The sequence below is a fragment of the Chryseobacterium tongliaonense genome (genome assembly GCF_041224435.1).
GTDB classification, from domain to species: domain Bacteria; phylum Bacteroidota; class Bacteroidia; order Flavobacteriales; family Weeksellaceae; genus Chryseobacterium; species Chryseobacterium tongliaoense.
Genome location: NZ_JBGFFD010000002.1, coordinates 384,921 through 615,606 on the forward strand (window position 1 = coordinate 384,921; position 230,686 = coordinate 615,606).

At 36.7% G+C, this 230,686-nt stretch carries 202 protein-coding genes, 1 pseudogene and 1 riboswitch (2 of these 204 only partly in view); of the genes and pseudogenes, 83 read left to right on the forward strand and 120 right to left on the reverse strand.

Going from position 1 to position 230,686, the window contains the following annotated elements:
• Positions 1–425 carry the 5' portion of a phosphatase PAP2 family protein gene (locus AB8P06_RS05950; RefSeq protein WP_369839231.1) on the reverse strand. The gene continues 142 nt to the left of window position 1, outside the view, so the window shows 425 of its 567 coding nt (coding positions 1–425); the start codon lies at positions 423–425; its stop codon lies off the left edge, out of view.
• Between the two features lie 3 nt (positions 426–428).
• Positions 429–764 (reverse strand): Sec-independent protein translocase subunit TatA/TatB, encoded by a 336-nt coding sequence (locus tag AB8P06_RS05955; RefSeq protein ID WP_369839234.1) that lies wholly within the window; start codon positions 762–764, stop codon positions 429–431.
• Positions 765–963: 199 nt separating this feature from the next.
• Between AB8P06_RS05955 and AB8P06_RS05960 the strand changes: the two genes are divergently transcribed.
• Positions 964–1,905 carry a hypothetical protein gene (locus tag AB8P06_RS05960; RefSeq protein WP_369839236.1) on the forward strand — a complete coding sequence of 314 codons (942 nt, stop codon included), beginning with the start codon at positions 964–966 and terminating at the stop codon, positions 1,903–1,905.
• Between the two features lie 81 nt (positions 1,906–1,986).
• Here the strand turns inward: AB8P06_RS05960 and AB8P06_RS05965 are convergent, their stop codons facing one another.
• Positions 1,987–3,210, reverse strand: a complete 1,224-nt coding sequence (locus AB8P06_RS05965) for a TCR/Tet family MFS transporter (RefSeq protein WP_369839239.1) — start codon at positions 3,208–3,210, stop codon at positions 1,987–1,989.
• Between the two features lie 245 nt (positions 3,211–3,455).
• Entirely contained in the window at positions 3,456–6,365 is a 2,910-nt protein-coding gene (secD, locus tag AB8P06_RS05970) for a protein translocase subunit SecD (protein ID WP_369839242.1), read from the reverse strand.
• Between the two features lie 217 nt (positions 6,366–6,582).
• Here secD and AB8P06_RS05975 point away from each other — a divergent pair, with 217 nt between their 5' ends.
• Positions 6,583–7,944: a PQQ-dependent sugar dehydrogenase gene (locus AB8P06_RS05975; protein WP_369839245.1), complete on the forward strand. Its 1,362-nt coding sequence runs from the start codon at positions 6,583–6,585 to the stop codon at positions 7,942–7,944.
• A gap of 305 nt (positions 7,945–8,249) precedes the next feature.
• Here AB8P06_RS05975 and hemN read toward each other — a convergent pair whose 3' ends face one another.
• The 4 genes from hemN to AB8P06_RS05995 form a co-directional block, all read right to left on the reverse strand.
• Positions 8,250–9,608 carry an oxygen-independent coproporphyrinogen III oxidase gene (gene hemN / locus AB8P06_RS05980; protein ID WP_369839248.1) on the reverse strand — a complete coding sequence of 453 codons (1,359 nt, stop codon included), beginning with the start codon at positions 9,606–9,608 and terminating at the stop codon, positions 8,250–8,252.
• A 91-nt stretch (positions 9,609–9,699) separates the two neighbouring features.
• Positions 9,700–10,611 carry a sialate O-acetylesterase gene (locus AB8P06_RS05985; RefSeq protein ID WP_369839251.1) on the reverse strand — a complete coding sequence of 304 codons (912 nt, stop codon included), beginning with the start codon at positions 10,609–10,611 and terminating at the stop codon, positions 9,700–9,702.
• Between the two features lie 78 nt (positions 10,612–10,689).
• A complete protein-coding gene (locus tag AB8P06_RS05990) occupies positions 10,690–11,703 on the reverse strand; it encodes a WD40/YVTN/BNR-like repeat-containing protein (protein WP_369839254.1) in 1,014 nt (337 codons plus the stop codon).
• 54 nt (positions 11,704–11,757) lie between these two features.
• Positions 11,758–13,287 carry an APC family permease gene (locus AB8P06_RS05995; RefSeq protein WP_369839256.1) on the reverse strand — a complete coding sequence of 510 codons (1,530 nt, stop codon included), beginning with the start codon at positions 13,285–13,287 and terminating at the stop codon, positions 11,758–11,760.
• A 163-nt stretch (positions 13,288–13,450) separates the two neighbouring features.
• Between AB8P06_RS05995 and pnuC the strand changes: the two genes are divergently transcribed.
• The 5 genes from pnuC (at position 13,451) to AB8P06_RS06020 (ending at position 19,438) form a co-directional block, all read left to right on the forward strand.
• Positions 13,451–14,119, forward strand: coding sequence for a nicotinamide riboside transporter PnuC (gene pnuC, locus AB8P06_RS06000; RefSeq protein ID WP_369839258.1), 669 nt, complete (start codon positions 13,451–13,453; stop codon positions 14,117–14,119).
• A gap of 4 nt (positions 14,120–14,123) precedes the next feature.
• Positions 14,124–14,789 carry a hypothetical protein gene (locus AB8P06_RS06005; RefSeq protein ID WP_369839261.1) on the forward strand — a complete coding sequence of 222 codons (666 nt, stop codon included), beginning with the start codon at positions 14,124–14,126 and terminating at the stop codon, positions 14,787–14,789.
• A gap of 90 nt (positions 14,790–14,879) precedes the next feature.
• Positions 14,880–15,647 carry a diaminopimelate epimerase gene (gene dapF / locus AB8P06_RS06010; protein ID WP_369839264.1) on the forward strand — a complete coding sequence of 256 codons (768 nt, stop codon included), beginning with the start codon at positions 14,880–14,882 and terminating at the stop codon, positions 15,645–15,647.
• A 29-nt stretch (positions 15,648–15,676) separates the two neighbouring features.
• Positions 15,677–16,702: an endolytic transglycosylase MltG gene (gene mltG / locus AB8P06_RS06015; protein WP_369839267.1), complete on the forward strand. Its 1,026-nt coding sequence runs from the start codon at positions 15,677–15,679 to the stop codon at positions 16,700–16,702.
• A 168-nt stretch (positions 16,703–16,870) separates the two neighbouring features.
• Positions 16,871–19,438, forward strand: a complete 2,568-nt coding sequence (locus AB8P06_RS06020; protein ID WP_369839270.1) for a TonB-dependent receptor domain-containing protein — start codon at positions 16,871–16,873, stop codon at positions 19,436–19,438.
• Between the two features lie 47 nt (positions 19,439–19,485).
• Here AB8P06_RS06020 and AB8P06_RS06025 read toward each other — a convergent pair whose 3' ends face one another.
• The 4 genes from AB8P06_RS06025 to AB8P06_RS06040 all read right to left on the reverse strand — a co-directional run bounded on the left by AB8P06_RS06025 (position 19,486) and on the right by AB8P06_RS06040 (position 22,629).
• Positions 19,486–19,932, reverse strand: a complete 447-nt coding sequence (locus AB8P06_RS06025) for an adenylyltransferase/cytidyltransferase family protein (RefSeq protein WP_007842818.1) — start codon at positions 19,930–19,932, stop codon at positions 19,486–19,488.
• A 123-nt stretch (positions 19,933–20,055) separates the two neighbouring features.
• Positions 20,056–21,075: a UDP-glucose 4-epimerase GalE gene (gene galE / locus AB8P06_RS06030; protein WP_369839274.1), complete on the reverse strand. Its 1,020-nt coding sequence runs from the start codon at positions 21,073–21,075 to the stop codon at positions 20,056–20,058.
• 18 nt (positions 21,076–21,093) lie between these two features.
• Positions 21,094–21,504 carry a hypothetical protein gene (locus AB8P06_RS06035; protein ID WP_369839276.1) on the reverse strand — a complete coding sequence of 137 codons (411 nt, stop codon included), beginning with the start codon at positions 21,502–21,504 and terminating at the stop codon, positions 21,094–21,096.
• Complete coding sequence (locus AB8P06_RS06040) at positions 21,505–22,629, reverse strand: DegT/DnrJ/EryC1/StrS family aminotransferase (RefSeq protein ID WP_369839279.1); 1,125 nt, start codon at positions 22,627–22,629, stop codon at positions 21,505–21,507.
• A gap of 86 nt (positions 22,630–22,715) precedes the next feature.
• Here AB8P06_RS06040 and AB8P06_RS06045 point away from each other — a divergent pair, with 86 nt between their 5' ends.
• Positions 22,716–24,320 (forward strand): S8 family peptidase, encoded by a 1,605-nt coding sequence (locus tag AB8P06_RS06045; RefSeq protein WP_369839282.1) that lies wholly within the window; start codon positions 22,716–22,718, stop codon positions 24,318–24,320.
• A gap of 184 nt (positions 24,321–24,504) precedes the next feature.
• Here AB8P06_RS06045 and AB8P06_RS06050 read toward each other — a convergent pair whose 3' ends face one another.
• On the reverse strand, positions 24,505–27,039 hold the full coding sequence (locus AB8P06_RS06050; RefSeq protein ID WP_369839285.1) for a phosphoenolpyruvate carboxylase: 2,535 nt from the start codon (positions 27,037–27,039) through the stop codon (positions 24,505–24,507).
• A gap of 489 nt (positions 27,040–27,528) precedes the next feature.
• Here AB8P06_RS06050 and AB8P06_RS06055 point away from each other — a divergent pair, with 489 nt between their 5' ends.
• The 4 genes from AB8P06_RS06055 (at position 27,529) to AB8P06_RS06070 (ending at position 30,898) form a co-directional block, all read left to right on the forward strand.
• Positions 27,529–28,134, forward strand: coding sequence for a hypothetical protein (locus tag AB8P06_RS06055; RefSeq protein WP_369839287.1), 606 nt, complete (start codon positions 27,529–27,531; stop codon positions 28,132–28,134).
• 186 nt (positions 28,135–28,320) lie between these two features.
• A complete protein-coding gene (locus AB8P06_RS06060; protein ID WP_369839290.1) occupies positions 28,321–29,484 on the forward strand; it encodes an iron-containing alcohol dehydrogenase in 1,164 nt (387 codons plus the stop codon).
• 224 nt (positions 29,485–29,708) lie between these two features.
• A complete protein-coding gene (locus AB8P06_RS06065; RefSeq protein WP_369839293.1) occupies positions 29,709–30,170 on the forward strand; it encodes a lipocalin-like domain-containing protein in 462 nt (153 codons plus the stop codon).
• Positions 30,171–30,241: 71 nt separating this feature from the next.
• Positions 30,242–30,898, forward strand: coding sequence for a GDSL-type esterase/lipase family protein (locus AB8P06_RS06070; protein WP_369839296.1), 657 nt, complete (start codon positions 30,242–30,244; stop codon positions 30,896–30,898).
• 90 nt (positions 30,899–30,988) lie between these two features.
• On the opposite strand, the gene AB8P06_RS06075 is transcribed toward AB8P06_RS06070, so the two are convergent.
• From AB8P06_RS06075 to AB8P06_RS06085, 3 genes are all read right to left on the reverse strand, one after another.
• A complete protein-coding gene (locus AB8P06_RS06075) occupies positions 30,989–32,341 on the reverse strand; it encodes a DEAD/DEAH box helicase (protein ID WP_369839299.1) in 1,353 nt (450 codons plus the stop codon).
• 17 nt (positions 32,342–32,358) lie between these two features.
• Entirely contained in the window at positions 32,359–32,862 is a 504-nt protein-coding gene (locus AB8P06_RS06080; protein WP_369839302.1) for a hypothetical protein, read from the reverse strand.
• Between the two features lie 294 nt (positions 32,863–33,156).
• A complete protein-coding gene (locus AB8P06_RS06085) occupies positions 33,157–34,803 on the reverse strand; it encodes an ABC1 kinase family protein (RefSeq protein WP_369839305.1) in 1,647 nt (548 codons plus the stop codon).
• 170 nt (positions 34,804–34,973) lie between these two features.
• On the opposite strand from AB8P06_RS06085, the gene AB8P06_RS06090 reads away from it, so the two are divergent.
• Positions 34,974–35,132 (forward strand): bacteriocin-like protein, encoded by a 159-nt coding sequence (locus tag AB8P06_RS06090; protein ID WP_369839308.1) that lies wholly within the window; start codon positions 34,974–34,976, stop codon positions 35,130–35,132.
• 60 nt (positions 35,133–35,192) lie between these two features.
• Here AB8P06_RS06090 and AB8P06_RS06095 read toward each other — a convergent pair whose 3' ends face one another.
• Positions 35,193–36,695, reverse strand: a complete 1,503-nt coding sequence (locus tag AB8P06_RS06095; protein ID WP_369839311.1) for a carbon-nitrogen hydrolase family protein — start codon at positions 36,693–36,695, stop codon at positions 35,193–35,195.
• A 193-nt stretch (positions 36,696–36,888) separates the two neighbouring features.
• Between AB8P06_RS06095 and AB8P06_RS06100 the strand changes: the two genes are divergently transcribed.
• Positions 36,889–37,449 carry a hypothetical protein gene (locus AB8P06_RS06100; protein ID WP_369839314.1) on the forward strand — a complete coding sequence of 187 codons (561 nt, stop codon included), beginning with the start codon at positions 36,889–36,891 and terminating at the stop codon, positions 37,447–37,449.
• Positions 37,450–37,648: 199 nt separating this feature from the next.
• Here the strand turns inward: AB8P06_RS06100 and guaA are convergent, their stop codons facing one another.
• From guaA to AB8P06_RS06140, 8 genes are all read right to left on the reverse strand, one after another.
• Positions 37,649–39,178: a glutamine-hydrolyzing GMP synthase gene (gene guaA, locus AB8P06_RS06105; protein WP_369839317.1), complete on the reverse strand. Its 1,530-nt coding sequence runs from the start codon at positions 39,176–39,178 to the stop codon at positions 37,649–37,651.
• A 151-nt stretch (positions 39,179–39,329) separates the two neighbouring features.
• A complete protein-coding gene (gene purD / locus AB8P06_RS06110; RefSeq protein WP_369839320.1) occupies positions 39,330–40,568 on the reverse strand; it encodes a phosphoribosylamine--glycine ligase in 1,239 nt (412 codons plus the stop codon).
• 93 nt (positions 40,569–40,661) lie between these two features.
• Positions 40,662–42,179, reverse strand: coding sequence for a bifunctional phosphoribosylaminoimidazolecarboxamide formyltransferase/IMP cyclohydrolase (gene purH, locus AB8P06_RS06115; RefSeq protein WP_369839323.1), 1,518 nt, complete (start codon positions 42,177–42,179; stop codon positions 40,662–40,664).
• 155 nt (positions 42,180–42,334) lie between these two features.
• The gene (gene purN / locus AB8P06_RS06120; RefSeq protein ID WP_369839325.1) at positions 42,335–42,907 is read right to left on the reverse strand and encodes a phosphoribosylglycinamide formyltransferase; all 573 of its coding nucleotides are present in this window, start codon (positions 42,905–42,907) and stop codon (positions 42,335–42,337) included.
• A gap of 75 nt (positions 42,908–42,982) precedes the next feature.
• Positions 42,983–43,975, reverse strand: a complete 993-nt coding sequence (gene purM / locus AB8P06_RS06125; RefSeq protein ID WP_369839328.1) for a phosphoribosylformylglycinamidine cyclo-ligase — start codon at positions 43,973–43,975, stop codon at positions 42,983–42,985.
• 210 nt (positions 43,976–44,185) lie between these two features.
• A complete protein-coding gene (locus AB8P06_RS06130; RefSeq protein ID WP_369839330.1) occupies positions 44,186–44,737 on the reverse strand; it encodes an NADPH-dependent FMN reductase in 552 nt (183 codons plus the stop codon).
• A 185-nt stretch (positions 44,738–44,922) separates the two neighbouring features.
• Positions 44,923–45,651: a pirin family protein gene (locus AB8P06_RS06135; RefSeq protein WP_369839333.1), complete on the reverse strand. Its 729-nt coding sequence runs from the start codon at positions 45,649–45,651 to the stop codon at positions 44,923–44,925.
• A 335-nt stretch (positions 45,652–45,986) separates the two neighbouring features.
• Complete coding sequence (locus AB8P06_RS06140) at positions 45,987–46,343, reverse strand: winged helix-turn-helix transcriptional regulator (RefSeq protein WP_369839336.1); 357 nt, start codon at positions 46,341–46,343, stop codon at positions 45,987–45,989.
• 79 nt (positions 46,344–46,422) lie between these two features.
• On the opposite strand from AB8P06_RS06140, the gene AB8P06_RS06145 reads away from it, so the two are divergent.
• Entirely contained in the window at positions 46,423–47,025 is a 603-nt protein-coding gene (locus AB8P06_RS06145) for an FMN-dependent NADH-azoreductase (protein WP_369839339.1), read from the forward strand.
• 397 nt (positions 47,026–47,422) lie between these two features.
• On the opposite strand, the gene AB8P06_RS06150 is transcribed toward AB8P06_RS06145, so the two are convergent.
• From AB8P06_RS06150 to AB8P06_RS06190, 9 genes are all read right to left on the reverse strand, one after another.
• A complete protein-coding gene (locus AB8P06_RS06150; protein ID WP_369839342.1) occupies positions 47,423–48,589 on the reverse strand; it encodes an MFS transporter in 1,167 nt (388 codons plus the stop codon).
• Positions 48,586–50,118, reverse strand: coding sequence for a GMC oxidoreductase (locus AB8P06_RS06155; RefSeq protein WP_369839345.1), 1,533 nt, complete (start codon positions 50,116–50,118; stop codon positions 48,586–48,588). Before AB8P06_RS06155 ends, AB8P06_RS06150 begins: the two co-directional genes overlap by 4 nt.
• Before the next feature lie 236 nt (positions 50,119–50,354).
• Positions 50,355–51,737 (reverse strand): MFS transporter, encoded by a 1,383-nt coding sequence (locus AB8P06_RS06160; protein WP_369839348.1) that lies wholly within the window; start codon positions 51,735–51,737, stop codon positions 50,355–50,357.
• Positions 51,738–51,749: 12 nt separating this feature from the next.
• Positions 51,750–52,268: a nuclear transport factor 2 family protein gene (locus AB8P06_RS06165; RefSeq protein WP_369839351.1), complete on the reverse strand. Its 519-nt coding sequence runs from the start codon at positions 52,266–52,268 to the stop codon at positions 51,750–51,752.
• 31 nt (positions 52,269–52,299) lie between these two features.
• Positions 52,300–54,159, reverse strand: coding sequence for a glycoside hydrolase family 13 protein (locus AB8P06_RS06170; protein ID WP_369839354.1), 1,860 nt, complete (start codon positions 54,157–54,159; stop codon positions 52,300–52,302).
• A gap of 216 nt (positions 54,160–54,375) precedes the next feature.
• Positions 54,376–56,532: a glycoside hydrolase family 97 protein gene (locus tag AB8P06_RS06175; protein WP_369839356.1), complete on the reverse strand. Its 2,157-nt coding sequence runs from the start codon at positions 56,530–56,532 to the stop codon at positions 54,376–54,378.
• Positions 56,533–56,609: 77 nt separating this feature from the next.
• Positions 56,610–57,719 (reverse strand): SusE domain-containing protein, encoded by a 1,110-nt coding sequence (locus AB8P06_RS06180; protein ID WP_369839359.1) that lies wholly within the window; start codon positions 57,717–57,719, stop codon positions 56,610–56,612.
• Between the two features lie 19 nt (positions 57,720–57,738).
• Positions 57,739–59,331 (reverse strand): RagB/SusD family nutrient uptake outer membrane protein, encoded by a 1,593-nt coding sequence (locus AB8P06_RS06185; protein WP_369839362.1) that lies wholly within the window; start codon positions 59,329–59,331, stop codon positions 57,739–57,741.
• 5 nt (positions 59,332–59,336) lie between these two features.
• Positions 59,337–62,072: a SusC/RagA family TonB-linked outer membrane protein gene (locus tag AB8P06_RS06190; protein WP_369839365.1), complete on the reverse strand. Its 2,736-nt coding sequence runs from the start codon at positions 62,070–62,072 to the stop codon at positions 59,337–59,339.
• 338 nt (positions 62,073–62,410) lie between these two features.
• On the opposite strand from AB8P06_RS06190, the gene metG reads away from it, so the two are divergent.
• Positions 62,411–64,447, forward strand: coding sequence for a methionine--tRNA ligase (metG, locus tag AB8P06_RS06195; RefSeq protein WP_369839368.1), 2,037 nt, complete (start codon positions 62,411–62,413; stop codon positions 64,445–64,447).
• Positions 64,448–64,670: 223 nt separating this feature from the next.
• On the opposite strand, the gene AB8P06_RS06200 is transcribed toward metG, so the two are convergent.
• Positions 64,671–65,375 (reverse strand): class I SAM-dependent methyltransferase, encoded by a 705-nt coding sequence (locus AB8P06_RS06200; RefSeq protein WP_369839371.1) that lies wholly within the window; start codon positions 65,373–65,375, stop codon positions 64,671–64,673.
• A 318-nt stretch (positions 65,376–65,693) separates the two neighbouring features.
• On the opposite strand from AB8P06_RS06200, the gene AB8P06_RS06205 reads away from it, so the two are divergent.
• On the forward strand, positions 65,694–66,833 hold the full coding sequence (locus AB8P06_RS06205; protein WP_369839372.1) for a vWA domain-containing protein: 1,140 nt from the start codon (positions 65,694–65,696) through the stop codon (positions 66,831–66,833).
• 54 nt (positions 66,834–66,887) lie between these two features.
• Positions 66,888–68,342 carry a sigma 54-interacting transcriptional regulator gene (locus AB8P06_RS06210; RefSeq protein ID WP_369839374.1) on the forward strand — a complete coding sequence of 485 codons (1,455 nt, stop codon included), beginning with the start codon at positions 66,888–66,890 and terminating at the stop codon, positions 68,340–68,342.
• Positions 68,343–68,832: 490 nt separating this feature from the next.
• Here the strand turns inward: AB8P06_RS06210 and AB8P06_RS06215 are convergent, their stop codons facing one another.
• The 4 genes from AB8P06_RS06215 to AB8P06_RS06230 form a co-directional block, all read right to left on the reverse strand.
• A complete protein-coding gene (locus AB8P06_RS06215) occupies positions 68,833–70,422 on the reverse strand; it encodes an MFS transporter (RefSeq protein ID WP_369839377.1) in 1,590 nt (529 codons plus the stop codon).
• A 107-nt stretch (positions 70,423–70,529) separates the two neighbouring features.
• On the reverse strand, positions 70,530–71,642 hold the full coding sequence (locus tag AB8P06_RS06220; protein WP_369839380.1) for an HlyD family secretion protein: 1,113 nt from the start codon (positions 71,640–71,642) through the stop codon (positions 70,530–70,532).
• 25 nt (positions 71,643–71,667) lie between these two features.
• A complete protein-coding gene (locus AB8P06_RS06225; protein WP_369839382.1) occupies positions 71,668–72,978 on the reverse strand; it encodes a TolC family protein in 1,311 nt (436 codons plus the stop codon).
• Between the two features lie 89 nt (positions 72,979–73,067).
• A complete protein-coding gene (locus tag AB8P06_RS06230; protein ID WP_369839385.1) occupies positions 73,068–73,913 on the reverse strand; it encodes a helix-turn-helix domain-containing protein in 846 nt (281 codons plus the stop codon).
• Between the two features lie 72 nt (positions 73,914–73,985).
• On the opposite strand from AB8P06_RS06230, the gene AB8P06_RS06235 reads away from it, so the two are divergent.
• The gene (locus AB8P06_RS06235) at positions 73,986–74,459 is read left to right on the forward strand and encodes an Mpo1 family 2-hydroxy fatty acid dioxygenase (RefSeq protein WP_369839388.1); all 474 of its coding nucleotides are present in this window, start codon (positions 73,986–73,988) and stop codon (positions 74,457–74,459) included.
• Here the strand turns inward: AB8P06_RS06235 and AB8P06_RS06240 are convergent.
• Positions 74,456–75,523, reverse strand: coding sequence for a DUF2891 domain-containing protein (locus AB8P06_RS06240; protein WP_369839391.1), 1,068 nt, complete (start codon positions 75,521–75,523; stop codon positions 74,456–74,458). The genes AB8P06_RS06235 and AB8P06_RS06240 overlap by 4 nt on opposite strands.
• Before the next feature lie 147 nt (positions 75,524–75,670).
• Here AB8P06_RS06240 and AB8P06_RS06245 point away from each other — a divergent pair, with 147 nt between their 5' ends.
• A complete protein-coding gene (locus AB8P06_RS06245; protein ID WP_369839394.1) occupies positions 75,671–76,570 on the forward strand; it encodes a DUF4349 domain-containing protein in 900 nt (299 codons plus the stop codon).
• 172 nt (positions 76,571–76,742) lie between these two features.
• Positions 76,743–77,119, forward strand: a pseudogene (locus AB8P06_RS06250) (GxxExxY protein).
• A 103-nt stretch (positions 77,120–77,222) separates the two neighbouring features.
• On the opposite strand, the gene AB8P06_RS06255 reads toward AB8P06_RS06250, so the two are convergent.
• The 4 genes from AB8P06_RS06255 to dnaA all read right to left on the reverse strand — a co-directional run bounded on the left by AB8P06_RS06255 (position 77,223) and on the right by dnaA (position 80,423).
• Positions 77,223–77,921 carry an SAM-dependent methyltransferase gene (locus AB8P06_RS06255; protein ID WP_369839397.1) on the reverse strand — a complete coding sequence of 233 codons (699 nt, stop codon included), beginning with the start codon at positions 77,919–77,921 and terminating at the stop codon, positions 77,223–77,225.
• Between the two features lie 4 nt (positions 77,922–77,925).
• Positions 77,926–78,426 carry a Cif family virulence factor gene (locus tag AB8P06_RS06260; RefSeq protein WP_369839400.1) on the reverse strand — a complete coding sequence of 167 codons (501 nt, stop codon included), beginning with the start codon at positions 78,424–78,426 and terminating at the stop codon, positions 77,926–77,928.
• A gap of 2 nt (positions 78,427–78,428) precedes the next feature.
• Positions 78,429–78,875: a low molecular weight protein-tyrosine-phosphatase gene (locus AB8P06_RS06265; protein ID WP_369839402.1), complete on the reverse strand. Its 447-nt coding sequence runs from the start codon at positions 78,873–78,875 to the stop codon at positions 78,429–78,431.
• A 93-nt stretch (positions 78,876–78,968) separates the two neighbouring features.
• Entirely contained in the window at positions 78,969–80,423 is a 1,455-nt protein-coding gene (gene dnaA / locus AB8P06_RS06270) for a chromosomal replication initiator protein DnaA (RefSeq protein WP_369839405.1), read from the reverse strand.
• 138 nt (positions 80,424–80,561) lie between these two features.
• Here dnaA and AB8P06_RS06275 point away from each other — a divergent pair, with 138 nt between their 5' ends.
• The 5 genes from AB8P06_RS06275 to AB8P06_RS06295 all read left to right on the forward strand — a co-directional run bounded on the left by AB8P06_RS06275 (position 80,562) and on the right by AB8P06_RS06295 (position 85,829).
• Complete coding sequence (locus AB8P06_RS06275; protein WP_369840050.1) at positions 80,562–80,975, forward strand: acyl-CoA thioesterase; 414 nt, start codon at positions 80,562–80,564, stop codon at positions 80,973–80,975.
• Between the two features lie 112 nt (positions 80,976–81,087).
• Positions 81,088–81,936, forward strand: a complete 849-nt coding sequence (pheA, locus tag AB8P06_RS06280) for a prephenate dehydratase (protein WP_369839408.1) — start codon at positions 81,088–81,090, stop codon at positions 81,934–81,936.
• A 294-nt stretch (positions 81,937–82,230) separates the two neighbouring features.
• Positions 82,231–82,938, forward strand: coding sequence for a hypothetical protein (locus AB8P06_RS06285; protein WP_369839411.1), 708 nt, complete (start codon positions 82,231–82,233; stop codon positions 82,936–82,938).
• A 118-nt stretch (positions 82,939–83,056) separates the two neighbouring features.
• Complete coding sequence (locus tag AB8P06_RS06290; RefSeq protein WP_369839414.1) at positions 83,057–85,285, forward strand: DUF2339 domain-containing protein; 2,229 nt, start codon at positions 83,057–83,059, stop codon at positions 85,283–85,285.
• A 106-nt stretch (positions 85,286–85,391) separates the two neighbouring features.
• On the forward strand, positions 85,392–85,829 hold the full coding sequence (locus AB8P06_RS06295) for a hypothetical protein (protein WP_369839417.1): 438 nt from the start codon (positions 85,392–85,394) through the stop codon (positions 85,827–85,829).
• 57 nt (positions 85,830–85,886) lie between these two features.
• Here AB8P06_RS06295 and AB8P06_RS06300 read toward each other — a convergent pair whose 3' ends face one another.
• On the reverse strand, positions 85,887–87,164 hold the full coding sequence (locus AB8P06_RS06300) for a replication-associated recombination protein A (protein ID WP_369839420.1): 1,278 nt from the start codon (positions 87,162–87,164) through the stop codon (positions 85,887–85,889).
• 100 nt (positions 87,165–87,264) lie between these two features.
• On the opposite strand from AB8P06_RS06300, the gene yidD reads away from it, so the two are divergent.
• Together yidD and lgt are read left to right on the forward strand one after the other, a co-directional pair.
• Positions 87,265–87,507 carry a membrane protein insertion efficiency factor YidD gene (gene yidD / locus AB8P06_RS06305; RefSeq protein ID WP_369839423.1) on the forward strand — a complete coding sequence of 81 codons (243 nt, stop codon included), beginning with the start codon at positions 87,265–87,267 and terminating at the stop codon, positions 87,505–87,507.
• A gap of 428 nt (positions 87,508–87,935) precedes the next feature.
• The gene (gene lgt / locus AB8P06_RS06310; protein WP_369840053.1) at positions 87,936–88,802 is read left to right on the forward strand and encodes a prolipoprotein diacylglyceryl transferase; all 867 of its coding nucleotides are present in this window, start codon (positions 87,936–87,938) and stop codon (positions 88,800–88,802) included.
• Between the two features lie 54 nt (positions 88,803–88,856).
• Here the strand turns inward: lgt and AB8P06_RS06315 are convergent, their stop codons facing one another.
• Positions 88,857–90,365, reverse strand: a complete 1,509-nt coding sequence (locus AB8P06_RS06315; RefSeq protein ID WP_369839425.1) for an NAD(P)H-hydrate dehydratase — start codon at positions 90,363–90,365, stop codon at positions 88,857–88,859.
• 180 nt (positions 90,366–90,545) lie between these two features.
• Here AB8P06_RS06315 and mscL point away from each other — a divergent pair, with 180 nt between their 5' ends.
• On the forward strand, positions 90,546–90,926 hold the full coding sequence (gene mscL, locus AB8P06_RS06320) for a large conductance mechanosensitive channel protein MscL (protein ID WP_369839427.1): 381 nt from the start codon (positions 90,546–90,548) through the stop codon (positions 90,924–90,926).
• A 52-nt stretch (positions 90,927–90,978) separates the two neighbouring features.
• Here mscL and AB8P06_RS06325 read toward each other — a convergent pair whose 3' ends face one another.
• Positions 90,979–91,938 carry a D-2-hydroxyacid dehydrogenase gene (locus AB8P06_RS06325; protein WP_369839430.1) on the reverse strand — a complete coding sequence of 320 codons (960 nt, stop codon included), beginning with the start codon at positions 91,936–91,938 and terminating at the stop codon, positions 90,979–90,981.
• Between the two features lie 96 nt (positions 91,939–92,034).
• The gene (locus AB8P06_RS06330; RefSeq protein WP_369839432.1) at positions 92,035–92,442 is read right to left on the reverse strand and encodes an LNS2 domain-containing protein; all 408 of its coding nucleotides are present in this window, start codon (positions 92,440–92,442) and stop codon (positions 92,035–92,037) included.
• A gap of 230 nt (positions 92,443–92,672) precedes the next feature.
• Between AB8P06_RS06330 and AB8P06_RS06335 the strand changes: the two genes are divergently transcribed.
• The 4 genes from AB8P06_RS06335 (at position 92,673) to gcvT (ending at position 95,444) form a co-directional block, all read left to right on the forward strand.
• A complete protein-coding gene (locus AB8P06_RS06335) occupies positions 92,673–93,272 on the forward strand; it encodes a Pr6Pr family membrane protein (protein ID WP_369839435.1) in 600 nt (199 codons plus the stop codon).
• Between the two features lie 103 nt (positions 93,273–93,375).
• Positions 93,376–93,885 (forward strand): isopentenyl-diphosphate Delta-isomerase, encoded by a 510-nt coding sequence (gene idi, locus AB8P06_RS06340; RefSeq protein WP_369839436.1) that lies wholly within the window; start codon positions 93,376–93,378, stop codon positions 93,883–93,885.
• Entirely contained in the window at positions 93,886–94,356 is a 471-nt protein-coding gene (locus tag AB8P06_RS06345; RefSeq protein WP_369839439.1) for a hypothetical protein, read from the forward strand. It abuts the gene before it with no gap.
• A gap of 11 nt (positions 94,357–94,367) precedes the next feature.
• The gene (gene gcvT / locus AB8P06_RS06350) at positions 94,368–95,444 is read left to right on the forward strand and encodes a glycine cleavage system aminomethyltransferase GcvT (protein ID WP_369839441.1); all 1,077 of its coding nucleotides are present in this window, start codon (positions 94,368–94,370) and stop codon (positions 95,442–95,444) included.
• Between the two features lie 101 nt (positions 95,445–95,545).
• On the opposite strand, the gene AB8P06_RS06355 is transcribed toward gcvT, so the two are convergent.
• Positions 95,546–95,899, reverse strand: coding sequence for an arsenate reductase family protein (locus AB8P06_RS06355; protein ID WP_369839444.1), 354 nt, complete (start codon positions 95,897–95,899; stop codon positions 95,546–95,548).
• A 118-nt stretch (positions 95,900–96,017) separates the two neighbouring features.
• Between AB8P06_RS06355 and AB8P06_RS06360 the strand changes: the two genes are divergently transcribed.
• The 6 genes from AB8P06_RS06360 to AB8P06_RS06385 all read left to right on the forward strand — a co-directional run bounded on the left by AB8P06_RS06360 (position 96,018) and on the right by AB8P06_RS06385 (position 101,625).
• The gene (locus AB8P06_RS06360) at positions 96,018–96,485 is read left to right on the forward strand and encodes an acyl-CoA thioesterase (RefSeq protein WP_369839446.1); all 468 of its coding nucleotides are present in this window, start codon (positions 96,018–96,020) and stop codon (positions 96,483–96,485) included.
• A gap of 7 nt (positions 96,486–96,492) precedes the next feature.
• Entirely contained in the window at positions 96,493–97,362 is an 870-nt protein-coding gene (locus AB8P06_RS06365; protein WP_369839449.1) for a sugar phosphate isomerase/epimerase family protein, read from the forward strand.
• A 34-nt stretch (positions 97,363–97,396) separates the two neighbouring features.
• Complete coding sequence (locus tag AB8P06_RS06370) at positions 97,397–98,236, forward strand: GLPGLI family protein (RefSeq protein ID WP_369839452.1); 840 nt, start codon at positions 97,397–97,399, stop codon at positions 98,234–98,236.
• Between the two features lie 34 nt (positions 98,237–98,270).
• A riboswitch (Fluoride riboswitch) is annotated at positions 98,271–98,338 on the forward strand.
• A gap of 30 nt (positions 98,339–98,368) precedes the next feature.
• Complete coding sequence (locus AB8P06_RS06375; protein WP_369839455.1) at positions 98,369–99,676, forward strand: voltage-gated chloride channel family protein; 1,308 nt, start codon at positions 98,369–98,371, stop codon at positions 99,674–99,676.
• Between the two features lie 48 nt (positions 99,677–99,724).
• Positions 99,725–100,606 (forward strand): LysR family transcriptional regulator, encoded by an 882-nt coding sequence (locus AB8P06_RS06380; RefSeq protein ID WP_369839457.1) that lies wholly within the window; start codon positions 99,725–99,727, stop codon positions 100,604–100,606.
• 62 nt (positions 100,607–100,668) lie between these two features.
• Positions 100,669–101,625 (forward strand): YeiH family protein, encoded by a 957-nt coding sequence (locus AB8P06_RS06385; RefSeq protein WP_369839459.1) that lies wholly within the window; start codon positions 100,669–100,671, stop codon positions 101,623–101,625.
• Between the two features lie 81 nt (positions 101,626–101,706).
• On the opposite strand, the gene AB8P06_RS06390 is transcribed toward AB8P06_RS06385, so the two are convergent.
• The 9 genes from AB8P06_RS06390 to AB8P06_RS06430 all read right to left on the reverse strand — a co-directional run bounded on the left by AB8P06_RS06390 (position 101,707) and on the right by AB8P06_RS06430 (position 108,501).
• Entirely contained in the window at positions 101,707–101,886 is a 180-nt protein-coding gene (locus AB8P06_RS06390) for a hypothetical protein (RefSeq protein ID WP_369839462.1), read from the reverse strand.
• Positions 101,887–102,222: 336 nt separating this feature from the next.
• Entirely contained in the window at positions 102,223–102,411 is a 189-nt protein-coding gene (locus AB8P06_RS06395; protein ID WP_369839465.1) for a hypothetical protein, read from the reverse strand.
• Between the two features lie 168 nt (positions 102,412–102,579).
• Positions 102,580–103,821: an MFS transporter gene (locus AB8P06_RS06400; protein ID WP_369839467.1), complete on the reverse strand. Its 1,242-nt coding sequence runs from the start codon at positions 103,819–103,821 to the stop codon at positions 102,580–102,582.
• A gap of 77 nt (positions 103,822–103,898) precedes the next feature.
• A complete protein-coding gene (gene rny, locus AB8P06_RS06405; protein WP_369839470.1) occupies positions 103,899–105,467 on the reverse strand; it encodes a ribonuclease Y in 1,569 nt (522 codons plus the stop codon).
• Between the two features lie 221 nt (positions 105,468–105,688).
• Complete coding sequence (locus AB8P06_RS06410) at positions 105,689–105,976, reverse strand: cell division protein ZapA (protein ID WP_369839473.1); 288 nt, start codon at positions 105,974–105,976, stop codon at positions 105,689–105,691.
• Positions 105,976–106,278, reverse strand: a complete 303-nt coding sequence (locus AB8P06_RS06415; protein ID WP_369839475.1) for a hypothetical protein — start codon at positions 106,276–106,278, stop codon at positions 105,976–105,978. The genes AB8P06_RS06410 and AB8P06_RS06415 overlap by 1 nt, the downstream gene beginning before the upstream one ends.
• A gap of 139 nt (positions 106,279–106,417) precedes the next feature.
• Entirely contained in the window at positions 106,418–107,200 is a 783-nt protein-coding gene (porT, locus tag AB8P06_RS06420; protein WP_369839478.1) for a type IX secretion/gliding motility protein PorT/SprT, read from the reverse strand.
• Between the two features lie 3 nt (positions 107,201–107,203).
• Positions 107,204–107,935, reverse strand: a complete 732-nt coding sequence (ubiE, locus tag AB8P06_RS06425) for a bifunctional demethylmenaquinone methyltransferase/2-methoxy-6-polyprenyl-1,4-benzoquinol methylase UbiE (RefSeq protein WP_369839481.1) — start codon at positions 107,933–107,935, stop codon at positions 107,204–107,206.
• Positions 107,932–108,501: a hypothetical protein gene (locus AB8P06_RS06430; RefSeq protein ID WP_369839483.1), complete on the reverse strand. Its 570-nt coding sequence runs from the start codon at positions 108,499–108,501 to the stop codon at positions 107,932–107,934. The genes ubiE and AB8P06_RS06430 overlap by 4 nt, the downstream gene beginning before the upstream one ends.
• A 100-nt stretch (positions 108,502–108,601) precedes the next feature.
• Between AB8P06_RS06430 and AB8P06_RS06435 the strand changes: the two genes are divergently transcribed.
• Both AB8P06_RS06435 and AB8P06_RS06440 read left to right on the forward strand, forming a co-directional pair.
• Positions 108,602–109,669: a 3-oxoacyl-ACP synthase III family protein gene (locus tag AB8P06_RS06435; protein ID WP_369839486.1), complete on the forward strand. Its 1,068-nt coding sequence runs from the start codon at positions 108,602–108,604 to the stop codon at positions 109,667–109,669.
• A 68-nt stretch (positions 109,670–109,737) separates the two neighbouring features.
• Positions 109,738–110,943, forward strand: coding sequence for a metallophosphoesterase (locus AB8P06_RS06440; protein ID WP_369839489.1), 1,206 nt, complete (start codon positions 109,738–109,740; stop codon positions 110,941–110,943).
• An 82-nt stretch (positions 110,944–111,025) separates the two neighbouring features.
• Here AB8P06_RS06440 and AB8P06_RS06445 read toward each other — a convergent pair whose 3' ends face one another.
• Together AB8P06_RS06445 and AB8P06_RS06450 are read right to left on the reverse strand one after the other, a co-directional pair.
• Positions 111,026–111,778, reverse strand: a complete 753-nt coding sequence (locus AB8P06_RS06445; RefSeq protein WP_369839491.1) for a polysaccharide deacetylase family protein — start codon at positions 111,776–111,778, stop codon at positions 111,026–111,028.
• Between the two features lie 85 nt (positions 111,779–111,863).
• Entirely contained in the window at positions 111,864–112,829 is a 966-nt protein-coding gene (locus AB8P06_RS06450) for an NAD-dependent epimerase/dehydratase family protein (protein WP_369839494.1), read from the reverse strand.
• Between the two features lie 256 nt (positions 112,830–113,085).
• Between AB8P06_RS06450 and ggt the strand changes: the two genes are divergently transcribed.
• Both ggt and AB8P06_RS06460 read left to right on the forward strand, forming a co-directional pair.
• Positions 113,086–114,774, forward strand: coding sequence for a gamma-glutamyltransferase (gene ggt / locus AB8P06_RS06455; RefSeq protein ID WP_369839497.1), 1,689 nt, complete (start codon positions 113,086–113,088; stop codon positions 114,772–114,774).
• A 172-nt stretch (positions 114,775–114,946) separates the two neighbouring features.
• Positions 114,947–116,227 (forward strand): dicarboxylate/amino acid:cation symporter, encoded by a 1,281-nt coding sequence (locus tag AB8P06_RS06460; protein ID WP_369839499.1) that lies wholly within the window; start codon positions 114,947–114,949, stop codon positions 116,225–116,227.
• 127 nt (positions 116,228–116,354) lie between these two features.
• Here the strand turns inward: AB8P06_RS06460 and AB8P06_RS06465 are convergent, their stop codons facing one another.
• The 6 genes from AB8P06_RS06465 to gyrB form a co-directional block, all read right to left on the reverse strand.
• Positions 116,355–117,206: a diacylglycerol/lipid kinase family protein gene (locus tag AB8P06_RS06465; RefSeq protein ID WP_369839501.1), complete on the reverse strand. Its 852-nt coding sequence runs from the start codon at positions 117,204–117,206 to the stop codon at positions 116,355–116,357.
• Between the two features lie 44 nt (positions 117,207–117,250).
• Positions 117,251–118,078 (reverse strand): DUF3298 and DUF4163 domain-containing protein, encoded by an 828-nt coding sequence (locus tag AB8P06_RS06470; RefSeq protein WP_369839503.1) that lies wholly within the window; start codon positions 118,076–118,078, stop codon positions 117,251–117,253.
• Positions 118,079–118,151: 73 nt separating this feature from the next.
• Positions 118,152–118,565, reverse strand: a complete 414-nt coding sequence (locus tag AB8P06_RS06475; protein ID WP_369839505.1) for a DUF5684 domain-containing protein — start codon at positions 118,563–118,565, stop codon at positions 118,152–118,154.
• Between the two features lie 67 nt (positions 118,566–118,632).
• Positions 118,633–120,564, reverse strand: coding sequence for a transglutaminase family protein (locus AB8P06_RS06480; RefSeq protein ID WP_369839508.1), 1,932 nt, complete (start codon positions 120,562–120,564; stop codon positions 118,633–118,635).
• Positions 120,565–120,566: 2 nt separating this feature from the next.
• Entirely contained in the window at positions 120,567–122,462 is a 1,896-nt protein-coding gene (locus AB8P06_RS06485; protein WP_369839511.1) for a DUF3858 domain-containing protein, read from the reverse strand.
• A gap of 118 nt (positions 122,463–122,580) precedes the next feature.
• Positions 122,581–124,515: a DNA topoisomerase (ATP-hydrolyzing) subunit B gene (gyrB, locus tag AB8P06_RS06490; RefSeq protein WP_369839514.1), complete on the reverse strand. Its 1,935-nt coding sequence runs from the start codon at positions 124,513–124,515 to the stop codon at positions 122,581–122,583.
• Between the two features lie 219 nt (positions 124,516–124,734).
• Here gyrB and AB8P06_RS06495 point away from each other — a divergent pair, with 219 nt between their 5' ends.
• The gene (locus AB8P06_RS06495) at positions 124,735–126,078 is read left to right on the forward strand and encodes a cytochrome ubiquinol oxidase subunit I (protein ID WP_369839517.1); all 1,344 of its coding nucleotides are present in this window, start codon (positions 124,735–124,737) and stop codon (positions 126,076–126,078) included.
• Positions 126,075–127,079: a cytochrome d ubiquinol oxidase subunit II gene (locus AB8P06_RS06500; protein ID WP_369839520.1), complete on the forward strand. Its 1,005-nt coding sequence runs from the start codon at positions 126,075–126,077 to the stop codon at positions 127,077–127,079. Before AB8P06_RS06495 ends, AB8P06_RS06500 begins: the two co-directional genes overlap by 4 nt.
• A gap of 65 nt (positions 127,080–127,144) precedes the next feature.
• Here AB8P06_RS06500 and lysS read toward each other — a convergent pair whose 3' ends face one another.
• The 4 genes from lysS to AB8P06_RS06520 form a co-directional block, all read right to left on the reverse strand.
• Positions 127,145–128,845, reverse strand: coding sequence for a lysine--tRNA ligase (lysS, locus tag AB8P06_RS06505; RefSeq protein WP_369839523.1), 1,701 nt, complete (start codon positions 128,843–128,845; stop codon positions 127,145–127,147).
• A gap of 359 nt (positions 128,846–129,204) precedes the next feature.
• A complete protein-coding gene (rlmF, locus tag AB8P06_RS06510; RefSeq protein WP_369839526.1) occupies positions 129,205–130,125 on the reverse strand; it encodes a 23S rRNA (adenine(1618)-N(6))-methyltransferase RlmF in 921 nt (306 codons plus the stop codon).
• 3 nt (positions 130,126–130,128) lie between these two features.
• Positions 130,129–130,503, reverse strand: coding sequence for a c-type cytochrome (locus tag AB8P06_RS06515; protein ID WP_369839529.1), 375 nt, complete (start codon positions 130,501–130,503; stop codon positions 130,129–130,131).
• A complete protein-coding gene (locus AB8P06_RS06520; protein WP_369839531.1) occupies positions 130,503–130,718 on the reverse strand; it encodes a hypothetical protein in 216 nt (71 codons plus the stop codon). The genes AB8P06_RS06515 and AB8P06_RS06520 overlap by 1 nt, the downstream gene beginning before the upstream one ends.
• A 220-nt stretch (positions 130,719–130,938) precedes the next feature.
• On the opposite strand from AB8P06_RS06520, the gene AB8P06_RS06525 reads away from it, so the two are divergent.
• From AB8P06_RS06525 to AB8P06_RS06580, 12 genes are all read left to right on the forward strand, one after another.
• Positions 130,939–131,373, forward strand: coding sequence for a cupin domain-containing protein (locus tag AB8P06_RS06525; RefSeq protein ID WP_369839534.1), 435 nt, complete (start codon positions 130,939–130,941; stop codon positions 131,371–131,373).
• Positions 131,374–131,550: 177 nt separating this feature from the next.
• Positions 131,551–132,195, forward strand: coding sequence for a hypothetical protein (locus AB8P06_RS06530; RefSeq protein ID WP_369839537.1), 645 nt, complete (start codon positions 131,551–131,553; stop codon positions 132,193–132,195).
• Positions 132,196–132,451: 256 nt separating this feature from the next.
• Positions 132,452–133,873 (forward strand): anthranilate synthase component I family protein, encoded by a 1,422-nt coding sequence (locus AB8P06_RS06535; protein WP_369839540.1) that lies wholly within the window; start codon positions 132,452–132,454, stop codon positions 133,871–133,873.
• 45 nt (positions 133,874–133,918) lie between these two features.
• Complete coding sequence (locus AB8P06_RS06540) at positions 133,919–134,533, forward strand: anthranilate synthase component II (protein ID WP_369839543.1); 615 nt, start codon at positions 133,919–133,921, stop codon at positions 134,531–134,533.
• A 38-nt stretch (positions 134,534–134,571) separates the two neighbouring features.
• The gene (trpD, locus tag AB8P06_RS06545) at positions 134,572–135,558 is read left to right on the forward strand and encodes an anthranilate phosphoribosyltransferase (protein ID WP_369839546.1); all 987 of its coding nucleotides are present in this window, start codon (positions 134,572–134,574) and stop codon (positions 135,556–135,558) included.
• Positions 135,559–135,653: 95 nt separating this feature from the next.
• Positions 135,654–136,433: an indole-3-glycerol phosphate synthase TrpC gene (gene trpC, locus AB8P06_RS06550; RefSeq protein WP_369839548.1), complete on the forward strand. Its 780-nt coding sequence runs from the start codon at positions 135,654–135,656 to the stop codon at positions 136,431–136,433.
• A 66-nt stretch (positions 136,434–136,499) separates the two neighbouring features.
• Positions 136,500–137,174, forward strand: coding sequence for a phosphoribosylanthranilate isomerase (locus AB8P06_RS06555; protein WP_369839551.1), 675 nt, complete (start codon positions 136,500–136,502; stop codon positions 137,172–137,174).
• A gap of 56 nt (positions 137,175–137,230) precedes the next feature.
• Positions 137,231–138,409, forward strand: a complete 1,179-nt coding sequence (trpB, locus tag AB8P06_RS06560) for a tryptophan synthase subunit beta (protein WP_369839553.1) — start codon at positions 137,231–137,233, stop codon at positions 138,407–138,409.
• A gap of 77 nt (positions 138,410–138,486) precedes the next feature.
• Positions 138,487–139,221, forward strand: coding sequence for a tryptophan synthase subunit alpha (gene trpA, locus AB8P06_RS06565; RefSeq protein ID WP_369839556.1), 735 nt, complete (start codon positions 138,487–138,489; stop codon positions 139,219–139,221).
• An 81-nt stretch (positions 139,222–139,302) separates the two neighbouring features.
• Positions 139,303–140,031 (forward strand): lipoyl(octanoyl) transferase LipB, encoded by a 729-nt coding sequence (gene lipB / locus AB8P06_RS06570; protein WP_369839558.1) that lies wholly within the window; start codon positions 139,303–139,305, stop codon positions 140,029–140,031.
• Positions 140,032–140,039: 8 nt separating this feature from the next.
• On the forward strand, positions 140,040–140,408 hold the full coding sequence (locus tag AB8P06_RS06575) for a hypothetical protein (protein WP_369839561.1): 369 nt from the start codon (positions 140,040–140,042) through the stop codon (positions 140,406–140,408).
• A 29-nt stretch (positions 140,409–140,437) separates the two neighbouring features.
• Positions 140,438–141,499 (forward strand): serine hydrolase domain-containing protein, encoded by a 1,062-nt coding sequence (locus AB8P06_RS06580; protein WP_369839564.1) that lies wholly within the window; start codon positions 140,438–140,440, stop codon positions 141,497–141,499.
• Positions 141,500–141,565: 66 nt separating this feature from the next.
• On the opposite strand, the gene AB8P06_RS06585 is transcribed toward AB8P06_RS06580, so the two are convergent.
• Positions 141,566–142,318: an SDR family oxidoreductase gene (locus AB8P06_RS06585; RefSeq protein WP_369839566.1), complete on the reverse strand. Its 753-nt coding sequence runs from the start codon at positions 142,316–142,318 to the stop codon at positions 141,566–141,568.
• Between the two features lie 224 nt (positions 142,319–142,542).
• Here AB8P06_RS06585 and AB8P06_RS06590 point away from each other — a divergent pair, with 224 nt between their 5' ends.
• Genes AB8P06_RS06590 through AB8P06_RS06600 form a run of 3 tightly spaced genes read left to right on the forward strand, consistent with a single transcriptional unit; the run spans position 142,543 to position 144,071 of the window.
• A complete protein-coding gene (locus tag AB8P06_RS06590; protein ID WP_369839569.1) occupies positions 142,543–143,175 on the forward strand; it encodes an NAD(P)H-dependent oxidoreductase in 633 nt (210 codons plus the stop codon).
• Positions 143,176–143,205: 30 nt separating this feature from the next.
• Positions 143,206–143,640 carry a MarR family winged helix-turn-helix transcriptional regulator gene (locus tag AB8P06_RS06595; RefSeq protein WP_369839572.1) on the forward strand — a complete coding sequence of 145 codons (435 nt, stop codon included), beginning with the start codon at positions 143,206–143,208 and terminating at the stop codon, positions 143,638–143,640.
• 5 nt (positions 143,641–143,645) lie between these two features.
• Positions 143,646–144,071: an organic hydroperoxide resistance protein gene (locus tag AB8P06_RS06600; RefSeq protein ID WP_369839575.1), complete on the forward strand. Its 426-nt coding sequence runs from the start codon at positions 143,646–143,648 to the stop codon at positions 144,069–144,071.
• A 64-nt stretch (positions 144,072–144,135) separates the two neighbouring features.
• On the opposite strand, the gene AB8P06_RS06605 is transcribed toward AB8P06_RS06600, so the two are convergent.
• The 9 genes from AB8P06_RS06605 to AB8P06_RS06645 all read right to left on the reverse strand — a co-directional run bounded on the left by AB8P06_RS06605 (position 144,136) and on the right by AB8P06_RS06645 (position 153,662).
• Positions 144,136–144,765 carry a peptide deformylase gene (locus tag AB8P06_RS06605; protein WP_369839577.1) on the reverse strand — a complete coding sequence of 210 codons (630 nt, stop codon included), beginning with the start codon at positions 144,763–144,765 and terminating at the stop codon, positions 144,136–144,138.
• Positions 144,766–144,910: 145 nt separating this feature from the next.
• The gene (locus AB8P06_RS06610; RefSeq protein ID WP_369839580.1) at positions 144,911–145,783 is read right to left on the reverse strand and encodes a ChaN family lipoprotein; all 873 of its coding nucleotides are present in this window, start codon (positions 145,781–145,783) and stop codon (positions 144,911–144,913) included.
• A gap of 268 nt (positions 145,784–146,051) precedes the next feature.
• Positions 146,052–147,080 carry a hemin-degrading factor gene (locus AB8P06_RS06615; protein ID WP_369839583.1) on the reverse strand — a complete coding sequence of 343 codons (1,029 nt, stop codon included), beginning with the start codon at positions 147,078–147,080 and terminating at the stop codon, positions 146,052–146,054.
• A gap of 8 nt (positions 147,081–147,088) precedes the next feature.
• Positions 147,089–147,739, reverse strand: coding sequence for a class I SAM-dependent methyltransferase (locus tag AB8P06_RS06620; RefSeq protein WP_369839585.1), 651 nt, complete (start codon positions 147,737–147,739; stop codon positions 147,089–147,091).
• A 2-nt stretch (positions 147,740–147,741) separates the two neighbouring features.
• Positions 147,742–148,515: a heme ABC transporter ATP-binding protein gene (locus tag AB8P06_RS06625; protein WP_369839588.1), complete on the reverse strand. Its 774-nt coding sequence runs from the start codon at positions 148,513–148,515 to the stop codon at positions 147,742–147,744.
• Positions 148,512–149,555: a FecCD family ABC transporter permease gene (locus AB8P06_RS06630; protein WP_369839590.1), complete on the reverse strand. Its 1,044-nt coding sequence runs from the start codon at positions 149,553–149,555 to the stop codon at positions 148,512–148,514. Before AB8P06_RS06630 ends, AB8P06_RS06625 begins: the two co-directional genes overlap by 4 nt.
• The gene (locus AB8P06_RS06635) at positions 149,539–150,417 is read right to left on the reverse strand and encodes a heme/hemin ABC transporter substrate-binding protein (RefSeq protein WP_369839593.1); all 879 of its coding nucleotides are present in this window, start codon (positions 150,415–150,417) and stop codon (positions 149,539–149,541) included. Before AB8P06_RS06635 ends, AB8P06_RS06630 begins: the two co-directional genes overlap by 17 nt.
• A 21-nt stretch (positions 150,418–150,438) precedes the next feature.
• Positions 150,439–151,545, reverse strand: coding sequence for an HmuY family protein (locus AB8P06_RS06640; RefSeq protein ID WP_369839596.1), 1,107 nt, complete (start codon positions 151,543–151,545; stop codon positions 150,439–150,441).
• 11 nt (positions 151,546–151,556) lie between these two features.
• Positions 151,557–153,662 carry a TonB-dependent receptor plug domain-containing protein gene (locus AB8P06_RS06645; RefSeq protein ID WP_369839598.1) on the reverse strand — a complete coding sequence of 702 codons (2,106 nt, stop codon included), beginning with the start codon at positions 153,660–153,662 and terminating at the stop codon, positions 151,557–151,559.
• A 113-nt stretch (positions 153,663–153,775) separates the two neighbouring features.
• Between AB8P06_RS06645 and AB8P06_RS06650 the strand changes: the two genes are divergently transcribed.
• Positions 153,776–155,071, forward strand: a complete 1,296-nt coding sequence (locus AB8P06_RS06650; protein ID WP_369839601.1) for a T9SS type A sorting domain-containing protein — start codon at positions 153,776–153,778, stop codon at positions 155,069–155,071.
• Positions 155,072–155,407: 336 nt separating this feature from the next.
• Here AB8P06_RS06650 and AB8P06_RS06655 read toward each other — a convergent pair whose 3' ends face one another.
• The 3 genes from AB8P06_RS06655 to AB8P06_RS06665 all read right to left on the reverse strand — a co-directional run bounded on the left by AB8P06_RS06655 (position 155,408) and on the right by AB8P06_RS06665 (position 157,202).
• Positions 155,408–155,698 (reverse strand): putative quinol monooxygenase, encoded by a 291-nt coding sequence (locus AB8P06_RS06655; protein WP_007845258.1) that lies wholly within the window; start codon positions 155,696–155,698, stop codon positions 155,408–155,410.
• An 88-nt stretch (positions 155,699–155,786) separates the two neighbouring features.
• The gene (locus tag AB8P06_RS06660; RefSeq protein WP_369839604.1) at positions 155,787–156,674 is read right to left on the reverse strand and encodes a sulfite exporter TauE/SafE family protein; all 888 of its coding nucleotides are present in this window, start codon (positions 156,672–156,674) and stop codon (positions 155,787–155,789) included.
• Positions 156,675–156,794: 120 nt separating this feature from the next.
• Positions 156,795–157,202, reverse strand: coding sequence for an RrF2 family transcriptional regulator (locus AB8P06_RS06665; RefSeq protein WP_007845261.1), 408 nt, complete (start codon positions 157,200–157,202; stop codon positions 156,795–156,797).
• Positions 157,203–157,475: 273 nt separating this feature from the next.
• On the opposite strand from AB8P06_RS06665, the gene AB8P06_RS06670 reads away from it, so the two are divergent.
• From AB8P06_RS06670 to AB8P06_RS06715, 10 genes are all read left to right on the forward strand, one after another.
• Positions 157,476–157,904 carry a DUF4268 domain-containing protein gene (locus AB8P06_RS06670; protein ID WP_369839608.1) on the forward strand — a complete coding sequence of 143 codons (429 nt, stop codon included), beginning with the start codon at positions 157,476–157,478 and terminating at the stop codon, positions 157,902–157,904.
• A 38-nt stretch (positions 157,905–157,942) separates the two neighbouring features.
• Positions 157,943–158,596 (forward strand): hypothetical protein, encoded by a 654-nt coding sequence (locus AB8P06_RS06675; RefSeq protein WP_369839610.1) that lies wholly within the window; start codon positions 157,943–157,945, stop codon positions 158,594–158,596.
• A 95-nt stretch (positions 158,597–158,691) separates the two neighbouring features.
• Positions 158,692–159,261, forward strand: coding sequence for a Crp/Fnr family transcriptional regulator (locus AB8P06_RS06680; protein ID WP_369839613.1), 570 nt, complete (start codon positions 158,692–158,694; stop codon positions 159,259–159,261).
• Positions 159,262–159,436: 175 nt separating this feature from the next.
• A complete protein-coding gene (locus AB8P06_RS06685) occupies positions 159,437–160,174 on the forward strand; it encodes an SDR family oxidoreductase (protein ID WP_369839616.1) in 738 nt (245 codons plus the stop codon).
• Positions 160,175–160,516: 342 nt separating this feature from the next.
• Entirely contained in the window at positions 160,517–160,705 is a 189-nt protein-coding gene (locus AB8P06_RS06690) for a bacteriocin-like protein (protein WP_369839619.1), read from the forward strand.
• 94 nt (positions 160,706–160,799) lie between these two features.
• Positions 160,800–161,243: a hypothetical protein gene (locus AB8P06_RS06695; RefSeq protein WP_369839621.1), complete on the forward strand. Its 444-nt coding sequence runs from the start codon at positions 160,800–160,802 to the stop codon at positions 161,241–161,243.
• Between the two features lie 158 nt (positions 161,244–161,401).
• A complete protein-coding gene (locus AB8P06_RS06700; protein WP_369839622.1) occupies positions 161,402–161,758 on the forward strand; it encodes a helix-turn-helix domain-containing protein in 357 nt (118 codons plus the stop codon).
• Positions 161,759–161,982: 224 nt separating this feature from the next.
• Positions 161,983–162,282, forward strand: coding sequence for a hypothetical protein (locus AB8P06_RS06705; protein ID WP_369839624.1), 300 nt, complete (start codon positions 161,983–161,985; stop codon positions 162,280–162,282).
• A gap of 18 nt (positions 162,283–162,300) precedes the next feature.
• A complete protein-coding gene (locus AB8P06_RS06710) occupies positions 162,301–163,650 on the forward strand; it encodes an AAA family ATPase (RefSeq protein WP_369839627.1) in 1,350 nt (449 codons plus the stop codon).
• Entirely contained in the window at positions 163,643–164,503 is an 861-nt protein-coding gene (locus AB8P06_RS06715) for a hypothetical protein (protein ID WP_369839630.1), read from the forward strand. The genes AB8P06_RS06710 and AB8P06_RS06715 overlap by 8 nt, the downstream gene beginning before the upstream one ends.
• Positions 164,504–164,545: 42 nt before the next feature.
• On the opposite strand, the gene gldG is transcribed toward AB8P06_RS06715, so the two are convergent.
• From gldG to kbl, 5 genes are all read right to left on the reverse strand, one after another.
• Complete coding sequence (gldG, locus tag AB8P06_RS06720; protein WP_369839633.1) at positions 164,546–166,213, reverse strand: gliding motility-associated ABC transporter substrate-binding protein GldG; 1,668 nt, start codon at positions 166,211–166,213, stop codon at positions 164,546–164,548.
• A gap of 4 nt (positions 166,214–166,217) precedes the next feature.
• A complete protein-coding gene (locus AB8P06_RS06725; protein WP_369839636.1) occupies positions 166,218–166,946 on the reverse strand; it encodes an ABC transporter permease in 729 nt (242 codons plus the stop codon).
• A gap of 177 nt (positions 166,947–167,123) precedes the next feature.
• Positions 167,124–167,678 carry a CopD family protein gene (locus AB8P06_RS06730; RefSeq protein ID WP_369839639.1) on the reverse strand — a complete coding sequence of 185 codons (555 nt, stop codon included), beginning with the start codon at positions 167,676–167,678 and terminating at the stop codon, positions 167,124–167,126.
• 383 nt (positions 167,679–168,061) lie between these two features.
• Complete coding sequence (locus AB8P06_RS06735) at positions 168,062–168,514, reverse strand: toxin-antitoxin system YwqK family antitoxin (protein WP_369839642.1); 453 nt, start codon at positions 168,512–168,514, stop codon at positions 168,062–168,064.
• A 69-nt stretch (positions 168,515–168,583) separates the two neighbouring features.
• Positions 168,584–169,780 carry a glycine C-acetyltransferase gene (kbl, locus tag AB8P06_RS06740; RefSeq protein WP_369839645.1) on the reverse strand — a complete coding sequence of 399 codons (1,197 nt, stop codon included), beginning with the start codon at positions 169,778–169,780 and terminating at the stop codon, positions 168,584–168,586.
• A gap of 159 nt (positions 169,781–169,939) precedes the next feature.
• Here kbl and AB8P06_RS06745 point away from each other — a divergent pair, with 159 nt between their 5' ends.
• A complete protein-coding gene (locus AB8P06_RS06745; RefSeq protein ID WP_369839648.1) occupies positions 169,940–170,818 on the forward strand; it encodes a cupin-like domain-containing protein in 879 nt (292 codons plus the stop codon).
• A 245-nt stretch (positions 170,819–171,063) separates the two neighbouring features.
• Here the strand turns inward: AB8P06_RS06745 and AB8P06_RS06750 are convergent, their stop codons facing one another.
• From AB8P06_RS06750 to AB8P06_RS06795, 10 genes are all read right to left on the reverse strand, one after another.
• The gene (locus AB8P06_RS06750; protein WP_369839651.1) at positions 171,064–172,992 is read right to left on the reverse strand and encodes a M1 family metallopeptidase; all 1,929 of its coding nucleotides are present in this window, start codon (positions 172,990–172,992) and stop codon (positions 171,064–171,066) included.
• Between the two features lie 86 nt (positions 172,993–173,078).
• Complete coding sequence (dacB, locus tag AB8P06_RS06755; RefSeq protein ID WP_369839653.1) at positions 173,079–174,551, reverse strand: D-alanyl-D-alanine carboxypeptidase/D-alanyl-D-alanine endopeptidase; 1,473 nt, start codon at positions 174,549–174,551, stop codon at positions 173,079–173,081.
• 160 nt (positions 174,552–174,711) lie between these two features.
• On the reverse strand, positions 174,712–177,159 hold the full coding sequence (priA, locus tag AB8P06_RS06760; RefSeq protein WP_369839656.1) for a replication restart helicase PriA: 2,448 nt from the start codon (positions 177,157–177,159) through the stop codon (positions 174,712–174,714).
• Positions 177,160–177,329: 170 nt separating this feature from the next.
• The gene (locus tag AB8P06_RS06765; protein WP_369839659.1) at positions 177,330–178,238 is read right to left on the reverse strand and encodes an AEC family transporter; all 909 of its coding nucleotides are present in this window, start codon (positions 178,236–178,238) and stop codon (positions 177,330–177,332) included.
• A 189-nt stretch (positions 178,239–178,427) separates the two neighbouring features.
• Positions 178,428–180,914: a beta-mannosidase gene (locus AB8P06_RS06770; RefSeq protein ID WP_369839662.1), complete on the reverse strand. Its 2,487-nt coding sequence runs from the start codon at positions 180,912–180,914 to the stop codon at positions 178,428–178,430.
• Positions 180,907–181,293, reverse strand: coding sequence for a GxxExxY protein (locus tag AB8P06_RS06775; protein WP_369839665.1), 387 nt, complete (start codon positions 181,291–181,293; stop codon positions 180,907–180,909). The genes AB8P06_RS06770 and AB8P06_RS06775 overlap by 8 nt, the downstream gene beginning before the upstream one ends.
• Positions 181,294–181,798: 505 nt before the next feature.
• A complete protein-coding gene (locus AB8P06_RS06780) occupies positions 181,799–182,461 on the reverse strand; it encodes a copper homeostasis protein CutC (protein WP_369839667.1) in 663 nt (220 codons plus the stop codon).
• Between the two features lie 15 nt (positions 182,462–182,476).
• Positions 182,477–183,031 carry a hypothetical protein gene (locus tag AB8P06_RS06785; protein WP_369839669.1) on the reverse strand — a complete coding sequence of 185 codons (555 nt, stop codon included), beginning with the start codon at positions 183,029–183,031 and terminating at the stop codon, positions 182,477–182,479.
• A 12-nt stretch (positions 183,032–183,043) separates the two neighbouring features.
• On the reverse strand, positions 183,044–184,039 hold the full coding sequence (locus AB8P06_RS06790) for an isoaspartyl peptidase/L-asparaginase family protein (protein WP_369839672.1): 996 nt from the start codon (positions 184,037–184,039) through the stop codon (positions 183,044–183,046).
• A 65-nt stretch (positions 184,040–184,104) separates the two neighbouring features.
• A complete protein-coding gene (locus tag AB8P06_RS06795; protein ID WP_369839675.1) occupies positions 184,105–186,360 on the reverse strand; it encodes a glycoside hydrolase family 20 protein in 2,256 nt (751 codons plus the stop codon).
• Between the two features lie 102 nt (positions 186,361–186,462).
• On the opposite strand from AB8P06_RS06795, the gene AB8P06_RS06800 reads away from it, so the two are divergent.
• Complete coding sequence (locus tag AB8P06_RS06800) at positions 186,463–187,278, forward strand: DUF4197 domain-containing protein (RefSeq protein WP_369839678.1); 816 nt, start codon at positions 186,463–186,465, stop codon at positions 187,276–187,278.
• A 33-nt stretch (positions 187,279–187,311) separates the two neighbouring features.
• Here AB8P06_RS06800 and AB8P06_RS06805 read toward each other — a convergent pair whose 3' ends face one another.
• Positions 187,312–189,132 carry a helix-turn-helix transcriptional regulator gene (locus AB8P06_RS06805; RefSeq protein ID WP_369839681.1) on the reverse strand — a complete coding sequence of 607 codons (1,821 nt, stop codon included), beginning with the start codon at positions 189,130–189,132 and terminating at the stop codon, positions 187,312–187,314.
• Between the two features lie 302 nt (positions 189,133–189,434).
• Here AB8P06_RS06805 and AB8P06_RS06810 point away from each other — a divergent pair, with 302 nt between their 5' ends.
• The 3 genes from AB8P06_RS06810 (at position 189,435) to AB8P06_RS06820 (ending at position 190,986) form a co-directional block, all read left to right on the forward strand.
• On the forward strand, positions 189,435–190,052 hold the full coding sequence (locus AB8P06_RS06810; RefSeq protein ID WP_369839684.1) for an SIMPL domain-containing protein: 618 nt from the start codon (positions 189,435–189,437) through the stop codon (positions 190,050–190,052).
• Positions 190,053–190,132: 80 nt separating this feature from the next.
• Positions 190,133–190,558: a lipocalin family protein gene (locus tag AB8P06_RS06815; protein WP_369839686.1), complete on the forward strand. Its 426-nt coding sequence runs from the start codon at positions 190,133–190,135 to the stop codon at positions 190,556–190,558.
• 71 nt (positions 190,559–190,629) lie between these two features.
• The gene (locus AB8P06_RS06820) at positions 190,630–190,986 is read left to right on the forward strand and encodes an FEKKY domain-containing protein (RefSeq protein WP_369839689.1); all 357 of its coding nucleotides are present in this window, start codon (positions 190,630–190,632) and stop codon (positions 190,984–190,986) included.
• A gap of 49 nt (positions 190,987–191,035) precedes the next feature.
• On the opposite strand, the gene AB8P06_RS06825 is transcribed toward AB8P06_RS06820, so the two are convergent.
• On the reverse strand, positions 191,036–191,689 hold the full coding sequence (locus AB8P06_RS06825; RefSeq protein ID WP_369839692.1) for a CoA transferase subunit B: 654 nt from the start codon (positions 191,687–191,689) through the stop codon (positions 191,036–191,038).
• Between the two features lie 121 nt (positions 191,690–191,810).
• Between AB8P06_RS06825 and AB8P06_RS06830 the strand changes: the two genes are divergently transcribed.
• Entirely contained in the window at positions 191,811–193,613 is a 1,803-nt protein-coding gene (locus AB8P06_RS06830; protein WP_369839695.1) for an ABC transporter ATP-binding protein, read from the forward strand.
• 63 nt (positions 193,614–193,676) lie between these two features.
• On the opposite strand, the gene AB8P06_RS06835 is transcribed toward AB8P06_RS06830, so the two are convergent.
• From AB8P06_RS06835 to AB8P06_RS06845, 3 genes are all read right to left on the reverse strand, one after another.
• Entirely contained in the window at positions 193,677–194,378 is a 702-nt protein-coding gene (locus AB8P06_RS06835; protein WP_369839698.1) for a CoA transferase subunit A, read from the reverse strand.
• 259 nt (positions 194,379–194,637) lie between these two features.
• Positions 194,638–195,300, reverse strand: a complete 663-nt coding sequence (locus AB8P06_RS06840; protein ID WP_369839701.1) for a succinate dehydrogenase cytochrome b subunit — start codon at positions 195,298–195,300, stop codon at positions 194,638–194,640.
• Positions 195,301–195,526: 226 nt separating this feature from the next.
• Positions 195,527–198,262, reverse strand: coding sequence for a fibronectin type III domain-containing protein (locus AB8P06_RS06845; protein ID WP_369839704.1), 2,736 nt, complete (start codon positions 198,260–198,262; stop codon positions 195,527–195,529).
• A gap of 285 nt (positions 198,263–198,547) precedes the next feature.
• Between AB8P06_RS06845 and rplS the strand changes: the two genes are divergently transcribed.
• Entirely contained in the window at positions 198,548–198,904 is a 357-nt protein-coding gene (gene rplS / locus AB8P06_RS06850; RefSeq protein WP_007846341.1) for a 50S ribosomal protein L19, read from the forward strand.
• A gap of 162 nt (positions 198,905–199,066) precedes the next feature.
• Here rplS and AB8P06_RS06855 read toward each other — a convergent pair whose 3' ends face one another.
• The 4 genes from AB8P06_RS06855 to rpsA all read right to left on the reverse strand — a co-directional run bounded on the left by AB8P06_RS06855 (position 199,067) and on the right by rpsA (position 205,896).
• A complete protein-coding gene (locus AB8P06_RS06855) occupies positions 199,067–200,062 on the reverse strand; it encodes an alpha/beta fold hydrolase (RefSeq protein WP_369839709.1) in 996 nt (331 codons plus the stop codon).
• A 74-nt stretch (positions 200,063–200,136) separates the two neighbouring features.
• Positions 200,137–201,117, reverse strand: coding sequence for an EamA family transporter (locus tag AB8P06_RS06860; protein WP_369839712.1), 981 nt, complete (start codon positions 201,115–201,117; stop codon positions 200,137–200,139).
• A 132-nt stretch (positions 201,118–201,249) separates the two neighbouring features.
• Positions 201,250–203,853, reverse strand: coding sequence for a T9SS-dependent M36 family metallopeptidase (locus AB8P06_RS06865; RefSeq protein WP_369839715.1), 2,604 nt, complete (start codon positions 203,851–203,853; stop codon positions 201,250–201,252).
• 249 nt (positions 203,854–204,102) lie between these two features.
• Positions 204,103–205,896 carry a 30S ribosomal protein S1 gene (gene rpsA, locus AB8P06_RS06870; RefSeq protein WP_369839718.1) on the reverse strand — a complete coding sequence of 598 codons (1,794 nt, stop codon included), beginning with the start codon at positions 205,894–205,896 and terminating at the stop codon, positions 204,103–204,105.
• A gap of 459 nt (positions 205,897–206,355) precedes the next feature.
• On the opposite strand from rpsA, the gene AB8P06_RS06875 reads away from it, so the two are divergent.
• Entirely contained in the window at positions 206,356–207,663 is a 1,308-nt protein-coding gene (locus AB8P06_RS06875; protein WP_369839721.1) for a DEAD/DEAH box helicase, read from the forward strand.
• Between the two features lie 131 nt (positions 207,664–207,794).
• On the opposite strand, the gene AB8P06_RS06880 is transcribed toward AB8P06_RS06875, so the two are convergent.
• Entirely contained in the window at positions 207,795–208,688 is an 894-nt protein-coding gene (locus AB8P06_RS06880) for an SMP-30/gluconolactonase/LRE family protein (RefSeq protein ID WP_369839724.1), read from the reverse strand.
• Between the two features lie 267 nt (positions 208,689–208,955).
• Between AB8P06_RS06880 and ccoG the strand changes: the two genes are divergently transcribed.
• Positions 208,956–210,395 carry a cytochrome c oxidase accessory protein CcoG gene (gene ccoG / locus AB8P06_RS06885; RefSeq protein ID WP_369839727.1) on the forward strand — a complete coding sequence of 480 codons (1,440 nt, stop codon included), beginning with the start codon at positions 208,956–208,958 and terminating at the stop codon, positions 210,393–210,395.
• 11 nt (positions 210,396–210,406) lie between these two features.
• Here ccoG and AB8P06_RS06890 read toward each other — a convergent pair whose 3' ends face one another.
• Both AB8P06_RS06890 and AB8P06_RS06895 read right to left on the reverse strand, forming a co-directional pair.
• Positions 210,407–211,288: an AraC family transcriptional regulator gene (locus tag AB8P06_RS06890; RefSeq protein WP_369839730.1), complete on the reverse strand. Its 882-nt coding sequence runs from the start codon at positions 211,286–211,288 to the stop codon at positions 210,407–210,409.
• Between the two features lie 131 nt (positions 211,289–211,419).
• Positions 211,420–214,089: a zinc-dependent metalloprotease gene (locus AB8P06_RS06895; RefSeq protein WP_369839733.1), complete on the reverse strand. Its 2,670-nt coding sequence runs from the start codon at positions 214,087–214,089 to the stop codon at positions 211,420–211,422.
• Between the two features lie 379 nt (positions 214,090–214,468).
• Here AB8P06_RS06895 and AB8P06_RS06900 point away from each other — a divergent pair, with 379 nt between their 5' ends.
• Together AB8P06_RS06900 and AB8P06_RS06905 are read left to right on the forward strand one after the other, a co-directional pair.
• Entirely contained in the window at positions 214,469–214,813 is a 345-nt protein-coding gene (locus AB8P06_RS06900) for a MerR family transcriptional regulator (RefSeq protein WP_369839736.1), read from the forward strand.
• Between the two features lie 144 nt (positions 214,814–214,957).
• A complete protein-coding gene (locus tag AB8P06_RS06905) occupies positions 214,958–216,250 on the forward strand; it encodes a ComEA family DNA-binding protein (RefSeq protein WP_369839739.1) in 1,293 nt (430 codons plus the stop codon).
• Positions 216,251–216,381: 131 nt separating this feature from the next.
• Here the strand turns inward: AB8P06_RS06905 and rluF are convergent, their stop codons facing one another.
• The 6 genes from rluF to AB8P06_RS06935 all read right to left on the reverse strand — a co-directional run bounded on the left by rluF (position 216,382) and on the right by AB8P06_RS06935 (position 220,674).
• Positions 216,382–217,104 (reverse strand): 23S rRNA pseudouridine(2604) synthase RluF, encoded by a 723-nt coding sequence (gene rluF / locus AB8P06_RS06910; protein ID WP_369839742.1) that lies wholly within the window; start codon positions 217,102–217,104, stop codon positions 216,382–216,384.
• Positions 217,105–217,698, reverse strand: a complete 594-nt coding sequence (locus tag AB8P06_RS06915; RefSeq protein ID WP_369839745.1) for a hypothetical protein — start codon at positions 217,696–217,698, stop codon at positions 217,105–217,107.
• Positions 217,695–218,393: a tRNA pseudouridine(55) synthase TruB gene (truB, locus tag AB8P06_RS06920; RefSeq protein ID WP_369839748.1), complete on the reverse strand. Its 699-nt coding sequence runs from the start codon at positions 218,391–218,393 to the stop codon at positions 217,695–217,697. The genes AB8P06_RS06915 and truB overlap by 4 nt, the downstream gene beginning before the upstream one ends.
• A 75-nt stretch (positions 218,394–218,468) precedes the next feature.
• Positions 218,469–219,287, reverse strand: coding sequence for an undecaprenyl-diphosphate phosphatase (locus AB8P06_RS06925; RefSeq protein WP_369839750.1), 819 nt, complete (start codon positions 219,285–219,287; stop codon positions 218,469–218,471).
• A gap of 186 nt (positions 219,288–219,473) precedes the next feature.
• A complete protein-coding gene (locus AB8P06_RS06930; protein ID WP_369839753.1) occupies positions 219,474–219,770 on the reverse strand; it encodes a DUF3098 domain-containing protein in 297 nt (98 codons plus the stop codon).
• 4 nt (positions 219,771–219,774) lie between these two features.
• Entirely contained in the window at positions 219,775–220,674 is a 900-nt protein-coding gene (locus tag AB8P06_RS06935; protein WP_369839756.1) for a cell division protein FtsX, read from the reverse strand.
• Between the two features lie 91 nt (positions 220,675–220,765).
• On the opposite strand from AB8P06_RS06935, the gene rsmA reads away from it, so the two are divergent.
• Positions 220,766–221,536 carry a 16S rRNA (adenine(1518)-N(6)/adenine(1519)-N(6))-dimethyltransferase RsmA gene (gene rsmA / locus AB8P06_RS06940; protein ID WP_369839759.1) on the forward strand — a complete coding sequence of 257 codons (771 nt, stop codon included), beginning with the start codon at positions 220,766–220,768 and terminating at the stop codon, positions 221,534–221,536.
• Between the two features lie 77 nt (positions 221,537–221,613).
• Here the strand turns inward: rsmA and AB8P06_RS06945 are convergent, their stop codons facing one another.
• From AB8P06_RS06945 to AB8P06_RS06960, 4 genes are all read right to left on the reverse strand, one after another.
• Positions 221,614–223,992 (reverse strand): choice-of-anchor L domain-containing protein, encoded by a 2,379-nt coding sequence (locus AB8P06_RS06945; protein ID WP_369839762.1) that lies wholly within the window; start codon positions 223,990–223,992, stop codon positions 221,614–221,616.
• 127 nt (positions 223,993–224,119) lie between these two features.
• Positions 224,120–227,695, reverse strand: a complete 3,576-nt coding sequence (locus AB8P06_RS06950) for a choice-of-anchor L domain-containing protein (protein ID WP_369839765.1) — start codon at positions 227,693–227,695, stop codon at positions 224,120–224,122.
• 170 nt (positions 227,696–227,865) lie between these two features.
• Positions 227,866–230,220 carry a choice-of-anchor L domain-containing protein gene (locus AB8P06_RS06955; RefSeq protein ID WP_369839768.1) on the reverse strand — a complete coding sequence of 785 codons (2,355 nt, stop codon included), beginning with the start codon at positions 230,218–230,220 and terminating at the stop codon, positions 227,866–227,868.
• Positions 230,221–230,441: 221 nt separating this feature from the next.
• A protein-coding gene (locus AB8P06_RS06960) for a DUF1003 domain-containing protein (protein WP_369839771.1) crosses the window boundary here: on the reverse strand, positions 230,442–230,686 show its final stretch. Its footprint extends 310 nt past the window's final position; the window shows 245 of its 555 coding nt (coding positions 311–555); the start codon falls outside the window, past its right edge; the stop codon is at positions 230,442–230,444.

A 230,686-nucleotide genomic window follows, 5' to 3' on the forward strand; every position in this document is an offset into this window, starting at 1 on the left:
GCAGCCCATACAAATATAGCATAAGGAAACCATTTAAGGTTCTTTTTAAGTAAAATACCTAAATAAGTTGCTAAAAAGAAGGTATTTGAAGCATGGGCAGAATAAAATCCGAATTGCCCGCCACATTTTACAATCCTCATGTGATGCTCCAGAGTCGGGTCATGACAAGGCCTTAATCTTGCCACTCCGTGTTTGAAAACACTTGCCAGCTGATCTGAAATCGTAACTCCGATGGCAATAAATAAAAGGATAAAAACTAAAGATCTTAGTTTATAATTTTTATAAAGTAAATAAAGAAATATGATATACAAAGGAACCCAGATCCAGGTGCTGGATATCAACATCCAAAACTGGTCGAAGGGAGTGTCGCCCAAATTATTGAGAAACAAAAAGACCTTTTTATCTTCCTGAATAATCTCTTCCATCAATTATCTGCTTACAGGACCTTCGTGAGTTTCATCTTCAGAAGGTTTTAATTTAAGAGGTTCTTCAGAAGCGGCAGGTTGTGTCAGAATATCTTTTTCGATATCTTTCATAGGATTAAAATCTTTCGCAGCATCTTTTACCTTTTCAATCTCACGCTTAATTTCAGAAACAGGGTTATCTGTTTCCTTCATAATTTCAGTTTTGATGTCTTCCACCGCACCACGCATTTTTCTTACGCCTGCACCTAAGTCACGCGCTATTTGAGGGAGTTTATCCGGTCCGAATAATACAACGATTGCCACTGCAATCAATGCCATTTCTCCAAAGCTTAATTCCATGATGTAAAATTACAAAAGATTATACATATATAATGATGAAACATAAACTTTTAAAGAAATTTTAAGATTTATTTTTTGGGGTTGAAAGATGATTGTTAAGAGTTGATTGTTTAGTGTTAATAAATAATTAATTCTAATTTAAGGGAATTATATTTTCTTTTTTATTAAATTTAGTCCACCAACATTAAATATTTTAACTATGAAAAAATTATTGACCTCCTTTAAGGTGCTTGCCGTGTTTGCGGTATTATCACTGAACAGCTGTCAGGATGAAAACAGGGATAGTTTTCAGGAAAGCGCTTCCAAAACATCAGTTGCCGATCTGAAAAGGGAGCTTACTCCTTCTTCTCAATCTATTCCGGATGCTGTACAAACTCAGTTGAATGACACCAGGAAAAATCTTGAAGCTCAACTTAAAAATGATTTACAGATTACCGGAATGACGGTTTTAGGAAAGCTTACCTCGCAAAAAGGAATTTCTGTTTCCCAGGATGTGGTTTCCGATAAAGCTAATACAATTGCTTATGGTAACATCATGGATGCTTCATCTGTGAAGATCGGGAAAATGGGGAATTTATATTCGGGAGAAGATTTGTCTGCCGCTCAGAAAGGTTTGAAAGAAGTCGTTGCGCAGGAAGTAAAAACAGGCACGGAAGTTATGGAGATTACATGGACTTACAAAGGTGAAAATTTTACATCTCTATGTTTTTACAACAACTCAGGGATTATCTGGGATAATATCATGGGCGGACTGATCATGATGAATACCAGAAGTACCAATGAGGAATCATCTGATCATACACAGGCAAAAGTAGCCTCCAAATGGTATAAGCAATGGTGGACTGCCAATTGGCTTTGGGGTTCTAAAAGAGGAGAAATCGGATATCAGATTACGATCTATTATTCAGGTTCTACCGTTTCTAATGTGGATGTAAGCGACTGGGGAAATATCAGTTTAGGCAAAGCCAAAAGCGAAAGCAAAGTAATTAAAAAAACCGGAGCTTACGGACAGTGCAGATATGCTCTCGGGCTATGTACACCTGTCGGTTCTTTAAGCTTTAATTCCACTAATTTTTCGGTATCATTCTCAGGATTGGGAAGCAATATCGTAAGTAACGGGACAAAATCTCTTTATCCTTAATTACATTTCTTCAACTCAATTATATTTCAACTCAAATCGGGGAATCAAATTTGATTCCCCGATTTTTTATTTTAAATTAAATTATTTCTTAATCTCTTTTTTCTGAAATGCATAATAAGTGATCACCACACTTATTGACATCAGTACAAAAGCCAGGAAGAACGGCGCTCCCGAAAACTTGAACGGTGCTTCATCATGCGTAAAATAATAGAATAAATTGGTCATCATCGGAGGTCCTATAATCGCAGTGGCACTCATCAGGCTCGTCAATGCGCCCTGCAGTTCTCCCTGTTCATTGGAAGGAACACTCTTCGTGATTACCGACTGAAGTGCCGGACCGCAGATTCCCCCTAAACAGTAAGGCACAAGAAATGCAAACATCATCCAGCCCTGCGTAGCAAAAGCAAATAACAACATTCCGATGGCGTATAATGCCAATCCGTAATAGATACTTTTCTGCTCTCCCAGCCTTGGTGTCGTCCATCGTATTAAAAGTCCCTGCACCAATCCAACCAATAGCCCTACTACTCCAAGAGAAATCCCTACCATTCTTTCTGTCCAGCTGAATTCGTACATGGTGAAGAAGCTCCAGTTACTCTGTACAGCATGGCCTGCAACATATATTAAAATCAAAGCAACGATCAATCCTGAAATTTCAGGGTGCTTCCCTAAAAATTTAAATGACCCTACAGGATTCGCCCGCTTCCAGTCAAATTCCCTGCGTTTATCTTTATCTAAACTTTCAGGAAGAATAAAATATCCATACAGGAAATTCAGCAAACATAAGCCTGCTGCCGCATAGAAAGGAACTCTGGCTCCATAATGTCCCAATACTCCACCCAAAACCGGTCCTATAATAAATCCGAGCCCAAAGGCCGCTCCTATCAGTCCAAAGTTTTTTGCTCTGTCCTCATCTGTAGAAATATCTGCAATATAAGCACTGGCCGTTGTAACACTGGCCCCTGTAATTCCTGCAATAACTCTTCCTAAGAACAGCCACCAGATCGTAGGTGCCAAAGCCAGGAAAATATAATCCACAGCAAATCCGAAAAGGGAAATCAGAATAATGGGTCTCCGCCCATATTTATCACTCAGGTTACCGACAACCGGAGAAAATATAAATTGTGTAAAAGCATAGGCAAACCCAAGCCAGCCACCATATTGTGCAGCTTCACTTATGTCACTATGAATCAGCTCCTCAATCAATTTCGGAACTACAGGAATGATGATTCCCCATCCTGTAATATCAATCAATAACGTTATAAAAATGAAGCCTATGGCCGCTTTTTTCTTTGAATTTTCCATAATCCTGCAAAAATAGTGAAATAAAGAAAATAATGATTCTAAATTGTTGAAATAGGCGATGAGTTTAAAAGTTATGAGTTAAGAGTTATAAGTTATGAGTGAGTATAGCAATAAATAACTGCCATTGTTTTTTAATCTGCTTTTAAACTCATAATTCAAAACTCTTAACTTATAACTCTCAACTTTAGTTCAAAAAAAAGCTGCCCCATTTCTGAGACAGCTATTTATAATTTATTGTAGTTCAATTATTTTGAAGCAAGTACTTCTTTATTGGAAGTTGTTTTTCCGTGTACTTCTTCTTCTTTTCCTGTTTTCAGGAAATCATAGGCAATTGCCGAAGCAATGAATATGGATGAATAGGTACCGAATCCGATCCCGATCAACATAGCAAACATAAATCCTCTAAGGTTATCACCACCGAAGATGAAGATGGCAAGAATTACAAGGATGGTCGTAAATGAAGTGTTGAACGTTCTACCTAATGTACTTGAGATAGAGTCATCAAATAATCCTGCTAATGTTAAAGATTTCTTCTCTCTCAGGTATTCTCTGATTCTGTCGAAGATGATTACCGTATCATTAATCGAGTATCCTAAAACAGTTAAGATCGCTGCAATGAAATCCTGGTTGATCTCCATGTTGAACGGCATGAATTTGTGAAGCAATGAATAGGCTCCCAAAATGATTACCGCATCGTGGAATAATGCTGCAACAGCACCAAGAGAGAACTGCCATTTTCTAAATCTTACCAGGATATAGATGAAGATACCTGCTAATGCAGCAACAACTGCAAGGATACCGTGAGTTTTAATATCATCCGCTACCGTTGGTCCTACTTTTTCTGAAGAGATGATTCCTGCATGTTCTTTATCAGCAGATTTGAAATCACGTAAAGTAGTATTGGCCGGTAAGCTTGTCTTTAAACCTTCATATAGCTTTTGCTCAACAGTCTGGTCGGCTTTTAAAGACTCATCATCAATCAGATAATCTGTAGAGATTTTCAGTTGTTTTGCATTTCCGAAAGTTTTAGCTTCTACGGAAGAGTTTTTACCGTCTTCTGTTTTGAAAACTTTTACTAAGTTACTTTCAATATCTTCAGCATTTACATCTTTATCAAATCTTACCACATAGTTTCTACCTCCTGTAAAGTCGATACCGTATTTGAAACCGTGAATAAACATAGATCCAAGGCTGATAACCGTTAATATTGCAGAAATAATATAAGCATATTTTCTTTTTCCGATGAAGTCGATCCACGTATTTCTGAATAGATTTTTCGTTGGAGCTGTCCAGACAGAAAGGTGTTTTCCTTTATTTAATCTTGAGAAGATCATTGCTCTGGAGATCAATACCGAAGTAAAGAAAGTCATTAGGATACCAATTCCTAAAGTTAAAGCAAATCCTTTGATAGGTCCGGTTCCGAAAAGGAAAAGTACTCCTGCAGTTAGTAATGTTGTTAAGTGACCATCTACAATAGCACTTAAAGCATGTTTGAAACCGTCTTTATAAGCTTCTAATATACTCTTACCTGCAAATAATTCCTCTTTAGTTCTTTCATAGATAATTACGTTCGTATCTACCGCCATCGCCATCGTTAATACGATACCTGCGATACCGGGAAGGGTAAGCGTAGCATCTACGGAATCCATAATTCCGAAAATATAGAATAAGTTGATGATCATTGCGATTACAGCGTACACCCCTGCTCCTCCGTAATAGAAAATGATATAAACAATGATCACTAAAAATGCAATCGCAAAAGAGATCATCCCTGCGTTGATAGATTCCTGTCCTAATGAAGGTCCTACAACGGTAGCCTGAACTACTTTTGCACCTGCAGGTAGTTTACCCGCTCCTAAAACGTCAACCAGTTCTTTAGCTTCTTCCTGAGAGAAGTTACCTGAGATCTGAGTTCTACCGTTAGGAATAGCGTTTACAACATTCGGTGCTGTGTATACTCTGTTATCAAGAGTTACAGCTACCGGCTTACCAACGTTTTTCTCTGTTAAAGTTTTCCATTCTTTAGCTCCTTTGGAATCCATCTGCATGTCTACCACTACTCTGCTCAGCTCATCATAGCTGATGCTTGCAGTTTCAACAGCACCGTCTACCGGAGCTTTCTGGTTGATGTTACCTCTGATCGCATACAATACCAAACTTTCAGTATCAGTAGCTTCAGGTTTGTAACCCCACATGAATTGTGTATATTTAATGTTAGCCGGACGTAAAGACTGACCTACTTTGCTGCTTAAAATTTTATTTACAGCAGCAGTATCAGAAAGTTTTACGTTAGCAACACCATTTGTTCTTAACTTGTCAAGGTGCAAAAGATTCATAAAGTTGGTTGTTTTCGCAACACCCATAGAATCACCTTTTGCTGCTACCATTGTAGTCAATGTCTGGAAATATGGCGCTATTTCAGGAACCTGCTGTACTTCCCAGAACTGAAGTTTTGCAGAAGTCTGAAGCATTTTCTTCACTTTATCGATGTCCTTCATACCCGGCATTTCCACAGAAATTCTTGCAGTACCCGGTACTCTCTGAACGTTTGGCTGCACAGCACCCATTTTATCGATTCTCGTTCTGATCACTTCAAAGGCAGTTCCTACAGAAGCATCAATTCTTCTTTTTACAATACTTTTTACCTGATCATCAGTGGTATTGTATTTGATTTCAGTAAGCGTGGTGTTTCCGAAAACTTCCGGATCTGCCAGCTTAAGATTGGTACCTTTAGCTTTGTTTACTGCATCAAACTGTTCGAAGAAATTGTCGATGTAAGATTTTGTAGAATTCTTCTGAGCTTCATCAGTCTTGTTTAAAGCCTCGATAAGTACAGGATTGGTAGAATAATTTGTTAAATCATTTACCAGGTCTCTTTGGTTAATTTCCAAAAGAACGTTAATCCCTCCTTTCAAGTCAAGACCGAGTTTCATCTCTTTGTCTTTCGCTTTAGAGTAATAAAGTTTTGTGAATCCCAGATTCAAAGTATCTTTAGAAAGTCTGGCAATTTCTTTCTGATACTTTTCCGGATTGTCTCCTGCAATAGCAGTTGCCTGCTTTTCAATTTTGCTGGCGTACCAAGTTGGTAATAGCTCATTTAAGCAAATCAACCCTAGTACAATAGCAACAATTGTAATAAGTCCTTTTCCTTGCATTTTGTTATAACTACGTTAAATTAAGTCGGCAAATATAATGATTTTCTTTATATTTTATGAACATTTAACAACAGAAATCGTTTATTTTCAGATATATCGGCATCCTGACTTCTATTTAAGATTTATCAATATTTGCAACCTATTTTAACAGAATTTATAAATTTTAATTGGTATGAAATTTTCATTCCTAATTCAATACCTTAAATATCAAAATATTATGAAAAAACTACTTTTTACAGCAAGTGTTTTTTCTTCCTTAATCCTTAATTCTCAAAGTATTAATTTGGAAGAATTTGCAAGCGGATTCACGAGTCCCGTCGAGATTACCAACGCCAATGACAGCCGGTTGTTTGTCGTACAGCAGGATGGAAAGATAAAGATCTTACAACCCAACGGAAACGTTGTTCCCACCAGCTTTCTGGACATCAGCTCCAAAGTGAATTATGGCGGGGAAAGAGGACTTCTGGGATTGGCATTCCACCCGCAATACTCGACTAACGGGTATTTTTTTGTTTATTATAACAATACTGCCGGAAATATCATTGTCGCGAGATATACGGTAACTTCCGACCCGAATGTAGCAGATGCAGCATCAGAAAAAATCTTACTGAACATTCCCAAACCATTTGCCAATCATAATGGCGGAAGCATTCATTTTGCACCGGACGGAAACTTATGGATTGTAACCGGAGACGGCGGAAGCGCGGGCGATCCGAATAATAATGCCCAGAATAAAAATTCACTTCTCGGAAAAATGCTCAGAATCGATGTAAACGCTACAGGTGCATATAATATTCCTGCCGGAAATCCTTTTGTAGGCGTTGACGGTGCGGATGAAGTATGGTCTTATGGTCTTAGAAATGCCTGGAAATGGTCTTTTGACCTCACTACCGGCAATGTGATGATTGCAGATGTGGGACAGGGGAATATTGAAGAAATCAATAAAATGCCGATCACCCAGGCGGGAATCAATTACGGATGGCGCTGCTATGAAGGCAATGACGCTTATAACACTTCCGGGTGTGCAAGTGCCGCTACAATGACCTTTCCAATAGCTGTTTATGATCATTCCGGGGGAAAATGTTCCATTACCGGAGGTTATGTTTATAGAGGAAGCCTCTATCCCGCCCTACAGGGAAAATATTTTTTCGCAGATTACTGCTCTACACAAATCGGAATTCTTAATTCTGATAACTCAATCACCTGGACTCCGGCGTATAGCGGAAATAATTTTTCAACTTTCGGACAAGACAGCCAGAAAGAGCTGTATGTAGCTGCTGTGAACAACGGAAAAGTATATAAAATCACCACAGGTTCATTATCTGCACAGGAAAGTAACAGTTTAAGCCAGATCAGAATCCATCCGAATCCGGCATCGGAAAAAATCTTTATTGAAGGATTGAAGGACAAAAAAGTATCGGCAGAAATCATCAGTGCAGAGGGAAGAAAAATTTTGGAAAATGTCCCAATCAATAATGATAACAGCATTGATATTTCAGGAATTCCGGCAGGGGTTTATTATATCAATCTTAAATCAGGAGAATTGAAATCTTACAGCCAGAAAATAATTATTAAGTAACTACAAGCTTTATAAATTAAGATAACTATATACCTTTTACACTTATTTTTTTCTTGCTTCTTTGATCGGTTTTTATCGCAAAGAAAATGATGAGTCGAGCCTATTAAGATGAGCAAAGTTTTTAATCTATTAAAATAGATTTTCAAAAGAATGCTTCATAGCAGTTTTACTGCTTTTCTTTGCTTTTCTTAAAATATCGCAATCGGATTTTAAAAGCTTTGCGTTAATAAAAAAATGATGAGTGTAAAATGATATATAGTTGCCTAAATTAAATAAAAAAGCGATTCAGTACGAATCGCTTTTTATTATATCGTCATCGAGAAAATTCTGGTCTCAGGCTTATTTCTCATCATTCTGAGGTCAAAAACCATTGCTACATTTCTCGTAAAGGCTCTTCCTTTTTCTGTAATTTTTATCTGACGGTCATTAATTTCAACCAGTTCATCTTTTTCCATTTCCTTCAGCATTTCCAAAGCATTTTTCAGCTCAGGGAAAGAACTCTGAATATCCCAGGTTGTTTCAAGCTGACACATTAAATTCAGGATATGTCTTCTTACAATGAGGTCTTCCTGGCTCAGGATATGTCCTTTTACTACAGGAATTTCCCCTTCTTCAACAATCTTCTGGTATTCTTCCACTGTTTTTACATTTTGGGCAAAAGCATACCATGAATCTGAAATGGCAGACATTCCAAGTCCCACCATCAACTGGGTTTTGCTCGAAGTATAGCCCATAAAATTACGGTGAAGCTTTTTCTGAATTAAAGACTGGTACAGATCATCATGTTCTAAAGAAAAATGATCCATCCCCACTTCAATATATCCTAAACTTTCCAGGAGTTTTTTTCCGTCTTCATATAAACGTCTTTTTTCTTCTCCGCTCGGTAAGTCATTTTCATCAAAACCTCTTTGCCCTACTCCTTTTATCCACGGTACGTGTGCATATGAATAAAATGCAAGCCGGTCCGGTTTCAGTTCCAGTGTTTTTCTGATCGTATGTTCCATGGCATTCCAATGCTGATGCGGAAGCCCGAAAACAAGATCATGGCTGATCCCTCTGTACCCGATTTCTCTTGCCAGTTCCGTTACTTCTTTTACCTTTTCAAAAGGCTGGATTCTGTTGATTGCCTTCTGAACTTTCGGATCATAATCCTGGACCCCGAAGCTTACTCTTCTGAAACCTAAATCATATAAGGTCTGTAAATGCTCTCTGGTTGTATTATTCGGATGACCTTCAAAAGAAAACTCAGGATGCTCTGCAATCTCAACGGTTGCAAAAATCCCTTCCAATAAGGTTTTTAAATTTTTAGGTGAGAAAAATGTAGGGGTTCCGCCACCTAAGTGAAGCTCCTTCAGTTTCGGTTTTTCATTAAAAAGCTGAAGATAAAGCTGCCATTCTTTTAAAACACTTTCAAGATAAGGTGTTTCAACGCTATGCTGTTTCGTGATACGCTTATGACAGGCACAAAACGTACATAATGCCTCACAGAAAGGCAGGTGAATATAAATAGAAATTCCTTCTTCCGGGTTGGTTTCATGGAAAGACCTTATCACACTTTCTTTCCATTTTTCAGGAGAAAATGTAGTTTCGTCCCAATAAGGAACAGTAGGATAAGACGTATAACGCGGTCCGGGAATATTATATTTATCTATTAAAGAATTCATTTTAAATTTTTATCAAACGCATGAAATTCAAAAAGCAAATTTCATTTTACAAAATTACTCATAACTTCTGAATTTTAAATCATGAATTATATTAGGGTTTATTTTCGAAATTTATAATCAGTCTAAATACCTCTTCTGCAAAATTTTTTCCAAGGTCTATATATCCCGCACTATCGTAATGCCACGGGTCGTTTCCGTAATTATATTTCTTTGTTGAGCGTACGATGGCTGCATTTTTATCATTTTTCGCAAATTGCTCCTGGGCATATTGTACCAGCTCTCCCCTTGCCCATACTTTTCCTGTTTTATCTTTCCCGGAATCAGAAATCTTTCCGATGACAACCGGCAGATCATCAGTAAGTAATGTTGCCCGCATCTGGTTCATTAAGATTTTCAGATGCCCGTAATAGTTATTGGCAATTTCTTCGCTATAACTGGCATCTCCTTCGCCCTGCATCCAGATAATACCGGAAGGAATAATCTCATCCTTCTTTCCGTTTCCGTCGATATCGGTTTCTGATAAAGCATTTTTTACGGTTTTCAGAAAATGATCGTATTGATTAATCCCGTTTTTACCATGAAAATCTGCATCCCAACATCCGAAGCCTGCTTTGGCAAGACTGTCTATTGAAGTTCCTTCTCTTGCATATTTGATCAGGGCAATTTTATCATTCGGGAAAAGCTCTTTTATTCTTTTTGCAAATGAAAGCTCAGGTCCGAATCTGTCTGAAAGTGTGTTGGTTTTTCCATTGGTTTTAAATCCTGTTCCGTTTCCCGGCTTCAAAACGTCCCATTTCCCTGTTCCTCCGTTCAGATCTCCGTCAGGAACTGAATTTCCCTGAAAAATATAAACATCTTTAAAGGTTTTCAAATCATTGGGCAGGTCTTTATTATACCCGAAACCATTCATATTGGACTGACCGGCTAAAATAAAAACCCTTATTTTCTGACTGTACCCTAAAATGGGAAGAATCAGAAGAAGAAATATTTTTAAACTTTTCATGAAGGAATTTTATTCAAAAGTAAACTGAAGATTATTAAATCAAACGGGATTTACAGAGATATACTCTATCCTGAACATTTAAAATTTTAATTTCATAACCGCAATTCTGTCTTTTCCTGCGAAAACAACTGTATTTTCATCCGACCATGCACAAACATAAAGATTTTTCTCATCTGAAATTTTCTTCCATGTTTTACCGAAATCGGAAGAATAGCTGATGTGCTGGTCGCCGACTGCTATGATTTCTTTTCCTTTTGATCCGGGACGTATCTTCACACAGGTTGTATAGCCTGCGTTCTGTCCGGAAGCCTGTACCTGCCAGCTTTTTCCACCGTCATTTGTAGTTGCGATATTATTTACGTTATCTGGCTGTTTGGTGTAATCTCCTCCTACGGCAATTCCAAACTGATCTTCATAAAAATCTATGGAATACATCCCCTGGGAAGATTCTCCCTGAATAAAAGGTGTTGTAAAAACCTCAAATTTTTGAGTCTTAAAGTTTAACCTCAAAATTCTCGAAGCTTTACCACCTGTTGCAATCCATAAATAATTTTTTGAGGTGGCAATATTGGTATTACTGGCTGCAAAGGCTGCTTCGCCTTCATTCAGTTTCAGGTTATAATTGGGGATACTCCATTTTCCTTTTTCATAAACCGCCAGCTTAAGATCATTATCCTTATCCGCATCACTGAAAGTATAGGCCAGTTTATCGTTAACAAAATGTAATGCATCGTAAAATGCTGTTTTCACGGTATCGGTAAATACAATTTGTGATTTCAGATCTTTTTTATCAATCCTAAAAAAGTAAGCCGGGCTTCCAACATTAATGGTATAAAAGGAATTTTTATCCTGCCCCAAAGTCCGGAATTCAAGGTTTTTATCTGACAGTGTGATCTGTTTCTGCTTTTTTTGATCTTTAAGATCTACGTACCCAAGCTTTGAGCCCGTTCCGCTGTACCAGACCTTTCCGTCGTAAAGTTCAAGGGCACGAATGCTTATTTTATCATTTAACAGAGTTGTAAAACTTTCCACCTGCTGTGCAAATGTAAATATCCCTGACAATGAGAGCAAAAATGGTAATATCTTTTTCATAATAACAAAAATAAAAAATCCACAGAATTCTGTGGATTTTTGAGCTTATATTTTTTATAAATCTAAATCAGGTTTTTCTAATGGCTCCTGTTCTGCTTTGAACGTTTCACCATAACCGCCATTTTGAAGTTTAGAATGTTTTTTACTGTATAGGAAATAGATAAAAAATCCGATAACCAACCATCCCAGAGAATACATCTGAGCTTCTTTACTCAGGTTGATGATCAGGTAAATATTGATCGCAATACCTAAACATGCGATTAAAGGTAAAGCCGGAACTTTAAAGTTTCTTTGTAAGTTAGGTTCTTTTACTCTTAATACCCAAACCGCTACACAAACCATTGTAAATGCGAACAATGTTCCGAAACTGGTCATGTGTGCCAAATCGTTAATTGGAGTTAAAGAAGCAATCACAGAGATTACAATTCCTAAAATAATAAGGTTTTTGGTAGGAACCCCTGTTTTAGGGTTTACTTTTGAGAAAGTTGCAGGGATAAGACCGTCTTTAGACATTCCTAAGAAAATTCTGGATTGTCCCATAATCATTACCATTAATACAGAAATTAATCCAATCGTAGCTGCAATGGTGATGATATAACCTGCCCAGGCCTGGCCTGCAATATCAAATGCATAGGCTACAGGAGCTTTAATGGCATCAGGATATTTTCCAAGCGGGTTGAAATCTGTATAATGCATCATTCCCGTTAATACCAAAGAAACTAAGATATATAAAAGCGTACAGATCACTAATGAAGCAATAATGGCAAAAGGTACATCTTTTTTAGGGTTAATAGCTTCCCCTGCCTGAGTGGAAACCGCATCGAATCCTACGTAAGCAAAGAAAATAGCGGATGCTCCTGCTACAACTCCGGCGACACCGTAGGCTGAATGTGAAACTCCGTTTTCAGTAATTACTGTGGGTTGAGGAATAAAAGGAGTCCAGTTGTCAGTATTGATAAAGAAAACTCCCGCAATAATTACGAAAATAATCGCAGAAACTTTAAGGATTACAATGAAGTTATTCGCTTTGGCAGCACCTTTTGTACCTCTGACCAAAATGGAAATTACAAATAAAACAATCAAAAATGCGGGTAAATTCATTGAAAAACCAGAGTTTCCGGCAGCCAGATAAGTCTGCGGATCTGTTGTAAGCCAGGCCGGGAGGTGTAAACCGAACATCTTGAGGAGCTTACTGAAGTATCCGGACCAGGAAACGGCGACCGTCATAGATCCCATCGCATACTCTAAGATTAATCCCCATCCGATGATCCAGGCAAAAATTTCACCTACCGTTCCATATGCATACGCATAAGCTGATCCTTCTACCGGAAGTATGGATGCAAATTCTGCATAACACAAGGCAGCAAATACACAGGCGATCCCTGCAATTACAAATGATAAAGCTAATGCAGGCCCTGCATTATAATAAGCTCCTGTTCCTGTAAGTACAAAAATTCCTCCTCCGATAATTGCTCCGATTCCAATAGCAGTAAGGCTCCATTTTCCGAGAACGCGCTTCAACTGGCTCTTTTTGATATCAGCTTCATAGGCGCTCATTGGTTTTTTAACCCAAATTTTAGACATATTTTATTATTTATTAAGATTTACGAAAATATAAAAATTTTACAAACCTTAACGTTTATTAATAAATTTTCATCATTTATTTTACATATAAAAACTTAAAATTCTGATATAACAGTATTTAGATCATTTTCAGATGTCTTAATTTTTATTTATTTTTGATCACATGAATTTATACGATCTTTTCGTAAAACCGTATGAGACCTATACCGATTTACAAATCCTGCTGGAAGCCTCCGGGACTTTCTTCGGAATCCTGAGCGTTTATTTTTCTATTAAAAAAAACATCTGGGTCTATCCTACCGGTATCATTTCTACTTTAATATATGTTTACATACTTTTCAATTTCGGATTGCTGGGTGATTGTATGATCAATGTTTATTATACGGCAATGAGTATTTACGGCTGGATACTGTGGGCTAAAAATTCAGAAGACCATGTGCATGTAGAAGTTACCTGGGCAAGCAGGAAAGAATGGGTGTTTGCAGGTTTTCTTTTTATCATCAGTTTATTATTAGTTACCCTTATATATTATTACAAACCTTATATTGACAATCATTTCTCAATGGAAGGAACAAGCCTGGGATTATATCATCTGGATTGGGCCAACTGGCTGGATGTTTTCACCACTTCTATTTTTTTAGTGGGCATGTGGTTTATGGCCAAACAGCGCATTGAGAACTGGATTTTCTGGATCATCGGTGATTTTATCTGCATGCCTATGATGATTTTTAAGGGGCTTGGAATCACTTCGGTTCAATATTTGGTATTTACTATAATGGCGATCATAGGATACGTCAATTGGAAAAAAAGTTTTAAAGAAAAAAGTCAGTAAGATCATGAAAAATTTATTAAAAATAGCATTCAGTATTTTCACTATAGCTAGTTTAACATCCTGTCTTGCATATTCAGACGGATATGCAAATAGCGGATACGGAGATCCGTATTATAATAACGGATATTATTATGCTCCGCAGGGTTATTACGGAAGCGGCGGCTATTGGGGTAACGACGGTTACTATTACAGGAATGATGTCAATTATTATTATGACAACGGGGTTCCTTATTACTATTACGGAAATAGTGGAAATAACCGTAGAAAAGTGTATGTAGAAAGAAGAGAAACGGTTTCTCAGAGACCGGCTAACGGACTTCGTAATACTTCAACCAATAACAGTAATTATAACAACAGTAATTATAATAACAATAGTTATAATAACAGGTCTAATAACAGAAGTAACAACGGAGGTTTCAGAAATTCCAATTCAAATTCCAACAGGAATCAGAATAATCAGGGAAGCGGTTACAGAAATCCGGCTCCACAACAAAATAACAACCAGAGACCTCAGAACAGTAACAATGGTAGCGGATTCAGAAACAGTAATTCCAATTCCTCTGGAAGTTCAAACAACTCAAATAACTCAGGAAGCGGATTCAGAAATAATTCGTCGCAGAATAGCCAACAGAACAATTCTTCCGGCTCTGGCAGCGGATTCAGAAAATAATCATTCTAAATAACAAAACGAATAGTTCACGCTGTTCGTTTTTCTTTTAAATATTAGTAATTTTGCAAGTCAATTTTTTAGAGAAAAAACATGGAATTTTATAAATATCAGGGCACAGGAAACGATTTTGTAATGATCGACAATCGTGACTTACAGTTTCCGAAAAACAGAGAAATTATTGAAAAGCTTTGTGACAGACGTTTTGGGATTGGTGCAGACGGTCTGATTTTATTGGAAAATGATGATCATTATGATTTCAAAATGGTGTATTACAATTCAGACGGCGGCGAAAGCACCATGTGCGGAAACGGGGGAAGATGTCTTGTGGCATTTGCCTTTTTTCTGGATATTTTTGAAGACAAGTGTACATTTATCGCTATCGACGGTGAACATGAAGCTGAAATTCACAACGGAATTATCAAACTAAAAATGATTGATGTAAATGCCATTTCTGCTGACGGAAATGATACGGTAATGAACACCGGATCTCCGCATTATGTAAAATATGTGGAAGATTTGGTTAATTATAATGTTTTTGCACACGGTAACAGCATCAGAAATTCTGAAAATTATAAAGAAAAGGGAATCAATGTCAATTTTGTTGAAAAAATTACAGATGATGAAATTTTCGTAAGAACCTATGAACGAGGCGTTGAGGATGAAACTTTCAGTTGCGGAACAGGAGTTACGGCTTCGGCTTTAACTTTTCTGCAAAATAACAATCTAATTTCCGTAAAAGTTAAAACGTTAGGCGGAAACCTTAAAGTTTATGCTGAAAAGAATGGAGATTCTTTCCAAAATATCTGGCTCGAAGGTCCTGCAAAACAAGTCTTCAAAGGTAAGGTAGACTTGGTTTAAACAAAAAACTTTTAATCAATTTTTAAATAATGAAAAAAGCTATTCTCATTATCGTACTGCTTATTGTCGTAGTGGCAGGATTTTTTGGTTTGAGATTTTACAATACCTATTATGGTAATAATGTAGAAAAAGACGGGTATGTACTGATTCCTCATCATGCAGGCTTCAGGCAGATCCTCGATTCTGTTGCCCCGTATATCAAAAACAAAGAATCATTTGAAGCTGTGGCAAAAGATAAAGGCCTTGAGCAGTCTTTTAAAGCCGGACGGTATCACTTTCAGAAAGGAACGGGAAATACCAACCTTGTCAATATGATCAAAGCCGGAAATCAGACCGAAAATACTTTCAGGATCGGAGATTTTGGAGATATCTATCAGATGGTGGGAAAAGTAACCAAAAAGACAGAGCTCGATTCATTACAGTTCGTTAATGATCTTAACGGAATTGCCACTGAAAAAGGGTATAAAAATGCAGAAGATCTGAAAAAATATTTTTTCATAGACAGTTATAATTTTTTCTGGACGGTAACACCTAAGGAATTTTTCAAAAAATTCGATGATCAATATAATAGCTTCTGGACTTCTGAAAGAAAGAATGAAGAACAGAAATCCGGTCTTACGAGAGATCAGATTTATGCATTGGCTTCTATTGTTTATAAAGAATCGGGAGGCAAGAAAGATGAAATGAAAACGATCGCAGGATTATATTTAAACCGGTACAGAAAAGGAATGAAATTACAATCCGATCCGACGGTTATCTACGCGATCAATAAACAGACAAATTTTAAAGAACCGATCAAAAGAGTTTTTTATAAGCACCTTTCCACACCTTCACCTTATAATACTTATGCCAACGCAGGTATTCCGCCGGGGCCGATATGTATTGTAGATAAAAATTCTGTTGATGCAGTTTTAAATGCAGAAAACAACAACTATATATTCATGTGTGCCGATCCTGCAAGGTTCGGATATCACAAATTCACAGCAAGCGCTGAAGAGCATGCCATCAATGCAAAAGCTTATCAGGACTGGCTCAATTCAAAAAATATAAAATAAAAAATAAATTTAACTTTATTTTAACAATCTGACAATTAACATTTAGTATTTAAACGCGACATATATACTATAAATAATAAATTAATCGTAATATTTTGAAATTTAAACCATTAACAATTTCATAATATTAGGAATTATCCTTTCACGATTTTACACAAAAAATACCTTATGAATCAGACGGAAATCATTAACATTTTCACAAAAAAAACCTTAGGGCTTACTTTTGTACTTTCGGCAGCAGCATTTGCTTTTGCTCAGCAGAAGGTAGGTATTTCAGGATCGGTTGTCAACAAAAACAATCAGCCCGTTCCTTATGCATCAGTTACATTCAGTAATAAAGAAAATAAATTATTCAGTGATGCTACGCTTACCGATGAGAAAGGCCAGTACAAGCTTGATCTTGCTCCCGGAAATTATGATATCACGGTTGAAGCAATCGATTACAAGAAAAGTTTAATTAACAAGCAAATTACTGCTGCAGGAAATATCGGGGCATTATCTATCGAGCCGGAAAAAACCACTACCAATCTTAAAACCCAGGATATCCAGGGTGTAACGATTACGGTACAGGCGAAACCTTATAAGGTAGAACTTGATAAGAAAACCTATGACCCATCACAGGATATCATCAGTAAAGGTGGGAATTTACAGGATGTTTTATCCAATGTTCCGTCTGTTGAAGTAGATACTGATGGTACAGTGTCTATGAGAGGGAGCAGCAATGTAAAATTCCTGATCAATGGTAAACCTTCTGCTCTTTTAGGGATTTCTGAAGGGAGCAATGCTTTACAAAGTATTCCTGCAGACCAGATTGAGAGAATCGAGGTGATCACCAACCCGTCTTCAAAGTTTGAAGCTTCCGGTACTTCCGGTATTTTAAATATTATTTTAAAGAAAAGTAAAAAAGTAGGTTTCAACGGGAGCGTAATCGGGACGTTGGGTTATCAGCCCAGAACCAATCTAAATGCTAATTTAAGCTGGAGAAAAAATAAACTGACCTGGTTTTTAAATGGCGGTGGCGGTTACAGTGAATCTACAACAACCAACAGAAACAGTAATCAGAATTATGATTTAAATAAACCTCTTCAGCTATTAAGATCTGATCAGGAAACTAAAAATAAAAATTACTTTAAAAACTACAATGCAACTGCCGGATTAGTTTATGATCTGGATGATAAAAACTCTTTCAATTTATCTGCCACAGTAAGAACATTTGACGGAGAAACTGATGGCAAACTTAATTATAATTATCTCTTCAACTATCCTCCTTTTCCTAACCCTTATACATTAAGAACAAGTGATGGAAATAACAATAACTTAGCTTTTCAGGGAGATTTAGGTTGGGATCATAAATTTGATGATAAAGGGCAGAACTTATCTGTATCATTAAGTCTTCAGCGAAACAGAAGTAACAATTATACTGATATTTATCAAGAATCGAATTTTATCATTGATCCCAATGCTATCGTCCCACAGATGAGTTATGAACTAAGCAATAACTCTCAGTATTCCCTTACAAAGTCTGTCATTGGTAAAATAGATTATGAGCTTCCTCTTGGTGAAAGTTCTAAGCTGGAAGCAGGATACAGAATTGACCGAAATGACAATTTCTATGATAATACTGCTAATCAGGCATTAGGACTAAATATTCCTTTTGAACCGCTGGAGAAATTTACCAACGTTACCAATTATGATGAATTGTTTAACGCTTTTTACTTACAGTTCCGCAGTAAAATCGGAAAATTGGGATATCAATTAGGACTTAGAGACGAGCTTTCCAATGTAAAAGTAAATTACAGAAACCTGGAAGGCAGTAATCCTATTGACGAGAACAAAACATATAATAATCTTTTTCCGAGTGTATTCTTAAGCTATGATTTAGGAAAAGACAATCAATTCCTGTTAAACTATTCCAGAAGAATTGACAGACCTCGTTCTTGGTTCTTAATTCCTTATTTCTCAATTACGGATAATCAGAATCTTTTCTTAGGAAATGTTAACTTAAACCCATCTTATGTAGATTCGTTTGAATTCGGATATAATATTTCTAAAAAGAAATTCACTTTAAACCCGACTCTTTTCTACAGAAGAACAACTGATGATGATAAAATAGTAGCTTATCAGGAAGATGAAAGAACAAATGTATATTTCACTACTCCTGTCAATTTAGGGACCAATGAACAGTATGGTCTTGATTTTAATGGAACGGCAGATGTATTCCCATGGTTAAAATTAATGGGTAATATAAGCCTGTTTGGTTATAAAACTACAGGTGTGTACACATATAATACGATTGACCTGGACGGAAATGAAGCTACAAGGACTCAACCTTATGATGGTAATGGCTTCTCTACAAGAGCAAGACTGAATGCTACATTTAAAGTAGACAAAACATTCAGTTTCCAGCTACAAGGTTTCTACAGAGGTCCGCAAAATACAGCAAGCCAGGATAGAAAAGCAATGTATGCCCTTAATTTAGGCGCTTCCAAAACCATATGGAATGGAGATGGAACAATATCATTCAATATGCAGGATATTTTCAATACCCGTTCTATGAGAAGTACAAATTATCTTGCTACGGGGATAAGAGAATCTTATATGCAATGGCAGCCAAGACAATTCTCAATTTCTTTAACCTACAAATTTAAACAAGGTGAAAAGATAGAACAGCCTAAAAAGAAAAAAGATATTAATGCTAACGACACCGGCGGAGATGAGCAAGGTGGTCCGATGTAAGAATATAACAGACATAAAAAAATCCCGAAAATATTTTCGGGATTTTTTTATTTTACAACTTCAGAAACTTTAGTTTTCTCAGCTTCATAGATTCTTTTTCTTAAATCGCTGGAAGAAAAACGGTGATCTCTTTTATTATAATAAATCTCGATTCCTTTTTCTTCACAGTATTTTTTCCCGGTAAAATCCCGGTCCATATAATCGTCACCAATGATCCTTACATCAATTACAAAAGATTTCAGGATGTCTTCCAGATCCTGTTCCGTATAATAAGGGATAATTTCATCTACGGCATTTACAGCTTTCAACTGGATATATCTTTCTACAATGGTCTGGGTAGGCTTATTTTTGTTGGGCCTGTCATGAGAGGGGTCAATCTGCAGGCCTACGATTAAATAATCGCAAACTGTTTTAGCTTCTTCCAGCATTTTAATATGCCCGGCATGAAGTAAATCAAAAGAGGAAAAGGTTATTCCTATTTTTTGTGTTTTCATATTAATACTTATTTAAATCTTTCTAAAATATTACTTTTAATGCTTAAACAGCAATATTCAGATAAGTGTTCTTTTATTATTTAAATTTTTTCTCCTTATTCAGGTATTCCTGTTCATTAAGCATCAGTTTCTGGAATTCAGATATTTCTGCCATTCCCAGACTGTTCTCAATGCTTCTTCAAGAGAGGTCTCCGATTTCCAGTGAAGCTCTTTTTCAGCTTTATCGGCATTCGCATAAGCTACTGTGATATCTCCTTCCCTTCTCGCACAAATCTGATAAGGAACCTTCACATCATTGGCTATTTCAAACGCTTTTACAACTTCCAGCACAGATGATCCTTTTCCCGTTCCAAGATTATAAATATCAATAACGGTACCTGCTGATTCATCTTCCATCAGTTTTTTCAAAGCAGCAACATGGGCTTTGGCAAGATCTACCACGTAGATATAATCCCGAACCGGTGTACCGTCTTCTGTAGGATAATCATCACCCCAGATGCTCAGTTTCTCACGAATCCCTGCAGCCGTCTGCATTACATAAGGAACCAGGTTATTAGGAACTCCTACCGGTAATTCTCCTAATTTCGCCGACGGATGCGCTCCGATAGGATTAAAATACCTCAGCAAAGAAATTTTAGCTTTATAGGCATTTGCAAAATCTTTCAGGATTTCTTCTCCCATCTGCTTGGTCTTGCCATAAACGCTTTCAGGCAATTTCAACGGTGTATTCTCATCAATCGGCATGGTATCTGCCTGCCCGTAAACCGTACAGGATGAACTGAAAATAAAGTTGGAAATATTTCTTTCTTTAAATTCTTTAAGCACATTGATCAGTGAAAACAGGTTGTTCTCATAATAATCAACAGGTTTTTCCTGACTTTCACCGACCGCTTTAGATGCTGCAAAATTGATACATCCGTCAATCTGATGGGCATCAAAAACCTGGGTAAGAAGCTCTTTCCTTTTTAAATCAAAGGGATAAAAAACAGGCTTTTTACCTGTAATTTCTTCTATATTTTTTAAAATAAATTTTTCTGAATTGGATAAATCATCTACAATAACCACCTCAAAGTTGTTATTCAGAAGTTCCACAACAGTGTGTGAACCGATATATCCAAGACCTCCCGTTACGAGTATTGCCATTTTTTAGTAATAAATTTTTTATTCTTCGTTTTGTCCTATGTTTTCTATTTCAATTTCAGATTTATTCTTCTTTATCTTATATCTATTTACAACTATAAAAACTATAATAAATAGTATTAAAAATTTTAAAGAACCATAATTAAAAGAAAATCCGTAAGTTAAAATATTTATTAATGTTGCTCCTCCAGAAAAAATCATGTATAGGCATAAACTTAAATTAAGATATAAAACAGCTTTATTATATTTCTCAATTAGATTAATAAATGCAAATAAATTAACAATCGTACCAAAAGAAACAAGTAATAATTTTAAGATATTAAAATCATTAAATAAGGAAAGGAGAAAAAATATCGAGGCAAGACAGAATATAAAACTAATTGTTATAGCCAAATAATAAACTACCTTTTTTTCAAATATTTTCTTTTCCATCTACCCCATAAACTCAAGCACAGCATCCGTGATATACTTCAACTGCTCTTCATCCAGTTCAGTGTGCATCGGTAATGAAATTACCTGATCCAAAAGCTTATCTGTATTTACAAAATCAGCATCATTACTTTCCTGGAAATAAGCTTTCTGTTTTCTTAAAGCTACAGGATAATAAATCATTGCCGGAATTTCTTTTTCGGTTAAGAATTTCTGCAGTTCATTGCGTTTTCCATTCAAAATTCTCAATGTATATTGGTGAAATACGTGTGTTGAATTTTCAGCTCTTTTCGGCGTCAGAATATTTTCATGCCCCGCAAAAGCTTCATCATAATAATCGGCTGCTTTTCTTCTTGCTTCATTGTAAGAATCAAGGTTCGGAAGTTTTTTCCTTAAAATCGCTGCCTGAATGCTGTCTAAACGGGAATTTACTCCTACCTCATCATGATAATACCTTTCATACATTCCGTGGTTTACAATTCCTCTTAAACGGTGTGCCAATTCATCATTATTGGTAAAAATAGCTCCACCATCACCATAGCAACCTAAATTTTTAGACGGGAAAAATGATGTGGTTCCCACCGTAGACATTGTTCCTGCCTGCTTTACCGTTCCGTCAGAGAAAGTATAGTCAGAACCGATGGCCTGTGCATTGTCTTCAATGACGTATAAGTTATGTTCCTCTGCAATTTTCAGGATTTCTTCCATATTGGCGCACTGCCCGAAAATATGTACAGGAATGATCGCTTTAGTTTTTGGGGTAATCGCTTTTTTGATTTCTTCTGTTGAAATCGTGAATGTATCATAATCTACATCTACCAAAACCGATTTCAGCTTTAATAAATGAATAACTTCTACTGTTGCTGCAAATGTGAAATCGGCAGTAATAACCTCATCCCCTTCTTTAAGATCAAGGGACATCAATGCAATCTGTAACGCATCTGTACCGTTGGCACAAGGAATAACGTGTTTTACATCCAAATAAGATTCCAATTCGTTCTGGAAAGACTTTACTTCAGGCCCATTGATAAAAGCCGCAGAATCCATTACATTTAAAACCGCATTATCCACATCATTTTTTATCTTGTAATACTGACTTTGTAAGTCAACCATCTGAATTTTTTTCATAAACAAATATTTCTGTAAAAATAAGGATTTTAATATCCTGTCAAAAATTTTATTGATTTTGTTTTATCTTTATGAAAAATAAATACATGAAAAGAATTTTACTCTTTTGTCTTTTAACAGGTTATTCTTCAGTTTCTGCACAAACAAGCCTTGTTTTTGTGTTTTTCAAGGATAAACCGAACAAAGCCTCTTTTTATGCCAATCCGCTATCTGAACTCTCCCAAAAGTCTTTAAACAGGAGGATATCACTGGGAATTTCATTGAATGACCAGGATGCTCCGATCGAGCAGTCTTACATTCAGAACATTCAGAATCTGGGTTTTACGGTAACCGATTATTCCAAATGGCTGAACGGGGTTGCCGTCAATGCCACACCCGCACAAATCATAACTCTGCAATCTCAAACTTATGTACAGACTGTAGAAAGTTTTGCTAAAAATTCTTCATCGGGTACAAAAACAGGCAGCTTCAACAAATGGGAAAGCCCATCTGATGCCAATAAAAACTTAACCACTTTTAATTACGGTTCCGGTTCCGAACAGATTGACCAGATCAATTTAAGGCCGCTTCATCTTGCCGGATACACAGGAACGGGAGTTTCCATTGCTGTGATTGATACCGGATTTCCTACAGTAAATACAGGTTCAGCCTATTCCCGATTATGGACCAATAATCAGATTAAAGCCGGCTACGACTTTGTTACCAAAAGCAATGACATTTATAATACATCCCTGAACGGCCACGGCTCTGTTGTTCTGGGAGCTATCGGCGGATATATTCAGGATACTTTTGTGGGAGCTGCTCCGGATGCCGACTTTTATCTTTACCGGAGTGAGAATACTACGGTAGAAATTCCGGAGGAAGAGCTTTACTGGATTGAAGCTGCGGAAGAAGCTGACAGAAAAGGGGTTGATCTTATTACGACTTCTTTAGGATATGCCCAATTTGATGATCCGAAATATAATTATACTTATGCCAATCTGAACGGAAGCACCTCTTTCATTGCAAGAGCTTCGGAAATCGCTGTCAATAAAGGAATTTTTGTATTGTTTGCAGCAGGTAATTTCGGAAACCAGGCATGGCATTACATCCTTACGCCTGCAGATAATGCCAAAGTTTTTACAATAGGATCTGTAGATTCTGCCGGAGCCTCATCCGCATTTTCAGCTTTCGGTCCTAATTCTTTAGGAGTCATAAAACCCGACGGAAGTACAAGAGGATCAAATACCGTTACCGTTAACGACAACGCTACAACTATTGTGAGCGGAACTTCCATTGCCACCCCGATTGCTGCCGGCGGAGTAGCCTGTCTGATTCAGGCATTTTCTACCATGAACAGAGATGCAATGAGAACCAAACTGAGACAGACTGCATCATTATATCCCAATCATACCGATCAGATGGGATATGGAATTCTTAATTTCGGAAGTTTCTACAACACCACTCTAAGTACATCCGAAATGGTGAAGGAGAAAAAAATAAGTATTTTCCCAAATCCTGTTAAAAATATTTTAAATATTGCTTCTGAAGACGATGTTTTATCTCTGGAGATTTACGATAACCTCGGAAGGCTGATTGTAAAAAATGCCAATCAGAGATCCGTAAAAGTTGAAGATTTTGCAAAAGGAACTTATTATCTGAAAATTCAGATGAAAGATAAAATTTATTATGAGAAATTTATAAAAGAATAAAATAAAACCTTCCGGATCGGAAGGTTTTTGTTTTTAAATATTTAGGTACACATTAAACTATGTTTTCTCCTGACTTCTTTTTATTGAGATTCCTTCACTACGCTTACGCTCCGTTCCGAATGACAAACATTGAACAATTAATCATGTCTTAAAAACTTAATCATCTTAATGTTCAATTCTTCAATTACGCAGAGTTTCTGCTCGCATTAATATTGCCGAACAAAGAACGTGTTACCAGTTTCTCATAAGCTGTCTTATCACCCTCACCCTTCTGTATCTTCATTAAAGCATATTGCTGAATGCTCAATAACGGCAATACGATCTTCTCACGGATTTTCACGGATTTTCTTGAAAGCGGGTCTTCTTCCTGAAGCAGTGTAAAACCTGTTAATTCCAGCATGATGTCTTTGGAGAGATTATACTCTTCAAAAAGCACATTCCAGAACTCACCGAATTTCGGATTATTTTTAATGTAGTACGTCAACGGGAAATAAGATTTGTTCATACTCATCATCGAGTTTAAAACTAAAGTTTTAAAGAAGTCGGAACCTTTGTATAATTCTTTTACTTCTTCAAACCTGCCCTGCTTTTTCATTTCCTGCATGGCAAAACCAAATCCGAAGAATCCCGGAACATTTTGCTTCAGCTGTGACCATGATCCTACAAACGGAATAGCTCTTAAATCCTCAAATTTCAGTTCGTTTCCATTTCCCCGCTTTGAAGGACGGCTTCCGATATTTGTTTTCCCGTAATATTCAAGCGTACTCATCTCCTGAAGATAAGGAACAAACATCTGGTGAGCTTTTAAATCTGAATATTTTTTATAACTGATATTTGCCAATTCAGTGATCAGCTTTCTTTCCTTTTCGGTTAAATCTTTTTTAGAATTTTTAAACACATCATTCTCAACTCCTGCAGTCAGAAGCTGTTCGAAATTGTATTTTGCCTGCTCCTTATTTCCGAAAATACTTGTAATCGTTTGTCCCTGGATGGTCAACTCGATTTTGTTATTCGCAATAGTATTTCCCTGTGAAGCATAGAAATCATGGGTTTTTCCGCCTCCTCTTGCCGGTGGGCCGCCCCTGCCATCAAAGAAGACTACTTTAATCCCTTTTTCTTCGGAAAGTTTTGTCAGGATTTCTTTGGCTTTATAAATTTCCCAGTTGGCTTTTAAATAACCGCCGTCTTTTGTTCCGTCAGAGAATCCCAACATAATGGTCTGCTGATTTCCTCTTCTTTCCAGATGTTTTTTATAAACAGGATTCTGATATAGTTCCTGCATTACATTTTCAGCGTTATCAAGGCCTTCCATGGTTTCAAAAAGCGGAACAATATCCATATTGATCTCTTCATCCCGGTAACCGCAAATTTTAAAGAATGCGTATACATTCATTACATCTTTCACGGCATCGGAATTGGAAATAATATAGCGGTTCATTCCCCTTGATCCGTTCAGCTGCTGGATTTCAGAAACCTGGGAAACGGTTAATAAAGTATCTTTTACAATATCTTCAAAGTCATCCGGGCTTATTTTATCTGAAGCCTGAATCAGCTTATTGAATTTTTCTTCGTGATCCTCTTCTGTATTTCCATACACTTTAGCAAAAACCTCATCGATAACTTTCTGATGGATCCTGCTGTCCTGACGGATATCCAATGTTGCAAAGTGGGTTCCGAAAATCTTAACCCTATCTTTAAAATTCACCAACAGATCTAAAAATAATGAGTTATGCTGACTGATCAGAATATGTTCTGCTTCATCTGCTCTTTTAAGAATATCTTCGGCTGTAATTTTCTGATTATTGAAAATCGCCGCATACAATTCATCATTCAGCTGATTTAAAGCTTCTGAAACGCCTCTGAAACTCAATCTTCTTCTGATAAATTTCAAATGGCTGTAATAGGATTTTAAAATCGCTGAGCGAAGTTCTTCGGCTACTCTTTTGGTCACACCAGCGGTTACAAAAGGGTTTCCATCTCTGTCACCGCCCGGCCAGAAACCAAGCTGGATAATATCTTCGTGCAGATGGAAATGACCGTTTCCAAATGTTTTTTTAATTTTGGTAAACAGCTCTCCTATGGTGTCGTAATAGACATATCTCAAATAGGAAATAATGCTTAGAGCCTCATCAACAGGGGTCGGTTTTTCTTTATTTACGAAAGGTGTTTTTCCCAACTGCTGCAACAGCATATCAATATTCGTAACAGAATCTGTGGTAATTGCACTTCTCAGATCCTGGATGATCCTTTGTACGGAACTCGGATAAAACTGAGTCGGGTGCGCGGTAAAAACTACTTTAACGGTAAAATCTTTCAGCTTCTCACGTACTTTTTCCAGCTTATGATCCTGAACCGAGCGTTCAAAAAGATTGGTAACTGTACCGTTATCGCTCTCAGAATGCAGGTTTGGAAAGGCAGCATCTTCAATACTGTCAAACAAAACCACCTGTCTTTCGATATACTGAATGATTTTAAAAAGAAGTTCAAGTTTCTGCTCTTCCGTCTGCAGATCGGTATGGCTTTTAAAGAAATCTTCCACGATCTCTTCCGGGGTTTTTCCGGCATCGTAGCCATTTTTACTTTCTTCATACAAAAACGGAAGGAGCATTCCGATATTGGTCATTTTATCATAAGGCAGGCTCATAAATAATGAATTGTAGATCTGGAACTTATTTTCCACGATCTGCCTGAATTTTTCTGCGCGTTGGTCGTGTATCATATAACAAATGTAGGAGATTTTGTTTTTAAATCCGTTCTGTTTTATTAAAAAATGATTATGATTTCGGATGATAGAAAAAAGATGACAGGAAATATCAAAAAGGATAAAAAATATTTATAAAAAAATGCTTAAAGCTTATCCGTTGTGCATTTTTGGAAATAATTTGGAATTATTGATAATTAAACATATATACTTTTGTTTTACTTTTTTAAATGAAATGGCTTTGTTTATCTCTATTAGAGATCATTTTATATTAAGAAACTTTGTATAGCCTTGCGATAATTTAAAATGCAAAGAAAGACAAGACTTAATTTTAACTGTTTGAAAATAAGATAAACAAAGGCGTCCACTTATTTTTGAAATACAAGGATTCAAAATATACAACAGGTTTAAAGCTTATCTTTTTGAATGGCTCTTATAAATAATCAGTCACAAAAGTCAGAATCTAACACCTTCATTTCGTAAATTTGCCGGAAACATTTTCTTTTTATGAGAATAATCGTCGCTTTTTCACTGGTCATATCCAACTTGTTCTCTGCACAGATCAAAGTTCCTGACGATTATAAAAAAATTCCGGATATATTGGATTCTGCTGATTTTTCATATCCGTTTATGATTCCGGATAAAAAATATGATTATTGGCAGGTACATCGTCCAAGCGATAAACCGGAACCGGAATTGATCTACGACAGCCAGAGACCGGAAAACATGGCCGGTATCGACGAATCTTCCCCAAACAACGGCTTTTTCAGGGAATGCCAGACCGAAAACTGCTTTTCATATATTCTTATCTGTAATAATAATAAACCGGAATCTCTGACCTCTGAAAAACAATTGAAAAACTTTATCGGATTCGTGGATAATCTTCCCGAAGCTCTTCTTATTGCCAAGATCAACGGTTTTTCAATTGATACAGCGAACAGGTTTACCGGCTCATACAAAATTGAAGACCGGTATATTTCACTTTATGCTTTAAAATCTAAAAGTTGTCCGGTAATTAAAGAATCTTTTTTAGTAAAAATCAACAGGAAAAACGGAAAGCTCGAATCCAGAAGTAATGGTGTTTATTATAAAAGCAATGACTGCAATAAGTAAACCTTTAAAATTACTGCAATTACAGAAAACGATATGGAATAACATTCTTACTACTTTAGGTTTTTGAAGAAATACAGACAAATCCTGATAGTTTTTATTAAATAAAATCATAAGAATTTTAAAACTTCCTTAACTCATTTTTCCTTTTGCATTGCGTACATTTGGCTTATTAAAAAAGTAAAAACAATGCTTAATTTCGAGTTTAAAAATCCAACTAAAATACTTTTCGGGAAAGGTGAAATTGCTAAAATTTCAAAGGAAATTCCCCAGGATGCAAAAATATTAATGATTTATGGAGGCGGAAGCATCAAAAACAATGGTGTTTATGATCAGGTAAAAGAAGCTTTGAAAGATCATGAGTTTTATGAATTTGGCGGAATTCCTGCCAATCCTGAATATGAGGTTTTAATGAGTGCATTACAGTTTATCAGGGAAAAAAATATCACTTTTCTTTTGGCTGTAGGCGGAGGTTCTGTGATTGACGGAACAAAATTCCTTTCTGCTGCGGCCAATTATGATGGTGAGCCTTGGGAAATCCTTAAGAAACCGGTAAGAACTTTTGAAGGAGAAGGAATGCCTTTTGGTAGTATTTTAACGCTTCCTGCAACGGGTTCTGAAATGAATTCCGGCTACGTGATCTCAAGAAGGGAAACGAATGAAAAATTATCTTCAGGTGGCCCGGGACTTTTTCCGCAGTTTTCCGTTCTGGATCCGGAAGTTGTAAGATCTATTCCCAAAAACCAGATTGTAAACGGGATTACCGATGCCTATACTCATGTTTTAGAACAGTATATGACGGCTCCTTCGTCTGCTGACCTGCAGGAAAGAATTGCAGAAAGTATTTTAATCAGCTTACAGGAAACCGCTCCTAAGGTTTTGGCCGATGATTTTGATTATGAGGCGGCAGGGAATTTTATGTGGTGCTGTACAATGGCCTTAAACGGGCTTATTCAGAAAGGAGTGATCACAGACTGGGCTGTTCATGCTATGGGTCACGAATTAACGGCTTATTACGGAATTGATCATGCAAGAACACTGGCCATCATTGCTCCGTCGCATTACCGTTATAATTTCGAAACCAAAAAGGGAAAATTAGCGCAATACGCTGAGAGAGTATGGGGAATTACAGAAGGAACAGTGGAAGAAAAGGCAGAAGCAGGAATCAAGAAAATGGAATCGTTTTTCCATAGCTTAAATATTCAGACCAGGCTTTCAGAATATACGGAAGACTACAAAGGAACTGCTGAAAGGGTTGAAAAAGCATTTACAGACAGAAACTGGCTGGGCTTGGGTGAGCATAAAACCCTGACCCCGCAGGATGCGTATAAAATTGTAGAGATGAGCTATTAAATGGTTTAAAGTTTTGGGTTTTGGGTTTAAGGTTAAAGCAATTATTAAAGGGAGATGATTAAATTTTTTAAGTAATTTTACTGTTTAAATCTTAAAACGGTTCTTTCAACTTCTAACCTTTTACAAAAAATCCTATTATTTATAAACATTCGTTTAAAAAACATTAATTTCATTATAAATATTTCAAATTTATTTATATTTTAGCATATTCTAAATTTGTAAAAATGAAAAAACAATTACTTTTATTTGCCTTTTCAGCACTAGCGCTTACTTCTTGTGAAGATGATAATATACAAGCTTATGAAGTAGATATGATGAAGGGAGACTGGAAGACTAGTAAAACAGAAATTATTTCCGGAAAAGACAATAAAACTGTAATAACTTCTGATACGCCTTCAGGATGTAGTGCAAAAAATATAACTGAGTTCAGAACTGATTATTATACATCATATACTGCATATGCAGGTGTGGGAGCCGATTGCCAGCTCAACAGCAAAACTGAAGGAACCTTCACTTATGACACTGAAAGCAAAGATCTTGTTATCAAATACAATAATGACAATGAAAGAAAGTACAAAGTAGTCATTCTTAGCAGTACAGAATTAAGATTAATGCAAACGTTTGGGAATATAGACATAGATGGAGACCAGGTGATCGACATCAACTATATTTCTTACAAAAGATAAAAACCAGACTCCCGAAAAACCTTCGGGAGTTTTTTATGAAAAGGTTTTAATTAACTAAAAATTATTAAAAAATGAAGAAGATCCTATCAGCATTCTTATTGCTGGCTTATGCCCTGTTCTTTTCACAGGAAAACAAACCGATGTTCTGGCAGGACATTCAAAATTTCAAAAAAATTGATCAGGAGACCCCACCTCCAAAAGATGCCATCCTTCTAATCGGGAGCTCGTCTTTTACCAAATGGACGGATGTTGCCAGTTATTTCCCTGGTAAAACCATCATCAACAGAGGTTTTGGAGGTTCGAGATTAACAGACCTTATTTATTATTCTGAAGATTTACTGAACCCTTATCAGCCAAAACAGATTATTATCTACTGCGGTGATAATGATTTCGCAGATAATCATCAGTTAAAAGCGAAAGCAGTTGTAGAAAGGTATAAAACATTTTACAAAAAGATCCGGGAAAAGTTTCCAGATATAGAAGTCGATTATATTTCTATCAAGTATTCGCCGAGTAGGGAGAAACTATGGCCACAGATGAAGCAGGCCAATAAAAAAATCGCTGCTTTTATGAAGAAAGAGCCTAATGCGGAATTCATCGATATTACCAAAGCCATGGAAGATGCTAACGGAAATGTACGGAAAGACCTCTTTCTGGAAGATATGCTTCATACCAATGCGGAAGGTTATAAGGCCTGGGCAAACGAAATGAGACCTTACATGAAATAAATGCCTATCTGGCGGCTTCGAGAGCCTCAGCCACCAGATAATAAAGTCTCAATAATAAAAAAGCTTCATCCATGGATGAAGCTTTTTTTATTATTTCTTTCTTTTAGATTTTGAAATTGCTTTTTGCTGTGCCCTGTTGGCTCCGAACTTTTTAGGTGCCTTTCTTTTTGACGGACCACCCCAGTTTTCTTTTTTATTTTTATCCTTTTTCTCATGGAACGCTCCGCCACCATCATTCAGTTTTACCTGTGCCGGGTTTTTCATGACCACGTCGTCTTTTTCGGAAGCTATTTTATTAGGATTTATTTTTACTCCTTCAGGGAAATCAATGAACTTAAGGTCTTTATCCATCAGTAATTCGATGTCTAAAATCAAAGGTTCTTCTTTTTTCGTAACGAAAGTGATCGCTTTACCGTCTTTGTCTGCCCTACCCGTTCTACCGATCCTGTGAATATACTGCTCAGGAACATCTGGTGTTTCAAAATTGATCACATGGGTAATATCTGAAATATCCAGACCTCTTGCCATAACATCTGTAGTAATCAGCCCCCTGATCTCTTCATTTTCAAAGCTCTTCATTGCTTTAAGCCTGTAATTCTGGGATTTATTAGAGTGGATTACATCAAACTGATCCGGGAAAAGCTCATCAATTTTTGTAAACAAAAGATCTGCATGTTTTTTATTATTATTGAAGATCAATACTTTGGACATGTCCGTATCGTTTTTCAATAAATGTTCAAGCAGGTTGATTTTAGTATTGAAGTTTTCAACTTTATAAGCGGTCTGTTCTATTTTTTCAAGCGGAGTTCCGGATTTTGCCAATGAAATTTCCACAGGACTTGCAAAATATTCATCCAGCATTTCGTCTACCGCTTCTGTCATCGTTGCTGAGAAAAGAATGTTCTGTCTCTTCTCTTTCATCATTTCAAAAATATGGGTCAACTGCGGTCTGAAACCTAAATTAAGCATTTCATCAAATTCATCAATGATCAGCTTCTGGATTTCCTTCAGGGAGATTGCATTGTCAATGGCTAAATCCATCACCCTTCCCGGAGTTCCCACTAAAATATCACAACCATCGTTGAATAACAGCTTCTGGGTATTGATATTTTTTCCACCATAAATTCCGATTACTCTTGCAGTAATATTTTCCGTTAATTTCTCGATAATTTCTGTTACCTGAACAACCAGTTCTCTTGTCGGAACCAAAACCAGAACCGTTGGATTCCCGGTTTTATTGTATTTCCAGGTCTTAAGAACAGGTAAAAGATAGGCCAGTGTTTTACCGGTTCCTGTTTGTGCGATTCCCATTACATCTCTTCCGGAAAGTATCGGTTTTATACTCTTCTCCTGGATAGGTGTGGGTTCGAACAATTCCAGATCCGCTAAAACATCAAGAATTTTAACCGGCAGTTCAAAATCTGCAAAAGTGAGTTTTTCCATTTTGCAAAGATAGGTATTTAATTAATCTTTACACTTTGGCTGATTATTTTAATATCATCATCCAGCCATTTACTGGTAGTAATGATCACATTTCCTTTCTTCTCAGGGTCTTTTTTTATAGGAAACTTTTCTTCCTCCCATTGGGAACAATGAGTAGAAATAGGTTCCACCAAAGGCTTCCATCCGTTTTTCCTGTTGGTATAGACATAAAACGGATGCCAGCAGCTTGTACACCAGTCCGGATAAAATCCAAGATCATCTTTTCCGTCATCGTTCAAATCTTTAAGGTTGTATAGACTTCCGTTATTGGCAGGTACAATTATAAATGATTTTATATTGCTATCACTGAAATAGATTGTTGTTTCACATTTTCCGTCACATTCGTCACTGCAATCGCTTACTTTGGAATAAGCGTACTCTTTTGTTCCGTTTCCGTCATAGTCGCCTAAAATTCCGTTATTTTCCTGGGCAAAAATGAGGAAACTGCAGAATATTAAGGTGGATGATATCAGTGTTTTCATATTCGTTTTTTTAATTAGTTAGTTGCTTGGTTTGCTTCCAACTATTTGTTGAGATTCCCATAATAAAGGGTTAATAAAGAATTATAATATATATAATACTATTTTATATTGATTGTTTCCGGTTCTTTCAATGATAAGTTTTTATCGCAAAGAAAATGATGCATCGGATACATCTAAGATGAGCAAAGTTTTTAATCTGTACAATAGATTTTCAAAAAACGCCTCATAGTAGACTGATTTTTAAAACTTTACATTAATAAAAAATGATAAGTAAAATAATATATAGTACCCGAATTATTTTCTGGTGATTCTTAATAAAAGGATTAAAACTAAAAGTACCGAGAAAATAAAACCTAAGACGGCAACCAAAGACATTTCCCCGATTCTCGGCCCGGCTTCTGAGACAAAAACAATTGCTGTTGCCACTATGTTTGCCCCTAAAATCATGGCAAGAATCAGATTAACTACACTTGATTTGATTAGCTGGTTGGTCTTTTCAATATTCTTAATTTCACTGGAAACGGTAAATTTATTTTCATCCAGCTTTTGTAAAACCGACCTAAGTTCTTTAGGGATTTCATCTACATTATCCGTAAAACTCATCACCCGGTCCATCCCGGTTTTTAAAATATTCTTCGGACTTATTTTTTTGGTGAATATTTTTTTGGTGTACGGATTAAGGCTTTTCACAATATCCAGATCCGGGTTTATAGTACGTCCAACACCTTCTATCAGGCCGATTCCCTTAAACAAAAGATAAAAATAATCCGGCATGTACAATCGGTTATCTTTTAAAACATCTTTCATTTTATTGATGATCTCCTGTGGATGAATGTCCTTCAAAGAGGAACTGTGAACGAAATTCAAAATATCTTCCACATCATTTTCAAATCTTCTTTCATCCGGAATTTCATAACTGATAGCCATTTTTTTGAGTGATCTTACAATTTTGTGTGCATTTTTAGCAACAAAGCTTACAATCAGGCTTTCAAGAATTTCCTTATCATTCGGCTGGATTTTCCCCACTGCCCCGAAATCAATAAACACTACTTTTCCGTTTCTTTTCACCAGAATATTCCCTGCATGTGGGTCTGCATGAAAAAAACCGTAATCTAAAATCTGGGAAACAAATAAGCGCAATCCTGCTTCCGAAATCTTTACAGGATCAATACCATTGGCTAAAAGCTCAGTCTTATCCGTTACTTTTATCCCGTCAATGAACTCCATACAAAGAACATTATTATTGGAAAATTCTTCGTAGATCTTCGGAACGTAGGTTTCTTTATTGTTTTTAAAATTCCGTGCAAACTGCAGGATGTTATTTTTTTCGTTGATTAAGGAAACTTCTTCCAACAAAGATTTTTCAAAGGTGGAAATGGCCTGCTTCAGGTTGAGCTTCTCTCCTATTTCGGAATAGGAAGAAACGAGTTTTTCAAGATCCTTAATTAAAAGAAGATCATCTTCAATAACGGTTTGTACATCGGCCTTTTTTATTTTTAAAATGACTTCATCTCCATTGAGTAAAGTCGCTTTATAAACCTGAGCTATTGAAGCAGTTGCCAGAGGTTTTTCCTGAATCTCTAGGAAATGGTCCTTAACGGAAATGTTGAATTCATTCTCCAGAATTTCTTCCACATTCATTTCCACCATATCTACTTTATCCTGCAATTTCTGTAGTTCCTGGATCAGCTCAGGCGGCAGCAGATCTTCCCTGTTGCTGAACGTCTGCCCCAGCTTTACAAATGTTGGGCCCAGCTCTTCCAATACCAATCTGATCCGTTCATAGACCGTGCCTTTTGAAATGATTTCATCAGAATTTGCAGAACTCTCTTCCTGTTTTCCGCTGTTCATTCTTGCCAGCATATCTTTAAAGCCATATTTACTCAATACGGAAATCAGTCTTGCCGATCTTTTCAGTTTTCTCTGTTGCTTGTCAAACATATTATAAAAATAAGTAGTTGCAATGTACTTCAAAAATTATTCCTATCCTTTTTTATCCGGGGAATAAAAAGTCCTTTTATCAATAATTAAAAATAAAATCATTATATCCTGTTTTTCATTCAACAGATTTTTTTATCTTTATTCGATTATCAACCAAAAAATATTATAAAATGAAAAATTTACCTAAAAAACTTTCAAGAGAAGAATTAAAAAATGTTTCAGGCGGCGGAATCGTTCTTAACTGTTCAAACAAATGTTGTCCTGATGACGGAAGACCAAGATGTCCAAGACTGATCTGTCCGGCTGTGGTTTGCCCTCAATATGCATAATATTTGTCAAGCAAGTGCCCATAAAAAAACAGAATGTATTTCTACATTCTGTTTTTTTATTTATTTAAGATAAGTTTCGTAGAGATCATTCCGCCTGTCTTTCAAAATCTGAACGGAACCGTTGTAATGAAGATCTTTTAACAGGTTTAAATCCACATCTACAATTAGAGTCATTTCCGTATTAGGCGTTGCTTCTCCTTTCACCGCATTGGATGGAAAGGCAAAATCGGAAGGGGTAAATACGGCAGCCTGCCCGAACTGAATATCCATATTGTTAACTCCCGGCAAATTTCCTACACAACCGGCAATGGCTACATAGCATTCATTTTCTATGGCTCTTGCCGCTGCACAATGACGTACTCTCATATAGGCATTCTGAGTATCGGTAAGATAAGGTACAAACAAGATTTTCATTCCCTGATCAGCCAAAATCCTCGGAAGCTCAGGAAACTCGACATCATAGCAGATTACCAGGCCTATTTTCCCGCAATCGGTATCAAATACTCTGATCTCACTTCCGCCTTTCATTCCATAATATTTTCTTTCATTAGGCGTAATATGGATTTTCCGGTATTCATCGATACGGCCATCACGATGAAGCAGATAGCTCACATTATACAGGTCATTATTTTCAAAAACCGGCATGCTTCCGGAGATGATATTGACATTGTAGCTGATCGCCAACTCTGAAATCCTGTTTTTAATCTGCTCTGAAAGCTTAGCCAGCTCTATCATACTGTCTCTTTCCGAAAGCTTATTGAATGGCGCTAATAACGGGGTATTGAAAAGCTCAGGGAATAATACAAAATCCGATTTATAATCTCCCATCACATTTACAAAAAACTCAACCTGTTCATAAAAGGCATCAATATTTTTAAAATGCCTCATCTGCCATTGCACCAAGCCCAGACGGATGATGCTATCCTGCATCGTATTTGGCTTTTTGCTGTAGTAAATGTTATTCCATTGCAGTAAGACCGCATTTTCTTTTGAGGATTCGTCTTCGGGAAGGTATTTTTTTAAGACTTTAATCGGTAAAAAATTATTGGAAAGCTGGAAGGACAAAACGGGATCATAAATTTCTTTGTCTCTCACTTTACGGATATAATCCCTTGTTGAAAGTTCATCGCTGTATTTATGATAATTCGGGATCCTTCCACCAAGAATAATGGATTTCAGGTTGAGAAGTTCACATAATTCTTTTCTGGCATCATACAACCTCCTTCCCAATCGCAGTTCACGAAACTCAGGGTCTACAAAAATTTCTATCCCGTATAAAACATTTCCTGTGGATAAGTGGGTATTAAAGGTATAGTTTCCCGTAATATCACTGTAGGTATGGTCATCGCCAAACTCATCATAATTGACAATAATGGAAAGTGCCACGGCCGCCAATTTGCCATCTACCGTAATGCAGATCTGGCCTTTAGGAAATATTTTAGTGAGTTTTTCAATACTTTTTTTAGACCAGACATATTCTGACATTTGTGGATAAGCACGTCGCATCGTTTCTACCAATTCATCATAATCCTGAACCGTCAGGGTACGTGTTTCTATTTGCATTTGCTGTAAGTTTTAATAAATTTAAGGAAAATAATCCGTTCCGGTGATTAAATTAGAGTACTTTGTGGATAAATTATTGAGGATTTAAGGGGATAAAAAAGATCGGAATCAACAATATAATTTCGGAGAAAACATAGACTTTATTTTATAGTTTTGCTTTGAGATTTAAAAATTTTTCTAAAAAAGATATGAAATGAAGACCTATTACATACTTATCTATTTTATAACCATTCTTTTTTTAGTCAGCTGTAATTCTGCATCAAAAATTAGATATAGTAAAGCATATAGAATTGTAAGTAAAGATTTTATTGATAAGGAAAGTTCAATAAAAGAGTTTGGAAAAGATATCTCCGGGGTATATGTATATGATTCAATATATGCAAACCCTTTAAGTAATTTAGATACTTCTATTTATAAAAATGTTTTTCCCGAAAAAGGAAATATAAAAAGTTTACGTAAAGACATTGATTTGAATAAACTCTCCAAGGAATATAGAAATAAAAATTGGGATTTAAATGCAAAGTTTGATACTATTTGGGGAGGTGTAGTTCAATATAAAGATCTTCTTAACGGACCTTTAAATGCAACCATTTTTTCAGAAATAAAAAATGACCGATTAAGAATAGACGTTGTTCCATTTTTTATAGGAACCCCAAAATATTGTGGGTCTGTAACTAAATATTATTTCAAGTTTAATAAAACTAAAATAATTGAAACTAAGGTTTGGAAAGACCACTACGAATGTTTGAATTAAAATTAAAACTATAACGTAACAAAAAACCTCCCTGCCGGGAGGCTAAAAAACACAAATGATGAAAAAATTATTATCAAATAAATAACTCTCACTTAACTCTTCTGCAAAATTAAATACAGAAAATTTAAAATTTCATGAGTTGAATCATAAAAAAAACCTGCTTTATAAAGCAGGTTTATATTTTTTAGTAAGCAAACTATTATTCCCATTCAATGGTTGCAGGCGGTTTGCTTGAAATATCATAAGCCACCCTGTTGATACCTCTTACTTCATTGATGATTCTGCTTGATACCGTATCTAAAAACTCGTAAGGAAGCCTGCTCCAGGTTGCCGTCATAAAGTCGATGGTATTGGCAGAACGAACTACCGCTGTGTATTCGTAAGTTCTTTCATCGCCCATTACTCCTACAGATTTTACGGGAAGTAATACGACAAAAGCCTGGGAAACCTTCTCATAAAGATCATTTTTATATAATTCTTCGATGAAAATATCATCAGCTTCCTGAAGGATTCTCACTTTCTCAGCATCTACAGCACCTAGTACTCTGATTCCCAAACCCGGGCCTGGGAAAGGGTGTCTGTGTACCAGATGATGTGGAATTCCCAATTCTTCACCTACTTTTCTTACTTCATCTTTAAACAGTTCTCTTAAAGGCTCCAACAGTTCAAATTCCATATCTTCGGGAAGTCCGCCAACGTTGTGGTGGGATTTAATCACTGCAGATGGTCCGTTTACCGACTGGCTTTCAATAACGTCGGGATAAATGGTTCCCTGCGCTAAAAACTTAGCTCCTTCAATCTTATGGGATTCTTCATCAAAAACATGGATAAACTCGTTTCCGATGATTTTTCTTTTTTGCTCAGGATCATCTACTCCGGCCAGCTTGGAAAGAAATCTTTCAGAAGCGTTAACCAGCTTAATGTTCATATGGAAATGTTCTCCATAATTATCCATAACCTTTTTGTCCTCATCTTTTCTCAGAAGCCCGGTATCTACAAAAATACAAGTCAGCTGATCTCCGATGGCCTTATGGATTAAAACCGCTGCTACCGAAGAGTCTACTCCGCCGGAAAGACCAAGGATCACTTTATTGTCTCCTACTTTTTCACGGATTTCAGCAACTGTTTTTTCAATATAATTTGTCAGTTTCCAGTTTTTTTCTGCATTACAGATTCCAAAAACGAAATTCTCAAGCATTTTACCTCCTTCTTCCGTATGGGAAACTTCCGGGTGAAACTGTACACAATAGATCTTTCTTTCTTCATTGGAAATAGACGCCATTACGCCAGACTGTGCATTGAGCTCAAAACCTGCCGGCAACATTCCCACTTCATCAAAGTGGCTCATCCATACGATGGAATTCTGGGTAACTCCTTTTAAAAGAGCATTTTCTTTAACGATTTCCAAATGAGCCTTTCCATATTCCCCTTTTACGCCTTTATGCACTTTTCCGCCTAAAAGATGTGCGGTAAGCTGCATTCCGTAGCAGATTCCCAAAACCGGAATTCCTTGCTCATATAATTCTTTTTCTACTAAGTGAGCATTTTCTGCATTCACGGAACTTGGACCTCCGGAAAGGATGATTCCCTTTGGTTCTCTTGCTAAAATATCCTGTAAAGGAGTGTTGAAAGGCAGAATTTCAGAATATACGCCCATCTCACGGATTCTTCTTCCGATAAGCTGGTTGTACTGGGATCCGAAATCTAATATGATAATACCGTTGTTCATTTTTATAATTGATAAATGATGTTTGATAATTGACAGAAGCCATAAGCATAAAGTTATTCTCTAACTTCCCGTTTCCAGCCTCTGACTTCTAAATTAAATGTGTTACAAAAAAAGACTTGGAAACGTTCCAAATCTTTTTTCATGATTTTATTTAAAACTTTCCGATGTCTTCTCTGTAGAAACTGTAATCGAAATGTACATGTCCTGCATCTTCGTACACTTTCTTGCGGGCATCGTCATAAGTAGCGCCTGTGGCTACAATGTTGAGCACCCTACCGCCATTGGAAACCACTTTATCGCCTTTTCTGATAGCGCCTGCGTGCAATAGCTGGCTGTGCTGTACTTTATCTTCGCCTACGATTTCGAAACCTGTTTCAATGTTTCTCGGATATCCTCCGGAACACATTACCAGACAAACCGCTTTTTCGTCTTTAAACTTAAGCTCAATGTCCTTACCGTTCATACAGTCGTTGATAACGTCCAGAAGGTTATTTTCCATAAGGGCCATCAATACCTGGGTTTCAGGATCTCCGAATCTCATGTTATATTCTAAAAGATAAGCTCCGTTTTTAGTAACCATCAATCCGAAGAAGATGATTCCTTTAAAGCTGAAACCTTCTGCTTTAAGACCTGTAACGGTGGGCTCAAGGATATTTTTTTCGAAATCCGCGTAATGCTCCTGGGTAAATTCCGGGCTTGGAGCCACAGATCCCATACCTCCTGTATTAGGCCCTGTATCACCATTACCTGCCTTTTTATAATCTTTGGCAGCAATACAAGGGAAAAGTTTTTCACCGTTTGAGAATGCAATGATAGAAGCTTCAAAACCTTGTAAAAATTCTTCGATAACTAAACGGATACCGGCATCTCCATAGATTCTGCGAATCATGAAATCGTGGATCGTGGCTTCGGCCTCTTCCAAAGTATCGCAAATTACAACACCTTTTCCGCCTGCCAAACCACTTGCCTTGATCACCAAAGGATATTCCTGGGTCTGAACGTATTCTTTAGCCTCATTATATGAATCAAATACCACAGCTTTTGCTGTTTTGATATCATAGGTCTGCATAAATTTCTTAGAGAAAGCCTTACTTCCTTCCAGGCTTGCCACTTTTTGAGTCGGGCCAAAAACTTTAAGATCATGCTTTTTAAATTCATCCTTCAAACCTGCTACAAGCGGTGCTTCAGGACCTACAATCGTTAAGTCGATCTTTTCTTTAATCGCGAAATCTCTAAGTTCTTTAATTTCTGATAAATGAACATTTTTCCCTATTACATCGGTGGTAGCATTTCCGTTAGCGAAAAACATTTTAGTAACTCTGGAGTCTTTATGAAGTTTTTCTGCCAGTGCAGACTCTCTTCCACCTTCACCTATGATTAATATTCTCATACTTTAATTTAATTATCTAGTCTATATTCTACAAATATATAATTTTGAATGCTATTTATACAATCTCAAAACTAATTTTTAATTCTATTTTAATTAGTGTAAAAAATGTCTGATTCCGGTAAACATCATCGGAATACCATGCTCATTCGCTGCTTCGATGCTGTCCTGGTCTTTTACACTTCCTCCCGGCTGTATGATTGCTTTGATACCTTCCTGAGCGCAGAAATCTACCACATCACGGAAAGGGAAAAATGCATCTGAAGCCAATACCAAATCTCCGGAGAATTTTTCTTTTGCTCTTTCAATCGCCTGCTGGGTTGCCCAGATTCTGTTTACCTGGCCGCCTCCGATTCCGAAAGCCTGAATTCCGTTGGAAACTACAATCGCGTTTGATTTAACGTATTTCACTACTCTCTGTGAGAAAAGCAATGCTTTCTTCTGCTCTTCTGTCGGCTGGGTTTCAGTTACCACTTTAATATCATCAGAGAAAACGCTGTCGTTATCCTGAACCAATATTCCACCGTCTATTTTCACCCATGTCTGTTTGTCAGAAACAGGATTTACGATTTTTATAATTCTTAAATTCTTCTTTTTTCTTAAAATTTCAAGGGCTTCTTCATCAAAGTCAGGAGCCATTACAATTTCAAGGAAGGTTTTGTTTAATTCTTCTGCTGTTGCCGCATCGATTTTGTAGTTCATTGCAACAATTCCGCCAAAGATAGAAACCGGGTCACACTCGAAAGTTTTCTGATATGTTTCCAACGCTGAAGTTCCGATCGCCACACCGCAAGGCGTAGAATGTTTTACAGCACAACAAGCCATTTCTTCTTTGAATTCTGTAACCACCTTCCAGCAAAGATCCATATCTCGAAGGTTGTTGAAAGATAATTCTTTTCCGCCAAGCTGTTCGAAGTCTTTCATTGCCCCGTTCTCAAAAGTAGAAACGTAGTAAGCAGCCGTCTGATGAGGGTTTTCACCGTATCTTAAATCGGATACTTTTTTATAGGAAGCATTAAGGTAAGCCGGATAATCTTCATCTAAAAGCATTCTTGAAATAGCAGCGTCATAAGCAGAAGTAAGGTTGAATACTTTTCCAGCCAGCTTTTTACGGGTTTCAATGTAAGTGTCACCGTTTTGTTCCATTTCGATCTTTACTGTAGCATAATCTTCCACATCGGTAATCACGGTAACAGAATCAAAGTTTTTAGCTGCTGAACGAAGCATTGAAGGTCCACCGATATCAATAAATTCTACCTTCTCATGTAAAGAAATGTCTTTGTTTACATTTTCAAAGAAAGGATAAAGGTTTACAATAACCATGTCAATCAGACCAATTCCGTGCTCCTGAACCGTTTTCATGTGCTCTTCGTTGGCACGAACTGCTAAAAGACCGCCATGAACTTTCGGGTGTAAAGTTTTCACTCTGCCATCCAACATTTCCGGGAAATTGGTCACCTCATCAATCTGAATTGGATTTAAACCAGCATCTTTCAAATGTTTGAATGTACCTCCTGTAGAAATCAGTTCATAATTTTGGGCTTCCAAAAACCGCGCAAATTCGATCAATCCGCTTTTGTCAGAAACACTGATTAAAACTCTCTTTTTACTCATTTTACTTTCAATTTTTTACTTTTTACAGCTATTTCAAACTGTATTCCGGTCTTTCATCCCCGGATTTACTTTTATTTTACTTAGATTTTTTTAATGTAACAATGTATTAGTTTAGCAATGTAACAATGCATAATCATTGGTAAACTGTTTCATTATTATACTGATACATTATTCAGTACTTTATTGATTGCTTTTGGGAAAATTTCATATTCAATCTGGTGTACCTTTTCAGCTAAAGTTTCGGGAGTATCATTTTCTGTCACTTCAAATGATTTCTGAAGAATGGCTTCTCCTTCGTCAATTCCCGAGGTTACGAAATGTACAGTTGCTCCACTTTCTAATTCTTTAGCTTCAATGACGGCATTGTGAACATTCATTCCCCACATTCCTTTTCCTCCGAATTTCGGAAGCAATGCCGGATGTATATTAATTATTTTACCTTTCCAGTAGTCACAAAACTCAGGTTTCAGAATGGATAAAAAGCCGGCCAATACAATCAGATCTGTATTTTCAGGGATTATTTTACCCAACTCGCTGCTGAAATTTTTTCCTCTCGGGATCAGTACGTTTTCTATATTGTGGTTTTTGGCTCTTTCCAGTCCGTAGCATTCTCTGTCTGCAACTACTAAAGTTACCTGTGCATTCTGAATATCTCCGCTCTCAATGGTATCTAAAATCCTTTGAAGATTAGTTCCGGAACCTGAAACGAGTACAACGATGTTTTTCATATCCTTTGTAAAATGTAAAAAGTACTAATGTATTAATGACTTTTAAAATCATGAATACTTTTTACGTCAATACATTTATACAGTTAAATTTATTTTTTCGCTTCCTTCCGTGATCTCTCCGATTTCGTAAGCATCATCTAAAAGGTGCAGCACTTTTTCAGCGTGTTCCGCATCTACTACCACGATCATCCCTACACCCATATTGAAGGTTCCGAACATTTCTTCGCGGGCAACGCCACCTCTTTTCTCTAATTCAAGCATAATACTTGGAATTTTGATCTTTGAAGCGTCAATTGAAGCACATAAACCTTCAGGAATGATTCTCGGGATGTTTTCATATAAACCACCTCCTGTAATGTGAGCAATACCTGAAACCTGTACTTCTTCTATTACTTTATGGATGTCTTTATAATATAATCTTGTAGGTACCAAAAGGGTTTCGTATAATGGTTTCCCTTCAAATTCTTCTTCAAAATCCGGGAATACTTTTCTTACCAGTGAAAATCCGTTTGAATGGAAGCCTGAGCTTGGCAACGCAATAATTTTATTACCCGGCTTGATTTTAGAACCGTCAATAATCTGGTCTTTTTCTACAATTCCTACACAGAATCCTGCAACATCATAGTCTCCCGGCTGATACATTCCCGGCATTTCAGCAGTTTCACCGCCTATTAATGCACAGTTGTTATCTTTACAAGCTTCTACCATTCCCAAAACGATCTCGGCAGCGATCTCAGAATCTAATTTTCCACAAGCCAGATAATCTAAAAAGAACAACGGTTTTGCACCGTGGCAAAGGATATCATTGGCACACATTGCAAAACAATCTACTCCGATAGAGTCGTATTTTTTAGAATCCAAAGCTACTTTCAGTTTAGTTCCCACTCCATCGGTTCCTGAAACCAAAACAGGATTTTTGTATCCTCCGATCTCATAGAAAGCCCCAAAACTTCCCAAATGATTCAATACATTGGAATTGTGGGTTTCACCAACCGCTTTTTTGATCTTGTCAACGGTTTTGTATCCTTCTTCTTTGTCTACTCCTGCTGATTTGTAAGTGTTGCTCATCGTACTTTTAGAAATTTATTTCAAACTTTTTATATCAATTTTAGAAAATAAAAAAGCCGACAATCTTGGTAGATTATCGGCCGTTATTTTATCTCAGAATTTCAGTGCCCACAGTTTTCCCTTTTATGGAGAAACATTCTTTGAAAGTGGACTGAATTTTCATCTTTTTTCTTTTTGCAAAAATAGTAATTTTAAATTAATATTACAATTCTATTTTTCCAGGATTGTTTCGATTGCCGAAATCTTTTTAATTTTTTCTCTTAACTCACTGTCTTTTTCTTCGTTAGAAATTTTTTGAGCGGCTTTATCGAAGTTATCATTAAAAAACGGAAGTGAAAAAGTTTCTACAATATTTCCTCCATGGAAAGGGAAGCGCTTGGTTGCAGCTTCCAAAACTCCTGCTCCACCTCTTGCTCCCGGTGCAGCTGACATTAATAACATCGGTACTTCATTCCAAACGGTTCTTTCTTTGATTCTTGAAACCCAGTCGAACACATTTTTAAAAGCGGTTGAATATGTGCCGTTATGCTCAGGTAAAGAAACCAATAATAAGTTTGCTGCATCAATTTTTGCTGCAAAATCCTTTGCTTCCTGCGGAACTCCTCCCGTAAGTTCTCTTTCATGCTTATAAATCGGCATTTCAAAAGGATTAAGATCTACTACCTCCACTTCTGCATTTTCAAATATGGTAGAAGCATAAGCTACTAATTGCTTGTTCATTGAAGCTTCGGAATTCGTTCCTGCTATTGCTAAAATTTTCATTGAATATTATTATTTAAAATGTAAATTGTTTTTAATTTTCATGGCAAAGATCGTGAAGTTTTTTGACAGTTTATTTTTTAAACCTGCAATGGCACTAATATTTTAACCACCCCGTCAAAAATTCTTTGAATTTTCGCCACCCCTCAAGGAGAGGGGAATTTTTATTTTGCGAAAAATTTTATTAATTATTTCAAATAAGATGGTAATTCCATCGGTACTTCCATTAAAAGGATTTCGGCATCTTCAATCGCTTCAATGTTAAAACTCTGAGTATCCCAAATTCCCAATCCGTCTCTTTCATTCAGGATTCTGTCACCTACTTTTGCACTTCCTTTCAGCACAAATGCATAAACACCATTGCCTTTTTTGTTGAATACATAATTTTTACCATTTCCTTTTGTAAAGTTGGCCAGGTTAAACCATGCATCCTGATGGATCCATACGCCGTCATCATTTTTATTGGGTGACAAAATCTGTTGGAAACCATTGATTTTTTCACCTTCTTTAATACTTTTCTGGTCATATCTCGGCTCAACTCCCATTTCTCTAGGAAAAACCCAGATCTGTAAAAATTTCACCGCTTCATCTTTATTCTTATTGTATTCGCTGTGCATAACACCGGTCCCGGCACTCATCACCTGGATTTCTCCTTTTTTGATTACTGCAGTAGTTCCCATGGAATCTTTATGCTCAAGGTCACCTTCCAAAGGGATAGAAATGATTTCCATATCTCTGTGCGGGTGTGTTCCAAACCCCATTCCCTGGGAAACGGTGTCGTCATTCAATACTCTTAAAACTCCAAAATGAGTTCGTTCCGGATTCTGATAGTTGGCAAAACTGAATGTATGATAACTATTTAACCAACCGTGATCAGCGTGGCCTCTTGAATCTGCTTTATGATATACTGTTTTCATTATGTAATTATTTTATAGTACAAATGTAGAACATCCGGATATTGGAAATGTTGACGTAGGATAAGAAAGGCTGAACTGCTGAATCGTAAAATCGCGGAATAGCAAAAAAGCGGAAAGGCAAAAGGGCAAAAGGGCCGAATAGCTGAATCGTTGAATCGTTGAATCGTCTTTTAATATACTTTTTAACAAGAATAATTAATAAAGTATTTAAACTCTTGTAAAATCAGAAAGAGAATATTTAAAAGATAAAACAACCTCTCCTATTCACTCTTTACAGTTTAGCTATTCAGCTTTTCAGCCCTTTTGTCTTTTAGCTATTCAGCGATTTTGCCTTTTTAGCTTTTTGCTTCCTGTGCTCCAAAGATATGCTTACGGTGATTTTCGCCCCAGTCTTTCAAAGATTCCAGAACAGGCTGTAAAGTTTTGGTATAGTCTGTCGGGTTGTATTCGATGGAAACCGGATAAGTATCTTTTACCACTCTTTCTACCAGGCCATTTTGCTCAAGTTCTTTTAATTCTTTAGCTAACACTTTTGAAGTAAGCTTGGGAATACTTCTTTCAATTTCGGTAAACCGTTTGTTTCCTGCATTCAAAGAGATAATGATCTGTAATTTCCATTTACCATTGATAACATCCAGGGTATCACGAACCGGTCTTAATACCTGCATACATTCTTTATGATTGTGTTCCATTTTTTCACTTTCCTTTAGGTAACTACTATACTTTCGAAAGTAAATTTACAATAATTTTGTCACAGTTAAATAAAAAACAATGGCAAACATTTTAAATATCAAAACAAGCATTAATGGGGAGAACTCTGCAAGCAACAAACTTTCCCAGGCTGTTATTGATCAGTTAGCAGAAAAAAATCCTGAAACAACGGTTATTGTCCGTGATTTGGGAGCAAACCCGATTCCACATCTGGAAATACAACATTTTAAATCGTTTTCGATCGCTAATGAAAACAGAACTGATGAAGAGCGTGAGGCATCAAAATATTCTGAAGAAGCTTTAAAAGAGGTTCAGGAAGCTGATATTATTGTGATCGGTGTTCCTTTATATAATTTAAGTTTTCCATCTACATTGAAATCCTGGATCGATCATATTGCTGTAGCGGGAAAAACATTTTCTTATGCCGACGGAACTCCAAAAGGCCTTTTGCAGAATAAGAAAGTGTATCTGAATTTTGCGATCGGTGGTGTTTATGAGCAAAAGGGAATCATTGATTCAATAGAATCTTATCTCAGAACTTTACTCGGCTTCATCGGGATTACGGATATAGAAGTCTTTAAAAGTGAAGGTATGGCTATTCCGCCTTTGAGAGAAGAGAGTTTATCTAAGACGTTTTCTGAGATTGAAGCAGCGGTAGTTTAGGGAATTAAAGAAAGTGAAAAGTAAATTGTCAATGGTGAATTTTAAAGCGCTGTTGGCAATTTTTTGTTTGCAGAGTTTGTATTGAATTGGAGTACTTTGGGTCTTTTTTATTGTGAAAATATTCTCGCGGATTTTGCGGATTGGGCAGATTTTTAAAAAGTAGGTATCACAGGTTCTGTTTACGGGCTGAAATAAGGATATTAATAAAATCCCACGGATGACGCTGATTTGCACAAATGTTTATGTTTAAGTTATAAAATCTCCGCTATTTGTTAAATCTACAGGCTGAAATAAGGATATTAATAAAATCCCCACAGATGACACTGATTTGCACAGATGTTTATGTTTAAGTTTAAGTTATAATCCTCTGCTATGATAGTTTTCTGATAATGTAGTTTTAAAAAGCTTCTTTTATTTTCGAATTTCTTTTCAGATAGAAAAATAAAGCACAGATGACCGTCATGCAAAGAATGAGAAACTGGAAAATGACATTTGTTTTATTGGAGAAACTGCCTAAAACATTGGTAATAATCCCGGTTCCAATCTGGTTGGCTGCCATTAAAAAACCGGAAACCAATACTGAAAGTGTAGGAAACTCTACAGTTCCCCAGCCGATAGATCCCGGAAAAATACTGCCCATAAAAAAACCAATAAGAAACATCATGAGTACAATGATGCTCACGTCAGGATAGATTGAAAGGACAAAAAGCAGAGCTGCAACCATTAAAGGAGAGATAAGAAATATATAAGACAAATTGTTTTTTTCAGAAAATATTCCAAAGAGCAGACGGTTTAGGGCAATTCCGCCCCAAAATAAAGATAGTCCTAAACTGGCTTTGCTGTTATCAAGTCCCTGATTTTTGAGGATGACTGCTCCAAAGCTTCCGAAGGTTCCTTCAATAAATCCATACAGAACGATGGTGATAAAAAAGAGCCATAATTTCGGTGGAATTTTAAAATGCTGAGGGAGCTCGAAAAACTTTTCTTTTTCTAATTTTAAGAATAAAAAAGCGACAAAAACTATTGTGACCAGGACAAATATGCATCCGGGAACATACATCCAGTTTTTTACATTTCCTATCAGATTCATCATCATCGGAGAAGCAGATGTACCCAATCCCACTAAAAATTGTAAAATCAAAATTGCCGAAGATTTTTTATCTTCAAACAAACTGGCAGCTAAAGGGTTCAGCGTAGTAATAGAAAGTCCAAAACCGGAACCTGTAAATGCAACCAGAATCATTAATACCGGAAACAATAAAGAGGTATGGCTCACAAAAAACTGAAGTACCCATAAAGCACCTGTTGATGCAATCATCAATAATAATCCTGTAGCCAAAATGATCTTCGGACCTAATTTATTAACTAAAAAAGGAGCTCCCAGGCAGGAAATAATGATACAGATCACCTGTGGAATAAATAAATTCCCAAACTGTGAGGATGAAAGCTTGAATAAGGAAGGATCTGTAAAAGCCGTTCCCAATGCCGGAAATACCACAAAATTAAGCCCGGTAAAAAAGGCTAATAAAAATATAACAACAATTTTGGCCTGTTTAGAATTCATGACTTCAAAACATGATTTTTAAGATGATCACCCACTCTGAGGGCCATGGCAATAATGGTAAGTGCCGGATTCACCGCACCACTGGAAACAAAAAAACCACCATCTACAATATGAAGGTTTTCCAGGTCATGTGCCTTGCAATTGACGTCTACTACAGAAGTTTTAGGATCTGTTCCCATTTTAGTCGTTCCATTCTGATGGGCCGGTGAAGCAATATTCATCCCTTTACTGAAATAGATTCCTTTAAACAGAAAATTCTCAAATTTACCCGAGGCTTTCAGGGCTTTTATCAGTTCTGCCTTAAGAAACTCATGTCCTTTCTGATTATTGGAACTATAAGTAATTTTAATCTGTCCGTTTTCTACTGTGACCCTATTTTCCGGATCAGGAAGATCTTCTGAGGTAAGCCAGAAATCGACCGCATGCTCTGCCATTAATTCAAAAGTAAAACCGGGTGCCGGAATGGGACTGTCTGCCTGGATCTGATGGGCATCTGATTTCCCTAACATCTGAATGTGCCCTAAAGGAAATTCATATCCTCTGCCGGCATAGTAGAAATCATTAATTCCGAATGTTTTCCCAAACTTTGTAGGATTAGATTCTGTATACAAAGCAACCAGTGCGGTATTCTGATGAAACATATAATTTCTCCCGACCTGATCTGAAGTATTGGCCAGACCATTTGGAAACCGCTCACTTTTACTTTCCAATAACAGAGCTGCAGAGTTGATTGCCCCTGCAGAAAGGATAACCAGATCGGAACTCAATATTTTTATATCACCATTTTGTTCCACAATGATTTCAGAAACTTTTGTTCCTGAAGGATCTGTATTAAGTTTTATCACCTTTGCATTCGTCATTAATTCCACATTAGGATATTCCAATGCTTTAGACAATGTGCAAAGATGAGCGTCTCCTTTTCTTTCGGAAGCATCCGGGAAACCATCGAACCGATCGAGTGTGTAAGGAGCGTTGGCTGTTTTGTGAGGTTTAAAATTAACTCCGACAGGTAATTCAAACGGATGTAAACCATAATCAATTAATTCATCAACTATTTCCTGAATCCTCGGCTCATGTGGTAAGGGAGGATTAGGATAGGGTTCTGCATCAAAGGGTTCCGTAGGATCTGCTCCTCTTTTTCCATGTACATGAAAGAGTTTCTCTGCCTCGAGGTAGTAATTTTTTAAGTCTTCATATTGAATGGGCCACGCTGGTGAGATTCCGCCGTAATGTTTTATTTCTTTAAAATCTTCTTCTCTCAAACGGAATAAAGCGGCTCCGTAAAATTTGGTATTTCCGCCTACATTATAGTGCATTCCGGGGCGAAATGGTTTTCCATGCTTATCAAGCCAGAGTTCTGAGGTCGTGTATCTGTTTTTTTGAAAAACTTCCACAGAATCCCAGTTTTCTTTTTCTACGGGTACATAGTCTCCTCTTTCTATAACCAGAATTTTTTTTCCGCTGTCTGCAAGCCGGTAAGCCATGGTAGCTCCGCCTGCTCCACTTCCTATAATGATGATGTCATACATTCCTTATAATCTTTATTTTCTCTAAATTAAAGATTAAAAGCCATGGTTAGCTTAATAAAAAATTAAATTTCAATTGATTATATAAATAGATTCCTGCGGTTTTGATGATTGAATATTAAAGAAATTATATAAGTTTTGGCTAAAGCTTTTTTTCTGTAAATAAAAAGCGGGCTAAAGCCCGCTCCTATTGATATATTCTTATTTGAATAGTTATTTAATTGTTATCAACAATTCCTTTAAAAATGGACCTGCTGAATTTCTTCTTCTATTTCTTTCGGAGTTTCATGATCGGCTTTGATAAAAATCATGGTAACCAAAGCACCTATCAACATACAAATACCTCCTACAACAACATAACCTATTGCATAATTTCCGAAAATATTGCTTACAACAGGTCCGCCAAAGAGTCCGTTGATGATCTGCGGAATTACAATAAAGAAATTGAAGATTCCCATGTAAACACCCATTTTCTTCTGTGGTATTGCATCAATCAACATGGCATATGGCATTGCCAGAATACTTGCCCAAGCGAAACCAAGTCCGATCATTGAAATTTTAAGGTAGGCAACGTCTTTAATAAAATACATTGAAATCAACCCCAAACCACCACATAAAAGAGCAAGAGCGTGAGTTTGTTTTTTTCCGATCATTTTAGCAATCGGTGTCAATAGAAAGGCAAATGGAATTGCACAAAGATTATAAATTGCGAATAATTCATTTTGTAAATCTCCTGCATTATTGAAGGCTTTTGAATGAGTATCCTCAGGAGAAAGTCCAAAATGATGGGTTGCCAAAGCACTAGTCGTAAATACCCACATTGTAAATAATGCAAACCATGAAAAAAACTGTACTAATCCTAATTTTTTCATCAATGGTGGTATTTTAGCAAAATCTTTAAAAATGTCGCTTAGTTTTGAAGGTTCTTCTACAATTTCCTTTCCACCTTCAAATTCTGCAAACTCTTGTGGTGAGTATTCTTTTGTAGTAAGAATCGTATAGAGGATTGTGAGCAATAACATCCCTGCGCCCACATAAAAAGCATAAATTACATTGTCTGCCACAAAGCCTGGTGGTGCTGTATTAGATATTCCCAGCTGTGTTAACCAATTTGGTAGATAAGAACCTATAACTGCTCCGATTCCTATTAAAATGGTTTGAACTGAAAAACCAAGTGTGCCCTGATGTTTCGGAAGCATATCGCCTACCAAAGCACGGAAAGGTTCCATTGCTACGTTGATGGAAGCATCCATCATGGCAAGAAATATTACCGCCAATAACAAAACATTTGCTGCCATCATCTGAGTGACAGAAGCGGCATTGGGAAGCATCACCAAACCAACAGCACATAAAATCGCACCTATTAAAAAATAAGGTTTTCTTCTTCCCAACGGACTCCAGGTATTATCACCCATATGCCCTATAATCGGCTGGACAATAAGTCCTGTAAATGGTGCTACCAACCAAAACCAGGATAACTCATGAACGTCTGCCCCTAAGTTGGCCAGAATCCTGCTCGCATTTCCGTTTTGCAATCCGAAAGCCATCTGAATCCCTAAAAAGCCCATACTCATGTTGATGATCTGAGCCATGGACAGGTTTGGTTTTGTTTTTTTTGCCATTGTGCTTTTATGTTATTTTTTTGTTTTTAAATCCTGAATAAGGGCATCTTCAATAGCAGCCTTTTCAGCAACCACTTTATCTACTACATCATTGGGAACCGTTACGGAAAGCACATACTGCCTTACTTTCCACTCGCCGTTGATTTTTTCTACTACACCAGAGCCACGGCAGATCTTCATCTGGGTATCCAGTAATTCATCAAACCATGCTATTTTTCCGTCTTTGCTGAAATAGAGGTTTCTTTTTAATGAAGTAAAATTCCAGGTTTTCTTTTTATCGAAATAAGGTTTAGCCCAAATCATGAACGCTTTTTTATCCCATACTTCCGTTGCATCAGTTCCTATGAATGTAGATTCTTCAGCGAAATAATTAAAGTAGGAATTGAAATCCGCTTTTGCTGCAGCTCCGTTGAAGCCATCGAGCATGGTGTTGATCTGCGTTTTATCTTTATCAAACTTTGTTTGTGCTGAAATGGCTGTGAAACTTAGTAAAACAAGTATCAGCGTATAGATGATTGCAATTTTTTTCATAATTTAAATTTAATTAAATAAAGTGTTCAAACTACTTTTGCAGCTCAATAATCAATGAAGTTTTTGCAGATACGGCCAGATTATTCTGTAAAGAAATTTCCTTTCCTGAAATCACCTCTTTTCCTTTTGTAGTTTTATTCAGGGATTCTGCAAAACGTTTTAAATCTAATGTCTGTTCTTTGTCGTTATTGTTGACTACAACCATTACCGATTCTTTATCATTATACCTGAAATATACGAAAACATTATTCTGTGGAATGTAATTTTTAGTTTTCCCGGTATGAATAACGTCTTTTCCTTTTCTCCAGTTTAATAATTTCTGGCTAAACTGGTAAAATTCTTTTTGTTCAGGAGTCTGAGCCGAAGGATTGAATGCGTTTTGCTTATCTGATTTCCAGCCTCCCGGAAAATCTCTGCGGATATCTGCATCACCACCTTTATTTTTGTCACCGCGCATTCCGATTTCAGAACCGTAATAGATCTGTGGAATACCACGAACAGTAGAGATCAGTGTTAAAGCCATTTTATAGGCCTGAGGATTTGCGTTAAAAATCTCATTCCATCTTTCTGTATCATGATTTTCAAAGAATACCATGACATTATTGATATCCGGATAAAGGAAATCACTTGTAAAAACATTGTACAGCCTTGTCAAACCACTGTCCCAGCCTTCATTTTCTTTTAAAGCTTTAGGCATATCTCCATACAGCATAAAATCCATTACAGAGGGTAAATTGGAATTGTAATTGGCGGCTTCACCTGTTTTTGAATCTTTTTGCCAGGCTGAAATATGTCCGGCTGTGTTTAACCAGGTTTCTCCTACAATATTGAATTTCGGGTATTCATCGGTTATTGCTTTGGCCCATTTTGCCATCGCTTCTTTATCGTTGTAAGGATAGGTATCTACCCGGAAACCGCCTAATTCGGCGTATTCGATCCACCAGATGGCATTTTGTGTTAAATATTTTAAAACCAGTGGGTTTTTCTGATTAATATCGGGCATTGTGGTATCAAACCAGCCATCGAGAGCATATTTTTTATCGATCTCCGAAGCGTTGGTATCAAACTGAGTGGTTGTTTTATAATTGGAACGGTAGAAACCTTTTTCTCCTTCATCAAACCAGTGAATCCAGTCTTTTGTAGGCAGATCCTTAATCATCCAGTGTGAAACACCCCAGTGATTGGTAACATAATCCATTACGAGCTTCATGTTTCTTTTATTCAGCTCGCGGGAAAGCTTACGGTATTCTTCATTGGTTCCGTACCTGCCATCAATTTTATACAGATCGGTTTGTGCATATCCGTGGTAGGAATACACTTTTTCATTATCTTCATTTACAGGTGTCAACCAAACGGAAGTAGCACCGAGGTTTTGAATATAATCCAGATTATTGATAATTCCCTGCAGATCTCCACCATGTCGTCCGTTCGGCAGACTTCTGTTGGCCTTTTCCGTCAGCTCCGGTGTGGAATCATTTTTTTCGTCACCATTGGCAAAACGATCCGGCATAATCAGGTACATCACATCTTTTGAAGTGAAAGATTCGCGGTTGGCGGAATTGGGTTCTCTCTGTTTTAGCTCGTAAGTGTAAGAATCTATATTTTTCTTTCCTTTTTTAATATTGATCTTAAATTCGGGAACACTGATTTCGTTGGTATTTACTGTTACAAAAACGTAATTCGGGTTGTCAACTTTCTGAATATTTTTAATCTGAACTCCGTCTGAAAGCTCAATGTCATTCTTAGCAACATCTTTACCATAGACCAGGATCTGAAGCTCAGGATTTTTCATTCCTTTCCACCAGAAGGCAGGCTCTACCCTATCTAAAGGTTTTTGAGAGAAAGCAACTGCAGCTGCTGAAAGGGCAATAATTGCGTATATCTTTTTCATTTGTTCTTTGTTTACTGTTTATTGAGTGTAGCCGATGTGAAGCTACTGTAGACTGGAAATCATAATTCGATTAAAATTATTAAATTCTTCCACATAAACCATTGTTATCTATTCTTTTTATTTTCAAATATGCTTTATCATAAATACAATTAAAGTTCTCCACTATGGGCTGTGAAGAACTTTAAATGGTTATTTTTAATGGTAAACAAAGTTATTTTATTTAACTTTTTTAACAGAGATTGCAAAACCTCCGCTTCTTACCATTTTGAAATTGATTTTAGATTTGCTGGTAATCTGTTTTTTGTAGATGTTATAGCTTTGAGGATTATCGATGTAATCTGCATCTTTTCCATCTTCATAGATTGTAGCTTCATATTTCGCCCCTTTATCAAGGAATGAGAAATCTACGGTGTATTCACGCTTATTTTCATCAGTGATTCCGCCTACAAACCAGTTTTCCGTACCTTTTGCTTTTCTTGCCGTTACTACATAATCTCCCGGCTCAGCAGCTAAGATCTTTGTATCATCCCAATCTGCCGCCACATCTTTGATAAACTGGAAAGCATCCATATGTTTTTTGTAGTTTTCGGGTAAATCTGCAGCCATTTGAAGCGGCATGTACATCGTAACATATAAAGCCAATTGCTTCACCAGGGTCGTTTTTACAAATCGCTTATCTCCGGGGAAATAATAATCCAGTTTGGTCTGGAAAATTCCCGGCGTATAATCCATAGAACCACCCATCCATCTTGTGAAAGGAAGAATGGTCTGGTGGTCTGCATTATTTCCGCCGAATGCCTCATATTCCGTTCCACGGGCTGCTTCTGCAGAGATATAGTTCGGATAGGTACGGCTTTCTCCTGTAGGACGCACAGATTCGTGAGAGTTTACCATGATCTTATATTCGTTGGCTTTCTCTGCAATTCTGTAGAAATGGTTGATCGTCCATTGCGAATAATGATGCTCTCCTCTTGGAATAATATCACCTACATAACCGGTTTTCACGGCATCATACCCATATTTATTCATCAGTTGGAATGCTTTATCAGACCATCTTTCGTAGTTGGTTGCCGAACCTGAAGTTTCGTGGTGCATGATCAGCTTAATCCCTTTGGAATGTGCATAATCATTCAACATTTTGATATCAAAATCAGGGTAAGGAGTAATAAAATCGAATACAAATTCTTTTGAGTGTCCGAACCAGTCTTCCCAACCGACATTCCAGCCTTCAATTAATAATCCCTGGAAACCGTTTTCTGCTGCAAAGTCAATGTATTCTTTAACTTTTGTATTGTTGGCAGCGTGTTTTCCGTTAGGGGTTAATTTTGAGAAATCAGTTTTATCCAAATGAACATTTTCTGCGGTAGAATAAGCCCATTGCGATTTTCCGATGATCATTTCCCACCAGACACCCATATATTTTGTAGGGTGAATGTAAGAGGTATCGGTATATTTTGTAGGTTCGTTAAGATTGAAAATCATTTTGGAAGCCATCACTTCTTCGGCTTTCGGTGAAACGATAATTGTTCTCCACGGCGTAACGGAAGGCGTTTGAATATATCCTTTTGCTCCCTGTCTGTCTGCTGTAAGATGGGTTTTGAATTTGAAATTCTGAGCATCCACTTCTAAATGTGACGCCGGATAATCTAAAACAGCCGCTTCTGCAACGTTAACGTACAAAGGATCTTTTCCTTCTTTTTTCAGCATCAGCGGAGACTGAACCGCATTTTTAACTAATGACTGAGAAGCATTCGCATCAAAGGCTTTATCCCATCTTCCCGGAATTTCAGAGATTTTTGTTTCCTGGTATTGGTATTCCTGGGAATCATAATCTGCTACAATCCACCAGGCTTTCATATCTGTAGGAAAATCGATTTCAGAATCTTCTTCCCTGATCACGAAATAGTTAAGATTTTTCTGTTGCGGAAACTCATATCTGAAACCCAATCCATCATTAAACAATCTGAATTTTACCACAATACTTCTTTCGGTAGAAGCCTGATTAAGGGTAACCGCTAATTCGTTATAGTTATTGATATAATTTTTCTTTTCACCCAGTACCGGCTGCCAGGTTTCATTTTTAGAATCTCTTTTTTCGTCTGATTTTGTAAACCCGTTATTGAGATCAAATTTAGCATCTTCCGCTTTAGCAATTTCAGAGGCAAATTTTATGGCAGTGTCTTTGAATAATCTCAATCCTAATTTAGAATCTTCCACCACCACGTTGCCGTTGTATTTAAGGTTGTAAAAAGGAACTCCTTCTTTCAACTGGAAATTCATTTCAAATTTTCCGTCCGGCGATTTTAAAGATTGTGCATTCACACCCACAAACATCATTGAGAGCAAAAACGTTCCAACTGTAATTTTCTTCATATTGACAATTTATAAACTTTAAAAATAAAGAAAGTGCTGCTGTAAAGCAACACTTTGCTATGTAAATTCGTTATATGTTACAATTTTGTAACAGTTAATCTGTAATTCGCAGAATTATGTAAATCTAATTCCACTTTATAGTTTCCTGCTACATCTACTTTATAGTTAGGATCACCTGTAACCGTGTTTTCAGAACTTAAATAAGTAACAACGCTGGAACCAGAAGTTAAAGTCTGGTCAGCCGAAGCCGGTTGAAACTTCATTGCCCAGTCATCATTCGCTCTGAATTTAAATACTCCTGAGCTAGTTAAGGCAATTGAATTAATTACAAAAGTTTTAGTTGCAGGATTGTACACAAAATCAGTATCTGAATTCCATCCTGTAGGAGTAGCATCACCAATGATTCCGAAACCTGCTTTTATAGATGAATACATATTACCAGCCCAATCAACTTTAATGTAATATGTTCCTGCTGTTGCCGCTTTTATATTTACTTCACCTGTTTCTAATAATTTTCCGGTAAAAGTTCCGTCATCTCCTTTATCTCCATCCCAAACTTCATTAATTGTAAATTTATATTCACTGTTAGGATTGGTTACAAAAATAAACCCTCTATATTGACCATCTTTACCCGGTGAGAATAAGTTTGGAGAATTTAAGGGCGTCCAATCTGCATATCCTGCAGCTCCTGCATAACCTCCCGGAACATTAATTTTAGGGTATGATATATCTGGGTTTGGAGTATATGGAGTTATCTTAACCTCAAGCACATTTGAATAAAAAGCAGCTGAACCAACAGATGTTTTCAATCTAACTTCGATATCATTAACTATTCCCGGCGTTGCTCCCAGACTAAACATAATTGCATTCAGTTGAGCATGCGTTATAGGTGAAGCTGTAAGATCATTTGTTGCATCAAAACCTGCACTTTCCTTAAAGTTTTTCCCTTTAATTCCAAACTCTATCTGTTGGGTAGGAACTACCGCTACATCAAATGTAGGCTTTACCCAATTAAAACTTATTGCAGCATCTCCCGATGTAACTTCATTCAGGACAACTGCTGATTTATCTGAAGTGAGTTTTCCTTTACCGGTTTCACCAAGAATTGCCTGATCTTCGTCTTTTTCACATGAAATAACCAAAAGACCTATAAAAGCAATTGCTAAAATTCTAAATATGTGTTTCATTTTTTATAGTGTTTAGGAATTAATAGCCCGGATTTTGAATCAAATTAGGGTTTGCGACAATGTCATTAGACGGAATTGGAAATAAATTTCTGTATTCATCCACAGCTTTACCGTCTTTCACACCTCCTTTCCAAGGCCATAAGTATGTGCCTGAAGTAAACTTCCCATAACGAATCAAATCAGTTCTTCTCGTAGATTCCCAAGACATTTCTCTTGCTCTTTCATCCAAGAAAAAATTGGTATTAATTGTTGAAACCTGACTGGCACCAGCTCTTGTTCTTAAAGCATTTACATATCCTAAAGCCGTTGCCATATCTCCTCCTGATCCTCCTCTTGTAACGGCTTCACCATACATTAGGTAAATATCAGCTAAACGATATAAAGGAATATCCGCATCTACAAAATTACCTGAGGCATCTGATCCCGGAGCATTATTAGAATATTTGATATTTTTATATTTGATAAAAGCATAACCATCTGTGAAAGCAGTTATATCATTAATTTCCAAATTCTGACCATTGGTATAGAAATTTCCTCGCTGATCATTTGCTGAAAATAAATTAACAAAAGCCTTTGTAGTACGGATACCGCCCCAACCTCCGTTGATGCCAAACTGAGAAGCCGGCATAGATCCGCCTACTGCTGCGTGCACCATGAAAGTAGATCCACCATAAGTTTTTGTGCTTGTTCCATCATAATTTACCGACAGAATAACTTCAGGGTTGCTTACATTATTATCAGCCATAAACAATGACCCGTAATTAGATTTTAAAGCATATCCTGCACTAATTACTTTATTGCAATAAGTAATACAATCAGTATTTCTTTCTGTACCTGTATAAACCTGAGCATTTAGATATAATCTTGCCAGTAATGCCCAAGCTGCGGCCTTATCTACTCTACCATATTCATTGGTTTTAGCATCTTTTAAATCATTGGCACATGCTAATAATTCACTTTCTACATATTTGAATAATTCAGCTCGTACAATTCTCGGTGGCGGATTATTAATGATATCGGTAGTTTCGGTCACATAAGGTACATTCCCGAATAAATCCAGTGCGTGATAATAAGACTGTGCTCTTAGAAAACGAGCTTCAGCACGCATATATTTCGCTTCAGTAAGATTAGCTCCGTTAATACCATTGGTCGAAAGCTTTTCATCTGTTGTATTTTTAATAAACTCATTGCTTACTGCAATTACATTATACAATCTGAAATAAATTGCGGCAACAAATGGGTTTGATGCATTCCAGGTCATCTTATGCATTTCAGGTAAGCCGGCATCGCTCCATGCGATAACAGCTTCATCTGTTGTAAGCACCTGCATACTGTACATTTGACGAAGATAGTTGGAAAATCCACCATCAATACCTCCGATATCTGTATTGGCATCACCATTATTCTGGTCTCCCTGACCACCAATAGCCAATCCTGCATAAATTTTTGCCAAAGCAGGCTTATAGTTACTGAAATCTTTGTAAAGTACACTGGAAGTAAGCCCTAAACTAGGCTCTCTTTCAAGATCTTTTGTACAAGACCCTGCTGAAATCAAGGTTCCTAATGTAATAGACCCCAATATTATTTTTTTATATAAATATTTATTTTTCATCTTAATTAAAATTGAAAGTTAAAACCGATTGAATAAACCTTTGGTCTTTGGTAAAACCCATTATCAATCCCTCCAAAAATTTCAGGATCTATCCCTTTATACTTTGTGATTACAAATACATTCTGTGCCATTGCATTCACTCTCAAATTGGTTCCTTTACCCATAAATTCACCTGCATTGTAACCTACAGTAAGATTATCCATTCTCAGGAATGAAGCATCTTCTATAAACATATCTGAAAACAATTGTGTGGTTGCAAACTGAGTATTTAAAACACTTGTATTGGTATTGCTCAAGAAATTATTCGCCTGAATATTGGCGATTGAACTGTTAGAAGCGGAGTTGTTATACACATAGTTACCTAAAACTGCTCTAAGTGATGTTCCGAATTCCCATTTTTTATAACTCACTTTCGTAGAAAATCCTAAGATAACATCAGGAGTTGGAGATTTATAGAAATATTTATCATCTTCAGTAGTTTTACCATCACCGTTTCTATCTACATATACACCTTCAAGCGGTTTCCCATTACTGTCATAAACCTGCTGATAAACATAAAATGCATTCAACGGTTGCCCTACAGTAATAGCCTGAATATAATTGTTAATACCTGTAAGCGTTCCTACAGAAATTTTATATGATTCATCTACATATTGAGATAAACTGGTTACTTTAGGATTAAATTTAGTTGCATTTAAGTTAATATCCCAGGTTAAATTTTCATTTTTTACCGGAACTATGTTTAAATTGGCTTCAAAACCTTTATTCGCAATAATCCCAACATTTTTAACGTTGAAATTACTTAAATCTCCTGCCCAGGTTGGAACTTTTGCGATAAGATTCTCAGATTTCTTGTCAAAATAATCAAATGAACCATTAATTCTGTTATTTAAAATTCCAAAGTCTAAACCGATATTTTTAGTTGTCGTAGTTTCCCAAACCAAATTCGGATTGTAAACATCCGGACGAAGCAAGGTATAGAAACTATCACCAAACTGATATTGAGCAGTACTGCTATTGCTATAAGAATATGCCCCAAAAGCCGGATAAAAATTACCCGTTTCCTGCTGTCCGGTTTTTCCCCATCCTGCTCTTACTTTTAAAGAATTGATGCTTGAAACATTTTTCAGGAAGCTTTCTTCATTAATTTTCCATGCTACGGATACAGCCGGGAAGTTACCCCATAAATTGTTTTTATCTGCTCCATTCCAGAAGGTAGAAGAACCATCTCTTCTTATTGATCCGTTGATCACATATCTGTTGGCTATTGTAAAAATACCTCTGGCATAAAAGGATATTAATGTTCTTTGAGTATCGCCTGCAGTAGAAAAATCAGTTTTTTGCCCATTCCCGTAATAAGTTGGTGCTTCAGGTGTCAATGAATGAGTATCCTGATAAGAATAACCACCAATAACATCTACAGTGGTATTTATGGCTTCTATATTTTTAACGTAGTTTAAATAGGACTCAAACAACTTACTTTTAATCTCCTGCGAATATGAACGATAAGACCCTAAAGTACCAATCCCCTGTGCATAATCTTTGGAAACGTTTACAGAACCATCACTTTTTGCATAGTCATAAGATCCTGTTACATTTAATCTTAAATCTGGTAAGAAATGAAATTTATAATCTAATTGTAAGCTTGGGATAATTCTGAAAACAGATGACAAATCTCTTTTACTATACAACAAACCCAGTGGGTTTCTGGTACCGTTTACATTTAATCCTGTTGCCGAATTGGCAGCATCCAACCATTCGTAATATCCGCCATAATTAGAATTGCCTGACAATATAGGCTGCGTAGGATCAAAATAAATGGAGGCACCAATGGCTCCGGCATCCGGGAATCTGTTTTCAGAAAACGTTCCTTTAAAGTTACCGTTAACTGTTAAATGGTTATCAAAAAATTTGGGTGAAAAATTTAAACCCAAAGAAGTTCTTTTAAACTCATTCGTTCTTACAATACCATTTTGCTCATTATACCCTATAGATACTCTGTATGGTAAACCTTTAACCCCGCCAGAAAAAGCGATATTATTATCAGTTCCCCAAGCTTGCTGATAAATCTGGTCCTGCCAATTGGTATTTGCATTTCCTAAATAAGTTTTTTGTAATGCAGTTCCATAAGTATTTACAAAATCTCTGAACTGATTAGCATTTAAAACATCTACATTTCCCATCTTGGTAGAAACGGAAAAGTTTGTGTTAAAATTTACTCTGAATTTCCCGGACGTACCTTTCTTGGTAGTGATCAAGATAACTCCATTTGAAGCTCTGTTACCATAAATAGCTGCTGAAGAAGCATCCTTTAGAATATCAAAAGTTTCAATGTCATTAGGGTTGATTAAGGATAATGGATTGGTTGCTCCACTTAAACTGTTAAAATCAATAGGTACCCCATCAATAACTATTAACGGATCATTGTTAATAAAAGAAGAACCTCCTCTCACCCTGATTGTAGAACCAGCCCCTGGAGCACCGCTGTTTCCGGTAATTTGTACACCCGGCGTTTTTCCAACAATTAATTGATCGGCAGTAGCTGCTCCTCCATTAAAATCTTTTGATGTAACTGATGAAATAGATCCCGTAAGGTCCGTTTTCTTCTGTTTTCCATACCCAATCAGTACAACCTCCTCGATTTTTTTCTCCTTTACAGAGTCTTTTGTCTGCGCTTGCAGTATAGTACCTGCCAATAAAAATGCAGGCGCTATTTTTAATACTGTTGTAAAATTTTTCACAATATTGTCTTTTATATAGTTTCGTTTTTATAATAGTTGTGGGCATCAACCCAGCCTTGCAATTTATAAAAAAATTACAATTATCATAAAATTATTATAAATTCAGATAATTTTATGTACATTAAACGACATTTTTAAATCAATTATCTGTTTTTCATTAAATTACATTACAATATGCATTACATAATACCTGCTTGATTTTAACAATAAGTTAAACATTTGTTTAACAAAATGTAATATTGATTTCGTCAAAATCAAACTTCAAATGCTATTATCATAAACTATCAGCGGTTTTCAAGAGATTATACTTATCTTTGCAGTTAAAATTATTACTATAAATGTCAAACAGAAAGATGATTACGGCAGCTTTGCCATATGCAAACGGGCCTGTTCATATAGGACATTTGGCAGGTGTTTATATTCCTGCGGATGTTTACGCAAGATTTCAGAGAAGATTAGGAAAAGATGTAGCGTTTATCTGTGGTTCGGATGAGCATGGGATTCCTATTACCATAAGAGCAAAAAAAGAAGGGGTAACTCCTCAGGATATTGTAGATAAATATCATGAAATTATTAAAAAATCTTTTTCAGATTTAGGGATTTCATTTGACGAATATTCCAGAACCACTTCTAAAAATCATTATGAAACCAGTCAGGATTTCTTTAAAACCCTTTATGAAAAAGGAAAATTCACTGAAGAAATTTCTGAGCAGTATTTTGATGAACAGGCAGGAGAATTCCTTGCTGATCGATATATCGTGGGAACCTGCCCGAACTGTGGCAATGAAAATGCTTACGGTGACCAGTGTGAAAAATGTGGTTCTACCCTTTCGCCATCCGAACTGATCAATCCAAAATCAATGTTGAGCGGAAATGTTCCGGTACTTAAAGAAACCAAAAACTGGTATTTACCCTTAAACGAATATGAAGACTTTCTTAACGAATGGATTATTGAAGGCCATAAAGACGACTGGAAGCCTAATGTTTACGGACAGGTAAAATCATGGCTGAATGACGGTTTAAAACCCCGTGCAATGACCAGAGACCTTAACTGGGGCGTTCCGGTTCCGCTGCCGAATGCAGAAGGAAAAGTGCTTTACGTATGGTTTGATGCACCTATCGGATATATTTCTTTCACCAAAGAATGGGCAGAGAAAAACGGAAAAGACTGGAAAGATTACTGGCAAAGTGAAAACAGTGATCTGGTTCACTTTATCGGAAAAGATAATATTGTATTTCACTGTATTATTTTCCCTTCAATGATGAGGGCTCACGGTGATTATATTATGCCGAAAAATGTTCCTGCGTTTGAATTTCTGAACCTTGAAAACGATAAAATTTCCACTTCAAGAAACTGGGCGGTATGGGCACACGAATATGTAGAAGATTTCCCCGGTCAGCAGGATGTTTTAAGATATGCCCTTCTCTCCTCAGCTCCGGAAACCAAGGATAATAATTTTACATGGAAAGATTTCCAGACGAAAAATAATTCTGAATTGGTAGGAATTTTCGGAAACTTCATCAACAGAGTTGCCGTTCTTATTCATAAATATTATAATGGTGTTGTTCCTGCAGGAGATCATAATGCTCCGGAATTACAGGAAATCAGAAAATCTGCGAAAGAAATTTCAGGATTCCTTGAAAATTATGAATTCAGAAATTCTTTAACTGCTCTTATGAATTTGGCCCGTTTCGGAAACCAGTATCTTCAGACGGAAGAGCCTTGGAAAACAATCAAAGATAGTCCTGAAAAAGCAGCACATTCATTATTTGTTGGAGCTCAGATTGCAGTTGCCTTAGCACAGTTGTGCGAGCCGTTTATGCCTTTCAGCTCTGAGAAATTACTGAATATGTTTAATGTGCAAAAATTAAACTGGAGCGACATTGAATCTCAGTCTGTTTTAATTCAGACGGGACATACAATCAATGAATCATCTCTTCTTTTCTCAAAGATAGAAGATGATGTCATCGAAGCCCAGATTCAAAAATTAGAAGATACAAAACAAAACAATAAAAAAACAAACCCTAACGCAAATCCTATGAAAGAGGAAATCACTTTTGATGATTTTACGAAAATCGATTTAAGAACGGCTACCATTATTGAAGCTGAGAAAGTGGAGAAAGCGGATAAGCTTTTAAAGCTGACCGTAGATACAGGTGTAGACGTACGAACAGTGGTTTCGGGGATTGCAGAAAGTTTCACTCCGGAAGAAGTGATCGGAAAGCAGGTCATGATCTTATTAAACCTGGCTCCGAGAAAAATCCGTGGTATTGAATCTCAGGGAATGTTGTTATTGACCACAAAACCGGATGGGAAATTATCTTTCGTTACACCGGATGACAGCACTGTAGAAAATGGTATTGAAATAGGATAATATTTCAACCTTTCAGATAAAAAAAGACACATGATTTTTTCATGTGTCTTTTTATTTGCCGTCATAGCGAGCGAAGCGAAGCAATCTCTTAACAACAATTCAAACTTAATTATCTTAAAAACTTAACTTTAGCCTTAATGGTTCAAACTTTAAAACATTAAGTTTCATTTAGAGATTAAGAATATTAAGAGATTGCTTCGCTACGCTCGCAATGACAGTATGCTTATTTTTTTGTTAGTTTTGCCAGATAGGCATCTCCATCCTGTATTATCATTTCTATTTTAAATCCGTTGTTTTCAACAGCATTTTTAAGGGTATTAAAATCGAGATACAGCCATTTGATCGGCTCTTCCGATTCTCCCTTGTAATGAACCACATAATCCAGTTCACCATAATATCCTTCAGCAGGAATATACACTCCACCGTCTTCATCCCTGTCAAACATGTACAAAATATCTGTACTGTCGATAAGGATCTGACCGTTATCATTCAATAAAGAATATAGTTTCTGTAGATAAGTATCAATTTTTGAAAGGCTTCCGAAGATCCCGGTTCCGTTCATCAGTAATAAAATGTTATCGAAAGTCTGCCCGGAAAACTCCAGTATATCCTCACATACTGCATTTTTAATTCCTCTCAGCTTACATACCTCAACAGATTTAGGGGAAATATCCAAAGCTGTCACTTCAAGATTTCTTTCATTCTGAAGATACACGGAATGTGAACCGGCACCGGCACCGATATCCAGGACTTTTCCCCGGGATAATGCCAATGCTTTCCGCTCAATAGCATTCATTTCTTCAAAATCTCTGAAAAGATAATCTACCGGAAGCTCATCCAACTCGGAAATTGAAGTTTCAGTCTGCAAATCTTCAGGATCCAGGTTATTGTAATAATCCCAGATTGCTTTGCCCATTAAATCTTTCATATCTGTTTTTAATAGGGTAAAGATACGGTTTTGAGTTAGAAAATTCAATGATAAGGTTATACATTAAAACAATTTTGCTGATGGTTTCCCACAGATTCATTTTCTTCAATTTCATATCACCGTCATTAGTAATATCTATTTTTCAGACGTCATTCTTGTTAGAATATTTCCATAACTTGTATCATTTAAACAAAAAGGAATTGCAGAATATTTATAAGTAAATTTACTTTAATTTAAATAAGGTAAATTAAGTATTTAACGAACTTTAGTTCTGTCAATATGCTTATAGCAAGCACACGAAAACAGCAGTAGTATCTTATGAAGAATAAAGATTTTAATATTCAGAAAGGGTTTACGTTCAGTAAACATGTTCCGGAAGATATTTCTCATTTTGACCGGGTATTTGATATTTTTAAAGATTTGCTTACCCATACTTCCGGTGATCTTGAAGAAGCCTTTGAATGGCTTGATATGCTCGATAAAGAATACGATATTTTTAACGAGGAATATACCCTTGAAGACTTTGAGGAAGACCTTAAAAAACGGGGTTACATCAGGGAAGAAGATCCTGAAGAGGGTAATTCAGGAACAGGAAAAGGCAAAAATATAATGACCGCCAAACTGGAATCGGCTTTACGTGAGTACGCCTTAGACCAGATCTTTGGGAAGCTGAAAAAAAGCGGTGTCGGAAATCACCGTACGGCCAAAACTGGAATCGGTGATGAACGGGATGGCGAAAACCGTTCTTATCAGTATGGAGACGATTTATCTTTAGTGAACATGACCGAAAGCCTGAAAAATGCCCAGATCAACAATGGGATTTCTGATCTACGCCTCACAGAAGATGACCTGATTATAGAGGAAACCAAGCATAAGGCGCAGATGAGCACAGTACTGATGATCGATATCAGCCACTCCATGATTTTATACGGGGAAGACCGCATCACGCCAGCCAAAAAAGTAGCCATGGCCCTGGTAGAATTAATTAACCGAAAATATCCGAAAGACACCATTGATATTATTGTTTTCGGAGATGAAGCCTGGCCGATTAAAATCAAGGACCTTCCCTATTTGAAAGTCGGGCCTTACCACACCAACACTGTTGCAGGCCTTGAACTGGCAATGGATATTCTCCGCAGAAAAAGAAATACCAATAAACAGATTTTTATGATTACCGATGGAAAACCGAGCTGCATTCAGCTGCCTAACGGTGAGTTTTATACAAACAGCTTTGGACTGGATCAGATGATCGTTTCCCAGTGCCTCAATAAAGCAGCACAGGCAAGGAAACTTAAAATTCCCATCACCACCTTTATGATTGCCCAGGATCCTTATCTGCGTCAGTTTGTGGAAGAGTTTACAGCTCAGAATAAAGGAAAAGCCTTTTTAACAGGACTGTCAGGACTGGGACAAATGATTTTTGAAGATTACGAGAAAAACAGAATAAAGAGAATTTAATAATGACATTTAAGTTAAATTTTCATTACACAATTATTATCAGCTAAAAAGAATATGAAAAACGATATTACATTTAAGGAATTAAAAAATTCAGGATATACCGATAAAACAATTAATCAGGAAATCCAGGCGAATCTGATTGCCCGTATTAAAGCTAAAGAGCCTGTATTTGAAGGACTTTGGGGCTATGAAGATTCTGTCGTACCACAACTGAAAAAGGCGATTCTTGCCGGTCATCATATTAATCTATTAGGTTTGCGCGGACAGGCAAAAACCAGGATTGCAAGAAGTATGGTGAATCTTCTTGATGAGTATATGCCGATCGTAAAAGGATCTGAGATCAACGACAGCCCGTTTCAGCCTATTTCAAAATTTGCCAGGGATCTTATTGCTGAGCTTGGTGATGAAACCCCGATTTCCTGGGTGCATCGCTCCAACCGTTTTTTTGAAAAGCTGGCTACACCGGATGTGAATGTTGCTGATTTAATCGGTGATATCGACCCGATCAAAGCGGCAACTTTAAAGCTGCCTTATTCTGATGAGCGTGTTTTACATTACGGAATGATTCCGCGGGCAAACCGTTCTATATTTGTATTGAATGAGCTACCGGATTTACAGGCACGGATCCAGGTTTCTTTATTTAATATTTTGCAGGAAGGTGATATTCAGATCCGTGGATTTCAGTTGCGGATGCCGTTTGATATTCAGTTTGTATTTACGGCAAATCCTGAAGATTATACCAACAGGGGAAGTATCGTTACTCCGTTGAAGGACAGAATCGGTTCACAAATTTTCACCCATTATCCCAAAACCATTGCTCTTGCCCGACAGATTACGGAACAGGAAGCCCTGATTTCGGCTGAAGATAAGGCACAGATACAAATTCCGGACCTTGCCAAAGATCTTTTGGAGGAAGTTGCTTTCGCGGCACGTGACAGCGAATATGTAGATGCGAAAAGTGGCGTAAGTGCCCGGCTCACCATCAGTGCCATGGAAAATTTAATGGCCGCAGCAAAATTGCGTTTAATAGAATCCGGTGCCGAGAAAACGACGATCCGTCTGCTTGATTTTATGTCAATTATTCCATCTATTACAGGAAAAATCGAGCTTGTGTATGAAGGTGAGCAGGAAGGTGCAGATTATGTGGCAAAAATATTAATAGACAGAGCTGTAATGGTGCAGTTTGAAAGCTTATTCCCACGCATATCGAAACTGGAAAAAGAAGGCATCAAAACTCCATACACTGACCTGATCCGATGGTTCAACAAAAACCACCTTGAACTCAATTACAATGATAGTGATGAAGAATTTTATGCGAAGCTTAATAGCATAACTCCTTTGGTAACAGTGGTTGAAGAAAATACTTCGGAATTAAGTGAAGAAAATCAAAACTTTTGTAAAGAATTAGTTTTATGGGCGTTGACGATCAGTAAAAAATTAGATAAATCTGAAAATCAGGCTGCTTTCACTTTTGATTCGGCAGACATCGGTCAGTTTTTCCGGAACTAAAATCTCATAAAAATTAAATATAATAGACCTATTGTTTCCGGTTTCTCTCAATGATCAGTTTTATATCGCAAAGAAAAATTATGAATCGGACTTATCTAAGATGAGCAAAGTTTTTTAATTTATAAAATAGATTTTCAAAAAAATGCTTCATAGCAGCTTTACCGCTTTTTCTTTGCTTTTCTTAAATATAGCAGTCGGATTTTAAAAGCTTTGCGTTAATAAAAATGGTTGAGTGTAAAATAGTATGTAATGACCTTAAATATAAACCTCAGAACAATATTTCTGAGGTTTTTTATTTCTTAGCCCCGATAGAAACGGTTACCCCACAGCAAGAGCCGGCCTCTTCGGTACTGCTCAGGATAAGCAGCTGCGCGAGGAGTAAAAGTGGATAGCGGGAAAAAGCTCCTGAAAAAAATATAGGATTAAAAAAAGGCAAAGCCCCATTTTAATAATAAAAAACAGGGCTTCACCAGTGAAAAACAAGGTATCTTTATATAGCGCCGGCAGCATCTTTCAGCTCTTCTGCCAGCTGTTTGTTTTCTTTTAACCGTCTTTTTGCAATCGCAGATTTTCCGCGCAGCACCCTTACAAATCTTACATACTGAAAACGCTCACCTCCGAAATGATGGGTCATTACATAGATTAAAATCATAAAACCTGCCAGGATAATATATCCGAAGATCTTTTTATTGGCAGCGATAATGGCATTTAGCTGAATCGTTTTCATTCCGGATAATACATTTTGTGAACTCACCGTCAAACCATCCATATAAACAGCCAGATTTCCTAAACTCTCTATCTGAAACTGATACTGGAACCATGAAAACAACGCTGAAAATAAGCCTACCGTCAGGAAAGTTCGCCATACTAGAAACAGGCCTATTGCTGCCAACATATCATTGAGCTCGAGTTTATCTAAAGTGTAATACCAGACTGCGATGAATAATGCAGCCATTCCGTAACCTTTTAAAAACATCGGCAAATACCAGTATTCAAAATTAAATTCAAGCACCATCGAAAAATACATAATAACAGCATATCCCAACATCGCTGAAAATCCCATGAAAATGTAGGTTTTTAACGGAATCTCTTTTTTAAACCATACAACTGCGATACAGCCGGCAACAATGATTCCGGGAATCATGAGTATATTCAACCGGGCATTGGTCAGCTGATCATATCCCAAAACCCCGACTGCATAAATATTCTGAATAGTGGTTGTTGCTAGAAACATCCCAAGCCCCAACAGCATAAACAGACCGTGCAATACATTGCTTTTCGAAAATATTTTGAATGATAAATAAGGCCTTTTCAACATAATCTGACGAATGACCAGCAATGCAAAGCTTATAAAAGCCGCTATCCCGGAATTGATAATCCTTTCTGAGTTCAACCAATCCTGCTGCTTTCCAAAAGAAAATACATAAGCTGAAAACATAAATGTAGAAATGAACAGCAAAATACTCAGCCAGTCAATATAATACAACGGAACTTTTAGCGCAAAGTATTTATTATGCATAAAAATCCATTGTATCAAAGCCAGAACAAAGCACAGGATTGAAATGATAATAAAGAAATGCTGCCAGTTATACAGAATTGAAACCTCCACCGCATAATATCCCACCAATTGATTCATCACCAGAATAAATGTGTAGAATACTCCATAAAACATTCCCCTGTTTCCAATCATCGCCATTACCGGTAAAAATAATTCGATCGCTACTATCATTTTCAGGAATCCTATAATCAACGAAGATCCAATAATAACCGTTGGCTGTAAGGTGCTTCCGTTTATATAGTTTAATATTCCTAAAAGAACCAATACAATGGTAATTTTATGACGTATTTTAAATCTCATTTTCAGTCTCAGGACGATCGGCATGCTCGCTCCCATCCCGATCGTTGTCGCATAATTGGCCAGCATATAGTATTCTGAAAGCGCACCTGTACCACCAACCATATAGCTGATATTTCCGGTATAAACGCCCCCGAGAGGCATCACAACAGCCATTAATAAGACAATGAGTAAAAGCTGCACGGGTTTTGGCACCCAATCGTGGTATAATCCTTTGTTGTACATTAATATTTGGTTAGATGTGAGAAGTTAGATGCTGGAGGTCAGAAGATGAGAAATGGAAGTTTAGTAAGATCATCTTTAATCTTTTAATCTTTTAATCTTTTAATCTTTTAATTAATACTAATATTCATATTCATCCCTGCGCTCAGTTTACTGATGTCTTCTTTTTTATTGGAAGCTGTAAACTCTATTCTTACCGGAATTCTCTGTTGTACCTTAATAAAGTTACCTGTTGAATTATCCGTTGGCACATTTGAATATCTCGAGCCTGTTGCAGCAGAAACAGCCGTTACAATACCTTCAAATTTTTGTCCGCCCAAAGCATCGGCTGTCATCATCATTTTTTCGCCGATTTTAATATTCGGCATCTGGCTTTCAAGGAAATTGGCGGTTACCCATTTCTGGCCATTTAAAACAATGGTAGCGACCTGCTGTCCCGGCTGAATCAATTGCCCTTCAGAGATCGCTCTTCTTCCCATCACTCCGTCATAAGGCGCTGTAATCACTGTATAGGAAAGATTGATTTTTGCCATATCCAAAGCGGCTTTCGTCCTTTTAATTTCAGCATCATTGATTCCCAGCTTGCTTTTAACCTCTGTAGTGGAAAGATTGGCAGACTGCTTCTGATTGATTAATGTTTCATATGCAGCTTTCTGTGCATCATATTCTGTTTTTATCTGGTCATACTGCTGTCTTGTCACCGCTTCTGCTGCCATAAGGTTTTTATATCGGTTCAGGTTTTGTTCCGCATTCCATAGTCTTGCTTTTGCCCCGGCAATATTAGATTCCATAACGCTTACGTTGTTTGAAACAGTGTTTACGGAAGAACTTGTGGCAGAACGTTGAGCAAGAGCATTCTGATAGGCCGCTTCGGCCTGGCCTAATTGGGTGATGATTTCACGGTCGTCAAGAATAACCAGCGTATCTCCTTTTTTCACCTGCTGGTGCTCGATAAACTTAATTTCTTTGATATAAGCAGAAACCCTTGTATTGATCGGATTAATAAATTCCTCAACCTGAGCTGCTTCCGTATAGGTTTTATCCCCGATATGAAAATATTCCCGAACGAGCCAATACAGGCCAAAACCAATGATCAGAAAAACAATAATATTGGCAATCACTGCTTTAACTTTATTTTTCTTTGTTTCTTTTTTCTTTGCTGCCGCACCTGATGAGACAAGTGCCGGCTGTGTATTTTGAGTATTTTGTTCCTTGTTTTCCATTGTTTTGATTTTCAGTTTTTAAAAATTAAAGCGTTCCTGTAGATTTCAGAAGGTTATAGTATTGGTATAAAACATTGATTTCTGCATTGGCATAGTCTAATTCAGACTGTAGCTTCTGGTTTTGCGCATCAATCATTTCGGCCTGAACCGCTAATTGGTTTAAATATTTGGCTTCCGTAATTTTATAGTTTTCTTCTGCCAGCTGTCTTGCATCATTCAGAATTTCTGCCTGCTGAATAGATTCCTGAAATTTCACATAAGCCGCATTAACGGCCATATCCACATTCTGCTGTACCAGAGTCATCGCATCTCCGGCCTGTATTTTCTGCAGCTCACCTAATTTTACCCTTTCTTTTGTTTTAAACAGATTGTCAATGTTATAGCTTAAAGAAACTCCGGTCTGCCATCCTCCGGAATACATATCCAGAACAGGATTTCTCGTTGTAACTGGTCTTTGAAGGGTGTAACCTCCAAATCCGGCCAGTGTAGGCATTTTATCGGTTTTAATAATTTCAATGTTCTTATCCGCAACATCGATATTTGTTTTTGCGGATTTTAATTGCGGGTGGCTTTCGTGGGCAAGATTTACATAATAATCCATTCCAATTCCGGATTCTTTATTCGTAAGGTTTTCAACAGGAATGATCTCCGTGCCTGCAGGTAAACCCAAAGCAATATTCAGGTTATAATTAAGGATTTTCCGGTTATTGATTAAAGTCAGAATTCCCTGATCAAGATTTTTAATGGCTAATTCACCACGGATTACTTCATTTCTGGTAACCATTCCCTGCTGGTAGAATTTCTGAATATTTTTCAGACGTTCCTGAGCCAGTTTTTTGTTGTTCTGAAATACCGATTGCTGGTTAACAATCTTATAGATATCAAGATAATTGGAAATCACTAAAAATTTCACATCCTGTTTATTTTTCTCCAGGTCCAGCTCAGATAACTGTTCACGAAGTCCGGCTAATTCTATTGACTTATTCACCAATCCGCCTTTGAATATCAACTGAGTAGCCTGTACCGCATAAGAACTACCGTAATGAGGCATCGGGATAGTGGTGGAATTCGAAAAATCTTTATCGATAGCAACAGCATCACCCAAATAAAACTGACTTGTAGAAGCAGTAATGGCAGGGAGTTTCTGAAGCTTTGCAACACTGATATTTTGTTTTGCAATATCAATATTTTGTGCCGAAACTTTTAACTGCTGATGATTCTGAACTGCCAGTTCGGCGACTTCATCCGCTGTCATCTGTTTTTGTTCTTGTGAAAAAAACAGCGCAGGAAATAAAGCAATCACGAGGGATACTGCTGTTTTTATATTCTTTATCATTTTACCTTGTTTTACGAAGGCAAAGTTATGGCGGTAATTAAACCAAACAAATGTTTAAGAATTGGAAAAAGATGTTCAAAAGTAAGATTTCAACTTTCAAACTGATTTCGATATTGGCTTGGGCTGACCTCTAAATGCTTTTTGAAAAAATGAGAAAACGAGTACTGATCACTGAATCCAAGTATTGAAGAAATCTCTGAAACCGGCTTTTTAGAAGAGTTTAAAAGTACCTTGGCTTCATTGATCACAATGAGTGCAATAATCTGGCTTGCAGATTTTCCGGTAATTGTCTTTATGACTGATGAAAGATGTCTGGTTGTAATCGACTGCCGTTCTGCATAAAATTCAACGGCTCGTTCGGTAAGATGATGTTCCGCAAGATCATTTAAAAATATAAAAACAATCTCTTCCTGTCTTGACATCTGGCTGAGCGAATTATTGTCTTCTTTGGAAATGATCCCTGCCATCTGATAGCAGAAAACGGAAAAAAGATGCTCCACCATTTCTTTTTTATAGATCATCTCAGCTTCGGAATCCAGTATATATTTCAGAAAATTGACGCTTTTCCAGACGACTTCCATTTCATCTTCCAAAAAAGGAATTCCTTTATTCATCTGTTGCCTGAAATAGCGGTACCCGATCAGCCGGTTGAATTTCAATGACAACGCCGAAATAAATTCTCTTTTGTAAGAGACCATTCTGGACTGGAAATCATCGCTTACGGAAACCATTTCATAGACGGTTTGCGGATCTGTCACCATAAACATATTCTCGGAAAGCTCAAGATCACTGAAATGCTGACGAAGCTTTATCTTTCCGGATTTCACAAATATAAATGCAGGATTATCAGGCCGAAAGGGTTTTTCAGTAGATATTCTTTCGAAAATATTATGCTGGGTGAAAATTTCTACCCCGAACTTTTCTAAGACAGACATAACACAAATGTAGCCAATATAACTTCCGGTTACAAAATTTTATTATTTTAGCATCTGCCAAATTTCTATACTATGAGAAAGATAGATTTATTTTTTGCAGAATATAGTGAGAGCCACAGAAATGCAACGAACAAATTAATTCACTGGTTTTGCGTACCCTTGATTTTCTGGACAATTCTGGGTTTTATTTCTCTTATTCCCGCACCTCATTTCTGTCTGTCTTATTTTGGCTGTATCAGTATTGCAAGCATTATTGCCCTTATCCTGGTTACTTTATTTTATGTAAGACTTTCCCTGTTGATCAGCTTTATGATGATTTTAATAATGCTTTTAATGGAACATTTTACCTATGCCGTTAATATTCATTTTGGAAAAAGTTCCTGGATTGTTTTTCTTTCCGTTTTTATCATTACCTGGATTTTACAATTCGTAGGGCATACAATTGAAGGCAAGAAACCTTCTTTCCTAAAAGACTTACAGTTCCTTTTGGTAGGCCCGATCTGGCTTTTAAGTTTTATTTTAAAAAAATTGGGAATCAGATATTAGTCTTCTAACGCATACACTGCAAAGCTGGCTAACCAGTGATCACCGCCATAATTCCCCTGGAATAATAATGGTAGTCCGTTTGATAAAAATTTGTCTGCTGTTTTACGGAAATCTTTTTTTAACGGGTGATTATCCGGAAGTGCATTTGCAATTCCTTTCATACACCATGCTTTGGAGAAAGAAAGCCCTACAAGATGCACTGTTTGATAATCGCTGAGATCACTTACCACAGGAATTTTTTCAATATTTTCCAGACTTCTTTTTTCGTAGAATTTATTTAACCAGCTTATAAATTCTTTCTGCGGCAATACTCTTCTCATCAGGTCTGCAATTTCAAGGCTCGGCGAAAAAAAATCAGAACCGTCCGGCTCAAGATAAGCAGGTGTTTTCTGGTCATTCAGATAAAAATATTTCGCTTTTTCTACCAATTGGTTTTCAAATTCTTTATCGTGATTGGCTCTTGCCCAGTCAATCGCAAAGGCCATTGCGAAAGCCGTATTAGGGTGAACACCGGTTCTGTTGGGATAGGTTTGTTTTGGAAGATAAGTTCTCCATGATTTCAGGATCTGGTCTGTTAAAGGCTTGAGGTTCTGATGCCAGATTTTAGCTTTCGGATGATCCCAATTGGTCAACTCTTCATCAAGCTTTAATACCCACGCCCAACCATATGTTCTTTCAAATGTAGCTGTTAACTCATATTTTGTAAAATAATCAGCCTCAGACTGAAGGTTTTCTTTTTGAAATGAATGATCCAGGATTTCTTCTATTTCTTTTGCATTGGAAAGTCCCGGTTTGGTCTTTAACAGTCTTACAAGCATCCAATGCCCATGAACAGAGCTGTGCCAGTCGAAACAGCCGTAGAAGCTCGGATGAAGGTCTTTTGGAGTTAAAGGAACTTCTTTTTCATTATTAATGATATGTGCCGTTTTATTGGGATATTCCTGATTGATACAGTGAAGCGGTTTTTCAGATAATTTCATTGCGATTTCATCCGTCAGCTTAGGAACTTCCTGGGCATACATCAGAAACGGTAAACATATAAATGCTAAAAGGCTTTTTTTCATCCAATAAAAATATTGATTTTTTAAATAATTCCATAACATCCAAAGCTGAATTACATAATATTTCATTAATTCATATAAATTATTAAAAAATTAGCAGAAAAATAGATTTCAAGCATACTTTTTGATAGGATTCACAAAAGTTTATCTATGAGAAATGTAATTTTACTCTTATCTGTTTTCCTTCTTACGCAATGCAATAAATCTGAAAATCAACACGAAGTAAAGGCCGACTTAATGGAGGTTTTGCAGGTAGATAAAGTAGCAGCATCTGCTGCAACAACGGATTTAGAAGCCTCACCGCCGCCACCCAACATGATTTCAGAAAAGTTGGCATCTGACAGCAACTCTACTTCAAACAATATTGTTAAGTCGAAAAAAATCGATACCATTTCAAAAAAAATTATTAAAAATGGTGAAATGACCATCCAGGTCGGAGACATCAAAAAAGCCCAGAATCAGGTAGTTGAAATTCTGAAAAAGAATCAGGCTTATATTCAGACTGAAAAATTTAATAATATTGAAACTGAAGAAAATCTGAATCTGACCATCCGTGTTCCGCATAAAAACTTTGATGCCCTGATTAATTCATTTTCAAATGGCGTCGGTTCCGTATTGTCAAAAAATATTTCATCCAACGACGTCACCGAAGAATACACCGATGTTTCCATCAAGCTGGGCAACAAAAAAATCTATCTGGAAAAATACCGTGACATGCTTAAAAGTGCTTCCACCACTAAAGATATTCTTGAAATTCAGGAAAATATCCGTGAGCTGGAAGATGAAATAGATGTTTCGGAAGGCAGGCTCAGGTTTATAGATGATAAAGTGAAGTACAGTACACTTAGCCTGAGCTTGTATAAAGAAAAAGTAAGAAGCTCCGCGACTTCTAAAATCGGTTTCGGAAGCCGGTTTGCCGATTCTCTTACAGAAGGCTGGAATAGCTTTGTAAGCTTTGTGCTTGGATTAATTTCTTTCTGGCCATTCTTGTTGATTATCCCTGTTGTCATATTCCTCTGGAAAAAATGGAGGTCCCGAAGAAAAAAATAAAACAAAATCCGAATACCAGATATTCGGATTTTTTGATTAATACTACAAATTTAAACATTAAATAAAGCTTTACATCGTCTGAAATCAGTTCATTCTATCTAAATGATTCAATTTTTACACAAAGTTCATTACATAATTTTTAGAGAGTAAATTTGTAAGAAACATAATCAAAATGAATGAAAATGAAATCTCCTACCTTGTAAGAAAGTGTATCTTCAACGTATATAATAAGCTGGGGCCTGGACTGCTCGAGTCTGTTTATCAGAAATTTTAGTTTATGAACTGGAAGAAAATGGTCTTGACATAAAGTCGGAAGTATCGTTACCTATAATTTATCATAGTAAACGCTTTGACCTCAATTTTAAAATTGATATCATAGTGGAAGACCTGGTTATCCTGGAACTCAAATCGGTAAGAAATCTGGAAGACATCCATTTCAAACAACTAAGCACCTATTTAAAACTTTCAAATAAGAAATTAGGGTTGCTTGTTAATTTTAATACTACTAATATTTTAGACGGGATCAAGAGGGTTGTGAATAATCTTTAGTTTTTTTTCTCGCGCAGATTTAGCAGATAACGCAGATCTTGGTAATTGAATTATTTTGTTGTAAAAAATTCTACGTTATCTGCTAAATCTGCGAGCTTAAAAATTACTTTCCTAAGACAAATACCGCCGGGATTTTATGCAATTCAGGTTTCTGTTTCTCCCAGTCTTTAATCGTTTTTGTTTTTATCAATTCATGTTCAGGATCATTGATGTTTGCAGCAATACAGAGTTTGGTATTCGAGGCAAGAAACTTACATAAATCCTCAAAAAGCTGATTATTGCGGTAAGGGGTTTCCATAAAAATCTGGGTATAACCCGTTTTCTGTACCATGCTTTCCAGATGTAGGATTTGTTTCTTTTTTTCTCCTTTATCAATAGGAAGATAGCCGTTAAAGCTGAACTCCTGTCCGTTAAATCCACTTGAAATCAATGCTAAAATAATAGATGAGGGCCCTGAAACAGGGATCACTCTGATATTTTTTTCATGGCACCATTTTACAATTAAATTCCCGGGATCCGCAATACACGGAAGTCCCGCTTCTGAAAGCAATCCGAAGTCCTGCCCTTTCAGCATCAGTTCCTGAGCTTCTTTAATATCTGCATTTTCAGTATACTTATCCAAAAGAAAAAGCTTAAGGTCCGACTGTTTTTTCTCAGGAGCAAAAAATTTAACCACTTTTCTGGCTGTTTTTTCATTTTCCACAAAGAAATAATCCGTTTGCATGATATAGTCTTTCAGAACCGGAGAGAAGTGACTGATCGAAGTATTTTCTGATAAATAGGCAGGTAAGAGGAAAAGCATTGTATTATTTTTTAGTTCTTTCTTTTAATGAAGGTTGTGGAAAATATTTAGTTAAGTCCATTGAAAATGTTACTGAAATAATTTTCCAGCTTCCATTGATTTTCATAAGGGTCCAGATTTCCTTCCCCCAGTTAGACATTTTACCGTCATACCAGAAACTGTAATCGAAGTTGGCAGAAGCAATTGATCCGTCCTCAATAATCTTAATATTATCGAATTTTTCTTCGGACTTATTATCTTTAAAACCGCCGATAAAAGTTTTATAATCATCTGCAAAATAACTTTTTGCATTAGGATTCTTTTCTAGACTTTTTGCATGGGTTCTTTCTGTATAAATTCCCGTCCAGAGAACAGGTTCCTGAAATAAGGAAAGATATTTTGCCTCATCCCCCGTTTTAATGCAGCTCATAAAATCATCCATCACTTTACGGATTTCAGTTTCATCTTTAGTCTGGGCAAAACAGAGATTAGCCCCAAGTAAAAGCACAAGTAATATACTTTTCATATTTATAATATTTTGTTTCTTATTGCGTCACAGCCTTTATCCAGAAGTTGAAATACATTTTCAAAATCATTCATATCACCCCAATAAGGATCCGGCACCTCTGCATTTTTATGGTCTCCCAAAGCTTCTAAAAATAATGAAATTTTCTGACGTTGTTCTTCATTTTTCGCTTTTGAAATCACATCTTCATATACATCGATATCCATACAATAAATCTTATCGAAAAGATCAAGATCTTCTTTTGTAATCGGCCTTGATTTTTGTCTTGAAATATCAATCCCGTGATTGGCAGCCGTTTTTATTGCTCTTTTATCAGGATGTTCCCCTTCGTGCATAGAGATTGTTCCAACAGAGTCTACAAAAAAATTTCCTGGTACTTTAGTTTTCATAATTCCTTCTGCCAAAGGGCTTCTGCAGATGTTTCCCAAACAAACCATCAGTAATTTCATATTTCGGTAAATTAAGCTAAAATTTTAAACAAAACTAAATAAAAAATGAAGAATAAAATTATTCTTCATTTTCATTTATATCAATTAAATATATTAGTGTTTGATTCTTTCCGTAAGTTCTTTTACGTACTTTTTTACTTCTTTATCAATCTTGGAAACATCCTTGATCGTTTCACAGGCATACATTACCGTAGAATGGTCTTTCCCGCCCATTTCTTCTCCGATTTTGGTGAATGTGGCATTGGTGAATTCTTTGGCAAAATACATCGCCAACTGTCTTGGAAGGGCAATTTCCCTTTTTCTTGTCTTAGACAAAAGCTGCTCTCTTTTGATTCCGAAATAATCACATACAATCTCCTGAATATAAGGAATATTGATGATTTTTTTCTGATTGGCAGCAATTTTATTGATGGTTTCCTTTAATAGCTCAAGGCTTAAATCTGATTTATAAATCGTTGAATAAGCGATTACCGAATTGATCACCCCGATAAGCTCTCTTACATTGGTTTTCGCTTCAGCTGCAAGGAAGTCAAGCATATCATCAGTAAGAACAATACCATCTCTGCTTAGTTTGTCAACGATAATTTTCTTACGGGTTTCCAGATCCGGAGATTTTATTTCTGCAGAAAGTCCCCATTTGAAACGGGAAACAATTCTGTCCTGAATATCCATAATGTCTACCGGAGCTTTATCGGAAGTAAGGATGATTTGTTTTCCGTTCTGATGCAAATAATCAAAAATATGGAAGAAACTGTCCTGTGTAGCCGATTTACCGGAAAGGAACTGAATATCATCAATAATCAGAACATCCACCATCTGGTAAAAATTGGCAAATTCAGTCTGTTTATGAGCTTTTGCTGCTGAAATAAACTGCTGAATGAATTTTTCAGATGACAAATAAAGAACGACTTTATCCGGGAACTGATTTTTAACTTCCAGACCTACAGCCTGTCCCAGGTGGGTTTTCCCGACACCATAGCCACCGTATAAAAACAATGGGTTAAACGCCGTTGCACCAGGTCTTTTTGCAATAGATCTTGCCACTGTTGCAGCAAATTTATTGCTTTCCCCTTCTACATAGTTATCAAAAGAAAAATCTGACTTTAAATTGGAATCTATGTTTACTTTTTTAATTCCGGGAACGACAAAAGGATTGACAATATTAGATGAAAAACCCTGCGGCATTGTTTCCTGAATTTTCGGAGTAGGGATACTCTTCCCTTTCATATTCATGGTAACGGGCTTTTCTAAACCATTTGGCTTATTTTCCATTACAGAATACCATAATTTAACTCCTTTTCCTATATTTTTTTTCAGGGCAGCAGAAAGCAGAGATAAATAATTATCTTCAATATACTCCTTGTAAAAATCACTCGGAACCATCAGTGTAAGATTGTTGTCAACCAAGGAAACAGGCTGCACTTTATCAAACAATAAGTCGAAAGATTTTTCAAGTTTTTTCAGGTCAGAATTATCTTCAGCTGCGTTGAGATTATCACGCATAAACTGAAGGCACTTCTGCCATATCATCATTAAATTTTCATCCATAATTTATGCCCCGATTAATTCTTTGGTTAGTATTGTTTTTAGAAGGAAGACAAAGGTCCAATTTTTTATTTTCAAAAAAAAATTTTGGAGGTATTGATTATTTAAAAATATATTTGTATGTATAATTTACACCTGAAAATGATACACACAAAACACTCAATACGAGTACGTTACGGAGAAACAGACCCTATGAAATATGTATATTACGGGAACTACGCACAGTACTTTGAAATTGGAAGAGTGGAGCTCTTCCGAAGCATCGGAATATCGTATGATGAGATTGAAAACCAAGGAATTTGGCTGCCTGTTTCCGATTACAAAATTAAGTATTTAAGACCCGCTTTATATGATCAAAAATTAGAAATTCATACTTATGTTAAAAAAATTCCGGGGGTAAGAATTGAGTTTGAGTATGAGATTTACAATGAAGCGCATATCAAAATTACCGAAGCCTCCACTACCCTGTTTTTTCTGGATTCAAAAACCAATAAAGTCATTAAATGTCCTGATTTCCTCATGGAGCTGATTGAAAAAAACTGGAACCCTGTATAAATCTCAAAACAAAAATCACAAATCGTTTTTAATTAAAAATATTTTTATCTTCAAAATTTCCTTATTTTGTTAAAAATGAAATTTTAATAAAATTAATTCTAACATCACTATTATGAAGATTGCATTCCTGGGGCCACAGGCCAGTTTTACACAACTTGCCACCGCGCAGCTTTTTCCTGAAGAAGAACTTTTGCCACAAGCCAATATTTTAGATTGTTTTACCGCTGTGGAAAACGGAGAGGTTGATAAAGCTGTTGTTCCTCTGGAAAATTCGATAGAAGGCACAGTTTCCATGACTCTTGACTATTTGTATAAAACTCCGTCCATAAAAATTGAAGCGGAAGCTGTAATGCCAATAGCCCATCATCTCATGATCCATTCTGAAAACCGGATTGAGGATATTAAACAAATCTATTCTCATCCACAGGCTCTTGCCCAGAGTTTTCATTTTTTAGATACCCGGTATAAAACGGTTCAAAGACAGGATTTTTCATCTACAGCAGCGGCAGCGAAGCATGTTTCTGAAAATCCTGAACTGAAAATTGCAGCTGTTGCCAATCAATATGCAGCTAATTTATACGGTTTGAAAGTTATCGACCGTAATATTCAGGATTTTGAACAGAACCACACCCGCTTTATTGTTATTTCAAAACAACAGAACTTTTATAAAAATGACAATCTTGAGACTATTGGTGAGAAATCAGGAATGTTAATCACCCTTCCTGAAGATCATGCAGGCGGACTACACCAGGTTTTATCTGTTTTTGCCTGGAGAAAAATGAACCTCAGCAAAATAGAATCCAGGACATTGAAGACCGGTTTGGGAAATTATTTTTTCTTTATAACTATCGTAGGAAAATGGCATCCTGTGTTATATGAAAACGCATTAGAAGAGTTAAAATCAATACACGCCGAAGTAGATTTCCTTGGAAATTATCATGAATTTCTTTTAGAAAGCTAAACAAAAACATTTCTCTCTTTTTAAAAACTGTCTGTATAAAGCACCGGACAGTTTTTTTTGAAAAATTAATCAACATTAAGAGAATTATTTTGTATTTTTGAATTTTAACATTTTAAGTATAAATACGTATAGTAAAAATACGTAACTTTATTCAGCATAAAAATCTTATTATTGTTAAAAATTCTCAACAAATTTTTAAAATAATATTAAAAACCGTAAAGTATGGAGGCATAATTATTGCTATAAAAACAAAAAACTAACTAAATCAACCATAACTAATTTAAAATTTGTAACATGAAAACTAGAATTTGTAGTCTCATTTTATCTGTGATGGCCATCTCCGCTTATTCACAGGTAGGAATCAATACTCCTACACCTTCGGCAACATTGGACGTAAATGGTAATACCAAAATCCGGCAAACTCCCCAAGCTCCGGCTTTAGCAGGCTACCAGGTTTTAGGTGTAAATCTGTCAACTACCGAAGTATCCCAAATAGATCCGGCATTGATCTATGCTGCAGCTAATACTGATGCCACTGTATACGCAGCCAAAAAAACAGCAGGAATCAGCTTATTAAGCTTAGGATTATTTCCTTCAGGATTCAGAGCAGTCAACTTTCTTGCTGCTGAAAGATCAATAGGAAATGCCGCTTTATTCTCAGACACTGATAATACGTATACCATTCCATCCACAGGAATATATGCTATCGGGTTTACCTTTAAATACGGTACCGGATTACAGGCATCCCTTCTTGCCAACTCACCCGGAGTGGGCATTGTGAGAACAAGAGCCGGTGTAGCCACAACGATAGACAACCGCCCATTCAGTGGAGCTAACCTGATCTTATTGAGTTTAACGATTTCTGAAACCAGTCTCAACTCAATTTACAGCTTCCAGGCCGGAGATAAAATTTCCTTCGGACTTACAGGTTCAACGGCTTTAGATGTAGGCTTACTCGGATCGAGTGTTGCCTCATTCTATATCTTTAAAGTATCTAACTAAGATTTATATAATTTAATCACATTACACGGATTAATCCATCATACCGAGGTATGGTGGATTAATTGTTTTACCCCATTCCAAACATTTATCTATATATTTGATTAAATAAATTAAAAATATGAGCCCATTCCTCCTCATTCTATTATTTATCCTTGTTATTATATTTTATAGTAAGCTAAACCGTAAAATACGAAAACTTGAAGATAAAATTTCTGAGCTTCAGAGGAATAATGCTTTACAAGGTGATCATCAGGGACAGGAAATAACAGGAAAACAAGCTCAACCATCATTTTCCCCGACTGAACTTCAGCCGAAAATAAAACCTGTTACTGAAGCGATAGAAAATATTCCTGAAGGAATTATTTCTGAACCGAAAGACCGGATGGCCCCGGTTTTAAATTTTTTAAAGCAGAATATTCTGGCCATTACCGGTATTTTCACGCTTGTATTGGGAATCGGATATTTTGTAAAATATGCCATTGATAAAAACTGGATCGATGAAACAGCAAGAGCCGGAATCGGATTTGCAGTAGGAACTGTAATCATGGCGACAGGTCATTTGTTAAGGAAGAATTACACCGCTTTTTCATCCATTATTACCGGTGGCGGAATTGCCGTTTTATATTTCACCACTACCATTGCATTCAGGGAATATCACCTGTTTACACAGAATACAGGGTTTGTTATCACCTGCTTCATTACCCTTCTTTCAATTTTACTTTCCTATTATTATAAAAGCGAAGTCCTGATTATATTTTCTCTGATCGGTGGTTTTACGGCACCGTTAATGATCAGCACAGGAGAAAGTAACTATCTGTTTCTCTTTACCTATTTATCGGTTTTAAATATCGGAATGCTCATCATTGCCCTGCTCAAAGACTGGAAAAGCATTGGCTGGATTGCCTTCTTTTTCACCCAGCTCTATTTATTTTACTGGATTTTTGAGAAGCCACAAATGATAAGTGTTTATTTCTATGTGATCAGTTACCTTATTTTCTATGCCTTTGCACTACAGAATTATATCAGAAAAAACAGTCTGGCCTCTTTAGATATTTTAATGCTTGTATTGATTAATTTTTCCAGTATAATTGGCTTAGTGTATATTTTCAACACTTTAAGCTACGAACCGGTCATTATTTTTCCAATAATATTCGCGATCATAAATGGAGGCTTACTTTTCAGGGAATATAACAGAAAAAATTTCGGAATGCACTATTCTGTTTTTGCGGGGATTACCATAAGCCTTATCACCGTTGCCATTGCTTTACAGTTTAAAGCACATCTCATTACAAGTGTATGGGCTGTGGAAGCGACTCTTCTGCTTTTCATCTGGAAAAAAACGAAACTCAATATTTTCAGGATATGCTTTTACATTCTGTTTCCTTTGGTCATTATTGCTCAAATGATAACATGGACGCAGTACTACAATACAAAAGACCTGAAAATTATCTTTAATCCGATCTTCTTAACCAGTATTATTACGGTTGCAACTACATTTACTAACTTAATTTTGCTAAAGAACCTCAATAATTCTGAAAAACGGTATACTATTTTTGAAAACCTGTTTACTGTGCTCAGTTATGGTGTAATCTATCTGGCTTTATTATTGGAAATCATTTATCATATTTCGGAAAAACCATTTATTATGGTGTTAAGCATTGGATTGCTGTTCACAATTTATTATACTTTTTCTTTGCTTGCATTCCGTAAAAAACTTCATATCAGTTTATTTTTTGAAACCGGACTTGTTTATTTATTCCTATTCCTCCTTATTGTTGATGCTTCACTTGCCGGAACTGGCATTGTAAATTCAATTCTTCTGAAAAAGACACCTCAAAATTTCTTTGGAATATATTTACTGTACATATTGCCCTTTGTATACCTGTGCTGGAAGATTGTACCCGGATCTGACTTCTTCAAAATAAAACTTTCTTACTGGTCAGTTTCAATAGCTGTCACGATAATGATAAGCTTTGAGTTCTATCATTTATATATTCTCGGAAATGCAAACCGGATCATGCAGGCGGATCAACTGGGAAAACATTTCAGTATTTTATATCTCCCGATTATATGGGCAGTTCTTGCAAGTGTATTAATTTATACTGGCCTGAAAAAAGACATCCCTGAATTCAGCAAATGCGGCTTTGTATTGATCGGAATAATGATCCTGAAGCTTTATGCTTATGATGTATGGCAGATGGATAATGTTTCCAGAATTATAGCATTTATTATTTTAGGTATCATTTTATTGCTGAGTTCATTCTTATTCCAGAGGTTAAAAAACATGATCAGAAACCTGGTTGATAAAAAAGAGGAAAACATTGAAAATCAAAAGTCAGAATCTTAATAAAAGTCTTTATTTATAAATAATTATCAAATTTTAATAAATTTTCATTCACATTTTGTAAAAAATAGTTATATTTAAAAAGTTTTTAATAGTTATTCTATCAGTTATGAAAAAAATACTCTACTCTTTTTTATTATTTTCTTCCGCATGTTTATTCGGACAGAAGAATCCTGCCACAAAGTTTGCCGTTGCAAATGATATTATCGGAACAGTAGATATGTTTAAAGGTAAAGAAGCTGCCATTCAAAGCATGCATGTATACAAAACAGCTGCTACTCTGCCTCAGAATCTAAAAAAATACGATTACCTGTCAGAGAACGGCATTACAGAATTCAAGCTTAAAAAAGGATATGATAACCTTGACAGAATATCATTAGCACAGCTTAATCAGCAAAACGATGTAGCTAAAGATACTCCGGTGTATATTGAAGGTTATGAATTTACCAGTACTGACACCAATGTTTTTGGAGATATCCTGGCTAATGTACAGGTAAAAGATTATAATGGTAAAAAAACATTATTTATCACAACCACACAGAAATAAGATACATTTTACTGATTATATTATTATAAAGGATATTCCATGGAGTATCCTTTTTATTTAATATTTATTGGTCCATTTTTTCTTTAGCTCCTCATAGATTTTCTTCTCTATAGCATTATTACCGGGCTCATACAGCTTTACATTTTTAATTTCTTCCGGAAGAAAATCCTGATTGACGAAATTTCCTTCATAAGAATGGGCGTATTTGTACTCTTTCCCATAATCCATTTCTTTCATAAGCTTCGTAGGCGCATTTCTTAAATGTAATGGTACAGGCAGGTTCCCGGTTTGCTTTACCAGAGCCAATGCATCATTAATGGCCATATACGCCGAATTGCTTTTCGGGGAAACTGCCAGATAAACGGCTGTTTCACTCAGAATAATCCTTGCTTCAGGATTACCGATCACATTTACAGACTGGAAACAATTGTTTGCAATCACCAGAGCATTCGGATTAGCCAGACCAATATCTTCTGCAGCCAGAATGAGCATTCTTCTCGCAATAAATTTAATATCTTCTCCTCCTGCAATCATTCTGGCCAGCCAGTATACCGCACCATTCGGATCACTGCCCCGCATAGATTTGATGAAAGCGGAAATAATATCATAATGCTGCTCACCGTTTTTATCGTACAATGCCATGGTTTCCTGCAAAACGGCAAGAACATCTTCGTTAATAATTTCTTTCTGATCAGAATTTTTATATTGGTTCAGGACAAGCTCCACGGAATTGATCAGTTTTCGTGCATCCCCACCTGAATATTGAATAAAAGCTTCGTTTTCCAGGATTTTGAAATCCGTTTTTTCATCCTGGTTGTATTTATTAACAGCAATATCAATAAGCTCTTCCAGCTTTTCATAGCTTAAAGCTTTCAGTACATACACCTGGCTTCTTGATAACAAGGCTGAAACCACTTCAAAACTGGGGTTCTCGGTTGTGGCTCCAATCAGTACAATCCAGCCCTTTTCCACAGCATGCAGCAATGAATCCTGCTGGGATTTATTGAAGCGGTGAATTTCATCGATGAATAAAATCGGTGATTTTCCCGAAAACAAATTTTGCTTTTTCGCTTCATCAATTACATCACGCACATCTTTCACTCCGGAAGAAACTGCAGAGAGCTTATAAAATTTCCGGCCCGATTTTTCAGAAATAATTTCCGCCAAAGTGGTCTTTCCTGTACCGGGTGGCCCCCATAAAATAAGAGAATTTAAGGTATCATTCTCAACCATTTTTCTTATGGTCCCTTTTTCTCCGGTAAGATGCTCCTGCCCAAGAACTTCGTCTAAAGTTTTGGGTCTGAGTTTTTCAGCTAATGGGATATTTTGATTCAAGATATTTTAAAATTTTTGGATGCATTGTTCAGATTTCGCCTCTGAAACTTATAACAAATTTAAACTAATTTTCATTTTTTTACCCTATTTTTGCATTGTTTTGAAACTTACATTCAATAAAATCATCACATTTCCTCTGGTAATTCTAATAAAATTTTACCAGTGGTTTATCTCGCCTTTACTTCCCAAAAACTGTCGATATGAACCCACCTGCTCACATTATATGGTGGAAGCATTACAGGTGCACGGTGTGTTTAAAGGATTTTGGCTGGGTATCAGAAGAATTTCAAAATGTCATCCCTGCGGCGGAAGCGGCTATGATCCTGTACCTCCAAAAAATTAAATAAATAAACTATCAAAAAAATAGAAATGAGTAATATTTTTTTCAGAATTTACCTTGTATTATTTGCGTTCATCACTCAGTGTTTTTTTGCGCAGGAATATCCGGGTGGTCTATCCGACGGAACTTTAAAAGTAAACAGTACGGAAGTCCCGGTAAAAATCTATTCCACAACAGAGCTTGGAGACCTTGACGCTTTTGCCGATAAAAAAACGGATGATAATGTCCTGGTTATCTTAAATAAATCAAACTTTGAACCGGCTTATTTTAATTACAGCTTATTAACCCTGGCTAAATATAAAAATGCAAAGTATCAGTTCTTCACCAAAGATTTTAAATTAATTGATGGTGCTGCAACCCCTGAAAATATTGAGACTTTCAAGTATGCCGTAAAATCTGCAAAGCCGATTGCATCAGCCGATCAGGTACAACTGGAAACACCGTTTAAGATCTGGGATCCTTCCACAGGTATTCATCTGGGGCCTATTACCCTGCATTTCTACAGCTTAATGTTTATTTTCGCTTTTGGATTCGGATACCTTCTGATGACCATGATTTTCAAAATAGACAACGTTAACCAAAAATATCTGGAACCTCTTTTCACATGGACCTTAATCGGAACCATCCTTGGAGCAAGAATGGGACACGTTATTTTTTACCAGCCGGAACTTTTTAAAGAAGATTTCTGGAGTGTGTTTTTACCGATCAGTACTAAAAACGGTCTGAAATTCACAGGATTTTCAGGACTGGCAAGTCATGGGGCTACTATCGCCTTAATTTTCACGACACTATATTATTCATTCAAGATCATCAAGAAAAACCCTTTCTGGGTGTATGACAGACTCGGAATTGTAGTATCATTGGGCGGTGCTTTTGTAAGAATGGGGAACTTTTTCAATTCTGAAATTGTAGGAAAACCTGTAGACCCGAATTCTCCGTTTGCCCTATTATTTCCTCAGCAAAGCAGTGAATACGGTTTAACGGTTCCACGTTATCCTACTCAATTGTTTGAAGCAGTAGGGTATGTACTTCTGTTTGTTTTATTATGGATTCTGTACAAAAAAACGGATAAGAAATATCAACAGGGATGGTTATTCGGATTATTCTTTATTATTCTCTGGGCCATAAGATTCTTTGTAGAATTTTTAAAAGAGCCTCAGGGTGATGAGTTTATCCAGATCGGCGGATTAAATACCGGCCAGGTGCTTTCCATACCTTTTATGATTGCAGGATTTGTCATTATGATCATGTCTAAAAAATTCAAGATCACTCAGGCAGAAAACGAAAAACCTGAATAAGGAATTTTGAAATAAAATACAAAAAAGCCACAGTTTTTGTGGCTTTTTTATTTATCATTTTACTGAAACTTTTGTGTTGATCTCTTCAAAAACATTGCCCAATTCATTAATAACATCTGTAGGAAGCATCGATTCTTTAGAATATTTTTCAGCCGCAAAATCTGCAGCCCTGCCGTGAAGCCATACCCCGAAAACGGCCGCATGCTCTTCAGTATATCCCTGGGCGAGAAGAGAAGTTATAATACCGGTCAGGATATCACCGCTTCCGCCTTTGGCCAGTCCAGCATTTCCTGTAATATTATAGTATACTTTTCCTTCAGGAGTAATGATCTGGGTATGATGATCTTTCAGAACAATATAAATTTTAAATTCAGCTGCTTTTTTACGGGCCAGCTCCAGTCTTTCAAACGAATCCTGAGTCGCTCCAAACAGTCTTTCAAATTCTTTAGGATGCGGTGTTATAATTGATTTTTGAGGAATTAATTTTATGTTTTTTTTATTTTCCGAGATAATATTCAATGCATCTGCATCCAAAATCAGCGGTTTTGCGTAATCTTTTAAAAATTGTAAAAGGTTTTTCCCGGTTTCAGGATCAGTTCCCAGGCCCGGGCCAATTCCACAGGCTGAGCTTTCATCAATTTCAAAATTACGGATGTATTTTTCACCACCTTCCACAAACATAGCTTCCGGACAGGAAGTCTGTAAAATTTCATAACCGCATTCGGGAGCGAGTGTAAAAGTCAATCCGGCACCGGTTTTTAAAGCTGCTCTTGTTGAAAGTACGGCTGCACCCATTTTTCCATAGCTTCCGGCTATTATAGTGGCTTTTCCGTAGGTTCCTTTATGAGAAAATTCCTGTCTTGGCCTGAATATTCTACTGACAACCTCTTCATCAGTCACAAAATAATCTGTTTCCGTTTCAGAAATATATTCTTCGCTTAAATCAATATCCAAAACAACAACTTTCCCGGTATATTTTCCTGTTTCCGGATGGAGAAAGCTTCGTTTCCAGAACTGAAAGCTTAAAGTGTAATCTGCTTTAAAGATTGCAGAATTTTCTGCTGTGATCTGATCCGGAAAAAGCCCGGAAGGAATATCAATGGAAATTTTGAGGTTATTTTTTACATTCAGGTCGTTTATTATATCTTTATATCCGGCGTCTAAAGGCCTTGACAAACCCGTTCCGAAAAGGGCATCGATAATTATTGTTTTGCTTCGGTAATGATGAGTTTCACCAAAATTGATGATTGAGATCCCGGAAAACTCTTTTAGCCTTTTAAGGTTTATTTCTGCATCTTCTGAAAATTTTGTTTTAGGGCCATTTATAAATACATCTACATCAAAACCTTTTAGATAAAGCATTCTGGCTATTGCAAACCCGTCTCCGCCGTTATTTCCATTGCCACAGAAAACAACAATTGTTTTATAATCCTTGCAGTTTTCAGCAATCCAGTCTGCACTGGCCTGTGCTGCTCTTTCCATCAGCTGAATGGAAGAAACAGGTTCGTTTGAAATGGTATATTGGTCGCATTGACGTATTTGTTCTGCCGTAAAAATTTTCATATTTAATTAGTCTTCATCTAATTTATAAAATATTAATTCAATTTTCTTAGAATGAGCAAAAAATTAATTTAGCAAAATAACCATTCGTAAAATAATTCTTCACAAATAAAAATGCTTTAAAAGCGCAAAAAAATAACATTTTTATCTATATTTGTTTAACACAACATTAAAAAATAAATTATGGGATTTATAAAAGAATTTAAAGAATTTGCCGTAAAAGGCAATGTAGTCGATTTAGCAGTAGGGGTTATTATTGGTGCTGCTTTCGGTAAAATTGTTTCTTCATTGGTGGAAGATGTTATCACACCTTTACTACTGAACCCGGCCCTTAAAGCTGCAGGTGCGGAAAACATTGCAAAACTTACATGGAATGGAGTTGCTTACGGGAATTTCTTATCCGCTGTAATCAACTTTTTATGTATCGCACTGGTTCTGTTTATAATGATTAAAGGGATCAATAAAATCAACAAAAAAGAAGAACCAGCTCCGGCCGGACCAACTGACGATCAAAAATTATTAATGGAAATCAGAGATTTGCTTAAAAGTAAAAACAATATATAAAATAAAAACACCTCAATCTGAGGTGTTTTTTTATGAATATACCCATTAAAAATTAATGAATCTGTAAAATACTTGAAATCTGTTCTGCCAGGGAAAGACCTATTCTGTCCTGAGCTTCCAGTGTTGATGCTCCCGTGTGAGGAGTCAGGGATATTTTTGAATGATTCAGGATTTCTTTGGAAGGTGTCGGTTCATTGATAAAAACATCAAGACCTGCAAATCTTACTTTTCCGGAATCAAGGGCTTCAATTAAGGCTGCTTCATCAATAACACCACCTCTTGAACAGTTAACGATCGCCACTCCGTTTTTCATTAATTCAAATTCATTCTTACCGATCATATAGCCTTCTTTCTGAGCAGGCACGTGAAGGGTAATAAAATCAGAATGCTTTAATACTTCCTGTAAAGGTTCTGTTTCAATATCAACATTGATAAACTGGTTATTGTAAAACTTCACTTTAATACTGGCTTTCCCAACATTATTATCGGCTGCCACCACTCTCATTCCAAGGCCAAGAGCAATTCTTGCCACTTCCTGCCCGATTCTTCCCATTCCTACAATTCCGATGGTTTTTCCTCTCAGCTCAATTCCTGCAGCATAAGCTTTTTTAAGACCTGCAAATTCAGTATCTCCTACTAAAGGCATTTTTCTGTTGGAATCCTGCAAAAATCTTGCTCCTGAAAACAGATGGGCAAAAACCAATTCCGCTACAGATTCCGAAGAAGCCGAAGGGGTATTGATCACATGGATTCCTTTTTCTCTTGCATAATCCACATCAATATTATCCATTCCCACACCTCCTCTACCGATGATCTCGATAGACGGACAGTTATCAATAATATCCTTTCTTACCTGCGTTGCACTGCGTACGAGTAATGTGCGGATTTTATGTTCATTAATATAATCTACCAAAAACTCCTGCGGAACTTTTGCAGTAATCACTTCAAAACCTTTCTCAGTTAATGCATCAATACCAGATTGATCCAGACCGTCATTTGCTAAAACTTTCATAAATACAGTTATATTTAAAAATTAAAAGATTTAAAAATTAAAAATATTAAGTGTTTTTACTCTTATCGTTTAATCTTTAAATCTTTCCATTGTAATTTAATCTTCTTTGAAAACTTCGATGGTCACCTGTTTCTCTACAAGATCTGTAAATTTCCCCTTGTATCGGGTTGCTCTTACAAGATGGTTGTCGATCCAGTGATAATTCCCGCCTCTTGGTTTCCCGCATAAAACACTGTGATATTTAAATCCGTGCTTATCCAGCCAGTCGATAGTGATCTGCTTTAAATTTTCGGTTCTTGAAGTGAAAAAGCAAATCTGGTGGCCTTCATCATACCATTTGTTGATTGTTGCCAAAGCATCCGGATAAGGCTCACAGGTAACCATTCTTTCCGGTTCTTCATTAGGAACATCATCTGTAATGGTTCCGTCAATGTCTATCAGATAGTTTTTTACTCCGTCCTTCAGTATGGGACTTATGTGTTCGATATAGTCTAACTCCATCATTAAAATTTGAATTGCAAAGTTAAGATTTTTACACCAAAAGGCAGAGTTAAACTTAGAGAATATTAAAATTTTAAATTAAAAACAACTATTTAACGAATAAAATAAATTAAAATCCTATAAATTCTACAATTCTGATTAATTATTTTCAGTTTTTCTATATAAAATAGTATTTTGTATGGCTGCTTAAATAATTTTTTGTTTTAGATTTAATTCACCATAATTTATATACCATGAAAAGAATACTATCCTTTATTTTCTGCCTTATCGGATGGTTTGCTCTGATCGCACAATATTATTTGCTGCTGGAGAATGCTACCAATTCCTTTTGGGAAAGTACGATCAGGTTTTTCAGTTTCTTTACCATTCTTACCAATTTAATTGTTGCGATTTATTTTACCGCTCAGGTTTTAAAGCCTCAATCTGCAAAGAACACAGATTCCGGGACGCTAACTTCTATTACGATTTACATCTGTATCGTTGGAATAGTCTATCAGATTATTCTCCGGTCTTCCTGGAATCCTCAGGGATTACAAAAGCTTGTTGACGAGCTGCTACACAGTGTTATTCCTGTCCTCACTATTATTTATTGGTATTTGTATGAAAATAAAAGTAATCTGCATTACAAGCAAATTTTCAAATGGGCGGTTTATCCTTTACTGTATTTTATTTTCATTACCATCAGAGGCAGCTTTTCCGGTTTTTACCCTTATCCTTTCGTTGATGTGAATATTATAGGCTTTGCGCAGGTTTTAATGAATGCATTCTGGGTCTTGGTATTCTTTGTGGGGCTGTCGATGATTTTCATTCTAACCGGGAAATCATTGAAGTGATAATTTTCGCTTACTAATGCTAAAATCTCCTGTTCATGCCATTATCATATGATGTTTTACCAAAAATTTCCAAAATACATTTTTAAGACTTACATTTGTAGGAATGGAAGAATTCGTAGTTTTAGTAAATCCTGAAGATGAAGTTTTGGGTTTGATGGAGAAGCAGCAGGCTCACATTAACGGCTTGCTACACCGTGCATTTTCCGTTTTTTTATTTAACCGTAAAGGTGAAATGCTGCTGCAGAAAAGAGCTTCTGAAAAATACCATTCACCCGGCCAATGGACCAATGCCGTATGCTCACATCCAAGAAAAGATGAAACTTACCTGGAAGGGGCAAACCGGAGAGTAAAAGAAGAATTGGGAATCGTTACCGAACTTTCAGAAAAATTCAACTTCATTTACAAAGCTGATGTAGGTGGAGGTCTATGGGAGCACGAACTCGACCATGTTTTTACAGGAAATTATGACGCTGATTTCAATCTGAATAAAGAGGAAGTGGAAGAAATACGCTATATTTCCATGGAAAATCTGGATCAGGAAATCTCCGAAAACCCGGAAAACTTTACAGAATGGTTTAAAATCATTCTCGAAGAATATAAACACCATTTTTAAATGATGAAAAAAACATTTTTGATCACGGCTTTTTTATTGGGTTATTTTTCTTTTGCCCAGAAAGCAAAGGCTTATGACAGCCCCAACTACTCTATCAATGTACCGGAAGGCTGGAAAGCAACCAATGATAATGAGATTGTCAATATTTTTCCGTCCAACGAAATCGGGGCCATTACAATTTCCGAGTACCACGATCTCAACCTTCCGAAAGAAGAGGTAAAGAAATTCATTCTTTCTCTTTATAAATCAACCGATGAAGAAAGTAAAATAAAATCCGGCAAAGGTAAAAAAGGCTATATGGAATACTTTTATGAGTATTTTGACGAGCATGAAAAGCTTTTCTGGATCACTAAAGTATATCAGAAAGATAAAAACCTTTTCCTTATTTCCATTAATTGTGGTCAAAAATACTGGAACGGTAATTATATGAATCTTTTCAACGAAACCTTTAACAGTTTTAAAATAAAGTAATAAAAGTAAATATGAAGAAAACAGCATTGTACGACAAACACGTTTCTCTGGGAGCGAAAATAGTACCTTTCGCAGGCTTTGAAATGCCTGTACAATATTCCGGAGTTACGGAAGAGCATTTTGCAGTAAGAGAAAAAGCAGGATTATTCGATGTTTCCCACATGGGACAGTTTTTCATTGAAGGCCCGGGCTCAAAAGACCTTCTGCAACTGGTTACCACTAATAATGTAGATGCTCTTGAAAACGGAAAAGCTCAGTATTCTTGTCTTCCGAACGAAAACGGAGGAATTGTAGATGACCTTATCGTTTACAAAATGGAAGATGACAAATATTTCGTGGTTGTAAATGCTTCAAATATTGATAAAGACTGGAATCATATTTCAAAGTACAATACATTCGGGGCTAAAATGACAAATGCTTCCGATGAAATGTCTCTTTTAGCAATTCAGGGACCTAAAGCAACTGAGATCCTTCAGAAACTGACAGACGTTAATCTTTCTGAAATTCCTTATTATAACTTTACAGTAGGACCTGTAGCCGGAGTAAACGATGTGATTATTTCCAATACGGGATATACGGGAAGCGGAGGCTTTGAGATCTATTTCAACAATGAAAATGCTGTACAGCTTTGGGATGCGATCATTAATGCGGGTGAATCGGAAGGAATTATTCCGGCCGGACTTGCAGCCAGAGATACTTTAAGATTGGAAAAAGGATTCTGCCTGTACGGAAATGATATTGATGATACCACTTCTCCTATTGAAGCCGGATTAGGATGGATCACAAAATTCGATAAAGATTTTGTTTCCAAAGATACTTTTGCAAAACAAAAAGAAGAAGGTGTTACAAGAAAACTGGTAGGTTTCGAATTACAGGACAAAGGAGTTCCAAGACATGATTATCCGGTAGTGGATGCTGAAGGGAATGTTATCGGAAAAGTAACTTCAGGAACACAGTCCCCAATGAAAAAGGTCGGTTTAGGCCTTGCTTATGTGGATAAGCCTCACTTCAAACTGGGTTCTGAAATCTTTATTCAGGTTAGAAATAAAAATATTCCTGCAAAAGTGGTGAAAGCTCCTTTTGTATAAGATTAAAATATCCGAACAAAAAAACCGCAGAATGTTCTGCGGTTTTTTTGTTTTCCGACCTTATTTATTCATGGCAGCTTATTTTCTTTTTTGGGTTACCTTTATTTAACGCTAAAAAATTCTTTCAGGCTTTCCACATTATTCTTATCATTTCCCACAAAGATCTCGTTGTCTGTAAGGAAAACAGGGCGTTTTAAAAATGTATAATGATCCAGCAACAGCTTTTTAAAATCTTTTTCTTCTAATGATTTTACATCAAGTTCTCTCAATTTTATCTGGGTCGATTTTTTACTGAATAAAGCTTCGTAAGATTGGGTCTTTTTATACATTTCGGCCAGCTCTTCTTTAGTTACCGGTTCTTTTTTAATCTCCCGAAGTTCCCAGTCTGTCAGGTTAAATTGGGCTAATATTTTTCTGCAGGTATCGCAGGTATTCAGATAAAAAACTTTTTTCATGTTCTATTTTAACTTGTATTATTGTTAAAGCAACCTTCCGTAGGTTTTATCATCCAAAATTATGATTTAATCTAAGATTTTGAAAATTATTAAATACCTTTATTAAAATTTTATCAGTATGCAGAACAAACCTATTACCTTTCAGTTTATTTCCGAGCCTTCAGATGTTAATTACGGAGGAAATGTACATGGTGGAAGTGTTATGAAATGGATTGACCAGGCAGGTTACGCATGTGCGACGACATGGAGCGGAAATTATTCGGTGACTGTTTATGTAGGGGGAATCCGTTTTTATGAGCCGATAAAGATCGGTGAAATTGTAAAAGTGGAAGCTCAGGTAATTTATACAGGATCTTCAAGTATGCATATTTCAATCAACGTCTTTTCAAGGAATTTAAAACAGCCTGTTTTTGATAAAAAAACGCACTGTATTATTGTTTTCGTGGCTGTGGATGAGAATGGCAAGAAACTTCCGGTTCCCAAATGGATTCCCGAAACTCAAGAGGAAAAACAACAGGAGCAATATGCAAAACGCCTGATGGAGCTGAGAACCCAGATCGAGGACGAGATGAAACCCTTTTTATAATTCCGGCATGCAAAGAAAAAATTTTATCAGACTATCAACTTTGGGGTTTATGGGATTGTATTCATGTGGAATATCTCGGTCTGCAAATCACAAAGAACCTTTGGCAATACAGCTTTACACCGTAAGAGATGCCGTTTCCGATAATCTTGAAAAAGCATTGGAAAAACTGGCAGCTTTAGGCTTTACTGCATTGGAAATTTATGGCTACAACGGAAATTTTTTCGGGAAGAGCAGAACTGAATTCCAATCTGTTTTAAAGAATACAGGATTTAAAGTAATAAGCTCACACCATACCACAGGGATTACTGATAAAAGCAAAGGAACTTTACTAAATGGCTGGGAACAATCGGTAGATGATTTAAATTTCATAGGCTCACAATACATGGTCTGCTCTTATCTTTTTCCTGAAGAAAGAACCGTCGAGAATTTTAAAAAGCTCCCTGAGTTATTGGAAAAATCAGGAAAAACAACCAAAAGCTCGGGAATTCAGTTTGCTTATCATAACCATGATTTTGAATTCGAAAAGTGGAATAATGAAATAAATACCTATGATTTTATTTTAGAAAACACCTCTCCCGATCTCGTCAAAATGGAACTGGATTTATACTGGATCTCAAAGGCCGGATTGGACCCGCTGGATTATTTTGAAAAATATCCAGGCCGGTTTCCTTTATGGCATGTAAAGGATATGCAAAAAAACACCCGTGATTTTACAGAAATAGGTAATGGAATCATTGATTTTAAAAGAATTTTTGACGCCAGGGAAAAGGCGGGACTGAAACATTGGTTTTTAGAACAGGATTCCAGTGATAAGGATATTTTTGAAAGTATTGCGATCAGTAAGGAATATATATTGAACCACAATTTCTTGCGGTAAGGCCAAAGAAGTTTTAAATTAAAATAAATCACTTATGAAAAACATTTTTGCATCATGCTTGCTCTTATTGATCATTTCGCTGAATGGCCAAACCCACCGATTTATTTATGAGCTTCAATTAAAAATGGATTCTACGGAAAATGAATACCAGAAATTCAATATGATCCTGGATATCAATTCCAAAGAAGTAAAATTTTACGGAAGAAACCTGATGATCGCAGATTCACTGAATAAAAAGTTCGGAAATATGGATAATAAGCATGTTGATATGACCGGACAGATCGTAAAAAGAAAGGTCAACACTTTTGATCATGAGAATTTCATCAACATTAAATTCGGATATTATTCATTTAAAACCACTGATAAAATAAACTGGAATATTGTCAACGAAACCAAACAGACAGGAAATTATACCCTGCAGAAAGCAACCACTACATTTGGCGGAAGAAACTGGATCGCGTGGTTCAACAAAGATATTCCATTTAATGAAGGTCCTTTCAAATTTCGTGGGTTACCCGGTCTGATTTTTGAGCTTTACGATATAAAGAAGAATTTTATTTACAACCTGAGCAGCAGCAGAACGCTTCCGGATATCTATTCTACAGATGATTTTGTGGAATCCAATTTCGGTACAAAAGCTGTTCCTGTTACCGAAAAACAGAAACAAAAGCTAATGCTGGATTTTTATAATGACCCTTTTTCATTTGAACGAACCAATTTCAGTAAAAATAACAGCAATCTCAATATTAATATCAACGGAAAGGAAATTCATAATATCGACGAGCTCAATACGCAAACCAAAAGTATGCAGGAAGTCATCCGGAAATACAACAACCCTGTTGAGATTGATAAAGCAATGCATTACAAAAATTAAAGCTTTAAAATTCACTGATATTCATTATATTTGCATCATCAAAGGAAATGGTGTTCTTCCTTACCCAACCGCTTTACAAAAGCTGATGACGCCTGATTAATAGATTATTAACCGTAATTAATCAGGAGCATTATGTCTAAACATCAACGAAAATTCAACGAAAACGCTTTATTTCATTTCAGGTTTTTCTTCAGAAAACACCCCGCTGTTCCTTATATTTTCAAATGGCTCTGCATCAGTATTATTATTGGTGCCTGTGTAGGAACCGCTTCCGCAGGATTTCTGCAATCGCTGGAATGGGCTACAAATTTCAGGGAAAACCATATCTGGCTTATTGCCTTCCTTCCATTAGCAGGCTTTTTAATCGGTCTTCTTTATCATTATCTTGGAAAAGAAATTGAGGCAGGAAACAATTTGCTGATAGACAGCATTCATGATCCGAAAGAAATTATTCCTTTCAGAATGGCACCTTTCGTATATCTGGGAACCATTGTCACCCATTTTTTCGGAGGTTCTGCCGGGCGTGAAGGAACTGCCCTACAAATGGCGGGAGCTATAGCAGATCAGTTCAGCAAACCTTTTAAGCTGGACAAAAATGAAAGAAGAATATTAATTATTTCTGCTATTGCTGCCGGTTTTGGCTCAGTTTTCGGAACTCCGCTCGCAGGAGCTGTTTTCGGGCTTGAAGTTTTTCTGATTGGAAGAATCCGGTATAATGCTATTTTTCCGGCCTTCGCATCCGCAATTCTTGCAGACTGGGCAACCGATCTATGGCAGGTAAAGCATACACATTATCATATCGATTTTATTCCCAAGCTTGAATTTTTTCCTGTGCTCTACAGCATTCTGGCGGGTATTGCTTTCGGAATATGTGCTGCTGCATTCAGTAAAATAATTCATTGGGCAGGAAATCTTTTTAAGTCGAAAATAAAATATCCGCCGTTCCGTCCGATCATCGGGGGAGCAATTGTTGCTCTCGCCGTATTTGTGATGGGAACGACAAGATATATCGGACTGGGGATTCCCGTTATTGTAGAATCTTTTGAAACCCGGCTTCCACTTTATGATTTTGCTTTGAAAATGATTTTCACCATCGTTACTCTCTCGACCGGATTTAAAGGCGGCGAGGTAACCCCCCTGTTTTTCATCGGAGCTACGTTGGGAAGCGCTTTATCTCTGTTTATTCCGCTTCCTGTAGCCTTATTGGCCGGAATGGGCTTCGTGGCTGTATTTGCCGGAGCCACCAACACTCCTTTGGCCTGTCTGCTGATGGGAATTGAATTGTTCGGAGCAGAATCCGGAATATATATTGCGATTGCCTGTGTTGTTTCTTATTTATTATCGGGACACAACAGCATTTATACAAGACAAAAAATCGGGGAAGCCAAAAACGGGAGATACGAAAATCACCATGATAAAAGCTTTTCTGACATTAAATAATTTTCTACCTTCATCTAAGATTTACGCCACCATAAAATTCATCACAAAATGTTTGATTACAGACTTAAAGTTTTTCATACGGTAGCTTCCAGACTCAGTTTCACCAAAGCTTCTGAAGAGCTTAACATTACACAGCCCGCTGTAACCAAACATATTAAGGAAATTGAAAATCAGCTTGCTACCAAACTTTTTGACAGGAAAGGAACCAGCATCCAACTGACAGCAGCCGGAGAAATTTTGTTTGGATATGCTGAAAAGATCCGGAACCTCTACCGAGACCTGGAATTTGAGATCAATCAGTTTAACCAGGAACATAAGGGAAAACTCATTGTAGGAGCAAGTACAACGGTGGCCCAATATGTTTTACCCGAAATTTTAGCCACCTTCCATTCTTACTATAAAGACATAAAAATAGAACTGGTTACCCACAATACGGAAATGATCTCAACCCTGCTTAAAGAAGGGAAAATTGATGTTGGTATTATTGAAGGCGAATCCCAGTCTTCCTATTTTGAATATCATCCGTTTAAAGCAGATGAAATCGTGCTCGTAGCCAAAGCCGGTCATCCTTTAGCCCATAAAAATTTACATTTGAAGGATTTGTATCATCTGGATCTTATTTTCCGGGAACAGGGCTCAGGAACCCAGGAATTTATTCAGAACCGTTTAAAAGAAAAAGGAATTCAGATGGAAGATCTTACGGTCATCATGCAGCTGGGAAGCAGTGAAAGCATCAAGAATTATCTTCTGCATTCCGAATGTATGGCCTTTTTATCTATCAGTACGGTTTTAACCGAGCTCAAAAACAATATTCTCAGTATTGTGGATATCAAAAATTTCAGTATCGAAAGAAACTTTCATTATATTCTTCCTAAAGGTGAACAGTCTGAGCTGATAAAACTTTTCCTGAAACATCTTAGTTATAACTAAAGGTTATATTCAATAACGAAATACAATTTATTTTGTGATGATAATTTACGGAATTTTGAAGCATGATTTCAAAACCTGATCATGTGAAAAGTTTCATTCAGAACGAAGCATCACAGAAAATAATTTTTATCGGATTGGGCAGTATTTGTCTTACTCCTTTGGTTTCCTCTCCTATTGCGCTCGCTTTGGGTTTCATGATAGCTGTTTTACTTGGCAATCCATTTGAAAAATACTTACATCAATACATTCATCTGCTTCTCCAGGTTTCTATTGTCGGATTAGGTTTCGGATTAAAGCTTAATGAAGCTTTGAATGCAGGAAAAACAGGATTAATGTTAACAGTTCTCAGCATTTCAACCGTTATGATTTCAGGCTATTTCCTTGGAAAACTGTTTAAGCTTGATAAACAGCTGTCTTATTTAATTTCAGTCGGAACAGCGATCTGTGGCGGAAGTGCCATTGCAGCCACCTCACCAATTATCAAACCGAGCAGTAAACAAATTTCCCTGGCTCTTGCCATTGTTTTTACCCTGAATTCAATTGCCTTATTTATATATCCTGCGATTGGTCACGCATTGCAACTTTCTCAGGAACAATTCGGTTTGTGGTGTGCCATCGGGATTCATGATACCAGTTCTGTTGTGGGAGCAGCCGGCAAGTTCGGGAATGAGGCGTTAAAAATAGCAACTACTGTGAAACTGGCTCGTGCTTTATGGATCATTCCTGTCTCGGTCATTACCATGTTTATTTTCAAAAATAAGGAATCAAAAATTAAAATACCCTGGTTTATCGGATGGTTTGTTCTAGCTATTTTACTGAATACTTATTTCCCCGTTTTTGATCTCTTCAGCAGCTCTGTAACGGCCGTGGCGAAATCCGGACTTAATCTTACTTTATTCTTTATCGGTTCCACCCTTTCTCTTCAGACCTTAAAAACAATTGGTGTTAAGCCATTGGCTGTAGCGATTATTTTATGGGTGACTATAAGCGTGGGAAGTCTTATCTATATTATCAGTTAAATGACAAAAACCTTTCGGAAGGTCCCAAAAGGCTTTTGCTTTATTAAATGTGGAAATGTTTATTTCTGACTGAAACAGTTCTTAAATTGCTGATTCGCCACAGTTATATCCCTGTGTACAAGCGATATACTGCACACAATACCAAGGTCCGGTAACGGATCCTGAGCAGCTGCAACCGCAAAGTGATAAATCAGGTGTTCCGCTGATTCCTCCGGTAATGTTCTTTAGATCTGTTTTTCTTAGTTTTTTAGCGTTTTTCATTTGTTATCTGATTTAGTTTTAGAGATTAAACAATATAGTTTGGTTACCTTTCAAAGTTAAACAAATATTAATTATTCGCAGCATAATTTATTTAAAATTTCAATAATACATTGATACCATTATCTTTATTACTTTGATAACACAAATATCTGACGCTCCTGTTTCTTAAACAGGCTTATTATTCTATGAATTTAAGATACCTTGAATGGTTTTCTAAAATGATAAGAGAAGTAAAATTGGAATTTTACTTAAAAAATAAAAAACCCTTCGGAGAACCGAAAGGTTTGATTATTAAATGTGGAAATTTTATTTTCTAATAAAAATAACTCTAATTGCTTAGCAAGTAATTACCTGCGGACAGGCAATGTACTGAACGCAATATTTAGGACCTGTAACAGCTCCCGTACAACTGCATCCGCATAAAGATAAATCGGGTTTAACAGGGTCAACGATGATGCCGCCGACGATGTTTTTAAGCTCTTCTTTCTTTAGTTTTTTAGCGTTTTGAAAAATGTTGTTTGACATGTGATTTGGATTTTGAGATTAAACAATATAGTTTTACGTTGATTTCAAAGTTAACAATAATCTGTTATTCAAAGTATAATTTAATACAAAGTTTTATAATTTGTTTATTTTGTTATAGCTATTATTTATTAAACGAAATGTTTATCCAAAATAGTATGTAAATGCCATTTATTCTGTAAACTCCAGATCTTTATTATGGGTTTCGGAAATGGTAAGCGCCGAATAAAAGGCAAGCCCGAAAACCACAAATCCTACTATAGCTGCACTTATCACGACCGTAAAATTATTTTTAAGAAGATCAAAGGCGAAGATCATTACAGGAACCAACCCTCTTACCATATTCGGAACGGTAGTCGTTGCCGTGTTCCTAATATTGGTTCCGAACTGTTCTGCTGCCAAAGTAACAAACATGGCCCAATATCCCGTTCCCAATCCAAGCCAGACACAGAAAATATAATATTTGGTTTCTGTATCGGTATTTCCGAAAAGCATAATTCCTACTCCAACGATCGTAAACAGCAGCATATAAAAGATGGCCATTTTCCTTGATTTTAAAGCATGAGAAATAAACCCGCTCGATAGATCACCGACGGAAATCCCTATATAAGCCCACATAATGGCTTTACCCGGGTTGAGATCCTTAATCTTTAATTCAGGGGCAAACTGATTGGCCAAAACCGCCAGAATGCCAATGCAATACCAGGTCGGAAGCCCAACCGCAATACATTTCATATATCTTATGAAGCGGTCTTTATTTGTGAAAAAGGAAAAGAAATTACCTTTTGAGACCGTTTTATGTTCAATATTTTTATAAATCCCCGATTCAGAAACACTGATTCTCAGGAATAAAAGCATAATTCCCAATACTCCGCCGATAATGTATGAAATATTCCAGCCACCGGCTAATTCCACCGTTAATTGGGCGACAACGGCTCCCATGAGACCAAATCCCGCTACTACAGAAGTTCCGATAGCTCTCAGGTTTTTTGGAAGGCTTTCAGAAACCAATGTAATACCTGCTCCCAATTCTCCCGCTAACCCAACTCCTGCAATAAAACGTAATCCTGCATAAGAATAAACCAGATTCTCTTTTGGAAAATAAGGTAAGAAACCGCAGGCAATATTGGCTAAAGAATACACTAGGATAGATCCGAATAATACAGAAAGTCGTCCTTTTTTATCCCCGAAAATTCCCCAGAAGATTCCGCCGACGAGCAGGCCTGCCATCTGACAATTGAGAATAAAAGTTCCGTCAACATCAGGATTCAAACCTAAGGCTTTTAAACTGGGGATTCTTACAATGCCAAATAAAAGCAGGTCATAAATATCAACAAAATACCCCAACGCGGAAATGATAACAGGAATTGAAAAGATGTACTTCAGTTTAGAAGACAAAGAAAGTTCTTGCATTTAGATTTAAATTTGGATAAAAATAAAAAACCTTTCAATTTCTTGAAAGGTTTTTATACAATATCTTATTTCGATTGTTATCTTGCAATATTCACAGCTCTCGTTTCTCTGATCACTGTTACTTTTACCTGCCCCGGATAGGTCAGTTCATTCTGAATTTTTTCAGAAATATCATAAGACAATTGAGAAGCAACTTCATCATTCACTTTTCCGCTTTCTACCATTACTCTCAGTTCTCTACCAGCCTGGATTGCATAAGCGCTGGATACTCCGTCAAAGCTTAAAGCTGCTGATTCAAGGTCTTTCAGTCTCTGGATATAAGATTCCAATACTTGTCTTCTTGCTCCCGGCCTTGCTCCGGAAATAGCATCCGCTACCTGGATAATCGGAGATAATAAAGAAGTCATTTCAACTTCGTCGTGGTGAGCTCCGATTGCATTGATTACTTCTGCATTTTCACCGTATTTTTCAGCCCACTGCATTCCTAGCAATGCGTGTGGAAGTTCTGATTCCTGTTCGGGAACTTTACCGATATCGTGTAAGAGACCGGCTCTTTTAGCCAGTTTTACATTCAATCCTAATTCTGCAGCCATTGTTGCTGCAATGTTGGCAACTTCTCTGGAGTGCTGTAATAAGTTTTGCCCGTAAGAAGAACGGTATTTCATTCTGCCGACAATCTTGATCAATTCTGGGTGTAACCCGTGAATTCCAAGGTCGATAATTGTTCTTTTTCCTACTTCAATAATTTCCTCTTCAATCTGCTTTCTTGTTTTTTCTACAACTTCTTCGATTCTTGCAGGGTGAATTCTTCCGTCTGTAACCAATCTGTGAAGTGATAATCTTGCGATCTCCCTTCTTACCGGGTCAAAACATGAAAGAAGAATTGCTTCCGGAGTGTCGTCAACGATGATCTCTACTCCTGTAACGGCTTCCAAAGCACGGATATTTCTACCTTCTCTACCAATGATTCTACCTTTTACTTCATCAGATTCAATATTGAAAACCGATACCGAGTTTTCGATAGCCTGCTCGGTTCCTATTCTCTGAATGGTTTGGATAACAATTTTTCTGGCTTCATTTTTAGCATTCATCTGAGCTTCCTCCATGATTCCCTGAACGTGGGCCTGAGCTCTTGTCTTAGCTTCAGCTTTCATAGATTCTACCAATTCTGCTTTAGCTTCATCTGCCGTGTAATTGGATATTTTTTCAAGGATTTCAACTTTTTTAGCGGTAATTGAATCCAGTTCCTGCTGTTTTCGCTCTAAAATTTCAGTTTTCTTAGCATAATCTGCAATCTGCTTGTCCAGGTCTTTTTCAAGTTTTCCTGTTTTGCTGAGCTCGTCATTCAGCTTATGTTCCTTATCCTTTATTCTTTTTTCTACTTCCTGCATTTTCTTTTCACGGGACTGAATATCTGCATCATGCTGGGATTTCAGTTCGAGAAATTTTTCTTTAGCCTGAAGATTCTTTTCTTTTTTTATGGATTCGGCTTGTACGTTAGCTTTTTCTATAAGGTTTTCGGCATTTTTCGTTGCATCATCTATAATAAATTTTGCCTTGGTATTCAGTGAGCTTTTAGAGAAAAATATCCCTATAACTGCACCAACCACCAAACAAATAACGCCGACTATAATGGCTGTTGTCATATATATTGAGTTTTAATTGTCTTCATATTTAAATAAAAAAAGCCCACAACAATTCAAAGATTGAGAGTAAACTCCTAATCAACACGATTTGAACTGATTTCCACTGTCTGTAATCCGGAGAACCGGCACGCCATTCGATGGACATTTGTTCGGTAATTGTTTAGCGTTGAGTTTACCTTTAATGTGTTAGAATTATTGTAGGCAGTCTGTTGGGAAAAAATCTATTTCCCAATTTCATTCAACGTCTGATTAATTTTGGCTAATCTTTCGTTGGTAGAATGTATTGTTTTATCGTAGTTGAGAGATACCACTTCGGCATTGGTTCCCAGTTTCAGGGCACACATAGCTAAAGCATCCTGTTTATCTCTAACATCGAAATTTTGTTCAAAATCTTTAATCATATTCTCAATCTGCTTCCCTACTTTACGCAAAGTTTCTTCTTCTGCTGCGGGTACGTTCAGCGGATATACTCTTCCTGCAATGTTGATGGTTATTCTCCTTACCTCCATTATAATCCACTGTTTTGAAGCTGAGCAATACAGAAATCAATTTCTTTTACCAATCTGTTGATATGGTTTTTCATTAATCTATTGTGTTCAGGATTTCCTGATATTGCTGAATAAAGCTTTATATTTTTTTGTTCTTCTGCTAATACCTGATTTTTTCTTCTCTCCTCATCGTATTTCTTCTTCAGCTCTTCATGCTCTGTATTCAATTCTGAAAACCTTTCCGTAAGATTTTGATGGTTTTTATGTAAATTCAAAATCTTTTTTTCCAGTTCTGAAAAATTGTTTTCTAAATCTTGAAGCATTTCAGGTTTATATATTCTAACTATTAGCAAAAATAAAAAAATAATAACACTAAACAAATATAAAACCCTCTATATTTTGATTTGGTTAACAAAAAAGGAGATGCAATGCATCCCCTTTCTATATTTTAAGTCTGTTTTTCTATTCAAATTTCAATACAAACATTACTGCTCTTGTCTGCAACGTAGACATTGCTGAAGCCCAGTATGGCGGTGTATTAGGATTATCTGCCACTACCTCGTTATTCATAATGAATGTTCCTCTGATGGCAGGAGTCAGCTTAAATTTATTGAAATAAAACTGAATCCCCATTTCTGCAGACCATGCAAAGTTATGAGTAGTAGATCTGAAAACCTGCTGAAGGTTATCATCTGTAGAGTCAGAGTTTGATTGTAAATTCACGATATAGTTTACCCCTGCTGCAACATATGGCCTTGAATTGTACCATCTGTCACCATGAAGTTCCAATAATACCGGAACATCAACCAAAGTAGACTTTACTTGTCTTACTTTATCTGTTTCAGTTAAAGGAATTGGAATAAACGGAGGATTCGTTAAAGTACCTGCAGCATACTGATCGTTTGACTGGGTATTGAAGGTAAGTTCCCTTTGAGCAAATTGTAAGCCTGGTTCAACTCGTAAATCCAAGTAGTCATTCAGTCTCCATTTTCCGATCAATCCGGCTCCGAAACTGTAACTTGCTTTAGATGTAACGAGATTCTTATTCCCATCCATACCGTATCTTGGGTTGAGTACTATACGGTAGTCTAGTCTGTTACCATTCAGATAAAAACCCCAACTGAATACCTGTTGATCAAAGTCTTCCAACTTATCCATTCTGTTTCGGGTTCTAAATTGCGCGTCTGCAAAAACTGCAATGTTTACTGAGGCTAAAACCAGTACTTTTAATAAAAATTTATTCATAGGTTACTTTGTTGCTTTATAAATTGTGGCTATACCTAAACTTAGTTTTTTATATTCAACTTTTTTAAATCCTGTATCTAAAAGAATTTGTCTCATCTTTTCCCCGAAAGGAAAAGCATTTACAGAATCCGGAAGGTACGTATATGCCCTATTATCTTTAGAAACCAGTCTGCCGATGGCAGGTAATATATTTTTAAAATAAAACATATACAATGGCCCTAAGAACCCCTCAACCTTTGAAAACTCCAGTATATAAACACTCTTGTTATCTTTAACTACCCTTCTTAACTCTGATAAACCTTTTGTAAGATTTTCAAAATTCCTTACTCCAAATGCAACGGAAACAGCGTCAAATCTATTGTCCTCGAAAGGTAAATTTTCTGCATCGCCTTTTTGCATGGAAATTTTGCCGTCTAAATTAAGTTTTTTTATTTTAATAACGCCAACATTTAACATTTGTTGCGATAAATCTAAGCCAATTACTTTTGAATCGGTTCCTTTTTCAATCGTGATTGCCAGATCTCCCGTTCCTGTAGCCACATCCAGCACTTCCTGCGGGCTGTCATTTTTCATCCATTTCACCAATTTATTTCTCCATAAAACATCAATTTTCATGGACAAAACACGATTTAAAAGATCATATTTCGGTGCAATATTGTCGAACATGTCCTCTACCTGGCTCTTTTTTGTAGCCTCAGAATTGTAGGGCGTTACTTGGTTAATATCCTTTGTCAAAACTTGTAATATTCTTTATAATAATTAAGGTAATCTTGTTTCCTGAAAATTTTTGATCTCGATTCTACCTGCTGTACATTTTTGATCAGCTTGTCATAATCTTCATCTACATTATAGTAAAAATCTTCTGTATAGAGCTTATTGGAGCGCTTAGCACCGCCAAAATACTCTTTTCCGTCTATTACGGTCTTATCAAGCGCCAAAAGTAATGAATCTTTTTTAAGATTGTATCCATAGTACTGACGATTAATATAATAATCCTGATGAGCGATATTTAAAAGTCCGCGGATTTTATTTACCTCAAATGCAGAATCATACAGCATTTTTTTATTCTGGTCAAAAACTTTTATAGAATTTTTCCCCATCGTCAGGTCAACATGCACCGTTTGCCCCGCTGAAATAATTCCTTCGGAACCGTTATTAATCTTATAATAATACGTATTGGGTGTAGGATTGTCTACGATGTAATAATTTTTTTTGGATAAAAAAAGGAAATAAACCCCGAAGGCAATGATAAACGCTGCAACAGCAATAAGTAAGCCTTTTAAGGATGGATTGTTTTTCATAGACTGTAAAGTACAATTTTTGCAAATTTAATAATATTTTTAATTCTTCGTTATTAAGATTAATTATTAACTTTGCGTTTTTAAAAAATCATATAAACGAATGCCGAATACGATCATTATTGGTTCTGGATCTTATATTCCTAATAGAGTTATTGGTAGAGACTTTTTTCTGAATTCTGAGTTTTATACGGATGAGGGCGAAAAGATAGAAAAACCTACTGAAGAAATTATTGCAAAGTTTGTAGAAATTACAGAGATAGAGAACAGAAGGTTTATTGAAGAAGAGCTTTCCAACTCACAAATCGGTTATGAAGCAGCTAAAATTGCTATTGAAGATGCAAAAATAGATGCTGAGGAACTTGATTATATTATTTATGCAAGTAATTTCGGAGAAGTTACGGTTGACGGATACGTCAATTTTATGCCTAATATGGCTGCCAGAGTGAAAAATAAACTGGGGATCAAAAACAGAAAATGTATCACTTATGATATGATTTTCGGATGCCCGGGATGGGTTGAAGCCATGATTCTTGCGGATAATTTAATTAAAGCTCATGTAGCTAAAAAGATTCTTGTTATCGGTGGGGAAACATTAAACCGTGTTACTGATCCGCATGACAGAAACAGAATGATCTTTGCAGACGGTGCCGGTGCTGTAGTGGTACAGGCTACTGATGATGAAAATGTAGGAATTATTTCCAAAAATACCATCTGTGACAACGGCCCGGAATTATGCTATCTTGAAAACGGCCCTTCCATCAACAAAAATGCAGATCAGAAACGTTTATTCGTAAGAATGCAGGGAAGAAAAATTTATGAATATGCTTTAAAAAATGTTCCTGTAGCCATCAAAGAAACCATTGATAATGCAGGCCTTTCCATCGGAGATATTGATAAAATTTTAATCCACCAGGCTAATGCTAAAATGGATTATGCGATGATTGAAAGACTTCATAAACTTTACGAGGTGAAAGATTATGATCATTCTATCTCTCCCATGACGATCCAGGAGTTCGGAAATTCTTCCGTAGCAACGATTCCTACCATGTATGATTTAATAATTAAAGGAAAAATGCAGGGTCAATCGTTTAAAGGTAAAGGTAACGTTGTGATGACTTCGGTAGGTGCCGGAATGAACATCAACGCTATCGTTTACAGATTTCCCTAAGAATAATAATTATAAAAAAATATAAAAGCACAAAGGAAATCTTCTTTGTGCTTTTTTAAAATCTGATTATGCAAAGAAATTTTTTAATTATTGCCGCTGTTTTTCTGTTTTTAGAAATCTACATCTATCAGGCAATAAGAACGTTGACGGATAATCTCTGGATAAGAATCGGCTACTGGGTTGTTTCTTTGATTATTTACGGTGTCTTTACTTATGAAGTCCTGCATTTTAACAGGGCCGATAAAAGTATGGTGCGGGCCCAGATCATGATTTCATTATTTCTGGTTTTTATTCTCCCAAAAATCTTCATCGTTTTATTTCTGCTCATTGATGATATTTTCAGAACCGGAGGATATCTGATCGGGTTAACACGGCCAACGGATAACTTTTTCCCGGAAAGAAGAAAGTTTCTAAGCTTAATGGGATTAGGATTAGGTGGAGTTCTTTCAGCCTTGTTTATTGATGGGATCACATTCGGGAAATACCGTCATAAAATAAGAAAGGTGAAAGTAAATTTTGCCAATCTTCCGAAAAGCTTTAAAGGGTATAAGATCGTACAGATCTCTGACGTTCACAGCGGCAGTTTCTCGGATCCTGGTAAACTGGAACATGCCATCAATCTGATCAATGAACAAAAACCGGATCTGGTTTTGTTCACCGGAGATATGGTGAATAATGTTGCGGATGAATTCAAACCGTTTATTCCTTTATTTTCTAAAATTAAAGCCAAAGACGGTAAGCTTGCGGTATTGGGAAATCATGATTATGGTGATTATGTAGCCTGGGAATCACCGGATGCCAAGAAAAAAAATCTTGAAACCCTTATTGAATATGAAAGACAGGCAGGATTTGACATGCTGAGAAATGAAAACAGGACTATCGAGAAAAACGGTGAGAAACTTTATATTTTAGGAGTAGAAAACTGGGGTTTAAAACCTTTCCCGCAATTCGGAGATATTGACAAAGCACTTGAAAACGTCCCGGAATCAGCCGCAAAAATCTTAATGAGCCATGACCCTACCCATTTTGATGAAGTGGTAAAAAAACATCCGGGAAACGTGTATTTGACACTTTCCGGACATACACACGGAATGCAGTTTGGCCTTGACCTGAAAAATGTTAAATGGTCCCCGGTTCAATACCGTTATCCGAAATGGGCTGACCTTTATGAAAGTGAAGGTAAATTCCTGTATGTAAACAGAGGTTTCGGGGTTATTGGTTATCCCGGAAGAGTGGGTGTTTTGCCGGAGATTACACTTTTTGAATTAGCTTAGAAATTCAACAAAAAAGTTTTAGGTTTTTGGTTTAATGTTTAATGTTTAATGTTTAAAAGGAAGTTATCATTTTCCCTAATCCCTAAAAAATATAATCTTTCATCCGGGAAGTAGCAAGCTCCTTCTCGTTGATAAAACTGAGGAGGGCATCTAATTTGTCCTCCATTTTTCTGCCTGAAAACAAACTTCTGTAAAAAGGAATTTCAAACGGATATTTCTTAAAATCCGTAAACTGCCAGGAATTAAGATAAATCAGGACAAAATCATCATTTTTGAGTGTTTCAAAGACCATATTCTGATAATAATTCATCGGCAATATCTGAAACACAAAATCATTATAAGGCAACTGGCTATAGGGAGAAATACTTTCGGGGACAATACTTAATCCATCTTCCTCGATAATCTCCGTATTTCTTTTTAAGCGTTTAAAAGGGAAAAGAATATTGGCATTATCAATATTGGAGACATAATTAAATTCCAGTAATTTTAAATTTTCCTGTGGAAGCTTATGATCTTTCTGACGGATTCCGCGGATTTGTTTTTCCAGAAAACTCTGTGCATTTTTTTTGACTTCCTCAATTTCCTGAAGACCGGAATTTTTATTATAAAAAGCAATTTCATGTCCACGACCTGAAATTGCTTTTATAAGATTCTGTAGTTTTTCTACGATAGTGATCTCTATAAAAAAACTTGCTTTTACATCATGAATATCTAAAATTCTAAGAATTGCTTTTGTATTATCTGCTGTAATTTTCAATCTTTCTTCATCAGTAATTTGAGCATCGTTTTCGGGCTCTGCGTCAATATTTATAATGTTAAAAGTTAATAATACCATTTAAATTAAATTTTAGATAAAGATTATAACAAATTAATAATCAGATGTTAAATAATATTCTATTTAAAGTTATATTTAAGATAAATTAATTTTTACCTAATTTCACTTTAAGATTCTTGATCATGTCTTTGGACATTTCAGAAATTCCAAAATCATAGGAAAGTCCCCAGTCTTTTTTCGCTACTGAGTCATCAATTGAAGCCGGCCATGAATCTGCAATTGCCTGTCTGAAATCCGGTTTATAATCGATCTCAAATTCAGGAATTTCTTTCTTGATTTCTGCTGCCAATTCTTTTGGAGTGAAAGACATTCCGCCCAAATTATATGAAGAACGAACCGTTAAACTTTCTTTTGGAGCATCCATTAATTTTAAAGTTGCATTGATTGCATCATCCATATACAACATCGGCATCCCCGTATTTTCGGAAATGAAACTTGTGTATTTTCCTTCTTCAATGGCTTCATAAAAAATTTCCACTGCGTAATCTGTTGTTCCTCCTCCAGCCGGAGTTTTCCATGAAATCAATCCCGGATATCTGATACTTCTTACATCTACCCCATATTTATCAAAATAGTATTCGCACCATTTTTCTCCTGCCATTTTAGAAATCCCATATACTGTTGTAGGATTTAAAACTACATCCTGTTCTACATTTTCCTTTGGAATTCCTTTTCCGAAAACAGCAATTGAACTGGGCCAGAAGATCTTTTTAAGAAGTCCTTCTTTAGCCATTTCACAAAAATGAAGAAGAGGCTCAAGGTTTAATTTCCATGCAAAAATCGGCTGCTTTTCTGAAGTTCCTGATAATAATGAAGCCAAATGATAAACAGTAGTAATGTCGTAATCTTTAATTACCTGTCTCACCAGCTGAGTATTCGTCACATCCATTCTTTCATAGTGTCCGGCAGAGGTGATTCCTTTCTGCCATCTGTCTAATCCGGAAGCAACAACGTTATCAGCTCCATGAATTTCAACTAATCTGTTTGTAAGCTCGGTACCGATTTGGCCCAGGGCACCCGTAATGAGTATTTTTTCCGTATAGGATTCCATTTTTAGATTTTTTTAGAATGCTACAAAAGTAAAAAAATCATGTTAACCATAATAAAAAAGTAGGTAAAAACATACTTTTTATATCACCGGGAAAAAACTTAACCTGATTATGACCATTTTTCTCATCACCCCATCTTAAAACAGGATCAGCAAGCAAACACATCTAGTATTAATAATTGTTACTATAGATATAAACTTTCTATTGCAGCCCGGAATTTCTTTGAAAATTATATATTTTTGCCTTAAACATAATCTTATGAAGAGAGTATTTCTGGTTGCCATATTGATGGCATTTCATTTTTCACCTGCTCAGTTTACAGGTTTTAATATCGTTAAAGAAGTCAAAGTAAAGAATAAAGGTGTTGTCGTATCTGCCCATCCATTAGCCAGTGAAGCCGGAGCTAAAATCCTTAAAATGGGTGGTAATGCCTATGACGCAATTGTAGCGACTCAGTATGCTTTGGCAGTAGTGTATCCTCAGGCCGGAAATATCGGCGGCGGCGGATTTTTAGTAGGGGTAAAAAACAATAGTGAGAAATTCACTCTTGATTACCGTGAAACCGCTCCCCTGAAAGCTTCCAGAGACATGTATATCGACAAAAACGGAAAAGCCAATACCGATCTGTCACAAAACGGAAGATTAGCAGTAGGTGTTCCGGGAAGTGTAGCCGGTTTTTTTGCCACTTTAAAACATTGTAAACTTCCGATGGATAAAATCATTCAGCCTGCTATTGATCTGGCCGAGAATGGCTTTGCTATTACAGAGCAGGAAGCTAATCTGTTGAACTCCAATAAGGATAATTTCAAAAAGCATAATCAATCTGCCATTGTTTTTGTAAAAGATACACCGTGGAAAGCCGGAGATATTTTAGTTCAGAAAGAGCTGGCCGAAACCTTAAAACTAATTCAGAAATCAGGTTTAAAAGGCTTTTATGAAGGAAAAACAGCATCTCTTTTAGTTGCTGAAATGAAAAAAGGAAACGGAATTATCACTTCTGAAGATTTAAAAAATTACAAAGTAGCCGAAAGAAAAGCTTTAGAGTTTGATTATAAAGGAAATAACGTTGTTTCTATGCCATTACCATCAAGTGGCGGTTTACTTCTTGCCCAGATGCTTAAAATGGCAGGCTATGAAAATCTTGAAAAATATCAGCAGAATTCTACCCAGGCCGTACAGATCATGGTGGAAGCAGAAAGAAGAGCCTATGCCGACAGAGCTGAATATATGGGTGATCCTGATTTTATACAGGATAAAACAACTTATTTAATTTCCGATGAGTATTTAAAAAGCAGATGGAAAAGTTTCAGTTTTGATAAAGCTACTCCAAGTGCTGAAGTTGGAAAAATTATTCAACAGCCGAAAGAATCTACTGAGACCACTCATATTTCAGTTATTGATAAAGACGGAAACGCTGCATCAGTCACTACTACCCTTAACGGACTATACGGAAGTAAAGTAGTGGTTGCCGGAGCCGGATTCTTTTTAAATAATGAAATGGATGATTTTTCTGTAAAGCCCGGTGTTCCGAATATGTTTGGGGCAGTAGGTGGTGAGGCGAATTCCATTCAACCGAATAAAAGAATGCTTTCGTCGATGACACCGACTATTCTTCTGAAAAACGGGAAACCTTATATGGTGGTAGGAACTCCCGGAGGAACGACCATTCCTACTTCCGTCTATCAATCGATTGTGAATGTGGTGGATTTTAAATTAAACACCAACATCTCTGTTAATTCTCCGAAATTCCATCATCAATGGCTTCCTGAAACAGTTGCTGTAGAAAACAATTTTCCGGAAACCACCATTTCAGAGCTTCAGAAAAAGAATTATAAAATTGACAGGATAAAACAAATCGGAAGAACAGAAATGATTTTAATTGACGACAACGGAAATATCCATGCTGTAGCAGACGGAAGGGGTGATGATTCTGTAGCTGTGGAATAATTTAAAACCATTTTTCGATTTTGGTCAGCCTGACGTGAATAAATACGAATCAGAAATTAGAGTTTATAGTTTGGCGCGGGGCTTTCAGCCCCGCGCCAAACTTTTCATGACTTTTGTCATATTTCAGAATAAATTTCCTTAATTTTCGGCCTTTAAAAGTCAAAAAAATCCTTTGAAAACAACAAAATTCTATCAGCAGCTTTACTTTCAGGTTATTATCGCTATTATCGCGGGAATCCTTCTGGGCAGGTTTTATCCTGAACTGGGAGAAAAAATGAAACCGTTGGGAGACGGATTCATTAAACTGGTGAAAATGATTATTGCACCTGTTATTTTTATTACTCTTACCTTAGGGATCGCTCACATGACTGACCTTAAAAAAGTAGGAAGAATTGCCGTTAAAGCAATGATTTATTTCTTTACATTTTCCACATTAGCACTGATCATCGGATTAATTGTAGGAAATATTTTACAGCCCGGACATGGCTTAAATATTGACCCCACTACTCTTTCAGGAGATGTTTCCCAATATCAGCATAAAGCTCATGAATCTACACTTACAGGATTCATTATGAATATTATTCCTGAGACACTCTTCAGTCCTCTGGTTGGTGATAATATCTTACAAGTGCTTCTGGTAGCTATTTTAATGGGTGTTGCTTTAGTTTTAACAAAAGAAAAGAGTCAGAAGGTAACAGATTTCCTTCAGGATCTTGCCACTCCTGTTTTCAAAATTGTGCACATGCTGATGAAACTCGCTCCGATAGGGGCTTTTGGAGCAATGGCTTTCACAATCGGAAAATATGGTCTACACTCTGTTTTAAATCTTATATTCCTGGTAGGTACGTTTTATATTACCTCTATCCTGTTTGTTATTTTAGTACTTGGAACTGTTGCATGGTATAATGGATTTAATATTTTTAAATTCATGTATTACCTTAAAGAAGAGCTCCTTTTAGTATTGGGTACAAGCTCTTCAGAATCTGTATTGCCCGGTATCATGGAAAAGCTTGAAAAGGCAGGCTGCTCTAAGGCCATTGTAGGCCTTGTGGTTCCTACGGGATATTCATTTAATTTAGACGGAACCAATATTTATATGACTCTGGCTTCTTTATTTATAGCCCAGGCTTTGAATATCCACCTTCCTCTTGAAAAGCAGCTGATGCTGCTTCTTGTGGCAATGCTAAGTTCCAAAGGTGCAGCAGGAGTTACCGGAGCTGGTTTTGTGACTCTGGCAGCAACATTGGCGGTTGTCCCTGAAATTCCGATTGCGGGGATGACTTTAATCCTTGGAATTGATAAATTTATGAGTGAATGCCGTGCTTTGACGAATGTGATCGGAAATTCTGTAGCGACTGTTGTTGTAGCCAATTGGGAAAAACAACTGGATAAAAACCAATTGCAGTTCTGCCTTGATCATCCGAATGAAATTGAAAAAAAACTGGAAGTTTAACGATTACATGAGTAGAGTTGTAAAAGTTTTTTTCTTCTTACTTTGATCTCAAAATAAAGCTTATAGGTTTTTGAAACCTATAAGCTTTGTAAAATTTATTAAAATTATTTTTTTTTAGCTGTAGACGTTAAATCAAAATATTCAGGCTTGAAGGCAGAACTTTTACATGAACCGGAGATTTTATTTTGTTAAACTCTCCGTCAAGGTGCCAGTTTTTGGTGCTCACTTTGAATTCTATTTCCGAAACAGGAAGATAAGTTACATATTCATCATCTTTCAGCTTCTTGGTAAACATCCTGAATGCAAATAAGGCCGAATAAGTCAATGGAAATTTTTTCACAAGAACTATATCCACCAAACCGTCACTTTTACTTGCATTTGGGGCAATGTAGGCGTTATTCCCGAATTGACGCGTATTGGCAATATTCAACATCAGATATTTGCCATTATACTGCTGATAGGCTTCATCAGTAAATTTTATTTTAATAGGTTTATAATTAAAGAAAGTTTTCAGTGAAACTTTAATATAGTTTTTGAATCCGCGATCGGTTTTTTCAAATTCTTTCACCACTTTTCCATCAAAACCGGTTCCTGAAACATTAATTGAAAGCTTATCATTCACTGTAAACGTATCAATCTTCCTGGATTTTTTTGCATTTATTTTTTCTAATAATTCATCCAGGTTTTTACTGAACCTGGTTTCATTCGAAAATCCGTTTCCGGAACCCGCCGGAAAAATGGCCAGGATTTTTTCAGTATTGATCAGATTTTTTGCGACTGTAGAAATAGTACCATCTCCTCCTATCGCAACAAAAATATCAGTTGTATTAAAATGTTCCTGAATAAAATCATCCGTTCCCTGAATAGATTCCGAGATATAGTATAAAGGGTCTTTAACCTTTTTTTTAAGCTCATTGAGAAACGGCTGATAATTTTTTTTGGCCGAAAAAGGATTGATGATAAAAGCTACTTTTTCCATTATTGCAAAATTAAAAAATGCTTCCATATCCGGAAGCATTTATATTATTTAATTTTCATTCTTTCTTTAAATCCTGAAGTTAAGGTTCCTTTCAGATCTTCCCATGAAACAGGAATGGTGATGTCACCTGCTGCATAAGCTGCAATTTCGTAAGGGCTGTAATGAAAATATAAGTTTTTGTCATCAAAATAAAAATTATCCGTAGCCGGAATTACTTCTACCAAAAGCATTTCGGAATTATTCACCTGCCCTTTTTCATCTGTAGTCCCGCTGTTGATTTTATTGATGTTTTTCATTAAGATGGCACCAATTTTATCTTTGGTCATGGTTGTAATGTCTTTCAATTCTACTTTTCTATTATTTTTAAGATCAAAAACCCTTTCCGAAAAACCATAATTTCCGTGGGCTCCTCCTTCATAAGAACTTGACAGATATTCAATATGCATAAAATCATTGGTATTAGACTTTAAGCTCATATAAAAATCTGAATTCCATTTCTGGGCATATCCCATATCTGATATCCAGTCTTTACTGTCTTTTTTAATTGAATTGAAATATTCGTTTTTATCTTTCTGCAAAAAATTCTGTAAGCCTTCTTTTGAGAAATCTGTAAGCCCTTTATTCCCGAAATAGATACTGTCAAGCAGCTTTTTTTCTTTTATAGTCGGAAACACTAATAACTTTGAAGAAAAACTTACGGAAAGTGAATCATTGATTTTTATTGAATCGTTCACTTTCACAGAGTCTACAACAAATGTATCCGGCTGTGAGGTTTCTGTTTTTTCAGGAGTTGCATTATTGGTTTCAGTCTTTTTACAAGCTGAAAAAATAAAGAAAGAGGATAATGCTACAATGGCAATGGTATTTTTCATAATTTATTTTTTTGTATGAATGCAAAAACCATTCACAAAATGAATGGTTCTGATTATTTTTTATTATTTTTTTCTAATTTGCCGGAACTCTCTGACTGTCAAATTTATCATCACTGAAAGCTAAAACAGGAATAAAGATGAATCCCAGGAAGAATAAAAGAATCGTATACAATGGGGTTTCTTTGTTAAATCCTTTGGCAAGACCGTCAAAAACCATCCAAAAGGCATATAAATTCGCCAACGGAATGAAGAATAAAATAATCCACCAAGTTGGTTTTTTAACGATATCCAGGAGCACAATCCAGTTATAAATCGGAATAAATCCCGCCCAGGCATCTTCTCTTCCTGCTTTCTGGAAAATTTTATAATAACAATATCCGTAAAAAAGATATACGACCAGATAAAATAGCATCATTCCAATTCCCAGCCCTGCAGCGGCGGCTCCATCCATACTATCGTAAGGATCTGTTTGTAAAAGAGTTAACATATTATTATATTTTTATTGGTTTTACCAAATATAAAAAAAAGCTTCTAAAATATAGAAGCTTTTTGTTTTATTTTTTAATTAAACTTATTACCTGATTTTCATTTTTCGAGGCTACTCCCCAGATCTGCTTGAATGCAGGATAATATTCCTTAGGATAATCAGGGCTCATAACTTTGGTGGTTGACGTTACTTCTAATGTATTTCCTTTCTTTTCCACTATATAGCTGTATTCTATTTCTTTATCATCGGTAACGATCTTTTTATTCTTCGGCATCTCTTCAATACTGTAGCCTTCAGGAATTTCAAGAATTACTTTTTTAATCTTCGTATATGCTGAGATAAAATCAATAGGATATTTTCGTGTTTCCGTCTGATCAAATTCATTGGAGTTTTTATTCAGGAACAGCATCGGGTTGATGATCATTTTCTTTCCTATTTTGTCAATTAAATTATCTGACGAAAAATTCATTGTGCTTTCAAAATCTCCATTCTCTACAACTTTGGAATCAATTCCGGTGAAATCTATGGCAAAATTATCTTTGTATTGTTTTTTATACTTATCGGCATTATCATCATAATTTTCTTTAGCAAACATGGCATAAGTACCGGTATCTTTATCGGAATAGGTTCCTGAGATACTTCCATCTTCATTTATTTTGGCATGAGCTGTAAGATAATTAAAACTCGGTTTCCCATTCACCATTGACAATTGCTGTACTTTTTCCTTCGCCAGCAAAATTCCAAACTGGTTCCAGTCTCTCGGCGGCAGCATATCTATTGAAGATTGTTTGGAGGTAGCATCATATAAATGAAATGCATCATTAATTTTCAGTGCTGCAATGACAAAATTCAGATTGGAAACATTTGGGGATGCTACATTAATGATACCGTTACCTACTGTAGAAATGAGCAATGGATCTGCCTTAATTCCGGCTTCTCTCAATAACATCACCAGGAATAAATTGATTTCTGCAGCATTTCCTGTTTTGGTTTCCAGCAGCTTTTTTATTCCGTCTTCAGTATATACCCCGGAATATTTGTTCCATGTAAATGTATTCTGAACATATTTAAAAATGGCATTGGCTTTTTCCAGATCGGTACTTAAGCCTGCAATTCCTGCCGGCATATTGTCTTTCGCCAGTTTCGTTCTTTTTAATTCGCTCCCGAAATCATCATTTTCATACAACCTGTCTTTAATTTTCTCCCATGATGAAGAATATAATTTCAGCTCTTTAAAGTTGGTAGAATGTAGTTCTGCGCTTACTTTAGTCCGGTAATTCCTGTCATTGCTTATAAACTTTTCAGTTTTAAAACCTTTAAGGTTCTCATAACCGAATCTATAAGTCCTGTAGTTTAAACCAAAGAGCATTTTCTCTTCTATTTGTCTGTATTTAGGATTAAGCGAACCGGTATAGTTTACGTTGTAAGCAATATTAGAAGGAGTATCCAATACATATTCCGTATATAATGACGGGGTATCTGATTCTATTAATATTTCAGGAATTGAAAATAAGAACGGAGAGGTTACTTCATATTGATATTCTATAACGGAACCATTTTTAACATTGGGAAATGCAAATTTGGTTATCGTGACATATTTATTCTCCTTGCTTTTATATTTAGAGCTCCGGTCTACTTTTGTTGTTACTACACTTCCGTTTTCAAGGTTATAAGTGTAGGCTTTCATTTTAGACAAAATCTCATGATCACTTCCACTCTGATAAAGAGGAACTTCAAGATTCAACCAGTCCTCCGCTTTTTCCTTATCATAAATTTTTACCCTGTAAAAAGCTTCTTTCTGGAGTGTTCCTGTATTCGAATCGATACTGAAATGCATCGATTTGTATAAAATTTCCGCCGGTGCATTTTCATCCAGCGAAGATTTTTGCTTGGACAAATCTGCATCGCTGAATTTCGGAGGATTAAGAAATTCCTGTTTTTGAGCTTGTATAAAGCCTATATTAAGAGAGCAAAAAGCAATTAATATTGTTTTTTTCATGCCTAGATTTTTGTAATTAAAATTTTAGAGTTATCAATGTTTATAGTTTTTTTTCTGAAACCAATGTAGTCGTTGTATTTTTCCTTTGGGTATAACCCTTTATTTACTTTGATGGTTCTGCTTACTTTGATCTCCCTGTCATTTTTCACAAAACTTAGTTTATAAGTCCCGAATTCTGAACTGAAACTGGTATCATTAGGCATTTCATCTATTTTATAATTTTCAGGAATCTCAAAACTGATCTGGTATTCATCTTCAAAAGACTGTAGGATTTCAAATGGCAATTCCCGTTTTTCATCTGCCTTATAAATATTATTTGCATAAATAGGAACCGCTCTGAAAATCATGCTGCTCCCTGCATTCTTGGAATAATTATTAGCTTTAAAATCAAGATCGAATTTAACGACGCCATTATCCCTGTCATTCACAAAATCCTTCATTTCAATTTTTTCGAAATGCAGAAGATCCAACTGGCTTTTTATCGATTCATTTTTTTCTTTTGGAGACAAAGTAGCATATCTTAAACTGTAATCGTACTGGCTTCCTGAAAATGCAAACTGCCCCGATCCGGTAACGCTGTTATCTTCATTAAGCTTAATTTTTAAAGTTTGCTTTTCCTTATTTTTATCCGCCGTGTATGAAGGGGTATTAATCAGCTCTATTCCGTTTTTTGTAATGGAAAGTACGTTACGGTCTGTCGTACTGAAACTCAGGTGATTGAATGCAACCTGCTGAGAAGTATTTTCCAGCCAGATATTTCCCTTTTCTGTCGGAACCATTAAGATAACATGATTCCCACCCATTTTAGGAAACTCAGGATCGAAAGAAACCTGTGAGGTCCCTGAATTGATCACGGAATAATATGAAGGAATTCCGGCTTCGTCCAATAAGGTTTTCATATAGTTCGTAAGGCCTTTACAATCGCCATATCCTTTCTTCTGTACCTCATCAGGCTGCATCGGTTGCCAGCCGCCAATACCTAATGCCACGAAAATATATCTGGTCTTAGATTGCATATATTGGTAAAGCTTTTTCACTTTTTCCTCTGTTGAGCCCTGCAAATTAAGCGCTGCAACTTCCGATTTAATGGTTGGCGTGGATAGTGAAACCGGCTGCAGAATATTGTTATAATACCAGGTTCCGAATTCTTTCCAGCTATTCATATTGCCTTGTTTTCCTTTAAGATTAAATTTTTCAAGGGCAAAACTTACTTTAGGCAGAAGATTTGACGGTTGTGGAAGGAGAAATGCATCTTCCACCGCAGGAACATTTTTATAAGAATATACCTTTTCAACAGCGGCATTCCCGCTTTCTGTCACTGAGGCATAATTGTATTTAGAGGGATAGGTTTTTGTGTGAAGCACAATCCCCGATTTATTAATAATGGTAAACCGGCTTTCTTCCACCGACACACCAGTGGTAGTAAACGGTACAAAATCAGGAATAAAAACTGTATTTTCATCGGTAATCTGATAAGAAAACTCAATGGTATAAGGATATTGTGTAGGGGTGTAAGATAAACTTAAAAAACGGTTATCAGAATAAAAAACACCCTGGGAATTATTGGCAAAATCACCAAAATCCGATTTTGAATATGTTTTTACTTTTTTCCCAAATTCATCATAAATGGTTACTCTAACATCTGAAACCTGATCTCCTTTTTCATAAGGAATAGAAGGCTGTGCATGAGAATCACCGTCTTTATTTAAGACAGAAGTTACGGTATTAACCTGATATTTTATTTCGTCAATACTGTTGATCTGAACTGTTGTAAAATCTTTTCTGACAACAACATCAGCATTTTTCTTCAGATTTTCAGGAATTGCAGAAACAGGATAGTTCTGCGCGTAGTAAACAGAAGCAATACAGAGCGCTCCTGCCGTTAAGATTCTCATCATTAGTTTTAAAAATTTAACAAAAGTAATAAAATCTTAATAAATGTTAAAATTAATTTTTATTGACAAAAAAAAGACTCCATTTCTGAAGTCTTTTTAAATGATATATTTTGCAGATTAATTATGCATCAATCTTAGCATATTTCGCATTCTTTTCGATAAATTCTCTTCTTGGCGGAACCTCATCTCCCATCAACATCGAGAAAACACTGTCTGCTTCTACAGCATTATCAATGGTTACCTGCTTTAAAATTCTGTGTTCAGGGTTCAGGGTTGTTTCCCAAAGCTGTTCAGGATTCATTTCCCCAAGACCTTTATAACGCTGAACTTCAACACCTTTACCATCCGGAGACATTTCTAAAGTAAATTCTTCACGCTCTTTTTCATTATAAGCATATATTTTTTTGTTCCCTTTCTTTAATAAATATAAAGGTGGTTGGGCAATGTAAATATATCCGTTCTCAATAAGCTCTTTCATATAACGGAAGAAGAAAGTAAGGATCAGTGTCGAGATGTGAGAACCGTCAATATCGGCATCGGTCATGATTACGATTTTATGGTATCTCAATTTAACCATATTCAAGGCTTTGCTGTCTTCTTCTGTTCCTACGGAAACACCAAGAGCGGTATAAATATTTTTGATCTCCTCGTTATCATATACTTTATGAAGCATTGATTTTTCAACATTCAGAATTTTACCTCTCAAAGGCAAAATAGCCTGAAAATGTCTGTCTCTGCCTTGTTTTGCAGTTCCACCTGCCGAATCTCCCTCCACTAAGAATAGTTCAGATTCTTCAGGGCTTTTTGATGAACAGTCGGACAATTTCCCCGGAAGTCCGGAACCTCCCATTGGAGATTTTCTCTGAACCATTTCACGGGCTTTTTTTGCTGCCTGTCTTGCTTTTGCCGCTAAAACTACTTTCTGAACGATCAGTTTAGCTTCATTAGGATTTTCTTCCAGGAAGTTGGAAAGCATTTCTCCTACGATCTTATCTACTGCTCCTGAAACTTCAGAGTTTCCTAATTTCGTTTTGGTCTGTCCTTCAAACTGAGGTTCCATCACTTTAACGGAAACTACAGCGGTTAAACCTTCACGGAAATCATCTCCGGTAATCTCTACTTTTTCTTTTTGCGGGATTCCCAGATCATCGGCATATTTCTTCAGCGTTCTCGTCAAAGCACGTCTGAAACCTGCTAAGTGAGTTCCTCCTTCGTGAGTATTGATATTATTAACGTAAGAGTGAAGATTCTCATTAAATGAAGTATTATAACGCATTGCCACTTCCACAGGAATATCATCTCTTTCACCTTCCATGAAGATGACGTGTTCCATGATAGATTCTCTGTTTCCATCGATATAGGCAACAAATTCTTTTAATCCGCCTTCAGAATGAAAAACCTCTGTTTTGAAAGAACCGTCTTCCAAAGTTTCTCTTTCATCGGTAAGCGTAATTGTAATTCCTTTGTTAAGGTAAGAAAGTTCTCTTAAACGACTTGCTAATGTATCATAGTTGTAAACTAATTCCGTAAAGATAGTATCATCCGGCTGGAAGAACTGCTTAGTTCCTCTTTTGTCGCTGTGACCGATTTCTTCAACCTGAGTTTGCGCTTTACCTTTAGAATATATCTGCTGATAAATATTTCCGTCTCTGTAAACAGTGGTTACCATCTCGTTGGAAAGTGCATTTACACATGACACCCCTACTCCGTGAAGACCTCCTGAAACCTTGTAAGAATCTTTGTCGAATTTACCTCCTGCTCCAATCTTGGTCATTACAACTTCAAGAGCTGATTTTTGTTCTTTTTCGTGGAAATCTACAGGAATACCTCTACCATTGTCAATTACTTCAATTCCGTTTCCTTCTTTAATGCTAACAAAGATGGTATCGCAGTATCCTGCCAAAGCTTCATCAATAGAGTTATCTACTACTTCATAAACCAAATGGTGAAGACCTCTAAGTCCTACATCACCAATGTACATTGAAGGGCGCATACGTACGTGCTCCATTCCTTCCAATGCCTGAATACTACTAGCTGTATATTGTTTCTGACTCATATCAAATTTTAAAATTTTTGCTAAATGCAAAGACTTACAAATATCGTGATTTTTTTCGACTTATGAAAGTTAAAATATGTCAAAAAAAGTTGACTTATCAACATAAAAACAACTTAAAAAAATCAAAGTTATCATGAATTTCCTCAATAACAACTGTTGTAAATCATATGAGCGGTCAATAATTTATCCGTAACTTTATTTACTCAAAAAGTTGATATTATGGACGATTTCATTGCCGCTCGTGCACAAATGGCCATGTCTCTGGGGTTTCACATTATTTTTTCCTGTGTTGGTATGGTGATGCCTTTTTTAATGGCTTTTGCTCACTGGAAATACCTTAAAACCAAAAACGAAGTATATAAAGGGCTCACCAAAGCATGGAGCAAAGGAGTTGCCATATTATTTGCTACGGGAGCAGTTTCCGGAACTATGCTTTCTTTCGAGCTTGGCCTTCTCTGGCCGGGATTTATGAAACATGCCGGGCCTATTTTCGGGATGCCTTTTTCTCTGGAAGGAACAGCTTTCTTTATTGAAGCTATTGCCATCGGTTTTTTCCTGTACGGCTGGGACAGGTTCAATAAGTGGTTTCACTGGTTTTGTGGTTTCCTGGTGGGTTTAAGCGGCCTGGCTTCCGGTATTCTTGTGGTTGCAGCCAACGCATGGATGAACTCTCCTGCCGGTTTCGATTATATTAACGGACAGTACGTCAATATAGATCCTATAAAAGCGATGTTCAATGATGCCTGGTTTCCACAGGCTCTGCATATGACTGTTGCTGCGTTTTGTGCCACAGGATTTGCTGTAGCCGGAGTTCATGCTTTTTTAATTATGAAAAAGAAAAATGTAGAGTTTCATACCAAAGCTTTTAAAATAGCAGCAGGTTTTGCATTAATAGGTGCATTCGGAGCTCCTTTAAGCGGAGACATCGCAGCTAAATCCGTTGCTGAAAGGCAGCCTATCAAACTGGCTGCCATGGAAGCTCATTTTGAAACGGAAAAAGGTGCCGCATTTGTTATCGGCGGAATTCCCGATGAAGAAAAAGGCGAAATAAAATATGCCGTTAAGATTCCGAAAGTATTAAGTTTCCTGGTAAGTAATGATTTTAATGCCGAAGTAAAAGGACTGAATGATTTTCCGAGAGATGAATGGCCTCCAATTACTGTTGTACATTATGCTTTTCAAATTATGATCTTTTTCGGAGTCGTTATGATCTGCATTGGTATTGTTTATTTATATGTTTTCTTTTTCAGGAAAGAATGGCTGAATAAAAACTGGCTGCTTAAAACATTTTTAATTGCCACACCCTTTGGTTATATTGCTCTGGAAGCAGGATGGACGGTAACAGAAGTGGGGCGACAGCCCTGGATCATCTACGGAATCATGAGGACCGCTGATGCAGTCACTCCAATGCCGGGAATACAGTATTCATTCTACTTTTTCACCGCTATTTTTGTATCGCTGTCATTAATCATTATTTTCCTTCTGAGAAGACAGATACAAATGGTTCCGAAACTATATGATCCTACAGACGCCCAGTTTAACGATAAAAACAAAAAATCATGATCTACGTTGTAATAGGTTTTCTCTGGCTTTCCATCTGTCTTTATATGATTTTAGGCGGTGCAGATTTCGGTGCAGGAATCGTAGAGCTTTTCACGAATAAAAAAGCACGTCCCAAAACCAAGGAAATCATGTACGAATCTATCGCTCCCGTCTGGGAAGCCAATCATATGTGGCTGATTATCGCAATCGTGATCCTGTTTGTCGGTTTCCCGCAAATCTACACTACCCTTTCCACTTATCTTCATATTCCGTTGGTATTAATGCTTGTGGGGATTATTGCAAGAGGAACAGCCTTCACTTTCAGGCATTACGATGCCGTAAAAGACGACTGGCAGCATGTCTACACTCAGATATTTTACTTTTCGAGTTTGCTGACTCCTTTTTTCCTGGGGCTCATTGCCGCTGCAACAGTTTCGCATTCCATTAATCCGGAGGCAACAGGATTTTTAGATTTGTATATTTTCAGCTGGCTGAACTGGTTTGGTGTTGCAGTTGGGTTATTCACTGTTTCAATCTGTGCCTACCTTGCTTCCGTTTTTGCTTTAAGAGAAACAACCGATCGTCTGGAATTGGGCTTAATGATCAAAAAATCAAAACAGACCATGATCTTTGTTGTCATCGCAGGACTTTTGGTATTTTTCACGGCTTATATTTCGGATATTCCTTTATTAATGTGGGTTTTCTCAAAGCCTTTGGGAATTATGGCAACTGTTTTTGCAACGATTTGCCTGTTATTGATTTTAAGAGCAATGAGTACCCGAAAACTGCTTCCTGTAAGAGCTTTAGCAGGATTTCAGGTAATTATGATATTAGTTGCTGCAACTTATCAGCATAATCCTAATATTATTTTATTTGGAAACGGACAGCATCTTTCTTTACTGGAGCACGCTGCAGCCCCGAAAACAATTTCAGCATTGGCCTGGGCATTGATGTTGGGTTCTTTATTTATTCTGCCGTTTTTGTTTTATTTAATGGCTTCGTTTAGTAAGCTGAGAAGATAAATTTCAAATATCCAGATAAGAAAAAACCTCCGCAAATACGGAGGTTTTTCATGTATGCTGTAAAATTAAGCTAATTTCATCAAAAGATTTTCGTCAATCTTCTCTACTTTTACCAGATTATTCTTCGTTAAAGTTTTGGAAGCTTTATCCCATTTTTTTCCTGAAAGCTGGCTTCTTTCTTTTACTTCAGCTAAAGGCATAGCTTCTTCCTGAGAATTTAAGATTTCAAGGATTACTTTTTCATCTTCACCCAATTCAATCTGAGGAACTGCCTTTTCCGGTCTCATCTGAGGGAAGAATAATACTTCCTGGATCGATGCATTATTTGTTAAAAACATGATCAATCTATCCACACCGATTCCCATTCCTGAAGTTGGCGGCATACCATATTCCAATGCTCTTAAGAAATCTTCATCGATGAACTGTCCAGCTTCATCATCACCTTTTTCAGATAATCTCAACTGATCTTCAAAACGTTCTCTTTGATCAATTGGATCATTCAGTTCAGAGTATGCATTGGCAATTTCTTTCCCACAAACCATTAATTCAAAACGTTCTGTGAGACCTTCTTTACTTCTGTGTTTTTTTGTTAAAGGAGACATTTCAACAGGATAATCTGTAATGAAAGTCGGTTGAATGAAATTTCCTTCACATTTTTCACCGAAAATCTCATCAATTAATTTTCCTTTCCCCATTGTTTCGTTTACATCAATTCCGATAGATTTTGCGAAATCGAATATTTCCTGCTCCGTTTTTCCTGTAATATCAAAGCCTGTATATTTCAAAATAGCTTCCGTCATAGAAACTCTTGCAAAAGGAGCTTTAAAACTGATTTCATGCTCACCAAACTTTGCATTTGATGTTCCGTTTACCTGAATCGCACAGAATTCCAGCAATTTCTCAGTGAAATCCATCATCCAATTGTAATCTTTGTAGGCTACATAAATTTCCATCACAGTAAATTCAGGATTGTGCGTTCTATCCATTCCTTCATTTCTGAAGTTTTTTGAGAACTCGTAAACCCCGTCAAATCCTCCAACGATTAGTCTTTTCAGATATAACTCGTTGGCAATTCTTAAATACAAAGGAATATCAAGTGCATTGTGATGCGTAATAAAAGGTCTTGCAGCAGCACCACCGGGAATTGACTGTAAAACAGGTGTTTCCACTTCGAAATACCCTGCATCATTAAAGAAAGTTCTCATGGCATTGAACAGCTTTGTTCTTTTTACAAAAACGTCCTTTACATATGGATTTACTAATAAATCAACATAACGCTGTCTGTATCTTAGTTCCGGATCGTTAAATCCGTCGTGTACGACTCCGTTTTCGTCAGTTTTAGCCTGAGGAAGAGGACGGAGAGCTTTCGTTAAAAGTGTGAAGTTTTTCACCAGAACGGTTTTTTCTCCTACCTGAGTCGTAAATAATTCCCCTTCAATACCGATGATATCACCGATATCCAAAAGGTGTTTGTATACTTCGTTATATAATGTTTTATCTTCTCCCGTGCAGATTTCATCTCTGTTGAAATAAACCTGAATTCTACCTGTAGAATCCTGCAATTCAGCAAAAGAAGCCTTCCCTTGAATTCTTCGGGACATCAGCCTGCCAGCAATCTTCACCTGTTTACTCTCAGAAAAATCCTTTTTTATAGATTCTGTCGTATCTGTAATTTTGTATTCTTCTGCAGGGAACGCATTGATCCCCATTTCAACAAGCTTATTAAGCTTTTCTCTTCTAATGATTTCTTGTTCTGATAATTGCATTTCTTATTTTTCTAAAAGCGTACAAATTTAGGCATTTTTGAATTCATCTTCAATGGCTTTTAGCAGAAATTTCTGAAATGGAGACAGTAAGCTGTGAATTGTCAATAGTAAATCTTCTTTGCAGTGAAATTTCCAGTACGGATTTTTACTGATTGCCAGCAATTTAAACAGTCAATAGTCAATTGTGAATCTATTGGATAGTGAATTTCTTGACCCAAATTATCTTTGACCATTCACTTGCGCAGCAAAATTCACCATTGACATCCATTCTTTAACAAATAACAGATCTCCTTTACACAAGATTTCTAAATGCCCAATCATTCACCATTCACTTGCGCAGCAAATTCACCATTGACATTTTAAAACCATCCTTTCCTATCTTTCTGAGAAATAAATGTCCACACCAGTATCCGGCTGATTTTCTGCCCCTGAGCCATATCAATCGTTTTGGATTCTGCTACCTTAATTTTCTTCAGCAGTGTGGTTAATTTATACAGATTATCTTTTTTTGAAACCAGGCATGTAAACCAAAGTACCTGTTTTGAATACAAGGCGCTTTCTTCGATCATTTTTGAGATGAAAGCCAGCTCGCCGCCTTCACACCATAATTCAGATTGTTGTCCTCCGAAATTAAGTAAAGGTTTCGGGGATTTTGATTGTCCCAGGTTTTTTGTTTTCCTGAGATTTCCTTTCATCGCAGATTCTTCAGAATCATGAAAAGGAGGATTACACATTGAAAACATAAACCGGTCTTCAATACCTATAATATTTTTGAAAATATGATCGGGATCAGGCTGTTGCTTTAGCCGGATATGCAAATCCGGATTATGATTTAAGATCTGTCGGGCATTCTCCAGAGAGTTTTGGTTAATATCTGTTCCCAGTATTTTCCATCCGTAAGACTGGTTGGCAATTAAAGGATACACAAGATTGGCTCCTGTACCAATATCTAAACCGGTTACAGATGTTCCTGTCGGGATATTATCTCGATATTCAGCAAGTAAATCTGCAATATAATGGATATAATCTGCCCGTCCGGGAATTGGAGGACAAAGATTGGCATCGGGAATGTCCCAGTTCTGAATATGGTAGAAGTGTTGTAATAAAGCTTTGTTAAGCAGTTTAACGGCTTTAGGAAGACTGAAATTAATAGTCACCGTCTGATAAACATTCACAAAGACATACTGTTTCAGTTCCGGCACACAAGAAATAAGTTGATCAAAATCATAAGGATCGCGATGCAGATTTCTAGTGTGCAGACTGGATTTTTCAGTAGACATATATTATTTTTTCTGACTTAAAATATATTCTACCATTTTTTGGGCATCTTCTTTTGATACCTGAGGGTGAGCCGACATCGGTACGCCTCCCCAAACACCGCTTCCGCCTTCTATAATCTTTGAAGCAAGCATCTCAATATCTTTATCAGAATATTTAACTGCAATCTCCTGATACGAAGGCCCTATCATTCTTTCATTCACACTGTGACATGCCGTACAATCCAGGGTTTCAATAATCTGTTGACCTGAAAGATTATTTTTTGCAGGTTCTGAAGCAATAGTTGTTTCAGAAGAGGTGGCGTCTGTCTGTGGAATTTCTTTTTTGGAACAGGAAAGGATCAAAAGACCTATACTTCCCGTCAAAAACAGTTTTTTCATTATTTTTTCGCTGTAGAATCTGTTTTAGCAGCTTCAGGAGCAGCAGTTGCCGGGGTAGCAGCCGGAGCAGCGGTTTTAGCAGTAGAATCTACAACAGTAGTTGCTTCTGGTTCTTCAAGCATAGTGTTGCTATCCTGTAAAGAGTGATCTACCTTTTTTTTGCAGCCTGCTAATAATAAACCTCCGATAAATGCGATTGCTAATACTTTTTTCATTTTTTTCTAATTTGGAAACAAAAATATAAAAAATAAACTTTTAAACTTATGACAAATGTTTTCTTTCGGAAATATTTTTTGACATCAGGATTTTTAACAAATCAGTAAAAAATAATTCAAATATTAGAGAAATTTAAATTGAGTTTCTATTTTTGTATATCGGATGATCCGAACCAAAAATCAACTTATTAATTAAAAATGTATGACTAAAAAAGGTTTATTGAGTACAGTTTTTTTTATTGTACTTTCTTCCCTCATTCTCTCATGTGACAATTCATCAAGCGAGCCACAATCAGAATATTCTGATAAAATTGAATCTGTAACGCTTTTAAAAACCACTAAATCGTGGGACGGAACTGTCTATCCGGCCTACCCTGCAACTCAGCCGGAGATCTCGGTTCTTAAAATTGCCGTACCTCCCAATTCGGCACTGAGCTGGCATAAACATCCGGTTATTAATGCAGCTTATGTAGAAAAAGGTGAAATTCAGATTGAGAGAAAAGAAGACGGAAAGACACAATGGATAAGAAAAGGTCAGGTACTTCCTGAAGTCGTTAATACCGGTCACAGAGGCAAAACCGGAGAACAGGGAGCCACGCTGATTGTTTTCTACAGCGGAACTCCCGATATTCCTTTGTCTGAACCAGTACAATAAATGGTTTCAACGCTGAGATTGCAAAGATATTAATGATATTTTTTTTGTCCGCAAGGTTACTCCGTTTAGCTAACGGCAATGCACCTTTTTGAGTGAAACACCTTTAGGACAAATTTTCACAGTCATAATAATAACATCTTTGCAATCTCAGCGTTTAAATAATTATTATATTTATACATGGTTTTAATTTCAAAAATTTTGTTTTTCACCAGCCATCACGGATTTTATACCGTGGTTATTCTTGTTTTGTTTTTCGGACTGCTTTCATGGGCGACCAAAAAAGCATTATTTTTAATTCCAATTCTGCCTCTTGCAATTCTCAACGGGTTTGCAGGCCAGTTCCTAAATGCATGGTTTCTCAACAAATATGGTGTGGAAAGCACGGCAATCATCACTTCCGATGTTGAAACCAACTCCACCTTAAATGACATGTATATTCATGATTACGAAGCCATTGTAAAAAAGCAGGATGGAAAATACGTCGACACCTTTTTCTCAACGACCTCAGCATCTATTTATCCTATAGAAAATGCGATCCGGATTCCGCAGATGGATCAGCCGTTTCCCGTAAAATATATTCCGGGATATGAAAAGAATATTGTCATTCTCTACCATCAGTCTGAAGAAGGTAAGATGATGCAGCAATATGAAATGCAGGCTCCTGTAAATACGGCTAAAATTAAATATGAGGCAGACAGAACCAATAAAAAATTCGTAGAAGAATACATTTCTGCATTAGAAGATTATGTAAAAGTATATAACGATGAAAATTACAAAATGAAAATCGAAGAATTAAAGAAAGAATTAAAGGAGTTGAAATAAGGATTTTCAAGTTAAGTTTTTTTAAATTTTATTTTTTTTGTTTTTTATATTGAAAAATTATTTACATTTGTCCCATGTTTAATAACAGTAACAATATTTGGTGGTGGCTTTCAAACTCTTCGTCGGGTCTGAAGGTATTATCATGTTGTTAACGTACACAGAAATAATATAGAAACTATATACAGTAGACTTTGACGAATTTTCGTTGAAGTCTTTTTTTTATCCTTATATGCTCAAACTGAAAAATAAATTGCAAATGTTTAACAAAAAAATACAAATAAAAACCGTTTCGAAAAAAACACTGGGTGACCTGCAAACCCCAATGACGATTTACCTGCAGATCAGAGACAAATTCAGAGATACTATTCTTCTGGAAAGCTCGGATTCCAAAAATATTGATAATAACTTTTCTTTTATTGCCATCAATGCCATCGCAGGGATTGAAATTAAAAATCTCAAGGAATTTGAAATTAAACTTCCCGGACAAGAACCAACCAAACAATTCATCACCGATCATACCATCACAGATGTCCTGCAAGAATTCTCAGATGTTTTTGAGTGTGAAAAAACCAATGACCCGATAGAAGAAACGGCACAAAGCCTTTTTGGTTATACCAGCTTTGAAGCCATTCAGTTTTTTGAAAACATCAGTTTCAAAGCTCAGAGCCCGGAAGTTGAAATTCCGATCCTCAGATACAGATTGTACCAGTATGTTATTGCTATCAATCATTATAACGATGAAATGCACATCATTGAAAACCAGATTGAGGGAGTGAAATCAGAGCTTTATTCACTGGAAAATTTACTGAAAAATAAAAATTCCGTGGTCTACCCTTTTGAGAAAACCGGTCAGGAAACCTCCAATATTACGGATGAAGAATATTTAGATCTCGTAAAAACCGCTCAGAAGCATTGTATGCGCGGTGATGTTTTCCAGCTTGTGCTAAGCAGAAGGTTTCAACAGAAATTTCAGGGAGATGAATTCAATGTATACCGTGCCTTAAGAAATATCAATCCTTCTCCCTATTTATTCTTTTTTGATTACGGAAATTACAAACTTTTCGGCTCCAGCCCTGAGAGCCAGTTGATCATAAAAGATAATAAGGCGATTATCCACCCTATTGCCGGCACATTTAAAAGAACAGGCCATTTTGAAACTGATTTACAATCTATTGAAGAATTAAAAAATGATCCTAAAGAAAACGCAGAACACACAATGCTCGTAGACCTGGCAAGAAATGACCTTGGAAAGCTCGGAAAAAATGTAACCGTGACCAAGCTGAAAGAAATCCAGCTTTTCTCCCATGTCATCCATATGGTAAGTGAAGTTACCGCAGACTTACCGGAAAACACCAAACCTTTTGAAATGGTTGCCACTACCTTCCCGCAAGGAACTTTAAGCGGAGCTCCCAAACATAAGGCATTACAATTAATCAATCAGTATGAAAAAGATTCCCGCGGCTATTATGGCGGCTGTATCGGCATCATCGGATTAAACGGAAGCTGTAACCAAGCCATTATGATCAGGACCTTTTTAAGCAAAAACAATACACTTTATTACCAGGCAGGCGCAGGATTGGTTGCAAAATCAATTCCCGAAAATGAATTACAGGAAGTCAACAATAAATTAAATGCGCTTAAAAAAGCGGTAGAAAAAGCAACTAAAATCGGTTATTAGTTTGACAGGCCGTTTTTGTAATCAACAACATTAGAAAATAAGAAAATGAACAATAATAAATTACCTGATACTCAAAGCTCACAAATTCAGACTAAAGTTTTAGTTTTTGATAATTACGACAGCTTCACGTATAACCTGGTTCAGATTATCGAAAGAATCCTGAATGAAAAAGTAGATGTGGTAAGAAATGATAAAATCACTCTGGAAGAAATCAATATTTACGATAAAATCATTCTTTCCCCAGGTCCCGGAATTCCTGAAGAAGCCGGAATTTTATTAGACCTGATCAAAGAATATGCTCCCACGAAAAGTATTCTGGGCGTTTGTCTGGGTCAACAGGCTATTGCCGAGGCTTTTGGAGGAAGCTTAATCAATCTTTCCGAAATTTTCCATGGGGTAGCTACCTCTGCCGAAATTGTAAAAAGCGACACCAAACTTTTCAAAGACCTGTCTTCAGGCCTGGAAGTAGGAAGATACCATAGCTGGGCAGTCAATCCGGAAGATTTCCCGGAAGAACTTGAAATCACCGCTGTAGACAAGGACGGAATGATCATGGCGCTGCAGCACAAAACCTATGATGTACACGGCGTTCAGTTCCATCCTGAAAGTATTCTGACCCCGGAAGGAGAAACAATCATTAAAAACTTTCTTTTCAATTGAACGCTATAGAAATTCCCTCAACTGTAAAACCACCACAAATGAAAGAAATATTACAATACCTTTTCAATCATTATACTTTATCTAAATCTGAGGCCAAAGCGATTATGATTGAGATTGCCCAGAATAAATTCAATACGACTGAAGTTACCGCTTTCATCAGTATTTTCCTGATGCGCAATATTACCCTTAATGAACTGGAAGGTTTCAGAGAAGCTCTTTTACAAATGGCTGTTCCTGTAAACTTACCTACAGATAATGCAATGGATATTGTAGGAACCGGAGGCGATGGTAAGAATACCATCAATATTTCAACACTGGCAAGTTTCGTTGTTGCCGGGGCCGGACAAAAAGTAACCAAGCATGGAAATTACGGAGCATCAGCGATTACAGGTTCTTCCAACGTTATGGAAGAGCTCGGTTATTTCTTTAAAAACAATTCTGATCAGCTGAATGAAGAACTGGAAAAGGCTAATATCTGCTTTTTACACGCTCCATATTTTCATCCGGCCCTGCAATCGGTCGGAGCTTTACGGAAAGCTTTAGGATTAAGAACTTTTTTTAATCTACTTGGACCCCTGGTAAATCCGGCAAAACCCCGTTTTTCAATGATCGGAGTTTATAATCTCGAGATTGCAAGGATCTACCAGTATCTTCTGCAAAAAGATCAGCGGGAATTTATTCTGGTTCATGGTTTAGATGGTTATGACGAAATCAGCCTGACCCATGAAACTAAAATCATGACCAAAAAAGGAGAAGAAATTTATTCAGCTGAAGCTTTAGGTTTTGACGTGGTAACCCCGGAAAGCATACAGTCTGGTAATACGGCAAAAGAATCGGCAAAAATTTTCAGAAATATTCTGGAAGGCAAAGGTACGGAGCAACAAAACTCAGTGGTTCTGGCTAATGCTTCCGTAGCATTATATCATACTGATCAGTTCGGAAGCTATGATGACTGTCTGTTATTAGCCCAGGAAAGCCTGCACAGCGGAAAGGCATTGAAAAGCCTGGAATTGCTGTTGAAATAAGTTAAGGGTTGAAAGTTTAGAGCCCATCTGTTCGGGTTGTTAAATTGGTAAACTGTTACACTGATAGACTGTTACATTGATACATTAATAAGCATATGACAATATTAGATAAAATAATAACAAGAAAAAAAGAGGAAATTGCTTTTTCAAAATCGAAAATTTCAACCGGCCAGCTGAAAGACTCAGCGTTTTTTGGAAATGCCGGGATTTCTTTAAAGGAATCTGTTAAAAATAAAAGCGGAATTATTGCTGAATTTAAAAGACAGTCGCCATCAAAAGGAATCATCAATGATCAGGTTACACCGCTTGAAGTAGTTTCAGCTTATGAAAAACTCGGAGCCGGCGGAATTTCAATTTTAACCGATAAAGATTTTTTCGGAGGTTCTTTTAATGATATTTTAAATGTCAGAAATCAGATCCAAATTCCTATACTCCGGAAAGATTTTATAATTGATGAATACCAGTTCTACGAGGCAAAAAGTATAGGCGCTGACGTTGTTTTATTGATTGCAGCCTGCCTTTCTCCATCACAGGTAAAAGAATTCACTGCATTAGCCCATGAACTGGGAATGGAAGTTTTGCTGGAAATCCATACGGAGGAAGAATTGGAACATTATTATTCTGAAATTGATCTGGTTGGGATTAACAACAGAAATTTAAAGGATTTTAAGGTTGATTTGCAGCATTCTGTGCAACTGAAAAATTTGCTTCCGAAAGATTGTTTATCTATTGCCGAAAGCGGAATCTACACACTCGAAGATTTTAATTATTTAAAAGAAAAAGGATTTGACGGATTCCTGATGGGTGAGTTTTTCATGAAAAATCCTGATCCGGCTAAAGCATTTGAAGAGTTTATGATTAATTTGAAAATGTAGCAATCCAATAATGTAACAATGTATCAGTTTACCAATGTACCAATCAATTTTAATAATCTGTAGTAAATGGACTCTAAACTCTCAACCCTCAACTCTCAACTATTAAAGGTCTGTGGTTTGACAAACCTTGATCAGATCAAAGAGCTGATTTTCCTCGATATTGATTTTCTGGGTTTTATCTTCTATGAAAAATCACCAAGATATGTTCTGAATCATTTAAGTTTAGAAGACATTTCAACTATCGATCATCAGGGTAAGGTGGGCGTTTTTGTTAACGAAGATCTCAATAAAATTATTGAAATCACCCAGAAAGCAGATCTGAATTTTGTCCAGCTTCACGGTGATGAAAATGAAGATTTTATTACCGAATTAAGAGAAAAACTCGATCCTAAAACCGGAATTATAAAAGTAATCAGAGTCGGAGGCCAAAAACCGGAAAAAACTATCAACCATCAACTATCTACTATCAACTATCTCCTTTTTGACACCGATTCAAAAGCCTTCGGCGGAACAGGAAAACAGTTTGACTGGAATATTTTAAATGAACTGGAAATTCCGTTACCTTATTTTTTAAGCGGTGGAATTTCAGAGGGAAATATAGAAAATATTGAGATTCTGAAACAAAAACCTTTTGCATTGGATATCAATTCAAAATTTGAAACTGAACCGGGAATAAAGGATATAGAAAAAATTAAAAGATTTAAAAGTCTTGTTAAAGGGAGTCCCGAAGGGACGACTTAACAAAACCGGCTCGATTCAGATAATACAGCCTATTTAATACAATAACAAAAAATACTATGAATTATAAAAATCCCGATGAAAACGGATATTACGGAGAGTTCGGAGGTGCTTTCATCCCGGAAATGCTCTATCCGAATGTGGAAGAATTACAGAAAAATTATCTGGACATTATAGCTTCTGAAGATTTTCAGAATGAATATCAGGATCTGCTTAAAAATTACGTCGGTCGCGCTACCCCACTTTATTTTGCTAAAAATTTAAGTCGGAAATACCACACCAATATTTACCTGAAAAGAGAAGACCTCAACCATACGGGAGCCCATAAAATCAATAATGCACTCGGACAGGTTTTACTGGCAAAACGCTTGGGAAAAACACGGATTATTGCAGAAACGGGAGCCGGACAACATGGTGTGGCAACAGCTACTGCGTGTGCATTACTCGGTTTGGAATGTATTGTTTACATGGGTGAAATTGATATCCGAAGACAGGCGCCTAATGTTGCAAGAATGAAAATGCTGGGAGCAGAAGTCATTGCTGCAACTTCAGGTTCAAAAACTCTGAAAGATGCCGTTAATGAAGCTTTAAGAGACTGGATCAATAATCCTGTAACCACTCATTATGTGATCGGAAGTGTGGTTGGTCCGCACCCTTTCCCGGATCTGGTGGCAAGGTTTCAGAGCATTATCTCTAAAGAAATCAAAGAGCAGCTGAACGAAAAGATCGGAAGAGAAAATCCCGATTACGTCATTGCATGTGTAGGTGGCGGAAGCAATGCAGCAGGAACTTTCTATCATTTTGTTGATGAAGAGAATGTAAAAATCATTGCAGCAGAAGCCGGTGGTTTAGGCGTAGAATCAGGGAAATCGGCAGCCACAACTTTCCTCGGAACTCTGGGTGTTTTACACGGAAGTAAAAGTCTTGTAATGCAAACCGCAGACGGCCAGGTGATCGAACCCCACTCTATTTCCGCGGGATTGGATTATCCGGGAATAGGGCCATTCCATGCCAATCTGTTCAAAGAAAAAAGAGCCGAATTTTTCAGCATTAATGATGATGAAGCTTTGAAATCCGCTTTTGAATTAACCAAACTGGAAGGCATTATTCCTGCGTTGGAAAGCTCACACGCTCTCGCCGTTTTAGACAAAAAGAAATTCAGCGAGGATGAAACCGTAGTCATCTGCTTAAGCGGACGTGGGGATAAGGATATGGAAACTTATTTAGCCAATTTGTAAAATGTAAAAAGTATTCATGTAAAATGATTTTAAAATACATTAATACATTTTACATGATACATTAATACAAAAAAAGTATGAAAAAACTCAACATCTACTTCACCGCAGGAATCCCGCAATTGGAAGATACTGCCGATATTATAAAACTTATTCAGGATTCAGGAGCCGATATGATGGAAATCGGGATGCCTTATTCCGATCCTGTGGCAGACGGCCCCGTGATTCAACAGGCTCATGAGCTTGCTTTAAAAAACGGAATGACCATTGAAAAGCTCCTTTCCCAGCTAAAATCAATCAGAAATGAAATCAGAATTCCGATTATTCTGATGGGCTACATCAATCCCGTTTTAAGTTTCGGCTTTGAAAATTTTTGTGCAGCATGCTCGGAAAGTGGAGTTTCAGGATTAATTATTCCTGATCTTCCGCCTATTGAATTCGAAAAAAACTATAGGAAAATTTTAGAAAAATACAATCTCAATTTTACGTTCCTGATCACTCCGGAAACTTCAGATGAGAGAATTCTGTATCTGGATTCTTTAAGTTCAGGATTTCTATATGCCGTAAGCTCCTCATCCACCACAGGAAATCAAAATGCAGTTTTAAAAAATGAAGACTACCTTTCCAGGATAGCTTCTCTCCCGCTTCAAAACCCGGTGATGATCGGTTTCGGAATAAAGTCTAAAGAAGATTTCGAAAATGTGACTGAAAAAGCCGACGGTGGAATTATCGGAACGGCCTTTGTCAACATCCTTCTGCAAAATAAAGATTGGAAGAATAAAGCCATAGATTTTATAAATTCCGTAAAAGGGTAAAATTCACTAAATTTGTACATCAATAAATGGTATGAAATCTCGATTCCATATGGCCATTTAAAAGAAAATAGATACCAACAGATGAATACAAATCAAAATAAAGTAGTAGAATTTGAAGATTTAGGCATAAAAGAATATCAGCCTTCCTGGGATTATCAGGAGCAACTGATGAAAGATATTATTGATACCAAAATTAAAAACCGCGACTTACCTGCAGAGCAGCATACAATCACTCCGAATCATTTTCTTTTAGTAGAGCACCCTCACGTTTATACATTAGGGAAAAGTGGACATGAAGAAAATATGCTCGCGGGGATTGATAAATTAAAGGAAATTGATGCCACTTTCGTAAAGGTAAACCGTGGCGGAGACATTACTTATCACGGTTACGGACAGATTGTAGGCTATCCTATTTTAGATCTTGAAAATTTCTTTACAGATATTCATTTGTATATGCGGAACCTGGAAGAGGTAATCATCAGGACTATTGCCGAATACGGACTGAAAGGTGAACGTTCTCAGGGTGAAACCGGAGTCTGGCTGGATGTGGGAAAACCTTATGCCCGGAAAATCTGTGCAATGGGAGTAAAAGCTTCCCGTTGGGTAACCCTGCATGGTTTTGCATTGAATGTAAATACGGATATGCGGTATTTTGAATACATTGTGCCTTGCGGGATCAAAGACAAACAGGTGACTTCTTTAAAAAGAGAGCTCGAAAGAGATTTAACTCCTGAAGAAGTAGAAGATATTAAAGCAAAGATCAGAAAACATTTTGTGGATGTTTTTGGGGCTGAACTTGTGAGTAAATAGTTAACATTGTGAATAATAATCATATCGAGTTGGAGCCTGGAATTGAAAGGAAAATTAAAATTTCTTTCCTCATTTTCTTTACAAGTATTATAGCTCTTATTTTTATCTACGATTATTTTTATGGTGAAAAAAATGTAAAAAGACAGTTATTATCTATGGAAAACCATGTAAAGGTCGTAGATATTTACAATAATAGAGAGCAACATAACTTTTTATATGTAAAATACTCCAATGGAAAAAGAGAAGCTCTAGACTTTAATTATAAAGTTGGTGACTCTATTTCGAAAAATAAAGGTGATTCTGTTGAATACATTTTCAGAAACAAAAAAGTAATTAAAAATAACTTGTTTGAAAGGTATAGAAAATATCACAAATAAAATATTTAAATAAATATTGCTCAGAATCTATGCAGACAAAAAACCGGAAAAACATAACCGCTAAATTTTTTGTTTTAATCGTATTTCTTTCAATCTCCTATTCTTATGGGCAATATAAAGATGATTATATTGGGAAAATTGACAGCCTCATTAAAGTAAAAAGTCCAAGACCATTCAACGGTGCTGTTTTAATTACCAAAAACGGGAAAAATAAATACTTTAAAGCATCCGGTTTTGAAAACAGCAGGACTAAAGCACCTTTAAAAACCGATGATCAGTTCGAAATCATGTCAAATACTAAACAGATTACAACTGTTTTACTTTTGAAAGAAGTTGAAAAAGGAAAAGTTAATTTGCAAACCCCGGTAAAAAAATACCTGCCTTTTTTAACGCAGCCTTGGGCAGATTCTGTTACTGTACATCAGTTACTGAATCATACTCACGGAATTTCAGATATTGATAAGCCCTTACTTTTTAAGCCGGGAACAGATTTCAAATATGGGAATCTCTCCAATATCCTTTTAGGAAAAATTATTGAGACTGTTTCCCACAAGCCTTATGCTCAAGTGGCAAATGAGCTGTTCCGGAAGCTTAACATGAAGAATACGTTTTGTTTTTCAAAAACTGATAGGCGAAATCTTGTGTATGGGCATATGAATAAAGACAATACATTCACTCCTGTCGAAGAATCTTTCATTAATGATGAAAATTTACCGGCAGACGGCGTGATTACCACTGCTGCAGACCTTTCGGTATGGAATGATCAACTTCATAAAGGAAAAATTTTAAGTTCGGAAAGTTACAGATTAATGACAACAGCTTCGGCACAATCACAGCATGACGTCTTTGGAAAAGATAAAATGGGTTACGGATATAATATCAGAATTGTAAAAGATCATGGAATCAGATATTTCGGACATACTGGTTTGGGAGACGGTTTCGCTTCTCTAAATGTTTATATTCCGGATTCCGATGTAAGCATTATCGTTCTGGAAAACCAGATGAATGAAGACAGCAGCCTGTATTATTATTTTGAAACTCTAATTAAAGATGTTGTATTGAAAAGCAGTTTGATCAGCAACAAACATTAATAGCTATTTAAAATCAATTGATACATAAAAAACCCCACCGTTCATGCGATGGGGCTTTATTTTAAATTATCCGATCACAGAAATTCCGGCATCTACTCTGAGCTCTGCACCATGAATATAAGAAGCTTCATCAGACGCCAGAAAAAGTACCGCATTGGCAATTTCCGACGGCTCACCCTGCCTTTTAAAAGGAATGGTGGGGATGATATTCTGAACGGCTTCATCTATCTGTTCCGGGTTCAGACCTGTATTGTTAAAAATATTTGTTTTGATGTGTCCCGGACTTATACCATTTACGCGAATTCTTCTCTCCGTCAGTTCGGTGGCAAAAGTTTTGATGAAAGACTGTACCGCCGATTTCGCCGCTGAATATATCGAAAAATTAGGCATTGATATTTCTGTGGCTACAGAAGTATTAAAAATAACCGAGCTCCCGTTTTTCATTAAGGGCAATATTTGCTGAACCGTAAAGAAAGGACCTTTTACCAGCATATTGAACAGCTCATCAAAAAGGAATTCATCAATATTCTCAATAGGTGCAAATTTCCCGTAGCCGGCATTGGCGAAAAGAAGATCAATGGTTTCGGTATATTTTTTCACTTCCTGTTGTAAATTCATCAGGTCGTTTATATTTCCCGCATCGGAAACAATTCCGAAAGCTCTCTCACCCAACTTTTCCATTGCCCTGGTTACCGTTTCTTCACTTCTTCCTGTGATGACTGCGCTGCCGCCTTCGTTAATAAACTGTTGGGCAGTTGCGAAGCCCATTCCGTTTGTTCCGCCTGTGATCAGGGCAAATTTGTCTTTAAATCTCTGCATTGTTTTTGGTTTAAAATTCTATGACAAAGATTGGGACTTTCCGCTTCTGAAAAAATCCGAAACTTGCGGAGTTTAATTGAATAATTGATTTTATCTAAAATGTATTTTTTAAAATTTAATTGTGTACAATTTAATTTTATCATACCTTTGTCCTGTTAATTTATTCAAGAAACCGAATGCATCGGTTCTGAAAAATTTATACCATTAATAATAAATAAAAAACAATGTCATTAATAGAAGATTTAAAATGGAGACATGCTGTAAAAGCATATGATCCGTCAAAAAAAGTTTCAGAGGAGGATTTAAATACAATTTTAGAAGCAGCCAGATTAGCTCCTACTTCATCAGGACTTCAGCCATTCCGTATTATCGTTGTGGAAAATCAGGAATTAAAAGAAAAAATGGTTGAAGGTGCCCTGAATCCTGAAGTGATGAGAGACAGCTCACATGTTCTGGTTTTTGCAGCATGGGACAGCTATTCTAATGAAAAAATCGATCAGGTATATGATCTGCACACAGATGTAAGAGATTTACCTAGAGGCCGTTTCAGCAGCTATACAGATAAAATAAAGTCTATTTATGGAGCTCAGACTCCGGATGAACATTTCGCCCATACCGCACGCCAGACTTATATTTCTTTGGGAATGGCTTTGGCTCAGGCTGCTGAATTGAAAATCGACAGTACTCCTGCCGAAGGTTTCAGTAATCAGGTGGTTGATGAAATCCTAGGATTGAAAGATTTAGGATTAAAAAGTGTAAGCCTTTTATATCTTGGTTACAGAGATGAAGAAAAAGACTGGATGTCTTCCATGAAGAAAGTGCGTATTCCGATGGAAGAATTCACAATCAGAAAATAATTTAGTCTAAAGGCTCAGTCCTTAATCGTTATGGAAAATTCAGAATCTTTAAAATTAGGCAATCAGATCTGCTTCCCTTTATATGCTATCGCAAAGGAAATCACCGGATTATACCGTCCGTTTCTTGATGAGCTGGATATTACGTATCCTCAATATCTTGTGATGATGATATTATGGGAAAAGGACGGATTTACCGTTAATCATATCGGCGAAGAACTCTTCCTCGACAGCGGAACTCTGACCCCACTTCTGAAAAGACTGGAAAATAAAGGTTTTATCATCCGCAAACGGAAAAAAGAAGATGAAAGAGTGGTTCAGATATTCCTGACTGAAACCGGAAAAGCATTAAAACAGAAAGCCTGTGATGTTCCGGCAAAAATCCTGGAAAAGATAAATGTTCCGATAGAGGATTTATTGGAGCTTAAAACATCAATTCATAAAATTTTAAACAAAATAGAAAAATAAACAGTATGAAAACATTGTATACAACCAGCGTTACCGCAAAAGGCGGAAGAAACGGACAGGTAAAAAGTGAAAACGGAGTTCTGGATATCGAAGTAAGAATGCCTAAAGCCCTGGGTGGTGCCAATGATGATTTCGCCAATCCTGAAATGCTTTTTGCAGCAGGATATTCAGCTTGTTTTGACAGTGCCTTGAACAGAGTTATCAGTTTAACGAAAACCCAAACGGGTGAAACAACCGTAACCGCTCAGGTAAGCATCGGACAGATTGAAAACGGTGGATTCGGATTGGCTGTTGAGCTGGATGTGAATATTCCGGGGGTTTCTATTGAGGAAGCGCAGTCACTGACCGATCAGGCACATCAGATTTGTCCTTACTCAAATGCAACAAGAAATAATATTGAGGTTAAACTTTCGGTGACCAACAACGGTTAAGATTATTTTCTATCAACATCATTTATAATGAAAGAGGCTGTTTATAGATTAAACAGCCTCTTTTTTATCTTTTGTTGTAATCGCTTTTCTGATAAGCATCTACTTTTTTATAAGAGTCATTTTTCTCTTTTTCTTTTTTATCCGAAATGAGGATTCCGAAAAGATGGTCTATCTCATGCTGGAAAATGACGGCCGTAAAACCTTCCACAATTTCTGAATATTTCTGTCCCTTCAGATCAACATATTCCAACTGAATAACTTTACTTCTGTAAAACTGATCTCTGAATTCCGGGATTGATAAATCTCCTTCAGGACCTAAATTCTGTAAATCTGATCTCCAGACAATGACAGGATTGATGAAATATTCCAGCGGATTTCCTTCTTTATCGAAACGCTGAACCCAGATTATTTTCCTGTTGATTCCGACTTGCGGTGCTGCGATTCCTACTCCGCCATCTGTTGAAAGGAGTGATTCTTTCATTCTTTTCACCAAAATTGCAGTATTTGAATCAGTGGGATTGACTTCTGATGAAAGGCTCAGCAGAGTTTTATGCTGATTCGAATCTGTCGTCTGATAAATAGGTAAAGCAGTATTGATATCGCCCTGCCTGATGATTGACAATTCGTTTGAAGTCAAATTCTGAGCATTGATTAAACCTATAAAAAAGACCAGGAGAAAAGATATTTTTTTCATTTTTGTTGAATGTTGTACAAAGATAAAAATTGTCATTTAAAAATCCGGCTGCTCTTATGGCTCTTATGGCTAAAGCCAGTGGATTTTCTTTCATTAAAAAACGGGTTAAAGCCCGTTTGAATATCATTTATAAAGTCCTGTAAGCTTAATAAGTCTTCGTCATATCCGCCGGAATAATAAGATTAAAATCTGTTGGGATATAATCTTTTTCAGGAATTTTCAGTTCAGGGTTTTCAGATTCAAAAACGGAGATCACTGCCATTTTAAGATTCGGGTTTTTCTGCTTGATATACCAGTAAATTCCGCCGAATTCTTTACTGTGGTAGTTTCCGTTATAATGGATAAAGGTTTTCCCGGCCTGAATATTTTTCAAAATAGATTCGGCCATCGTTGCATCTTTTGTCGCCTGTGCTGAGATAAAATTCATCACTTTCGTTCCTTCGGCATGCTCTCCCATCATCGCTTTCATTTCGGGATATCCCGGAGTATCCAGCGTTACTGTTATCGGTAATTGAGCAATATAAGATTTTTCTTTTTCGCTCAGTTTATTCAAAGATTCCAATCCTTCCTTTGCGGTTTGTGAAGCATATTTCCTCGGAATATTGGTTGCAATGAAATTCAGTTTTTTATTTTTGGCAAAATCGACCAAAGGTTTGTAGTCGGTTGTAAAATTATTCCACAGACGCGCTGAGTCTTTCAGTGTTTTTGCATCCAATTTTCCGCTTAAATACTGGTTTAGCTGAGATTGGTTGTCTCTTTCAAACATTTCAGCACCTAAAATAAGCTGACCGTTTTTCTTTTCATACAGAGCCTCTGTGATTTTCAGCTGTAACCAGTGATTGATAGAGCTGTTATGATTCTCTCCGATGAAAACGACATCGTAAGCAGCCAGTTCTTTAACCAGCTTATCGGTTTTAACAGCTTTTCCTTTTTGATTGTAAAATTGATATGCTTTAAAATTTTGAGCATCCATCAACCCAAAACCTATCATCAATACCGCTATGAAAATATTTTTCATTTTATTTTATTTAAACATAAATTATTTATTGAAACACAAATTACACTAATGGTTTGCACAAATATCGCAATTATTACGGCTTATCTTAAACTACAAAAGTCTTTAAAAGATTTTAAAATTCAGTCATATCAAAACAGAACCTCATCTTCATCACAATTTTACGATTTTACAGTTCAGTAATTTCGCCTTCTTGCCTTTTTGCCTTTTCATAAAAAAGCCGCCTTGAATTACAAAAAACAAAACGGCTTCATTCAAATTATCTAACTATTTATTTTTCCAGTTCTGCTACAAGGTCTTTCCATGCCTGCAGCTCAGGAATTCCCGGTTTTCTTTTTCCGAAGAACTGAACGATAAAATCTCCTTCTTTATTGAATACTTCAATAGCCGTTACTTCTCCGTCTTCAGTAGGTTTTTTAACGATCCAGGCTTCTGCGATTTTCGTTACATCCAGATGTAAATTGAAGTCAGGATCCATTACATTAAACCACTGCTGATGCCAAAGTGTTTTCTTCACTTCTCCGGTGTGAATCTGGATAATCCCTCTGTTTCCTACGAATACCATGATCGGAAGGCTCTTTTCAGAAGCATCTTCCAGGATATTGACAACTTTAGCGTTATCAATTTTTTTAGCAAATCCTTCAGGAGCCAATCTTAAGGCCTGGGTTCTGCTTACCCCGAATTTTCTTGTCATCATGAAGAAATCGTGGGTGTCTTTTAATTCTGTCCATGCTTTTTTAAAACCTTTTGCATCGATTTCAGAATCTGCTTTTTCCGCAGGTTTCGGAGCAACAGCTTCAAATTCAAAAGCCTGGTTCTGATCTTCTGCCTTGAATTTTTCAACAATAGCATCAAAAGCTTCTGCATTGCTGTCTTTTGTCAGATAGATCTTGTGAAGAGCCAAACCGTCTTTTCCGAAGAACTGAAGGCTCTTTTTATCTCCTTCTACTACTGCGAATGCAAATTTCCATGAATTAAGGAAAATTCTAAGATCGATATCTTCCCCTACGAAAAGCTGTGCATGAGGACTGCTGAAATCTCCGTTCAGATAAGTTCCTTTTCTTTCATGCACACATTCGTCGTTACGGGTAAGAGCCATTACTTTTCCTAATTGCTCAACGTCTGTTAAAATATTTTGAAACTCCGGTTTTAGGATAGTTACTCCCTCACCGATGTTTGTTACCAATAATTCAGCTTCGCTTACACCCAGTTGTACAGCAGCATTTCTTATTCTCAAATGTGGATTTTCAACTTTCAAAGCGTCCCACTTTTCTTTTAGATCGTTAACTAATGTGCTCATTTTGTTACTTATTTTTTTATCGTTAAAACTGTATAAATTCTTTTTATTTTTTCGTCCCCTATTTTACTGGTTACTTCTTCTTCCTTTTCAGAAATTTTCATTCTTTTAAAATAGCTCCGGGCAATGATTTCCTCCATTTCTTTGTTGCTGTATAAAGTGAAATTATACTGTGTAAAAGGAAGCTTTTCCATGAATTCCCTTTGTGCGAAAGTGAGAACAAAAGTTCCGCTATCTTTCAGGGTTCTATGGATTTCATTTAAAAAATCAACCGGTTTTTCCCAGAAATAAACGGTATTGACTGTAAATATTTTATCAAATATCTTATCTCCGAAAGGAAGCTTCTGACCTTCATAGCAAATAAATTCAGCCTGGTTTTCAAATTCTTTGTTTATTTTTCGGGCTTCATGATGCATGGTTTCGGAAATATCGATTCCTGTGTATTTAATATTTTCAGCTTTATTTAAAATACTTTTCACATGTGCTGCGTTTCCATGCCCGATTTCAAGGATTTGCTCATCGTCTTCAATCAGGAGGGTCCTGATGCTTTCCAGGGTCATCCCTATGTTGGTAGCGTTCATCATCTCAGCTATCTCAATACCTTTTTCTCCCTGAGGATTGGCAAGATTCTGAGCAAGGATCTTTAATTCATCTTTTTCCATGGTTATCCGAAAATGATCATTGGGTTATTGGTAATCGGGTGATCGCAAATGGTGCACGGAAAATTATACGCCTGAGTGATCGTTTCGGCAGTAAAAACTTCCTGCGGTGTTCCATAAGCTGAAACCCGTCCTGATTTCATTAATAAAATTTTATCTGCATATTGTGCCGCCAGATTAAGGTCATGTAAAACAACGATAGCAGAATTGGCTTTTTTAGTGAAATTTTTTATTATTTCTAGTGCTTTATACTGATGTTTTACATCCAGATTATTCAAAGGTTCATCCAGAAAAAGCAGTTTATGGGCAATATCATTTTGCAGCTGCGCCATGACGCGGGAAAGATGTACCCTTTGTTTTTCTCCGCCGGACAAGGTATTGTATTCTCTGTCTTTTAAGTGGAAAACATCGGTTTCATACATCATGTTATTCATTGCTTCGAGGTCGTCTTTTCTCGGCTGTGCATCGAAATACGGATATCTTCCCATCATGACAACGTCTTTCACTTCTAAAGGGATATCATTGCTGTTGTGCTGGGAAAATTTAGCTTTATGCCGGGATAATTCTCTTACTTCCCATTCACTGATCGGTTTATCTTTGAATAAAATCTTTTGCGTCCCGGATTTCACTTCATTTGCCAGAATACTCAACAGACTGGATTTTCCGGCGCCGTTCGGTCCTACAATAGCCAGAAACTCACCGTATTCCAAAGAGACATCCACTCCGTCGAGAATATGAAAATCCCGATGTAAATAACTGATATGATGTGCCTTTATCATTGAAGTGATTTTTTAAATTTAATTAAAATGGCAATAAAAATCGGCCCTCCAATCAGCGAGGTCAAAATACCGATCGGCAATTCTGATGGTGCCACAATACTCCTGCTGAATGTATCGGCAATCAGGAGCAAAATACTTCCGCAAACCGCTGACAATGGTAAAATGAAGGTATAATCTGATTTAAATAAAAGCCTTAAAATATAAGGTACAATAAGGCCTACAAAACCAATCGTCCCTGAAAATGCAACACAGGTTCCTACCATTAAGGAAGTGACAATCACAATTTGCTTTTTCAGTGTTTCAACGTTTATTCCTAAATGCTGAGCATCTTTCTCGCCCAGCATCATCGCATTCAACGCTTTTCCCTTCGGAAGCAGAACAAGGTAAGAAATAATCAAGACGATTATTAAAACAATATTTTTTGTCCAGGTTGCAGCCGCAAGACTTCCCATATTCCAGAAGGTAAGATCTCTTAACTGCTCATCTTTTGAGATATAAATCAGGAATCCCGTAATTGAAAAACCGATTGATGTGATGGCAACACCGCTTAACAGCATCATAACCACATTGGTTTTCCCGCCACTTGTAGAAATCCTGTACACCAGCATCATTGCGATTAAAGCTCCCAGAAAAGCTGAAATACCTACCAATGAAAACTGTACCATCTCAGGAAGGTATTGCTTGAAATGCCCTCCTAAAACAATTGCAATTGCAGCAAGTAATGTCGCTCCCGAAGTTAAACCTATCGATTCTCCCGTCGCCAGGGGATTTTTAAATAGCCCCTGCAAACTGGTTCCTGAAACGGCAAGCATACTTCCGATTAAAATTGCCATAATAACCCTGGATGTACGCACTTCCCAGATTACATATTTGTCACTCAGAGATAAATCGGGGTCTCCTTTTATTACTTTTCCTAAAACTTCAAACGCGGATTTACCACCAAAGTCGTAAACCCCGGTATTAAGTGACCATACTGCTATGATTGCAAGCAGTATGGTACTTATAGCAAAATAAAAGTATAATTTACTTTGTGTTCTCAATTAATAATTTATTTAATCCTACTGCAGCCTCTCCTAATCTTGGTCCGAAACCTGAAACCAGACCTCCGTCCATCGCGATGATCTTCTTATTTTTTCCGGCGTTGGTCTGGGCAACACCCGGCATTTTAAGAGCGCCTTCGTTTCCGCCGGCACCCTGCAGACCTGTTGTAAAGAAGAACAATACATCAGGATTAGCCTTTACTACCGCTTCCGGGGTTAAAGGTTTGAAATCTTCAAAATCAGTCACTGCGTTTTCACCTCCTGCAAGATCTATCAATGCAGCCATTGGTGTATTTTTCCCTGATACCATCAGCATATTTCCTCTGGCGTAGATGAATAATACTTTCGGTTTTTTAGCGATCGGCTGGATTTGCTTTAAATCAGCATCGATTTTATCATTCAATTTCTGATAATCTGTGTTTCCGACAGCTTTTGCTACCTGTTCGATCAGTTTTTTAGCTCCTTCTACTGAATATTCCTGTTTGAAAATCTCGGCTTTAATTCCTGAAGAATTAATTTTCCCCAATAATTCCGGGTTGATATCTTTATCAGAACCCAGGATCAGGGTAGGATTCAGTGCCATAATCGGTTCGATGGTCATTGATCTTACGTGTCCCAAATCTTTAGCCGTAGCTTTTAATGTTTCAGGATAAGTGCTGGTAACGTCTGTACCCACGATTTCTTTTTCGTGACCTAGCGCGCTTACGATTTCTGTAATTCCGCCGCTCAGGGTAACGATTTTATTGTTGCTTTCCGGAGCTTCAGAAGAAACTTCCGTTGTGTTTTCTTTTTTAGCACCTTCTTCTTTTTTGCAAGAATATACTGCGACAAGCACAGAAGCTGCAAGGATGAATTTTTTCATGATATCCTATTATTTGATTATTTATAAAGGTTCAAATTCAAAATTGGTGTATCCGCGTTCACCGGCATCATTCTTCATTCTGTTAAACCTGAGCTTAAAGTAGAATCCTTCTGCATCCCTGAGAACAAAGAAACGATCTGTGTAGACAAAAGCACTTGAAGTACTGTTATTACCTGTGGTGGTACGCCATTTATCTCCGATAGCCCTCTGGTCATTAAAAATAAATTTCGCCGGGTCTACATCATTGAGTTTAAAGGCATTGTACGCCTGATCAAGATTGCTTGAAACAGTCACCTGATAAGCTCCTACACCATTGGCCATATTGGTTACAATAAAATCTGCATAAAAATAACTGCCTGCACTTGCACCATTCTGGAATACTTCATTGGTAAAGCTTGTAAAGCACAGATCCCATTTTTTCTTCGTCGGTTGTATGGTTACCTGCTGGTTATTCTGCATGCTAAAGAAATTGAAAGTATAATCTGTATTTTTTGTGATGATATATTCTTTATGATTGGTATCATTAAGATCCGCATATTTGATTTTATATCCGTTAGTTGCTCTTACGATCTGCACTTTTTTCCAGCCTCTTGTATCTCCTGCTAATAATATGGAACCGGGTGCGACCGTAGCTCCGTCAGCCGGAAGTGCTCTTCCCATATTCACAAGGTAGATCGGATTTTCGGAATCATTTTCCTTGATTTCCTGAATACCTGTGGTTTGTGTTAAAAAATTACCGTCCGGGTTATCGATATACTGCATATTGGCAGGATCAAATGTTCCCATCTGAACAATTCCCAGAAGGTTGTTGACATCGTTTTGCTTTACATTATCAATATTGATGGCACCGGGAATTTTCGCTACTGCCATTGCGATAGAACCATTGATAATGACACGATATTCATCTCCGCTGTAAAACCCCAAATCCCAGTCGGTTCTTTTATTCACAACCGGATTTTCATAATCACTTAAGTCTATCCACAACTGATTAGGCTGTGTAGGGCCTCCTACACCGGCGTTTACTTCTGAACCGGTCATTGGAGCAACCGTCACCGGATCATCATCTGCTGAAAGGCAGGATTGTAAAGCAACAACCAGAACAAGGGATAATATCTTTAAATATTTCATAATGATAGTTTTTAGAATTGATACATTAATCTTGCAAAATAACTTCTGCCGTAAAACAGATTCAGGCGGTCCGAAGCTGCATTGTGACCGCTTGCTGCCGTAACAGTACTGTTAACTGTGGTAACATCAAATATATTTTTAACGCCCACTGAAAGCTCAAAACGGTCTTTCCAGAATGGCTGGCTTACAATAAAATCCATCATATGGAATTCATCTGTTTTACCAAGCTGAAAGCCTTCACCTGTATTGACGTAGTTTCTTGCCTGACCCGTATACTTATAATAAAGCGCAAAAGCGGTGTTTATATCTTTTAACTTATAAGTTGCTGAAGCCCCTGCCTGAACATTGTACTGAAAATCTGTAGGAGAAGTAAAGTCAAGCTCGCTCATTGAAACGGAAATTTCGTTCAGTGAAGCTCTGACACCGAAAGTAAACTGATCTTTACTGAAATCGGCATTTGCTGAAAATAAAAGACTTCTGTATTTATTTAAATTCATGTATTTATAAGTAGAAGCTCCTATCCTTACCATTTCTATCCTGTCATCCACATCCAGATATAAAGCATTTATTCCATATCCGATGCGCCAGTCATTTCCGGTTCTGAAATTCTGGTCCCAGAATACCCCTGCTGAATATCCTTTTTCAGGTGACAAATCGGGATCTCCCTGAATGTCATGGTTAACGTTTACCATATAAGTAAACAGTTCTTCATAGGTAGGAAAACGGTTGGCAGTTCCGAAAACGCCTCTTAAATTGGAATTATCCGATGTTTTTAACCTTGCGGAAAGTGAGTAATTAAATTGATTTTCAAACCGGTCACTTACTGAAAATCTGGCTCCGGGCCTTAAAGAAAACCGATCTGAAATATTCCATTCTGCAGAAAGGAAATTGGAATAGGTGAAGATATTTCTTTTTACATTTTCACTGTTAAATTCACCGGCAATCAGAGCTGCATAGCCACTTGTATGGTCTAATTCATAGCCTAACTGAAAATCAAATTTCTTATTATCAAGGAAATTACTGAACAGCCCTCTTGAATAAATAACATCTGTTTTATAGTAAGAATTTTCCTGGTTCTTTTCTCTTACAGAGCGGTTAGGAATATCATAATTATAGTCAAAATATTTCCGGTCCTGGTTCTGGTAAGAAAAATCTCCCATGTAACGAATATGCCCCAAACTGGTCTGGATATTAAACTGATGAATCCATCTTTCCGTATTATATTCTCTGTCAATACTTTCATAGGTAACACCACCCACACCGTCATTAAGCGGTTTTCTGGACACTACCGGATTATAAAAATTGAATTTTTCGTGTAAGTAGGAAAGCTTATAAAAGAAGGACGTTTTATTTTTGGTATACTTTAATAAGGCTGAAGCATCGTACTGGTCTTTCGGGTTCCATTCATTCCCTCTGGTTTTCTCTACATCATCCCCGAAGTACTTATATCCTTCCCGGTTGCCTTCATAGCCCATAAACTGGTTATGGTTGAAGCTGATATTCGCAAACCAATTGTTGCTGATATTATAGTCTGCACTTACATTCTGAATATGTCTTCCTTTTCCCTTCTTGCGCAGATCGTAGTCGTTTCTTACAGTCTCTTCCTGCAGAGAAGCTCTTACGCTTACTTTTTTAGAATTATTCTTTTTGGTAATAATATTGATGACACCTGCGAGTGCGCCATTGCCATATTCAACTCCCATACTTCCCCGTACAATTTCGATTCTTTCAATATTGTTCAGGCTTAGCTTGGTAAGGTCTATATTGCTTCCCAATCCCGTATCTCCTACAACCGGTATATTATCTATTAAAACTTTAACGTAATCTCCGCCCAGTCCCATAATATTAGCGGTAGAATTCCCGGAGTCCGTATCGGGTGTGATCTGTATATTAAGACTTTGATTTAAAACTTCTGCAACATTCGTAGCTGCCATGCTTTTAATCTTTTGGGCATCGATCACCTCAACCTTATAGATGGATTTATTAATTGACTGTTGGGTATACTGTCCTGTAATAACAACCTCTTCTATTTTCTTCTGATTAAGAGAATCTTTTTCCTGTGCATTTATCCAGAGTACAGTGGATAAGGATAGAATGGAAAGCACTTTCTTCTTCATAAAGGCAAAAAATTTTTGACAAATATAGTCGTTTATTTAGAATAATTAAAAATAAAATTATACTTTTGTAGAATAATTCTAAATAAAAATAACATAAATACCTTTAACAGATTATGAAAACAAAGCTACTTTTGGCCTCTTTGCTTTCTCTAAGCATACAGCAAACTATTTTAGCTCAGACCGATGCTTTTGGTTACACAACAGTAAATATGACGATGGGGCCTGCTTATCAAAACCGTGTATTCTTTGATTTATCTGCCAACACTACAGTATCTCAGGCAGCAGATAACTGGGACATTGCATTTTACAGAAACAGCGCAATGGATAAGGGGATCAGAATTAATGATGCCAAAACAGCAACGGTTTACCAGACTTCCAGCACACCTGCAGATTTCGATACGGTAAATCCGTCTCAAAAAGCAACATGGGGAAACCCGCTTTATAATCCGGATCAGACAACGCGCATCCAGGACGGAGCTTTTGATTCATCCACTCTTTTACCGGCAGGACCGTTCAATTTCGGATGGGGAAACTATGATATAGCAACGCATAAAGTTGTCGGCCAGGTTGTTTTTGTTATCGATTATGGGAATGAAAACTATTACAAATTCTTCATTAATGAATTTTCAGCCGGATATACTTTCAAATATGCAAAATGGAACGGAACATCATGGGATGCTACGCAAACAAAGACTGTAGCCAACGGATCTGATGATGCTTATTTTAATTATTTCTCTTTCACGACAGGAGATAAAGTTCCCAACCTTGAGCCTGCAAAAGCTGACTGGGACCTGATGTTTACAAGATACTGGACAGATTATACTTATCCTGGAGGATCAATGATGTATAAAATGGCGGGAGTCATTCAGAATCCTTCTGTTACCATCGCAAAAGTACAACCCGAAACCCAGGCAACCGCTGCTGCTACTCTTCCTGCATCAGGAACTTTTTCCGCTAAAATTACAGCCATAGGCCACTCCTGGAAACCTACATCAGGGGTTTATACTGACGTGGTATATTATATAAAACAGGGATCAGACTATTACAGAATGTATTTCACTTCAAATGAAGGCACCACTACAGGTAATATGTATTTCAAATACAAAAACATCACTTCAACATTAGGAGTAAAAGAGGTTGGCCAGAAAGCTTCTTTCGGTATTTATCCTAACCCTACTACTGCTGATAAAAAAGTAACGGTTTTATTTGATGTAAAAGAAAAGGCTTCTAATAAAGGAAATGTAGAAGTATATGATCTTACCGGTAAAAAAGTATACAATACCGAACTTACCAACCAGACAGGCTTCTACAAACAGGACTTAAATCTATCTCATCTTACTTCAGGAACTTACCTGGTGAAAATCACTTACGGTGGCAACACTGAAACTAAGAAGCTGATTGTAAAATAATTTAAGATAACTATATACTATTTACACTTATTGTTTGCTTTTCAATGATCGGTTTTTACATCGCAAAGAAAATTATGCATCGGACCTATTTAAGATGAGTAAAGTTTTTTAATCTATAAAATAGATTTCAAAAAAAAGCTTCATTGCAACTCTGCTGTTTTTCTTTGCTTTTCTTAAAATATAGCAGTCGGATTTTAAAAGTTCTGCGTTAATAAAAAATAATGAGCGTAAAATAGTATATAGCGACCTAATCTAAATTTTAATACTTTCTATTTTTTCTAAAAAAGGCTGCCTACGGATTGTAAGCAGCCTTTTACATGTAAATAAAATTTCTCCTTAGTAAATTTTAAATCCCTTATAAACCTGGGCAGAGCTTTCCATAATTCTGGAAGCATCCTTACGAAAATCGAGAAGATGATCCTGCCCGTTGTGGCTGTTGTGATGTTCCACACTTTCCCATAATTCGATCAGAAAAAATGTCCCTTTATTATCTTTATCTTCTATAAGATCATATTGCAGACATCCGGCTTCTTTTCTCGTTTCTTTTACCAGATTTTGAAATAATTCAACCGCTTCCATCAGATAATTTTCATTAAACTTAAAAAGCGCAATTATATGTAAATTCATGTACTGTTATTTAGGATGTAAAAGTAAATTATTTTCAAAACCGAATTGTTTTTTATCCGTCTTATTTTTCCACAATAAACAGAAAAATTTAATTGAATATTGATTTATAAATAGTTATCAGACTCATCACAATGACCAGGGTTCCGATGATAAAAAACATCTTTTTTACCGGAAGTCTGGCCGTAAGCATGGCAGAAAACGGAGCCGTAATAATTCCGCCGATTAAAAGGCCCAGAATAATATGCCAGTGCTGAATCCCCAATGTGAAAAAGAAGGTAACTGCTGCCGTTAAGGTTAAAATAAATTTAGCGACGGTAGAACTTCCCACTGCAAATCTCGGAGTAAATGCATTTTTAATTAAAGTTCCCGTTACCAAAGGGCCCCATCCTCCACCTGCAAATGAATCAATAAAACCTCCGATCACTCCTAATCTTGTCAGATTGGTTTTCCTTTTCAAAGCCTTACTTTGTTTCGCTTTAAAGGCATTTGAAAAAATCTGTATTCCAAGGTATAAAGTATAGAAAGCTATAATGGTTTTGGTTACTTTAGCATAATACTCACCCAGATAAGTCAGGCATAAAGCCCCGATAACAGCACCTATAATCGCAGGAATTGCCAGTTTTTTAACCAGGCTTTTGCTTACATTTTTAAGCTGAATATGGCTTATGCTTCCCGCTGCTGTTGTAAAGCTCTCCGCGGAATGAATACTTGCACTGACAATATGTGGCGGAATATTAAGAAACAAAAGAGTGGTGGTACAGATTACGCCATATCCCATTCCCATTGATCCGGCTACGATTTCAACCAGGAAACCTACCAGAAGCATCCAGTAAAAGATGTAATTATCTTTGGCCAGAACCGTAAAAAGCTCATCCAGATAACCTAATTCGTACATTGAGAAAACCGTAATAAAAACAATCGCCAGTGTTATAAAAAACACATTGAGCCTTATCTGAATCTTTCTTGAAATTACCATATTATACACATATTATGGCTTCAATACTGGATAATTGATCCGTTTGAAGTAGTGCAAATATCCAATAAAATATTTATCCTACCAAACAAGTAGACTAATTATTCAAAAAAAGGGATCTGATCAATCGACCAGATCCATTAATGTTTTTCTTTCTAAAATATTTAAGGAAGCATCTCTTACCTCGATCAGAACATCATGTAAGCCACAATGATCTTCATTGCAGTCATCACATTTCTCATAAAAATTTAAACTTACACACGGTAAAAGTGCAATAGGACCGTTAACGAGACGAATAATCTTTGCCAGCTTCACATTCTCCGGATTTTCTTTAAAAAAATATCCACCACCCTTTCCTTTTTTACTGTCGAGGATGTCTGCTTTTTTCAGCTCAAGCAGAATATTTTCTAAAAATTTCAAAGGAATTCGCTTATGTTCCGCAATTTCGGAAATAAGAATCGGGCCTTCATTTCTTTTTTCTACAAGATATGAAAGCGCTTTAAAAGCATATTGAGATTTTTTTGACAGCATTACAGCAAATTTAAGAAAATTGTTTTAAATGGGAGAAACCGGAATTAACCACAAATAACACAAATTAAATTATACAAATATCCACAAATAAAAAAGCTTTATAAAGTCTACTTGCCACACGTTATTCGTAATACACCTGAATTTACGATTTTGCAGTTTTACCTTTTTGCTATTTTGCAGTTTCACAGTTTTACGATTTCGCAGTTTTGCCTTTTCGCCTTTTTGCCCTTTTACGATATTGCTATTCTCCCCTCAAATCCTTAAGTTTGTTCTATGTTCAGTAAACAAGAAGCACAGCAGTTAAAAAAGGAGTTTTGGACGGCTTTTGGAAAGTCTTTTCCCAGAAAATGGATTATGTACGACACCAAAATCAAGGATGTTGCTTTCAAATTCTATGCAGATAATAAAAAGGCTGAAGTTTCCCTGGATATAGAAATGAAAGATGAGATTTTCAGGAATGCTTATTATGAAAAGATCTGGTCTTTGGAGGATATTTTAAAAGACTTCATCGGAGATTTTCAAAAAGAAGAACATTTTACTCTGGAAAACGGAAAACTGATCAGTAAAATCTGGATAGAAAAGCACAATGTCTCTATTTTCAATAAAAATACCTGGCAGGAAATTTTCGAATTCTTTGTAGAAAAAATGGATGGCTTTGAGAGGTTTTACTATGAGTATGAAGATTTTATAAAGGATATTTAGATCAAAAATTATTTTAAGTAATCTTACAGAGTTATTTTATGAATCGAGAAACAGCTCAATATATTATTACCTATTTTTCCAACTTATTAACAAGTGATGAGAGAATGGCCATTAAACACTCGTCATCAATTTACAAACTTGAATACTCAAAAAGTGTCAATATTGAAAATCTTAAAAGAATTTATAAGGAAAAGGGTTGGCTAACTTCTGACTCATCAGTTTTAGATTTACTTAAAGATGGATATGAAAATTTTGAATTGCTGGTCGCCAATAGAATTTTAAGCCAGAATCCGGATAAAATATTCTTTAATACTTGCCCAAAATGTAATAAATTATGCAGAACACCTTATGCAAGACAATGTCGCTATTGTTCATATAAATGGCACCACATAATCGTTGCCCGGTTTAAACTCAATAGCTCTTTTCAGATAAAAGAAAGGCAATTTTTTCTTTTAGGAGAAATAATACAAGGGGAAATTAAAGTAGGACAATTTATGGATCTTACCCTATTAGGATTAAATAAAAAACCAAAAATTGAATCTATTGAATTTGCTTTTAAACAGCTGGAAGGAAAAAAATGGGAAGAAATAGGATTAAGAACCAGTGAGCTCACAGAAGAAGATAAGGAATATTTGAAAAGTATAGGTTCTTTTGGAACACCATTTGACATAATAGTAAATAACAATATTTAATTTCATTAATAATTATACAAATGGTTTCTATTTTTATTTATTACTTTTTGTCAAATGACAAATGCCATACAACCAGGTTTGACTAACTTGCTATCATGAAAGAATTATTCGATTTTATTTTAAGGTTTGGGAATCTGAACCAGCAACAGATCGACTTTATCGCAAGCAAAGCAACCGAAGTAGATCTTACAAAAGACAGCTACTTTTCTGAAGCCGGAAAAATAGCCAGACAGGTAGGCTTTGTTGTGGACGGAATTTTACGGGTTTGCTACTACGACAATAAAGGAGAAGAAATCACCAAATACTTTATCGAAGAAAACAACCTGGTTGTAGATCTTGAAAGTTTTGATAATGAAATTTGTTCCAGCACCTATGTGGAGGCCGTTACAGATTGTAAGCTCATTGTTTTTTCAAGAAAAGACTGGCTGGAGCTTTTACAGACCATTGTCGGCTGGGAAGCCATTGTACATAAAATCATTTCACGGGCATTGATTCAGAAAGTAGAAAGAAGAAGCCCGCTGGTTTCGGAAGATGCTACAACACGCTATCTGAAATTCCTTGAGATCTACCCTACTGTAGTCAACCGTATTCCGCTTTCTTATATTGCTTCTTATCTGGGCGTTACCCAATCTTCATTGAGCAGGATCAGGAAAAATATAAGGTAGAAGCTAGAGGTTAGAAGTTAGATTGAGGGCTTTATGGGATATTTTGTATTCTGATTAACTTAATTTTTGTTTTTTGACTTTAATTTATTTGCATTTTGTATTGCTTTTTGCCATAATGACAAATGATATCCTGTTTAATTGACGGAATTTTACACCATTAATTAAATCAAACAAAATGAAATCAGCATTAATTACAGGCGCCAACAGAAGCATTGGCCTGGAAACCGTAAAACAACTTTCAGAAAAAGGATTATTCGTTTATTTGGGAAGCCGCAATCTTGAAAAAGGAGAAGCCGTAGTAAAAGAACTTAATGAAAAAGGCTATCAGAACATCAAAGCCATTGAAATTGATGTTACCAATCCTGATTCTATCACAGCAGCAAAAAATTGGGTAGAAAACGAACAGGGAAAGCTGGATATCCTGATCAATAATGCAGGAATTCTGGGAGCCAATCCTCAAACAGCATCGGCTACTTCCATTCAGGATATCCGGGAGGTTTTTGACACCAATTTTTTCGGAGTGATCAGCGTTACACAGGCATTTTTAGACCTGCTGAAAAAATCAGACAGCCCAAGAATCAGTAATATCACTTCAGGCCTTGGATCTTTAACCCTTCACAGCGACCCAAGCTGGAAATATTACGATGTAAAAACAGCAGCTTACGGACCTTCAAAATCAGCTTTGAATGCCTACACCATTACTTTAGCTTATGAATTGAAAGATTTACCTTTCAAAGTCAATACGATAGATCCCGGTTACACGGCAACAGATTTCAATCATCACAGCGGCCCAGGCTCTGTAGAAAGCGCTGCATCTTTTATTGTAAAGCACACGCTTACTGATGAAAACGGACCAACGGGAACTTATTTCAGCAATGATATTGAAGATGAAACGGGAATCAGTCCGTGGTAGGATTTATTGTATAATGTAAAAAGTACAATGTATAATGTATTTATGATGAAGAGAGACTTTTGGGTTTCTCTTTTTTGTTTTATCTATTACGATCTTTCTTTCAAATACTGCCGCCAATTCGAATAAATTTTGAAAAACAGTATTGGGAAGCTTATTCGTTTTAACAGCTGATTCCTTAGCTATGGATACATAAACAACTGCCTAACAAATCATTGGAAAACAATTTTTAAAAATAAATTACAAATAAAACAATAAATGATAAATAAAATTCACTACCTTAGGAATTGTATAAGCGGAATCCAAAAAGCTTCAAAAGAGTAGGAAAAACTAAAACTAACCATTATGAAAAACTTAAAAAAACTTTCAAGAAACAACATGAAAGCAGTAACCGGAGCTGTAGCCGCTCCTTGTGACGGATGGAAATTATGCCATGCCAATGACGACGGAAGCTATGGCTGGGGAATGTGCCCGCCTGAAACAGGAGGTACAAGCTGCCACAATTATGCTTGCGGCGGTGGGTTCTGGTGCTAATTAAACCATGAGAATGAATAGTTTACCATAAGCTATTCATTCTTTATGTATTATTTTAAGTGATTACTTATCATTCTATAAAACCGCAATTAATATGAAAAAAATATTCTTACTCTTCCTGATACTGATCTTCGGAATCGGGTTTGGCCAAAAAGTAAAAAAGGTAGAAAGGGTAAAAGATAAATTTGAATCGCGACAGCCTCAGGATATGTCTGTTCCGCCACCGCCCATGACTGCTTTTCCTGCGCAGTATCCGGGAGGAAACAAAGCATTTGTTGATGACGTCAAAAAGAATTTAAATAAAGACGCACTCAAAAGTCTCAGCAAAGATTTAAAAACAAAGATCATCCTGAAAATAAGCTCAGATGGTAATGTTTTGAATGTCTCAACTTACGGAGACAATGAAGCTTTCAACAGTGAAGTAAAAAAAGCAGCAGAAAAAACCACCTCAAAAGTTAAATGGGAAGCCGGAAAAAACAGCAAAGGTGAAAAAGTAATTGACATCGTGAATCTTCCGTTTAAATATTCCAATACTTAAAAACAGTAGTTATTGGGTTTCGAAAAAGCTTTGTCCTTTGGTATACAGAAATATTATTTTTTTAGTGTATTAAAAAAATAATCTGTCTCTGCCATTAATCCGGGAAATCTCATCTTAAATTTTTCTATATTTGTACAAAGCACAGATATACTATCATTATGGAAAAGCTAAGAAATCTAAGAAAACAAAGGGGATTCTCCCAGGAAAAAATGGCCGGTATCATTGCAACAGATCCTTCCAACTACTCCCGCAAAGAAAGAGGCGAAATAAAAATGTTTGATGATGAATGGGAAAAGCTGGCCGCAGCTTTGGAAGTGCCTGTGGAAGAGATAAAAGAGGAAAGGCCAACCAGCGTAATTAATAATGATCCTGTCTTTAACGACAATTCCGGTAATTTTAATCAATATTATACAATTCCTAATTCTATTATAGAAAACTTGCAGAGTTATATTAAAATTTTGGAGGACAAGATTGAGACTTTGAAGGAGGAAAATCTGAAATTAAAGATAAAGTAAATCCTTCGTTTCTAAGTTCTTACAATTACATCCGATATGACTATAGAAGAATAAATCAGCAATTATATTCTACTCAATCAGCATCTAAACGTGGTGATATGGAAACGTTGCATCAGTACATTAGGCAAGTAATGCCGGAATGTCAATTATGGTTTTTTTTAGATGGGAAAAATGATGAGGGAAAAACGGTTTCCAATCCTAATATCGAATATGGGTCATGAAGTATGGTGACGGAAGTACGAGAGACTTTTATCAAGTGGGGGTTCAGCGCTAACACAAGCGGAATTTCTATTTATATCCTTGGCATTGATGATAAGACCTATTTGTCTCAAACCTATAGAGGAAAAATAGGAAAAGCGAGTGTTACCAGATATTGTATTAAGTTTAAAGCACTAAAGGATATTAACATTGAAGAGCTTGGAGAAGCGATACGGGGAAAAATTTGCAGCAGTTTGGAAACTAACAAATTTCTTTCCAAAAGTAACAACAATATTAAAGAAATGAATAACCTTAAAAAAAACTAATATTTTACAATAATAAATATGATTAATAAAAAAACTAATAACCTAAACGTATCTCATATCAAAGCTGAAAAACTTTTCGGTTTATATGATTACACATTACCAAGAGAAGGAAATATTGACATAAATAAATTAATGATTATTTATGGAGATAACGGATCAGGAAAAACAACAATATTAAAATTATTTTTTTACCTACTTTCAACGAGAGATAAGAGTGGATATAAATCACGAATAGCCGAGACCAAATTCAAAAAATTCAGTGTATTTTTTCAAAATGGATTTGAAATAGGTGCTGTTAGAGAAAAGGCAACATCTGGGACTTATGAATTTTACATATCTAAGAATAGAAAAAAAATTAAATCACTTGTTTTAATTGCTAATTCCGAAAATGCTATTCAATTAGAGTCAGGAACAAAAGACGATTTCATTTATCAAGAAATTCTTACATATATTAAAAAACTTAATATAACAATTTTTTATCTTTCCGATGATAGAAAAATACTTAATAGCTTATTATCTGATGGGCACGAACAAGAATCTAACACTATAATATATAATCATTCTGACATAATATACTCAAGAGAATATGAAAAAACAGCTATTAAGAAATATCTAAATGAAAAAAGATTAGGTTTCGAACCTACCATAGAGCGTCTTATTGATTGGGTTAGAAATAAAGTTATTTATGGATCTAGACAAGGAGAAACTAATTCACAGGTAATTTTTTCGGATATTATTAAAAATTATATTACACTTGCTGAGTCCGAAGTAAGTAATAAAACACAAGAAACACTCTTAAAAGAACTTGAAGATTTAGAAGCAAAAATTCCTTCTTTTGTAAAATTTGGATTAATTGATAATATTGATATAAAAGGGTTTAGAAGTTCTATAAAAAAAGCAAAAACACCAGAGCAAATAAATTTCTTACATACAGTAGTGTCACTTTTTTTGGATAGTATTAATGCAAAATTGAACGCCTTAGAATATGTCGTAAAGACAATAAATCTTTTTCTCCAAACCGTAAATGATTATTTTGCTAGTAAAAGAATTGAGTTTCACCTTTCTAAAGGTTTTATTTTAAAACAAACTGACAATAATGAGGATATAAATTTTAATTGGCTCTCAAGCGGGGAAAAACAATTAATACTACTATTAATTAATACCATAACTTCAGCTGATGATGCTACTATTTTTATTATTGACGAACCTGAAATTTCTTTAAATATAAAATGGCAACGAAAATTAATCAATACACTTTTAGATTTTAGTAAAGAAAAAAACATTCAATTTATTCTAGCAACTCATTCATTTGAATTATTGTCTTCTTATAAAACAAGTATAACTAAATTAGTATCTGAAAATGCTTGATATAAAAAGAAAATGGGAAGAGTTAGTCACTATTTACAGTCTCGAAAATGAATTAATAGATGTATATGTTGAAGGTCCTAGTGATAAAAATGTAATTGATAACTTTTTTGAATATAAAAATAACAACTATCAAAATGTTATTGAAATCAATGATATAGATGTTTCTAACTTAAAAGATAATTTTATCGATTTAGACTTAAAATCAAATAAAGATAAATTGATTGCCCTGTCTAGAATACTGGAAAAAGAATCATTAAGTACAAATATTAAATGTATTATTGATAAAGATTTTGATGATATCCTAAATAGCAAACAGGAGAACAAAAATATTCTATATACAGATTTTTGTTGTATGGAGTCATATTTTTTTTCTAAAAAATATATTGGCAAATTCTTAAAAATTGCTATAAATAATTTTCCATATACTGCTGAACAAACTTTACTACAAATAAGTCAATTGCTAATAGGTTTTTTTAAAATAAGATTAATCAATAAATATTTCGATTTTAATTTTGGAATTCCAAAAATTGAAAAACAAGTTGTAGTAAATAAAAAAACGGGTATTTGTAGTTTTAATTTTGAAATACTACTTGATAATTTTATAAATCAAAATAAATTAAAAGATAGAGAACTAGAAATAAAAAAATTTATTAATGAATTTGACAGCCTATTAAATCCAGATATTAGGCATAATATGAATGGACACGATTTTATTGAAATTTTATTTCACTATATAAATAAAATAAAAAATACTAATAATTTTAAGTTGGATAATTTTGAAAAAGCTTTTTACGTAGCAATCCAACCTAATTATTTTGACGAATATAATTTATTTTCTGAATTAACAACATAAATAATAATATAAAAGAGAAACCTCCCGGTTTCTCTTTTTAGTTTATCCAAACTTCCTCTTCCTCAGCCAGAAGAACAATCCTCCCAACGCTCCTATCACCACTAAAGGAAGCAGCAAATTAAACCATTGCCAGTTGTTTTTTTCTTCGGTTATTCTTTGTCGGTCAAGAAGTCTTTCTTCAATATTCCGGTTTCTTAATTCCATTAAATTGCTGTCATCTAAAAGGTAGTCTAAGGCATTTCTCAGAAACTGCTCGTTTCCAAACTGCTCATTGGTCAGCATATCTACACCTAAAGGTAAAGGCTGCCCCTTGATTACTTTATTTCTTCCCACATCTCCGTCTGCAATGATGATCATTTTATTTTCGGGGCTCTGTGCTTTGAAGCCCGGATATGATTTTCTTTCAATTCTTGAGGAATAGGCAGAAGTAAACTTACCTTCCAGGGAAACCGCGTAGATTTTCGGGGTGCTTGGCTTTTCCATTTGTCCAAGACTGTCTACACTCGAAATTTCTTTTAAGTCTACATAATTCGGAACCTGCTTCAATAGCGTTCTTTCACTCGATTCAAAAAGAATATTGGTTTTGATATTTTTTCTTCCCAACGTATCAATCGAAGTCGGGAACTCAAATTTTACAGGGTTGATATTTTTCGTGATCGGATTATTATGCTCTGCAATTCCTAACGGGAAATAAGGCCACGGAAGACTTGTATACTGAGGGTTTCCGCTTACTTCACCGGTTACCAGACGCAGCAATGCAAATTTCTTTACGTCTTTTACCAATGCAGGATTGATCCTGATTCCGTAATTGAAGAAGAAATCCGTCATATTGATATCTATAGGGAAAGGCATTATCTTTTTTGATCTTGTGAGCGTATCCATTTCCGCGTTTACCGCATCGATCATCCAAAGGGTTTTACCGCCATTCATGATGTATTGGTCAAGGATCACTTTTTCGCCGTCTGTAAATGCTTTTCTGGGTTTTGCAATCACCAGGGCACTCATCTGTTTCAGCATCGGAAGATCGGCCATAGTAAGCTCGGTCTGGTTTTTAGGAATCACCGGTCCTGCATCGTAATTTTCTAAGGCAAGGTGCATGAATCCTTGGAATTCATCCGGGCTCAATTCATCCTGATTCACCAAAACCCCTACTTTCTTTCTGGTATCCGCCGCAATATTTTTGATATTGGAAACCAGGTTGTATTCTAAATTTTCGATAGATTTTGTCAGCTGCTGATCGGCATCAATTCCGGTCTGCTGTACCACCAGCGGGATAGAAACTCCCCTTTTGTCATACTTTACCACCGCATAAGGAAACAGCATAATCTGGGAAACTTTTCCGTCTTTGATATCCGGAAGTATGGAAGGTTCCATACCCATCGCCATCAGGGTGTCCTGTGACATTTTGGTTTTGATAGGATCAATGAATTTGAAATCTATTTTCGGATTGATCTTTCTGAATTCTTCCAGCATAAATTTCGTTTCATTCTGAATCTGCTTGAAGCTCGCCGGAAAATCCCCTTCCAGATAAACATCAACCGTCAAAGGTTTTTTCACCGACTTCAATACTTTAACCGTATTGTCGGAAAGGGTATATCTTTTTTCTTTCGTTAAATCTAAACGTAATCCCGAAACCGCCAGAATAACGGCTAACGGTAAAATCACAAAAAGTAAAATTCCTAACGGAGATTTAAATGATATCTTCTTCATAACTCTACTTCTTTTTATTGATAAAATGATTGGACAATGCTAAAGCAACACCGATGATCAGGACAAAATAAGCGACATCCTTAAAATCGATAAGGCCCCGTGTAAAACCTAAAAAGTGCTGATAAAAGCCGACATTCTGCAGAATAAAATCGGCACCTCCCAATAATTTATAACTCGCCAGCTGCTCGATCCCGAAATACATGATGAAACACATGAAAACACCCAACAGATAAGCCATGATCTGGTTTTGTGATAATGACGAGGCTAATATTCCCACTCCGGAAAAAGCGGCGATCAGGATAATCAGGCCGATATAGCTTCCGAAAGTCATTCCCAAATCTATATTTCCTTCAGGTACCCCTAAAACGTAAACGGTATAAAGATAAATAAGTGACGGAATCAGACATAAAATCCCCACTACCCAAACGGAAAGGAATTTCCCCAAAACAAGATCCGAAATTTTCAAAGGTTGGGAAAACAGCCAGTTTAATGTTCCCGTCTGCTGCTCTTCCGCAAATGTTTTCATAGACAATGCCGGGATGATAAACATCAGCAACCACGGCACCAAAACAAAATAGCTCTGTAAAGAAGCCATTCCGATCTCAAAAATGTTAGAATCATTATCGAAAAAAAACAAAAAAAGAGTCGCTATCAGACTGAAAGCCGCAATGATGATCCATGCGCTCCAGTTTCCGAAGTAACTCCAAAGTTCTTTTTTAAAAATTGCAATCATAGTTTTTATTAGGGGGTTATGAAAAGTTATGAGTTATGAATTATGAGTTATAAGTTGAGAGTTGAAGGTTGAGAGCCAATTTGTGATCTGAAAATTGACCATTCACAATTGACCATTGACATTTTATCATTCATTTTAAAACTCCTAATTCATAACTCATAATTTATAACCTATTCCTTACTTATTACTTTTTTTATTTTTATTAACCAGCTTTACCGTCATCATGATTAAAAATACAAGAACGAAAAATCCTGCGATTAATTGCCACCAGTATTCTATTACCATTGATTTTAAGATCACCGTAAATACGACCAGAAATAAGATGAAGGTTGCTATTTCATTAGCTTGTCTCAGCTTTATATTGGCGGTTTCAAGAGTATTTCCGTTAAGGGCTTTCAGTTTTAAAACTTTTTTCCAGCACCAGTAATGGTATACAGCAAGGCCGATCAGGAAAGTAAGCTTTAAATGAAACCACGGCATTTTCATCAGACCGGTATTCATAAAAATCATGATCAGTCCGCAAACCGCCATGATAACGCCGGCAGGAACGGTAATGATATTCCAGAGCCTTCTCGCCATAAAGGTATATTGCTCTCTTAAAATCTTCTTTTTTTCGTCGGCAAATTCGTCGGTATCTTTATAGTAAACAAAAATTCTCACGAGATAAAAAATCCCTGCAAAATAGCTTACCATGAAGATAATATGTAAAGCTTTTATTATTGTATAAAGCATCCTGAAAATTTGTTTGCAAAGATAGTTTATTTAAGAAAAAAACAGAATTTAATCTGAAAAAATGATTTTAAAATAAGAATAACCTGTTTTTATTAAGGCAACTATATACCATTTTACACTCATCATTTTTTTATTAACGCAAAGCTTTTAAAATCCGATTGCGATATTTTAAGAAAAGTAAAGAAAAGCAGTAAAACTGCTATGAAGCATTCCTTTGAAAATCTATTTTAATAGATTAAAAAACTTTGCTCATCTTAATAGGTTTGACTCATCATTTTCTTTGCGATAAAAACCGATCAAAGAAGCAAGAAAAAATAAGTGTAAAATGATATATAGTTACCTTTATTAAAATCTGAAATTAAATTCAAAGCCATCCTACACACTTACTTTTTATAGGAAATACTGTCTGTCTTTTTCCCGTCATGGTATTTTTTAATATACAAAAGCTCCCCTTTATCATTATAATATTTCCAGTCTCCGATGTAATACCAGTGACGCTGATCCTTGGAAATATCCAGTTTTGACTGTCCCTCTTCCATTATTTTACCGTTGGGAAAATATCTTCTGGTTTTTGTAAGGTCTTTTTTGATTTTATCTTTCTGGTAAAGTTTGTGCTTAAAATCTTTAGTATCGAAATAGGTTTTCCAGATTCCTTTCTTCTCTCCTTTATCATATTTCCCAATGGCTGTAAGAACTCCGTCATCCGAAGAATACTCTTCTTTCCATTTGCCGTCTCTTTTGCTTACTCTATTTTCGTCTCTGATGTACTGATTCATCTTCGTCTTACAGGAAACTACAGATAAAACGATCAATAAAAAAATGGATATTTTTTTCATAAAAAAACAGAATTTCTGTAAATATAAGAAATCCTGTTTTTATTCTACAATTGTAGAGCTAATTTATTTTTATGAAATCACTCCCAGTTCTTTTCCTACTTTTTCGAAGCCGGCAATCGCTTTATCCAAATGTTCTCTTGTATGAGCGGCAGAAAGCTGAACCCTGATTCTTGCTTTTCCTTTCGGTACTACAGGATAGAAAAACCCAATCACATAAATTCCTTCATCCATCAATTTCTCAGCCATTTTCTGCGCAAGCGGAGCATCGTAAAGCATTACCGGAACAATCGCCGCGTCACCATCAGGAATATCAAAACCTTTAGCCTTCATTTCTGCTCTGAAATATTCTGCATTTTCCATTACCTTATCGCGAAGAGAAGTGTCGTTTGAAATCATATCCAACACTTTCAGTGCAGCACCTACGATTCCAGGAGCCAGTGAATTGGAGAATAAATACGGACGGGAACGCTGTCTCAGCATATCAATGATCTCTTTTTTACCGGAAGTAAAACCTCCTAAAGCACCTCCCAAAGCTTTTCCTAATGTAGAAGTGATAATATCTACCCTTCCCATTACTTCATTAGCTTCATGAGTTCCACGGCCTGTTTTCCCGATGAAACCTGTAGCATGGGAATCATCAACCATTACTAAAGCATCATATTTGTCAGCTAAATCACAAACTCCTTTTAAATCGGCAACAATTCCGTCCATTGAGAAAACTCCGTCAGTTACAATGATTTTAAAACGGTGATTTTTTTCTGAAGCTGCAATCAGCTGGGCTTCAAGATCTGTCATATTATTGTTTTTATAACGGTATCTTGCCGCTTTACAAAGACGTACCCCGTCAATGATGGAAGCGTGGTTCAATTCATCTGAAATAATCGCATCTTCTTCTGTGAATAAAGGCTCGAAAACCCCACCGTTAGCATCAAAACATGCTGCATACAAAATCGTATCCTCAAGGCCTAAAAATTCAGCAATTTTCTGTTCCAACTGCTTGTGAATATCCTGGGTTCCACAGATAAAACGAACGGATGACATTCCGTAACCGTGAGATTCGATCATGTCCTGGGAAGCTTTCATTACCTCAGGTTTGTTAGATAGTCCCAAATAGTTGTTTGCACAGAAGTTCAGCAGCTTTTTTCCGTTGGCTTCAATCTCAGCGCTCTGTTGAGAAGTAATGATTCTTTCTCTTTTGTAAAGTCCGTCGTTATCAATATTCTGTAATTCGTTCTGTAAATTTTGAAGATATTTTTCAGAGATCATTTTTAGTAAATTTTAGATGTGCTAATTTAATAAAAAGGCGGTAAACTCGAAGCCTTTCTGCTTTTTATTCTGAGAAATTCAAATAAAAAATTGTATTTCCTATCATTAGTCTATTAATTTAGTAGGATAATAATTATATTTGTTTTCTAAATTCAGAAAATGAGACTAACACCTGTACCAAACGTTAAGAAAATATCATCCAACGGATTTCTAAATCAGTATATGAAACCCCGTCTGCCAGTCATCTTGGAAGATTTTGTGGATTCTGAAAGCCCTGCATTCAAAAAATGGAACTATGACTTTTTCAAAAAAACAGCCGGCGAACAAAAGGTAAATATTTATGGCGGCGAGCTTGAATCTTTAGACAGAGTGGCAAGCAAACCTGTCGCACAAACCACATTTTCAGAATACCTCGATCTGATAAGTTCTTCCCCTACCGAACATCGCCTCTTCTTGTTTAATTTATTAAGTATAAAGCCTGAATTGAAGGATGACATTCACTATAATGATGTTACAAATGGGAAAATTATAAAATGGCTTCCTTTTATGTTCTTCGGTGGTGAAGGTTCGGTCACCCGGAATCATATTGATATCGATATGTCGCATGTTTTCATTACCCAGTTTCAGGGGATCAAAAGAATATGGCTCTTTCCGTGGGAGCAATCTGCCCTGATGTACAGACTTCCTTACAATTTTCATAACCTTACCCATATTAAAGACCCGGATTTTAAAGAGTATCCCGCGCTCCAATATCTGAATGGCTACGAAGCCGTCATCAAACCGGGAGAAACCCTTTATATTCCTTCCGGATGGTGGCATTATATACAATATGAAACGGAAGGATATTCTGTCTCTATAAGGGCATTACCTTCAAGCCCGCTGGAAAAATGGCGGGGCTTTAAAAACCTGGTGATCACAAGGCATTTTGATAATGCGATGCGGAATCTTTTTAAAGAAAAATGGTTCAGCTATAAAGTGAAAAAAGCCAGGAAGCGGGCTCATAACGCAATGAAAAAACAAAAAAGCTTTGAAATCTGAAAATCCGATTATATTAACAATTAAAATTACTGCAATGGAATTACTGTATGCCATCATCTCTGCTGAACGTGCCCATTATTTTTACTATCCGATCTTCTGAAATCTTATGGTATGAAATGAAAAAACGGACTTTTTACAGTCCGTTTTTATTTTGATATTCTGATGTGGATTTTTGACCACGGATTACACTAATTTTTCACAGATGATTACTTATATATTCTGATTGATTTATAGTGTAACTTTATTTAATGTTTTATGAATTTAATGCTTTTATCTTTTATGGTAAAGACATAGGTTCCCGGAATCAGTTCTGTAATTCCAATGGATTTACCCGGCTGATAAATTCCTTTTCTCACCAGTTTTCCATCTGTGAAATGGATTGTAAATTCTGTTGTGCTGTTGATGCCTTTAAGATAAAGCTCATTTTCCGCAGGGTTTGGATATAAACCCAACTCATCTTTTTCAACATCCTGCGTACTTAACGTTGTATCTTTTGTTACCGTAGAATTTTTTTCAAGGATCTGGAACTCATAATTGAACTGTACATTCGCCACGGGAAAAGGCACATTTTCTACAAAATACTGATTGTTTGCCGTATTATTTAATTTCAGATAAGCTACCTGGCCACCGGTCCCGTTTACCTTTATCGGTAATGGCATTTCATAAAAGCTTACGGAAGAATTACTCTGAGTCTGGGAAATTTTAAACGTTACATTCTGACTTGCATTCTGGGTCCATTTTATGGCATAGGTCGGATAACCTTCCCCATAGATCCAGTCATTAAAGAATTCTGTAAAATCTTTTCCTGTAGATTGTAATAATGAAGCTTTTAAATCCGCAGTTCTCGCATAATTATATTCTAAATTAGGTCTTGTATGATATTCTTTAATAGCCTGATAGAAGGCCGTATCTCCTAATATCCATTTAAGCATTCTGACTACATAACCTCCTTTCGCATAGGATAATCTCCCACTGAAAACCGCACCCTGATTTCCTAAATTGGCATCTGCCACATAAACACTTCCACCGGTTGAGCTCGTGATATAATCTTTCTGGCTTTCCAGATAATTCAAAAATTCGGTTGGTGTCATTAATAATTTTTCATTGGCAAGATGTTCCCCGAATGTCGCAAAACCTTCATTCAGCCATATATCATTCCATGCACCACAGGTTACTTTATCTCCGAACCACTGATGGGCAAGTTCATGGGCAATCACATATCTTCCCCACCCGCTCATGGAAGACATCGTCTGATGTTCCATACATACTCCGCCATATTGAAATTCCATGTGTCCGTATTTTTCGTTGCGGAACGGGTAAGGCCCAAAATAATTCTCGAACGTATTCATGACTTCCTTCGTCCATTCAATATTAGACATTACCGCCGTATTGGTAGCCGTTGTCGGATAAACATAATTTACAAAAGGGAAAGGTGGGGTTCCCATGGTATCATTCAGCTTAACAAAATTTGTGATGGCAAGCGCAACCAGATAAGCGGTTGTAGGATACATGGTTCTCCAGAAAGTCAGCTTTTTTCCGTTCGGAAGGTTTGTTTCTGACATTAATTTACCATTCGCAGCCACATTGTATTGAGAAGGTGTGGTAATTTTAAAGTCGAACCTGTCGATCTTATCGTTCATGCTTTGCTTAGTCGGAAACCAATCCTGCGCTCCGTACGGTTCACTTAATGTTGAAAGAATAAGTTCTCCATTCTGAGAGCCTGTAGAAAAAGCATTATTGGCCGTATCAGGCGGACCTGCATAAGTGACGGTTAAAGAATCCAGGACATTGGCCGGAAGGGCAGACTGAAAATTGATTTTCAGTTCTTTTGTCGGCAATTGCTGAAAAACAAGTGAGTTTCCGTGATATTTGACTTCTGAAACCGTTAAAGTATTGGCAAGATCAAAATAAATGCTTGTCATGCTCTGGTTCGGCTTAAAATGAGAAGTCACAGAACCTGAAATATTGTATACTGCGGGATCAAGACTTACATCCATTCTCTGATACTGAAGATCATAATTTAAAGTATTCGGATTAATGTTATAAGCAATCATTTTATTGGCATAAGATTTCATTTCTTTTGCCCTTAATGCTTTCATTTCAACATTCTGATCCTGACTGTAAAATTGCTGAAATAGCAAAACGCATAAAACTAAAAGATAGTTTTTTTTCATATTGAAAAATTGTTTAAGATTCAAAGATAAAAAAAACCTTCTAATCATTGATTAAAAGGTTTTTACATATTAAAAATAAGTTCATTTTATAAATCTAATGCAGGTTCAAGAATTTTTTCCATTCTTTTTTTAACCATATCTACAGATCCTGCATAATTGTTTACCATTAAAGAAAAAACCAGTGTTCTTCCTGAATTGGTCTTCATGTATCCTGCTAATGTTTTCACTTTATTTAAAGTTCCTGTTTTCGCAAAGATTTGTCCGTTTCCTTCACCGATAAACATTCTTTTTAATGTTCCCGATTGTCCGCCTACAGGCAATGAAGTCAGATAGGTTTTATAATATTTCTGATCCATTAAAGACGTTAAAAATTTTACCTGGGAAATCGGGGTTACCGTATTGCTTCTTGAAAGTCCGCTTCCGTCTATATAGCTTAAACCGTTTAAATCAAAAGAAGCCTGCTTTAAATGGTTGGTCACTACCATTCTCCCTGATTCCGAAGTCTGGTCACCCAGTTTCTGGAAACCGACTGTCTTCAGTAATGCTTCAGCTAAAGAATTATCACTGTGTTGGTTGGTATAATAAATAATATCCCCTAAAGTCGGAGATTTATAGGCAGAAATCATTTTTCTGCTTTCCGGAGTTGTATCCGTCATTTTAGGAGTTACTTTTCCCGTAACAGCAATACCGCTCTTCACCAATGTCGTTCTGAAAGTATTGGCCAGATAAGCCGGTGCATCAGGTAATTTTGTGGTTAAAACACCTTCACCGTCATATTTGTCGGCGTATACCATCTGATTCATATACGGAGAAACATAAAAATATTTTTTCTCTGCAGAAAAACCGTTTCCTTTTTTTACCAGAAGCTTTTCATTCGCAGGATTAATCTCGCGGGTAGTTCCTACCGGTAAATAGTAATTATTGTTTTCTAGCCAAACAACATTTTCCGGAAGTACGGCAATGTTACCTTTGAAAAGCGCTGTCTGAATAATAATATCACCATTTACTTTTTTGATTCCCTCACGTGAAAGTCCGCTTGTGAAGTCTGCAACAATATCCCTGTAAGACCATGCTCCGGCTTTGTTGGTCCCTAAAGACGGGTCACCGCTTCCTACAATATAAAGATTACCGTTTAAAACTCCATTTTCATCAATACTTCCCGAGTATTCCAGCTGGGTCATCCAACGATAGTTTTCACCTAACAGGTTCAACGCTGTTTCCGTGGTGAGTAATTTCGTGGTAGAAGCCGGAACCAAAGGGGTATTTTCGTTGTACGAAGAAATTACTTTCTTCGTTTTCGGGTCATACACTACAAATCCCCAGCTTGCATTTTTAAGCACGGGATCAGACATCATTGTGTTTACGCTAATGTCTACGAGTTCTTTAGGCGACAAAATCGTTTTCTCTACCATTGAAGTAATGGGAGAAGGTAAGTTTAAACTTGTTTTTTGATTATCGTAGGCCTGAGAATAAAGAACCGTAGAAACGGTAGATTGAGCAAGGAATAAACCAGAAGCCAATACCGCTACGCTTGAAATATATTTTCTGAAATTTACCATCTATATCCTTTTAGTTTTTTATTTAACTCAAATAAAAATGATTTGTTATTAATCATTCAATAAAAGAGCCAAACATTTAATCAACGACCAAAAGTAGAAATTATTGTTAGAAATCAGACCTTTACCGCTTATAAAAGACCGTAAATTATGTTAAAAATTGTTAAAAATCAACGAAAACGTCTTTTTTGATGCTTTGATAAGCAGTGATTTCGTCAAATTCTTTCAGACTTAATAAAATCATCTCTTTGAACTTTTCATAGTTTTTGCCACGCGGAAGTTTTAATAAAATCTGAAACTGATACAGGTTATTCAGTCTTGCAATCTGTGCTTTTTCAGGGCCTAAAACACATTCTTCCGGAAGATATTTTCTTAAAACGGAACCCAGGAATTGAGATCCTCGATTTACCCGGTCTTCTTTCCGGTGCTTAAGTTCTATCATCACCAGCTTTGTGAATGGCGGATAAAGGAACTTCTGGCGTTCGGTCAGGAAATATTTATAGATTTTTGCAGCATCATTCATTTTGATCAGCTGAAAAACGGAATGGTCCGGGTTATAGGTTTGAATCAGAATTTTCCCTTTTCCCGAAACCCTGCCGGCTCTTCCCGAAACCTGCGTGATCAGTTGATAGGCTCTTTCTTCTGCCCTGAAATCCTGGACATACAATAAAGAATCTGCTTTTGGAATGGTGACCAGCTCGATATGATCAAAATCAAGGCCTTTGGAAATCATCTGTGTTCCTACAATGATATCGGTTTCACGGTCTTCAATCTTTTCGTATAGTTTTTCGTACGCAAATTTTTTACGCATGGAATCTACATCCATCCGGTCTACTTCATGATCCGGGAACAATTTGGAAACCTCTTCATGAATCTGCTCTACACCTACTCCACGCTCATTCAGATTCTCGGAATGGCATTTCGGACAGGTTTTAGGCTTAGAAGCCCGCTGCCCGCAATAATGGCATTTCATTTCATTGGCCGCTTTATGATAAGTCATAACGACGTCACAATTGGAGCAGTAATTGACATATCCGCAGCTCTCACATTCCACTACATTGGCATAGCCACGGCGGTTGTGAAGAACGATTATCTGATTTTTATCGTCTAAGGTTTTCTTTATTTCATCGATTAGCTGTAGAGAAAAATTCCCGGAGACTTTCTTTGACTCCTGTGCTTCCTTAAAATTAATCAGTTCGTATTCCGGCAGTTTTACGTCCCCGAATCTTTCATTTAAGAAAACATATTTCATTTTACCTTTCCTTGCTCTGTAATAGCTTTCAACAGAAGGTGTCGCCGAGCCCAAAATCACTTTTGCATTATAGAATCCTGCTAATACCAGAGCTGCATCCCTTGCATTAAAAAGGGGGGAAACTTCCCTGGGTTTGTAAGCGGAATCATGTTCTTCGTCAACAATGATTAATCCCAAATTCTGATAAGGTAAAAACAGGGCATTCCTTGTTGCAATAAGAATTTTAATATCATTCTGCTTAATTCTCCTCCAGACTTCCACCCGTTCAAAATCGGTCAGTTTCTGATGGTAGAAACCAATCTGCCGGCCGTATTTTTTTTCTAATCTCTGGGTAATCTGTTTGGTTAAGGAAATTTCAGGAAGTAGGAACAAAACGTTCTTTCCTTCATTGATGCATTCTTCGATTTTCTCCAGGTAAATATGGGTTTTACCGGATGAAGTCACTCCATGAAGCAGCACATTTTTATTCTCTTCAAAAGCTTCATCAATTTCTTCTTTTGCCGTTTTCTGGGATTCCGAAAGCTCTTCCAGCTCTTCAATTTCCCCTTCATAGCTTTCGATACGGTCTTTCTGCATATAATATTCTTCGACAAGATCTTTATCTGCAAGAGATTTAAAGTGAGAGCTTCCGAAATCTCCATCCTGAAAAAGATCGGATTTTTTGATAGGAGCGTCCGGATTTTCTGTCTGCTTATCTAAAATAAGGAGAAAAAGATCTTTTTGCTTCGGGGCTTTATTCAATTTTAAAAGAACATCCGTAAGATTCTGATTGTTTAATACACTTTCATTAATCTTTACATAAGCTACCTCTTTGGCTTTGTATTTTTCGGTAATTTTCTCATCAATTTCAATGTACTGCAAATCAATTAATGAATTGATGGTTTTGATGATGTCTTTTTTGGGGATAAAAGCTTCAATATCTGAAAGATTGATCAGCTGCCGTACTTCCAGAGCCTGGATGAGATACATTTCATTGACATCCAGGTTTTCAAAATCAACCGTTACATTGGGTTTTAATTTTAAATAGGTTTCACTTTCCAGCTTTAAGGAAGACGGAAAAGCCAAACGATAAATTTCACCCAAACCACACAGGTAATAATCTGAAAGCCAGTTCCAGAACTGAATCTGCTCTTTCGTTAAAATCGGGGAATCATCCAAAACACTGATGACTTCTTTGGCTATAAAATTTTCAGGCTCATTGTCGTGAAGCTCAAAAACAATTCCCGTATAGATTTTTTTTCCACCGAAGGGAACCAGCACACGCATTCCGGGCTGAATAACAGACGCTAATTCTTCCGGAACTTTATATGTGAAAGAACCTTTTAAATTTAATGGTAAAACAATCTGGGCGTATGGCAAGGGAAATAATTAAAATGTAAAATTAAATTTTTATTCAGAGAACTGCAATTTTTTATTGGGTTTCGGATAGAGAGGTTAATATTAATCATTTCTTTTTGTGCAGAATGATGGATAAATATGGTCAAGAATCTATTAACCTTGAAACTTTCTTATGATCTTTTAAACGAAATTTAAAAGGTAATGTCAAGGATCTTAAACCAGACTGCAGAGGTTAAAAAACCTACGAGAATACTGAACCCGATAACTAAGTTGGTTAGTTTGGTATTCAGTCTGAACTGTTCTGCAATGATACTTGAGGTAACTACGGTAGGCATCGCTGCTTCAAAGACCGTAATTTTGGCGACATTTCCTTTTATTCCGAACAGCAAAGCCAGTGCAAAAATAATTGCCGGCGCCAGGATCAGCTTATAAAGCATGGATGCCGATATTTGCGGGATCAGTTTTTTCCAGCCGTTAAATTTCAGCTGCAATCCTACAGAAAATAATGCCAGCGGACTTACTGTTGCTGCGAGCTTATCAAAAAACGGTTCTGCCACAGTGAAATCAATAAACGGAGATAATGCCAGCGCACTTATACAGCCTAAAAGCGGTGGAAATGTGATCAGCCTTTTTAAAATAAACCGGGCGCTTACTTTTCCGGAACGGCTTCCGCCTTTTACTGCAGCAATAATTCCTAAGGTGGAAAGGGCAAAAAACATTGTCTGATCACAGATAATGGCAATGCTTAAAAGACTTTCACCATAAAAAGCACTGATTAACGGAAACCCGATAAATGAAGTATTGCTGTAACCACTCGTCAATTCCAATGTACTTCTCGATCTTCCGGAATATCCTTTTTGCTTACTGTAAAACGTCATGAAAAGGGAGCTGAAAACAGCAACAAGAAAAGTGGCAAGAACAGGAAACAGCATTTCCATCGTCCAGTGAACTTTAGGAAGATATTTAAAAGAAATTGCCGGAAGGGCCAGGTAAAGGATCCATGTATTGATTCCTTTATGGGCATCGGGATGGATAGATTTTGTTGCTTTTAATACCATTCCTGCTATAATGCACACTGCTATCAAAACAAAATTTACCATAATTTAAAAAAAATATGAGGCTAATTTACGGTTGATTTTTTAGTTGGGGATGGAAAATCTGATTTTTTTTGTTTGAAATACAATAGATTTTAATCATTAAGATGGATTAAGTTTTTAAGATTATTAAGCTGAGATCCATTGGCTTTGCTTTACATGGTAAAAACACTATATCTTTATTAACCAGTATGTTTAATCCTGAAGGGCATCCCATAAGCTCAATACCTCAACTTTTCCCAATGGTTTTGAAAGCTTGATTTTCTTAGAAGTTTTCGGAAGAAGATCAAAAAAATTGTCACTGAAATGGGTATCCCCGATCAGGTAAACATCTTTGGCCAGAACATCGGTAGAAACTTCAATTTCTGTTGGAGAAATCTTCCTGATCTGAAGATTCGGCTTCGTCAGCTTTAGATCCTTCGGTTTGGAGAAGAAATAGTGATTCTGAGCAATTATTTTACCGGTTTTATCTTTCAGGCTCAGCTTTAGAAAAACTTCATTTCTGGATAGACCGGGAATTAAATTTTCAATTTCAACCGGATCAAATTTTATAATGCCTTCCAAAATTTTTCCATCTGGAACGGTACTGATCTCATCTGCAATTTCACCGTTAAACTTCATAACCTGAATATCCACATGCACATCCTGGAATTTTTTCAGATCGTCATTTATGCCATAAAAGTTTAAAATTCCATCTTTTTCTTCGGTAAGGATTACCTGTTGCTCAAAGCTTCTTTTGATCTGATAATGCAAAGCTTTCCAATTCCCCTGATAATCGATGGATGACCACGAAACTACCGGCCAGCAATCATTCAGCTGCCAATATAAAGTCCCCATATTATAGGGTTTTGCACGGCGGTGGGCTTCAATGGCGATCTGCATCCCGCGAGCCTGCAGCAATTGGGAAAGGTAATTATATTTGACAAAATCTGCCGGAATTTTATAATCCCGCTTCATATATTCATCGATAATCTGCCATCCTCTGGCATGTTTTTCATGGGCCTTAATAACTGGATTCTGTAAACTCAGATCGGGTTTTCCCGAAAACATTGATTTTGTTGTTTCCAGTGTAGGCATCGCCTGAAAACCGTATTCAGACATGAATCTGGCCACTTTTTCGTTATAGATTTCAAACGGTTGCTCACCCCACCAAACGCCCCAGTAATGGGAATCTCCTTCGGTTAAACTTTCTTTATGCCCCCAACCGATTGACGGTGAACTCGGCCAGTAGATATTTTTATCGGCAGTTAAATTTTCTTTCAGTGTATTCGGAATAAGCTCATGGAAAACTTTTCTATAGTCTTTCCAGACCTGTAAAGAATCTTCTTTTGAATATTTAAACTGTTTCTGATAACCCCAGTTTACAATGGCTTCATCTACTTCGTTATTCCCGCACCATAAAGCTATTGAGGGATGATTCTGAAGCCGGTTGACCTGATCTTTCACTTCTTCTTTTACATTATTCAAAAATTCATCATCGGAGGGATAGAAACTTCCTGCAAACATAAAATCCTGCCATACCAGAATTCCGTTTTCGTCACAGGCTTTGTAAAATTCATCTGCTTCATAAATTCCGCCACCCCAAACACGGATCATATTCATATTGGCTTCTTTGGAGTCTTTTATCAGCCTGCTGTATTTTTCTTTTGTAATTTCCGGAGAGAAGCTGTCGGCAGGAATCCAGTTTGTTCCTTTGATATACAACGGATTTCCGTTAACTTTAAAATAGAATGATTTTCCTTTTGAATCTTTTTCCTGAATCAGCTCAATCGTACGCAATCCGATTCTTAAAGCTTTATCTGAAAGTATTTTTGAGTTTTCCTGCAGAGAGATTTTCAGATCATACATATTCGGATCTCCCCAACCGTTGGGCTGCCAGAGTTTCGGGTTTTCAATCACAAAAGGAACCTGAATATTATTTTTTCCTTTTTTCAATTGAACGGCAGTCGGTTTATTGTTTATTATGATTGCAAATTTCCCTTCTTTTTCAGCAATAATTTCCGCCTGAATATTTAATCCGGCTTTTTGCTTTGTTAAGCTTTTCTGCTCAATTTTTATATTTTCTATCTTGGCGTTATTCCAGAAACTCAACTGTACATCTTTCCAGATTCCTGCGGTTACCAATCGTGGCCCCCAATCCCATCCGAACTGGTACTGCGCCTTTCTCACAAAACTTCTCGGTGATTCAGGTACCGTAAACGAAACTTTCCCGGCCAGTTCTTTTCCTGTATTGACAGCAGATCTGAATTTTATCTGTAAAGTATTCTCACCGGATTTTAAATGCTGCTTAACCGGAATTTTCCATGTCCGGAACATATTATCGGTTTTCTGCAAGAGTTTTCCGTTAAGATAGATTTCTGAAAATGTGTCTAATCCGTTAAAAACAAGATCAATATTCTGATTTTCCAGTTCTTTTGCCGAAATTCTAAAAACAGTCTGATAATCCCAGTCTTCATTTTCTATCCACTGCACTTTTTTTTCATTTTCATCTTTGAATGGATCGGGAATAATTTTGTTGCTGATCAGGTCTGTATGCACTGTTCCCGGGACTTTCGCGGGGAGCCAGTTGTTGTCTTTTGAATTTTTAAACTGCCATTTTTCAGCAGACAAGTTTCTTTCTGAAGACTGTGCAAAAAGTATATTCTGAATGAAAAGGAAAGCAAGAAAGATCGATTTATTCATCAATAATTTTATTTACGATTCTATGGATTCCGTCTTTTACAAGAAGGTTGTTAAAGTTAATAAGAAGCCCTAGTTTTATAGTTGTCAGTTTTAAATAAGTTAATACCTGTGCATAGAAAATAGGATGAAGTTCTAATACTGATTTAATTTCAACAATAACTTTATTTTCTACTATTAAATCAATTCTATAAGCATTTTCAACTGTTATTTCTTTATATTTTATTGGTAAAGAAATTTGTTGATCTACATTTAAACCTTGTTTTCTTAATTCATAAACCAGAGCTAATTCATAAACATTTTCTAATAATCCAACCCCTAAATTTCTATGAACTTCCAGTGCTGCTCCTATAATTTTATAGGATAATTCGTTTTCTGTCATTATTGCGTTTTTAAATCTTGAACACAAAATATTAAAAATTTTTATGAACTTATAAAAAACTTCACCATAATTCTTTTTATTTCTTTAACGCAAAGTTTAATGGCATACTACCTATTTGAAGCATTGCAAAGCTTAATCAACACATTGATTTTTATTAAGCTAGCTTTCATAAGCGACTTTGTCGCTTCTTTGCCTCATTAAAATAAAGCGTTGAATTACTAGAACTTTGCGTTTAAAAATTTTAGAATTTAAGTGAGCTTATAAAAACTTCACCATAATTCTTTTTATTTCTTTTAACGCAAAGTTTAATGACATACTACCTATTTGAAGTATTGCAAAGCTAATCAACACATTGATTTTTTATTAAGCTAGCTTTCATAAGCGACTTTGTCGCTTCTTTGCCTCATTAAAATAAGACACTGAATTACTGAAACTTTGCGTTTAAAAATTTTAGAGTTTAAATATTAGCTATGCTTCATTCACAACGACAAACATTAGATATATATTATTTACTCTTCAAGGCAATCACTTCAGCGGCATCAGCAAATGCCCCACCGTCTGTGATGGCAGAAGAATGGAAATATTCAGCTTTTGTAAAGTCTCTCAGTTCTTCAATATTGGTTGAGCGAAGCCCGCCGCCGACAAGAATTTCGATTCGCCCGTTGGAAAGTTCAACTAACTTTTTAAGGTTCTCCTTTCCTTCTGATACATTGGCCTTCTGGCCTGAAGTAAGAATGGTTTTAAAACCACACTCGATTACTTTTTCTAGTGAGATTTCCAAATCTTTTGCTCTGTCAAAAGCACGGTGGAAGGTACATGGAAGCGGATGGGCCAAAGCAACCAGACTTTTATTCTGTTCGATATTTACCTCATCATTCTGATTTAAAATTCCAAAAACAAATCCGTCAACGTTTAAAGATTTTAATTGAATCAGTTCTTCTTTCATTTGTTCAAACTCTGTATCGGAATAGGTAAAATCTCCGCCACGCGGACGAATCATTACAAAAACCGGAATATTAATTTTCCCGCGAAGCTCTTTTACGGTTTCAAAGTCCGGAGTTGTTCCGCCTTCATTTAATCCATCACAGAGTTCTATCCTGTCGGCTCCGTTTTCAAACGCAATGATCGCAGATTGTGGATTAAAACATGCTATTTCTATTTTTGACATTTTTAAAATTTTAATTTAAATTTCAGGTTCTTTCTGCCATACATCAGCTATCAGAAAAGAATCTTTATTTTTTATAACGGTTATTGTTACGGGATATTCAGCATTAAGTTTTTCATCTGTCAAAACGACATCGTATAAAAAAGTATCGTCGGATTCCAGGATTAATTGACATTTTGATATTTTTATCTCATCCCAATCCTGCCCTGTTATTAAAAATCCTACATTGATTCCGGCTTTCTGAACATCAAAATCGCGATGCCATTTATCCTGAAACTCTTTTTTTGTTAAACTTCCATCAACCTCTATATCCACATTCATAGCATCGTTCTTATATTCATAGTAATGATCCGTTGTAATTTCCCGCATCACTTCATCCGTATTTTTGAGATCACTCTCAAAGTAATTCCGGATACTTTTTTCCAGCCATTTTTTTGCTTCTTCAGATTCATTCGGTTTGTTATCTGAAGTTAGTTGAATTTTTGATGAATTTTGTACCTGATGTACCGGCTCTTTATCATTTCCTTTGCATGAAAAAATAAGAAAAGAAGCAGCTATCACTATTTTCTTCATAAAACGGTCCTGCTATTTTTTCAAAGCAAATTCAGGTGTTTCCAAACGGTTACCTTTCTGATCGTATACTGCGAAATTAAACCCATCCTGAATGCAATAAGATCCATACTCGCCTTTTTTATTCAGTGCAATAAAACCTACCTGAATATCTTTTAGATTTTTATTTCTTCTCTGGGTAATTTTCACAATTCTTTCTACGGCTTCTTTGCAGGCCTGCTGCGGATTTCTTCCCTGTCTCATCAGCTCAACAACAAGATGAGTTCCCACTGTTCTGATCACTTCTTCACCATGTCCCGTAGCTGTTGCCGCACCTACTTCATTATCCACAAACAATCCGGCTCCGATGATCGGTGAATCTCCTACCCGGCCATGCATTTTGAAAGCCATTCCGCTGGTGGTACAGGCTCCGGAAAGATTTCCCTGGGCATCCAGAGCTATCATCCCAATGGTATCATGGTTTTCGATATTTACAATAGGCTTATACTGGCTGGATTTTAGCCATTCTTTCCATTCTTTTTCAGATTCGGCAGTCAGGAGGTTTTCTTTTTTGAATCCCTGTGAAACGGCAAACTGGAAAGCTCCATCACCAACCAACATGACGTGCGGTGTTTTTTCCATCACTGCTCTTGCAACGGAAATCGGGTTTTTAATATTTTCGAGGCAGGCTACCGAGCCGATATTATAGTTTTCATCCATAATACAGGCATCCAGTGTTACTCTTCCGTCTCTGTCTGGCCGGCCGCCGTATCCTACACTTCTTTCGTTAGGGTCTAATTCCACTAAACGAACTCCTTTTTCTACGGCATCCAAAGCTCTTCCGTTTTTTCCTAAAATCGTCCAGGCTTCTTCATTTGCTTTGAGCCCGAAGTTCCATGTGGAAAGAACGATCGGTTTATTAATTATTTTGGTGTTATCCGGTAATTCTTTAGCAATTAAATCCAATGGATTCAGGAATAATGCTGAAGATGCCAATGCTGTATTTTTTATAAATTTTCTTCTTGAAGACATATGTTAGAGATTAGAGGTTAGAAGCCGGGGGTTGGAAGATGGAGGCTGGAAGTTAGATGAGTTGGTTAAACAGCTCCGATTTCATCGACAAAAAGCCATGCTCTGGAGTCTGCACCGGGATTTCCTGCCGGGATAATACCTGCGTTTTCTATTTTGACTTTGAGGTATTTTGAATTTTGGTTTCCTACCTTAAGTTTGATTTTTCCTTTTGCATTCTGAATGTCATCTTTCCCTATTTCTTTGATCATTTTGAAGTTCCTGTTATCATCCGAAACAAAAATCTGTGCAGACTTTGCAAAATGAATCCAGCTTCCTTTATTTTCCAGAGTGTTGAAATACACTTCTGAAAATTGAGTTTTCTGCCCAAAATCAATCGTTACCACTACATCTTTTCCCTGGAAACCTAACCAGGTTTTTCCTAATTGTCTCTGGTTTCCGATAATTCCGTCAATTAAAGTAAAAGCTCCGCCAAAAGAATAATTTTCACTCGGCTGCTGTTCCAGTGTAATGCTTTTTCCGGTTGTTTTTGAAGTGGTAAATTCCTGTGAAGAGATGGCACTTTTTAACTGTCCGTTCTCAAAATAAGCAGATTTAATGGTTACTGATTTTGAAATCTGAACAGGACTTTGATAAGCATTGGAATTTGCACTTGGATCGGTACCATCCAGTGTATATCTGATTCCGTTTGGATTCTGAGAAGTGGAAAGTTCATACGCTACTCCATTATCTCCTTTGATTACTTTTCCGGAAACATTATAGATGCTTTTTGCATAGTTGATATTCATTTTATCCAAAACTTTGAACTGATTCACCACCCTGTTTTCAAATTCTTTATATTTTTTTGAATCTGCGGTTCCCCAACCTACTTCTGAGAGTGCCATCAGCCTTGGAAAAATCATATATTGAACCTGTTTGAAATCAAGAATATATTCCGTCCATAAATTAGCCTGAACCCCCAGAATATATTTTGCCTGTTCAGCATTTAATTCAGAAGGAATCGGATCATAGGAATATACTTTATTCAAAGGAGTGTAACCGCCGAAAGCATTGGGCTCTGATTGCGGATCGCCCTGATAATGATCAAAATAGCAGTAAGATCCCGGGGTCATTACCGCGAAATGTTTAGACTTTGCAGCTTCAATTCCACCATTCACACCTGTCCAGCTCATTACGGCTGCATTGGGAGCCAATCCACCTTCAAGGATTTCATCCCAACCGATAATTTTCCTGCCTTTTTTGTTGACATATTTTTCAATTCTGTGGATAAAATAGCTTTGCAGCCCGTGTTCATCCTTCAAATTATTTTTCTTAATCAGTTCCTGGCAATGGGTACATTCTTTCCATCTTGTTTTCGGGCATTCATCACCTCCGATGTGAATGTATTGTGAAGGGAATAACTGAATCACCTCATCCAGAACATTTTCCAAAAACGTAAATGTTTCGTCTTTCGGACAGAATACATCATCAAAAACACCCCATTTTGTTGCCGGTTCAAACGGGCCTTTTGTACAGGCAAGTTCTGGGTAAGCAGATAATGCAGCCAAAGCGTGGCCGGGCATTTCAATTTCAGGAACAATTGTTATATGTTGTTTCTGAGCATATTTTACGACATCTTTAATCTGCTCCTGTGTATAGAAAAACGGTCCGTACGGCTTTCCGTCAAATGTATTATCGACGTACGCCCCGATCATTGATTCTTTTCTTTTTGATCCGATCTCCGTAAGCTTCGGATATTTTTTAATCTCGATTCTCCAACCCTGATCATCTGTTAAATGCCAGTGAAAAGTATTCAACTTATACATTGCCAGATAATCAATATACTGTTTTACTTCTTCTACCGTGAAGAAATGACGGCAGACGTCAAGATGCATTCCGCGCCATGCAAATTTCGGCTGGTCTTCAATTTTCAGGGCTGGAATTTTTTTATCATCCTGATGCCCTTCAATTAACTGGATCAGGGTCTGAAGTGCCAGAAAATACCCCTGATTGGTATATGACTTTATCTGAATATTTTTGGGTGAAATTTCTATGGAATAAAACTCATCATTCTGTTTTGTGTTATTTGATTTTGGCAGTTGGGAATAGACCAGTTGGGCCTTTTCTTTTGATACATCCTGGAATTTTAAACCGGCATTCAACCGTTTTTTAAAATATTCCGTTTCATCTTTAGGCAGTTTTTCCTGTAGCGCTAAAGTACCGGGAATAACAAACCCACCACTCAAAACACTGACATTCTGAGGATAAGGAATTAAATTAAGTTGGGTTTGGGAAAATAACATATTGGAAATTAAAACAGAAAAGATGAATAAAAAACGTAACATTTTGTTTGATTAAGATTTAAGCGAATATAATTATTTTCTGAAAATTTATTATACTATTTAACTTATTCCGTGACAAAACATCTAATTTTGCAAAAACATCTTATGAGAAAAACTATTTTTATTGCTGCCGGATTACTTTTTTCAATTTCAAGCCAGGCGCAGATTCTTGATGTCTTAAAATCTACCATTAAAGATAAAACGGGGGTAGACCTTAACCAACCCATTAAAACAAAAGGTTCAGTAACTCCCTCAACTTCTACTCCTGTTAAAACATCTACAAACAGCTCTCCTGTAAATCTCAGCAGCCTTTCATCTGCACAGATTTCATCAGGATTAAAGGAAGCTCTCAATCTTGGCGTATCTGAAGGGGTAAAAAAATTAGGTGTTACCGACGGTTTTTATAAAAATGAAATGGTAAAGATCTTAATGCCGGAAAAACTAAGAACGATTGATACCAAGCTGCGTGCAATGGGTTTAGGAAGTTTGGCAGATCAAGGGGTAAAATTGCTTAACAGAGCTGCAGAAGATGCGGTAACAGAAGCAACACCTATCTTCACCAATGCCATTACATCTATGACGATTACGGATGCAAAAAATATTTTATTGGGCTCCAATAATGCAGCTACCGGCTATTTACAAACTAAAACCCAAAGCCAGCTGTTTACTGCTTTCCAGCCCAAAGTGAAGGCTTCACTGGGTAAAGTAGGTGCCGATACGGTCTGGAAAGGTCTGATCTCAAAATACAATACCTTAACGGGACAGTCTGTGACAACCGATCTTAATGAATATGTAACCACGGAAACCATCAATGGTATTTTTAAAATGGTTGCTGAAAAAGAAAGCGGAATCAGAAATACTCCTGCCATGCGTACTACCAGTATTTTACAGAAGGTTTTTGGAGCGCAGGACGGAAAGTAATTTATTTTTGGACCTGAAAATCTAACTCATCTGTCAGCTTAGCTTTTGTATCAAAAGATCCAGGCTATCCTCCTTTTCCAGATTTAACTTTTGTTTTATTCTGTACCGGGCCATGAGAATACTTTTAGGGTCTACACTCAGACGATTAGCAATTTCTTTATTTGAAAAGCCCATTAATATGTAGGAGCAATGTTTCAGATCCAGTCGGGTAAGCCTATTATTGGCCAGTGCCTGCAGGCGGCTGAAAAATTCCGGATGTATGTTGGTCAGGCTGATTTTTGCATGCTCAAAATCCTCATCCATACGCAGATCTTCTTTTAATATGCGTTCCATCTGGTTTTTGAGCATTCCACTTTCCGGCTGATTGGCCAATTTATCCCGCATCGTCTGTAAAAGTTCATTCTTTTGCTCTACCTGTAGATTTCCGGCCAGCAGCTCTTTCTGTAGCCTATCCTGTCTTTCCTGCAGCAGTTCCTGTTCTGCCTGAAGGCGGGCGGCCTCTTCTGTTCGCAGTTTCTGTTGCTGGATAGAGGATTTTAAACGGAAATGATAGGAACGGAAAAGAAAGATCAATGCAAACAGGCCGGCTATAATAAGACCAATAGAAATAAAATTAAGTTTTCTGTCAAAAGCTGCTCTTTGCTGTAATGTTTCAAGTTCTTTCTCCTTTTTTTCCGCTTCATATTGTACTTCCAGTTTTTGGGCTATAGATAATTTTGCAGCATCGTAAGCTTCCTGTTCGTAATGCATATATTGCTTATAATAGCTTAATGCTTTTGTCTGGTTACCACTTTTCTCTGCAACTGTTGCCAGCCCTTTCATCATGGAAGCTTTTACAGCCATGCTGCTCCCTACACTATTTTCTACTTCAGCAAAGCCTGACAGAAATAATCTTTCCGCCTCTGCATAATTACCTTCAGCAATAGCATATTCGCTTAATATGCCATAACAATTGGCGATACCCTCTTCATGTTTAGTTTTCCGGGCGATGGCCAAAGCAAGATCGATATATTTTTCGGCACTGCCTTTATAGCTTTTTGGAAAGAACTCCCAATACATATTAGCCATATTTAAAGCCGCCGCTGCTACGTTGATGTGATTGACAATCCGTTTCGGCTGTGATTGGGAAAGCTGTAATACCTGCCGGTTATAGAACATTGCAGAATCCAACAGTTTTTTTTGTGATGTATCTTTTCTGAAATCCTGCAAAAATGAAGAGGCGGTAGCAAGGTAGGCATTACAGATAATATCCGGTTCTTTTGACTGATAAGCCCGTTTCAGACTTAATTGGGTGTATTTTTTTAAATTTCCCGGGTCTTTTAAGTCGGCATAAATGCTTGCTAAGTAATGATAGACCAGACTTTCATAAGCATATGCTTTTTGACCTTCCAGGAGTTGGAGCGCTTTAAACAGGCTGGCCGTAGATTTTGTCGTATTGTTAACAATGTATTCCAGCCATCCTTTTCGCAACCATACATAGCCATTTACAACCCTGTTTGTAGATTTTGAAGTGTAGATTAAAGCGCTGTCAATATTTTTTTGTGCCATCACAGGGCTGTCCCGTTGTACATTCAGATAGGTTAATGTAGCCAATGCAAAAGCACTGTACTGCCCATCCGCAAGATTATGACTCAGCTGAAGGGCTTCATTGGTAGCACTTAAGGCAGCTGGCATATCCGTTTCGTAGATCGTACGGCCAAGATGGGAAAGCGTCATTGCTTTCTTTTCCGGACTCAGGTTTGGGTTGCGAAGGAGACTCTTTAACGAATCTTCGATAAAGGATTGTGAGCTGACCTTATTAAGTCCAGCAAAAAACACTAATATGATAATGATAACTCTTATATAATGCCTCATAATAGCTAGTATAAATTAAATATAAATTTTATAAAGCCGAACAGCACAAAAGTACAATTTGCTCTTTTAATTGTATAGATCCTTCAGGCCTGACTTGTCATTACAAACAGCTAAAAGCGTGCTGTAGATACTTTATTAACTCTTTTTTCATCAATGTAGATGTTTTGTAGATGTTATCTTATTGGTAAATACAAGAATCAGGTAGCATCTTTGTAATAGAGACACCATTATCATTAACCCGTCTTTTGAGAAGAAATGTTGTTTCTTCAATAGACTTCTAAAATTAATTTAAAAAAAACATTATGAAAACCATTATAATATTCCTGTTTTCCTTTGCAGCTACCTGCAGCATCTTTGGCCAAGGTATAGAAAAGCCTTATATCGAAGTAAGAGGCATCGCCAAAATAGAAAGGACCATCAAATCGTATACTCTGGATATAGTAATCAACGAGGACCTGACCTATGCCGAAGAAAAAAGAACCCTGGAACAGATAAAAAAAGCTTTTTTAGATAAAGCCAAAGCTGCGGGATTTGATGTGAACAGATTTAAGGAAGACCAACTTGCCTATGCACTGACCCAATATGGCGCCGAAGGCACATCTTATAGCTTTGAGACGGCTAAACCTGAAGAAGTAATAGCACTTAATCAACTTGTGGCTGATAAAACAGGTGCTGTATCCCTTATTACCCGACGGATTACCTACATGCCTGTAAAGGATTTTTCCAAAATAATAGCTGCCGCCTTTGCTAATGGAAAGGAACGTGCAGAAAAGGTAGCTGCCACCCTGGGGAAAAAATTGGGCCCGTTACAGACAGCTATTGATTATTCAACCACCGATGAAGAGAAAGAAGATACTGTTTATTACCGTCCTGATGAAGAAAGGTTTTATTACCTTTCTTTAAAATACCTTATTGAATAAGAGTTATATTAAATCAATCTATCGTTCATAATTGGCGATCTGATTGATATAAACCATATTAAACATAAAAATAAATGCAAATGAAAACGAATAAATTTTTAGCAATACTATTATTGTTAGTAACCACTTTAATATTAACAGTCGGCTGTGAGAAAAGCAGCTCCGTTGATGAAGAAAACGATGTGGCACAAATAATGCAGCAAAAAATATTAGGTTATTGGAATTTAACAGAATTTATAGAAGAAACAAAAACAGGTAACGAACCTCCTGTAATAATCAACAATGACCCGCAAAATGTATATTTCGAGTTTTTTGCCAACGGAAAAGGGAAAACAAATGCTGAGGGTGAGGAGGAATTCTCTTATGAAGTAAAAGCAAACAACGTTCTGATATTGTGGGATAATGAACAAAAAATCATTGAACTGACTGATCACAAACTGACTTTTAAAAACACTGCCACTCAGGGAAATACTACCTATACACAAACTTATTTTTTAACCCGTTAATAAAAAACAGGATTTAAAATTTAAAAATAATAGCATTTAACAGGCAGTATGAAACATATAATATTAAAAAAATGAAAATATTTTACAGCCTGCTACTCATTCTTGTGATTTCCTGCAATGGTACAGAGAAAAACAATCATACTGCAAAAGCTAAAGATGTAGATTCTACTTTGAAATGGATAGATTATCATGAAGGAGAACTGCCTCCTGTAGGATATTACAGCGCATTTGACAGTACTATTAAGAAATGGAATATCCGGTACGAACGCATTGATGGCGGTTGCGAGGTGATACCCGGTAAAAAACAGCAGTATGAACAAAACAACAAACGATATTTCCGATTACTGGAGAAGAAATTCGGGAAAGACTGGCGTCAGCGTTTTGATCTGGAAGTAAGCACATTAGATCATATTCTGAAAAATAAATAACATTTTATCCCATAAAAAAACCTTGTCGGTGACAAGGTTTTTGATTTTATCAGAACTGCATCTCAGGAATTTCTCCTTCAATAATCAGATCGGCTTCCGTAGATTGAATAATGTGCTCTACCGACACTCCCGGAGCTCTTTCAATAAGCTTAAATCCGGCCGGAGTTACATCTAAAACCGCCAGTTCGGTAACCACTCTTTTCACACAGTTTACACCGGTTAAAGGAAGTGTGCATTTTTTTAAAATTTTACTTTCGCCTGCTTTGTTAACGTGCATCATGGCAACGATAATATTTTCGGCAGATGCTACAAGATCCATTGCACCGCCCATTCCTTTGACCATTTTTCCGGGAATTTTCCAGTTGGCAATATCACCGTTCTCTGAAACCTCCATAGCTCCGAGAATCGTTAAATCTACCTTCTGGCCACGAATCATGCCAAAACTGAAAGCAGAATCAAAGAATGAACCGCCATCTAAAATGGTGATCGTTTGTTTTCCTGCATTGATGATATCAGCATCTTCTTCTCCTTCGAAAGGGAAAGGCCCCATCCCGAGCACGCCGTTTTCACTTTGAAATTCTACGGAAATACCATCCGGAACATAGTTGGCAACCAAAGTAGGAATGCCAATTCCCAGGTTTACATAATAACGGTCTTTCAGTTCTTTTGAAATTCTTTTTGCGATTTGTTCTTTTGTGAGCATATTAAAAACTTAGACCGCAATTTAATTATTTTCACTTGAATACAAAAGGTCTTTATTATTCAAAATTATTAACATTATAAGTCAAAATAATATCTTTAATTTTGCAACATTATTTAGCAGAATGAAAATACTTTTAAAATACCTCAGACCTTACCAGTGGTTGGTTCTTCTCTCTTTATTATTGGCAGCTATTAATCAGGTTTTTTCTCTATTTGCTCCGGCAATTACAGGAAACATCCTGGACAGACTGGTTACCCACCCTAATTTTTTCGATAAGGAAAAGCTTATCCCCAGAAATCTGAATCAATATTTATACGGCGACGGAATTTATCACGGCGTTTTTTATTTTTTAGGATTACTCATCGGAACCGCCATGGTGAGCAGAATCGCCAAAGCTTTTCAGGATTATGCAGTAAGCGTTATTACACAGAAGTTTGGCGCCAAAATCTTTACAGACGGATTAAAACACTCAATGGCACTTCCTTTCCAGGAATTTGAAGATCAGAGAAGTGGTGAAACTTTATCAATTTTGACGAAAGTAAGAGAAGATACTGTAAAATTCATTTCTAATTTCATTAATATTTTCTTTGGAATTTTAGTCAGTATTATTTTCGTTTCCGTGTATGCTATCCGCCTGCACTGGTCGATCATGCCGGTGTATATCTGTGGAATTTTCCTGATTGCATTTATCACCAATTTACTGAGCAAAAGAATAAAAAGCATCCAGAAAAATATTGTTTCGGAAACTACAGCTTTGGCCGGAAGTACTACAGAAAGCTTAAGAAATATAGAAATCGTTAAAAGTTTAGGATTAACCAACCAGGAAGTTATCCGTTTAAATAACAATACTTATAAGATTCTGGGGCTTGAACTCAGAAAGGTCAAAAGTATCCGTTCTTTAAGCTTTATCCAGGGAACCATGGTTAATTTTCTTCAGCAGATGATTACCCTGACCTTATTGTTATTAATATTTAAAAATATTGTGACTCCCGGACAATATCTGTCTCTGATGTTTTATGGGTTTTTCATATTCGGGCCGATGCAGGAAATCGGTAATATTATCATTTCTTACCGTGAAGCTGAAGCTTCTCTTTATAATTTTGACAATTTAATGAAAAAGGAAGTGGAAGAAAAACCACTCCATCCGAAACAAATCGGTGCTATTGAGGAATTGGAATTCAAACATGTTTCTTTTAAGCACCAGTCAGCGCAATATAAAGCTTTGAATAACATCTCTTTTGATGTTAAAAACGGAGAAACCATCGCTTTTGTGGGGCCAAGCGGTTCAGGGAAAAGTACGCTGGTAAAATTGCTGGTTGGACTTTACAGGCCACAGGAAGGAAATATTTTTTACAATACAATCAACGGAAAAGAATTTGATTTTGACGAGCTGAGAAATCAGATTGGTTTTGTAACTCAGGACACCCAGCTTTTTGCCGGAACCATTAAGGAAAATCTTCTTTTTGTCAACCCTAAGGCTACAGAGGTTGAGCTGGAAATTGCTTTACAGAAAGCAAGCTGCACTTCATTACTGGCAAGAGCAGAAAAAGGGATTGAAACGGTAATCGGTGAAGGCGGGCTGAAGCTGAGCGGCGGGGAAAAACAAAGAATCGCCATCGCACGGGCACTTTTAAGAAAACCTCATTTATTGATTTTTGATGAAGCAACTTCAGCTTTGGACAGCATTACTGAAGAGGAAATAACTTCTACCATAAAAAATATTTCAAAAGATAAGGAACATATTACGGTTCTCATTGCCCACCGTTTAAGTACAATTATGCATGCGGACCGGATTTTTGTACTTGAACGCGGACAAGTAATTGAAACAGGATCACACGATAGCTTGATTGCCGAAAAAGGATTGTATTATGCAATGTGGCGACAGCAGATCGGGGAAAGAAAAATGCTTATTTCACCGGAATAACAAAAGCGATGAATTTAGTTCAGCGCTTTTTGTTTTTTTATAAATATTATTTTCGACAGGAACTTATTCTTTTGTTCTTACAGTTCTCTGCTCAATTCTTTTTTCAAATTTTTCACCCTGAAAAATTCTTTGGATCATAATTCCGGGAATATGAATCTGATTGGGATCTAATTGTCCGGGTTCTACCAATTCTTCCACTTCGGCAATGGTAATTTTTCCTGCTCCGGCCATCGGGTGATTAAAATTTCTTGCCGATCCTTTAAAGATCAGGTTTCCTGCATGATCTCCTTTCCACGCTTTTACAATGGAATAATCAGCTTTGTAAGCATGTTCCAGAATGTGAGGTTTTCCGTTGAAATCTTTCACTTCTTTTCCTTCTGCCACTTCAGTCCCGAAACCTGCAGGGGTGTAAAAAGCAGGAATTCCCGCCTGGGCGGCTCTGCATTTTTCAGCAAGAGTTCCCTGTGGAGTAAGTTCAACTTCCAGTTCTCCGGAAAGCATCTGTCTTTCAAATTCCGCATTTTCCCCTACATAAGAAGAAATCATTTTTTTAATCTGTCTTTTGTGAAGCAATAATCCTAACCCGAAGTCATCAACTCCTGCATTGTTTGAAATACATGTCAGATCTTTTACATCACTTTCTACCAAAGCATTGATTGAGTTTTCAGGAATACCGCAAAGCCCGAAACCACCCAACATTAATGTCATCCCATCCTGAATTCCTTCGATGGCTTCCTTTGCATTTTTTACTCTTTTATCTATCATGAAATATTAGATTTTTCTGTTGGCTAAATTTAATAATTTTTCTCATATCTACCGTACTCAGTAATTTATTCGGGATTTTAACTGAAGTTTTACTCATCTTACCGCAAACCAGGTGAAGTATAGTATCTGTTTGTTTATATTCAGGATATTTATTATTAAATTTTATTTATCTAAAAATTAAGAATGAGCCGTAGCTTAATCATCAATAATAAAAGCGATGAAATTCACCGCTTATTTATGTTTCTGTTTCATTTAAAAATCATCTGATAAAATGGTGAAATAAGGCAATGAATATAAAGCATGCAGGAACAACAACCGCAAAATATTTACCGAATCTGGCCAATGCCCGTGCGTATTTATTATTAAGCCCAACCGACTGCATCGAGGAATAAAACCCGTGCCATAAGTGTAGCCCAAGCAATACAAATGCTCCACAATATAAAAAAGTACGTACCGGGTTTTGAAATTTGTGTATCAATTCGCCGTAATATCTTGTTTCATTGGGTACATTCATCTCGATAAACTTGTAATTAAGCTCCTGAAACCAGAAATCATACCAATGAAGACAAAAATAGGAAAGGATGACCAGTCCCGAAATAATCATATTCCTTGATGGCCAGGAACTGTTTGCAGAACTTGCATTTTTGGCATATCGTATCGGTCTTGCCCTGCGATTCTGGATCTCCAGAATAAATCCCATGATAAAATGGAAAAGCAACCCGAAGATAAGGATCGGCTGTCCTATATATTGTACCAAAGGATTGTATCCCATGAAATGCGAAACACGGTTAAAAAGATCTTCGCTTATTACAGAAGTCAGATTAAGTGATACATGCAGCATTAAAAAAGTGATCAGAAAAAAGCCTGAAAGTCCCATGGCTACTTTTCTCATAATGGATGAATTCAGAAGCTGTTTTGCCATACCTGTAATTTTAGTTTTTATTTAAGACAATCTGATTTTTAATATTGGACAAACATCATCAACTCTTTTATAAAATTATAAAAAGAAAACGAGTTTAAATTCTGATTTTAGTATTTGTTGCAAAAGGGGAAACTTCCGGGATTGACGATAAAAACAAATCTTTATCAATAAACAGAAAAAGCGGAAATGACTTTCCGCTTTTTATTTTGATTTTTTAATTTATATTTTACTGTATAACCAGTTTTAAAGTGAATAGTTTTCTTGTATGTACTTTCACGAAATAAACTCCTTTCGGAAGATTTTCATTCACTAAGGAGAAACGCTGGTTGTGAACGTTCTTTGATTCATAAAGCAAATCTCCTGAAGCTGATAACAGCTCGATCTTTTCAATCGGATAATCACTTTTAATGAAAGTAGGCTCACCTGGTTTTGTAGGATTCGGGTATAGGATTACATTTTTCTCCGTACTGTTTTTAACCTCGTCCGTTCCCAAAGTGGATGAATTCACCTGAAACTGCACCCTGTTTGAAACTTCAGTATAAGAATCATTGGTAAACATTACCATATAATAATTCCCTGGGGTTGTAGGCAATGCGGCTCCTGTTAAATTTTTAGTTCCCTGTGTGATTCCGTCAAAATAAGTATAGGAAATAAAATTATCATCCGGCGTCTGAATATTCTGAGGATAAATTCCCAGCCAGTCTTTGATAATTCCCGGAGAATCCGTCCATGAGGCCGTAATATTTTCTCCCAAAGTATATACCGGCTTATTGATCCATAGTTCTGTAACGATATCCCCTACTTTAAAGAAAACTTTCTCTCCGATGGCTGTATAACCGTCTTCAAGGAAATACTGAGCGTAATAATATCCTTTCGGAAGCCCTGTAAAATTAAGTGTTCCGGAAGTTGCATTTACATAATCCCATTTTATCGAGGTATTTATTCCCGGAGTCTGACCCATTTTGTAGATCCCGATCCAGTCTTTTACCAGATTTGGCCCGTTGGAGTAATTAATGGTAACGGTTCCGCCTACGGGATAGGTATCTGCTGTAGTTTGCAGTACGACTTTCGGGCCTACGTAAAAGTTTTTTCTCGGTGTGATTTCCGTATAACCGTCGTTGGCAAAAAACCCTGCAAAATATTGTCCTTTATTAGCTAATCCGTTATTAAAAGTAGCTGTTCCTGCGGTTTGCCCGTTGGTATAAGTATATACCTGGGAAGTTACGGATCCCGGTGTCTGTCCTTTTTTATAAATTCCTATCCAATCGGTCTGGTTACCCGGTCCACCTGTATAAGTAGCCGTGATGGCTTCGTTCTGAAGATATTCTGTTTTATTTAAAGTGAAGGTAGGATTTGAAACTACACTTCCGGTAACTTCAAACTGTTTGGCATCACTCCAGTCGCTCCATTCCAGGTTTCTGTCTCTGTAACGGGTTTTCACATAATAAAGTCCGTTTGAGATAGAGTTGGCAGGGAACGTTACTTTTGTAATATCAACGCCTGCATTTAAGTTTTTAGCTTTATCAGGTGTTCCGTCTTTTCCAAACCAGTTTTCAAAATCCCGGTAAAATTCTTTTTCAATAACAGAAAAGTCAGCTGCTTTACTGATTAAAAACTGAGTGGTATTTAAAAGCTCTCCGTTCGGCGACGAAAAAGCACTTCCGTTTAGTGTTAACGGCAGGGTTATCGCTCCTGAAAAAGTATTTGTAATTGATGGTTTAGCAGGCTTCTGCTGGTTTTTATACCTGTGGAAAGAATCAACAAGTTCATTGTATTTTTTAGTATAAACTCCTCCTATTGAATAGCATTCTACATCTACTTTTCCGTTGGTTACATCCACTTCAACGATCTGATAGGTCCAGTCGGTCAGTGTTTTCTGAACGTCATCAAAATCCTGTTCTGTAGACATTCCCCAATACTGATCCCACGCGGTTCCTCCGGAAATGATCTGGTAATTAGGTGTATTTTTCAGCTGCCCTCTGTGGTATAAATGATGGTGAGCTCCTACGTGCATCAGATATTTACTGGAATTGGTCATCAACGGAACAGCAATATCCCGCACCCAGGTTGAAATATCTCCTACATATTGCTCAGCCTGGTAAGGTCTGTGGCTTAATGAAATAATCCATTGAACGGTAGGATCATTGTTCGCTTCATTTAAAATCTGTTGTAGCCAGGTTTGCTGTGCCGTTCCCGTATGTTCTGAGCTTAAGCTGATAAACAAAACATTTCCGGCCTGTTGAGCGTAATAGTTCTCATTTCCTGAAGAAATGTTTTTATACTTGATTTCATCGATATAGAAATGGGCATAATAAGAATTCATTCCCAAGCTTCCGTATGTTTCGTGATTTCCTACGGTAGTCTGAATCGGAAGGTATGGCGATAATTTGATATTCTTTTTGAAATGTACATTTTCATAATGATCCAGAGTACCTACATCTACCTGATCTCCTACCATAAAGGTAAGGGCAACGTTATCGGAAGGATCTGAATTCGGGCCAAATTTTTCTTTTAATTTTTTAAAGGCATTCAAAGTCAACGAATCATATCTCGGTTCGGCTTTGATCTGGTTGTCTCCCATTATAAGGAAACGTATTTTCCCATCAGCTGTCACAGGCTGTCCCGGTAAAGGAAGTGTTCTGAAATTGTACACTGCCGATTCACTGGTTCCGGTTTTTATTTTGTAATAGTATTTTGTATTGGACTGAAGATTGGTGATTTTAGCCGTGTGATAAAAATAATTGTTGTTATATCCTGTATCCGAAAAAATATTGGTAGTTCCGGTAACGGTAACGTTTAAATTCGCGGGCGAATTACCATAAATAACCGTCGTTTCATTATTTGAACTTGTCTTCCAATTCACAATCATCGAATTGGGTGTCGGGTTTTGCAAATAGGGAAACAAAGTCTGTCCAAAAGCCATCTGGACGACAAAAAAGAAAAAGAATACGTAATGTTTCATTTAAATTAATTTTAAGTAGTGTTTATTGTATCGTGTTTTAAATTGAAGACCGGGAATGATGTGTTTTTATTTCGTGCAAAAGTAGAATTCACATATAAACTCTGTTTCATGCCAACGTAAAGGAAGTGTTAACTTTAGAGTGGAGAAAGGTGTAAAAATATCTGTATTAATAACATAAAATTATTTGGCATATTCAAAAACTATTTTGTACATTTGCAACCTGTTATTCAACCTCTGACGAAAAGCGTGTAAGTTGCTTAGCTTTAACATTTTATTTTATTAATAATGGATTTATTAAAGTACGTACAAGACAAGTACATTACAAAAAAAGAATTCCCTGAATTCAAAGCAGGTGATACCATCACTGTGTATTACGAAATTAAAGAAGGACAAAAAACAAGAACTCAGTTCTTCAAGGGAACAGTTATCCAATTAAGAGGTACCGGTTCTACTAAAACTTTTACCATCAGAAAAATGAGTGGTGATGTAGGTGTAGAAAGAGTATTCCCTATCAACATGCCAGCTTTACAGAAGATTGAAGTTGACAGAAGAGGTAAAGTTAGAAGATCTAGAATTTATTACTTCAGAGACCTTAGAGGTAAAAAAGCTAGAATCAAAGACGCTGCTTACAAGAAAAAATAATTCAGACAACAACACATACAAAAAGAGGCTGTTCATCATTGATCAGCCTCTTTTTATTTTCTTTTTTTATATTATAAAGTTTATCATCTCTGTAAGAATCTCAATGTTCGGGTGATAAAAAACTAAGCAGCTTAGATTCCTCTTGAATGACCAACCTTGTGCTTATTTAATGAAATCATACAAAGCATTATAAAACTGCTCGTAAACCTCTATATGAGGCAGATGGCCCACATTTTCAATTTCCACTAATTTTGATCCTGCAATTTCTTTCTGGGTTTTCTTTCCCAATTCCTGATATTGTCCCATTTTCGGTTGGAGTTCTTTAGGTGCTCTGTCCTTTCCTATTGCTGTCCTGTCGCGTGTTCCGATGATTAATAAGGTAGGAACTTTTATATTTTTAAACTCATAACATACAGGCTGATTGTAGATCATATCTGAAGTGAGGGCTGCATCCCAGGCTACTTTAGAATAATCGGGATGCAACGTCCAACCTGCAATCAGATCCAGCCACGGTTGATATTCGCTTTTCCATTTGTTATCGTAATAAAATTTAAGCTGATAATTTTTATAGGTTTCCGCCGTATTTTTTAATTCCGACTGATATGCCTGATCTATGGTTTGATAAGCTGCAAAAGTTTTGTAATCTTCGAGTCCAATAGGGTTTTCCAGGATAAGCTTCTGGACTTTTTCAGGGAAAAGTAATGTAAATCTCGTCGCCACCATTCCGCCCATAGAATGTCCTAAAACAATGGTTTTATCAATTTTCAGCTCATCTAAAATGGCTTTTGTATTTTCGGCCAGCTGTGAAAAGGAAAACTGATAGTTCTGAGGTTTTGAAGATTTTCCAAAGCCTATCTGATCCGGAATAATTACCCTAAACCCTTTACCTGACAAGTCTTTTGCCGTTTGTTCCCAATATGCACCGTTAAAATTTTTCCCGTGGAGGAGCATTATGGTTTTTCCGTTTGAAGTTTTAGGCTTTACATCCATATAAGCCATCTTCAGGTCATTATTCTGAGATTTTAAATTAATGAAATGAACTTCATAAGGGTACTGGTAATCGGATAACATAGCATCCAGAGGCTTTACCTGTGAAAATATAAATCCCGGCGCAATCGATAACATTCCAATGACAACAGCATTTTTAAAATATTTCATAAAATTTTATTTAAGTATAAAATTAAAAAAACCGCTCCAAAAGAAACGGTTTATATGTATTATTTTAAATTTAATTATGATACTTCTGCAACGCTAAGTTCTTTTTTTGAGGGCAGATTCATTAGAACAATCGCAAAAAGAATTAAAACAATTCCCAACCATTGAATCATATCCACATGCTCTCCCAACAGAACAAAAGCCATTGTTACGGAAACCGGGAGCTCCAATGAAGAAACAATGCTTCCTAAGCCTAAACCGGCATTCGGAAAACCTATATTGAACAAAATAGGCGGAATTACAGTTCCGAACAATGCCAGAACCAAACCATACTTCCAAAGTATGGAATAATCAAAAGAACGGATGTGTTGTGTATTTTCGGTAAAATTAAGGTAAACTGATTTTAAGCCATCGAAATATAGCGGACCGATCTGAGCAAAGAACAAAAACGCAAATACGATAATTGAACCTCCGGAAAGCATAATGATACTTTTTCTCAAAACAGGCAAATGAGTCGCTAATGTATTAGATGTAAACATGGTCAATGTATAAGAAGCTGCAGCCATGAGACCCCAGAATACTCCGTGCCAATCAAGCTCAATCTCCATATTGATAAGGTTTGTCGCTAAAACAGTTCCCAATAAAACAATCATTACGGATATTACTTTTCTGGCATTCGGTAGTTTTTTAGCTATAAAACTTTCTACTACCACACTAAACCAAACAGACTGCATTAAAAGTACAATCGCAATGGAAACATTAATATACTGAACTGCTATATAGTAAAACAAACTTGTACATCCCAGAGAAGTACCCGCCACCATCAGCATTTTTACTTCTTTTGCGCTTGGTGATGATAACTTTTGTTTTGACGTAATGGTTTGAATGAAATTCAGGACCAGCAAACCTACCAAGCCCAGCACAAACTGTGATGTGGTAACTTCGGATGTGGTATAACCGTCATGGTAAGCCATTTTCACGAATGTGGCCAACATCCCATATATACTGGCTCCGATTCCGACAAAAACAACTCCTTTTAGTATATTTTTCTTCTTCATAGTTTTCCTTAAAAGCCCGCAAAGTTACGATATAATAATTAAGTAAGCACTCTGTCGTTGTCCTGATAGATAAATAAAATCACCCCGGGCAATCCCAGGGTGATTATTTTATAAATGATTTATTTAAATCTGTTATTTATTAACGATAACTTTTGATACGGCATCAATACCTAATCCTTTTACTTTAACCATATAAGTTCCGTTGATCATTCTATCTGTTGAGATCGCTTTTTTAGCATCCGGAGAAATTTTATCTTCTGAAGAAATCATTTTTCCTGACATATCATAAATTTCAACGCTTACTTTCCCGATGGTATTGCTTGGGAAGTTGATGTAGAACTCGTTCTTAGCAGGGTTCGGATAAATAGAGATTGTATTGTTTTTTACAGTTTTCACTTCATCTGTTGCCAATACACATTCTGCAGGTACTGTGATGTCTGCTACCTGATCGTTGATATTGGTTTTTACTCCTGCCTGTGCGTTAAGACCTAAACCTCTTTTCGCGAAAGTTCTCCAGATCATACACTTATCTTCACCATTGGTAGTTGCTAATTCAGCTGCTAATATTGCATTTCTGCCATCAATAAATGTAGGGCTACAAGCCTGTAGTTTTAAAGCGTCGGTTACTAATTGCAATACTCTTGCACTTCCACTATTGGCATTAGCCGTTACATCAGAAGCATATCCGTATTTATTTACATACTGCCAGTGAAGATCCCACAACATAGTCGCCCATACAAATCCTATAGAGTGTACGTCCGGAACAACTGCTCCACTTTGGTTTGTATATTCCATACCGTTTGTATCTGCATAGGTATAATCATTGATTGCGAAATCCGGAGAATATTTTGCAGGTCTGATCCCACCTCCAGTATTAGGCTGGCCAATAACATAGGTACCTATACCTCTAGGCACAGTAGCATTATCACCTGCTTTGTTTGTTAACATTAAGGCAAAGAAGTCTGACCAACCTTCACCCATTTGTTCTTTACTGTTTGGCCATTGTAAACATGTCCATCCGTTTCCAGTTAATCTGTTGGAAATACCATGACCATATTCGTGAGTAACGATTCCGTTATCGAAACTACCGTCAGGACTTACAGCCATAGCAGGATCATTTTTCAACGTTACATTAACAACTGTACCTGCTGTAAGTTGACTCTTAATATATTCACCTTCAGCATTATCAACTAATACGGAAGGAATTGTTATTGTTGCATCTGTTCCTCCCATTCCACCAACAGGGCCTGAAGTTGGAGCATTATAAATAATCGCGGCTACTGCTCCTGCATTCTGAGCATTTTTAACTTTGGTTACAAAGTCACAGCTTCCTCTTTCTACTAAGCCAATTTTTCCGGCAAGTGTCCCTACAGGTATAGCTGTACACCCATCTACTACAGAAGAAGCTTTTACATCTGCCGTAACTCCTGTTGCATTGATAGGGTTTCCAAATTGAGCCGTACCTACAAGCGGTTGACGTGGAACTGCAGCTGCAGGTGCATTATAATAATATAATCTATTAAAACTTGTCCACAAATACATTTGCATTCTGCCACTGGTTCCATCCTGAAGAGTCGCAAAGTTAGCATTATTCATATCTGTTCCGTCCTGTGCTTCTGCTTTTACATAATCATTTCCGGCACCTCCCAATCCAAAATTGGTATTCTGGAAGTTTCTTGCTGTTTCCGTGAAACCGAATTTATAAAATATATCATGTACTTTATTGTTGATATAAAACAAATTGGTAATTGATGCACTCAGGTTATCCGCAGGTGAAGCATAAAGACTAAAAGGGAAATTAAAATTTCTGCTTGCCCCTCCATCCGGTGAAAAACCTGGAGTATTAGTTGCATTCATGTCATCATATGCATATACATTGTTACCTCTTGTATAGGTATAATGACTTGTACCATCATAGTGCCATCCTTCAGGTGAAGAAGCTATCATCCAAGGGTTGCTAACTACTGATCTGGCTCCAAACGTAGCCGATTCAAGCGGTAATGCAAATACATTATAAGAAGCATTATCTGGTACAAGAAAAGAGGCAGCCTGATTATGTAATTCGTTAATAGGTCCTATAAAGTTATTTTGTCCTAATTGTGAATGATCATGTGAGTACGCATCGGAATGGAAGTTACATGATACGTTAAGATCAAATTTATTGATAATCTCTCCGGTATTTGCATTCACCAGTATATCCCAAAGACTGTGAGATTTTGGTTCAGGCAAAGTCACCTGATAAGCCAGCTTTAAAATTCCCTGATCTTCAACATATACCAATCTTTGCTTAGCTGCATGCCCGTTTTGTGGTTCTGCATCCTGATAACCAAGAACAGGATAAGATTTAATTTCTTCTTTTCCTATATTTTTAGCAATTTTCTGAATCGCTGTACTTTTACTAATTGTTGCATTGTTTGGTGTAGAAGAAGTATAATCCTTCAAAAAATCATCCACATAGTATACAATTTTATTATCCTTAACAAGTGCCGTTCCTACTGAATTATAAACAGGAAGGCCGTTATAGGTTTGCTGAAACTTTACAACGTTTCCGCTTAATGACCTTGAAGCATCTACATTATCAATAATAAAATTGGTAAGATCAGATTTTTTATACTCTCTGATTTTATTCTGAGAAATATAATCTTTAATAAGTCTTTCATTATCCTGAGAGTACAGGTCGGAAGACTGGAATACTGCGAATACAGCAAATAAAAGAGGTAGAGTTATCTTTTTCATATACATTAATAAAGCCGCTAATTTACAAATATTTAACAATCAAAGAATATTTTATTTAATTTATTTTAAAAAAAACAAAACATATATTATTTTATACACTTTTAGTCACTTTTCAGGGATTATTACTGTTTCTAATTTTATATTTTCATTTCACTATTTATAGTCATAAATTATTAAAAAAGCCTCATTCCGGACAATAAAAAAAAGCCACTCTTTCGAGTGGCTCCCTATTCATAAATAGATTAAGGATTATTTACCTTCTTCCATTTTTCTTTTCAATTCAGCTAATGCGTCGATATCTCCAAGTGTAGATCTTTCTTCATTAGAAGAAGATGAAGATGTATTAGATCTGTTACCAGACTCTTTTACATTTTTCTTCTCTTCATCTCTGAAGATACCTGTGTGAGATACTACTACTCTTTTGAACTCTTTGTTGAATTCGATCACTTTGAAGTCAGCTTCTTCACCTTTTTTGATTTTAGATCCATCTTCTTTCTCTAATAATCTTGAAGGACAGAATGCTTCTACTTCAGCATCTTCGAATTGTACAGAAGCTCCTTTATCGTGAACTTCTACAGCTTTACCAGCGTGGATAGTTCCTTCAGCATACTTAGTTTCGAATGCATCCCAAGGGTTTTCAGTTAATTGTTTGTGACCTAAAGATAATCTTCTTGCCTGGATATCCAATTCAAGAACGATAACGTCTAATTTATCACCTACAGCACAGAATTCAGATGGGTGCTTGATTTTCTTAGTCCAAGAAAGATCAGAGATGTAGATTAACCCGTCGATACCTTCTTCCAACTCTACGAATACACCAAAGTTTGTGAAGTTTCTTACAGTTCCTACATGCTTAGATCCTACTGGATACTTAGCTTCGATGTTTTCCCATGGATCTTTAGACAATTGCTTGATACCAAGAGAAATTTTTCTTTCTTCTCTATCTAAAGTTAATACTTCAGCTTCTACTTCATCACCTACTTTTACGAAGTCACCGGCAGATCTCAAGTGAGTAGACCAAGACATTTCAGAAACGTGGATCAATCCTTCTACACCCGGAGCGATTTCTACGAATGCACCATAGTCAGCAAGAACTACTACTTTTCCTTTTACTTTGTCTCCAACTTTCATGTCAGCAGAAAGAGCATCCCAAGGATGAGCTTCTAATTGCTTCATACCTAACTGGATTCTTGTTTTCTCATCATCGAAATCAAGGATTACCACTTTTACAGTCTGTCCGTCTTCTAAGATTTCAGATGGATGGTTCACTCTAGACCAAGAAAGGTCTGTAATGTGGATCAATCCATCAACACCTCCTAAGTCGATGAATACACCGTAAGAAGTAATATTCTTAACAGTACCTTCAAGAACCTGACCTTTTTCAAGCTGAGCGATGATTTCTTTTTTCTGACCTTCGATATCTGCTTCGATCAATGCTTTGTGAGATACTACTACGTTTTTGAATTCAGGGTTGATTTTCACAACTTTGAACTCCATAGTTTTACCTACGAACTGATCGTAATCTTTAATTGGCTTAACGTCAATTTGAGAACCAGGTAAGAATGCTTCGATTCCGTGTACGTCAACGATCATACCTCCTTTAGTTCTTGATTTCACAAAACCGTTTACGATTTCACCTGTTTCGTGAAGTTCGTTTACTTTATCCCAAGCTTTAAGCGTTCTTGCTTTTCTGTGAGATAACTGTAACTGACCAGTTTTGTCTTCTCTTCTGTCAACCATTACTTCAACCTCATCACCTACTTTAAGGCCTTGGTTGTAACGGAATTCGTTAAGAGAAATAACACCTTCAGATTTGAAGTTGATGTCTACGATAGCTTCTTTGTCAGTTAATCTTACAACTTTCCCAACTAATACGTCGTTATCGTCTAAGTTGTTAAGAGATCCGTTGTAGATTTCTTCTAAATCGCTTTTTTCTTTTCTCGCATCTGCATCAAGACCTGATTCGAAAGAATCCCAATCAAATTGTTCCGGTGCTACGTTTTGGTTTAATAAAACCTCTGCTGAATTTGTCTCTTTTGACATTTTCTAATAAAATTTGTATTCCTTCTTTTTTAATGGTTTGAATAAATGTGGATCAAAAAATACGGAAGTAATTAATTTTTAATATTTTACCCTTTCAAACCTTTCCCACAAAAGTGGGTGCAAATGTACGAATTTTATTTAAAATAAACAAGAATTTTCCGCTCACACAATTTCATTATAAACAACTGGTAATCAATATATATTATTAAGATTAAAAGATTTAAGAATTAAAAAATTAAAAGATTGATGACAAACTTATTGAAAGGTTTCTTGATTAAAAATTAGTCATCTAAATCTAATCCACTCCCTTTCACCACTCACCACTCACAACTCACCACTCACAACTCACAACTCATAACTCACAACTCATAACTCACAACTCATAACTCATAACTCATAACTCATAACTCATAACTCATAACTCACGACTCACAACTCCCAAATCACTACCTTTGCAAAATGGAATTAGAATCAATTTATCAAAAACTGCAGATTCAGGATATGAATCAGATGCAGAAATCTACTTATAAAGCCACTGAAAATACAAACGATGTCGTTCTTCTGTCCCCAACAGGCTCAGGAAAAACTCTCGCTTTTTTATTTCCCGTTCTCCGAAATCTGAACAAAGATACTTCAGGAATTCAGGCTTTGATTTTAGTTCCTGCCAGAGAACTTGCCTTACAAATTGAACAGGTTTTCAAAGCAATGGGAACGGATTTTAAAGTTTCCGTATGCTATGGAGGCCATGATAAGAAAATTGAAGTCAATAATTTAATCGAAGCTCCGGCAGTACTGATCGGAACTCCGGGACGGGTTGTTTATCATTTAAGAAATAACAATTTTGATCCGGCTACCATTAAGACATTAGTTTTGGATGAATTTGATAAAGCCCTGGAATTAGGTTTTCATGATGATATGGAATTCATTATCGGTTCATTAAAAAATCTTTCACAACGTATTCTGACTTCCGCTACGGCCATGGATGAGATTCCAAAATTCACCGGCCTTAAAAATGAGAAAACCGTTGATTTTCTAAAATTAAATGACGTTAAGCCGGATATTCAACTCCGAAAAGTAATGACTATCCCTGAAGAAAAGCTGGATACTCTTTTTAATCTGATCTGTAAAATAGGGAATAAAAGAACTCTGATTTTCTGTAACCACCGTGAAGCAGTAGACCGTATTTCTGAGCTTTTACGTGAGAAAGGGATCGATCGTGAAACATTCCACGGCGGTATGGAACAGGATGAAAGAGAACGTGCCTTATTAAAATTCAGAAATGATTCTGCAAGGATTTTAATTACTACAGACCTTGCCTCCCGCGGACTGGATGTTCCGGAAGTTGAATCGATTGTTCATTACCAGCTTCCGCCAAAGGAAGACGCTTTTATTCACAGAAACGGACGTACTGCAAGAATGAATGCCAAAGGTTTCGCTTATTTAATCATGACTGAGGATGAAAATTTCCCTTTCATTAAAAATAATACTCCGGAAGAAAGTGTGACAGGGTTCAACAAAGCTCCCGGAAAAACACCTTTTCAAACGGTATACATCAGTGCCGGAAAAAAAGATAAGGTCAATAAGGTAGATATTGTTGGCTATCTGATCAAAAAAGGGGAATTACAAAAAGAAGATATCGGCCTGATTGAAGTAAAAGACACTACTTCTTACGTTGCAGTGGCAAGAAATAAAGTAAATCCTTTATTGAAAAAACTGGCCAATGAAAAGCTGAAGGGTAAGAAAGTGAAAATGGAAGTTGCTTATTAATATTTTAAAAACCATCAAGATTTTATTAAGGAGCTAAGAAAGTATTTCTGCATTTTAATTTAAAGCGAAGCTTAACTTAATGCTCTTAATAACTTAATAAACTTAATGGTTTATATATTTTCAGTTTAAAATTATTTGGTTCCTTTCACTCTTGTCGGTAAAGTATAAACTGCTTTTGAAGCGGTGATAAATAAAATCTCATTATTCTTTCCTCCAAAAGTTACGTTTGACGTCCAGTCTTCGGGAATCGGAATCTGGTAAATCTTTTTTCCTTCACGATTAAAAATGGTCACCCCCTTTCCTGTTAAATAAAGGTTTCCATGTTTATCCAGTGTCATTCCGTCAGAGCCCATTTCACAGAACAGTTTTTTCTCAGATAATTTTCCTTCACCCAGAATATCATAAACATAAGTTTTTCCGGCATCTATATCTGAAACGTATAACTTTTTAAATTTTTCACTTCCTACAATCCCATTGGGCTGTGTAAAAGTTTCCAGCTTTATGATCTTACCTTCTTTATTCCTGTAATAAAGGCTCTTATGTGGAGTTTCCTGTTTAAAATTGACCCAATAATCCCTCTGATATAACGGATCTGTAAAGTACATTCCTCCAAAAGAATCATTCCATACATCATTGGGTCCGTTTAATCTTTTTCCTTCATAACCTTTTAACAGAACCTCAACTTTTTTGTCTTTGGATATCTTCCAGATTTCTCCCTGATCATCAGAACATGTAATCAGATTGTCATCTTTATCGAAATGCGTTCCGTTTGCTCGTCCGCTTTTACTTAAAAACTCAATGATCGTATTGGTTTTCCAGTCCCAATAATAAATCTTATCATTCGGCTGATCTGTAAAGTATACATTTCCTTCTTTATCTGAAGACGGTCCTTCTGTAAAACTAAATTTGTCAGAGACCATTTCAGGCTTTACATCATGATAAAACATTTTGTTATAATTTACTGATTGGCAGTTTATCAATGCGAAAACCAAACCAACCAGACCTGTTTTAAAGATATTTTTCATGCTTCATTATTTTAAGCCGACAATTTACGACATGGAAAAATAAGATTCAATTTTTATTTTCTCATTTTGATATATTAATTTGAAATAAAAAATGTCCTAATTATCCTATTTCATAAGTAGATAATATTAGTTAGGAAAAGGTTTAATCAAGAGCTTTGCATAAATCAAATCCTACATGGTTTTTCAGAAACGGATTTGTAAAATACGGGATTATTAAAACCAATGATAATCTCTTTCAGAACTTTCAATTTATAAAACTGCAAGACGATGAGTGCACAGCCCGGAATTAAACCTTCAGAAACAGAGCATGAAGCCTTTAGAAATTCGGTAGGAACAATGGATGAGACAGGGAAAAGAAAATGGGTTTTTCCGCGTAAACCTAAAGGAAAATATACCAATTACAGAAATTACACCAGCTATGTTCTCCTGACTTTATTTTTTATTCTGCCCTTTATCAAAATCAGGAATAATCCTTTCCTGATGATCAATGTAATCGACAGGAAATTCTTTATTTTCGGTCAGCCGTTTTACCTTCAGGATTTCTTTATTTTAGCTCTGGGAGCAGTAACTTCTGTTATTTTTGTTATGCTTTTTACCGTAGTTTTCGGAAGGATATTCTGTGGCTGGCTTTGTCCGCAAACCCTTTTCATGGAAATGGTTTTCAGGAAAATAGAATACTGGATCGAAGGTGACCGGAACAAGCAGATGAAACTTGACAGGCAGGATTGGGATGCTGAAAAAGTCAGAAAAAGACTGCTGAAATGGTCTGCATTTACATTGATTTCATTAATCATTACCCATTTTATGTTCATGTATATTGTAGGGTATCAGGAAGTTTTCAGGATCATGACGCAGGGGCCTGCAGAAAATGCTTTACAATTCATGGTCATGCTTTCTTTTACGGGAATATTCTATTTTACATTTGCATGGCTCCGGGAACAGGTCTGCACACTGGTTTGTCCTTACGGAAGGCTTCAGGGAGTTTTGATTGATAAACAGACGATTAATGTTTATTATGATTTTAAGAGAGGGGAAAATCGTTCCAAATGGAGAAACGGAGAAGACCGGAAGACAACCGGTAAAGGAGATTGTATCGACTGCCAGCAGTGTGTTGTCGTGTGTCCTACCGGAATTGATATCAGAAACGGCCAGCAGCTGGAATGCATCAATTGTACCGTATGTATTGATGCCTGCGATGAAGTCATGGAAAAAGTAGGCCTTCCAAAAGGCCTGATCCGTTATGCTACCGAAGCTGAAATTGAAAATCAGGAGAAATTCAGATTTACATCAAGAATGAGGATAACTACCGTATTTCTGGCATTGCTGATCGGTTTTCTGGGATTCTTATTATATGACAGAGGAGCTATGGAAGCGAAGTTCATTAAGCCTGCCGGATCTACATTTTTTACCCGGGACGGCAAAATCACCAATACTTTCATCTATACTTTCCTGAATAAAACCAATGAAAGAAAAGTATTGTCGATCAAAGTAATGAGTCCTGAGCATGGAGAAATTACCTTCTTCGGATCAGACAAAATTATTTTGAAAGGTGATGAAATCCTGAAAGGAAATATCAATATCACTTTCCCTGAAACCGAAATCAGGCTTTCAAAGCAAAATATTGTCATCGGGGTATTTGATCAGAGCGGAAAAATGCTGGATTCTTTTGAAACCACTTTTGAAGGGCCATTCAAATTACTTTTATAAGCGATGAAACTTTAAGATTTATATTTCCTGATAAATTGGGTAGGGGTCATTCCGGAGTTTTTCCGGAATACTCTTACAAAATAGGAATATTCTTCATATCCGAGGCGAAAAGCAATTTCCACAAGACTTTCATCAAGGTACATCAGCATTCTTTTGGCTTCAAGCATCAGCCTCTCAGTGATCACTTCTGTAGCTGTTTTCTGAACTACCGTCTGTGTGATCCTGTTTAAATGTTTAGGTGAAACTCCCATTAAAGAAGCGTAATAGGAAATTAATTTTTCAGTAGTAAAATGGTCTTCCAATAATTTTTCAAAATCCTGATAATGCTTAAAGTAAGAAATGCTTACCGGTGAAACCAATGTATCATAATCTCTGGAAAACTGTCTTGAAGCATTAATGTATATCCGGGAAATAAGGGACAGAATGCATTCGTTTTTCATCACATCTTCGGCATGATATTCAGCCTCAATTTCCTGGAATAAGATGATAGTCTTTTGTAATTCCGGTACTTTAAGCTGAAGCTTTCTCGGAAGGGCTGCAGAATTAAAAAAAGGGAAATTCCTGAGCTTCTGATTTACATAATGCATATCGTAATACTCCTGGGAAAAAAAGAAAATATAACCGTCCGTTTCCGGTGACAGTTCCCAGCTGTGAACCTGACCCGGAGACAAAAAGAAAAGGCTTCCTTCTGAAACTTCATACTTTTGAAAATCAATCTCGTGGATGCCGGTTCCTTTGGTGAAAAGAACGGTAACATAAAAATCATGACGATGTGGCTTCTCAATATGCTTATGGCTTGAAACCAGATGATTTTTCATGGTACTAAAATAGAAATCCGAGGCACTTTTTTCAGGCTGAAAAAGATTAATATGAAGCACCGAAATAGAATCCATCTCTTTTTTACCTCAAAAATAAGCAAAGCATTTTGTTTAGCTGTTAAAATCTATACTCCTGATTAAATTTTCACAATAAAAAAGGGATTAACAAAAATGCTAACCCCTTTGAATTATTGAAATATTAAAAGTTATTTAATAATCAGTTTCTGATTGTATACTCCTTTTGCAGAATTTACATTGATGATGTAAACACCTTTAGGAATATTTAAATTAAATTCTTTGGTGTTGTCACCACTACTCTGATAAGGTTTTGAAGAATAGATCAATCTTCCGCTGGAATCAAATAAGGTCACTTTAAGATCACCCATATTTCTTGATTTAATGAAGAAATTACCGTTACTTGGGTTTGGATAGATTTTAATATCATCTCCTAATGAAGAAGTAACGTCTGTAACTCCTAAGGCCTGTGTATCTCTTGTACACACTTCAAGAGCCCATGCTGAAACCGTTCCTACATCTCCCGGATAATTATCTGAAGCAAACAGTTTCCATTGCCCCTGAGCTTTATGCCCTTTGAAGATCGCCAATGATTCATAAGATTTTGTTTCTCCCTGGATTGGGGAAGCACATACTACAGCGGCACCCGCGTCACTGAATCCGGCGGTAATACCAGAGTAAGGTTGAGCTGAACATGCACGGTTCCAGATCAATGCTGATGAACCTTCAGGGCTTTCTATTCCTACAGCCAGGTCACCAACATAGGTGTGGGCAATAGTTGGTGTTACTTTAATTTTAGTGATGATTCCCGTATTATTTACTGTTAAAGGAATATTTACTCTAGGTGAGGAAATAGCTCCGCCACCGGGTCCGTCAGTAATCGTTACCGATGGTCCGGAGTAAGTATATGTAGTACAGGTTTCTCCTGCTACGGTATAATCAATAACAAAACTTGGACTCACAGCATAATAGATATTATTAACAGCTTCCACCAAAATATAGGCGTTGGAAGAAGTAGATCCTGCAGGAATTGTTACCTGCTCGCTACCGTCATTCGCTGTATTGGCAGCAAGTGTAGTAAAGGTAAGGCCTCCGTCTGTAGATAATTTAATATTAACGTTGGCAGTGCTTACCGGAGCAGCTGCCGTATTGGCAACATTCCAGGTTACTGTAGTTGTTCCTCCTGAACTGGTTGATTGTCCAAAAGTAGGTGCTGTGACAGCAAAAGGTCCAGAAGCGGCATCCACGGTTACAACCGTTGAGCTTTGACCAATCTGGGGCTGCAACGGACTGTTATTTCTCACAGACATATTAAAATTAAGCGGTCTTGCCACACTGGATACAGATTCCCATCTGGTCGTCAGTACTCCTGCCAGAACTTTATTAAAATCAGGGAAATATCTTACCGGTGTACTTGCCGGGCTCATAGATCTGAAAGTAGGCCCTGTAGGTTTTATAGCATAAGCAAATGAATTCGCTCCGATCTGTGCAGCCGCTGCCTGGTCTGTCTGCTCTATTGCATAAGTATACGCTGCAGGATTGGCATCTGCTGTCGTTCCTTTGATAACAAAAGCAGTAGAGCTTGGAATCGTATAAGCTGCTCCCACAGTAACAGTAGGTGCAGGTGTTGTAAATGGTACATTGGTACCGCAGGTTACGGAATTAATTTTATTTTTAATCTGGTTTACACTGTTGATGTGAAAATAATCATTGGAATTAAACTGTACATCCAGACCACCGCCGATGATTCCGGTATAGGCCATAATAGTGCTTCCACTGCCCGGTTCTACTTTCTGATCGGCTTGTGAAGAATGTGAAGTATAAGTATGCCCGGCTCCTAATTGATGTCCCATCTCATGAGCTACATAATCGATATCAAATTTGTCTCCTTCAGGAAAATTATGTGCCGTCCATCCTCTTGCTTTCTGGCCGACAAGACAGATCACTCCTACTCCGGCAGCTCCATTGGCATCTTTTTTATCGATCAGATGTCCCATATCGTAATCTTCAGAAGCGATAACACCAGAAATTCCTGTTTGGGCTTCATTCGGACCACCACTTGTATAGGGATCTGAAGCGGCATCTAAGAAAATGATGGCATCATTATTTGCAATCAGGTTAAAATGCAGGGATAAATCTTTTTCAAAAACACTGTTAAGCCTGGTTACAGAAGCATTCATTGCAGCTAATATCACTGCTTTTTTCACTGCATCTGGTGCCCCGGATGGTGTTCCCGCTGCTGTTAAATGATAGGCAGCATATTCTCCCGTACATGATAAAGCCAGCCTGAAGGTGTTAAATCCGGCTAATTTAGATGTATTACCTCCCTTTCCCGCTGAGATTTTTTCAGCTTCCTCTGTTGTCCCGCACTGAAAAGGGTCAGGATCCTGATTTTGTCTTGATTTTGAATCAAAAACAGCATAAACACTTCTGTCATTGGTATATGGTTCAATATACTCTGAAATCCCGGAACGGGTAATCATTGAAGAAAAACCTACAGGTGAGATACTGAATCTGAGATAAGCGGTAGGATCTTCCACTCCTGCTCCTACATAAGACCTGATATCCGGATATTTTGCCTGTAATTCGGGAGCCATATTTGAAAATTCCCAAACCTGGAATCTTTCAATTTTACCATTGACGGTAGGAATTGAAATAAGAATCCCTTTACTTCCGGATGCCCGTGAAGGTGCATTTTTAAGAGTCTGGGTAAGCTCATTCGTGTTTAATGAATAAAGAGCTGAATATTCCAGCTTTTCCTGAGATTTTTTTACGCTTTGCGATCGTAATTCGGTTCGTGACCACTGCGAAAACCCAAAAAAGGGAACGAGCAGCGCGAAAATAAATAATTTGCGTTTCATGTTAATATAATTTTGATTGATAATAATTTTTTTTCTCTTTACTATTCATTCTCCATCAACACTTCTCAGAGGTTCTCCCTTCTATACGTTCATTACATTGCCCTGTTAAAAAATATTCTCCAAATTAAGACAAAAAATCAAAATAAACAACTTAATGACCTCGTATTATTATCATTTTACAAATTAAAATTACTTCTATTTATAAATAAAATAAATAAATACGCCTGTTTTAGGTGGTTAAAAAAAATATAAAACCAGATAAAAATAAAATAAAATCAAATAGACTAAAAAGAATTCAGTGAAATAAAGACATATTTGAATCGCCTATATTTGTAACAAACTTTAAAAAAGTTTTATCTTTGAATTTTAGGATTCAAAAATGAAGATAAATTTACCTGACAAACTGTATTATTCTATAGGAGAAGTGGCTAAAGCATTTGATGTAAACACCTCACTGATACGGTACTGGGAACAGGAATTCCCTATCATTAAGCCTAAAAAGAACAAAAAGGGCAACAGATACTTTACTCCGGAAGACATCAAAAACCTCCAGATCATTTACCATCTTGTAAAAGAAAAAGGCTACACACTTGACGGAGCCAAAATTGCCCTGACCACCAACAGTAAAATTTCTGAAACCATCACATTGATCGACAGGCTTGAGTTTGTAAAAGCCGAGCTTCTGAAGCTGAAAGATTCTTTGGGGGAGCGGGATTCGGAATGATTACACTAAATAAATTTTCAAAAAAAACTAATTTGGATTTATTTTAGTAATTAAAACCGGACAAAAAACACACAAAACATACTGTTAGTCAACTTTTTATCGCTCAATAGCTTATCAGTTTATTTTTTTGATTAAGTTTACCCCATGATGAAAAAAAGCTATTACCAAAAGATAGCATTCCTCGGAATGTTACTCATTGTATTATTGGGGTTTCAGAGGTTGACGAGCAAAGGAAAAGAAAATTTTCCTGATGTAAAATTCATTTCTGAAGCATCCGTTTCGATACATTTATCTGAATTTGATCCAAACGATCTGAATGAAAAACAATGGCAACAATTAGGCTTTTCTGACAAACAAATCTCCACTATTCTGAATTATAAAAAAATCGTGGGTGGAAGATTTACTTCTAAAGAACAATTCAAAAAATGCTATGCTGTTTCAGAGGAAAAATTTACTGAACTCAATGCTTTTATTTTACTTCCTGAAACCAATAAAGATGCAAAATCCAGACAATTTGAAAATTTTGGGAACAGAAAAATTGTAATTTCAGAAAGATTCAATCCTGATCATTTTTCTGTCAATGACTGGATCAACACCGGATTTAGTGAAAAGCAGGCAGAAGCTATTATAAAATATAAAGGGTATTTGGGTGGTAGCTTCATCAGTAAAGAGAAGTTTAAAGAATGCTTTATGATCAGTGATGAGAAGTATAAAAAACTTGTTCCTTATTTAATTCTTCCGGAGAAAACTCCGGAAAATTTTAAAAGTGCTATTCATCATAAATCTAAAATCCAATATCACTCTTTCGATCCCAATATTTTGAATATTGAAGGCTGGCAGACACTGGGCTTCTCGCAAAATCAGGCTAAGGTTATTGTGAATTATCGTGAACGGAATTTAAAAGGTAGTTTTAAAAGTCTGAGTGACCTTGAAAAATGTTTTGTTATTTCCGCTGAAAAATTTCAAGAACTCCAACCTTATATCAACATACACCCGAAAAATATAAAGAACAGTACAGATTTAAGTTCAGGAATTCAACAGGAAAAAACGGATTTTTCGACGGTTGACTTAAATTCAATTACCTTTAAACAGCTTATAGAATTCGGGCTGGATGAAAGAAGTGCCGGTTCCATGCTTGGTTTCAGGAAAAAATTAGGAGGATTTGTCAACAAACAACAAATTTTGGATACGTACAACATCAACAAAGACCTCGTTCAGAAGTTAATTTCAATCTGTAAACTAAATACATCAAATATTCAAAAATATACTTTGGTGAATGCTCCCGAAGAATGGCTGAAAAACCATCCCTATTTTAAATATTCCGCTGATAAAATTATCTATTACAGGGTAACTTATCCTGATGACCGGAAAATCTGGAATCTTTTAAAAGTGAAACCGGAATATGAGGCGAGAATGAAACTTTACCTGAAACAATGATGGTGAGTTATGAGTTATGAGTTATGAGTTATGAGTTATGAGTTATAAGTTATAAGTGATGAGTTAAGAGTTAAATCTTAGTAGTATTTTCCATAACTCATCACTTATAACTTATAACTCATAACTCATAACTATTCAAAAGTTTTGCTGGAATCTTCAAGAAGGATTTTTAAGGTAGAAAGCTCTTCATCCGTAAGGTCGCGCCATTTTCCGATGGGAAGGTCTAATTTGATATTCATGATGCGGATTCGTTTCAGCTTTTTTACTTCATACCCAAGATATTCGCACATTCTGCGGATCTGCCTGTTTAATCCTTGGGTCAGAATGATCCTGAATGTCATGTCATCAATTTTTTCAACCTCGCATTTTTTGGTAACAGTATCCAGGATTGGAACCCCGTTGCGCATTTTTTCGAGAAACCTCGGATTGATGGGTTTGTCTACCCTTACCAGGTATTCTTTTTCGTGGTTATTTCTGGCTCGGAGGATTTTGTTGACAATATCACCATCATTGGTCAGGAGAATAAGCCCTTCACTGGGTTTATCCAAACGGCCGATCGGGAAAATTCTCTTAGGATGATTGATATAGTCTACAATATTGTTTTTTTCACGTTTTGTATCGGTGGTGCACACAATGCCAACCGGTTTGTTGAAAGCGATATAAACGGGTTTATCTTCCTGTTCGCGGATAGGTTTCCCGTCTACTTCCACAATGTCCTCATCAGAAACTTTAGTTCCGAGTTCGGGAATCTTTCCGTTAATGGTGATCCTGCCTTCTTCCAGCAGCTTATCTGCGGCTCTTCTTGAACAAAAGCCGGCTTCTGATAAATATTTATTGATACGTGTTTTTTCCATTTAATCTTGTCCGTAACCTGTATAATCTTTATTGCTGAACAATGTTATTCCATAGCTGATACCTATAAAAAGGGAACTTGAGTTTTTAAATTCATGACTTTCAAGAACAAGACCTCCTTCCTGGCTCAGCCTTTTTGAAAAGGAAATCTGCTTACCCAACTTCAGTCCCCAAAAATTTGAATTGGAAACTGCAGAATGATTGATCTGCTTTCCGTAACTGGCATCAATGAAAAAAGGCTCATCTCCGGGTCCGAATATAAATTTCGGCTGTATTACCCAATACATCATGTGAAAATTATCATCAATGAAGCTGTATTTCAGTCCTGTTCCCAGTGCAAAGTTCGGTAAAAAATTGTATCCGCCCACTACCGTTAAACCATATGTAATTTTATTTGGTAAATAAGGGGAAATGTATTGCTGATAATAGGGGGAATCTTTATTCTGATTGTCTTTGATGCTGTTTCCCAGGTTATATCCTACATTCAGGGTCGGGTTGACATAAAAATCCATTTTGGGCTTTCTGCCTTCCCTGTTCTGACCGGAAACTCCGGAAACTAAAAATAATGATAAGAGTATGAGTAGATTTCTGATCATGGATTGTTAAATTTAAAGTCGTTTTCCAAATACTGACCGGTAGCATCCTCAATGCTGTAATCTCCTATTTTTGTACGTCTCAGCTGCGTCAGATATCCTCCTACCCCAAGCTCCTGCCCGATATCATGGGCTAAACTGCGGATATAGGTACCTTTGGAGCACCCCACCATAAAACTGATATGAGGAAGATCTATTTTGATGTCTTCGATATAGAAAATGGTTGTTTTCCTGGACTTCATTTCCACTTCTTCTCCCGCTCTTGCGAGATTATAAGCTCTTTCCCCATCAATTTTTATGGCTGAAAAAACCGGAGGCTTCTGCTCTATCTCACCAACAAATTTTTCCAGGGCTTCTCTGATCTGTTCTTCGGTTATATGTGAGATGTCCTGATGAAGAATTTCAGGTTTTTCGGTATCATAACTTTCGGTCTGAACGCCTATTTTCACCTCCGTCCAGTATTCTTTAGGAGCATCCTGTATTTCCGGGATTTTTTTTGTGAATTTTCCACAGCATACGATAAGAAGCCCGGTAGCCCTTGGGTCAAGAGTTCCGGCATGGCCTATCTTAAATTTCTTGGGAAGGTTAAACTCTCTTTTGAGTTTATATTTCATTTTATTGACCGCCTGGAAAGAAGTCCAGTCCAGTGGCTTGTCTAATAAAAATATATGTCCTGATTGCAGTTCTTCTGCTGTCATGTGAGTTCTTAAGTTGAGAGTTGAGTTATGAGTTATGGCGTATGAATAATGTACCGATTAACCATTATTCATCTTTTATTTAAAAAAGTAAAAATAGATCAGCAAAGCCAGTCCTACGAAAATACGGTACCAGCCCCAAGGTTTGAAACCATATTTATTTAAAACTCCGATAAAAGCTTTGATTGCAATTAAGGCTACGATAAAGGCTACAATATTACCCACTACAAAAATCATGATATGATCTTGTGAAGCAAGAATCATTTCGTATCCTTTCTGAGGATTTCCGGTTTCTTTTCCCCAGGATTTAAGGAAAACAGAATAAACGGTTACCGCCAACATGGTAGGAACTGCCAGGAAAAACGAAAACTCCGCAGCAGCTTTTCTGGTTAAACCCTGAGCCATACCTCCGATAATGGAAGCTGCACTTCGGCTTGTTCCCGGCATCATCGCCAGACACTGCCAGAAGCCGATGGTAATTGCATTTCTTACCGTAATTCCTTTTTCGTCATCAATTTTAGGATTTTTAAACCATTTGTCAGCAAACAGCAATACGATCCCGCCCAAAACCAATACGGAAGAAATAGCGATCTGGTTTCCTAAAACAGCTTCTATCTTATCGTCGAACAGGTATCCTAAAACCAAAGCCGGCACAACGGCAAAGGCCAGTTTATAGTAAAACTTAATATTATTAAAATCAAAGAATTTTTTCCAGTATGCCACCACGACAGACAGGATAGCTCCAAATTGAATGGACACCTGAAACATCTTTAAAAACTCATCTTCCTGTAAGCCCATTAAGTTGGCGGCAAAGCCCATGTGTGCAGTAGAAGAAATCGGAAGATATTCCGTTAAACCTTCTATAATGGCAATAATAATTGCTTTGAATAAATCCATAATATTCTAAAATTAAAACATGAAAAGACTAAAAGATTTAAAAATTACAAGACCGGATTTTGAGATGTTTTCACATATTAACTTTAAAATCAGAATGATTTTCTCATCTGTTTATCTGCTAATACTGAACTCTGCCAATCAACTGATCTTTTAACTTTTAAATCTTTTAATCTTTTAATTTATTTTTTATTTTCTTTTTAAAATCGCGTAAGCTTCTATAACGAATCCTATAACGACAAACAGAGGGGCAATCCGGATTCTACGGATAGAGAAAATATCATCATTCCAGGAATTAGGATCAAATTTTCCATCCACCGTATTTGCATCGGCTCCCATCATCAGAAGGAAACCCACCACAATAAATGCCAACCCTATCAGCATCCATTTAAAATTCTGCTGTCCGAAATAAAAAGCGTTTTCCTGTGGAGCTTCGGTTTCTTTACCAAACTCTGCTGCAGAAAATTTATTTGTTTTTTTGCTCATCTTTTTAAGAATAATATAAATCGTCTACACTTGTTCTCAGGAATCTCCAGGTCGCAATGATCGTACTCAGAACGGTAATAAAGATACCTACTCCGAATACCAATAAAATTAACCAGAAATATTGCTGATTATCCTGTACGAATGTAGAACCGATCTGACTTGTAAAATAATACCACACCCCGAATAAAGCCAGGAGACCAATGAATGAGCCTATGCATCCTAAGACTACGGCTTCGATAATAAACGGCTTAAGGATAAATCTTCTCTTCGCTCCTACCAGCTGCATGGTTTTGATAATAAATCTCTTAGAAAATATTTTCAGACGAATGGAGTTATTGATTAAAACCACTGCCAAAACAAGGAACAGAATTGAGAATCCTAAAATCCATTTCAAAATCCTGTTCAGGTTGTTGTAAACATCTACCATCAGAGTACTGTTGTTTTTCACATCAACAATTCCCGGAACAGATTTGATCACTTTTATCGCTTCATCAATTTTTGCAGGGTCTACGTATTCGGGTTTTAGGGCAACTTCAATAGAAGATGGGAAGATATTCTCTTCAAAAAGGGCATCACTGTCGATTCCCATACTTGCCTTTGCTTCCTTGGCAGCCATTTCTCTTGAAATATATGTTGCTCTCTTTACGGGAGCCAAAGTCTGTACTTCTTTAAAAGTTTCATCTTCCAGTTTCGCAATTTTCACAGAATCTTTAGCATCATAATTTTCATCAAAGTAAGCATTCACTACCAACTGTTCTTTGATATAGTCGGAATATTTCTGGGCATTGATTAAAATAAGTCCCATTAATCCCAACAAAAATAACACTAAGGCAATACTTATTACTACTGTAATATTGCTAGACCTAAGCCTTTTCTTATTAAATTCATCTACAGATTTAGCCATTAATATTAAAATTTTTGGCTAAAATAGAAAAAAACTTCCGAAATTTGGGACGAAATAGAGAAAATCATTGTTAACAAAATCATAAAAAACTTTGAGTGTAAAAGCAAAAAAACATCTTGGTCAACACTTTTTGACAGATGAAAACATCGCAAGAAAAATTGTAGAAGGCTTAAGCTGTGAACACTACAATAACGTCATGGAAGTGGGACCCGGAATGGGTGTTCTTACCAAATATCTCCTTGAAAAAGATCAGACCATCTATCTTGCAGAAATAGATAATGAGTCTATCGAATACCTGAAAAATCATTATCCGAAGATTACCGAACAAACTTTTGTGGGCGATTTCCTGAAGCAGGATTTTGATTTTATTCATGGGGAACAGATTGCAATCATCGGTAATTTCCCCTATAATATTTCTTCCCAGATTTTATTTAAAATCATCGATTATTATGAGCTGGTTCCGGAAATGGTAGGAATGTTTCAGAAAGAAGTAGCTGAAAGAACGGCTGCAGTTCCAAGAACAAAGGACTATGGAATTTTATCTGTTTTGGTGCAGGCTTATTATGACGTTAAATATCTTTTTACCGTTCATGAGAATGTATTTAACCCGCCGCCAAAAGTAAAATCAGGGGTTATAAAACTAACCAGAAATCCTAAGGAAGGTTTAGCTGGAAATGAAATCCTTTTCAAGCAGATCGTAAAAGCAGGCTTTAACCAAAGAAGAAAAAAGCTTTCGAATGCCCTTAAAGTATTAAACATTCCCGAGGCTATGAAAAACCATGAGTTTTTAGATAAAAGAGCTGAAGAATTAAGTGTTTCCGATTTTATAGCATTCACGATTCTCTGGAAGCAGAGCCAATAAAATTAATTACATTTTTGTCAATATAAAAAGCCTTTCAACAAGTTGAAAGGCTTTTTAAGTTATTGCATTATCGATTATTATTCTCTGTTTTTCAACATAATCCATCCGGACCAGTTCATCTGGGCTTTTGATTTCGGATATTGGAAGTTGAACTTATACCAATACGTTGCTGTTGAAAGTCTCTTACCTGCTACTGTTCCATCCCAGATAGGATTCAGTTTTGAGAATCTGAATAATTCCACACCGTATCTGTCATAGATAGATCCTGTAAAATTATTAAACTCCCCTAATGCTGTAAGATCCAGCACATCATTCACACCATCCTGATTAGGCGTAATGATATTGGCAATTTTCAGGGTAAAGAACTCAAGAGTTCCCACACAATGCGTTCCCTGTATTCTCACCTGAAGATAATACGTGGTATTGTCCAGTAAGTTGGTAAATACATTTGAAGTCTGCCATGATACACCATTATCAATAGAATACTCCAAAATTCCCGGAATATTATTGATTGACGGGTTTTGAGCTGTAATCGTCAGGGTATTGTTGTTGTCATAATCCAGGTTGGTAATGAACGGCAACGCTGCAGCCATTACTTTTGACGTGAATGTTTTAGTACAATATCCGTTATCGATTGTTACGCTGTAAATTCCCAATTGATCTACTGTGATGGTCTGTGTAATTTCACCTGTACTCCACAAGTATTTATAATTAGGGCCGGCTCCTGCATCTAACGTTACTCTGTCTCCTATACACACTTCAACATCAGTTAAAGGAGAAGTAATTTCCGGTACAACTTCTACAGTTACGGTTGCGGGTAATAAAGATTTACATCCTTTTGTTCCGATAGCATATACTGTAAATGTTGTGGTATTATATAGAGTAACTGTCTGGGTATTCCCTGTACCCGGGAAGTTATTCCACTGGTAAGTTACCCCTCCGGTAGCCGTTAAATCTACAGATTCACCCGGACATATTTTTAATTTGGTAGAAACCAGATGTGCTGTAGGGGTTGTTTCTTTTAATAATTTCAGCTCGACAGTCCTGCTGCAGAACCCGCCGTTGGAAACCACTACATATAATATCTGGCCGTCGTTACCATTATAGTTTAAAATGTTGGTAATATAGTTATCATTCTGAGCTAAAGCATCAGCCTGATCTTCATAAAAATGGAATACCGCACCCGGTGTTGTACTGATCGATGGCATTACTGTGCTCAGGTCAAAAGTAGTAATATCAGGGGTACTGCATAGGAGCAATGAAGCGTCAACGGCATCAGGCGTTGTTCCGCCATGGATAACAATGGTCGCTTTACCCGGACATGGATTTCCTGGGAAGCTTACTTCAATGGTGTAAGTACCCGGCTGAACTGCCGTAACCGTATTTGTGGTAGCACCTGGTATAGGAGTACCGTTGTAATACCACTGGTAAGCCATATTAGGATCACTGATCGAAGCTGTCAGTACCTGAGGTACATTATCACATACATTAATATCTGAAGGTAATGTAGCTCCTGTAGGGTCTAATAATTCAACCCCGATATTGAAAGACCCTCCTTCTAAGAAAACAGCTGAATCGTAGCTTCTGTCAATTGCATCTGCTAAAACCATTTTAAAATGGTAAGCCTGTCCCGGTGTTACCGTTGCTGTTGCTGTAAGAGGAACAGTTCTTCCGTTAAAATTGGTTTCGATATTTCCTGTATTATAACCTGCGAAGAAGGTTGGGTTTATTGCCGGACATCCTAATTGTCCACCATTGAACATAGTATCCGGGTGGATGTTGGTTACACTTACAGGACCACCTCCATTGGGCAGTACTGCCATGTTTACATACGGAGCTGCACTTCCTACCGGTCTTAGCAATAGAGCAAATGCATCTGAAAAGTTACAAGGAAAACCTCCTGTATATTCTTCAGAAGCAAATAAATAATTAAATTTTACCTGAGAAGAAGTAGGTACGAAATCAAATTCCAGGATTACGGCATCCTGTAGTGAAGCAGTAGGGTTTGTCGCTGCAACAAGATCCGGATCGCTTCCTGTACCTACCTGGTCGCTTATCGGACTATTAACATCGATATAAGTATTTCCTGTTCTGTTGGCTTTTCCTGTTACCAGAACAATACCGTCTTTAAAAGGAAAATTGGTAGTGCCTTTATGGAAATATCCCCATGCTCTGTCTACATTACTTTCGGGTAAATTAGGGCTTACCTGAACATTTGATACATTAGGGGTTACGCAAGAGTTTGTTCCTGATGAAATCAATACATCTTTTACCAGCTGAGTAATATTGTATGCAGATTCTGCATATCCCGGAGCATTTACATCTATAAATGCACCTGCTTTTGCTGTTAAGTTCGGTTTTGGCTTAGGAACTTTCCTGGGATAAGTAACATTTTGTGATTGGAAAAAGTTTAATGAGATTATAAAAAAAGAAAAAAACAGTAGATATCTCTTCATAATATTTTTGTTTCAACAAATTTAATTTTTTTTTGAATATATACCACACGTATTTCTCATTTTTATGTTAAAAAAATAAAGCCTCCCAATTATGGAAGACTTTATCTTATTATTGTATTATTAAATATTAATTTCTATTTTTCAGTAATATCCATCCGGAACGTAATTCTAACTTTTTGCTCGCAGGATTTTCCCACTGTACTTTATACCAATAAGTAGCGGTAGGCATATTAATTCCGTTTATGTTTCCTCTCCATACAGGTTCTATCTTTGTCGCTTTGAAAATCTCCTGCCCATATCGGTTAAAGATGGAAGCTGCAAAATTATTATAATCACTTATTCCGGAGAAGTCGATCACGTCATTATGACCGTCGGAATTCGGAGTAATTGCATTGTTGATCACAAAAGTATAATAATCTAAGGCAGTACTACATTTTGCATCTTTGGTTCTTACTCTTAAGTTATAATTATTATTGTTTAAAACATTATAGAATATATTGGAAGTCTGCCATGTAAATCCGCCGTCAATTGAGTATTCCAGAACTCCGTTGGTAGGATTGGTAGCACTTAGTGTCAACACGTGATTATCATACACAATATTGGTAAACTGAGGCAGATCCGGATTCAGCAACTGAGCTGTGAAAACTTTCGAACATGTACCATTACTGATGGTTACACTGTAAGTTCCCGGAATATTCGTTGAAATGGTCTGGGTTGTTGCTCCCGTACTCCATACATACGTATAATTAGGTCCGCTTCCGGCATCTAAAACGCCTGTATCACCTGCACAGACATACACATCATGCAATGTGGAAGTAATCGCGGGAACAACCTCAATGGTAATGGTAGCAGGATTAACTGAACTACACCCGTTTCCTCCTAACGCATATACGGAATAGGTTGTTGTAACTGTCGGTGAAACCACCTGCGTATTTCCGTTACCCGGTAGGCCCGGCCAGTTGTAAGTAATTCCTCCGCCGGCAGTTAAGGTAACCGATTCTCCGGCACAGATTTTAGATTTTGAAGCCGAAAGTGTGGCTGTCGGCGGGCCAACAATTACAGTCACTGTTGCAGGGTTCGCAGAGATACAGCCATTAGCTCCTACCGCAAATACGGTATACGTTGTAGTAACAGTAGGTGAAACTACCTGAGTATTTCCGTTGCCCGGTAAGCCTGTCCAGTTGTAGGTTGCCCCTCCAGTTGCTGTTAATGTCACCGATTCCCCTATACAGATTTGTGCAAGAGAAGAAGTCAGGCCGGCTACCGGAGCTACCTTGTCTTCTACTACATTGACCGTTGCTGTATAAGTACAGGTTAAATTTCCAGGTTGTGTCGTATTCTGAACCGTTAAAGTATAAGTTCCGCCTGCATTCACAACAGGGTTTAAAGTATTGGCTCCGGAAACGATATTTCCTCCGGTCGTCGTCCATGTAATCGTAGAACCTGCAGGAATTACCGAAGCTGAAGCGTTCAGTGTCACCTGAGTTGTGGTGCAGGTAATATTTTGTGGAGCTGCTATCGTTAAAGTCGTTTCTGCAGTTTTCAATAATTGCAGAGAAACCACATATGTACAGCCTCCATTTTTCACTAAAACATAAATAGTAATATTACCCGGCGTTGAGTATGCCGTAGGAGTAGGAATCGTGTTTGCATTCCCGGCATTAGCATCTGCCAGATTCACATAATAAGCAAAAGTAGCCGTTGCAGCAGTTGTTATCTGAGGCTGGGCTGAAGTTAAATCATAAGTAATATTTCCGGGAGCAAAACATTTAAGCAATGTCGCATCCTGTACTGTAATCGGCTGGGAAACCTCAATCGTAATGTTTGCCGGATTTTGAGAAATACATCCGTTTGCCCCTACTGCTGTTACCGTATAAGTAGTGGTCGCAGTTGGTGTTACGGTTTGTGTATTTCCGTTACCCGGTAAGCCGGTCCAATTGTAGGTAGCTCCTCCACCTGCAGTTAAGGTTACTGATTCACCTTCGCAAATTAATATTTTACTTGCTGTAAGAGTAGTTGTAGGCGGAGAACTGTCTCCTGCTACCGTTACATTGGCAACTGCAGTACATGCTACCCCTCCCGGTTCATAAGTTTTCGTAATAGTTAAAGTATAAGTTCCTGCCTGGTTGATTACCGGCGTCAGGGTATTACCTCCCGAAACGATGTTCCCTCCGGTTGTTGTCCAGTTGAAAGTAGATCCTGCAGGAAACACCGAAGTTGAAGCATTCAGGGTAATTTGCGAATTGGTACATGTAAGAGCTGTAGGTGGCGCAATGGTGGCGGTCATCTGCGGAGCTTTGACCAGTTGCAGCTGGGCCACTTTTGAACAAAACCCGTTCTTAACCAAAACATATATTGTCTGACCACCCGCACTTGGATATGCTGTAGGCGTTGCAATGGTATTTCCGTTTCCAGCATTGGCATCTGCCTGATTTACATAATAGGCGAATGTAGCTCCCGGCGTTGTACTTATAGAAGCCTGTGCGGATGTTAAATTAAACGTTGCATTTCCCGGAGCATAACAGGCGGTTAAGGTTGCATTCTGCACTGTAGGAGATGTTCCGCCAACAATAGTTATACTTGCTGTTCCCGGACATGTATTTCCCTGAACAAAAACCTGAACGGTGTATACCCCTGGTTGCGTAGCCGTATAGCTGATCTGATTGGCTCCCGGAATAGGATTATTATTAAAAAGCCATTGATAGGTAGCTCCCGGAATCTGGGCAGAAGCCGTTAAAACCTGTGGCGCATTATCACAAACATTAATAGACGGTGGAAGGACAACTCCTCCCGGGCCTAAAAGCTGAACACCAATGTCAAAAGATCCTGCTTCCAGAAAAACGGCAGAATCAAAATTGGAATCCTGATAATCTGCCAGAACCATTTTAAAGTGATAGGTTTCTCCCGGAATTACCGTAGCTTGTGCCGTTAACGGAATGGTACGCCCATTAAAATTCGTTTCAATCTGAGGATTATTCAATCCGGCAAAATACTGTGCATTTTTAGGTCCGCACTGTAAACTTGCAGGGATAATATTGGTAACACTCACCGGTCCTGCCCCAGCAGGCAATACCGCCAAATTAGTATATGGATCCCCTACTTTTTTCAACAACAGTGCAAAACCGTCGGAAATTGTACAGGTAAAATTCCCCTGATATTCTTTGGAAGCGAATAAATATCTGAAAGTAACTTCAGTAGAGCTCGGGACAAAATCAAATTCTATATAGGTGGCATCTCTTAAATTAGCATTAGAAACATTTAAAGCAGCTGCAAGGTCAGCATCTCCACCCGAAGGCAAAGGATCACTTAGAGTTCCCTGGAAATCATTTCCGGCTTTTCTCGCATGCCCTGTTGTCAAAACAATCCCTTTTGCAAAAGGAAAATTAGTCGTTGCTTTATTAAAGTAGCCCCAGCTCCTGTTCAAATCACCGACCTGTAAATTAGGAGATACAACAACATTGCTTACATTGGCTGTGGAACAGGTAGAACCACCGGTTATAAGAACATCTTTTACCAGCTGTGTAATACTGTAACTTGATTCCGGATAACCCGGCGCATTCACGTCTATAAAAACTCCTGCTTTCATACTTGTCGCAGTAGGTTTATTTACGATACCGGTCCTTTCCCTGTTTTGAGAGAAAACTAAATTACCAAGAACTAAAAACAAAGCCAAAAATAAACTTCTTGTCCTCCTATTTAACATTTTATATTGTTTTCAACAAAAATACTATTTTTTTTAATTGAAATTCAATTCTATCCGAATGTATTATAATTAATATATCCTTATTTATTTTCCTATATCAATTTTACTTTACAGGATTAATAAAAAAAAGACTAACGAATCGCTAGTCTTTTTTAATATCATTTAAAAGATTATTCAAAATTTTTCAGAAGTATCCATCCTGTTTTTACCGTTGGTTTTTTACTCGCAGGATCTTCAAAAGTCACCTGATACCAATAAGATGACGTAGGCAGACGTTTGCCCTGGAAATAACCATCCCAGTACGGACGAACTTTTTCAGCTTTAAATATTTCACGCCCATAGCGGTCGAATATATTGGCTGAGAAGTTTTTATATTCATTGATTCCTCTGAAATCTATGATGTCATTGACATTATCGCCATTCGGAGTAATCACATTCTTCATCACGAATGTAAAGTATTCAAGATAACCTACACAGCTTGTATTTTTCACTCTTACCCTGATCTGGATCACTGTATTTTTAGGTACGTTGTTGAATACATTTGAAGACTGCCATGTAAGGCCGTTATCAACAGAATACTCCAATTGTCCGTTACTTGGGTTGCTTGCCGTAAGAACCATTGTTCCGCTTGGGCTGTACTCTACATTGATGATCTCAGGAATAACGGCCAGCTTTACCTCTGTAGTATAAGCTTTGGTACAAACACCATTATTGATTGTTACCGTATAAGTTCCCGGCGTTCCTACTGTAATAGTCTGTGTTGTGGAATTGGTATTCCATGAGTAGGAATAATTTGGTCCAGCTCCGGCATCCAGGGTAATCTGGTCACCTATACAGATCAATCCTCCCGTAAGATTGGAAGTAATGGCAGGCACTACTTCTATCGTTATACTTGCAGGCTCTAAAGATTTACATCCTTTGGCACCGATTGCATATACCGTATACGTTGTAGTCTGAGTCGGGCTTACTGTTTGGGTACTTCCTGTTCCCGGTAAGCTGTTCCACTGATAGGTCGCTCCACCGGAAGCGGTTAAAATTGCAGATTCACCCGAGCAGATTCTCACTTTTGTGGAAGTAAGTACGGCAATAGGTGTAACTTCTTTTACTAAAGTCAGTTTTACCAGCTTACTACAGAAGCCGCCATTTGAAACCACAACATATAAAATCTGGCCGTCGGCACCATTATAACTTGTTACGTTATTAATGAAATTATTATTCTGAGCCACCGCATCTGCCTGATTCGCATAAAAATGGAATACAGCACCCGTTGTCGTACTGATTGACGGTATAGCATCATTTAAGTTGAAAGTAATCACACTTGGTGTTTCACAAAGCTTTAATGTAGCATCCTGTGCGACAGGCGACGTTCCGCCAATAATGGTGATACCAGCCGTCTGACACTGGGTTCCACCTACAAATGTCCTTACTACATAAACTCCCGGAGAAGTAGCCGTATAGGTAGCATTTGTTGCTCCCGGAATAGCCACATCATTTTTATACCACTGGAAAGTCATTCCCGGAACGGGAGCCACCTGGGCTTTTAAAATTTGAGGAGTATTGTCACACATGTTTATCGTATCCGGAAGCGGATTCCCGTTACCATCAACGATTGTCATCCCGATATCGAATGATCCCCCTTCTATAAATACTGCAGAATCATAACTTTGATCGGAAGCATCAGCCAAAACCATTTTAAAGTGGTAGGTCTGTCCCGGAATTACATCGGCAATAGCAGTCAGAGGAATCGTTCTGCCATTAAAGTTGGTTTCAATATTTGAGGAGTTCATTCCACCGAAAAAGGCTTCATTTTTAGGCCCACAACTGAATCCATTCCCTGCAGGTACGATATTCGTTACACTTACCGGAATTCCACCCGGCAAAACAGCTAGGTTGGTATAAGTCGGGTCTCCTACTTTCTTTAAAAGTAAGGCAAAACCATCAGAAAAATTTCCACATGGGAAATCGGATGTATATTCTTCTGAAGCAAAAAGATAATTAAATTTCACCTGATTGCTGTTGGGTACGAAATCAAATTCAATAGCCACCGCGTCTTTAAGCGGGGCTAATGGGTTAATCGCAGCTACCAGATCCGGATCACTTACTGTAGAGCCGGGCACAGGATCACTTAATCCGTCCTCTAAAACGTTTCCTGCTCTTCTTGCTTTACCTGTTACCAGTACAATCCCGTCTGTAAACGGAAATCCGGTAGTTCCTTTGTGAAAATATCCCCAGGCCCGCTCAGTATCCGTGGCCGGCTGGTTCGGAGAAACGGTAACATTGGTTACATTGGGTGCAGCACAGGTAGAGCCACCTGCAATCAATACGTTTTTTACGAGCTGCTCAATGTTGTAGCCTGAAGGTGTATATGAAGGTACATTTACGTCTATAAATACCCCGGCCTTCATACTTTCACTGGTGTGCTTTTCTTTTACATGTTTTCTCGGCGCATTCTGAGAAAATGCAGAAGTAGAGATCAACAGCAACACTAAAAAGAAAAAGTAGTTTTTTAACCTATAATTTAACATTTTGTCATTGTTTGTTCAAAAATAACAAAAATATTTTTAAAATATTATGCTTTAATCAATTCATTTACAATTAAAAAATATGCAAAAATTAAATAAAACAAATAAAAAACTAATATTTTCGATCAAAATAAATAATTATGTATGACAAATCTATTTGTTCAACAAAAAAAGACTGACAATTCGCCAGCCTTAAGATTTTATTTTTTAATCAGTCTTTACTTTTATTCTTTTTTCAATTCATTGATTTCACTTTGCAACTGTTGAATAATATCTTTTAATGCTTTGATTTCATTTTTATTTGAGCTTACATTGCTTTTCAGCATTACGTTTTTTGCTCTTTCATTATGATTTTCATCTTCTTCATCCTCATTAATTTCTTCAATATCTTCCTGGATATCTTCGATGTCTTCATTGATCTCTTCAATATCTTCACTGATTTCCTCGATATCTTCGCTGATCTCTTCAA

Bases quoted from the DNA above. Each gene is read 5' to 3' on its own strand.
- AB8P06_RS05955 (WP_369839234.1), bottom strand. From the start codon at position 764: ATGGAATTAAGCTTTGGAGAAATGGCATTGATTGCAGTGGCAATCGTT.
- AB8P06_RS05960 (WP_369839236.1), top strand. From the start codon at position 964: ATGAAAAAATTATTGACCTCCTTTAAGGTGCTTGCCGTGTTTGCGGTA.
- AB8P06_RS05965 (WP_369839239.1), bottom strand. From the start codon at position 3,210: ATGGAAAATTCAAAGAAAAAAGCGGCCATAGGCTTCATTTTTATAACG.
- secD (WP_369839242.1), bottom strand. From the start codon at position 6,365: ATGCAAGGAAAAGGACTTATTACAATTGTTGCTATTGTACTAGGGTTG.
- AB8P06_RS05975 (WP_369839245.1), top strand. From the start codon at position 6,583: ATGAAAAAACTACTTTTTACAGCAAGTGTTTTTTCTTCCTTAATCCTT.
- hemN (WP_369839248.1), bottom strand. From the start codon at position 9,608: ATGAATTCTTTAATAGATAAATATAATATTCCCGGACCGCGTTATACG.
- AB8P06_RS05985 (WP_369839251.1), bottom strand. From the start codon at position 10,611: ATGAAAAGTTTAAAAATATTTCTTCTTCTGATTCTTCCCATTTTAGGG.
- AB8P06_RS05990 (WP_369839254.1), bottom strand. From the start codon at position 11,703: ATGAAAAAGATATTACCATTTTTGCTCTCATTGTCAGGGATATTTACA.
- AB8P06_RS05995 (WP_369839256.1), bottom strand. From the start codon at position 13,287: ATGTCTAAAATTTGGGTTAAAAAACCAATGAGCGCCTATGAAGCTGAT.
- pnuC (WP_369839258.1), top strand. From the start codon at position 13,451: ATGAATTTATACGATCTTTTCGTAAAACCGTATGAGACCTATACCGAT.
- AB8P06_RS06005 (WP_369839261.1), top strand. From the start codon at position 14,124: ATGAAAAATTTATTAAAAATAGCATTCAGTATTTTCACTATAGCTAGT.
- dapF (WP_369839264.1), top strand. From the start codon at position 14,880: ATGGAATTTTATAAATATCAGGGCACAGGAAACGATTTTGTAATGATC.
- mltG (WP_369839267.1), top strand. From the start codon at position 15,677: ATGAAAAAAGCTATTCTCATTATCGTACTGCTTATTGTCGTAGTGGCA.
- AB8P06_RS06020 (WP_369839270.1), top strand. From the start codon at position 16,871: ATGAATCAGACGGAAATCATTAACATTTTCACAAAAAAAACCTTAGGG.
- AB8P06_RS06025 (WP_007842818.1), bottom strand. From the start codon at position 19,932: ATGAAAACACAAAAAATAGGAATAACCTTTTCCTCTTTTGATTTACTT.
- galE (WP_369839274.1), bottom strand. From the start codon at position 21,075: ATGGCAATACTCGTAACGGGAGGTCTTGGATATATCGGTTCACACACT.
- AB8P06_RS06035 (WP_369839276.1), bottom strand. From the start codon at position 21,504: ATGGAAAAGAAAATATTTGAAAAAAAGGTAGTTTATTATTTGGCTATA.
- AB8P06_RS06040 (WP_369839279.1), bottom strand. From the start codon at position 22,629: ATGAAAAAAATTCAGATGGTTGACTTACAAAGTCAGTATTACAAGATA.
- AB8P06_RS06045 (WP_369839282.1), top strand. From the start codon at position 22,716: ATGAAAAGAATTTTACTCTTTTGTCTTTTAACAGGTTATTCTTCAGTT.
- AB8P06_RS06050 (WP_369839285.1), bottom strand. From the start codon at position 27,039: ATGATACACGACCAACGCGCAGAAAAATTCAGGCAGATCGTGGAAAAT.
- AB8P06_RS06055 (WP_369839287.1), top strand. From the start codon at position 27,529: ATGAGAATAATCGTCGCTTTTTCACTGGTCATATCCAACTTGTTCTCT.
- AB8P06_RS06060 (WP_369839290.1), top strand. From the start codon at position 28,321: ATGCTTAATTTCGAGTTTAAAAATCCAACTAAAATACTTTTCGGGAAA.
- AB8P06_RS06065 (WP_369839293.1), top strand. From the start codon at position 29,709: ATGAAAAAACAATTACTTTTATTTGCCTTTTCAGCACTAGCGCTTACT.
- AB8P06_RS06070 (WP_369839296.1), top strand. From the start codon at position 30,242: ATGAAGAAGATCCTATCAGCATTCTTATTGCTGGCTTATGCCCTGTTC.
- AB8P06_RS06075 (WP_369839299.1), bottom strand. From the start codon at position 32,341: ATGGAAAAACTCACTTTTGCAGATTTTGAACTGCCGGTTAAAATTCTT.
- AB8P06_RS06080 (WP_369839302.1), bottom strand. From the start codon at position 32,862: ATGAAAACACTGATATCATCCACCTTAATATTCTGCAGTTTCCTCATT.
- AB8P06_RS06085 (WP_369839305.1), bottom strand. From the start codon at position 34,803: ATGTTTGACAAGCAACAGAGAAAACTGAAAAGATCGGCAAGACTGATT.
- AB8P06_RS06090 (WP_369839308.1), top strand. From the start codon at position 34,974: ATGAAAAATTTACCTAAAAAACTTTCAAGAGAAGAATTAAAAAATGTT.
- AB8P06_RS06095 (WP_369839311.1), bottom strand. From the start codon at position 36,695: ATGCAAATAGAAACACGTACCCTGACGGTTCAGGATTATGATGAATTG.
- AB8P06_RS06100 (WP_369839314.1), top strand. From the start codon at position 36,889: ATGAAGACCTATTACATACTTATCTATTTTATAACCATTCTTTTTTTA.
- guaA (WP_369839317.1), bottom strand. From the start codon at position 39,178: ATGAACAACGGTATTATCATATTAGATTTCGGATCCCAGTACAACCAG.
- purD (WP_369839320.1), bottom strand. From the start codon at position 40,568: ATGAGAATATTAATCATAGGTGAAGGTGGAAGAGAGTCTGCACTGGCA.
- purH (WP_369839323.1), bottom strand. From the start codon at position 42,179: ATGAGTAAAAAGAGAGTTTTAATCAGTGTTTCTGACAAAAGCGGATTG.
- purN (WP_369839325.1), bottom strand. From the start codon at position 42,907: ATGAAAAACATCGTTGTACTCGTTTCAGGTTCCGGAACTAATCTTCAA.
- purM (WP_369839328.1), bottom strand. From the start codon at position 43,975: ATGAGCAACACTTACAAATCAGCAGGAGTAGACAAAGAAGAAGGATAC.
- AB8P06_RS06130 (WP_369839330.1), bottom strand. From the start codon at position 44,737: ATGAAAATTTTAGCAATAGCAGGAACGAATTCCGAAGCTTCAATGAAC.
- AB8P06_RS06135 (WP_369839333.1), bottom strand. From the start codon at position 45,651: ATGAAAACAGTATATCATAAAGCAGATTCAAGAGGCCACGCTGATCAC.
- AB8P06_RS06140 (WP_369839336.1), bottom strand. From the start codon at position 46,343: ATGGAACACAATCATAAAGAATGTATGCAGGTATTAAGACCGGTTCGT.
- AB8P06_RS06145 (WP_369839339.1), top strand. From the start codon at position 46,423: ATGGCAAACATTTTAAATATCAAAACAAGCATTAATGGGGAGAACTCT.
- AB8P06_RS06150 (WP_369839342.1), bottom strand. From the start codon at position 48,589: ATGAATTCTAAACAGGCCAAAATTGTTGTTATATTTTTATTAGCCTTT.
- AB8P06_RS06155 (WP_369839345.1), bottom strand. From the start codon at position 50,118: ATGTATGACATCATCATTATAGGAAGTGGAGCAGGCGGAGCTACCATG.
- AB8P06_RS06160 (WP_369839348.1), bottom strand. From the start codon at position 51,737: ATGGCAAAAAAAACAAAACCAAACCTGTCCATGGCTCAGATCATCAAC.
- AB8P06_RS06165 (WP_369839351.1), bottom strand. From the start codon at position 52,268: ATGAAAAAAATTGCAATCATCTATACGCTGATACTTGTTTTACTAAGT.
- AB8P06_RS06170 (WP_369839354.1), bottom strand. From the start codon at position 54,159: ATGAAAAAGATATACGCAATTATTGCCCTTTCAGCAGCTGCAGTTGCT.
- AB8P06_RS06175 (WP_369839356.1), bottom strand. From the start codon at position 56,532: ATGAAGAAAATTACAGTTGGAACGTTTTTGCTCTCAATGATGTTTGTG.
- AB8P06_RS06180 (WP_369839359.1), bottom strand. From the start codon at position 57,719: ATGAAACACATATTTAGAATTTTAGCAATTGCTTTTATAGGTCTTTTG.
- AB8P06_RS06185 (WP_369839362.1), bottom strand. From the start codon at position 59,331: ATGAAAAATAAATATTTATATAAAAAAATAATATTGGGGTCTATTACA.
- metG (WP_369839368.1), top strand. From the start codon at position 62,411: ATGTCAAACAGAAAGATGATTACGGCAGCTTTGCCATATGCAAACGGG.
- AB8P06_RS06200 (WP_369839371.1), bottom strand. From the start codon at position 65,375: ATGAAAGATTTAATGGGCAAAGCAATCTGGGATTATTACAATAACCTG.
- AB8P06_RS06205 (WP_369839372.1), top strand. From the start codon at position 65,694: ATGAAGAATAAAGATTTTAATATTCAGAAAGGGTTTACGTTCAGTAAA.
- AB8P06_RS06210 (WP_369839374.1), top strand. From the start codon at position 66,888: ATGAAAAACGATATTACATTTAAGGAATTAAAAAATTCAGGATATACC.
- AB8P06_RS06215 (WP_369839377.1), bottom strand. From the start codon at position 70,422: ATGTACAACAAAGGATTATACCACGATTGGGTGCCAAAACCCGTGCAG.
- AB8P06_RS06220 (WP_369839380.1), bottom strand. From the start codon at position 71,642: ATGGAAAACAAGGAACAAAATACTCAAAATACACAGCCGGCACTTGTC.
- AB8P06_RS06225 (WP_369839382.1), bottom strand. From the start codon at position 72,978: ATGATAAAGAATATAAAAACAGCAGTATCCCTCGTGATTGCTTTATTT.
- AB8P06_RS06230 (WP_369839385.1), bottom strand. From the start codon at position 73,913: ATGTCTGTCTTAGAAAAGTTCGGGGTAGAAATTTTCACCCAGCATAAT.
- AB8P06_RS06235 (WP_369839388.1), top strand. From the start codon at position 73,986: ATGAGAAAGATAGATTTATTTTTTGCAGAATATAGTGAGAGCCACAGA.
- AB8P06_RS06240 (WP_369839391.1), bottom strand. From the start codon at position 75,523: ATGAAAAAAAGCCTTTTAGCATTTATATGTTTACCGTTTCTGATGTAT.
- AB8P06_RS06245 (WP_369839394.1), top strand. From the start codon at position 75,671: ATGAGAAATGTAATTTTACTCTTATCTGTTTTCCTTCTTACGCAATGC.
- AB8P06_RS06255 (WP_369839397.1), bottom strand. From the start codon at position 77,921: ATGCTTTTCCTCTTACCTGCCTATTTATCAGAAAATACTTCGATCAGT.
- AB8P06_RS06260 (WP_369839400.1), bottom strand. From the start codon at position 78,426: ATGAAAAGTATATTACTTGTGCTTTTACTTGGGGCTAATCTCTGTTTT.
- AB8P06_RS06265 (WP_369839402.1), bottom strand. From the start codon at position 78,875: ATGAAATTACTGATGGTTTGTTTGGGAAACATCTGCAGAAGCCCTTTG.
- dnaA (WP_369839405.1), bottom strand. From the start codon at position 80,423: ATGGATGAAAATTTAATGATGATATGGCAGAAGTGCCTTCAGTTTATG.
- AB8P06_RS06275 (WP_369840050.1), top strand. From the start codon at position 80,562: ATGATACACACAAAACACTCAATACGAGTACGTTACGGAGAAACAGAC.
- pheA (WP_369839408.1), top strand. From the start codon at position 81,088: ATGAAGATTGCATTCCTGGGGCCACAGGCCAGTTTTACACAACTTGCC.
- AB8P06_RS06285 (WP_369839411.1), top strand. From the start codon at position 82,231: ATGAAAACTAGAATTTGTAGTCTCATTTTATCTGTGATGGCCATCTCC.
- AB8P06_RS06290 (WP_369839414.1), top strand. From the start codon at position 83,057: ATGAGCCCATTCCTCCTCATTCTATTATTTATCCTTGTTATTATATTT.
- AB8P06_RS06295 (WP_369839417.1), top strand. From the start codon at position 85,392: ATGAAAAAAATACTCTACTCTTTTTTATTATTTTCTTCCGCATGTTTA.
- AB8P06_RS06315 (WP_369839425.1), bottom strand. From the start codon at position 90,365: ATGAAAATTTTTACGGCAGAACAAATACGTCAATGCGACCAATATACC.
- mscL (WP_369839427.1), top strand. From the start codon at position 90,546: ATGGGATTTATAAAAGAATTTAAAGAATTTGCCGTAAAAGGCAATGTA.
- AB8P06_RS06325 (WP_369839430.1), bottom strand. From the start codon at position 91,938: ATGAAAGTTTTAGCAAATGACGGTCTGGATCAATCTGGTATTGATGCA.
- AB8P06_RS06330 (WP_369839432.1), bottom strand. From the start codon at position 92,442: ATGATGGAGTTAGACTATATCGAACACATAAGTCCCATACTGAAGGAC.
- AB8P06_RS06335 (WP_369839435.1), top strand. From the start codon at position 92,673: ATGAAAAGAATACTATCCTTTATTTTCTGCCTTATCGGATGGTTTGCT.
- idi (WP_369839436.1), top strand. From the start codon at position 93,376: ATGGAAGAATTCGTAGTTTTAGTAAATCCTGAAGATGAAGTTTTGGGT.
- AB8P06_RS06345 (WP_369839439.1), top strand. From the start codon at position 93,886: ATGATGAAAAAAACATTTTTGATCACGGCTTTTTTATTGGGTTATTTT.
- gcvT (WP_369839441.1), top strand. From the start codon at position 94,368: ATGAAGAAAACAGCATTGTACGACAAACACGTTTCTCTGGGAGCGAAA.
- AB8P06_RS06355 (WP_369839444.1), bottom strand. From the start codon at position 95,899: ATGAAAAAAGTTTTTTATCTGAATACCTGCGATACCTGCAGAAAAATA.
- AB8P06_RS06360 (WP_369839446.1), top strand. From the start codon at position 96,018: ATGCAGAACAAACCTATTACCTTTCAGTTTATTTCCGAGCCTTCAGAT.
- AB8P06_RS06365 (WP_369839449.1), top strand. From the start codon at position 96,493: ATGCAAAGAAAAAATTTTATCAGACTATCAACTTTGGGGTTTATGGGA.
- AB8P06_RS06370 (WP_369839452.1), top strand. From the start codon at position 97,397: ATGAAAAACATTTTTGCATCATGCTTGCTCTTATTGATCATTTCGCTG.
- AB8P06_RS06375 (WP_369839455.1), top strand. From the start codon at position 98,369: ATGTCTAAACATCAACGAAAATTCAACGAAAACGCTTTATTTCATTTC.
- AB8P06_RS06380 (WP_369839457.1), top strand. From the start codon at position 99,725: ATGTTTGATTACAGACTTAAAGTTTTTCATACGGTAGCTTCCAGACTC.
- AB8P06_RS06385 (WP_369839459.1), top strand. From the start codon at position 100,669: ATGATTTCAAAACCTGATCATGTGAAAAGTTTCATTCAGAACGAAGCA.
- AB8P06_RS06390 (WP_369839462.1), bottom strand. From the start codon at position 101,886: ATGAAAAACGCTAAAAAACTAAGAAAAACAGATCTAAAGAACATTACC.
- AB8P06_RS06395 (WP_369839465.1), bottom strand. From the start codon at position 102,411: ATGTCAAACAACATTTTTCAAAACGCTAAAAAACTAAAGAAAGAAGAG.
- AB8P06_RS06400 (WP_369839467.1), bottom strand. From the start codon at position 103,821: ATGCAAGAACTTTCTTTGTCTTCTAAACTGAAGTACATCTTTTCAATT.
- rny (WP_369839470.1), bottom strand. From the start codon at position 105,467: ATGACAACAGCCATTATAGTCGGCGTTATTTGTTTGGTGGTTGGTGCA.
- AB8P06_RS06410 (WP_369839473.1), bottom strand. From the start codon at position 105,976: ATGGAGGTAAGGAGAATAACCATCAACATTGCAGGAAGAGTATATCCG.
- AB8P06_RS06415 (WP_369839475.1), bottom strand. From the start codon at position 106,278: ATGCTTCAAGATTTAGAAAACAATTTTTCAGAACTGGAAAAAAAGATT.
- porT (WP_369839478.1), bottom strand. From the start codon at position 107,200: ATGAATAAATTTTTATTAAAAGTACTGGTTTTAGCCTCAGTAAACATT.
- AB8P06_RS06430 (WP_369839483.1), bottom strand. From the start codon at position 108,501: ATGAAAAACAATCCATCCTTAAAAGGCTTACTTATTGCTGTTGCAGCG.
- AB8P06_RS06435 (WP_369839486.1), top strand. From the start codon at position 108,602: ATGCCGAATACGATCATTATTGGTTCTGGATCTTATATTCCTAATAGA.
- AB8P06_RS06440 (WP_369839489.1), top strand. From the start codon at position 109,738: ATGCAAAGAAATTTTTTAATTATTGCCGCTGTTTTTCTGTTTTTAGAA.
- AB8P06_RS06445 (WP_369839491.1), bottom strand. From the start codon at position 111,778: ATGGTATTATTAACTTTTAACATTATAAATATTGACGCAGAGCCCGAA.
- AB8P06_RS06450 (WP_369839494.1), bottom strand. From the start codon at position 112,829: ATGGAATCCTATACGGAAAAAATACTCATTACGGGTGCCCTGGGCCAA.
- ggt (WP_369839497.1), top strand. From the start codon at position 113,086: ATGAAGAGAGTATTTCTGGTTGCCATATTGATGGCATTTCATTTTTCA.
- AB8P06_RS06465 (WP_369839501.1), bottom strand. From the start codon at position 117,206: ATGGAAAAAGTAGCTTTTATCATCAATCCTTTTTCGGCCAAAAAAAAT.
- AB8P06_RS06470 (WP_369839503.1), bottom strand. From the start codon at position 118,078: ATGAAAAATACCATTGCCATTGTAGCATTATCCTCTTTCTTTATTTTT.
- AB8P06_RS06475 (WP_369839505.1), bottom strand. From the start codon at position 118,565: ATGTTAACTCTTTTACAAACAGATCCTTACGATAGTATGGATGGAGCC.
- AB8P06_RS06480 (WP_369839508.1), bottom strand. From the start codon at position 120,564: ATGAAAAAAACAATATTAATTGCTTTTTGCTCTCTTAATATAGGCTTT.
- AB8P06_RS06485 (WP_369839511.1), bottom strand. From the start codon at position 122,462: ATGATGAGAATCTTAACGGCAGGAGCGCTCTGTATTGCTTCTGTTTAC.
- gyrB (WP_369839514.1), bottom strand. From the start codon at position 124,515: ATGAGTCAGAAACAATATACAGCTAGTAGTATTCAGGCATTGGAAGGA.
- AB8P06_RS06495 (WP_369839517.1), top strand. From the start codon at position 124,735: ATGGACGATTTCATTGCCGCTCGTGCACAAATGGCCATGTCTCTGGGG.
- AB8P06_RS06500 (WP_369839520.1), top strand. From the start codon at position 126,075: ATGATCTACGTTGTAATAGGTTTTCTCTGGCTTTCCATCTGTCTTTAT.
- lysS (WP_369839523.1), bottom strand. From the start codon at position 128,845: ATGCAATTATCAGAACAAGAAATCATTAGAAGAGAAAAGCTTAATAAG.
- rlmF (WP_369839526.1), bottom strand. From the start codon at position 130,125: ATGTCTACTGAAAAATCCAGTCTGCACACTAGAAATCTGCATCGCGAT.
- AB8P06_RS06515 (WP_369839529.1), bottom strand. From the start codon at position 130,503: ATGAAAAAACTGTTTTTGACGGGAAGTATAGGTCTTTTGATCCTTTCC.
- AB8P06_RS06520 (WP_369839531.1), bottom strand. From the start codon at position 130,718: ATGAAAAAAGTATTAGCAATCGCATTTATCGGAGGTTTATTATTAGCA.
- AB8P06_RS06530 (WP_369839537.1), top strand. From the start codon at position 131,551: ATGGTTTTAATTTCAAAAATTTTGTTTTTCACCAGCCATCACGGATTT.
- AB8P06_RS06535 (WP_369839540.1), top strand. From the start codon at position 132,452: ATGTTTAACAAAAAAATACAAATAAAAACCGTTTCGAAAAAAACACTG.
- AB8P06_RS06540 (WP_369839543.1), top strand. From the start codon at position 133,919: ATGAACAATAATAAATTACCTGATACTCAAAGCTCACAAATTCAGACT.
- trpD (WP_369839546.1), top strand. From the start codon at position 134,572: ATGAAAGAAATATTACAATACCTTTTCAATCATTATACTTTATCTAAA.
- trpC (WP_369839548.1), top strand. From the start codon at position 135,654: ATGACAATATTAGATAAAATAATAACAAGAAAAAAAGAGGAAATTGCT.
- AB8P06_RS06555 (WP_369839551.1), top strand. From the start codon at position 136,500: ATGGACTCTAAACTCTCAACCCTCAACTCTCAACTATTAAAGGTCTGT.
- trpB (WP_369839553.1), top strand. From the start codon at position 137,231: ATGAATTATAAAAATCCCGATGAAAACGGATATTACGGAGAGTTCGGA.
- trpA (WP_369839556.1), top strand. From the start codon at position 138,487: ATGAAAAAACTCAACATCTACTTCACCGCAGGAATCCCGCAATTGGAA.
- lipB (WP_369839558.1), top strand. From the start codon at position 139,303: ATGAATACAAATCAAAATAAAGTAGTAGAATTTGAAGATTTAGGCATA.
- AB8P06_RS06580 (WP_369839564.1), top strand. From the start codon at position 140,438: ATGCAGACAAAAAACCGGAAAAACATAACCGCTAAATTTTTTGTTTTA.
- AB8P06_RS06585 (WP_369839566.1), bottom strand. From the start codon at position 142,318: ATGCAGAGATTTAAAGACAAATTTGCCCTGATCACAGGCGGAACAAAC.
- AB8P06_RS06590 (WP_369839569.1), top strand. From the start codon at position 142,543: ATGTCATTAATAGAAGATTTAAAATGGAGACATGCTGTAAAAGCATAT.
- AB8P06_RS06595 (WP_369839572.1), top strand. From the start codon at position 143,206: ATGGAAAATTCAGAATCTTTAAAATTAGGCAATCAGATCTGCTTCCCT.
- AB8P06_RS06600 (WP_369839575.1), top strand. From the start codon at position 143,646: ATGAAAACATTGTATACAACCAGCGTTACCGCAAAAGGCGGAAGAAAC.
- AB8P06_RS06605 (WP_369839577.1), bottom strand. From the start codon at position 144,765: ATGAAAAAAATATCTTTTCTCCTGGTCTTTTTTATAGGTTTAATCAAT.
- AB8P06_RS06610 (WP_369839580.1), bottom strand. From the start codon at position 145,783: ATGAAAAATATTTTCATAGCGGTATTGATGATAGGTTTTGGGTTGATG.
- AB8P06_RS06615 (WP_369839583.1), bottom strand. From the start codon at position 147,080: ATGAGCACATTAGTTAACGATCTAAAAGAAAAGTGGGACGCTTTGAAA.
- AB8P06_RS06620 (WP_369839585.1), bottom strand. From the start codon at position 147,739: ATGGAAAAAGATGAATTAAAGATCCTTGCTCAGAATCTTGCCAATCCT.
- AB8P06_RS06625 (WP_369839588.1), bottom strand. From the start codon at position 148,515: ATGATAAAGGCACATCATATCAGTTATTTACATCGGGATTTTCATATT.
- AB8P06_RS06635 (WP_369839593.1), bottom strand. From the start codon at position 150,417: ATGAAAAAATTCATCCTTGCAGCTTCTGTGCTTGTCGCAGTATATTCT.
- AB8P06_RS06640 (WP_369839596.1), bottom strand. From the start codon at position 151,545: ATGAAATATTTAAAGATATTATCCCTTGTTCTGGTTGTTGCTTTACAA.
- AB8P06_RS06645 (WP_369839598.1), bottom strand. From the start codon at position 153,662: ATGAAGAAGAAAGTGCTTTCCATTCTATCCTTATCCACTGTACTCTGG.
- AB8P06_RS06650 (WP_369839601.1), top strand. From the start codon at position 153,776: ATGAAAACAAAGCTACTTTTGGCCTCTTTGCTTTCTCTAAGCATACAG.
- AB8P06_RS06655 (WP_007845258.1), bottom strand. From the start codon at position 155,698: ATGAATTTACATATAATTGCGCTTTTTAAGTTTAATGAAAATTATCTG.
- AB8P06_RS06660 (WP_369839604.1), bottom strand. From the start codon at position 156,674: ATGGTAATTTCAAGAAAGATTCAGATAAGGCTCAATGTGTTTTTTATA.
- AB8P06_RS06665 (WP_007845261.1), bottom strand. From the start codon at position 157,202: ATGCTGTCAAAAAAATCTCAATATGCTTTTAAAGCGCTTTCATATCTT.
- AB8P06_RS06670 (WP_369839608.1), top strand. From the start codon at position 157,476: ATGTTCAGTAAACAAGAAGCACAGCAGTTAAAAAAGGAGTTTTGGACG.
- AB8P06_RS06675 (WP_369839610.1), top strand. From the start codon at position 157,943: ATGAATCGAGAAACAGCTCAATATATTATTACCTATTTTTCCAACTTA.
- AB8P06_RS06680 (WP_369839613.1), top strand. From the start codon at position 158,692: ATGAAAGAATTATTCGATTTTATTTTAAGGTTTGGGAATCTGAACCAG.
- AB8P06_RS06685 (WP_369839616.1), top strand. From the start codon at position 159,437: ATGAAATCAGCATTAATTACAGGCGCCAACAGAAGCATTGGCCTGGAA.
- AB8P06_RS06690 (WP_369839619.1), top strand. From the start codon at position 160,517: ATGAAAAACTTAAAAAAACTTTCAAGAAACAACATGAAAGCAGTAACC.
- AB8P06_RS06695 (WP_369839621.1), top strand. From the start codon at position 160,800: ATGAAAAAAATATTCTTACTCTTCCTGATACTGATCTTCGGAATCGGG.
- AB8P06_RS06700 (WP_369839622.1), top strand. From the start codon at position 161,402: ATGGAAAAGCTAAGAAATCTAAGAAAACAAAGGGGATTCTCCCAGGAA.
- AB8P06_RS06705 (WP_369839624.1), top strand. From the start codon at position 161,983: ATGGTGACGGAAGTACGAGAGACTTTTATCAAGTGGGGGTTCAGCGCT.
- AB8P06_RS06710 (WP_369839627.1), top strand. From the start codon at position 162,301: ATGATTAATAAAAAAACTAATAACCTAAACGTATCTCATATCAAAGCT.
- AB8P06_RS06715 (WP_369839630.1), top strand. From the start codon at position 163,643: ATGCTTGATATAAAAAGAAAATGGGAAGAGTTAGTCACTATTTACAGT.
- gldG (WP_369839633.1), bottom strand. From the start codon at position 166,213: ATGAAGAAGATATCATTTAAATCTCCGTTAGGAATTTTACTTTTTGTG.
- AB8P06_RS06725 (WP_369839636.1), bottom strand. From the start codon at position 166,946: ATGATTGCAATTTTTAAAAAAGAACTTTGGAGTTACTTCGGAAACTGG.
- AB8P06_RS06730 (WP_369839639.1), bottom strand. From the start codon at position 167,678: ATGCTTTATACAATAATAAAAGCTTTACATATTATCTTCATGGTAAGC.
- AB8P06_RS06735 (WP_369839642.1), bottom strand. From the start codon at position 168,514: ATGAAAAAAATATCCATTTTTTTATTGATCGTTTTATCTGTAGTTTCC.
- kbl (WP_369839645.1), bottom strand. From the start codon at position 169,780: ATGATCTCTGAAAAATATCTTCAAAATTTACAGAACGAATTACAGAAT.
- AB8P06_RS06745 (WP_369839648.1), top strand. From the start codon at position 169,940: ATGAGACTAACACCTGTACCAAACGTTAAGAAAATATCATCCAACGGA.
- AB8P06_RS06750 (WP_369839651.1), bottom strand. From the start codon at position 172,992: ATGAAAAAAAACTATCTTTTAGTTTTATGCGTTTTGCTATTTCAGCAA.
- dacB (WP_369839653.1), bottom strand. From the start codon at position 174,551: ATGGTAAATTTCAGAAAATATATTTCAAGCGTAGCGGTATTGGCTTCT.
- AB8P06_RS06765 (WP_369839659.1), bottom strand. From the start codon at position 178,238: ATGGTAAATTTTGTTTTGATAGCAGTGTGCATTATAGCAGGAATGGTA.
- AB8P06_RS06770 (WP_369839662.1), bottom strand. From the start codon at position 180,914: ATGAATAAATCGATCTTTCTTGCTTTCCTTTTCATTCAGAATATACTT.
- AB8P06_RS06775 (WP_369839665.1), bottom strand. From the start codon at position 181,293: ATGACAGAAAACGAATTATCCTATAAAATTATAGGAGCAGCACTGGAA.
- AB8P06_RS06780 (WP_369839667.1), bottom strand. From the start codon at position 182,461: ATGTCAAAAATAGAAATAGCATGTTTTAATCCACAATCTGCGATCATT.
- AB8P06_RS06785 (WP_369839669.1), bottom strand. From the start codon at position 183,031: ATGAAGAAAATAGTGATAGCTGCTTCTTTTCTTATTTTTTCATGCAAA.
- AB8P06_RS06790 (WP_369839672.1), bottom strand. From the start codon at position 184,039: ATGTCTTCAAGAAGAAAATTTATAAAAAATACAGCATTGGCATCTTCA.
- AB8P06_RS06795 (WP_369839675.1), bottom strand. From the start codon at position 186,360: ATGTTACGTTTTTTATTCATCTTTTCTGTTTTAATTTCCAATATGTTA.
- AB8P06_RS06800 (WP_369839678.1), top strand. From the start codon at position 186,463: ATGAGAAAAACTATTTTTATTGCTGCCGGATTACTTTTTTCAATTTCA.
- AB8P06_RS06805 (WP_369839681.1), bottom strand. From the start codon at position 189,132: ATGAGGCATTATATAAGAGTTATCATTATCATATTAGTGTTTTTTGCT.
- AB8P06_RS06810 (WP_369839684.1), top strand. From the start codon at position 189,435: ATGAAAACCATTATAATATTCCTGTTTTCCTTTGCAGCTACCTGCAGC.
- AB8P06_RS06815 (WP_369839686.1), top strand. From the start codon at position 190,133: ATGAAAACGAATAAATTTTTAGCAATACTATTATTGTTAGTAACCACT.
- AB8P06_RS06820 (WP_369839689.1), top strand. From the start codon at position 190,630: ATGAAAATATTTTACAGCCTGCTACTCATTCTTGTGATTTCCTGCAAT.
- AB8P06_RS06825 (WP_369839692.1), bottom strand. From the start codon at position 191,689: ATGCTCACAAAAGAACAAATCGCAAAAAGAATTTCAAAAGAACTGAAA.
- AB8P06_RS06830 (WP_369839695.1), top strand. From the start codon at position 191,811: ATGAAAATACTTTTAAAATACCTCAGACCTTACCAGTGGTTGGTTCTT.
- AB8P06_RS06835 (WP_369839698.1), bottom strand. From the start codon at position 194,378: ATGATAGATAAAAGAGTAAAAAATGCAAAGGAAGCCATCGAAGGAATT.
- AB8P06_RS06840 (WP_369839701.1), bottom strand. From the start codon at position 195,300: ATGGCAAAACAGCTTCTGAATTCATCCATTATGAGAAAAGTAGCCATG.
- AB8P06_RS06845 (WP_369839704.1), bottom strand. From the start codon at position 198,262: ATGAAACATTACGTATTCTTTTTCTTTTTTGTCGTCCAGATGGCTTTT.
- rplS (WP_007846341.1), top strand. From the start codon at position 198,548: ATGGATTTATTAAAGTACGTACAAGACAAGTACATTACAAAAAAAGAA.
- AB8P06_RS06855 (WP_369839709.1), bottom strand. From the start codon at position 200,062: ATGAAATATTTTAAAAATGCTGTTGTCATTGGAATGTTATCGATTGCG.
- AB8P06_RS06860 (WP_369839712.1), bottom strand. From the start codon at position 201,117: ATGAAGAAGAAAAATATACTAAAAGGAGTTGTTTTTGTCGGAATCGGA.
- AB8P06_RS06865 (WP_369839715.1), bottom strand. From the start codon at position 203,853: ATGAAAAAGATAACTCTACCTCTTTTATTTGCTGTATTCGCAGTATTC.
- rpsA (WP_369839718.1), bottom strand. From the start codon at position 205,896: ATGTCAAAAGAGACAAATTCAGCAGAGGTTTTATTAAACCAAAACGTA.
- AB8P06_RS06875 (WP_369839721.1), top strand. From the start codon at position 206,356: ATGGAATTAGAATCAATTTATCAAAAACTGCAGATTCAGGATATGAAT.
- AB8P06_RS06880 (WP_369839724.1), bottom strand. From the start codon at position 208,688: ATGAAAAATATCTTTAAAACAGGTCTGGTTGGTTTGGTTTTCGCATTG.
- ccoG (WP_369839727.1), top strand. From the start codon at position 208,956: ATGAGTGCACAGCCCGGAATTAAACCTTCAGAAACAGAGCATGAAGCC.
- AB8P06_RS06890 (WP_369839730.1), bottom strand. From the start codon at position 211,288: ATGGATTCTATTTCGGTGCTTCATATTAATCTTTTTCAGCCTGAAAAA.
- AB8P06_RS06895 (WP_369839733.1), bottom strand. From the start codon at position 214,089: ATGAAACGCAAATTATTTATTTTCGCGCTGCTCGTTCCCTTTTTTGGG.
- AB8P06_RS06900 (WP_369839736.1), top strand. From the start codon at position 214,469: ATGAAGATAAATTTACCTGACAAACTGTATTATTCTATAGGAGAAGTG.
- AB8P06_RS06905 (WP_369839739.1), top strand. From the start codon at position 214,958: ATGATGAAAAAAAGCTATTACCAAAAGATAGCATTCCTCGGAATGTTA.
- rluF (WP_369839742.1), bottom strand. From the start codon at position 217,104: ATGGAAAAAACACGTATCAATAAATATTTATCAGAAGCCGGCTTTTGT.
- AB8P06_RS06915 (WP_369839745.1), bottom strand. From the start codon at position 217,698: ATGATCAGAAATCTACTCATACTCTTATCATTATTTTTAGTTTCCGGA.
- truB (WP_369839748.1), bottom strand. From the start codon at position 218,393: ATGACAGCAGAAGAACTGCAATCAGGACATATATTTTTATTAGACAAG.
- AB8P06_RS06925 (WP_369839750.1), bottom strand. From the start codon at position 219,287: ATGGATTTATTCAAAGCAATTATTATTGCCATTATAGAAGGTTTAACG.
- AB8P06_RS06930 (WP_369839753.1), bottom strand. From the start codon at position 219,770: ATGAGCAAAAAAACAAATAAATTTTCTGCAGCAGAGTTTGGTAAAGAA.
- AB8P06_RS06935 (WP_369839756.1), bottom strand. From the start codon at position 220,674: ATGGCTAAATCTGTAGATGAATTTAATAAGAAAAGGCTTAGGTCTAGC.
- AB8P06_RS06945 (WP_369839762.1), bottom strand. From the start codon at position 223,992: ATGAAGAGATATCTACTGTTTTTTTCTTTTTTTATAATCTCATTAAAC.
- AB8P06_RS06950 (WP_369839765.1), bottom strand. From the start codon at position 227,695: ATGTTAAATAGGAGGACAAGAAGTTTATTTTTGGCTTTGTTTTTAGTT.
- AB8P06_RS06955 (WP_369839768.1), bottom strand. From the start codon at position 230,220: ATGTTAAATTATAGGTTAAAAAACTACTTTTTCTTTTTAGTGTTGCTG.